At 44.2% G+C, this 230,686-nt stretch carries 232 protein-coding genes, 2 tRNA genes, 15 pseudogenes, 3 riboswitches and 1 other annotated feature (2 of these 253 only partly in view); of the genes and pseudogenes, 74 read left to right on the top strand and 175 right to left on the bottom strand.

Translation table 11 applies throughout. From position 1 onward, the window contains the following. The 7 genes and pseudogenes from BXP28_RS20770 to BXP28_RS20740 all read right to left on the bottom strand — a co-directional run. Positions 1-303: pseudogene (locus BXP28_RS20770) on the bottom strand (peptidoglycan recognition protein family protein) (its annotated part extends 186 nt beyond the left edge of the window); the annotation flags it as partial. Then, a complete protein-coding gene (locus BXP28_RS20765; RefSeq protein WP_024093293.1) occupies positions 303-542 on the bottom strand; it encodes a BhlA/UviB family holin-like peptide in 240 nt (79 codons plus the stop codon). The gene BXP28_RS20765 and the pseudogene BXP28_RS20770, both read right to left, overlap by 1 nt. A gap of 259 nt (positions 543-801) precedes the next feature. Next, positions 802-1,032 (bottom strand): Kelch repeat-containing protein, encoded by a 231-nt coding sequence (locus BXP28_RS25415; RefSeq protein ID WP_024093292.1) that lies wholly within the window; start codon positions 1,030-1,032, stop codon positions 802-804. Beyond that, positions 1,008-1,670, bottom strand: a complete 663-nt coding sequence (locus tag BXP28_RS20755; protein WP_024093291.1) for a hypothetical protein — start codon at positions 1,668-1,670, stop codon at positions 1,008-1,010. The genes BXP28_RS25415 and BXP28_RS20755 overlap by 25 nt, the downstream gene beginning before the upstream one ends. 275 nt (positions 1,671-1,945) lie before the next feature. Continuing rightward, positions 1,946-2,347, bottom strand: coding sequence for a hypothetical protein (locus tag BXP28_RS20750; RefSeq protein WP_023485348.1), 402 nt, complete (start codon positions 2,345-2,347; stop codon positions 1,946-1,948). Between the two features lie 30 nt (positions 2,348-2,377). Beyond that, entirely contained in the window at positions 2,378-2,725 is a 348-nt protein-coding gene (locus tag BXP28_RS20745) for a hypothetical protein (protein WP_077585193.1), read from the bottom strand. Next, positions 2,710-3,312 carry a hypothetical protein gene (locus tag BXP28_RS20740; protein WP_023485349.1) on the bottom strand — a complete coding sequence of 201 codons (603 nt, stop codon included), beginning with the start codon at positions 3,310-3,312 and terminating at the stop codon, positions 2,710-2,712. Before BXP28_RS20740 ends, BXP28_RS20745 begins: the two co-directional genes overlap by 16 nt. Before the next feature lie 243 nt (positions 3,313-3,555). Here BXP28_RS20740 and BXP28_RS20735 point away from each other — a divergent pair, with 243 nt between their 5' ends. The 4 genes from BXP28_RS20735 (at position 3,556) to BXP28_RS20725 (ending at position 5,106) form a co-directional block, all read left to right on the top strand. Next, on the top strand, positions 3,556-4,290 hold the full coding sequence (locus BXP28_RS20735) for a hypothetical protein (protein ID WP_051428002.1): 735 nt from the start codon (positions 3,556-3,558) through the stop codon (positions 4,288-4,290). A gap of 18 nt (positions 4,291-4,308) precedes the next feature. After that, complete coding sequence (locus tag BXP28_RS20730; RefSeq protein WP_024093287.1) at positions 4,309-4,488, top strand: hypothetical protein; 180 nt, start codon at positions 4,309-4,311, stop codon at positions 4,486-4,488. Positions 4,489-4,739: 251 nt separating this feature from the next. Next, positions 4,740-4,895 (top strand): hypothetical protein, encoded by a 156-nt coding sequence (locus BXP28_RS24710; RefSeq protein ID WP_235430699.1) that lies wholly within the window; start codon positions 4,740-4,742, stop codon positions 4,893-4,895. Beyond that, positions 4,828-5,106 carry a tyrosine-type recombinase/integrase gene (locus BXP28_RS20725; protein ID WP_052304453.1) on the top strand — a complete coding sequence of 93 codons (279 nt, stop codon included), beginning with the start codon at positions 4,828-4,830 and terminating at the stop codon, positions 5,104-5,106. Before BXP28_RS24710 ends, BXP28_RS20725 begins: the two co-directional genes overlap by 68 nt. Before the next feature lie 465 nt (positions 5,107-5,571). Here BXP28_RS20725 and sufB read toward each other — a convergent pair whose 3' ends face one another. From sufB to BXP28_RS20685, 7 genes are all read right to left on the bottom strand, one after another. Beyond that, entirely contained in the window at positions 5,572-6,969 is a 1,398-nt protein-coding gene (gene sufB, locus BXP28_RS20715) for a Fe-S cluster assembly protein SufB (protein ID WP_023485351.1), read from the bottom strand. A 24-nt stretch (positions 6,970-6,993) separates the two neighbouring features. Continuing rightward, complete coding sequence (gene sufU / locus BXP28_RS20710) at positions 6,994-7,431, bottom strand: Fe-S cluster assembly sulfur transfer protein SufU (protein ID WP_023485352.1); 438 nt, start codon at positions 7,429-7,431, stop codon at positions 6,994-6,996. Further along, positions 7,418-8,644: a cysteine desulfurase gene (locus BXP28_RS20705; RefSeq protein WP_023485353.1), complete on the bottom strand. Its 1,227-nt coding sequence runs from the start codon at positions 8,642-8,644 to the stop codon at positions 7,418-7,420. The genes sufU and BXP28_RS20705 overlap by 14 nt, the downstream gene beginning before the upstream one ends. Next, the gene (gene sufD / locus BXP28_RS20700) at positions 8,641-9,936 is read right to left on the bottom strand and encodes a Fe-S cluster assembly protein SufD (RefSeq protein ID WP_023485354.1); all 1,296 of its coding nucleotides are present in this window, start codon (positions 9,934-9,936) and stop codon (positions 8,641-8,643) included. The genes BXP28_RS20705 and sufD overlap by 4 nt, the downstream gene beginning before the upstream one ends. A 67-nt stretch (positions 9,937-10,003) precedes the next feature. Next, positions 10,004-10,837 (bottom strand): Fe-S cluster assembly ATPase SufC, encoded by an 834-nt coding sequence (gene sufC, locus BXP28_RS20695; protein WP_023485355.1) that lies wholly within the window; start codon positions 10,835-10,837, stop codon positions 10,004-10,006. Positions 10,838-11,072: 235 nt separating this feature from the next. Beyond that, positions 11,073-11,591 (bottom strand): DUF1802 family protein, encoded by a 519-nt coding sequence (locus tag BXP28_RS20690; protein ID WP_235430698.1) that lies wholly within the window; start codon positions 11,589-11,591, stop codon positions 11,073-11,075. 171 nt (positions 11,592-11,762) lie between these two features. Next, the gene (locus tag BXP28_RS20685; RefSeq protein WP_024093280.1) at positions 11,763-12,212 is read right to left on the bottom strand and encodes a Dps family protein; all 450 of its coding nucleotides are present in this window, start codon (positions 12,210-12,212) and stop codon (positions 11,763-11,765) included. Between the two features lie 218 nt (positions 12,213-12,430). Here BXP28_RS20685 and mtnK point away from each other — a divergent pair, with 218 nt between their 5' ends. The 3 genes from mtnK (at position 12,431) to BXP28_RS20670 (ending at position 15,467) form a co-directional block, all read left to right on the top strand. Continuing rightward, positions 12,431-13,660, top strand: a complete 1,230-nt coding sequence (mtnK, locus tag BXP28_RS20680) for an S-methyl-5-thioribose kinase (RefSeq protein WP_023485358.1) — start codon at positions 12,431-12,433, stop codon at positions 13,658-13,660. A 19-nt stretch (positions 13,661-13,679) separates the two neighbouring features. Further along, on the top strand, positions 13,680-14,690 hold the full coding sequence (locus BXP28_RS20675) for an S-methyl-5-thioribose-1-phosphate isomerase (RefSeq protein ID WP_036656176.1): 1,011 nt from the start codon (positions 13,680-13,682) through the stop codon (positions 14,688-14,690). A gap of 135 nt (positions 14,691-14,825) precedes the next feature. Beyond that, the gene (locus BXP28_RS20670) at positions 14,826-15,467 is read left to right on the top strand and encodes an FMN-dependent NADH-azoreductase (protein WP_023485360.1); all 642 of its coding nucleotides are present in this window, start codon (positions 14,826-14,828) and stop codon (positions 15,465-15,467) included. 46 nt (positions 15,468-15,513) lie between these two features. Here the strand turns inward: BXP28_RS20670 and BXP28_RS24705 are convergent, their stop codons facing one another. Both BXP28_RS24705 and BXP28_RS20660 read right to left on the bottom strand, forming a co-directional pair. Further along, positions 15,514-15,708 (bottom strand): helix-turn-helix transcriptional regulator, encoded by a 195-nt coding sequence (locus tag BXP28_RS24705; protein WP_024093277.1) that lies wholly within the window; start codon positions 15,706-15,708, stop codon positions 15,514-15,516. 141 nt (positions 15,709-15,849) lie between these two features. After that, positions 15,850-16,161 (bottom strand): YunC family protein, encoded by a 312-nt coding sequence (locus tag BXP28_RS20660; protein WP_023485361.1) that lies wholly within the window; start codon positions 16,159-16,161, stop codon positions 15,850-15,852. Positions 16,162-16,425: 264 nt separating this feature from the next. Between BXP28_RS20660 and BXP28_RS20655 the strand changes: the two genes are divergently transcribed. Then, the gene (locus BXP28_RS20655) at positions 16,426-16,764 is read left to right on the top strand and encodes a hypothetical protein (protein WP_023485362.1); all 339 of its coding nucleotides are present in this window, start codon (positions 16,426-16,428) and stop codon (positions 16,762-16,764) included. A 70-nt stretch (positions 16,765-16,834) separates the two neighbouring features. On the opposite strand, the gene BXP28_RS20650 is transcribed toward BXP28_RS20655, so the two are convergent. From BXP28_RS20650 to BXP28_RS20640, 3 genes are all read right to left on the bottom strand, one after another. Continuing rightward, positions 16,835-17,095, bottom strand: coding sequence for a hypothetical protein (locus tag BXP28_RS20650; protein ID WP_024093275.1), 261 nt, complete (start codon positions 17,093-17,095; stop codon positions 16,835-16,837). 23 nt (positions 17,096-17,118) lie between these two features. Continuing rightward, positions 17,119-18,630 carry a PAS domain-containing sensor histidine kinase gene (locus BXP28_RS20645; RefSeq protein WP_023485363.1) on the bottom strand — a complete coding sequence of 504 codons (1,512 nt, stop codon included), beginning with the start codon at positions 18,628-18,630 and terminating at the stop codon, positions 17,119-17,121. 76 nt (positions 18,631-18,706) lie between these two features. After that, entirely contained in the window at positions 18,707-19,078 is a 372-nt protein-coding gene (locus tag BXP28_RS20640) for a DUF423 domain-containing protein (RefSeq protein WP_023485364.1), read from the bottom strand. 356 nt (positions 19,079-19,434) lie between these two features. On the opposite strand from BXP28_RS20640, the gene BXP28_RS20635 reads away from it, so the two are divergent. Continuing rightward, the gene (locus BXP28_RS20635; protein WP_023485365.1) at positions 19,435-19,878 is read left to right on the top strand and encodes a VOC family protein; all 444 of its coding nucleotides are present in this window, start codon (positions 19,435-19,437) and stop codon (positions 19,876-19,878) included. Between the two features lie 375 nt (positions 19,879-20,253). Here the strand turns inward: BXP28_RS20635 and BXP28_RS20630 are convergent, their stop codons facing one another. Continuing rightward, positions 20,254-20,493, bottom strand: a complete 240-nt coding sequence (locus tag BXP28_RS20630; RefSeq protein ID WP_036656174.1) for a hypothetical protein — start codon at positions 20,491-20,493, stop codon at positions 20,254-20,256. A 283-nt stretch (positions 20,494-20,776) separates the two neighbouring features. Between BXP28_RS20630 and BXP28_RS20625 the strand changes: the two genes are divergently transcribed. The 7 genes from BXP28_RS20625 to BXP28_RS20590 all read left to right on the top strand — a co-directional run bounded on the left by BXP28_RS20625 (position 20,777) and on the right by BXP28_RS20590 (position 27,930). Then, positions 20,777-21,295 carry a stage II sporulation protein M gene (locus BXP28_RS20625; RefSeq protein WP_023485366.1) on the top strand — a complete coding sequence of 173 codons (519 nt, stop codon included), beginning with the start codon at positions 20,777-20,779 and terminating at the stop codon, positions 21,293-21,295. A 934-nt stretch (positions 21,296-22,229) separates the two neighbouring features. After that, positions 22,230-22,424 (top strand): hypothetical protein, encoded by a 195-nt coding sequence (locus tag BXP28_RS20615; protein WP_036656171.1) that lies wholly within the window; start codon positions 22,230-22,232, stop codon positions 22,422-22,424. Positions 22,425-22,842: 418 nt separating this feature from the next. Beyond that, positions 22,843-23,919: a hypothetical protein gene (locus tag BXP28_RS20610; protein ID WP_144029536.1), complete on the top strand. Its 1,077-nt coding sequence runs from the start codon at positions 22,843-22,845 to the stop codon at positions 23,917-23,919. Positions 23,920-24,088: 169 nt separating this feature from the next. Beyond that, positions 24,089-24,460 carry an ATP-binding cassette domain-containing protein gene (locus BXP28_RS20605; RefSeq protein WP_036656169.1) on the top strand — a complete coding sequence of 124 codons (372 nt, stop codon included), beginning with the start codon at positions 24,089-24,091 and terminating at the stop codon, positions 24,458-24,460. After that, the gene (locus BXP28_RS20600; protein ID WP_158225712.1) at positions 24,457-24,747 is read left to right on the top strand and encodes a P-loop NTPase family protein; all 291 of its coding nucleotides are present in this window, start codon (positions 24,457-24,459) and stop codon (positions 24,745-24,747) included. Before BXP28_RS20605 ends, BXP28_RS20600 begins: the two co-directional genes overlap by 4 nt. Positions 24,748-25,348: 601 nt before the next feature. Beyond that, on the top strand, positions 25,349-26,500 hold the full coding sequence (yhbH, locus tag BXP28_RS20595) for a sporulation protein YhbH (RefSeq protein WP_023485369.1): 1,152 nt from the start codon (positions 25,349-25,351) through the stop codon (positions 26,498-26,500). Beyond that, positions 26,497-27,930, top strand: coding sequence for a SpoVR family protein (locus tag BXP28_RS20590; protein ID WP_046655148.1), 1,434 nt, complete (start codon positions 26,497-26,499; stop codon positions 27,928-27,930). Before yhbH ends, BXP28_RS20590 begins: the two co-directional genes overlap by 4 nt. A gap of 252 nt (positions 27,931-28,182) precedes the next feature. On the opposite strand, the gene BXP28_RS23395 is transcribed toward BXP28_RS20590, so the two are convergent. After that, the gene (locus BXP28_RS23395) at positions 28,183-28,257 is read right to left on the bottom strand and encodes a LacI family DNA-binding transcriptional regulator (RefSeq protein ID WP_226989885.1); all 75 of its coding nucleotides are present in this window, start codon (positions 28,255-28,257) and stop codon (positions 28,183-28,185) included. A 257-nt stretch (positions 28,258-28,514) separates the two neighbouring features. Here BXP28_RS23395 and BXP28_RS20580 point away from each other — a divergent pair, with 257 nt between their 5' ends. After that, entirely contained in the window at positions 28,515-28,730 is a 216-nt protein-coding gene (locus BXP28_RS20580; protein ID WP_036656072.1) for a hypothetical protein, read from the top strand. Positions 28,731-28,831: 101 nt separating this feature from the next. On the opposite strand, the pseudogene BXP28_RS25805 reads toward BXP28_RS20580, so the two are convergent. From BXP28_RS25805 to BXP28_RS20570, 3 genes and pseudogenes are all read right to left on the bottom strand, one after another. Further along, a pseudogene (locus tag BXP28_RS25805) lies at positions 28,832-28,882 on the bottom strand (hypothetical protein); the annotation flags it as partial. Positions 28,883-29,030: 148 nt separating this feature from the next. Further along, positions 29,031-29,570 (bottom strand): hypothetical protein, encoded by a 540-nt coding sequence (locus tag BXP28_RS20575; RefSeq protein ID WP_023484406.1) that lies wholly within the window; start codon positions 29,568-29,570, stop codon positions 29,031-29,033. 292 nt (positions 29,571-29,862) lie between these two features. Continuing rightward, positions 29,863-30,117, bottom strand: coding sequence for a hypothetical protein (locus BXP28_RS20570; RefSeq protein ID WP_024095162.1), 255 nt, complete (start codon positions 30,115-30,117; stop codon positions 29,863-29,865). Positions 30,118-30,338: 221 nt separating this feature from the next. Here BXP28_RS20570 and BXP28_RS20565 point away from each other — a divergent pair, with 221 nt between their 5' ends. Continuing rightward, positions 30,339-31,892 carry a PAS domain S-box protein gene (locus BXP28_RS20565; protein ID WP_023484407.1) on the top strand — a complete coding sequence of 518 codons (1,554 nt, stop codon included), beginning with the start codon at positions 30,339-30,341 and terminating at the stop codon, positions 31,890-31,892. A gap of 74 nt (positions 31,893-31,966) precedes the next feature. On the opposite strand, the gene BXP28_RS20560 is transcribed toward BXP28_RS20565, so the two are convergent. The 5 genes from BXP28_RS20560 to BXP28_RS24700 form a co-directional block, all read right to left on the bottom strand. Next, positions 31,967-32,188 (bottom strand): hypothetical protein, encoded by a 222-nt coding sequence (locus BXP28_RS20560; protein ID WP_077585191.1) that lies wholly within the window; start codon positions 32,186-32,188, stop codon positions 31,967-31,969. Positions 32,189-32,379: 191 nt separating this feature from the next. After that, positions 32,380-34,479: a S8 family peptidase gene (locus BXP28_RS20555; protein WP_023484408.1), complete on the bottom strand. Its 2,100-nt coding sequence runs from the start codon at positions 34,477-34,479 to the stop codon at positions 32,380-32,382. 200 nt (positions 34,480-34,679) lie between these two features. Further along, positions 34,680-34,970 (bottom strand): helix-turn-helix domain-containing protein, encoded by a 291-nt coding sequence (locus tag BXP28_RS25685; protein ID WP_374049672.1) that lies wholly within the window; start codon positions 34,968-34,970, stop codon positions 34,680-34,682. A gap of 508 nt (positions 34,971-35,478) precedes the next feature. Continuing rightward, the gene (locus BXP28_RS20545; protein WP_051427992.1) at positions 35,479-35,985 is read right to left on the bottom strand and encodes a YqxI family protein; all 507 of its coding nucleotides are present in this window, start codon (positions 35,983-35,985) and stop codon (positions 35,479-35,481) included. 373 nt (positions 35,986-36,358) lie between these two features. Next, on the bottom strand, positions 36,359-36,418 hold the full coding sequence (locus BXP28_RS24700; RefSeq protein WP_230460812.1) for a putative holin-like toxin: 60 nt from the start codon (positions 36,416-36,418) through the stop codon (positions 36,359-36,361). A gap of 855 nt (positions 36,419-37,273) precedes the next feature. Here BXP28_RS24700 and BXP28_RS23390 point away from each other — a divergent pair. Next, a complete protein-coding gene (locus BXP28_RS23390) occupies positions 37,274-37,441 on the top strand; it encodes a hypothetical protein (protein ID WP_167552509.1) in 168 nt (55 codons plus the stop codon). Between the two features lie 355 nt (positions 37,442-37,796). Here the strand turns inward: BXP28_RS23390 and BXP28_RS20540 are convergent. The 4 genes and pseudogenes from BXP28_RS20540 to BXP28_RS20525 all read right to left on the bottom strand — a co-directional run. Continuing rightward, positions 37,797-37,934: pseudogene (locus BXP28_RS20540) on the bottom strand (transposase); the annotation flags it as partial. Positions 37,935-38,194: 260 nt separating this feature from the next. Next, the gene (locus BXP28_RS24695; protein WP_024095172.1) at positions 38,195-38,401 is read right to left on the bottom strand and encodes a hypothetical protein; all 207 of its coding nucleotides are present in this window, start codon (positions 38,399-38,401) and stop codon (positions 38,195-38,197) included. A 128-nt stretch (positions 38,402-38,529) separates the two neighbouring features. Further along, positions 38,530-40,461: a heavy metal translocating P-type ATPase gene (locus BXP28_RS20530; protein ID WP_235430697.1), complete on the bottom strand. Its 1,932-nt coding sequence runs from the start codon at positions 40,459-40,461 to the stop codon at positions 38,530-38,532. Between the two features lie 320 nt (positions 40,462-40,781). Further along, the gene (locus BXP28_RS20525; protein WP_024095174.1) at positions 40,782-40,979 is read right to left on the bottom strand and encodes a hypothetical protein; all 198 of its coding nucleotides are present in this window, start codon (positions 40,977-40,979) and stop codon (positions 40,782-40,784) included. Between the two features lie 422 nt (positions 40,980-41,401). Here BXP28_RS20525 and mprF point away from each other — a divergent pair, with 422 nt between their 5' ends. Then, positions 41,402-43,972 (top strand): bifunctional lysylphosphatidylglycerol flippase/synthetase MprF, encoded by a 2,571-nt coding sequence (gene mprF, locus BXP28_RS20520; RefSeq protein ID WP_077585189.1) that lies wholly within the window; start codon positions 41,402-41,404, stop codon positions 43,970-43,972. Positions 43,973-44,089: 117 nt separating this feature from the next. On the opposite strand, the gene BXP28_RS20515 is transcribed toward mprF, so the two are convergent. Beyond that, complete coding sequence (locus BXP28_RS20515; protein WP_024095175.1) at positions 44,090-45,985, bottom strand: PrkA family serine protein kinase; 1,896 nt, start codon at positions 45,983-45,985, stop codon at positions 44,090-44,092. Between the two features lie 251 nt (positions 45,986-46,236). Here BXP28_RS20515 and BXP28_RS20505 point away from each other — a divergent pair, with 251 nt between their 5' ends. Continuing rightward, positions 46,237-46,977, top strand: coding sequence for a DUF2161 family putative PD-(D/E)XK-type phosphodiesterase (locus tag BXP28_RS20505; protein ID WP_023483800.1), 741 nt, complete (start codon positions 46,237-46,239; stop codon positions 46,975-46,977). A 54-nt stretch (positions 46,978-47,031) separates the two neighbouring features. Here the strand turns inward: BXP28_RS20505 and BXP28_RS20500 are convergent, their stop codons facing one another. From BXP28_RS20500 to modA, 3 genes are all read right to left on the bottom strand, one after another. Then, complete coding sequence (locus BXP28_RS20500) at positions 47,032-47,949, bottom strand: NAD(P)/FAD-dependent oxidoreductase (RefSeq protein ID WP_036657535.1); 918 nt, start codon at positions 47,947-47,949, stop codon at positions 47,032-47,034. Between the two features lie 105 nt (positions 47,950-48,054). Further along, the gene (gene modB, locus BXP28_RS20495) at positions 48,055-48,720 is read right to left on the bottom strand and encodes a molybdate ABC transporter permease subunit (protein ID WP_023483798.1); all 666 of its coding nucleotides are present in this window, start codon (positions 48,718-48,720) and stop codon (positions 48,055-48,057) included. Beyond that, on the bottom strand, positions 48,717-49,544 hold the full coding sequence (gene modA / locus BXP28_RS20490) for a molybdate ABC transporter substrate-binding protein (protein WP_040931812.1): 828 nt from the start codon (positions 49,542-49,544) through the stop codon (positions 48,717-48,719). Before modA ends, modB begins: the two co-directional genes overlap by 4 nt. Before the next feature lie 246 nt (positions 49,545-49,790). Between modA and BXP28_RS20485 the strand changes: the two genes are divergently transcribed. Beyond that, positions 49,791-50,735 carry a substrate-binding domain-containing protein gene (locus tag BXP28_RS20485; RefSeq protein WP_023483796.1) on the top strand — a complete coding sequence of 315 codons (945 nt, stop codon included), beginning with the start codon at positions 49,791-49,793 and terminating at the stop codon, positions 50,733-50,735. A gap of 373 nt (positions 50,736-51,108) precedes the next feature. Here BXP28_RS20485 and BXP28_RS20480 read toward each other — a convergent pair whose 3' ends face one another. The 3 genes from BXP28_RS20480 to serC form a co-directional block, all read right to left on the bottom strand. Further along, positions 51,109-51,363 (bottom strand): AbrB/MazE/SpoVT family DNA-binding domain-containing protein, encoded by a 255-nt coding sequence (locus BXP28_RS20480; RefSeq protein WP_172423835.1) that lies wholly within the window; start codon positions 51,361-51,363, stop codon positions 51,109-51,111. Between the two features lie 209 nt (positions 51,364-51,572). Beyond that, the gene (gene trmL, locus BXP28_RS20475) at positions 51,573-52,037 is read right to left on the bottom strand and encodes a tRNA (uridine(34)/cytosine(34)/5-carboxymethylaminomethyluridine(34)-2'-O)-methyltransferase TrmL (protein ID WP_023483794.1); all 465 of its coding nucleotides are present in this window, start codon (positions 52,035-52,037) and stop codon (positions 51,573-51,575) included. Between the two features lie 171 nt (positions 52,038-52,208). Continuing rightward, positions 52,209-53,297, bottom strand: a complete 1,089-nt coding sequence (serC, locus tag BXP28_RS20470) for a 3-phosphoserine/phosphohydroxythreonine transaminase (RefSeq protein ID WP_036656062.1) — start codon at positions 53,295-53,297, stop codon at positions 52,209-52,211. Positions 53,298-53,400: 103 nt separating this feature from the next. Here serC and thpR point away from each other — a divergent pair, with 103 nt between their 5' ends. The 3 genes and pseudogenes from thpR to BXP28_RS25675 all read left to right on the top strand — a co-directional run bounded on the left by thpR (position 53,401) and on the right by BXP28_RS25675 (position 54,779). Next, the gene (thpR, locus tag BXP28_RS20465) at positions 53,401-53,913 is read left to right on the top strand and encodes an RNA 2',3'-cyclic phosphodiesterase (RefSeq protein WP_046655068.1); all 513 of its coding nucleotides are present in this window, start codon (positions 53,401-53,403) and stop codon (positions 53,911-53,913) included. Positions 53,914-54,128: 215 nt separating this feature from the next. Continuing rightward, positions 54,129-54,464 (top strand): annotated as a pseudogene (locus BXP28_RS25680) (MgtC/SapB family protein); the annotation flags it as partial. A gap of 69 nt (positions 54,465-54,533) precedes the next feature. Then, entirely contained in the window at positions 54,534-54,779 is a 246-nt protein-coding gene (locus tag BXP28_RS25675; protein WP_096761275.1) for a hypothetical protein, read from the top strand. Between the two features lie 99 nt (positions 54,780-54,878). On the opposite strand, the gene glnA is transcribed toward BXP28_RS25675, so the two are convergent. From glnA to BXP28_RS20380, 16 genes are all read right to left on the bottom strand, one after another. After that, positions 54,879-56,303 carry a type I glutamate--ammonia ligase gene (gene glnA / locus BXP28_RS20455; RefSeq protein ID WP_036656060.1) on the bottom strand — a complete coding sequence of 475 codons (1,425 nt, stop codon included), beginning with the start codon at positions 56,301-56,303 and terminating at the stop codon, positions 54,879-54,881. A gap of 413 nt (positions 56,304-56,716) precedes the next feature. Beyond that, positions 56,717-57,394, bottom strand: coding sequence for a deoxyribose-phosphate aldolase (deoC, locus tag BXP28_RS20450; protein ID WP_023483789.1), 678 nt, complete (start codon positions 57,392-57,394; stop codon positions 56,717-56,719). A gap of 82 nt (positions 57,395-57,476) precedes the next feature. Beyond that, a complete protein-coding gene (locus BXP28_RS20445; protein ID WP_036656058.1) occupies positions 57,477-58,781 on the bottom strand; it encodes a pyrimidine-nucleoside phosphorylase in 1,305 nt (434 codons plus the stop codon). A gap of 43 nt (positions 58,782-58,824) precedes the next feature. After that, positions 58,825-60,009 (bottom strand): NupC/NupG family nucleoside CNT transporter, encoded by a 1,185-nt coding sequence (locus BXP28_RS20440; RefSeq protein ID WP_036656057.1) that lies wholly within the window; start codon positions 60,007-60,009, stop codon positions 58,825-58,827. Between the two features lie 461 nt (positions 60,010-60,470). Further along, a complete protein-coding gene (deoR, locus tag BXP28_RS20435; RefSeq protein ID WP_036656054.1) occupies positions 60,471-61,427 on the bottom strand; it encodes a DNA-binding transcriptional repressor DeoR in 957 nt (318 codons plus the stop codon). Between the two features lie 322 nt (positions 61,428-61,749). Then, positions 61,750-62,703: a 4-hydroxy-3-methylbut-2-enyl diphosphate reductase gene (locus BXP28_RS20430; protein WP_036657530.1), complete on the bottom strand. Its 954-nt coding sequence runs from the start codon at positions 62,701-62,703 to the stop codon at positions 61,750-61,752. Between the two features lie 69 nt (positions 62,704-62,772). Next, a complete protein-coding gene (locus BXP28_RS20425) occupies positions 62,773-64,278 on the bottom strand; it encodes an ATP-binding protein (protein ID WP_024095190.1) in 1,506 nt (501 codons plus the stop codon). Next, a complete protein-coding gene (locus BXP28_RS20420; protein WP_023483783.1) occupies positions 64,279-64,968 on the bottom strand; it encodes a response regulator transcription factor in 690 nt (229 codons plus the stop codon). A gap of 160 nt (positions 64,969-65,128) precedes the next feature. Next, on the bottom strand, positions 65,129-66,637 hold the full coding sequence (locus tag BXP28_RS20415) for a S1C family serine protease (RefSeq protein ID WP_036656051.1): 1,509 nt from the start codon (positions 66,635-66,637) through the stop codon (positions 65,129-65,131). 265 nt (positions 66,638-66,902) lie between these two features. Next, entirely contained in the window at positions 66,903-67,565 is a 663-nt protein-coding gene (locus BXP28_RS20410) for a response regulator (protein ID WP_024095191.1), read from the bottom strand. A 12-nt stretch (positions 67,566-67,577) separates the two neighbouring features. Next, the gene (locus BXP28_RS20405; protein ID WP_023483780.1) at positions 67,578-68,612 is read right to left on the bottom strand and encodes a sensor histidine kinase; all 1,035 of its coding nucleotides are present in this window, start codon (positions 68,610-68,612) and stop codon (positions 67,578-67,580) included. A gap of 3 nt (positions 68,613-68,615) precedes the next feature. After that, positions 68,616-69,650, bottom strand: coding sequence for a cell wall-active antibiotics response protein LiaF (gene liaF / locus BXP28_RS20400; RefSeq protein ID WP_036656048.1), 1,035 nt, complete (start codon positions 69,648-69,650; stop codon positions 68,616-68,618). Positions 69,651-69,874: 224 nt separating this feature from the next. After that, the gene (locus BXP28_RS20395) at positions 69,875-70,102 is read right to left on the bottom strand and encodes a hypothetical protein (RefSeq protein ID WP_036656046.1); all 228 of its coding nucleotides are present in this window, start codon (positions 70,100-70,102) and stop codon (positions 69,875-69,877) included. A gap of 118 nt (positions 70,103-70,220) precedes the next feature. Then, entirely contained in the window at positions 70,221-70,904 is a 684-nt protein-coding gene (locus BXP28_RS20390) for a 3D domain-containing protein (RefSeq protein ID WP_023483778.1), read from the bottom strand. A 142-nt stretch (positions 70,905-71,046) separates the two neighbouring features. Further along, on the bottom strand, positions 71,047-72,996 hold the full coding sequence (gene thrS, locus BXP28_RS20385; protein WP_077585188.1) for a threonine--tRNA ligase: 1,950 nt from the start codon (positions 72,994-72,996) through the stop codon (positions 71,047-71,049). A gap of 382 nt (positions 72,997-73,378) precedes the next feature. After that, positions 73,379-74,326: a putative sporulation protein YtxC gene (locus tag BXP28_RS20380; RefSeq protein ID WP_051427991.1), complete on the bottom strand. Its 948-nt coding sequence runs from the start codon at positions 74,324-74,326 to the stop codon at positions 73,379-73,381. 250 nt (positions 74,327-74,576) lie between these two features. Between BXP28_RS20380 and BXP28_RS20375 the strand changes: the two genes are divergently transcribed. After that, complete coding sequence (locus BXP28_RS20375; RefSeq protein WP_036656042.1) at positions 74,577-75,266, top strand: phosphatase PAP2 family protein; 690 nt, start codon at positions 74,577-74,579, stop codon at positions 75,264-75,266. Positions 75,267-75,412: 146 nt separating this feature from the next. Here the strand turns inward: BXP28_RS20375 and mqnC are convergent, their stop codons facing one another. From mqnC to metA, 4 genes and pseudogenes are all read right to left on the bottom strand, one after another. Continuing rightward, on the bottom strand, positions 75,413-76,546 hold the full coding sequence (gene mqnC / locus BXP28_RS20370) for a cyclic dehypoxanthinyl futalosine synthase (RefSeq protein WP_036657525.1): 1,134 nt from the start codon (positions 76,544-76,546) through the stop codon (positions 75,413-75,415). A gap of 157 nt (positions 76,547-76,703) precedes the next feature. Next, positions 76,704-77,885, bottom strand: coding sequence for an aminotransferase class I/II-fold pyridoxal phosphate-dependent enzyme (locus BXP28_RS20365; RefSeq protein ID WP_023483773.1), 1,182 nt, complete (start codon positions 77,883-77,885; stop codon positions 76,704-76,706). Next, positions 77,878-79,055, bottom strand: a pseudogene (locus BXP28_RS20360) (aminotransferase class I/II-fold pyridoxal phosphate-dependent enzyme). The gene BXP28_RS20365 and the pseudogene BXP28_RS20360 overlap by 8 nt, the downstream one beginning before the upstream one ends. 63 nt (positions 79,056-79,118) lie before the next feature. Beyond that, positions 79,119-80,054: a homoserine O-acetyltransferase MetA gene (gene metA / locus BXP28_RS20355; protein ID WP_036657521.1), complete on the bottom strand. Its 936-nt coding sequence runs from the start codon at positions 80,052-80,054 to the stop codon at positions 79,119-79,121. 244 nt (positions 80,055-80,298) lie between these two features. Further along, positions 80,299-80,426, bottom strand: a riboswitch (SAM riboswitch). Positions 80,427-80,914: 488 nt separating this feature from the next. Between metA and corA the strand changes: the two genes are divergently transcribed. Next, a complete protein-coding gene (gene corA / locus BXP28_RS20350) occupies positions 80,915-81,763 on the top strand; it encodes a magnesium/cobalt transporter CorA (protein WP_235430664.1) in 849 nt (282 codons plus the stop codon). A gap of 22 nt (positions 81,764-81,785) precedes the next feature. On the opposite strand, the gene BXP28_RS20345 is transcribed toward corA, so the two are convergent. Both BXP28_RS20345 and BXP28_RS20340 read right to left on the bottom strand, forming a co-directional pair. After that, the gene (locus BXP28_RS20345) at positions 81,786-83,870 is read right to left on the bottom strand and encodes a peptidoglycan D,D-transpeptidase FtsI family protein (protein WP_023483769.1); all 2,085 of its coding nucleotides are present in this window, start codon (positions 83,868-83,870) and stop codon (positions 81,786-81,788) included. 182 nt (positions 83,871-84,052) lie between these two features. Then, positions 84,053-85,072, bottom strand: a complete 1,020-nt coding sequence (locus BXP28_RS20340) for an HRDC domain-containing protein (protein ID WP_051427990.1) — start codon at positions 85,070-85,072, stop codon at positions 84,053-84,055. A 202-nt stretch (positions 85,073-85,274) separates the two neighbouring features. On the opposite strand from BXP28_RS20340, the gene BXP28_RS20335 reads away from it, so the two are divergent. Continuing rightward, the gene (locus tag BXP28_RS20335) at positions 85,275-85,568 is read left to right on the top strand and encodes a DUF3055 domain-containing protein (protein WP_024095203.1); all 294 of its coding nucleotides are present in this window, start codon (positions 85,275-85,277) and stop codon (positions 85,566-85,568) included. A gap of 726 nt (positions 85,569-86,294) precedes the next feature. Here the strand turns inward: BXP28_RS20335 and BXP28_RS20330 are convergent. The 41 genes and pseudogenes from BXP28_RS20330 to BXP28_RS20135 all read right to left on the bottom strand — a co-directional run bounded on the left by BXP28_RS20330 (position 86,295) and on the right by BXP28_RS20135 (position 124,552). Further along, the gene (locus BXP28_RS20330) at positions 86,295-86,492 is read right to left on the bottom strand and encodes a FeoB-associated Cys-rich membrane protein (RefSeq protein ID WP_046655070.1); all 198 of its coding nucleotides are present in this window, start codon (positions 86,490-86,492) and stop codon (positions 86,295-86,297) included. A gap of 50 nt (positions 86,493-86,542) precedes the next feature. After that, a complete protein-coding gene (feoB, locus tag BXP28_RS20325; protein ID WP_023483767.1) occupies positions 86,543-88,555 on the bottom strand; it encodes a ferrous iron transport protein B in 2,013 nt (670 codons plus the stop codon). Next, positions 88,552-88,782: a FeoA family protein gene (locus BXP28_RS20320; RefSeq protein ID WP_024095205.1), complete on the bottom strand. Its 231-nt coding sequence runs from the start codon at positions 88,780-88,782 to the stop codon at positions 88,552-88,554. The genes feoB and BXP28_RS20320 overlap by 4 nt, the downstream gene beginning before the upstream one ends. Positions 88,783-89,019: 237 nt before the next feature. Continuing rightward, a complete protein-coding gene (locus BXP28_RS20315) occupies positions 89,020-89,586 on the bottom strand; it encodes a DUF420 domain-containing protein (RefSeq protein ID WP_023483766.1) in 567 nt (188 codons plus the stop codon). Positions 89,587-89,631: 45 nt separating this feature from the next. Then, complete coding sequence (locus BXP28_RS20310) at positions 89,632-89,961, bottom strand: DUF350 domain-containing protein (RefSeq protein ID WP_023483765.1); 330 nt, start codon at positions 89,959-89,961, stop codon at positions 89,632-89,634. A 56-nt stretch (positions 89,962-90,017) separates the two neighbouring features. Beyond that, positions 90,018-90,455, bottom strand: coding sequence for a hypothetical protein (locus BXP28_RS20305; RefSeq protein WP_235430658.1), 438 nt, complete (start codon positions 90,453-90,455; stop codon positions 90,018-90,020). Then, the gene (locus BXP28_RS24680; protein WP_235430659.1) at positions 90,452-90,712 is read right to left on the bottom strand and encodes a hypothetical protein; all 261 of its coding nucleotides are present in this window, start codon (positions 90,710-90,712) and stop codon (positions 90,452-90,454) included. Before BXP28_RS24680 ends, BXP28_RS20305 begins: the two co-directional genes overlap by 4 nt. Next, positions 90,687-91,904, bottom strand: coding sequence for a glutathionylspermidine synthase family protein (locus BXP28_RS20300; RefSeq protein WP_023483763.1), 1,218 nt, complete (start codon positions 91,902-91,904; stop codon positions 90,687-90,689). Before BXP28_RS20300 ends, BXP28_RS24680 begins: the two co-directional genes overlap by 26 nt. Positions 91,905-91,930: 26 nt before the next feature. After that, a complete protein-coding gene (locus tag BXP28_RS20295; protein WP_237088904.1) occupies positions 91,931-92,635 on the bottom strand; it encodes a hypothetical protein in 705 nt (234 codons plus the stop codon). Positions 92,636-92,654: 19 nt separating this feature from the next. Continuing rightward, on the bottom strand, positions 92,655-93,011 hold the full coding sequence (locus tag BXP28_RS20290; protein WP_235430660.1) for a hypothetical protein: 357 nt from the start codon (positions 93,009-93,011) through the stop codon (positions 92,655-92,657). A 63-nt stretch (positions 93,012-93,074) separates the two neighbouring features. Next, positions 93,075-93,908 carry a 5'-3' exonuclease gene (locus tag BXP28_RS20285; RefSeq protein ID WP_042119821.1) on the bottom strand — a complete coding sequence of 278 codons (834 nt, stop codon included), beginning with the start codon at positions 93,906-93,908 and terminating at the stop codon, positions 93,075-93,077. Positions 93,909-93,993: 85 nt separating this feature from the next. Further along, positions 93,994-94,461: a MarR family transcriptional regulator gene (locus BXP28_RS20280; RefSeq protein WP_036656035.1), complete on the bottom strand. Its 468-nt coding sequence runs from the start codon at positions 94,459-94,461 to the stop codon at positions 93,994-93,996. A gap of 293 nt (positions 94,462-94,754) precedes the next feature. Next, positions 94,755-97,787, bottom strand: a complete 3,033-nt coding sequence (locus BXP28_RS20275; protein ID WP_257125651.1) for a phospholipid carrier-dependent glycosyltransferase — start codon at positions 97,785-97,787, stop codon at positions 94,755-94,757. Between the two features lie 127 nt (positions 97,788-97,914). After that, positions 97,915-98,826, bottom strand: a complete 912-nt coding sequence (locus tag BXP28_RS20270) for an aldo/keto reductase (protein ID WP_051427989.1) — start codon at positions 98,824-98,826, stop codon at positions 97,915-97,917. Positions 98,827-99,000: 174 nt separating this feature from the next. Then, a complete protein-coding gene (locus BXP28_RS20265) occupies positions 99,001-100,173 on the bottom strand; it encodes a DNA sulfur modification protein DndB (RefSeq protein WP_036656033.1) in 1,173 nt (390 codons plus the stop codon). Further along, positions 100,173-101,312 (bottom strand): DNA sulfur modification protein DndB, encoded by a 1,140-nt coding sequence (locus BXP28_RS20260; RefSeq protein WP_023483755.1) that lies wholly within the window; start codon positions 101,310-101,312, stop codon positions 100,173-100,175. The genes BXP28_RS20265 and BXP28_RS20260 overlap by 1 nt, the downstream gene beginning before the upstream one ends. Before the next feature lie 152 nt (positions 101,313-101,464). Continuing rightward, complete coding sequence (locus BXP28_RS20255; protein WP_023483754.1) at positions 101,465-102,511, bottom strand: site-2 protease family protein; 1,047 nt, start codon at positions 102,509-102,511, stop codon at positions 101,465-101,467. A 15-nt stretch (positions 102,512-102,526) separates the two neighbouring features. Further along, positions 102,527-102,895, bottom strand: a complete 369-nt coding sequence (locus BXP28_RS20250) for an arsenate reductase family protein (RefSeq protein ID WP_036656029.1) — start codon at positions 102,893-102,895, stop codon at positions 102,527-102,529. A gap of 61 nt (positions 102,896-102,956) precedes the next feature. Continuing rightward, positions 102,957-103,889 carry an RluA family pseudouridine synthase gene (locus BXP28_RS20245; protein WP_023483752.1) on the bottom strand — a complete coding sequence of 311 codons (933 nt, stop codon included), beginning with the start codon at positions 103,887-103,889 and terminating at the stop codon, positions 102,957-102,959. Further along, positions 103,886-104,454, bottom strand: a pseudogene (locus BXP28_RS20240) (cob(I)yrinic acid a,c-diamide adenosyltransferase). Before BXP28_RS20240 ends, BXP28_RS20245 begins: the two are co-directional and overlap by 4 nt. Positions 104,455-104,469: 15 nt before the next feature. Next, a complete protein-coding gene (locus BXP28_RS24675; protein ID WP_023483750.1) occupies positions 104,470-106,086 on the bottom strand; it encodes a cobyric acid synthase in 1,617 nt (538 codons plus the stop codon). A gap of 19 nt (positions 106,087-106,105) precedes the next feature. Beyond that, positions 106,106-107,182: a threonine-phosphate decarboxylase CobD gene (gene cobD, locus BXP28_RS24670; RefSeq protein WP_023483749.1), complete on the bottom strand. Its 1,077-nt coding sequence runs from the start codon at positions 107,180-107,182 to the stop codon at positions 106,106-106,108. A gap of 32 nt (positions 107,183-107,214) precedes the next feature. After that, positions 107,215-108,018, bottom strand: coding sequence for an adenosylcobinamide-GDP ribazoletransferase (cobS, locus tag BXP28_RS20225; RefSeq protein ID WP_023483748.1), 804 nt, complete (start codon positions 108,016-108,018; stop codon positions 107,215-107,217). Continuing rightward, positions 108,000-108,995, bottom strand: a complete 996-nt coding sequence (gene cbiB, locus BXP28_RS20220; protein WP_023483747.1) for an adenosylcobinamide-phosphate synthase CbiB — start codon at positions 108,993-108,995, stop codon at positions 108,000-108,002. Before cbiB ends, cobS begins: the two co-directional genes overlap by 19 nt. A gap of 2 nt (positions 108,996-108,997) precedes the next feature. After that, positions 108,998-109,573 (bottom strand): bifunctional adenosylcobinamide kinase/adenosylcobinamide-phosphate guanylyltransferase, encoded by a 576-nt coding sequence (cobU, locus tag BXP28_RS20215; protein ID WP_096761274.1) that lies wholly within the window; start codon positions 109,571-109,573, stop codon positions 108,998-109,000. A gap of 132 nt (positions 109,574-109,705) precedes the next feature. Continuing rightward, positions 109,706-110,752: a nicotinate-nucleotide--dimethylbenzimidazole phosphoribosyltransferase gene (gene cobT / locus BXP28_RS20210; RefSeq protein ID WP_042119334.1), complete on the bottom strand. Its 1,047-nt coding sequence runs from the start codon at positions 110,750-110,752 to the stop codon at positions 109,706-109,708. Between the two features lie 57 nt (positions 110,753-110,809). Beyond that, entirely contained in the window at positions 110,810-111,598 is a 789-nt protein-coding gene (locus BXP28_RS20205) for an ABC transporter ATP-binding protein (protein WP_024095219.1), read from the bottom strand. A 1-nt stretch (position 111,599) separates the two neighbouring features. Continuing rightward, positions 111,600-112,640: a FecCD family ABC transporter permease gene (locus BXP28_RS20200; RefSeq protein WP_023483743.1), complete on the bottom strand. Its 1,041-nt coding sequence runs from the start codon at positions 112,638-112,640 to the stop codon at positions 111,600-111,602. Positions 112,641-112,662: 22 nt separating this feature from the next. Beyond that, the gene (locus tag BXP28_RS20195) at positions 112,663-113,658 is read right to left on the bottom strand and encodes an ABC transporter substrate-binding protein (protein WP_023483742.1); all 996 of its coding nucleotides are present in this window, start codon (positions 113,656-113,658) and stop codon (positions 112,663-112,665) included. Positions 113,659-113,850: 192 nt separating this feature from the next. Then, positions 113,851-114,049: riboswitch (cobalamin riboswitch) on the bottom strand. 100 nt (positions 114,050-114,149) lie between these two features. Further along, a complete protein-coding gene (locus BXP28_RS24665) occupies positions 114,150-114,455 on the bottom strand; it encodes a hypothetical protein (RefSeq protein WP_024095221.1) in 306 nt (101 codons plus the stop codon). Positions 114,456-114,849: 394 nt separating this feature from the next. Then, complete coding sequence (locus BXP28_RS20185; RefSeq protein ID WP_024095222.1) at positions 114,850-115,113, bottom strand: aspartyl-phosphate phosphatase Spo0E family protein; 264 nt, start codon at positions 115,111-115,113, stop codon at positions 114,850-114,852. An 84-nt stretch (positions 115,114-115,197) separates the two neighbouring features. Further along, positions 115,198-116,403 carry an aminotransferase class I/II-fold pyridoxal phosphate-dependent enzyme gene (locus BXP28_RS20180; RefSeq protein ID WP_042119337.1) on the bottom strand — a complete coding sequence of 402 codons (1,206 nt, stop codon included), beginning with the start codon at positions 116,401-116,403 and terminating at the stop codon, positions 115,198-115,200. 15 nt (positions 116,404-116,418) lie between these two features. Beyond that, positions 116,419-116,910, bottom strand: a complete 492-nt coding sequence (locus tag BXP28_RS20175) for an Lrp/AsnC family transcriptional regulator (RefSeq protein WP_023483739.1) — start codon at positions 116,908-116,910, stop codon at positions 116,419-116,421. A 263-nt stretch (positions 116,911-117,173) separates the two neighbouring features. Then, on the bottom strand, positions 117,174-117,455 hold the full coding sequence (locus BXP28_RS20170; protein WP_024095225.1) for a hypothetical protein: 282 nt from the start codon (positions 117,453-117,455) through the stop codon (positions 117,174-117,176). Positions 117,456-117,682: 227 nt separating this feature from the next. After that, a complete protein-coding gene (locus BXP28_RS20165; RefSeq protein WP_023483738.1) occupies positions 117,683-119,014 on the bottom strand; it encodes an MFS transporter in 1,332 nt (443 codons plus the stop codon). 26 nt (positions 119,015-119,040) lie between these two features. Then, positions 119,041-119,724, bottom strand: coding sequence for a BMP family lipoprotein (locus BXP28_RS20160; RefSeq protein ID WP_036656022.1), 684 nt, complete (start codon positions 119,722-119,724; stop codon positions 119,041-119,043). Further along, positions 119,703-120,227 (bottom strand): type 1 periplasmic-binding domain-containing protein, encoded by a 525-nt coding sequence (locus BXP28_RS20155; RefSeq protein ID WP_023483736.1) that lies wholly within the window; start codon positions 120,225-120,227, stop codon positions 119,703-119,705. The genes BXP28_RS20160 and BXP28_RS20155 overlap by 22 nt, the downstream gene beginning before the upstream one ends. Before the next feature lie 31 nt (positions 120,228-120,258). Beyond that, positions 120,259-120,753, bottom strand: a complete 495-nt coding sequence (locus BXP28_RS20150) for a hypothetical protein (protein ID WP_036656020.1) — start codon at positions 120,751-120,753, stop codon at positions 120,259-120,261. Positions 120,754-120,885: 132 nt separating this feature from the next. Next, on the bottom strand, positions 120,886-121,305 hold the full coding sequence (locus tag BXP28_RS20145) for a DUF350 domain-containing protein (RefSeq protein ID WP_023483734.1): 420 nt from the start codon (positions 121,303-121,305) through the stop codon (positions 120,886-120,888). Between the two features lie 99 nt (positions 121,306-121,404). Next, a complete protein-coding gene (locus tag BXP28_RS20140; RefSeq protein ID WP_036656018.1) occupies positions 121,405-122,076 on the bottom strand; it encodes a PspA/IM30 family protein in 672 nt (223 codons plus the stop codon). 112 nt (positions 122,077-122,188) lie between these two features. After that, the gene (locus BXP28_RS20135) at positions 122,189-124,552 is read right to left on the bottom strand and encodes an endonuclease MutS2 (RefSeq protein ID WP_104932595.1); all 2,364 of its coding nucleotides are present in this window, start codon (positions 124,550-124,552) and stop codon (positions 122,189-122,191) included. 323 nt (positions 124,553-124,875) lie between these two features. Here BXP28_RS20135 and BXP28_RS20130 point away from each other — a divergent pair, with 323 nt between their 5' ends. After that, a complete protein-coding gene (locus BXP28_RS20130) occupies positions 124,876-125,244 on the top strand; it encodes a phage holin family protein (protein WP_023483731.1) in 369 nt (122 codons plus the stop codon). A 241-nt stretch (positions 125,245-125,485) separates the two neighbouring features. Continuing rightward, on the top strand, positions 125,486-125,848 hold the full coding sequence (locus BXP28_RS20125; RefSeq protein ID WP_036656016.1) for a cupredoxin domain-containing protein: 363 nt from the start codon (positions 125,486-125,488) through the stop codon (positions 125,846-125,848). Positions 125,849-125,928: 80 nt separating this feature from the next. Here BXP28_RS20125 and BXP28_RS20120 read toward each other — a convergent pair whose 3' ends face one another. The 8 genes from BXP28_RS20120 to lepB all read right to left on the bottom strand — a co-directional run bounded on the left by BXP28_RS20120 (position 125,929) and on the right by lepB (position 134,600). Further along, positions 125,929-126,468: a CvpA family protein gene (locus BXP28_RS20120; RefSeq protein WP_023483729.1), complete on the bottom strand. Its 540-nt coding sequence runs from the start codon at positions 126,466-126,468 to the stop codon at positions 125,929-125,931. A 5-nt stretch (positions 126,469-126,473) separates the two neighbouring features. After that, positions 126,474-129,374 carry a cell division protein ZapA gene (gene zapA / locus BXP28_RS20115; protein ID WP_036656013.1) on the bottom strand — a complete coding sequence of 967 codons (2,901 nt, stop codon included), beginning with the start codon at positions 129,372-129,374 and terminating at the stop codon, positions 126,474-126,476. 106 nt (positions 129,375-129,480) lie between these two features. Beyond that, the gene (gene pheT, locus BXP28_RS20110) at positions 129,481-131,931 is read right to left on the bottom strand and encodes a phenylalanine--tRNA ligase subunit beta (RefSeq protein WP_023483727.1); all 2,451 of its coding nucleotides are present in this window, start codon (positions 131,929-131,931) and stop codon (positions 129,481-129,483) included. 23 nt (positions 131,932-131,954) lie between these two features. Then, entirely contained in the window at positions 131,955-132,983 is a 1,029-nt protein-coding gene (pheS, locus tag BXP28_RS20105) for a phenylalanine--tRNA ligase subunit alpha (protein WP_023483726.1), read from the bottom strand. Between the two features lie 79 nt (positions 132,984-133,062). After that, positions 133,063-133,318 (bottom strand) — a binding site (T-box leader). Between the two features lie 180 nt (positions 133,319-133,498). After that, entirely contained in the window at positions 133,499-133,663 is a 165-nt protein-coding gene (locus BXP28_RS20100) for a PTS sugar transporter subunit IIB (protein ID WP_023483725.1), read from the bottom strand. Positions 133,664-133,822: 159 nt separating this feature from the next. Further along, a tRNA-Gly gene (locus BXP28_RS20095) sits at positions 133,823-133,896 on the bottom strand. A gap of 9 nt (positions 133,897-133,905) precedes the next feature. Continuing rightward, positions 133,906-133,982 (bottom strand) — tRNA-Pro (locus tag BXP28_RS20090). 102 nt (positions 133,983-134,084) lie between these two features. Beyond that, complete coding sequence (gene lepB / locus BXP28_RS20085; protein ID WP_023483724.1) at positions 134,085-134,600, bottom strand: signal peptidase I; 516 nt, start codon at positions 134,598-134,600, stop codon at positions 134,085-134,087. Positions 134,601-134,767: 167 nt separating this feature from the next. On the opposite strand from lepB, the gene BXP28_RS20080 reads away from it, so the two are divergent. The 3 genes and pseudogenes from BXP28_RS20080 to BXP28_RS20070 form a co-directional block, all read left to right on the top strand. After that, positions 134,768-135,691: an aldo/keto reductase gene (locus BXP28_RS20080; RefSeq protein WP_023483723.1), complete on the top strand. Its 924-nt coding sequence runs from the start codon at positions 134,768-134,770 to the stop codon at positions 135,689-135,691. A gap of 106 nt (positions 135,692-135,797) precedes the next feature. Then, a complete protein-coding gene (locus BXP28_RS20075; RefSeq protein WP_024095237.1) occupies positions 135,798-136,094 on the top strand; it encodes a helix-turn-helix domain-containing protein in 297 nt (98 codons plus the stop codon). Between the two features lie 112 nt (positions 136,095-136,206). Continuing rightward, positions 136,207-136,908: pseudogene (locus BXP28_RS20070) on the top strand (IS3 family transposase); the annotation flags it as partial. Positions 136,909-136,949: 41 nt separating this feature from the next. Here the strand turns inward: BXP28_RS20070 and BXP28_RS25405 are convergent. The 6 genes and pseudogenes from BXP28_RS25405 to BXP28_RS23015 all read right to left on the bottom strand — a co-directional run bounded on the left by BXP28_RS25405 (position 136,950) and on the right by BXP28_RS23015 (position 141,080). Beyond that, positions 136,950-137,138, bottom strand: coding sequence for an IS3 family transposase (locus BXP28_RS25405; protein WP_144083344.1), 189 nt, complete (start codon positions 137,136-137,138; stop codon positions 136,950-136,952). A 65-nt stretch (positions 137,139-137,203) separates the two neighbouring features. Next, a pseudogene (locus tag BXP28_RS25400) lies at positions 137,204-137,470 on the bottom strand (DDE-type integrase/transposase/recombinase); the annotation flags it as partial. Further along, the gene (locus BXP28_RS25395; protein WP_104932598.1) at positions 137,449-137,601 is read right to left on the bottom strand and encodes a helix-turn-helix domain-containing protein; all 153 of its coding nucleotides are present in this window, start codon (positions 137,599-137,601) and stop codon (positions 137,449-137,451) included. The pseudogene BXP28_RS25400 and the gene BXP28_RS25395, both read right to left, overlap by 22 nt. 323 nt (positions 137,602-137,924) lie before the next feature. Further along, positions 137,925-139,637, bottom strand: a pseudogene (locus BXP28_RS20055) (DUF4158 domain-containing protein); the annotation flags it as partial. A 13-nt stretch (positions 139,638-139,650) separates the two neighbouring features. Next, positions 139,651-140,556, bottom strand: coding sequence for a tyrosine-type recombinase/integrase (locus BXP28_RS20050; protein ID WP_023484938.1), 906 nt, complete (start codon positions 140,554-140,556; stop codon positions 139,651-139,653). Positions 140,557-140,699: 143 nt separating this feature from the next. Next, complete coding sequence (locus BXP28_RS23015; protein WP_024095250.1) at positions 140,700-141,080, bottom strand: S-Ena type endospore appendage; 381 nt, start codon at positions 141,078-141,080, stop codon at positions 140,700-140,702. An 88-nt stretch (positions 141,081-141,168) separates the two neighbouring features. On the opposite strand from BXP28_RS23015, the gene BXP28_RS25390 reads away from it, so the two are divergent. From BXP28_RS25390 to BXP28_RS20040, 3 genes are all read left to right on the top strand, one after another. Beyond that, the gene (locus BXP28_RS25390; protein ID WP_367869686.1) at positions 141,169-141,684 is read left to right on the top strand and encodes an S-Ena type endospore appendage; all 516 of its coding nucleotides are present in this window, start codon (positions 141,169-141,171) and stop codon (positions 141,682-141,684) included. Positions 141,685-141,995: 311 nt separating this feature from the next. Next, the gene (locus tag BXP28_RS20045) at positions 141,996-142,898 is read left to right on the top strand and encodes a transcriptional regulator (protein WP_144029548.1); all 903 of its coding nucleotides are present in this window, start codon (positions 141,996-141,998) and stop codon (positions 142,896-142,898) included. A 185-nt stretch (positions 142,899-143,083) separates the two neighbouring features. Then, positions 143,084-143,413, top strand: coding sequence for an aspartyl-phosphate phosphatase Spo0E family protein (locus BXP28_RS20040; RefSeq protein ID WP_235430707.1), 330 nt, complete (start codon positions 143,084-143,086; stop codon positions 143,411-143,413). Positions 143,414-144,155: 742 nt separating this feature from the next. On the opposite strand, the gene BXP28_RS20035 is transcribed toward BXP28_RS20040, so the two are convergent. From BXP28_RS20035 to BXP28_RS19995, 9 genes and pseudogenes are all read right to left on the bottom strand, one after another. After that, entirely contained in the window at positions 144,156-144,950 is a 795-nt protein-coding gene (locus BXP28_RS20035) for an arsenite methyltransferase (protein WP_023484940.1), read from the bottom strand. A 73-nt stretch (positions 144,951-145,023) separates the two neighbouring features. Further along, on the bottom strand, positions 145,024-145,467 hold the full coding sequence (locus BXP28_RS20030) for a MarR family winged helix-turn-helix transcriptional regulator (protein ID WP_036656007.1): 444 nt from the start codon (positions 145,465-145,467) through the stop codon (positions 145,024-145,026). A 263-nt stretch (positions 145,468-145,730) separates the two neighbouring features. Beyond that, a pseudogene (locus BXP28_RS20025) lies at positions 145,731-145,859 on the bottom strand (arsenate reductase); the annotation flags it as partial. 611 nt (positions 145,860-146,470) lie between these two features. Continuing rightward, entirely contained in the window at positions 146,471-147,388 is a 918-nt protein-coding gene (rbsB, locus tag BXP28_RS20020; protein ID WP_023484942.1) for a ribose ABC transporter substrate-binding protein RbsB, read from the bottom strand. An 18-nt stretch (positions 147,389-147,406) separates the two neighbouring features. Continuing rightward, entirely contained in the window at positions 147,407-148,375 is a 969-nt protein-coding gene (gene rbsC, locus BXP28_RS20015) for a ribose ABC transporter permease RbsC (RefSeq protein ID WP_023484943.1), read from the bottom strand. A 1-nt stretch (position 148,376) separates the two neighbouring features. Further along, positions 148,377-149,858: a sugar ABC transporter ATP-binding protein gene (locus BXP28_RS20010; RefSeq protein ID WP_023484944.1), complete on the bottom strand. Its 1,482-nt coding sequence runs from the start codon at positions 149,856-149,858 to the stop codon at positions 148,377-148,379. A 14-nt stretch (positions 149,859-149,872) separates the two neighbouring features. Further along, positions 149,873-150,271 carry a D-ribose pyranase gene (rbsD, locus tag BXP28_RS20005; RefSeq protein WP_023484945.1) on the bottom strand — a complete coding sequence of 133 codons (399 nt, stop codon included), beginning with the start codon at positions 150,269-150,271 and terminating at the stop codon, positions 149,873-149,875. A gap of 1 nt (position 150,272) precedes the next feature. After that, positions 150,273-151,151 carry a ribokinase gene (gene rbsK, locus BXP28_RS20000; protein ID WP_024095245.1) on the bottom strand — a complete coding sequence of 293 codons (879 nt, stop codon included), beginning with the start codon at positions 151,149-151,151 and terminating at the stop codon, positions 150,273-150,275. Then, positions 151,144-152,133 (bottom strand): LacI family DNA-binding transcriptional regulator, encoded by a 990-nt coding sequence (locus BXP28_RS19995; RefSeq protein ID WP_036656005.1) that lies wholly within the window; start codon positions 152,131-152,133, stop codon positions 151,144-151,146. Before BXP28_RS19995 ends, rbsK begins: the two co-directional genes overlap by 8 nt. Before the next feature lie 1,077 nt (positions 152,134-153,210). Here BXP28_RS19995 and BXP28_RS23010 point away from each other — a divergent pair. The 7 genes and pseudogenes from BXP28_RS23010 (at position 153,211) to BXP28_RS25375 (ending at position 156,267) form a co-directional block, all read left to right on the top strand. Next, on the top strand, positions 153,211-153,387 hold the full coding sequence (locus BXP28_RS23010) for a hypothetical protein (protein WP_024095243.1): 177 nt from the start codon (positions 153,211-153,213) through the stop codon (positions 153,385-153,387). Between the two features lie 44 nt (positions 153,388-153,431). Further along, a complete protein-coding gene (locus BXP28_RS19990) occupies positions 153,432-154,781 on the top strand; it encodes a hypothetical protein (RefSeq protein ID WP_036656003.1) in 1,350 nt (449 codons plus the stop codon). Between the two features lie 3 nt (positions 154,782-154,784). After that, on the top strand, positions 154,785-154,925 hold the full coding sequence (locus tag BXP28_RS23005; RefSeq protein ID WP_158225718.1) for a hypothetical protein: 141 nt from the start codon (positions 154,785-154,787) through the stop codon (positions 154,923-154,925). A gap of 158 nt (positions 154,926-155,083) precedes the next feature. Then, complete coding sequence (locus tag BXP28_RS19985; protein WP_036656001.1) at positions 155,084-155,401, top strand: transposase; 318 nt, start codon at positions 155,084-155,086, stop codon at positions 155,399-155,401. A gap of 214 nt (positions 155,402-155,615) precedes the next feature. Further along, the gene (locus tag BXP28_RS25385) at positions 155,616-155,768 is read left to right on the top strand and encodes a helix-turn-helix domain-containing protein (protein ID WP_104932598.1); all 153 of its coding nucleotides are present in this window, start codon (positions 155,616-155,618) and stop codon (positions 155,766-155,768) included. Beyond that, positions 155,747-156,013, top strand: a pseudogene (locus BXP28_RS25380) (DDE-type integrase/transposase/recombinase); the annotation flags it as partial. The gene BXP28_RS25385 and the pseudogene BXP28_RS25380, both read left to right, overlap by 22 nt. A gap of 65 nt (positions 156,014-156,078) precedes the next feature. Beyond that, the gene (locus BXP28_RS25375; protein WP_144083344.1) at positions 156,079-156,267 is read left to right on the top strand and encodes an IS3 family transposase; all 189 of its coding nucleotides are present in this window, start codon (positions 156,079-156,081) and stop codon (positions 156,265-156,267) included. Positions 156,268-156,724: 457 nt separating this feature from the next. On the opposite strand, the gene BXP28_RS22990 is transcribed toward BXP28_RS25375, so the two are convergent. Further along, entirely contained in the window at positions 156,725-156,886 is a 162-nt protein-coding gene (locus tag BXP28_RS22990; RefSeq protein ID WP_024095253.1) for a hypothetical protein, read from the bottom strand. A gap of 185 nt (positions 156,887-157,071) precedes the next feature. Between BXP28_RS22990 and BXP28_RS19970 the strand changes: the two genes are divergently transcribed. Beyond that, on the top strand, positions 157,072-158,253 hold the full coding sequence (locus BXP28_RS19970; RefSeq protein ID WP_036655999.1) for a DUF418 domain-containing protein: 1,182 nt from the start codon (positions 157,072-157,074) through the stop codon (positions 158,251-158,253). 115 nt (positions 158,254-158,368) lie between these two features. Next, positions 158,369-159,022 (top strand): hypothetical protein, encoded by a 654-nt coding sequence (locus BXP28_RS19965; protein WP_023484907.1) that lies wholly within the window; start codon positions 158,369-158,371, stop codon positions 159,020-159,022. Between the two features lie 274 nt (positions 159,023-159,296). Here BXP28_RS19965 and BXP28_RS19960 read toward each other — a convergent pair whose 3' ends face one another. The 3 genes and pseudogenes from BXP28_RS19960 to BXP28_RS19950 form a co-directional block, all read right to left on the bottom strand. Then, positions 159,297-160,004, bottom strand: a complete 708-nt coding sequence (locus tag BXP28_RS19960) for a Crp/Fnr family transcriptional regulator (RefSeq protein ID WP_036655998.1) — start codon at positions 160,002-160,004, stop codon at positions 159,297-159,299. Between the two features lie 71 nt (positions 160,005-160,075). Continuing rightward, positions 160,076-160,255, bottom strand: a complete 180-nt coding sequence (gene rd, locus BXP28_RS19955) for a rubredoxin (RefSeq protein ID WP_077585288.1) — start codon at positions 160,253-160,255, stop codon at positions 160,076-160,078. A 307-nt stretch (positions 160,256-160,562) separates the two neighbouring features. Beyond that, positions 160,563-161,795, bottom strand: a pseudogene (locus BXP28_RS19950) (FprA family A-type flavoprotein). 357 nt (positions 161,796-162,152) lie between these two features. On the opposite strand from BXP28_RS19950, the pseudogene ric reads away from it, so the two are divergent. Then, positions 162,153-162,855, top strand: a pseudogene (ric, locus tag BXP28_RS19945) (iron-sulfur cluster repair di-iron protein). Positions 162,856-163,255: 400 nt separating this feature from the next. On the opposite strand, the gene BXP28_RS19940 reads toward ric, so the two are convergent. Further along, the gene (locus tag BXP28_RS19940; RefSeq protein ID WP_036655993.1) at positions 163,256-163,450 is read right to left on the bottom strand and encodes a helix-turn-helix transcriptional regulator; all 195 of its coding nucleotides are present in this window, start codon (positions 163,448-163,450) and stop codon (positions 163,256-163,258) included. 311 nt (positions 163,451-163,761) lie between these two features. Between BXP28_RS19940 and BXP28_RS19935 the strand changes: the two genes are divergently transcribed. After that, on the top strand, positions 163,762-164,241 hold the full coding sequence (locus BXP28_RS19935; protein WP_023484902.1) for a hypothetical protein: 480 nt from the start codon (positions 163,762-163,764) through the stop codon (positions 164,239-164,241). 389 nt (positions 164,242-164,630) lie between these two features. Here the strand turns inward: BXP28_RS19935 and BXP28_RS19930 are convergent, their stop codons facing one another. From BXP28_RS19930 to BXP28_RS19920, 3 genes are all read right to left on the bottom strand, one after another. After that, positions 164,631-164,987 (bottom strand): hypothetical protein, encoded by a 357-nt coding sequence (locus tag BXP28_RS19930; RefSeq protein WP_023484901.1) that lies wholly within the window; start codon positions 164,985-164,987, stop codon positions 164,631-164,633. 393 nt (positions 164,988-165,380) lie between these two features. Then, on the bottom strand, positions 165,381-167,069 hold the full coding sequence (locus tag BXP28_RS19925) for a copper resistance CopC/CopD family protein (protein ID WP_023484900.1): 1,689 nt from the start codon (positions 167,067-167,069) through the stop codon (positions 165,381-165,383). Between the two features lie 172 nt (positions 167,070-167,241). Then, entirely contained in the window at positions 167,242-167,526 is a 285-nt protein-coding gene (locus BXP28_RS19920; protein ID WP_023484899.1) for a CD3324 family protein, read from the bottom strand. Between the two features lie 723 nt (positions 167,527-168,249). Between BXP28_RS19920 and BXP28_RS19915 the strand changes: the two genes are divergently transcribed. From BXP28_RS19915 to BXP28_RS19900, 4 genes are all read left to right on the top strand, one after another. Further along, entirely contained in the window at positions 168,250-168,537 is a 288-nt protein-coding gene (locus tag BXP28_RS19915) for a hypothetical protein (RefSeq protein ID WP_077585183.1), read from the top strand. Positions 168,538-168,678: 141 nt separating this feature from the next. Then, the gene (locus BXP28_RS19910) at positions 168,679-169,587 is read left to right on the top strand and encodes a sensor histidine kinase (protein ID WP_023484898.1); all 909 of its coding nucleotides are present in this window, start codon (positions 168,679-168,681) and stop codon (positions 169,585-169,587) included. Continuing rightward, positions 169,584-170,261: a response regulator gene (locus BXP28_RS19905; RefSeq protein ID WP_023484897.1), complete on the top strand. Its 678-nt coding sequence runs from the start codon at positions 169,584-169,586 to the stop codon at positions 170,259-170,261. Before BXP28_RS19910 ends, BXP28_RS19905 begins: the two co-directional genes overlap by 4 nt. 89 nt (positions 170,262-170,350) lie before the next feature. Beyond that, a complete protein-coding gene (locus BXP28_RS19900; RefSeq protein ID WP_036657482.1) occupies positions 170,351-170,974 on the top strand; it encodes a YcnI family copper-binding membrane protein in 624 nt (207 codons plus the stop codon). A gap of 56 nt (positions 170,975-171,030) precedes the next feature. Here the strand turns inward: BXP28_RS19900 and BXP28_RS19895 are convergent, their stop codons facing one another. The 8 genes from BXP28_RS19895 to gcvH (BXP28_RS19860) all read right to left on the bottom strand — a co-directional run bounded on the left by BXP28_RS19895 (position 171,031) and on the right by gcvH (BXP28_RS19860) (position 177,304). After that, on the bottom strand, positions 171,031-173,457 hold the full coding sequence (locus BXP28_RS19895; protein ID WP_202973276.1) for a heavy metal translocating P-type ATPase: 2,427 nt from the start codon (positions 173,455-173,457) through the stop codon (positions 171,031-171,033). 94 nt (positions 173,458-173,551) lie between these two features. Then, on the bottom strand, positions 173,552-173,752 hold the full coding sequence (locus tag BXP28_RS19890) for a copper ion binding protein (protein ID WP_023484894.1): 201 nt from the start codon (positions 173,750-173,752) through the stop codon (positions 173,552-173,554). A gap of 20 nt (positions 173,753-173,772) precedes the next feature. Continuing rightward, a complete protein-coding gene (locus BXP28_RS19885) occupies positions 173,773-174,081 on the bottom strand; it encodes a metal-sensitive transcriptional regulator (protein ID WP_023484893.1) in 309 nt (102 codons plus the stop codon). A gap of 67 nt (positions 174,082-174,148) precedes the next feature. Beyond that, positions 174,149-174,634, bottom strand: a complete 486-nt coding sequence (locus tag BXP28_RS19880) for a dihydrofolate reductase (RefSeq protein ID WP_023484892.1) — start codon at positions 174,632-174,634, stop codon at positions 174,149-174,151. Between the two features lie 54 nt (positions 174,635-174,688). Continuing rightward, entirely contained in the window at positions 174,689-175,645 is a 957-nt protein-coding gene (locus BXP28_RS19875) for a thymidylate synthase (protein WP_023484891.1), read from the bottom strand. A 29-nt stretch (positions 175,646-175,674) separates the two neighbouring features. Beyond that, complete coding sequence (locus BXP28_RS19870; protein WP_024095264.1) at positions 175,675-175,944, bottom strand: PfkB family carbohydrate kinase; 270 nt, start codon at positions 175,942-175,944, stop codon at positions 175,675-175,677. A 314-nt stretch (positions 175,945-176,258) separates the two neighbouring features. Continuing rightward, on the bottom strand, positions 176,259-176,693 hold the full coding sequence (locus BXP28_RS19865; RefSeq protein WP_023484889.1) for a universal stress protein: 435 nt from the start codon (positions 176,691-176,693) through the stop codon (positions 176,259-176,261). A gap of 221 nt (positions 176,694-176,914) precedes the next feature. Continuing rightward, the gene (gcvH, locus tag BXP28_RS19860; RefSeq protein WP_024095265.1) at positions 176,915-177,304 is read right to left on the bottom strand and encodes a glycine cleavage system protein GcvH; all 390 of its coding nucleotides are present in this window, start codon (positions 177,302-177,304) and stop codon (positions 176,915-176,917) included. Between the two features lie 181 nt (positions 177,305-177,485). Continuing rightward, a riboswitch (glycine riboswitch) is annotated at positions 177,486-177,579 on the top strand. Positions 177,580-177,918: 339 nt separating this feature from the next. On the opposite strand from gcvH (BXP28_RS19860), the gene gcvT reads away from it, so the two are divergent. The 4 genes from gcvT to BXP28_RS19840 all read left to right on the top strand — a co-directional run bounded on the left by gcvT (position 177,919) and on the right by BXP28_RS19840 (position 182,784). After that, on the top strand, positions 177,919-179,025 hold the full coding sequence (gene gcvT / locus BXP28_RS19855) for a glycine cleavage system aminomethyltransferase GcvT (protein WP_023484887.1): 1,107 nt from the start codon (positions 177,919-177,921) through the stop codon (positions 179,023-179,025). 40 nt (positions 179,026-179,065) lie between these two features. After that, the gene (gene gcvPA / locus BXP28_RS19850) at positions 179,066-180,421 is read left to right on the top strand and encodes an aminomethyl-transferring glycine dehydrogenase subunit GcvPA (protein ID WP_036655985.1); all 1,356 of its coding nucleotides are present in this window, start codon (positions 179,066-179,068) and stop codon (positions 180,419-180,421) included. Further along, a complete protein-coding gene (gene gcvPB, locus BXP28_RS19845; RefSeq protein ID WP_023484885.1) occupies positions 180,418-181,884 on the top strand; it encodes an aminomethyl-transferring glycine dehydrogenase subunit GcvPB in 1,467 nt (488 codons plus the stop codon). Before gcvPA ends, gcvPB begins: the two co-directional genes overlap by 4 nt. A gap of 360 nt (positions 181,885-182,244) precedes the next feature. Continuing rightward, entirely contained in the window at positions 182,245-182,784 is a 540-nt protein-coding gene (locus BXP28_RS19840; protein WP_023484884.1) for a hypothetical protein, read from the top strand. 141 nt (positions 182,785-182,925) lie between these two features. On the opposite strand, the gene BXP28_RS19835 is transcribed toward BXP28_RS19840, so the two are convergent. The 3 genes from BXP28_RS19835 to sigI all read right to left on the bottom strand — a co-directional run bounded on the left by BXP28_RS19835 (position 182,926) and on the right by sigI (position 186,447). Continuing rightward, positions 182,926-184,320 carry an ATP-binding protein gene (locus BXP28_RS19835; protein WP_046655046.1) on the bottom strand — a complete coding sequence of 465 codons (1,395 nt, stop codon included), beginning with the start codon at positions 184,318-184,320 and terminating at the stop codon, positions 182,926-182,928. Between the two features lie 212 nt (positions 184,321-184,532). After that, positions 184,533-185,645, bottom strand: coding sequence for an anti-sigma factor domain-containing protein (locus tag BXP28_RS19830; RefSeq protein WP_023484882.1), 1,113 nt, complete (start codon positions 185,643-185,645; stop codon positions 184,533-184,535). Beyond that, complete coding sequence (sigI, locus tag BXP28_RS19825) at positions 185,638-186,447, bottom strand: RNA polymerase sigma factor SigI (RefSeq protein WP_394804620.1); 810 nt, start codon at positions 186,445-186,447, stop codon at positions 185,638-185,640. The genes BXP28_RS19830 and sigI overlap by 8 nt, the downstream gene beginning before the upstream one ends. A 228-nt stretch (positions 186,448-186,675) precedes the next feature. Here sigI and BXP28_RS19820 point away from each other — a divergent pair, with 228 nt between their 5' ends. After that, positions 186,676-187,635 carry a hypothetical protein gene (locus BXP28_RS19820; RefSeq protein ID WP_144029657.1) on the top strand — a complete coding sequence of 320 codons (960 nt, stop codon included), beginning with the start codon at positions 186,676-186,678 and terminating at the stop codon, positions 187,633-187,635. A 245-nt stretch (positions 187,636-187,880) separates the two neighbouring features. On the opposite strand, the gene BXP28_RS19815 is transcribed toward BXP28_RS19820, so the two are convergent. Beyond that, positions 187,881-188,306 carry a hypothetical protein gene (locus tag BXP28_RS19815; RefSeq protein WP_024095273.1) on the bottom strand — a complete coding sequence of 142 codons (426 nt, stop codon included), beginning with the start codon at positions 188,304-188,306 and terminating at the stop codon, positions 187,881-187,883. A gap of 187 nt (positions 188,307-188,493) precedes the next feature. On the opposite strand from BXP28_RS19815, the gene BXP28_RS19810 reads away from it, so the two are divergent. Then, positions 188,494-188,694 carry a KTSC domain-containing protein gene (locus BXP28_RS19810; RefSeq protein ID WP_024095275.1) on the top strand — a complete coding sequence of 67 codons (201 nt, stop codon included), beginning with the start codon at positions 188,494-188,496 and terminating at the stop codon, positions 188,692-188,694. A 46-nt stretch (positions 188,695-188,740) separates the two neighbouring features. Further along, on the top strand, positions 188,741-190,711 hold the full coding sequence (locus BXP28_RS19805; protein WP_036655983.1) for a glycoside hydrolase family 15 protein: 1,971 nt from the start codon (positions 188,741-188,743) through the stop codon (positions 190,709-190,711). Between the two features lie 37 nt (positions 190,712-190,748). Here the strand turns inward: BXP28_RS19805 and gcvH (BXP28_RS19800) are convergent, their stop codons facing one another. The 3 genes from gcvH (BXP28_RS19800) to leuB form a co-directional block, all read right to left on the bottom strand. Next, the gene (gene gcvH / locus BXP28_RS19800; protein WP_023484877.1) at positions 190,749-191,144 is read right to left on the bottom strand and encodes a glycine cleavage system protein GcvH; all 396 of its coding nucleotides are present in this window, start codon (positions 191,142-191,144) and stop codon (positions 190,749-190,751) included. 144 nt (positions 191,145-191,288) lie between these two features. Continuing rightward, positions 191,289-191,834: a peroxiredoxin gene (locus BXP28_RS19795; RefSeq protein ID WP_023484876.1), complete on the bottom strand. Its 546-nt coding sequence runs from the start codon at positions 191,832-191,834 to the stop codon at positions 191,289-191,291. 224 nt (positions 191,835-192,058) lie between these two features. Further along, positions 192,059-193,147 carry a 3-isopropylmalate dehydrogenase gene (leuB, locus tag BXP28_RS19790; protein WP_036655980.1) on the bottom strand — a complete coding sequence of 363 codons (1,089 nt, stop codon included), beginning with the start codon at positions 193,145-193,147 and terminating at the stop codon, positions 192,059-192,061. A gap of 351 nt (positions 193,148-193,498) precedes the next feature. Here leuB and BXP28_RS19785 point away from each other — a divergent pair, with 351 nt between their 5' ends. The 6 genes from BXP28_RS19785 (at position 193,499) to BXP28_RS19760 (ending at position 197,647) form a co-directional block, all read left to right on the top strand. Then, the gene (locus BXP28_RS19785; protein ID WP_036655979.1) at positions 193,499-194,059 is read left to right on the top strand and encodes a YIP1 family protein; all 561 of its coding nucleotides are present in this window, start codon (positions 193,499-193,501) and stop codon (positions 194,057-194,059) included. Between the two features lie 46 nt (positions 194,060-194,105). Further along, positions 194,106-194,441, top strand: coding sequence for an uberolysin/carnocyclin family circular bacteriocin (locus tag BXP28_RS19780; protein ID WP_023484873.1), 336 nt, complete (start codon positions 194,106-194,108; stop codon positions 194,439-194,441). 878 nt (positions 194,442-195,319) lie between these two features. Continuing rightward, the gene (locus BXP28_RS24660; protein WP_237703310.1) at positions 195,320-196,183 is read left to right on the top strand and encodes a hypothetical protein; all 864 of its coding nucleotides are present in this window, start codon (positions 195,320-195,322) and stop codon (positions 196,181-196,183) included. Beyond that, complete coding sequence (locus tag BXP28_RS19770; protein WP_024095282.1) at positions 196,176-196,877, top strand: ABC transporter ATP-binding protein; 702 nt, start codon at positions 196,176-196,178, stop codon at positions 196,875-196,877. Before BXP28_RS24660 ends, BXP28_RS19770 begins: the two co-directional genes overlap by 8 nt. Continuing rightward, positions 196,874-197,401 carry a stage II sporulation protein M gene (locus BXP28_RS19765; protein WP_024095283.1) on the top strand — a complete coding sequence of 176 codons (528 nt, stop codon included), beginning with the start codon at positions 196,874-196,876 and terminating at the stop codon, positions 197,399-197,401. The genes BXP28_RS19770 and BXP28_RS19765 overlap by 4 nt, the downstream gene beginning before the upstream one ends. 12 nt (positions 197,402-197,413) lie before the next feature. After that, the gene (locus BXP28_RS19760; RefSeq protein ID WP_024095284.1) at positions 197,414-197,647 is read left to right on the top strand and encodes a DUF5970 family protein; all 234 of its coding nucleotides are present in this window, start codon (positions 197,414-197,416) and stop codon (positions 197,645-197,647) included. A gap of 89 nt (positions 197,648-197,736) precedes the next feature. Here BXP28_RS19760 and BXP28_RS19755 read toward each other — a convergent pair whose 3' ends face one another. The 8 genes from BXP28_RS19755 to BXP28_RS19720 form a co-directional block, all read right to left on the bottom strand. Next, entirely contained in the window at positions 197,737-199,284 is a 1,548-nt protein-coding gene (locus tag BXP28_RS19755) for a 2-isopropylmalate synthase (RefSeq protein ID WP_036655977.1), read from the bottom strand. Positions 199,285-199,318: 34 nt separating this feature from the next. Next, positions 199,319-200,308, bottom strand: a complete 990-nt coding sequence (gene ilvC, locus BXP28_RS19750) for a ketol-acid reductoisomerase (RefSeq protein WP_024095286.1) — start codon at positions 200,306-200,308, stop codon at positions 199,319-199,321. Between the two features lie 232 nt (positions 200,309-200,540). Next, positions 200,541-201,032: an acetolactate synthase small subunit gene (ilvN, locus tag BXP28_RS19745; protein ID WP_023484867.1), complete on the bottom strand. Its 492-nt coding sequence runs from the start codon at positions 201,030-201,032 to the stop codon at positions 200,541-200,543. Beyond that, positions 201,032-202,777, bottom strand: coding sequence for a biosynthetic-type acetolactate synthase large subunit (ilvB, locus tag BXP28_RS19740; protein ID WP_023484866.1), 1,746 nt, complete (start codon positions 202,775-202,777; stop codon positions 201,032-201,034). The genes ilvN and ilvB overlap by 1 nt, the downstream gene beginning before the upstream one ends. 488 nt (positions 202,778-203,265) lie before the next feature. Beyond that, positions 203,266-203,625 (bottom strand): 50S ribosomal protein L20, encoded by a 360-nt coding sequence (gene rplT / locus BXP28_RS19735; RefSeq protein WP_023484865.1) that lies wholly within the window; start codon positions 203,623-203,625, stop codon positions 203,266-203,268. A 39-nt stretch (positions 203,626-203,664) separates the two neighbouring features. Next, a complete protein-coding gene (rpmI, locus tag BXP28_RS19730; RefSeq protein WP_023484864.1) occupies positions 203,665-203,865 on the bottom strand; it encodes a 50S ribosomal protein L35 in 201 nt (66 codons plus the stop codon). Positions 203,866-203,910: 45 nt separating this feature from the next. After that, positions 203,911-204,411 (bottom strand): translation initiation factor IF-3, encoded by a 501-nt coding sequence (gene infC / locus BXP28_RS19725; protein WP_023484863.1) that lies wholly within the window; start codon positions 204,409-204,411, stop codon positions 203,911-203,913. A gap of 266 nt (positions 204,412-204,677) precedes the next feature. Then, positions 204,678-205,916: a glycosyltransferase family 2 protein gene (locus BXP28_RS19720; RefSeq protein ID WP_023484862.1), complete on the bottom strand. Its 1,239-nt coding sequence runs from the start codon at positions 205,914-205,916 to the stop codon at positions 204,678-204,680. A gap of 629 nt (positions 205,917-206,545) precedes the next feature. Here BXP28_RS19720 and BXP28_RS25670 point away from each other — a divergent pair. Continuing rightward, positions 206,546-207,687: pseudogene (locus tag BXP28_RS25670) on the top strand (MGDG synthase family glycosyltransferase). Here BXP28_RS25670 and trmB read toward each other — a convergent pair. After that, positions 207,684-208,409, bottom strand: a complete 726-nt coding sequence (gene trmB, locus BXP28_RS19705; RefSeq protein WP_023484860.1) for a tRNA (guanosine(46)-N7)-methyltransferase TrmB — start codon at positions 208,407-208,409, stop codon at positions 207,684-207,686. The pseudogene BXP28_RS25670 and the gene trmB overlap by 4 nt on opposite strands. Positions 208,410-208,606: 197 nt before the next feature. Further along, positions 208,607-209,092 (bottom strand): WGxxGxxG family protein, encoded by a 486-nt coding sequence (locus BXP28_RS19700; RefSeq protein ID WP_023484859.1) that lies wholly within the window; start codon positions 209,090-209,092, stop codon positions 208,607-208,609. Positions 209,093-209,262: 170 nt separating this feature from the next. On the opposite strand from BXP28_RS19700, the gene mnmL reads away from it, so the two are divergent. The 3 genes from mnmL to BXP28_RS19680 are packed head-to-tail and all read left to right on the top strand — an operon-like array spanning position 209,263 to position 211,830. Continuing rightward, a complete protein-coding gene (gene mnmL, locus BXP28_RS19690) occupies positions 209,263-210,213 on the top strand; it encodes a tRNA modification radical SAM protein MnmL/YtqA (RefSeq protein ID WP_023484858.1) in 951 nt (316 codons plus the stop codon). 15 nt (positions 210,214-210,228) lie between these two features. Beyond that, complete coding sequence (gene mnmM / locus BXP28_RS19685) at positions 210,229-210,819, top strand: tRNA 5-(aminomethyl)-2-thiouridylate-methyltransferase MnmM (RefSeq protein ID WP_023484857.1); 591 nt, start codon at positions 210,229-210,231, stop codon at positions 210,817-210,819. A gap of 45 nt (positions 210,820-210,864) precedes the next feature. Beyond that, entirely contained in the window at positions 210,865-211,830 is a 966-nt protein-coding gene (locus BXP28_RS19680) for a type I phosphomannose isomerase catalytic subunit (RefSeq protein ID WP_023484856.1), read from the top strand. 445 nt (positions 211,831-212,275) lie between these two features. Here the strand turns inward: BXP28_RS19680 and BXP28_RS19675 are convergent. Together BXP28_RS19675 and BXP28_RS19670 are read right to left on the bottom strand one after the other, a co-directional pair. Continuing rightward, positions 212,276-212,365: pseudogene (locus BXP28_RS19675) on the bottom strand (DUF4080 domain-containing protein); the annotation flags it as partial. Beyond that, positions 212,365-212,592: a hypothetical protein gene (locus BXP28_RS19670; protein WP_024095292.1), complete on the bottom strand. Its 228-nt coding sequence runs from the start codon at positions 212,590-212,592 to the stop codon at positions 212,365-212,367. The pseudogene BXP28_RS19675 and the gene BXP28_RS19670, both read right to left, overlap by 1 nt. 677 nt (positions 212,593-213,269) lie before the next feature. Between BXP28_RS19670 and rlmD the strand changes: the two genes are divergently transcribed. Then, on the top strand, positions 213,270-214,880 hold the full coding sequence (gene rlmD / locus BXP28_RS19660; RefSeq protein ID WP_023484855.1) for a 23S rRNA (uracil(1939)-C(5))-methyltransferase RlmD: 1,611 nt from the start codon (positions 213,270-213,272) through the stop codon (positions 214,878-214,880). Positions 214,881-215,204: 324 nt separating this feature from the next. Here the strand turns inward: rlmD and BXP28_RS19655 are convergent, their stop codons facing one another. Next, positions 215,205-215,837, bottom strand: coding sequence for a L,D-transpeptidase (locus BXP28_RS19655; protein ID WP_077585179.1), 633 nt, complete (start codon positions 215,835-215,837; stop codon positions 215,205-215,207). A 491-nt stretch (positions 215,838-216,328) separates the two neighbouring features. Here BXP28_RS19655 and BXP28_RS22985 point away from each other — a divergent pair, with 491 nt between their 5' ends. Next, the gene (locus tag BXP28_RS22985; RefSeq protein WP_024095293.1) at positions 216,329-216,499 is read left to right on the top strand and encodes a GNAT family N-acetyltransferase; all 171 of its coding nucleotides are present in this window, start codon (positions 216,329-216,331) and stop codon (positions 216,497-216,499) included. A gap of 193 nt (positions 216,500-216,692) precedes the next feature. Further along, positions 216,693-217,925 (top strand): aminopeptidase, encoded by a 1,233-nt coding sequence (locus BXP28_RS19650; protein ID WP_023484853.1) that lies wholly within the window; start codon positions 216,693-216,695, stop codon positions 217,923-217,925. 101 nt (positions 217,926-218,026) lie between these two features. On the opposite strand, the gene pfkB is transcribed toward BXP28_RS19650, so the two are convergent. The 4 genes from pfkB to BXP28_RS19630 all read right to left on the bottom strand — a co-directional run bounded on the left by pfkB (position 218,027) and on the right by BXP28_RS19630 (position 221,458). Beyond that, positions 218,027-218,962, bottom strand: coding sequence for a 1-phosphofructokinase (gene pfkB / locus BXP28_RS19645; protein ID WP_023484852.1), 936 nt, complete (start codon positions 218,960-218,962; stop codon positions 218,027-218,029). A 66-nt stretch (positions 218,963-219,028) separates the two neighbouring features. Continuing rightward, the gene (locus BXP28_RS19640; RefSeq protein WP_023484851.1) at positions 219,029-219,595 is read right to left on the bottom strand and encodes a DeoR/GlpR family DNA-binding transcription regulator; all 567 of its coding nucleotides are present in this window, start codon (positions 219,593-219,595) and stop codon (positions 219,029-219,031) included. Positions 219,596-219,800: 205 nt separating this feature from the next. Further along, positions 219,801-220,553: a 23S rRNA pseudouridine(2604) synthase RluF gene (rluF, locus tag BXP28_RS19635; protein ID WP_023484850.1), complete on the bottom strand. Its 753-nt coding sequence runs from the start codon at positions 220,551-220,553 to the stop codon at positions 219,801-219,803. 119 nt (positions 220,554-220,672) lie between these two features. Beyond that, positions 220,673-221,458 carry a DUF4240 domain-containing protein gene (locus BXP28_RS19630; RefSeq protein ID WP_023484849.1) on the bottom strand — a complete coding sequence of 262 codons (786 nt, stop codon included), beginning with the start codon at positions 221,456-221,458 and terminating at the stop codon, positions 220,673-220,675. Positions 221,459-221,916: 458 nt separating this feature from the next. On the opposite strand from BXP28_RS19630, the gene BXP28_RS19625 reads away from it, so the two are divergent. Continuing rightward, a complete protein-coding gene (locus tag BXP28_RS19625) occupies positions 221,917-222,129 on the top strand; it encodes a hypothetical protein (RefSeq protein ID WP_024095297.1) in 213 nt (70 codons plus the stop codon). A gap of 218 nt (positions 222,130-222,347) precedes the next feature. Here BXP28_RS19625 and BXP28_RS19620 read toward each other — a convergent pair whose 3' ends face one another. Next, entirely contained in the window at positions 222,348-222,590 is a 243-nt protein-coding gene (locus BXP28_RS19620; RefSeq protein WP_024095298.1) for a hypothetical protein, read from the bottom strand. Positions 222,591-222,838: 248 nt separating this feature from the next. On the opposite strand from BXP28_RS19620, the gene BXP28_RS19615 reads away from it, so the two are divergent. Both BXP28_RS19615 and BXP28_RS19610 read left to right on the top strand, forming a co-directional pair. Further along, complete coding sequence (locus tag BXP28_RS19615; RefSeq protein ID WP_077585287.1) at positions 222,839-223,237, top strand: VOC family protein; 399 nt, start codon at positions 222,839-222,841, stop codon at positions 223,235-223,237. 150 nt (positions 223,238-223,387) lie between these two features. Beyond that, positions 223,388-224,167 (top strand): M15 family metallopeptidase, encoded by a 780-nt coding sequence (locus BXP28_RS19610; protein WP_036655968.1) that lies wholly within the window; start codon positions 223,388-223,390, stop codon positions 224,165-224,167. On the opposite strand, the gene BXP28_RS25665 is transcribed toward BXP28_RS19610, so the two are convergent. The 8 genes from BXP28_RS25665 to BXP28_RS19575 all read right to left on the bottom strand — a co-directional run. Continuing rightward, the gene (locus tag BXP28_RS25665) at positions 224,074-224,427 is read right to left on the bottom strand and encodes a P1 family peptidase (protein ID WP_327194549.1); all 354 of its coding nucleotides are present in this window, start codon (positions 224,425-224,427) and stop codon (positions 224,074-224,076) included. The two genes, BXP28_RS19610 and BXP28_RS25665, sit on opposite strands and share 94 nt — an antisense overlap. 17 nt (positions 224,428-224,444) lie before the next feature. Beyond that, positions 224,445-224,882, bottom strand: a complete 438-nt coding sequence (locus BXP28_RS25660; protein ID WP_024095302.1) for a P1 family peptidase — start codon at positions 224,880-224,882, stop codon at positions 224,445-224,447. Between the two features lie 137 nt (positions 224,883-225,019). Beyond that, entirely contained in the window at positions 225,020-225,541 is a 522-nt protein-coding gene (locus BXP28_RS19600) for a GNAT family N-acetyltransferase (protein ID WP_036655967.1), read from the bottom strand. Between the two features lie 378 nt (positions 225,542-225,919). Further along, positions 225,920-226,264 (bottom strand): antibiotic biosynthesis monooxygenase, encoded by a 345-nt coding sequence (locus tag BXP28_RS19595; protein WP_023484844.1) that lies wholly within the window; start codon positions 226,262-226,264, stop codon positions 225,920-225,922. Between the two features lie 181 nt (positions 226,265-226,445). Further along, positions 226,446-227,237, bottom strand: coding sequence for an ABC transporter ATP-binding protein (locus BXP28_RS19590; protein WP_023484843.1), 792 nt, complete (start codon positions 227,235-227,237; stop codon positions 226,446-226,448). Next, positions 227,221-228,297, bottom strand: a complete 1,077-nt coding sequence (locus BXP28_RS19585; RefSeq protein ID WP_096761286.1) for a FecCD family ABC transporter permease — start codon at positions 228,295-228,297, stop codon at positions 227,221-227,223. The genes BXP28_RS19590 and BXP28_RS19585 overlap by 17 nt, the downstream gene beginning before the upstream one ends. Then, entirely contained in the window at positions 228,294-229,283 is a 990-nt protein-coding gene (locus BXP28_RS19580) for an ABC transporter substrate-binding protein (protein ID WP_023484841.1), read from the bottom strand. Before BXP28_RS19580 ends, BXP28_RS19585 begins: the two co-directional genes overlap by 4 nt. A 371-nt stretch (positions 229,284-229,654) precedes the next feature. Further along, on the bottom strand, positions 229,655-230,686 hold the 3' portion of the coding sequence (locus tag BXP28_RS19575; protein WP_023484840.1) for an ABC transporter permease. It continues 912 nt past the right edge of the window; only the last 1,032 of its 1,944 coding nucleotides appear in the window; its start codon lies beyond the right edge, outside the window; its stop codon occupies positions 229,655-229,657.

Raw genomic sequence — 230,686 nt, 5'->3', positions numbered from 1 at the left:
ATAACGGCTGCCGCCGGACTTAGAGTAACAAATTTCTACGCCGATGGATTGACGGTTTCCTGTTCCGTTCCCATCTCCACAGTGCCATGCATTTCGATCAAAAGGAATGCCCTGAACAACTTCTTTATCGTCCACAGCAACGTGGAAGCTGACTTCATTGTTGTTTCCAATCATATAGCGAATCTCATTTTCTGCAGGCGCATCATTAGCCGTATTGTGAAACGTAATATATTTTGGTGTCATCTTGCTCGGACATTTGATGCCATATTTACTTGGATCTACTAGCATTTCTCTGATTTCCATCATTGAACATCTCCTTCCCCGGGTTTTCCTTTTAGAATCCCTTTGATCTCGGCAATATCACTTGAAAGAAGGCTAAAAGACTTAGCTTGCTCCCGAATGACTTCCTGATTCTCGCTAATAGTCTTCTGATACTCCTTCTCCCGAACTTCATTTTTCTTCATTGTAGTAAAAAGCAGCCAGATAAACAGCGCACCAAATATCCCGGTATTTAGCGCTGTATTAAAAATTTGTTCCTCCATTCATGGTTCCCCCTGTTTTCTTTCATCACACTTCAACTATAATTTTAAAAATTCCTAGATGAGCATATATTTTTTCACTTATCAATGAAATTTCCATATGTCCCCCTCCTGTTTTTGAGCATAAAAATAACGCCCTTAGGCGCTAACCGACTCTTCTTTCATTTTCTCAAGCTTCTTTCCGACCTCTTCCCGAAGATTGTGCAGATCAGGCACTTCACTGTATGGAAATATCCGGGTAACCACTGCCCTGCACCACACGTCACACAGATACTGTCTTCATTGAACATCTTTCTGACCTCCCAATGCTATTCCCAACTGCGCTTAAAGTCGTATGCCCCCTTCTCGTTGGTATGTCTGCGCTCTTTGTCCAGGTGTTGGTGATGGTATTGTAGATTTCTAGTTTGCTAGCCACGTTATATTTCCATCCACCTATCGCATAGATGTTATAGCCGACTACGCTTGATGTTAGACCACTTCTCGCCGTTGGCATGTCTTTCCCCGCTGTCCATTCACCAGATTCAGAAAAAACATCTGTATACACAACATGTTCAATTTCATTTTGCTCATCCTGTATCCAAAACCCCGTTTTCTTGATTGGCTCTGTGGGCTGTACATATATCGGAATATGCCGTTATCAATGCTTCTAATTTTCGCTGCTAAGTCTTTAAATGGGTCTTCTTTTACCGCGGGCACTCCTTGGTCAGTAATGGCCTTAGCAACTTTGTCTTTCCCATCACTGACAGAGGTAAAAAGTTCGTGAATCGCATCTGTATTGGATTGAATTAAATTCAGTAAATGACCTGCTGTATTCTCGTCCAAAACATCCTTGATTGTTGAAAACCACTCTTCAAAATCTTTGCTGTACTTTTGTTTTTGCTCTGAAATAAAGGCTTCAAATTCTTCTAAACTTGACGTAATCTCTTGCTCATGTTTCTTGGATGTACGAATAAACCAATCTTGAAACTGATTAAAGATTGCGGTTGTGTCTGCCTGAAGAAGAGAGTTGACTACACCACACAAAGCCGTATTCAGTCTTAAGTCTGTAATATCTGCCCCAGTGATTGTAGTAGTACCTTTCTTGACCAAAATGTCAGCAAGTCCAAGCTCATAGATATCTGCTAAAGGCAAAATTAAAAGGTTTGAGTCCGATACAATATCGAACTCAAACCCAACAAGTTGCCTAATGAACTAACCGTATCTAACTTTTAGGGGTCACTTCAGGAAAGCAGTCTTTTAACTTCATGGAACAAAGTTGAATCTCATGGTCTAAACATTTTTTAATCATCAGATCCATGTATGATAGCAACAGACACAGCAGAACCTTTTGAGGTAACTTGTGGCGTATTGAGGGCAATTTCACTTCCTAGTATTGTGCAACTACTGCAATACTTAACAGCCACTTTTTAAATTTTTTCAACCTCCAACACCTCTTTCATCAAGTTTGTAAATTTTCCCCTTTGGGAATCCGAAGCATTGTTCTGATACTGCTCAAACTGTGCTGCACAAAATAAAGCCATAGAGTATCTTTTTGTGGCGATGCATAGGGCAAGACAGTATAAAATGGATTCCAATCCTTTAGAAAAACACTGTTGATTAAACTCATAAATCGCTTTCTCATAGTGAAATTCAATATGATATTCATTCCTTACAACGTTTTCCTCATTTTCTAAAGAAAACCCAGGGAATTGTTCTAAGATATGATCTATGCAAAATCCATATGCATTTGCAGATTGTATAATCATCAGCAGACCAAGAGAAATTTCGTTAGGGTGTTCGGTGAGATAATTTGTGTATTCATCAAGCACGCTGAAATTCCCTAAAAGTAGTTCTACACGTTATTTATTCGCTATTGCCCACAAACGAAACTTGTCTACTTTTTTCTTTCCTTGTTCGTCTAAAATCTCAAACCATCCAAGGTCCTCGTATCCTTCTATATATTGTTTAGCTTTCTCATAATGACCTTGTTTAAATAGAGCAATACTTTTTATTAGATAGGATTGACCATAATACACAACAAGAGGGCGTTCTGTTATCAATGGTTCTGTTTTGCCCTCTTTCATTAGCAGCAGTTCTTCTTGGTACCTGATCGTAGAAAGTATTCTTAATTCATCGGCAAATTGCTCAGTTAAATTCCATTTTTTAAGGGAGAGGCAAACTTTGGATAGCTTTAACAAAGCATCCAACTAAAAATTTTCAGGGAGGTTTTTACGGAAGTCTTCAAAAGAATCACTGCTTTGTAGTTTTCTTCGAAATTAGATCCAATAGTGGCTCTAAAAATTCGATAATGACTGATGGTCAAACGATCATAGTGATTGTACTTTTCTTCCTGAATGATTTCTTCGTAAAAAAGAAGCGACTCTTCAACAAGACCATTCAAATACAATTCCTCTACTACAGAAAAAAGCAGTTCGGTGTACTTAGGATGTTCCACCAAAATATGGATCGCATTCATAATCAAGTCGGTTTTCCCCAGCTCGGCACAGCGAATTATAGAGGATTTCATTCTGGGAATGGAAACTTTGTTGTTATGGGAAACCTCAGCAAGGTAATATTCGTAGTAATGTCCTTCGGGTAAGCCTAAGGCTTCTGTTAACGTATCTAATTGTTTCATGGTGATAGGCCGCAGTTTTCCCTTATGCTGCAGGCTGGCACTCAGGTTACCGATAGATAGTCCTCCGTATTCTGCAAGACTTGATAACGTACATCCAGTTTCTGCTATGGCTTTTTCAAGTTCAACTCGCAAAGCAATCCGGTTATCATAATTTTTCAACCCCTCCTAGTACCATATAATTCCATAATACCACATTTGGACTTTTTGGCAAATTTGTACAAAAGAGAAAAATAACCATGTATGAATGTTTATGCTTCAGAAACTGGTTCTATAAAGTTTTTTTCAAATTCAAAAAATCCAGCATGGAGTTTTTTGTAATTTAGACTATATAATGGTTAAGTGGAAACGTCGGCATTATTGCTGAAGTGGACACTATATTTTAGGAAAAGGAGAACGAATGAAATGAACATGTTTAAAAAAGGTTTTACAGTTGTACTGTCGGTAGCTTTATCAGCAACACTCATCTTACCAAGCTATAGCGCTTATGCAGAAGTAGGATCGATTCCAACTGAACAAGAGAAAGAACAAGCTAACCAAAAAGTAACAGGCAATGGTGATATAGTCCAATCAGATAACAAAAATGCTGACTATAATGTAAGCAATGAGAATGAGATAGTTAGCATTCCTCATAGCAGTAGCTCACCAAATGAAATAAAAGGTAAAACAGATGTACAAAACGAAGAAGAAACGCAAATAAATCAAATTGCTGATGATTTTCAATTTATTTTTGAAGTTGCTTCTATACAAGAAAACGGAAAATATATATTGGATACAAATAAAGCTACAGAGAGGTTTGGTCAAGAAAACTTGCCATCAATTTTAGCTTTTATAAAGGCCGTTAATGGCGATTTATCCATGAGAGATTTAGTAGGTGTTCCTCTTCCAGTTACTGATGAGGGTAATGGCGGCGAAATAAGAACTTTAAGTGGCTGGACTGGTTGTGTTGTAGATAAAATCATTGATTTTACTGGTATTGGATTTATAACTGGTGGAATGAAAGAACTAATTGAAAAAAAATTATGGGATAAATTAGCTGTTGAGGTCATAAAGGTAGTAGGGAAAAACGCAATCAAGGGAGGAGTAATAGGCCTAGCAGCTAGCCTTGCATGGTTTAGTGTGCGTTGTATCGGTCAATAAAACATATGGAGGCTGATGATGAGATACATTATTTATTTTGTTGTTTCGTTAGTGATTGAATTTGTCTACTTTTTCTTTATAAAGAAAAACACAGGAGTAGAAGTTATTGACATGTTGATATATGCTGTTTTATTTACTTTGATTATGTTTGTTTTAGATTTAATTAAGCCTGATAAAAACAATGGAAAAAGTGATTAAATTAGCAAAGAGCCTTGAGGTGCTTCCTCAAAGGCTCTTTTATATAGGTGGTACTTCCACGCACCACGGGTTAATTGTTATTGTTCTTTCTTTACTGCACTCTTACCAGCACTATATAGCCCGCATGAAGTAAGATCGGAGAAAAGGAATTTAGTATAGGGACTTTTCGGACTAAAAAGGAAGCAGAAATCGAAGCGGGAAAATTTGAAGAGAGAATCTACTACGGCCAAACGTTGAATGATAGAATTTTGATGTTTGATGAGGTTGCGAATGAATGGCTGTATGAATATAAAAAAGCCATTACGAAGGAATCCACCTTTGAAGCAGTTGGAGGTTATCGTGCGGCTCCATATCATACCTTATTTCGGAAACAAACGGATCATGCGGATCCGGCGCGCAGAGGTTAAGCGTTGGCTTCAGCAGTACGCCGACATGAAAGACGAACAGGGAAGAGAGAAGTATTCATTTGGATCCAGGCTGAAGTATCTTTCCGTTTTAAAAAGTATTTTTCATGATGCCGTTCATGAGTTAGAGGTTTTAGAGAAGAACCCCTTCGGATCGGTTAAGGGTCCCCGTCCAAGACATCGTAGGTATAAAGAAAGAGACAAAATACTATGAGCTGGATGATCTGAACACATTGCTCGATTATATGAAGACATATAAGCATCGGCGCTTTGAAGAATATCAACTATATTACATGCTTATGTATTTTTTAAGTCAAACAGGTTTACGGATAAGCGAAGCCCTGGCATTAAAATGGACAGACATTGAAGGTAATAAGTTAACCGTTGAACGACAAACAAGCCGAGACGATAATAACAGTCTGAAAATAACCTTTTAGAAAAAATGAGGATGGATCATATTTCAAAATTATCTGGGGAATTATTTAACACCTTCTACAGAACAATCAAGACAACCGCCGACACGTACCTTGATATCACCGAGAAAATAGAAGAAGACGAACTCAAAAAGTTCGCCTCCTACACCAAAAGAAAAATCTGAATCGGCACGAAATCGGCACAATCGTTTATCTCACTTTTATTAACAGCTTATAAACGTTGGTATGACAACGTTTATAAGCTGTTACCCAATGCTGCCTTCCATCTCAAACTTGATCAGACGGTTCATCTCAACGGCATATTCCATGGGAAGTTCTTTGGTAAATGGCTCAATGAAGCCCATTACGATCATTTGTGTAGCTTCCGCTTCAGTCAGCCCCCGGCTCATCAGATAAAACAGCTGATCCTCAGACACTTTAGAGACCGTAGCCTCATGCTCCAGGGTAATGTTATCATTCCTTATTTCATTGTAAGGAATGGTATCGGAAGTGGATTCCTTATCCATAATCAGGGTATCACATTTAATATTCGCTTTGGCTCCCTCCGAGTTACGGCCAAATGAAGCCAGTCCGCGGTACGTTACCTTACCGCCATGTTTGGAGATCGACTTGGATATGATTGTCGAAGTTGTTTCAGGAGCCTGGTGAATCATTTTGGCTCCCGCATCCTGATGTTGTCCTTTTCCTGCAACAGCGATGGACAAAACAGAACCTTTCGCTCCACGGCCTTTCAGAATAACGGCTGGGTATTTCATCGTAAGTTTGGACCCAATATTGCCATCCACCCACTCCATGTTGGCTCCTTCTTCAGCAACCGCACGTTTAGTAACAAGGTTATAGATATTAGGTGCCCAGTTTTGGATGGTGGTATAACGGGCACGGGAGTTTTTGCGGCAGATGATTTCCACAACGGCACTATGCAGAGAATTCGTACTGTAGATAGGAGCAGTACATCCCTCTACATAATGAACGAAGCTGTCTTCATCCGTGATAATCAGCGTACGCTCAAATTGTCCCATGTTTTCAGAGTTAATGCGGAAGTATGCCTGCAGCGGAACTTCACATTTGACCCCTTTCGGTACATAGATAAAGCTCCCTCCCGACCAAACCGCACTGTTCAATGCTGCGAATTTGTTATCGGTTGGAGGAACTACCGTACCAAAGTATTCTTTGAAGAGCTCTGGATATTCACGAAGGGCAGTATCCGTATCCGTGAAGATAACTCCCTGTGCTTCCAGTTCTTTTTGCATGCTATGGTAGACAACCTCAGATTCATATTGAGCCGACACACCCGCAAGAAATTTTTGTTCGGCTTCCGGGATGCCCAGTTTATCGAACGTCTCTTTAATTTCAGCCGGGACTTCTTCCCATGTTTTTCCTTGTTTTTCGGACGGCTTAACATAATACTGGATATCGTTGAAATCCAGGTCATCCAAATTTCCTCCCCAACGTGGAAGGGGCATTTTGAAAAATTGCTCCAGGGATTTAAGACGAAACTCTAGCATCCAGTCAGGCTCGCCTTTCATTCTGGAGATTTCGGTAACGATTTCCGGCGTCAACCCTTTTCCGGTTTGGAATACAGCTTTATGTTCATCCCTAAAGCCATATTTGTATTCACCAAGCTCAGGCATTTCTTTGGCCATCGTTCTAACCTCCTGTTTAACATTTTATTTGTCGTGGTGATGCTGGCTCTCGTCAATACCTTTTCGAAGTGCATTCCATGCAAGAGTGGCGCACTTGATCCTTGCAGGAAACTTATTCACCCCGGACAAAGATTCAATATCTTCGTACTCAAATTCAACTTGTTCACCCTTCATCAGGTCGGAGAATTTATCCGCAAGATCAAGAGCTTCCTCCACGGTTTTCCCTTTTATCGCATCTGTCATCATGGAAGCAGAGGAAAGACTGATTGAACATCCTTCTCCTGTAAACTTCGCATCCTTGACCGTTCCTTCTTCAATTTGCATTTGAAGTGAAATTCGGTCTCCGCAAGTAGGATTATTCAAATGAACCGTAACCGCATCCCCATCTTCAAAACTGCCGCGGTTCCTTGGCGTCTTATAATGATCCATAATAACTCTGCGGTATAAATCATCCAATTGCATGACCAAAGTACTCCTTTGTTTTTAGTAGTGCCTTTACCAGTCGTTCCACGTCGTCTTCGGTATTATACAAATAAAAGCTGGCCCGGGCCGTTGCCGTTACATCCAGCCAGCGCATCAGCGTCTGACAGCAATGGTGGCCCGCTCTGACAGCGACACCTTCCGAATCCAGGACTGTAGCCACATCATGAGGATGCACATCGCCAAGATTAAAGGTGATCACCCCGGTCCTGTTCCGGACAGGACCGTATACAGTCAGTCCCTCAATTTCCGAAAGGCGTTCGTAGGCGTAGGTCCCTAGTTTGCGATCGTAAACATCGATCACTTCCATGCCGATATCTTCAAGAAAATCTATGGCAGCAGCAAGTCCCACTGCTCCTGCTATGATGGGTGTACCACCTTCAAACTTCCACGGAAGCTCTTTCCAGCTGGAATTATAAAGATCAACGAAATCGATCATTTCTCCGCCGAATTCGACAGGTTCCATTTGTTCCAGTAAGGTCTGCTTTCCATACAATACCCCGATTCCGGTCGGCCCACACATCTTATGTCCTGAAAAGGCAAAGAAATCGCAGTCCAGATCCTGCACATCCACTTTCATGTGAGGTGTACTTTGTGCTCCGTCAACGAGAATCTCCGCCCCGTAACGATGAGCAATAGCAGCAATCTCCTTCACCGGATTGACCAATCCGAGCACGTTGGACATATGAACCACAGAGACGAAACGCGTCCGTTCGGTAATGGTGTTTTCCACATCCTCCAGACTTATGGTTCCGTCAGGCTGGAGGGGGATGTATTTGAGTGTAGCACCGGTAGCTTTGGCAGCCTGCTGCCACGGAATCAGATTACTGTGATGCTCCATTGGTGTAATGACAATTTCATCACCTTCATGCAAATGGGCACGAACATAACCGGATGCCACCAGATTAATGGAAGAAGTTGTACCGCGAGTAAAGATTATTTCTTTCTCTGATTTGGCATGAATGAATCGGACGACCTTCGAGCGTGCTCCTTCATAGGCATCGGTTGCACGGGAACCAAGTGTGTGCACACCGCGATGAACATTGGAATTATCCCACTCGTAATATTTCTTCAACGCATCCAGCACTGAAACCGGCTTCTGTGAAGTGGCCCCGTTATCCAAATAAACTAGCGGGTGCCCGTTCATTTCCTGATTCAGAATCGGAAACAATTTACGGATTTCAGCCCCAATCATTGGCCTAACTTCCTCTCTACTAGAAGAGACAGCTGCTCTTCAATTTTGGTGATCGGAATTTCCGAAACAACCGGTGCAAGAAAACCATAGATAATTAGGCGGGTTGCTTCCTCACGGCTAATTCCGCGGGACATCATATAGAAGACCTGCTCAGGATTAACCTGCCCTACACTTGCAGCATGCCCGGCTTTAACATCATCTTCATCAATAAGCAGAATCGGGTTGGCATCACCACGTGCTTTTGGACTGAGCATCAGAACTTTTTCCGTCTGCTGTCCGTTCGCGCGGGTAGCCCCTTTTTCAATTTTGGTAATGCCGTTGATAATTGCCGATGCCTCGTCTCTCATTACGGCACGGGTAATCATATCACTGTTTGAATCAAGACCGAAGTGAACGGCACGGGTAGTCAGGTTCAGCTTCTGATCACCGGTTCCGACACAAATTATTTTCGTATCCGAATTGGAACCATTCCCTTTCAGAATGGAAGTAGTATCGGACACCGAGTCTCCATGATTAAGGTCTCCAACAATCCAGTTGATCTGCCCGTCATTTTCCAGAACGGCACGGCGGTAAGTCAGGTCTATCACATGTTTGCCAAGACTGTGAATGGATGCGACATTGACTTTGGCCCCTTCTTTTACAAACACTTCAACGATTCCGGTTTGTACCAGGGAATCCTTGGCCTGTTCAGAGACCAGATTCTCCACATACGTCACGCTGCTGTTTGGTTCTGCCACGATCAGTACATGGGGGGAGAAGGAGGCTTTCGCGTCATCACTCAGAAAAAGAGCTTGAAGCGGAACATCCAGATTTACGTTTTTGGGTACGTACAGGAAAGCTCCGCCGCTCCAGGATGCCGCGTGAAGTGCGGCAACTTTGTGTTCCTCTTTCTTCACAGCTTGGAACAAGTAAGGTTTAATCAGCTCTTCATGCTTGCTTAGAGCCGTTTGCAAATCAGTGAAAATAACACCTTTTGCAGCCAATTCCTCGGACAATTGATTTAAAACCATACCCGAGTTACGCTGAACCAGCACATTGTCCACACTTGCCAAATCTTTAACGGAAGCAGGAAGCTGCTCAATAGAAGTTATGGACTTTTCCGTCGTATAAGTACCAAAGGAACTGAGATTCCAACGGGTAATGTTCATTTTTTCAAGTTTCGGCCACTCCAAAGTGCCCGCAAGTTCCAATGCTTCGGTCCGAAGGCTTGTCACCCATTCAGGTTCCTGATTGCTCCTTGACATTTCGAGGACGGAATTGCGGTCAATTGGAAGGATGGTTTCAGTTGTCATGTCGTTTTTCCTCCTAATTGGCTTTCCTTAAGGAAAGCAATGTAATGCCGCTATTTTATCGCTAAGATTAGTCTAACTTAGGCGCTGAGGTGTTCATTGGCACCTTGAATTCATCAGCGTCTTGGCCTACCGTCTCGTCTTCAATGCCAAGCTCTTCCTTCACCCAATCATAACCTTCATTTTCCAGGCGTTCTGCCAGTTCTGGACCACCGGACTTCACAATGCGTCCTTGCATCATCACGTGAACAAAGTCCGGTTTCACATAGTTAAGCAGGCGCTGATAGTGGGTAATGATCAGGAAACCGCGGTCTTCACTGCGGAGAGCATTCACACCTTCAGCGACAATGCGAAGAGCATCGATATCAAGGCCGGAGTCGATTTCGTCCAGGATAACCACTCTTGGCTCAAGCATCATCATTTGCAAAATTTCATTCCGTTTCTTCTCCCCGCCGGAGAATCCTTCATTCAAGTAACGATGGGCAAATTCCGGATTCATTTCAAGGTCTTTCATTTTCGCTTCCAATTGGCGGATAAATTTGATCAGGGAAATTTCATTGCCTTCCCCACGGCGGACATTAATTGCACTGCGCAGAAAATCAGCATTCGTTACACCCGCAATTTCACTTGGATATTGCATGGCCAAAAACAGGCCGGCGCGTGCTCTTTCGTCTACCGCCATGTCCAGTACATCTTCTCCGTCCAAGGTAACTGAACCTTCGGTTACTTCATATTTAGGATGCCCCATCAATGTGGAAGCAAGGGTGGATTTACCAGTTCCGTTCGGGCCCATGATAGCATGGATTTCCCCGCCTTTCACTTCCAAATCCAGCCCTTTCAAAATTTCTTTGCCTTCAATTGTGGCCTTGAGGCCTTCGATTGTCAATTTAGGTGCATTTGACATACTGTGTACCCTCCATCAAGTTCGAATGTTATATAGTAATCATTCTAAAATGATTCTCAGTGATTCTCAATAACATACCATGATTATAATATATAGTAAACCAACATAAAAGGCGAATCTTGCGGAAAGTAGTCGCCAATCGGGTGATTTTTCTGTAACATTTATCACGCTTTTCATAATTTAAAACTTCAATACAGCCATTATCTCATTTACACGTGCTTCAAAAGCCTCATTACTAAGCACAGGGACCATTTTTTTTCTCCTCATCCTTTTTCTTCAATTGAATCCATGACTTGCATCCCAAATAAGAATCGTCCACAGGAAGGACCCAAGGTTCGTCCAATTTATAGATTCTCAAAAAAAGTACATGAAGGGGTTGTTTCGGTTTCCATCTCAACCTTTCTTCGGCAAAACGCTCGGTCCAGATATGAGAGGAATACAACCGGCTGACATCAGCTTCATCTTCAAGCAGAATATCCTTTTCCAGCTTGGCATAACTGGCGATTTGCACCTCATTTTGGTCCGGAGTCCATCCTTCAAGCGTTTTATCCAAATCCGGCCGGTATTCTTTTTTGAGAAGCCCTTTCTTTTGGTGTTCGTAAGTCGGGTATAAATAAAAGGAATCGGATTCAACCTGAAATTTCCTGGTTTCCTCACGAATTCCTCCCTTTCGCAGGATCAAAATCTGTTTTCCCTGTTCCAGGGCCTTAACAGCTACAGCCCATTCCTTCAATGCCATGGGAAAAGCTCGCATAGCAACACCTCATTTTCCCTAATTATGAATGATGCTTTTTACATCCAGCCGATCTTTTCATTATACTAAATAAGAAAACAAGATAAAACCGTTCTCCTGTTTTTGTCATTGTAGTATAAAAAAATAACCCATTCTTCCATATTGGAAAGAAAGGGCTATTCAATCCTATTTTTATGCCAGATAAGCTTTAAGCATCCAACAGTGTTTTTCCAGGGAAGAAACAATGCCGAGGAGCATATCGGAGGTACCTTCATCCCCCTCGTTCTCTGCGGTCTCCATTCCCGCCTTACTTTCTTGAATAATAGTCTCAAAATCGCGGATAACAATCCGGACCATTTCGTCGGGAGATTCATTGCCGCCAGCTTCTTTCACGGAAGCAAGTTCCAAATATTCTTTCATTGTGGATGCCGGTTTGCCCCCGATTGACAGAAGTCTTTCAGCCAAGTCATCAATATAGCCGTTAGCCTCGTCATAATATTCCTCAAATTTTTCATGCAAATCAAAGAAATGATGTCCTGTCACATACCAGTGAACATGATGAAGTTTCACATACAGTACACTCCAGTTGGACAATTGCTTATTCAACATTTGCTTTACAGAACTCGCCGTTGCAGTGGCCATCCAAATTCCTCCTCATTTAATAAAATCTTATGTACTGCCTTTCTTAGATTGCGCTCCAGGAATTTCTTTATGCATTGCGCCATTTTTTTGAGAAATGGTATTTCAAGGGAATTGGTTTTGGTCTATACTGGACAAAAAAGAACAAGGCTCCACCGTCATTTTATTTTACCAGTATGAAAAATAAGGCGCTGTGAAAGACGTCATAAAGGAGGTTCGAGGTGAGTACTTATCATCCTTTTACGGAACGGGAAGCCATTGATTATGCCCGGAGCATCCCGCAGTTTTTTGAAGCCGGAGCAAATCTGGCCTGCTCGGAAATCGGAGATGGAAATTTGAACCTGGTGTTTCAGGTAAAAGACACTATTTCCGGAAAAAGCATCATTGTTAAACAAGCGCTTCCTTATGCCAAAGTAGTTGGAGAATCCTGGCCTCTTACTTTGGACCGAGCCCGCATTGAAAGTGAAGCATTAAAACTGCAAGGACGCTTATGTCCGGACCTTGTACCGAAAGTATATGTCTATGAGCCGGAACTGGCCTTGACCGTAATGGAAGATTTAAGTGACTACACGATTATGCGGAAAGGATTGATGGACGGCAACAGCTATCCCCTTTTTGCAGAGCATATTGCTGACTTCCTCGCTCATACCTTGTTTTTCACCTCTGACTTTGGAATGCATCAGCAGGAAAAGAAACAACTGGTTAAAGCCTTCATTAACCCGGAATTGTGCAAAATCACAGAGGATCTAATATTTGATGATCCTTATACTGATTCTCCTAATAATCAATTCGAGCCAGGACTGGCCGAAGAAGTGCAGGCCCTGTGGAGAGACCGCGAACTTCATATGGAAGCAGCTATCCTTCGTCAAACCTTTCTTACCCATGCCCAAGCCCTGCTTCACGGGGACCTTCATACAGGAAGTATTTTCATTAAACCTGACTCAACCAAGATTATTGACCCTGAATTCGCTTATTACGGGCCCATGGGTTTTGATATTGGAGCAGTAATCGCCAACCTTTTACTTAATTTCGCCGGACAAGAAGCCTGGTGTAAGGAGGATGCCGGAAGGATCGTATTCCGAACTTATTTGTTGGAAACCGTTCGCGGGTTATGGAACCGGTTGGACCGTAAATTCCGTCATTTATGGAATACTCAGACGGTAGATCGAATGGCAGAAACACCAGGTTATCAGGATTGGTATATGGAACGGCTGCTTCAGGATACAGCAGGCTTTGCCGGCTGCAAAATGGTCCGGAGAATCGTAGGCCTGGCGCATGTTGCAGACATTGACGGGATTGAGGATGACAGGAAACGCGGAATCGCCCAGCGCATGGCTCTGGCCATTGGAACATCCCTAATTAAACAGAATCGCCGTATTACATCCGTGGAGCAGTTGATTGATTTTGCGGAAGCGGCCCTGGACGGCTCCCTGGATACTGCAAACAACTAGAAGAAAGGATGGTGTACTTATGCAGTCTATTACAACGGAAGCGTGTTCTCCCCTGATTTCCCTCACTTGGGAAGGAGACCATTTAGCTTTGCTTGATCAGCGGCTCCTTCCCGAAGAAGTCGTTTATTTGAGGCTTCACACTCCGGAGGAAGTGGCAGAAGCCATACGCCATCTTGCCGTACGGGGGGCTCCGGCCATAGGCATCGCCGCGGCCTATGGGGTTTATCTTGGCATGAAGGATTTCCAAGCCAGAGCAGATGCCGCTGAAGATGATGCAAAGCGGCAGCTGCTGGCGGTATTGCGTGCACATGCCATCCTGCTGGCGGGTTCACGGCCTACCGCTGTGAATTTGTTCTGGGCGCTTGACCGCATGAAGCGCCGTGCAGAAGCCTTCGCCGTCGATGAGCGTATCACGGTCCAGGCGATGAAACAATCGCTGCTGGCAGAAGCGGTCCGCATTCACAAAGAGGATGAGGATACCAACCGCCGGATCGGTGAGCATGCCCTCACCTTGTTTACGGATGGCATGGGAGTCCTCACCCACTGTAATGCGGGCGCTCTCGCCACAGCTAAATACGGGACGGCGCTGGAACTCCAGCGGGCAGGCCTCGATGTGACGCTCATCTGCGACAATATGGCTGGCGCCATCATGGCTAAAGGCTGGGTCCAGGCGGTAATCGTCGGGACAGACCGGGTAGCCGCCAACGGAGATGTGGCCAACAAGATCGGCACGTACAGTGTGGCGGTTTTGGCCAGGGCCCATGAAATTCCGTTCTATGTAGCGTGCCCATTGTCCACCATTGACCTTTCCACACCGACAGGGGCCGATATTCCGATTGAAGAACGTATCGCTGAAGAAATTACCGAAGGCTTTGGCAAACGGACTGCTCCACGGGGTGTGAAAGTATATAATCCTGCTTTCGATATTACACCCCATGACTACGTAAGCGGCATTATCACGGAAAAAGGAATTGTTAAAGGAAATTATAAAGAGGGCTTGCGTAAATTGTTTCAATCAAGGTTATCTTAAACGTGCCGAACAAGGTGCGTTTTATTTTTTGGAAAGCTACTTGACAAAAGTAAGTGTGCGTCGTATGATAATTCTTGTATCTTACATAAAGTTAGTAAATAACTTTTTATTATAACATGTATAGGAGGAAACAGTATGAACAACATTTTGTACATCACGGCTAACCCTAAAGCCATTTCCGAGTCTTTCGGGCTTCAAGTTGGAGATCAGTTCGTAAAAACATTGAAAACCGAACATCCGGAACTTAACATTCAGCACCTGGACTTGTTTAAAGAAGAGATTCCTTTTATTGATGCCACTGTCCTGGGTGCTTGGGACAAGCTTCGTACAGGGGAAGAACTCATTCAGGAAGAATCCCGCATCATCACCCGTATGAACGAAGTGCTGGAACAATTTAAAGCTGCGGATGCCTATATTTTTGTAACTCCAATGTGGAATCTAAGCTTCCCTCCATTACTCAAGGCTTTCCTGGATAACGTAATTATCGCCGGACAAACGTTCCGTTACACCGAAAACGGACCACAAGGCCTGTTGACCGGTAAAAAAGCTCTGCATATCCAAGCCCGCGGCGGCGTTTACTCTGAAGGCCCTGCAGCCGCACTGGAATTTACTAATCCTTACCTGAAAGCGGCACTCGCTTTTATCGGTATTACAGACTACAGCGAGCTGAACGTAGAAGGCATAGCCGCATTCCCGGATCAAGCTCTTACCATTTTGGAAGAATCCAAAGAAAAAGCAGTAGAAATGGCAAAACAATTCATCCCTGCCCGGGTTTAATCCTATTTTTTAGAACGCAGCCGCGATATACGGCTGCGTTTTTTGGCTATATAATACACTCCTTATACCTCCGGTATTGCATTGGTGTTACTCCATAGGCTTTTTTAAAGACATAGTGCAAATAATTACTTGTAGCAAATCCGTTTTCCAGTGCAATTTGTTCGAGCGTCTTGCTGCTCCGTACCAGTTCCTCCCGGATACATTGCAGCCGGTAACTTTCGACATACTGGCTGAAAGTCATCTCCGCCTTTTCCCGGAAAATACGCTGCAGCTGCCTAGTTCCGCAACCCCTTCCAAGGTAATCGGCCTCCTGTAGTTATCGTGAATAAAGTCAGCAGGGTTACAAAAAAAGAGCCCGTTATCCGGACTCCGTCTTAACTTGTTATTCCGCTCCAATCATTCGCAAAATAGCTTCTCGTCCCGTCATCCCCGGGCAGACGCCCAACTTCTCAGCAGTATGGGTTACCGATTCCAGGGGAGAGTCAAGCAGCTCGTGAATGGTACGAACGCCTGTAGCTCTTGCCGCTATAATTTCCCTGTCTCTCAATCGCTCATTTAGTAAAGCTACATCCAGTGCTCCGCACATAATGTATCCGTTATCAGTTGTTACGATTAGCAAATTTGTTTTTGGCAAATGAACTTCAATGGCGATTGCGGTATGCCCTCCGATTTGAATAGGTTCCACTTTCATCATACTTATGCCAACTCCTCTATGCAGTCTCTCTCACGCAGTATATGCGGGCGGCCGGGGCAGAGTTCCGCAAAAGCGGAAACTTCAGTACCCCCTCCGCTTATTTTCATGATATAGTTATACAGTCGAATCCTTTCATAGCTCAGAATTTATGCAGAACGCTGATCTATTCGGTTTTGGCATACATATGAAGTTAATTCAGCTAAGGAGTATACTTATACCGTTAAGGAATAATGATTTACGTATGTGGAGGTATGTGGAGTTTTTATGGGAACGCAGCACACAACAACAAAGCAGGGGCACTTATTCACTGTCGAAATTCTCATCGAAGAAGAGACCAACGGACTCGCTTTGGAAACATTGGTTCATCTTTTGAACCAGAAGGGAATTAAAGACTACCGAATTCTAAACGGTATGGAACTTGGCAAGTTAATTGAGCTAAACACGCAAAAAAAACAGGAGGAAGAAGAGGAATCTGCTGTTGTCCAGCAAATTCAGGAACTGATTCGGAATAATTCCCTGATCAGATTAACCGTCCTTAAAGCAAGAGGAATATTTCGGTTTATCATGTTGATGAAAAAAAGTGTACCTTTTCTCCTTAAGTGAAATTGAAGGAATGGTTTTGAGCTAAAATTCCCACTCTGGCGCGAAAGAAGGTACGTTCTTTCCCTTCTTTTCAAACGGAACGGCTTTTTTCGAAAGCTTCGTTGAAAATGAGGAAAGCAGAAGCCTGTACTATGTCTGGGCTTCTGCTTTTTTTATGATAGGAAATATCAGCTTGTATACTGTTCCTATCTTTCATATAATTCAGCATGTCCACCATTACCGGATTAATCCGGGTAAAGTTTCCGGCGGCATCACATATGCCGATTAGGAAGCGGATTGTAACAAATATAGGCTCAAGCATTCCCGTTTGCTCTCCTTGCCACCCGTTCATTACATGATGTCCCCCTTACGGCCCTACTCTGTCATTATGGGTAAATATACGCTGACTGTTGTTCCTTCTCCCATTTTACTCTCAATCTCCATGGTACCCTGATGATCTTCGATGATTTTGTAGCTGATCATCATGCCGAGGCCTGTACCTTTTTCTTTTGTTGTATAGAACGGTTCACCCAGCTTGTGCATTTGCTCCGGAGCGATTCCGCAACCCTGATCCGTAATTCTTACACAAATGCGGTCTTTTCCGTGCCCTCTGATTTGAATTAATATTTTCCCCCCATGTTCCATTGACTCTACTGCATTCTTCAGCAGATGGATAAATAATTGCTTAAGCTGGTTTTCTTCGCAAAGAACCGGTGCCAAATCTGCTTCTCCCGCAACTACAATTCGTATGTTTTTATGTTTTGCCTCTGTATCCAGCAGGATGAGGACATTCTGAATGATTTTGTCAATATGCCTTGGCTGAAAATGGGACATATGAGGCTTGGCCAGTACAAGCATTTCCGTAATTATCAGTTCAATCCGGTTAAGCTCTCCCATCATAACCTCATAATATTCCTGTTTCCCCTCTTCTCCTGCGTGGAAAAGCTGGATAAAACCTTTCAGCGTAGTAAGGGGATTACGAATTTCATGAGCCACTCCGGCTGCAATTTGTCCGATTACAGTCAGCTTTTCCGATTTTCGGAACAGTTCTTCCGTTTTTTTACGTTCAGTAACATCCCTGGCTATTAAATATACCCCTTCCTGCTGCCCTTCAAAATGAATCGGAATTGCACGGGCCTCCATGATAAGCCGGTGCCCCTCCTTATGCATGATATGTATTTCGCCTTCACTTACTCGGTATCCTTTAGCCTCTTCCAGAAGATTCCATACCCGATCCCACTCTTCAGGCACGATAAAACGGAGGAAAAAGTTTGAGGTAAGTTCTTCTTCAGAGTATCCGGTCAGCTTGACTGCAGCAGGATTTACATCACAAAGTCTTCCTGTGTAATCCAAAAAACAGATCATGTCTGGGATATATTCCAGCAAGGCCAGATACCTTTTTTGCTCGTCCAAGAGCTGCTTCTCCATCTTTTTCCCGGCCGTGATATCCTGCATCTGGGAGACCAGATATTGAGGCTTCCCTTGTCCATCCCTGATCACGGATACACTTAAAAGTACCCATAATAAAGACCCCGACTTATGCACGCAGCGCTTCTCCATCTGATAACAAGTGCGCTTTCCTTCAAGCATCTCTTTCAGATAGATCAGGTCCTGATGCAGGTCATCGGGATAGGAGAACATTTGGAAATAAGAAGTGAGAAGTTCAGATTCGGAGTAACCAAGCATCTCACATAATGTCTGATTGACTATCAGGTATTTCCCCTGGGGGGTTAGCACAGCGAAACCGGTAGCCGCCTGGTCAAAAGACTGTTTGAACAGCTCATCCAGCTTTCCATGACTTTCTTCCCGTCGGGAATCTTGGTCCAATCCGCGATATTTGCCGTATTCATGGTATTCCCAAGGATGATGGCTTCTGAAATGTGTCATGGTTGACGTCCCTTTCAAAAGATAAATGCTTGTTCATTATGTCTAAATTTCGCTGCCTTTTCTGGAAAATCCTTCTTTATGATCTGAATGCAGACACTGCCAATAATATCCATCCTGTCAGAAAAGCCATTCCGCCAATCGGAGTGATGGCACCCAAGGTTCTTACACCTGTTAAAGCCATGACATATAAACTTCCCGAGAAAAAAATAATACCGATGAAAAGAGCCCATCCTGCCCACGTAATAAGCCCGCCCTGCCCGAGTTTATCCGCCAGAATAGCGACTAAAATAAGACCCAGGGCGTGGGCCATATGATACTGGACGCCGGTTTCATAGTTCGCAAGCATATTAGCCGGGATTCTGGATTTCAATATATGGGCTCCAAAAGCTCCAAGGGCCACCGATAAAAAAGCATTGATGCTGCCGAGCAGTAAAAAGATTTTATACACGAAACTCTCTCCTTTGCTGAACCTGGTTGTATACAAGCCATCTTTTACAAATACAGTTTAGCTTATCCTGGAGGAAGTTTCCACGGCAAGCAAAGAGATGCATGATCCCTCCGCCTGAGGCCGTAGGTAGGATACCTATTCTTCGGCCTACTGATCAATTCCTTCAAAAAAGATGGTGAAAAAAGCCCCTGACATGTCTATTCCAAATCAGGGCTTGCTGAACATTCCGGATCAAGCCCTAATTTTGAAAAAAACGAACCTGTACTGTGGAAGGGTTTAACATTAGCTTAGTAGAACGAAAAAAAGTATACTTATAGAAGTAAATTACTATTGTTTATTAAATTATTTAAGAAAGAATGGCTAAGTTATCACCATATTTTGCATTTGAGAATGCAAAGGAAGCAATGAGTTATTATGAAAAAGTGTTTGGAGCAACTCATCTTGCCAGAATACCTGTGGGAAAAGAGATGGCAAAACAATTTAATATTCCAGAAAATCAGATTGAACATTCTACAATGCATGGTTCTTTTTCTATTGAAGGAAATTTAATTCTTTGTTCATATAGTTTTGGACGTAAAATTACACCAAATGAATTCGTTAGCATGCTGATTGACTTCAATAGTGAAGATTCAGAAGATGAACAGAAAATGATTGATTTATATAATCGAGTGGTAGAATCTGGAGAAGTAAATGTAACCATGCCTTTACAAAAGCAATTTTGGGGTGGTAAAATGGGGACATTTACTGATAAATACGATATCACTTGGATGTTACATTCACAACCATATTCAAAGATGTAAGAGAGAACGAATAAAGTTTTAGGACAAACTTCTCACCTTAGAGAGTTTGTCTTTTTTCTATATATAGTGAGCAATCGATAGTAATCTAATGAGTATTTTGAAAATTCGTAACTGCAAAAATGTGATCAAAAGTTTTCGTAACATCTTTTATTTGTTGTATCCCCTCCAAGAATATTCAGCAAAGACACCGTTACAGCTTCTAAGGTAATTTGTCCCTACGAGGGAATATTATCATTACTAGGAGAATTAAAAAGGAGCGAAAACATTCTACTGAAGTTGCCTCGCATATGTCGGCTTTTTATTTTCTGTTCTCTCATCGCCAAGCTATTTTTTCGACTTCAGCTTGCAGATCTGAACGAGTCGCCTTGACGTAAATCATCGTTGTATGATAATGTTGGAGAAATACGATTTTTTCTTCTTGGTGATTGGCTGTCCAAACCAACCGATAAAATGTTTTAGATCGCTTGCGTACTCTTTTAGTGTTTTAGGATTCAAATCTTCGTGGGTGGTAAGAGCATGAATAAAGTCCTGAATGATCTGTTTACTTTGTTCCGAAATTCCGTTTTTCCCTCTCATTAGAAAAGTATCCAAATCTCTACTTACATTAGTCGACATGTTTACACATCTTAAAATGGTTAAGCTAACCTGTTGGAATTTGCTCAAATATCACATCACAAGCAGATACTATCCAACAGGGAAGCTTAGGAAAAGTTATTTTCATGTAAAATGTTGACTATAAATGTATATATATGGTATAAGTTCATATATGTGTCATATGAATATTCTAAATTTTTGTCTCTGACTCCGAATAAGTTCAACGATTTGGTATGTGTGATTAAAGATTTCATCCTACTTACATAGAAGCAACCATGAAAAAAAGATTTTTGGTGAGGTGAATATGAAAGCTTATATTTCTGTTGAACATAAAGTAGCCATCTTCTTAATTGGTCTAAGTATTTTAGTAGGTTTTATTTACGGATATTTTTTCGAAGATATAAGTCAAATCAAAATTAAAAGTTTTGATGGGTTAAATTTCATTGAGACATTTTTACAAATTTTCTTTCACAATTTTTCCATTGGTTTGATTATTATATTTTGCTCTATCTTCTTCTATGTTGTATCTGCAATTCCTGTAATAACCACATATTTTGTTTTTGGAGAAAGCTTTGTTTTTATTTTAAAGAAAGAAGGATTTATTGCTGCAATAACTACATATCCACATTTCCTCCCGGAAACACTTTCCACCATGTTATTACTCTCAATAGCATTTGTTATTTCAACAAAAATGTTAAAAATTGTATTTAGAAATGAATCCATTCTAAAGAACAAAAAAAAGATTTTAAAAACCTATCTTGTTTCTAATGTGTTACTGATTTTTGCTGCTTTAATTGAAGCTTTGAAAATTTGCTATTTTTGAGAGGGGTTAGTTAATAAAAATGAAAAAATATAAGACAGCATTCTTCTTGATCCTTTTTTTTGAACATTTTAACTACCATAGTTATAAACTCTACAGCAAGAAAATCAGAAATTTTCAATGAGGCAATTACTAAAGGTATCAGTTTGACTCATAATCAGATGACTGTTGTAGCTATGGTAAGTTCAATATTTACAGTGTTCCTCCTTTCTGTATTTTTAATTTTAGCGAGGCTGTTGTTGATACTAATGTTTAAAATTGTATTTAAAAAGGGAGATAGAAAACTGATAAATGAAATATACTTTGTCTCTGTTGGATCAAAACTCATTTTCTCAACAGTAGCAATTGTTACTTTATTTTCAGCAACATCATGGACTTTTATATTTACAAGTTCGTGTGGAATTATCCTGTACGTTATTTATCTTTTTGCTAATAAACAAAACACTATCTCAGGACGAACTAAAAAAGAAAATATTTTTCAACTAATCACGGGATGTCTATTGATCTTACTTATTTGAAAGACGCCCTTAATCAATATAATCTTTTGAAAAAGCGGAACTTAAAGCAAACTGCAAATTCGAAAAAAGATAATAGGAAACTAGAAGTGCCGAGAAGGAGATTGTGTGTTAAGCGGCGTTTCAGTTGCAATGAGAATCTTGCTCTGATCAAGATTACGAAAGACATTGAGTAAGTCGTTCAATCTTCGGGAGTTTGGGGAACGATAAGCCCCTAGATCATAGCTCCGGTATCCTCGCAAATGCAGACATCATGATATTGATCAGCTAGGTCAATACCGACAAATTACATGAAAACAACCTCCAATGAAAAACCTAGGAGGTAATTGAATCTTCCTGAAAAAGATGGCCTTTATTTGTATGGTAGCCGAGGCTTTATGCCTTGTCTATAAATCAGATTAACCTACGAGGGGGGTGAGAACTTGTTTGAATTAATTGCAACTGGTATTTCTGCAGGAAATGCTGCTCAAGTAGTTAACGCGGTTTTTAACGGTGTATCTATCGTGTCGGCCTTATCTCTTTATGCTGGAATTGCAGGTGGTCTTGCATGGTTTTTATCTAATGGATTAAGGCACATGATAAAATGGGCAGGCAAAAAGACAATCATTGACTGGTAATTAACCATAAAACAAGGGATTGTCAAACTCAATGATAATCCCTTGTTTTACCCCATATATTACCAAATTTTAATGCAAATATGGATTAAGAGGTTTTGGAGGTCTTATGAATGTTCCCAAAAAGCTTTTTTATATATTGCAATACCTAGTTCTTTTTATAAAAAAGCATTATCGACTTCATTTTTCAAAAAAAATGAGATTTTTCAGTGACGAATTTACTTATTTACCTACTAACATTTGCAGAATGTTAAGCACATGCTTCACTTTGTCAGAAACTTTTTTTAAGTGCGCGTTCCCTTTAACCATTTTTTGGTATCCACTATTCTTGAAATATGTTCTTCTTCTCCTTTTATTCATCTCCTACCTTTATAAAGTGAAGGAATTCAAAATCCTGCCTATTAGAACATGGATGCATAAAGTGTTTATTAAAGATGCGTTATTTGAGTTAAATGGAATCATTCTGATTCTAATCAACTTAGTCATATTATTAGAAATTAAGGTTTTAGCTATTCTCCTGTTGCTTTTTATTTCTCAGGCTTTTAAAAGTACCTCCGGACAAACTTTCCTATTGGTCCTATACTCGATGCTGTATGCATTCCCCATTTTCTATTTTCATAGTACATACCTAGCTGTTTTTACTATTTTTGCAGGTTTCTTTGTTGTTTGTTTTGCGCTTTATTTCTGTGTATATCTAATCGGAGCAAGGAATAGGAACATGAAGGGGACGAAAGGAAGATGGTTTCTTATATTTATGGATATTCAATGCCTCACCAGAAGATTAGTTGAAACTAAGATATCCTTGATTCGTTTTGCTTTTCCACCTTACATCCTTTTATATGTTTCTCTGTTCTGGGTTCTAGACATGTTTCCATCATTTTTTGCCCAATTTTCTATCGATAAAGATATGCTGGTTTCATTATCTTTGGCTTTATATGTTGGCATTTACTTTATTTATACCAAAACCTCTATCCTTCTTTTAGATGATTACTTCTATTTTTCGGCAACCAAAATCGAATTGTATGCAACTAATTTTGTTTTCAGTTATTTTAGAAAAATTACGGTTTTACTTGTTTTCAATGTGTTTAACATTTTTTGGGGCCTGTGCTATTTGAACTTGGTCCTAAAAATGAATGGAGACCTTGCAAAGATTGGGTTGATGTTTTTCCTTCATCTGTTTATGCTACCGCTTTTTGTATCTGCTAATATTTTTGTCGATAAGAACAAAGCTGAGGTTGCACAGTATCCGGAAGATTTTAAAAAGTATGTGAGTTTTACAGAGACTTTCTTTATATCTATATTATTTCTTTTAATTCATTTATTTATCCTTATGCACTTTGATCCGAGAACGGCAGTTCTGATTACATCACATCTTTTTGATATTAATATTTATCTAATAGGTACTCTTGTTGTTATTAGTGGGACAATATCCATTGTAAAAACTCTTACTCATATGGGAGTCGTTCGAAAATCAATAAAAAGGGGAGTTTACAAATGATTCTATATGGCTTAATTTTTCTCGTACTCTTTTCTGTGCATTTGTTGCTAAAGGAAGTTATTAATTTTAAAAAAGGAAAACCTATGAATTATTTAATTTTATTTTTGTCCTTCACATCACTAATAACCTCTATTGCCGCTTTATTCTTAATGTTAATGGGGATTGACGAATGAACAGTTTAAATATCTATCTAGACCATTTTGCTTTCGGGAAGCAGCCTATTTTTGTCAAGCAAGAGGTTTCTGTTACGAAAGGGAATATCGTAGGTATTATAGGTGAAAATGGAATTGGGAAATCTACCTTTGTCAATTTACTGGCTGGAAACATTACGTCCACATTACAGATAAATTATCACAATAAATCGCTAGTTCCCGGTTATAATCCTTTCGTTTTTTTCCAGCCGGATGACTTCACAGGGCTTGAATATTTAACCACTTTGGAAGTGACCCAATATTTTTATTGCTTTACGGGGAGGAGTTTGATCAAGAAAAATTTGATTTGCTTGTTCAAGTTGCCAACATTCAAAAAGAAAAAGTATTGAAGGAATACATTAAGAACCTGTCTAAAGGAACCCGGCAAAAGGTTGTATTTATTATCTATATGATGGCAAGCAGGGACATTATCATATTTGATGAGGGGCTGGAGAATATAGATGTGGACTCCTTAGCTTCTATTTTGGCCTATCTTAAAAAATGGGTAAAAATCGAAAACAGGCTATGTTTGATTGCTACTCATAGCACAACTATATTAGAATATGCCGATCAATTTTTACACTTAGTCAGAGAAAAAGATGGGACAACGATGATCACGCCCCTCCCATCAGGTTAAGGATCATAAAATTGATAATTGGCCCGCAGGCTTAATGTAATATGCTCCCCTTTAAATAGACAGATGATCTTGGGCTCGTCAAGAAAAAGTGGATACAAAGGTAAGAGAATGAAAGAATGATTCTTTTCAAAATAAACTGGGGACAATTACCTTTCCATCTCATACGAATTTCATGAACCACCTCGGCCACAATGTCCGATTACAGTCATCTTTTCCGATTTTCGGAGTAGTTTCCTGCTTCCTTCAAAATGAATCGGAGGAACACAGGCCTCCATGATAAGCCGGTGCGCCTGTTTATGCATGATATGTATTTCGTCTTCACTTACTCCGTGTCCTTTAGCCTATTCCAGAGGCTTCCATACACAATCCCACTTTTCAGGAACGATAAAATGCAGGAAAAAGTTGGATGTAAGTTCTTCTTTAGAGTCCGGTGGTTAGTTGACTGCAGCCGGATTTACATCACATAGTCCCGGAAATTAGACCAGCATCCTTCTCACATAACCATTCCCCGGTTGAATATATTTAGTAATAGATTCTTTTCATAAAACAACCAAAAATCCAGTTTTTTGCGGTTTGCTACACTTTGAGGGGGTGACCTCTATTGGCGGAACCTTTGTTTATCGTCTCACGGGAAAATTGGTCTTTACACCGGAAGGGCTATCAGGATCAGACCCGGCATCAACAAAAAATAAAAGATGCAATCAAACAAAATCTGCCCGATCTCGTTACTGAAGAGAATATTATCCTTTCGAACGGCAAGCAGATTATTAAAATCCCGATCCGCAGTCTAGATGAGTATAGATTCCGCTTTAATTACAATAAAAGTAAACATGTGGGGCAAGGAGATGGAGACAGCCAAGTCGGGGATGTGCTCGGTATTGATCCTTACACCCAGCAAGGAAAAGGGGCAGGGGCCGGAGACCAGGCAGGCGAGGATTATTACGAGGCGGAAGTAGATATGGAAGAGCTTCAATCGTTGCTGTTCGAAGAATTGGAACTGCCCTATCTAAATCCCAAGGAACGGCTTGATATCAGTACGCAGGACATTATTTTTAATGACATTCGAAAGAAAGGCATTATGTCCAATATTGATAAAAAAAGAACGATTCTGGAGAACATCCGGCGCAATGCCTCTTCCGGGACGCCCGGTATTCATGGTATTTCACCGGATGATCTGCGGTTTAAAACTTGGGATGAAATTGAAAAGCCGCATTCCAATGCTCTTATTCTGGCAATGATGGACACAAGCGGAAGTATGGGTTCCTTCGAGAAATACATTGCCCGCAGTTTTTTCTTCTGGATGACGCGTTTTTTACGGAGCAAATATGAGCATGTCGATATCGTCTTTATTGCTCATCATACGGAAGCAAGGATAGTATCCGAAGAAGAATTTTTCACTAAGGGCGAAAGCGGGGGAACCATCTGCTCCTCAGCCTATCAGGCTGCTTTAGATGTGATCGACCGCAGCTATCCGCCGTCCAAATACAATATCTACCCGTTTCATTTTTCTGACGGAGATAATCTGACCTCCGATAATGAGCGATGCGTCAAACTGATTCAACGGCTTATGGAGCGTTCGAATATGTTCGGGTACGGGGAAGTGAACCAGTATAACCGCAGCAGTACACTAATGCAGACTTACCGGCATATCCAAGACCCCAAGTTTTTATATTATATTATCCGTGAAAAAGGTGAGGTCTACAAAGCGCTGAAAACCTTCTTCGCGAAGCCGGAAGGGGCTGCGGTACAGTGAAAGAATCCGAAAAGCGGCAGCTGGAATACGCTATTGCCGAAATCAGCGAAGTGGCCAGCGGATTCGGGCTGGATTTCTACCCTATGCGTTATGAAATCTGTCCGGCTGAAATCATTTATACATTCGGGGCTTATGGTATGCCCACCCGCTTCAGCCACTGGAGCTTCGGGAAAAATTTCCATAAAATGAAGATGCAATATGACCTTGGGCTTAGCAAAATTTATGAACTCGTGATCAATTCAGACCCCTGTTACGCCTTTCTCCTTGAGGGAAATTCCCTTATTCAGAACAAACTTATCGTAGCCCATGTTTTAGCGCACTGTGATTTTTTCAAAAACAATGTTCACTTTTCCCGTACAAACCGCAATATGGTAGAAAGCATGTCGGCTACAGCAGAGCGGGTCCGGCAGTATGAAATTGAGTATGGAGCAGCCGAAGTCGAAACGTTCCTTGATGCGGTACTGGCTATTCAAGAGCATGTGGACCCTAGTCTCATCACCCCTTATGAACAGATAGAACGGCGAAACCGCTGGAAAAGGAACTGGCAGGACGAGAAGCAAAAGAAGACAGAGGTTCAAACCGGATATGAAGACCTGTGGGACTTGGATATAAAACCTGATAACAAGCAGGCTGAAGAGGACGAACCCCGTTTTCCGGCCCAGCCGGAAAAAGATCTGCTGCTATTTATCGAAGAAAACGCCCCGTACATGGAACCCTGGCAACGGGATATTATGACGATGATGCGGGATGAAATGCTGTATTTCTGGCCGCAAATGGAAACAAAAGTCATGAATGAAGGCTGGGCCTCATATTGGCATCAGCGCATACTAAGGGAACTGGACCTGACTGAAGAAGAAACGATCGAGTACTCTAAACTCAACTCATCTGTTGTTCAGCCTTCCAAGCACACTTTAAATCCGTATTATCTCGGACTCCGTATTTTTGAAGATATTGAAACCCGTTGGGATAAGCCCTCTAAAGAAGATCGGGAGAAATATGGACGAAAAGGCGGTGAAGGGCAGGAAAAAATATTCGAAGTGCGGGAAATTGATTCCGATACCTCTTTTATCCGTAATTACCTGACCAAGAAACTGGTGGAGGATCTGGACCTCTACGTATTTGAAAAAAAAGGTCCGGAATGGAAAATTACGGATAAATCGTGGGAACAGGTGCGGGATCAACTGGTATATTCAAGAGTCAACGGCGGATTCCCCTATATCCATGTTGCAGATGGAGACTATCAGAGAAATGGAGAATTGTACGTGTCTCATTCTTACGAAGGGGTAGAACTGGATGTGAAGTATGTCGAGAAAACACTTCCTTACATGTACCACCTTTGGGGAAAAAGTGTCCATCTGGAAACCATCGTTGGCGAGAAAAAGATCCTTTTCACCTTCGACGGCAAAAAGCACCACAGGAAATTTTTATAGAACTTTACACGAAAGCAGTATTTTTATCTTTTTATCCCCAAACCAGGCTCTTAGTCCGGAATGCTAAATTAGCAGGTTGGAAATAGAGACCGTTAGGGGATTTTATTATGTCATAATGGAGGTTTACAAATTAGGAATAAAGATGATTAAACAGTATTGTATTATTCCTTTCTATGGATCTGCCTGGCTGATTCGTTAGGCACGTATCCCATGTCCTGGACGGCCTGCCAGATTTTCTTCCTTGATTAGGGATTAACATGCCTGCTTGGTGTCATTATTGATAACCCGGGAAACCGTGGATACGGAAACCCCGACATGTTCGGCAATATCTTTTAAGTGGACACTTGATTAGCTCCTTCGTTGAATGTTGGGGATTTATGATATAAAACTGAAGGTTTCAATTTGGGGCAAAACGTTATCTTGAGATTTATCTTAATCGGCTCACCGTTTTTTGCCAACGCTTTCATTTCCTTATGGAGAAAATTTTAGTAGATAACGACATAGAACTATTTTATACTTGTTTTAGAACATTAGTCCACACAGCAAAACGAATGTGTGAATTCATCTCACTAAGGAGGATATTCATGGGTAATCTGACGGATTTGCAGACCGTTATGCACACATACGGCATAGGGTTCGTCATGCTGGTGATGCTGTTTCTGCTTATTATCGGTTCGCTGTTCAGTTTCGGCATACTCCGCCTGTTTCAGCAAAAAATCCGCCATGGCATCATCATGTTAGGAACCTCAGCAGTAAGTGTAGCTGTTTTCATTGTCATACTGAATACCTGGTTTGTCTAGCTTCCTAACGGAGTATTTCGGTTCTTTCCGAAAACGCCCTTACTTCAGCAGCCTTTCCTTAACAACCGTGCTGCCTGGTTAAGGGCGTTTTTTGCAGAAATTTATCGGTCTCCCCGCATCTCTTCTTCCTCAGCAAGCTCATGCAAGGATTTGACCTTCCCATGAGGCCGCTCTCGTTTCCTTCCATATTTTCCAGGCGTTTTCCTCCCGTTTTTTCGATGTGGTCATACGCTTTCCTCCTTTCCACTCTATTCTCCTCTATAGCGTGCTCTCAGGTTACCAATCTATTCATCTCTATATTTAAGATTCAAGTTTGATGGTTCCGTTCGGATTCAAATAATTCCGCTTATATGTATCCATTGTTTTTTTTAGTTCTTCCGTTTTTTTACCCCGTTCGCTTCCTCCGGGAAATTCCTTCGGAAGATATTCTGTCCAATATATAAGTTGGTCTCTAGCAAGAACCAGCTCCGGTTCCTTACCTACAGCCAGGTTAACCAGTCCGTCAAGCATAGAGTTTTGGATGAATGCCAGACTGTTCTCCAGGCTTTCCGTATCCAGACCCTGACGGTTTAGTTCCCGCATGCATTCTTTCATTTTAGTCACAGCCTCGTTCATATGCTGGTAGGCCCTATATAAAGCATACACTTGTTTTTGGCCATCCTGTCTAGTCTCTTCCTTAAACCAGTACAGGCTGGTTCGCAGATTCTCCTCCGATTGCTTGTACAGCTCTGCAAATTGTATACTCTTTGGGTTTTCTCCCCATCTGTCCGCCAGCAAGAATAGGTTAAGGGCAACAGAAAGCAGCAGACAACCGACAAGCAGCCATTTTGTTCGTTTCATGATGTATTTCCTTTCTGACAACACCATTTCCTATGATAATGTGATTTCGGTTGTTTTAGTCTATCATAAATAAAGGTTTTCGGAACCCGGTACCGTACATTCTTGTGCATTTTGCCCCTTTTTTTGTATTATTTGCACATAAAAAATCTCCCGAAGAAAAGAGAATCTTCGAATCTAACCTCTTCTATTCAATCAAATCCCAAAATACGGTAATTGTTATATATATCTGAACAGCAAAAAAACCCGGAACTTGACTATTTCCAGGTATACAAAATAAGATCGGAAAAAACGATTATATGAGAGAAATCACAATGGAAAGTGCGATACCCCCTAGACTGATATAGGTTAATTTAGAGCGGATAAAGCGTTTCAGACCCTTATCCTGGCTCTCAATAATTTTCCCCTTCTTGGGAATTACGTATTCGTTGGGATTATCATCTTTTTTCTTAAAGCTGAACCCCCGGAAAAATATACCGTTAAATACCACGGAGAACATTAAAGCAATGAGAGAAATCATAAATAGAGAATCAGAGATTTGTCTGAGCACAAGCAATCATCCTTGCAGGTTAGTTTTCTATTATTATACTATTAGGTACACAAAATAGAAATGGCAGATTTCAAGGTATTCCCCATTTACCAAATCGAAACATTTTTACTAAATATCATTTACTTCACTCTTTGAAACAAGATATAATTTTATCACAAGAGGCAACGGCTTTGCTGCCTTACTTTACAATTAGTTCAAACCTTCAACCAGGAGCTGAATGTATGCGTAAAATACCAGTTACACGCACCGGTAAGAAAGACTCCGACATCATCCTGCTGCCTGTAGATAAAGTAGTTAAGATCGAGGCCTGCCAGGAAAATAGTTATCTTGTTCACACATTGAACGAAACGTTTCATTCTTGTTCAACGCTGGAGGCATGGGAAGAGTGGCTGTACGAAGATGGATTCCGTTTGATCAGCCCGGGAAATCTCGTCAATATGAATCAGGTCACCCGTTATAACCTGGAAGAAGGTACAGTAATACTGGGAGACCCTTCGGCCGGAAGAACCAAGACTGCCATCGCGAGCCGTGTGCATCAGCATCATATTCTGAAGCTGCTTCAAATGCTTCGTATTACTAATCAAGAGAAGCAGCAAGGTTTTTCCCATCACCCGGAATCCCTTAAACAGATGCATGCCCTGCTTGCTCAAAACCAGAATGATCCTTTTCTCCGTTCCTACGCAGTTATCTATGCCTTGTATGAGCGGAATCGTGCCGAAAAACGGTGGGAAGAGAGTGAGCAAAAGTACAAATCCCTGTTTGAACATAATCCCGATGCCATATGCTCCTTTGACCGGGCAGGCAGATTCACGAAAGTGAATCCTGCGGCCGAACGTATAACCGGATATTCAGCAGACGAATTACTGGACATGTCGATTGAAGATCTTATTGAACCCGCAGAACTGGAGAAATGGACCAAACAGTTCACTCTGTCCCTGGAGGGTATTACCAGCACGGATGAGGTGACTTTCCGCAACAAGGAAGGCCAGATCAGGATATTAAGCGTCGTATATGTGCCGATTATTATAGAACAAGTCATCAGAGGAGTATATTGGATTGCTAATGATGTAACTGAACGCAAGAGGGCGGAAGAACTGCTGATCAAATCAGAGAAACTTTCGGTTGTAGGTCAGCTCGCAGCCGGTGTTGCCCACGAAATCCGCAATCCGCTTACTTCCTTGAAAGGTTTTGTCCAATTACTGCAGGAAAAAATTGACGGGTACGATACTTACCTTGATATCATGGTTTCAGAATTGGAACGGATTAATTTCATCGTCAGTGAGTTTTTAGTTTTTGCCAAACCCCAGCGTGTGCACTTTCAGCCTAAAGACCTGCACCAGATGCTGAAAAATACGGTAGCCTTGTTAAACACTAAAGCCATTATGAGCAATGTGGAAATTAAGGACGAGATCCAGGAACTACTTCCCCTGGTGTTTTGCGACGAGAATCAAATTAAGCAGGTATTCATCAATGTGCTAAATAATTCGATCGAAGCTATGCCTGAAGGAGGTACTATCCGGTTAGGGGGGAATTGCAAAGACGGCCAGGTCACGTTAAGCTTTTCCGATGAAGGGGTAGGAATATCCGAAAACCGCCTTACAAGGATTGGGGAACCTTTTTATACCACCAAGGAAAAAGGGACCGGACTCGGACTTATGGCAAGTTATAAGATCATGGAAAACCATAAGGGGCAAATCAAGATAACCAGCGAAGTCAATAAAGGTACAATTGTTCATCTTCGGTTCCCGGTTTTATCCGGGCAGCATTCCGGGTAATCCAAACGTAAAAACATGTAAAAGCCCCCTGCAAAGAGGGGGCTAATATCGGGATTCAAGAAAAGGGGAATGAATTAATATACCGTTGGATAGCGATATGACGGGTATGGATAATAAGGATACGGATAAGGCACAGGCTCGACAACCACTATTGGAGGATAGCCTCCGTGCCAACCATGCCAGTGGTGGCCGCCATGCCAACCTCCGTGATGGCCATCATGCCAACCGCCATCCCAACCGCCATGATGTCCGTCCGGACGCTTTTCAATTTCCGAATATTCACGTTCTTGCGTCATATTCTTCTCCTTTCCTTTCTGTCTGGATTTGATTGCTTCTGCCTTACTATATGTGCAATAGCCTATCCGGTGTGAGTTGCTTATTCAAAAATAGGCTTGCCTAAAATAAATCACTCCTCTTTTCTCCTGATATCCCCTTAAACCAAGAACCCCTCCGGAAACCCGGAGGGGAAGAATCGGCCTATTGTAATTTATTGTTTGACGGACTTCATAAGCTGATAGACCACCTGCGCGCTTTCCGCACGGGTTGCCAGCTCTTTTGGCGCAAACATCTGGTTGTTCCGCCCTGTCAAAAAACCTGCATCAAATGCACGCTGAACGTAGGACATGGCCCAACCGCTAATATCTGCCTGATCTAGGAAAGAACCTTTTGCATTATCCGGAGGGATTACCTCTGAATCATGAAGGAAACATCCTTTTCCCGCCTCAGCAGCCTTGACAAGCATAACCGCCATTTCCTCTCTTGTAATCGGCTGATTCGGTTCAAAGAGACCGCTGCCCGTCCCAGTTACCAGCCCCCAGCCCGCTGCACTATTTACATCCTTGTAAAACCAGTCCTCTTTCTTGACATCCTTGAATGAAGACTGTTCGGAAGAAGGCAAATTCAATGCATGGGCTAATATAACGGCAAATTCTGCTCTGGTAAGAGGTGCTTCGGGATCAAACCTGCTGGAAGTGCGACCTGCTACAATTCCCTCTGTCCAAAGAAACGCTATGGGCCGCTTCGCCCAATGATCCGCAATATCGGTAAAAGGCTGGCTGTCCACCGGTTCCTTAGAGTCAGGAGTCATCATCAATGCCTTATAGACATTGAGTCTTCCATATCCGTACGTATTATCCGGTCCGGGAGCTCCTATATTATCAGATGACTTGCAAAGGATGTCCAATACCTCTTTGGGAGTCAGCTCCGGATTTTTGGATAAGATAAGCGCAGCCGCTCCGGCTACCATAGGACTGGACATAGAAGTACCGGTAAGATTCACATAATCTCCATTCTTCCCGGTGGAGAAAATATCTGCTCCCGGGGCCACCAAATCATTCCCTTTGTTGGAGATATCCAAAAGCCCATCATTCTCATCTACCGCCCCTACGGCAATCACCTCAGGATAGCGGGCAGGATAATCAGGCACATCCAAATTATGGTTGCCCGAAGCCGCCACCAAGACGACTCCTTTTTTATACGCATACTTTATAGCATCGTAAATGATTTTCGAATCCCCGTTCTGATCGGCGGCAAATCCATTGCTGCCCAGGCTCATATTCAGTACACGTGCTCCATGATCGGCCGCATAGCGAATTGCCTTGGCAGTACTCTCTTCTGTCCGTTTCATTTTGGTGTCCCAGGCGTTTATCGGCATCAGTTTTATACCCGGAGCCACACCGGTTATACCGATTCCATTTCGATTGTCCGCAGCGATTATGCCGGAAGTATGAGTACCATGATCCCTCTTTTGGGTTTCACTATAACTTTGTCCAAACACATCATAGGGTTCGGTAATCTGTCGGGCAAGCTCTGTCGTTTGATAGGCAATGCCCTGGTCAATAATAGCTACTTTAATTAGCGGATTCCCTTTAGTGAGACTCCAGGCCCGGAAAGCATCAATCTGGGCCAAGTGATACTGGCGTTTAACCATAGGGCTGCCGGATAATAAGTCGGCATTCCCATGAATCGCATTCCATTTATCAAAAGCCCGAACCTGCTCCATATATACACCGTCATGCTTCATCCAATAATCATGCTCGACCCCCGCTGCCGGATTAGGAGGGTTAGAAGTTTGCAACTGCATCTCCTCAAAATCGCCTGTGAGATTTCCGGGAGACGGGGTAATTTCAAGCATATAAGGCTGATTCACAATTTGTACGGAACGGCCATCCGTATAAACCTTCACATAATATGCGTCCGGTTTCAGTTCCCTGTCTACTACAACTGATACCCCGGTACTGTACTTCCTTAATGAACCACGCTGTACCACATTTCCTTTGCAATCCAGTACATCCATACGTAAATATGAACTATAATCCGGCTCAATAGCTCTGAGCGTAAATGCAATTTTCCCGGCCGATGTTAGAGGTAATTTATAAATGTCAACATCTGCTAAATAATCATGAATCGTGCCGATTGTTTGGCTGTTTAGCTTAACGGGAGTTGCCGTCCAAAGAGATTGATTAGGCTCACGTTCCATCAAGGAGGTCAAAGATGTTTGTGCCTTCGGCTCTGCCAAGGCAAACCCCGCTCCCAACAATTGTGAGAACAAAAAAGCGGCTGCTAGCGGAACTGGCCATTTTTTCATTCATAGCCCTCCCTTTAAATCTGGTTGTTTTTTTCATTGTAGCAAATTTGCACCCGCTATTCTTTACTAACCATTAACAACTTATTTCAAATATTCTTTCCTAAGGTATAGCCAATTTCTAATTCCTTGTAAGTTTTCAGACCTAAGCCTAGATGGGCTAATTCACTAATATTACTATTATCTAAATATGAACGGGTTAATCAAGTTTTGCTTCCTTTGAACTGCTCCGTTCTGTCAGAGGCAGATGCACATGGTGAAAGTTTCCGGTGCGGATATAAGCAAACACATCCCGAAAAACCCCTGCCCGGGACAGGCTCGTTACAATTACAAGTGCCAGAATGCGATAATAATTCCTTTGACTCCAAACAATGTGAGGCCGATGAAAATACCGGTTTCAATACAAAGCGACAACAACCGATTGTTTTATTGATGAGAACATCTTGTTCTTTTGTCGGATAGATACGAATCTTATATGCTTTATTTACAATCACTGTACCACCTCGCTTTTTGATGAATGTATTATCGTAATCATCACAATCACTTTCGATTTCCGAAATTGTAAAACCCACCTCAAATATAGGATAACATAGGCAAAAGTTTTTTAGGATATTAGTACTAAATATTTCTTCAACAATTACAAATTCACCATATGTCGGAGTGTCAAAAGACACGCCTTATCCGAAGCCGATTCATCTCACGATTGAAATCACCAGTTTTCTCGGCTTATTTATAAAAAAGGGGCACCCCGGAAGGGAACTTTTCTTACCTATTTATATTTGATTTTAATCCAAAAAACCTTGATTTATAAGTTTTTTTCTTTTCCCTTTTCCTTCTTTATCCTTATATTCTATACAATGATGTACATTCTGTCCCCAATTCGTCCCCAGTGGTGACACTTCCGCTGAGAGCAAAAACTTCTTATATTCTTATAAATCTACCATTAAAAAAAACAGGCATGAATCCTTGTGGGAGGATTTCAAACCTGTTCTTTTAACTAGTTTAAATAAGCCATAGAATAATATCAGCAAGAGCTTCAGCAGTTTTTTCTGGTACTCCTACTGCTATTAAAGCCTTAACAACAGCACCTCTTGAAGCACTGTTTAACCTTTCGGTAGCTTCCGCAATTTTATGAGCCCATTGACTGAACCTTTTTGCTTTGGAAGGGGATAAAGGTTTGAGTATCCATGAAAGAGCTGAGCCTCCGACTCTACATATGGACCCGATGAATTTTATCGCTTTTAGACCATGACCAAATATTTCCCTAGGCTGTATTTGCCCTGATTTAGCTAAATTATTATGTTGGGTGGAAACTTGCGAATAATTTAAACCAGTTGGTTTTCCAAGGTTCGATGAAAAAGAAGTTGGGACTGAAAGTAGTTGTGTTGTAGATATTGATGGTTTTTCAAGTGTTTGAGCTGATGAAATTGAGCCAAATGCCGAAGTAGATAAAATAGTTAATGCTGTGAGTGCTACAATGCCTTTAGTGATTTTTTTCTTGAATTTCATTAAACCTTCTCCCTTTTTTTGATTTGTATACAATAAATACTATAGAAGTAATATAATAACATAAGAAGGCGGATTTAGGGAGGGTAACGTCGTTAGGATTAGTTCGGATTAGCTATATATAATAGGAAGTTTCTCTTTTTGCTTTCCGATTACTTCGGATATCTTCTGAAAAAAATATGGTCAAAATATGGTCACGCCATGTATAACCTTGTTAAACAAAACAGACCTGTGTTAAAATGCAAGTAGAAGCATATACTAAAAAAGACCGCAGACCCGGTAACGTCCACGGTCAGCAATAGCCGCGCTACTAGGCGGTCGGCTTTTACAAAGTTATACGAAATAGATCGCATTTAACCTTTGCGGGGTGGGCGATCTATTTCATTTTCTGGATGAACGTTAGAAGCGCTAGAATAAACATTCCGAACAGGAACATTAATTTAAGAGCTTGAAACGTCTCCATTGGCGTCCCCCCTTGCCTGTTATCAAGACCTAAATAGAAATAATTTATTAAAAATAATGGATGACACATATTAGTCATGTTTAATATGTGTCATACTTTTATGTTGGTTTATAAAAAAATTTGATCAAAAAATATTGAATAGGGGCGGTTCAAGCAGGAGAGGGCATGTCCCAGGATTCCCAGGATGAAATTAAATGACTATAACCAATTGGATTATAGAAGACTGGATAACATTCCCTCAATATCATAGTCTGATAGATTGTTATAGGAAGTAAATTCAAATTCCGATAAATTTTTAAGGTTTAATATTTCCTCTGGTGTCAGCAGTTCTTTCACACTCAAGTTAAATCAATCCTTATATCTGGTTCCGGTCAATTTTTCTTTATAAATCTTTTCTAATCCAAATTTTGTAAGTGCATCATTCATCACCTGCTAAAAGTTGCCTTTAACCCTATATTAGCACCAACAAAAATGTTACTTTGTTTTTAGGAATGAGTTTTAGTTCTAAGAATAGACACAAATAAGTTGTATCTTGATTAAGTGATTATCAGCCCCATAAACGTAAACGTCCGTTTATGATACTGATTTTATTGAACCGACAGGATAGCTGAAGAGAGCTCTTTATTTTTTTTCCGCAATCAGGAAATTCAATGGAATAAGGTGTTGTAAAATCTTTTGCTTAATTTGCAATATTACTGGTGGTTCCACAGGTAAAGTTATGTTTTATATTAGTACAATGCCAATAACAGACCCTCAGATGGATTGCTTTTTTTATCAATATATATTAAAATAGATAAAACTATTTAGTAAGAAGGGAGGCAAAAAGCCATGGAAACTGTTTTCAGAAGTGTAGAAAAAGAAGTAAAGTCATATTTACATCTAGGAGATTTGCTTGCAACGGGATCAGTCTGTCCTTTTTTAAGCAAACTTCATATAGAGAACAGCTACCGGAAGCTTTTTGTCTTTTTTATTTTAGAATTTGTAGAAAATCCTTAAATTGTTTCTACATTTTGATTAAATACTAAGCAATTACTAGACGCCGGTTTATTCGGCGTCTTTTTGCGTTCTAAAGAAAAAAATTGAGATGAATATCTATATAGACCTCTTGTTGGATTAGATTCATGAAAAAGTGGCCAATATTTACAAAGAAAGGTAGATATAAATGTTAGTTCAACTAAATGACATTAGTAAAAGCTATTCGGGCGATCCCATACTCTCGAATATATCAATGAAAATTAAAATAGGCGGGTACCCCTATACGAAGTCCTTATCTTTAGCGAAGTAACACTTATTCCTGCATGCTCACATATTTATAGGGGAAACGTATAGGTGACGGCTGGTTGCCAGCGTTCTTAAATTCCGCGATCCAGCGGTAAAGCGTGTTCTCATGCAAGCCCATTTCCCGGGCTACCTGCGCCACCGATTTTCCGTCTTCCTGGATAAGTCTTACGGATTGAAGTTTGAACTCCTTGTCATACTTTTTCGTCATGTCGGACACCTCGATTATGAATGTTTTTATTGTCGCACTCTCAGTTCTCTGTGTCCAATTTAAAGTCTAGCATCAGTTTCCAATCCATCGTCCAAGGTTGGAAAAACCATTAGACCGGAAGACGACATAAGTCCACCAGGATTATTTTTGTAACAGCAGAACTTTTTCCCCATGCGGTTTCATGTAGAGATATTGCTGCAAACAGCACAGGATCAATTCCTTGTTTTTCCGCTATTTCAATGTATTTATTCGCCTTATCCCTAAGAACCTGCCTGAGAAAAAGCAGTCCCCCACATTTCTTTGTTTATCTCTTCTCCTGTAGGTGAACAAACATACATTCCACTATTACTTTTGTTTTCTTCTTCTCTAGCTTTAGTACCGCCAAAAATACCTATAATCAAAATAACTAAAATCATCAACACAAAAAAGGGAGCCGATACGCTCCCTATCATTAGCCACTTTTTCATATATCATCCGAATCCTTCCGCCCCTGAACAGTTCTTTCTTCTTTTCGATCACGATTAGAAACCATCATTTCAGAGGATTTTATCCCTTCCTGTTTAATTTTTATTTCCGGTTGTGCCTCTTAATCCTCTTATCTTAGTAATCGGAGTCCATTCAGAATGACGAGAATGGTGCTCCCTTCATGCCCGATAACTCCAAGCGGAAGAGGAATGCCGGCAGTAAAATTGGAGACAATCAGGAGGGAGATTACAGCAACGGCAAACACGAGATTCTGCTTAACAATGCGGCTGGTCCGTTTGCCAAGCCGTACAGCGTCTTCTATGCGGCAGATTTCATCATTCATTAGAACTACGTCTGCCGTCTCCAAGGCCGCATCGCTTCCAGCAGCCCCCATGGCAATTCCAACAGTGGCCCCTGCTAAAGCGGGTGCGTCGTTGACCCCGTCACCGATCATCACTACGTGGCCATACTGCTCCCGGAGTTGTTTGATCATATCCAGTTTTTGTTCCGGGAGTAATTCGGCATATACCTCATCCACTCCGGCTTCGCTGCCGATGGCATCCGCTGTTCTCGGCTGATCTCCGGTGAGCATCACGCAACGGATGCCAAGCGCCTTAAGATGGGCCACTGTTTGCTTAGCTTCAGGCCGGATCTGGTCTTGAAGTGCGATCAGGGCAGCCGCTTCTTTCTCCCCGTCCAGCACGATAACCGTCTTGCCGCTATTTTGAAGAGCGGTAATTTGATCTTTCAACTCTTCTGACAGATGAGAAGGTTCCGCAAAATCCGGTTTACCTGCTTTCCATCTGCTGCCTCTGTATCTTGCTTCCACCCCGCTTCCCGTTATGGCTTGAAGTCCTGCCGAATGTTCCACAGGCAATTTCCGTAATTTCGCTTCCTGAATGATCGCTTTGGCAATAGGATGCTCGGACAGGCTTTCAACGGAAGCTGTAATTTGAAGTACCTCCTCTTCCGTCCGGCGTCCCAGGGGAATCAAATCCGTAACCTTAAGTTTTCCCATTGTCAAAGTCCCGGTTTTATCAAAGGTAACTACCCTTGTATCCGCCAATAGCTCCAGATAGGCCCCTCCTTTCATGAGAAGTCCCTTCCGTGCTCCGTTCGATACAGCAGATAATATAGCCGGCATGATAGAAGCAACAAGGGCACAAGGCGAAGCCACTACAAGAAATACCATAGCCTTATAAAAGGTATCTTCCAGAGTCCATTTCAGTAATAAGGGAGGAATAAGGATCATCATCAGCGTAACGGCCACAATTACTTTTGCATACCTGTGTTCAAATTTCTCAATAAACTGCTGGGAAGCAGGTTTCTCACTTTGAGCTTCCTGCACCAGTTTGATTATTTTGCTGAATAGACTGCTTTCACTTGTCCGGGTTACTTCCACAAACAAGGCTCCTTGCCCGTTTAACGTCCCCGCAAAGACATCGTCGCCGACTGTCTTATCAACCGGCTCTGATTCCCCGGTGAGGGAAGACTCATTTACAAATGACTGCCCTTCACTGATCCGTCCGTCAGCTGGAACCCGTTCCCCTGGCCTTACCAAAATCAGGTTTCCCATTTGAAGTTGTTCAATCGGCACTTCAGTCTCATGACCATCAGAATACAAAATGGCCGTCTCCGGTTTTAGCTCCATCAAAGCCGAAATATCTTTGGAACTGCGCCCCATTGTATAGCTTTCCAAAGCACCACTTACGGCAAAAATAAAAATCAGAACAGCTCCTTCCGCCCAATAGCCAATCGTGCAGGCTCCAATTGCCGCAAAGACCATCAGCAAGTTGACGTCAAGGTCCTTCTCCCTGATCAGGGTTACCAGTCCTTCTTTCGCTTTGCCAAATCCCCCTGCCACAAGAGAAAGTCCATACAAGAATGTAGAGAACAAAGCAGAAAATCCGGATATTGCCCAGGCGAGTACAAGGCATCCTCCGCACAGAAGAGCTGTGAGTACTTCCGGTTCCTCCCATAAGGCTTTCCGGAAAGAGCGTTTGCCGGAATTGTTTTTATGTTCGGAATCAGGATTAACCTTACCCATATCTATAGCAGTCATATCTCCCATCTCCTTTTATTTGATAATGAATTTCATTTTTAAGCCCCTTAAAACGACTCATGCTGCCTCCGGGGCCGGAGGCAGCATGATAATTGAGAATGATTCTCTTTTTTTCCATATTCAATTTTGTTGCTCCAAGGAAACTTTATTACGCTTAGTATACGCTGCTTTCCTCTTTTTGTAAACCGTTTGAACCTCTCATGACTAAAAGTCACGAGATTCCTAAGTACGGAAGCCTACCGGTTTCTAAATAAACAAAAAAACCGCCTGATTCATCTTTAGACGATTTTCAATTACGTGAAAAGATAATTTCATTCGTATTATCTTCTTTTCTTTAACTGGGACTTATAGTATAAAGATTCTATGCCAGACTCTAATTCCACTATATACTGAATACCCGAAGATGTAATGCTGGCAATGGTTTTAACTTTACCCCTGTCTTTATAAGAGTATAATTTGGGGTCATTTACGATGACTTTGGTGCCGAATTTAAGTATCTGTTCTTGGTTTCCGCGCATCTTAATCAGGCCTCCTTCGTCTTCTGCCCAAAAATACCGGAATCTTCTTGATCCTTAAAGTGTATATCGGTATTTTTCCCTTTCCATTATAGAGTAAACTATATTCTTGGATAAAGATTAAAGTCCGTTTCCCATAAAATCATTTCTCTTTTATGTTTTTCTATCACATCTTTTCAAAAAATTTCCGACCCTGTTACCTATTTGTTACCGTTTTGTCTATTTTTTCGTTCTACTTTTCTCCATACTTATGTATAATAATTTCTACCCTGTTTTCAGGATTTTGAAGACAGGCTATTAGGATGCCGTTTCATGTAAATCAATCCCCGTCCATTTTTCAACATAACTTCCTATGTTCGTTTTGTTTCAATTGAAAAATGGGAACGATTAAGTATATGCAGTTACGTATGAAAGAAGGTAATCGGATGTCCTCCAAGTTTCCTTGGATGCGTGTAGCTAAAATCGCATTTCCTATCGTGCTTCTGCTTTTTGTCTTTTACCAGGGAAAAAAAGAGCTAGCCGGATTATCCATTAAGGAGTCCATTGCTGCTATCAATCAGATACCCCAAGGCGGTTTCTATCTGGCTGTCGCTGTGGGACTTATAGCCGTTTCAACCATGTTCTTTTATGATTATATTTTGATCCGGGCTTTAAAGCTTAAAGTTTCGGTTTGGAAAATATTCCGTGTTTCCTGGATTGCCAATTCGTTTAACGGAGTCCTTGGATTCAGAGGTTTGGCTGGAGCGAGTCTTCGCGCTGTGTTATTTCGCGAGCATACTAAAGACAGCCCCCAGTTGATCCGTTCCATTGCCTGGATGGCCCCGTCTCTTATGAGCGGGCTTTCCTTGTTGTCACTATTGGTCATTGTGGACGTTTTTCCGGCAAGGTCTATTCTTCATAGTGAAAAGTGGCTGTGGATCCCGGTTGTGGGCGTCTTCGCGTTCCTTCCCGCCTACATCCTCTTCTCCAAATTTAAAGGGCGGGAGACCAATTCAGCCAAAGTAACGACCATGTATACACTGGTCTCCTTTATCGAATGGTTTTCCGCCGGAATTACTTCCTATGTAATTATCCATCTGACCGGTATTGACGTTCCTTTTCCCGCTGCCATCGGTACGTTCGTTCTTGCAGCGGTAGCCGGTCTGATCAGTCTGGTTCCCGGGGGCCTGGGATCATTTGACCTTGTCTACATTATCGGCATTACCAGCTACGGTATTGACAAAGGGACTGTTTTGTCTGCCCTGCTCCTGTACCGTCTGTGTTATTATCTTATTCCGTTTGGAATCGGACTCATTATGGCGGCCTTCGAAATGGCTGGCGTGGTCATGAAAAACATTGAGGAAAACCGGGTAGTCCGCCAAACGATGGAAGCTGGAGGCGTTCTCTGGACTTTTCAGCGTTCCATTCTCAGCAAGCTTGGATACTGGTCTTTATCTGTCCTGATTTTTTTCGGCGGGGTTCTGACGATTCTCTATATGGTCATGCCTATTGATGAGGATTTGGACCTCTTTATCCGTTCGTTCTCGCCCGGGTGGTTTACGGTCTTATCCGACGCCATCACTCTGGGATGCGGAATTGCCCTGATCTTATCGGCAAGAGGGATCTACCGGAGAACCAAAAGAGCTTACAACATGTCCATTCAGGCTTTGGCCGGCGCAGCGTTCTTCAGTGTCGCCGCCTCCTTCACATTCAACCTTGCCGTTGTATTAGTTCTCATCGGGATTGTATTATTTTTACTGAGAAACAAATTCAACCGCCAGCGCTCTGTGATGACTATCCCCAGCTTGATTGGTTATCTGCTTCTTTTGATCCTGCTGGAATATGTCTACTACAACCTGGCTATTATCTTTACATGGCTTGCCGAAGACCCTGAACTTGAATCTGAGCTGACCGATGTGGTCTTTATGCCGGTTCAGCAAATTCACTGGATGGTAGCCATATCCGCATTGTTTGTCATTGTGTTTTTCGCTTTTTCCCTGCTCCTGTTCGAACGTAAGCAGCATGGTATTCCAGGGGAACCTTCCGATGATGGGAAGCTGGAGGCTTTCCTTGAAAAACACGGAGGACATGTCTTGAGTCATCTCGGCTATCTGGGTGACAAACAGTTTTACTTCTCGAAGGACGGAAAGACCTTGCTTCAATTTGCCAGAGTCGGCAAGCGCCTTATTGTTCTTGGAGACCCCTCCGGGGAACCTGAAAGCTTCCCGGGGATTTTGGAGGACTTCTTGGAAGATGCCGATCGCCTGGGCTATATTGTTGTCTTTTATCAGATTGAAAATGATTATATGTATCTTTACCACGATCTGGGATACCGGTTTTTCAAGTTGGGGGAAGAGGCTATCATAGATTTAAGCAGCTTCACCATCTCCGGAAAAAAACGTGCCGGTCTGCGCGCGTTAAAAAACCGCTTTAACCGGGAAGGGTATACATTTGAATTGGTTACACCACCTTTTGACGACGAATGGTTCCGCGAGCTGAAACAAGTTTCCGATGCTTTCATCGGAAAACGCAAAGAGAAGGGATACTCACTCGGCTATTTCGACCGCCATTACCTGGAGAAAGCACCTATCGCCATACTAAGGGATTCTGCCGGGAAAATGATGGCTTTCATGAGCCTGATGCCGGTATACCGGGAAGGGTACCTCTCCGTTGATTTAATGCGTTATTACCCTGATTCACCAAGCGGCATTATGGATGCCATGTTCATCCATTTATTCGAATGGGCTAAAGAGAAAGGATACCGGTTCTTTAATATGGGGATGGCTCCTTTGTCCAATGTCGGCCAATCTCAGGAAGCCTTCTTCTCAGAACGGGTGGCTGCAGCCATTTTCAATAATGTGAACTACACTTACAGTTTCAGCGGACTTCGCCGTTTTAAAGATAAATACTCTCCCAAATGGGAGGGCAAGTATTTGGCTTACCGCAAAAACAGGTCTCTGCCTGGTACCATGTTGCTTGTCACCCGCCTGATTGGGAAAAGAAGAAAGCAAAGTTAAATCCTTCTTGTTGTAAAAAAAGATTCAGCAGTCACTACACCGTTCAGGACCGCAGTGTGAAATGGCTTTGTTCACGCTTCGGTCCTTTTCGCTTTCAAGTTCCTGATTGTAAGCCCTTTACCGGTTCAGTAAACTTCCCACATAGCGCAGAAGTTCATTTGCACAGGCCGGGCAGTAACCGTGCTCATCTATAAGACGCTTCGTTACTTCATTGATCTTTTTAAGCTGTTTTTCATCCGGTGTCTTCGTTGAGGTTGTTATTTTCACGATGTCCTTGAGATCAGCGAACAGTTTTTTTTCTATTGCTTCACGAAGGCGTTCATGACTGCTGTAGTTGAATTTTTTCTTTTTACGGGAATAAGAGGACAAGCGGATTAAAATTTCTTCCCGGAACGCCTTTTTGGCGTTTTCCGATATTCCGATCTGCTCTTCGATCGATCTCATCAGACGCTCATCCGGATCCATTTCTTCTCCGGTCAGGGGGTCCTTAATTTTGCCCCAATGGCAGTATGCTTCAATATTGTCAAGGTAATTTTCAAAAAGTGTCCAGGCGGATTCTTCAAACGAATATACGAACGCCTTCTGTACTTCTTTCTTGGCCAGTTCGTCATATTCCTTGCGTGCTATGGAAATGAAATTCAAATACCTTTCCCGCTCATCCTTGGTGATGGAGGGATGCTGATCAAGTCCGTCTTTAAGTGCCCGCAGCACATCCAGTGCATTGATGCATTGAAGGTCATGGCGGATTAAGGCACTTGAAATGCGGTTAATGACATACCTCGGGTCGATTCCCGACATACCTTCTTCAGTAAACTCATGCTGCATTTCTTTTAGATCGGCTTCCTTATATCCTTCTACGGACTCTCCATTGTACATCCGCATTTTCTTCAGCAGATCCATCCCTTGTTTCTTCGTTTCTTTAAGACGTGTCAAAATGGAGAAAATGGCGGCCGCTCTTAGTGCATGGGGAGCTATGTGAATGTGGGACATGTCGCTTTGTTTGATCAGTTTGGCGTAAATCTTTTCCTCATCCGTTACTCTTAAATTATAAGGAATGGGCATTACAATCATCCGCGACTGAAGCGCTTCATTTTTCTTATTTGAAATAAAAGATTTATATTCCGATTCATTTGTATGAGCTACAATGAGCTCATCGGCAGAAATTAGCGCAAACCTGCCCGCTTTGAAGTTGCCTTCCTGCGTCAGGGATAGCAAGTTCCATAAAAATTTCTCATCACATTTCAGCATTTCCTGAAACTCCATTAATCCCCGGTTTGCCTTGTTCAGTTCCCCGTCAAACCGGTAGGCTCTCGGATCAGATTCTGATCCGTACTCCGTTATCGTGGAAAAATCAATACTACCTGTCAAGTCGGCGATATCCTGGGATTTGGGGTCAGAGGGGCTGAATGTTCCAATACCAACGCGCCCTTCTTCAGAAATAAGCACGCGTTCCACTTCCACCTTTTCTATATCTCCGCCATATTCTGTTTGCAGTCTCATCTGACAAGAGGGGCACAATGAGCCTTCAATACGGATTTTTAGCTCTTCTTCTACCTCTGCCCTCAGTTCTTGGGGAATCAAATGAAGAGGCTCCTCATGCATCGGACATCCTTTGATCGCGTATACCGCGCCAAGATCTGTTTTGGAAAACTGTTCAAGTCCCCGTTTTAACATGGTTACCAATGTGGATTTCCCCCCGCTGACAGGTCCCATTAACAGTAAAATCCGTTTGCGCACATCAAGCCTTTTGGCAGCGGAGTGAAAATACTCCTCCACCAGTTTTTCAATGGCCCGGTTCAGTCCGAAGATTTCCTGGTCGAAAAACTTGTATCTCAGGTATCCGTTTTCCTTTTCGAACCCATGAGAGGCAATCATCTCATAGACGCGCGCATGCGCAGTCATGGTAATAGCCGGATTTTTCCGTACAAGCTCTATATAATCTTTAAATGTGCCCGACCAAGCCAGCTGATTCTTCTCCGTCCGGTACTCCGAAATTCTCTTGAAAATATCCATGGGTACCTCCTCTCATCTGCATCAACCCTCTTCTTAAGCGGGGCCTCCATAGCCGCAGTTTGAAGCGTACTACATACCTATGCATCTTTGTAGGATTAGTTTCCCGAAATTTGGCCATCCTCTTACCGGCAATTTGCATAAATTTCTTAAGGACCTTGAGATGGTTGTAATTATGGATCAAAATAAAAAGCGGGCAGATATGATATACTGGCAAGCAGAAAGCAAGTCAGCACGGAAAGTTGGGAAAAAGCATGGCGATTCGAAGTGAAACGGAATTATACGGGCCTGTTAAACATTTTTGGGAACAGCGGGGATATGAGGTCAAAGGAGAGGTCAAACACTGCGATCTGGTTGCCATGAAGGGGGATGGACCGCCAATAATCGTAGAACTGAAAAAAAGCCTGACGGTTCCTCTATTATTACAAGGAATCGACCGGCTAAAGCTCACTGGTCTTGTTTATCTGGCTGTAGAATTGCCGGCTCACGGCAAGGCTCCTTATCAAGCCAAATGGTCAGAAATAAGGGATTTATGCGGGCGTCTGGGGCTTGGCCTACTGACAGTCAGGTTCTATAAAACGAAAAAACCGGTTGTTGGGATCGTATGCGAGCCTGAATCCTATAAACCCCGTCACAGCAAAGGAAAACTAAACAGGCTGACGAAAGAATTCAGGGACAGACTTGGTGACTTCAACCAGGGAGGAAGCACTAAGCAGAAACTGGTACCGGCTTACAGGCAAAAAGCCCTGGTATGCGCCTTTCATTTGCAAAGTGTAGAAAAAATGAGCCCTAGAGAGTTGAAGGTGCTGAGCGGTTACGCGGAAACGCAAAGAATTCTCCAGAATAACCATTACGGCTGGTTTGAACGGGTTGGAAGAGGTGCATACCGACTTTCCCCGGACGGAAAAAAAGCCCTGGTTGAGTATGCTCCTTTACTTGAGTGTTTGGGCCTGCTTCGGGGAGAGGAAGGAATGTCTTCCCTGGACCATTCATGACGACTGAAAATTCCTCCTGTAAGAAAAGGAAGTATTCCATTCAAACCTCTGTTCTCAGGAACCCTCTTCCTCCATTTTAGTCAATGCTTTATGCATCCAGATGGCTGCTATCGCCCCTTCCCCCATAGCAACGGTAACCTGCTCGGCATGGACTCCGATATCTCCCGCGGCCCAGAGTCCCTTAACAGACGTCTCCTTCGTCCGCGGATCAACCTCTACGTGCCGGTTCTGATGGAGAGTAGCTCCAAGCTTTGCGGCCAGATCAGAGCGGACATCATTACCCCCGAAGGCAATGAAGCCCCTTTCCGCCTCGATTACCCTCCCGCCGCGGAGAATCAGTCCCTGGAAAAGACCGGAGGAACCCGGTTCCAACAGGACCCGTTCGGCCTGCTCCGGAAGGTGGGAAATGCCCCGACGCTCCAATTCCCCGAGCAGATTCTCAGAAACCGGCTTCTGTTCGTGATTCAGATAAACCAGCCGGTTGGTCCATCTTGATAGCGTCAGGGCCATACGGGCACCTACTTCTCCGGAGCCAAGTACAAGGGTGGAACGGCCGCGGATTTCATAGGCATCACAATCCGGGCAGACATAGATGGTTATGCCGAGGCAGCCGCGCAATCCGGGAAGTTCGGGAAAGCGGTCCTTTACACCGGTTGCGAGCAGCATTGTCTTGGCTTCAAGCTCCTGGCCCTCTACCTTTACCCGGAATCCTCCGGGTATAGATTGTGCATCGGAAGCCCAGCCCCTTAAAAAACGTACACCCAGGCGTTCTGCCTGCATACGTCCCAATTCCCGGAGTTCCGGGCCTCCTATGCCATCCGGCCATCCCAGAATATTATGATAAGAGCGGCACATGCTGGAGCGCCCTTCATTCGCGTCAACAACCAGTACCCTGTATCCATAACGGCCGAGTTGGATAGCCCCTTGCAGCCCTGCTATGCCTCCTCCAATAATTAATGCATCAAGCTTCATGTTCTGTTCTCTGCCCTCCTCCAATATCCATACCTGATGTTGTCCTTTACCTTTCCCTTTCCGCATCCTTTTTACTTCTATCCAAAGCAAAAAAATACAGCGGAATCAATTCCGCTGCCGGTTCATCCATCCTGAACCGCTAAGCAAAAGGAAAGATAATAAGACGATCACCAGTACCCAGTTCCAGGCCAACCGCATATTCCCGGAGTCAAAAGCCATGTAAATAGCCGTGGAAACCGTTTGAGTCCGTCCGGGAATGTTTCCCGCGAACATCAGAGTAGCACCAAATTCTCCAAGTGCCCTTGTAAAGCATAATACAATCCCGCCGGCCAAAGCCGGAGAGGATTGGGGAAAGGTTACGTTCCAGAATACTTTCCATTCAGAAGCCCCGTCTACCCGTGCCGCCTCCTCCACACGTCTGTCTGTGGAGGCGAATCCGGCTTTGGCTGACTGATACATTAGGGGGAAAGTTACCACAGCAGAAGCTATTACGGAAGCCCACCAGGTAAACATGAGAGGATGTCCAAAAAATGCCTCAATTCCACGGCCAACCGGACTCTGTCTGCCAAAACAGACAATAAGAACAAATCCTACTACTGTCGGCGGCAGAACAAGGGGAAGCAGTAATACGGTTTCCAAAACGGATTTCCCCCGGAAAGAGCGTCTTTGCATTTCTTTTCCTACCCAAGTACCTAAACATCCGGCCAGGAGGGTGGAAAGCAGAGAGACCTGAATAGATAGCTGGATGGGGGACCAAAAATCCATATTCATCCTTGCACCTTAAACCCGTACTTCGTAAAAATCTCTTTCGCTTCCTTACCTTGCGTATATTGGAGGAACAGGTCCGCTTCCTTGGCATGCTTCGTTTCTTTGGCCATGCCGGCCGGATAAATAATCGGCGTGTGGGAATCTTCTGAAGCCGTTACCGCCACCTCTACTTTATCTGATGATTTGGCATCTGTTAAATAAACCAGACCTGCCTCTACATTGCCTGTTTCCACGTAAGACAGTACTTGCCGGACATCTTTGCCCATAACAAGTTTGGCCTGAATCTTGTCCCATACATGCTGGTCCGTCAAAGCCTCTTTTGCATAAGCTCCCGCCGGAACGGATTCCGGAGTACCGATGGCAATCTGTTTAATATCTTCTTTGGTTAAGTCCTGTAAAGACGCAGGTTTAATCTTAGCACCCTTGGGAACAACCAAAACCAGCTCATTGGCGAGCAGCTTTTTACTTTTTGCCGGATCCAGCAGTCCTTTTTCCTGCAGCTGGTCAAATTTGTCCTCATCAGCCGAGAAAAAGAGATCCGCAGCGGCTCCTTGTTCAATTTGTTTTTGAAGTGCTCCGGAAGCACCATAATTAAAGGATAGCTTGATGCCGGGCTGTTCCTTTTCGAATTTTTCTTGAATTTCCTTAAACGCATCCTGCAAACTAGCCGCCGCTGATATCGTAAGTTCAACCTTATTCCCGGAAGGCCGGTCAGATGCAGGAGCAGATGAATTATCAGTCTCTCCTGACTTGGAACAGGCTCCTGCCAGAATCGATAAAACTCCAAGTACTAGGGCCAAAATGAAAGTAATGCACTTCTTTTTCATGAAAAAATCCCGTCCTTTTGCTATATTTCTATTCAATTTCACTAGATCATATAATCAATTATAACAGATTATAATAAGATATAACTAATTATATTTAAAAATTAAGGAGAAGATAGAATTTCAAGAATAGTAAACATTCTGAAAACTGAATCTTCCATAAGAAAAGCTTCTTTTTCAAGGGTAAAACGGGGTACAATAAAAGAAAGGGAAACAGACCGGCAATCATCTCAAGAAGGAGGCAGCTTCATGACGGAACCCGTATCCTATACAACGGAAGAAGTAGCAAAACGTCTGAAAGTGTCCAAGCTTACCGTATATGACCTGATGAAAAAAGGAAAGCTCCCGTCTTACCGGGTAGGAAGGCAAGTCCGGGTTGATGCGGAAGATTTGAACCGTTATATACAAAGTACAAAAACCGGCTTGCCCAAAGGCAGAACAGGAATATCCTCCGGGGATGCTCTCCAGCCTGCCGGGACTTCCCAAAAAGGGATGGCCCCCATTATTATTAGCGGACAGGATATGAGCCTGGACTTATTGGCAAAACAGCTCGAAAGCCGAAGTAACCTATCTTTTCTTCGAGCTTATAATGGAAGCTTAACCAGTTTGATGGAATTGTTTTACGGCAAGGCGGGCATTGTCAGTTTACATTTATTTGACGGGGATACCGGAGAATATAATCTCCCTTATGCCAAACGAATCTTGACAGGACACTCCTTTCAGGTCATTCATCTTCTCCGCCGGAACGCCGGTTTCTATGTGCAAAAGGGAAATCCTTTACAAATCCATACCTGGGAAGATTTAAAACGTAAAGATATCCGGATCATGAACAGGGAGAGGGGCTCGGGAGCAAGGGTTTTGCTTGATGAGCAGCTGCGCCTCCAGCGTATCTATCCTTCCGGAGTAACAGGGTACGATCAGGAAATGACCAATCATATCGGTGTTGCGACTTCCGTTTCCATAGATAAAGCGGATGTAGGCATAGGTATTGAAAGAATTGCTTCTTTAATTCCGGTTGATTTTATTCCGCTGATTTCAGAACAGTATGACCTGGTTATCCCGAAAACTCCCCAAACCGAACACCTTCTGGCATCTGTCCAGGAAGTGCTGTCTTCCCAATCTTTTAAAGATGAATTAAGGGCTTTAGGGGGATATGACCTTTCAGAAACGGGCACCATTTTATACGATTGGTAAAGAAAAGAAAGAATATTGTTATCTCCCAAAATTTCACATTATATTCGTTTTCTTTTTTGTTACAAACAGGTATAATACAAGTAATTGACAATTTTGCCTTGTAAGCCATCATGGAGGTGCCTGATATGTCATCTGCTTTTTGGATTGTTATGATCGTCATGGCTATGTTTTTGACCGCTATTTTAACGGCAGCTTATAATGATGATAAAACCAAGGGTCTTTAAGTAAAGGAAGAAAAAGCATTTTCTATGAGACTTCAGTGCTTCCTCTTAAAGGGATCCAAGCAAAAAAGCATCGTTCTCCTTATGGAAAACGATGCTTTTTTGCTGGACAACCGCTATACGCATTATTCTGTACCGCTGATCGTATTCTATTACATTCTTTCTTTCAGTGCATTCATTTCACTTAGGCAGCTAGCACAAATGTGACGCTCTTTGAACTCGCTTACCTGATCCATTTCCCCACAAAATACACATTTCGGACGATATCTTTCCAGAATAATATGGTCACCCTGAACTAAAATTTCTACCGGATCTCCTTCATTCATCTGATATCTTTTGCGGAGAGATTTAGGAAGAACGATGCGTCCCAATTGATCTACTTTTCGAACGACACCCGCTGGTTTCATCATTACGAACATCCTCTCTTTCTGGAATCACTACGGATACTTCATCTGATGTTAGTTATTCGCCATCTTTACAGGAAATCCTTCTGTATTCGTCAAAATTGTTTATTTGCGTTACAGAAATGTGTATTTTCGCTAACTTTCACGGTTTCATGCCATCTAACATCTGTTAATACATGTAAATTAACCCAAAAACAAAAAAATCTTACAGATTAAGTAAGTCCGGGAAAATCAATCTGCCGGAGCCCCTCATAAAGCACAATAGCCGCCGAATTCGATAAATTTAGAGACCGGACAGCATTTGACATCGGTAGGCGCATCTTCGTGTCCGGATATTGCCCCAGAATATTTGGAGACAATCCTTTCGTTTCCTTCCCGAACACAAAAAAATCCCCGTCCCGGAAAACGAAATCAGTATAGGTCCTGGAAGCCTTGGTCGTAGCCAGGAAAAACCTGTGTCCTGCATATTTTTGTTCCACTTCTTCAAAGGAATCGTGGTACTCGAGCTTTACAGAAGGCCAATAATCAAGACCTGCTCTTTTAAGCGTTTTATCATCGGTCTTGAATCCCAGCGGCCGCACGAGATGCAGATAAGTTCCGGTAGCTGCACAAGTCCGCGATATATTTCCCGTATTAGCCGGAATTTCCGGCTCAACGAGTACAATATGAAAAGCCATAGATGCCTCATCACCTCTACTCTTTATCGTAGTACACATCACCCGGGAACGCAATGCAGAATAACCAGGAAAAAGCCTCCACCCTCTTCGGAAAGGGAAAGGCAAATTCTATCCAGGCGATTGAATACATCGATAAAGAAGTTAATAGAGAGGATAGCAAGCGGGATTGTTTTATCCGTTCCGACGCTGAAATTCCTGCATAAATTCAGCCAACGCCTTGCAGGATTCATAGGGTACCGCATTATATGTCGACGCACGCAGTCCTCCGACACTACGGTGACCCTTCAAGCCAACAAAACCCTGCTGTTGGGATTCCTTGATGAATTGTTTCTCCAGTTCTTCATTCTGGAGGCGAAACGTCAAATTCATAATGGATCGGCTCCCCTTGTCCACACAGCCTTTATAGAACCCGCCACTGCGGTCGATTACATCGTAAATAAGCCCTGTTTTCTCCCGGTTAAAGACTTCCATTTCAACAAGTCCTCCCTTGGATTTGACCCATTTGAGAACCAGGTTCATTATATAAACCGAATAAACCGGCGGAGTATTGTATAGCGAATTATTCTTGGCATGCGTTTCATAGCGGAACATAACCGGTATAGAGGAATTCGCTTCTTCCAGCAGATCCTTTCGGAGAATCACTACGGTAACACCGGATGGACCCAGATTCTTTTGTGCCCCGGCATAGATGAAAGCGAATTTAGAGACATCTACCGGACGACACAGGATATCACTGGACAGATCGCCAATAAGCGGAATTTTACCTGTTTCGGGATAAGAGACATACTGGGAACCTTCGATTGTCTCGTTGGAGGTAATGTGAAGGTAGGCCGAATCAGGACTAAGTTTCACCGATTCCAGATCAGGCATCCTCATGAATGACTGCTCTTTGGAACTGGCAGCAATCTCCGTTTCTCCAAACAGCTTTGCTTCCTTCAATGCTTTCTCTGCCCAGGCTCCGCTCACGGCATAGCTGCCCACCTTGCCAGACTTTAGAAAATTCATGGGGATCATGGCGAATTGGGTGCTGGCTCCACCCTGCAAGAATAATACCTGATATCGTGCCGGTAAACCTAGCAATTCTGCAAAAAGCTGCTGTGTTTCTTCGTTCAAAGCTTCGTACTCTGCGCTTCGGTGTGAAATTTCCATCACGGACATTCCGATTCCGCGGTAATCCAAAAGTTCATCCCGGGCCTGCTCCAGCACTTCCATCGGTAGTGCTGCAGGTCCTGCATTAAAATTATAAGCTCTCTTCCCCATCTCTATCCTCTCCTTTAGTTCTTTTATGTATTAAAGTTTATCATAGCAAGATTTGTAAAGGTGAGCAAGTAGAGAAATCTTACTTTTTCAGGGCCCACCTTCCATGAATAGAACGGCAAATTGGTATACTAGTGGTATTCCCAAGTGGACCCATCCTGCCGATTATCACCTGACGCTTAAGTTTCTGGGTACTGTGGACGCGGATACGGCGGGTCGCATGGCTCCCGTACTGGCGGAGATAGCCCGCCGTACCCCTCCCTTCGAGCTGGAGCTTTCCCGGCTCGGCATTTTGGGTGCACCCGGCTCTCCCCGGGTGCTGTGGGCCGGCGTGCGCGGGGGCACGGGCCGGCTGGAGCAGCTTCAGGCGGAGATAGAGAACGCCGTAGAGGCGTTCGGCTTTCTGCCTGAAGCCCGGCCTTACCGGCCCCACCTCACGGTGGCCCGCCGGTATCAAGGCAAGTCCGCTTTCCGGGCGGAAGCCCTGGAATTGGACTTGCCGCGGGACGCCGTCCGGCCGTGGATAGTAAAGGAAATAATCCTTTACTATCCACGGCTGGGCGAATCCCCGATGTACCGGGCAATGGAACGGTACGAGCTTGGCGGCGGGCAGGGGTAACGTCAACCCCCGCCCGCCTGAAACTTTCTATACAGAATCAAATTGGATGAACCGGCATGTCTTCCCAAATATCTCTAACAGAAAAAACAGTATTCATTATAAGGAAATATTGGGTAAAGAATCATATGCATATATTATAGTATACGGCAGGGGCCAATTCATATCTGTTGGAATAGAAGGGAGTTGGACAACAGGTGCAGGTCGTGCAATTTGATATGATTTTGAGGTTGTTATTAGCAGGTGTATTCGGCGCGATGATCGGATTTGAACGGAAAAGCCGTCTGAAAGAAGCTGGGCTTCGTACTCACTTTCTGGTAGCTGTGGGAAGTGCACTTATTATGGTGGTATCCAAATACGGTTTTTTTGATGTTCTGCACGTGGACGGCGTTGAACTGGATGCCAGCCGTGTAGCCGCCCAGGTGGTGAGCGGTATTGGGTTCCTCGGAGCAGGAACCATCATTGTTCAAAGACAAGCTGTGCGCGGGTTAACCACTGCTGCAGGTTTGTGGGCTACATCAGGCATTGGCTTGACCGTTGGGGCAGGGTTGTATTGAATTGGACTCAGTGCCACCATTCTTGTCCTGATCGGTCTGGAAATCTTGAACCGCAGCCTCTCCCATATGATTCCATCCGTTTCCAAAATGACCATTCATCTCAATGAACGTAAAGAATCTTTAATGGAGATCTTCGCTCTCATGGAGCAAAAAGGGGTAGAAGTTACGAATTATCAGGTGGAATATCCGAAAAACAAAGAATACCGCATTTCCCTGGAAATGAATTTGAAAATGCCTCCTTCCGTAAAAGAATCCACTCTGATCACTATCCTGGATGAGGTAGAAGGAATTGAGTTCATACGAATGAATTAACCGCCCGAGGCTTTCTAGGTCGGGCGGTTAGTTTTAAAAAAACCCCTTTTGAGAGGAAAAAAGTTCAAAAGGGGGAGGGAGGCATTCATCATAATAGAATCAGCAGCCAAAATAAAGGGAGAATTCATGAGGATGAATCTGGATCGCCACCTCTTTAGCTTCTTCGCGTTTTAATGAAATGTAGTTGTAAATAAAATTTTTGGTAAATACCCCGCCTTCCAGCAGGAATTCATAATCAGATTCCAGTGCCAGCAAAGCTTCTTCAAGCGAACCGGGTACACTGCGGATTTCCTTCTTCTCTGCTGCTGAAAGCTCATAAATGTTTTTGTCCAATGGTCCGCACCCAATTGTGGTAGGATCGATTTTCCGTTTTATACCGTCAAGGCCGGCCATCAGCATGGCGGAGAAAGCCAGATAGGGATTAGCTGTGGAATCCGGTGTGCGGAATTCAACACGGCATCCTTTTGGAGTAACGGCGGCTACGGGAACCCGGACCGCTGCCGAACAGTTTCCTTTGGAGAAAACCAGATTGACCGGCGCTTCATATCCAGGCACCAGGCGTTTATATGAGTTCGTACTCGGGTTCGTCAAAGCAATAAGCGCAGGAGCGTGATGGAGAATACCTCCGATGTAGTATAAAGCCACCTGGCTCAGATTTGCATAACCGCCCTTTTCATAGAATAAAGGCTCATCTCCATTGAAAATACTCTGATGTACATGCATACCGCTGCCATTATCACCAAACAAAGGTTTCGGCATGAAGGTAGCCACTTTCCCATACTGTCTCGCAGTGTTGTGTACGATGTATTTATATTTCAACAGATTATCTGCCGTTTTTGTTAACGTATCAAAACGGACATTAATCTCACCTTGCCCTGCCGTAGCGACTTCATGATGATGGCGTTCCACGCGCAGGCCGGATTCGATCAACAAACGGCACATCTCAGTACGAATGTCTTGCTGGGAGTCAATCGGAGCAACCGGGACATAGCCGCCTTTTTTGGCAACTTTAAATCCCAGATTTCCTCCTTCTTCCCTGCGTCCGGTATTCCAGTGGCCCTCCTCTGAATCGACACTGTAAAAGGAAGTATTCTCGCTAGTTTCAAACCTGACTTCATCGAAGATAAAAAATTCAGATTGTGGGGCAAAATAAGCTGTGGTTGCTACGCCTGCGTGCTGCAGATATTGCTCAGCTTTTTGGGCAATTCCTCGCGGGTCCCGGTCATATCGTTCGCCATCCGGAGTATAAATGTCACACATGATATTTAATGTAACATGGTCAGTGAAAGGATCCAGGAAAAAGGAATCGGGATCCGGCATCATAACCATATCCGATTCTTCAATCCCCCTAAAACCCACAATGGAGGACCCGTCAAAGGCTACTCCGTTTTCAAAACAGGCCTCGTCTACCTCCTGGGCCGGGGTAGTGATGTGATGGGCTCTGCCTGCCAAATCCACAAAGCGAAAATCCACCCATTCCACCTTTTTTTCCTTAATCAGATCCAGAATTTTGCCTGTACTCATGGCGAAATCCTCCCAGTTCCCGTACATTTTTTTTATTTTTTATAAAAATTGTCCGTTTATGAAAACGACTTTTTTTGTAATTATAATGCGCACCCCTAAATGCCGTCAATACTTATGTTAGGTTTTTTTATAAATAATGTTAGATTTATTTACATAAACATGAAACCCCTCTTTTTAGAGAAATTTTTCTGCAGCACAGGAATTTCTGTTATTCTTTCGGGTATTTTTTCGGGTTTATATCCAGTATTCTAGTTTATTTAATTAGACCTTTGGTAAACCAACCAGGCCTAGAAGAGGGATATATAGAGAGGTATAAAAAAAGCTTCTGTCCCTCCCGGGACAAAAGCTTTTTTTCTTCGGCCATTTGCATATCCAAGCGGTAGGGGAGGCAAATGCCGATTATATTTTCCTTATCAATAATTCGAGTCTGATACTTCTCCATTAACAATAGCAATACTGGCACTGGCACCAATACGGGTTGCCCCTGCTTCGATCATTGCTTTGGCATCAGCCGAACTGCGGACACCACCTGAAGCCTTGACACCTATGTCAGGTCCAACTGTTTTGCGCATCAATGCAATATCTTCTTTGGTAGCTCCGCCCGTAGAGAAACCGGTTGAAGTCTTCACAAAATCGGCTCCAGCCTTCACGGAAAGCTCACAGGCACGGATTTTTTCTTCATCCGTAAGCAGGCAGGTTTCAATGATCACCTTAGTTAACGCATTGCCCTTGGCTGCTTCCACTACTGCACGAATATCGCGCTCCACAAGCTCATCGTCTTTATCTTTCAAAGCACCAATATTGATCACTATATCAACTTCGGTTGCACCGTTCTCGATGGCATTTTTCGTTTCAAATGCCTTTACCTCAGGGGTGGCGGCTCCGAGAGGGAAGCCGATAACCGTACACACTTTCACTTCCGGCGTGTCTTTTAGTACTCCATAAGCCGTTTTTACCATGGAAGGATTCACACAGACCGAAGCGAATTTGTACGCTTTTGCCTCCTCGGCCAGCTTGATAACAGCTGCCTTCTGGGCTTCGGGTTTTAACAAAGTATGGTCAATCATTCTGGCAATTTGCTTTTTATTCATAAATTAGGGCCTCCCGCTATCCGATTTATAGCATCTCGTTATTTGAACCCATTCATCATTCAGTTTGATGAGACGGTTTCATTTATTCGTGAATTTCGTCGTAAATCAAGGTTGGACGGTCCACTTGTCCTTGAACGATTGTATAGGAATCATAAATACGTTGTTTAACCTCTTCCACATCTTCCGTGTTGCTGTGAATGGTTACAAGGGATTCTCCCTTTTTAACAGTATCTCCTATTTTTTTCCTGAGGACAAGACCCACACTAAGATCAATGGAAGACTCTTTCGTCGCACGTCCTGCACCCAAAATCATAGCTGCCGTTCCGATGCTATCCGCAACAATGGCAGATACTGTTCCGTCTTCTTTGGCTTCTACTTCATATGTGAATTTGGCTGTCGGCAGCTTGAACGGATCGTCAATTACCGAAGGGTCACCGCTTTGGGCTTTCACGAAGGTTTTGAACATCTCCAGGGCTTTGCCGTTACGAATGACTTCTTCCAGCATTTCACGGGCTTCCTGAACGCTCTTTGCATGTCCCGCCAGATAAACCATGTTGCTGCCCAAAGTCAGGCACAGTTCATGAAGGTCTTCAGGTCCCTCTCCCTTAAGAGTATCAATCGCTTCTTTAATTTCCAATGCGTTACCTATGGCAAATCCTAAAGGTTCATCCATATTAGAGAGCACAGCCATTGTATTACGGCCTACGCTGTTTCCAATCTGAACCATCGCCTTAGCTAGCTTTCTGGCTTCATTCAGGTCCTTCATAAAAGCTCCGGAACCCACTTTTACATCAAGAACAATAGCGTCCGAACCGGATGCAATTTTTTTGCTCATGATAGAGCTTGCTATCAATGGAATCGAATTTACCGTTCCGGTTACATCACGAAGTCCATAAATCTTTTTGTCAGCCGGTGTCAGGTTTCCGGTCGGGCCCGTTACGGCAATTTTTTGTTCATTTACCTGTTTGATGAATTGTTCATTATTAATCTCGGCATGGAATCCGGGAATGGATTCCAACTTATCTACGGTACCGCCCGTATGCCCGAGTCCGTGGCCGGACAACTTCGCAACAGGCACTCCTACTGCCGCTACAAGGGGAGCTAAGACGATGGTAGTGGTATCTCCCACACCGCCTGTACTATGTTTGTCCACCTTGATTCCTTCAATAGCAGACAAATCAATTTGATCTCCTGACTCCACCATTGCCATTGTCATGTTCGCTGTTTCTTCGGGAGTCATTCCCCGGAAAAATACAGCCATCAGGAAGGAAGACATCTGATAATCGGGAACTTCTCCTTTAGTGTAACCCTCAATGATGAAATCAATCTCCTGCTTGGTCAGTTCCCCGCCGTCACGTTTCTTTTCAATAAGGTCTACCATTCTCATTCCCTATTACCTCCTAATGAAATTTTTAAATATATATGATCAATTAAAGGAACAAGCCAATGATGGTGGCCGAAAGAATAGAGGCTAATGTCGAGCCGAAAAGCAGCTTCATCCCAAAGTTTGCCACATGGTTGCCCTGTTTTTCATTCAGCGCTTTTACCGAACCTGTAATAATACCGACAGAGCTAAAGTTCGCAAAACTTACAAGGAATACGGATACCATTCCCATAGTTTTGGCGGAAAACCCGCTTGCAACGTTCTGGAAGCTCATCATCGCCACAAATTCATTCGTAACCAGCTTGGTTGCCATAATACTTCCGGCTTGTACGGCTTCACTCCAAGGAATTCCCATAACGAAAGCAATTGGCGCAAAAATATATCCCAGAATAGATTGGAATGAAACCCCAAATGTATAGTTGAATATATAATCGATCATATTCATGAGTGCAATAAAACCCATCAGCATGGCTCCAACGATGATGGCTACCTTGAAGCCATCCATAATACTTTCTGAAATCATCTGGAAAAATCCCATTTTATGCGTATCTTCTTCTTCCAGATACAAGTCATCTTCATCTTTTAATTCATAAGGATTGACTATATTCGCTATTATGAGAGCTGAAAAAATGTTCAGAATAATTGCCACAACTACATATTTAGGTTCCAGCATGGTCATATATGCACCGACAATCGCGATGGAAACAGCACTCATAGCAGATGTACATAGCGTATACAACCGGCGCTTGGAAATTAGTCCGAGTTGTTTTTTAGCGGTAAGAAATACTTCGGATTGCCCCAGGAAGGCAGATGAGATGGCGATGTAGTTTTCCAACTTCCCCATACCATTCAGTTTACTGAGTGCCAAACCCACATATTTGATGATCAGCGGCAGTATTTTAAAGAAATTCAAAATACCGATCAGGATGGAAATAAAGATAATCGGCAGCAGTACGTTTAAGAAAAATGTCGAGGCTCCTTCGTTCTGTAACCCTCCGAACACAAATTCGACCCCGCCAATACCGAAATCCATCAGCTCGCTGAACAATTTGGAGACAAATCCTATAACCACAACCCCAATTTCAGTATTCAGCATGATGAAAGAAAGGATAAGCTGTGTAATAAGCATCAGCACAATCGGTTTAAACCGGATGCCTTTGCGATTGTAACTTACCATGTAGCCCAGTACAAACACTAGAAGTAAACCGGCTATGGCAAATAGTACATTCATGCTTTGTTCCTCCATTTTAATCTAGTTATAAATTCCGCTTGGAAAGCGCTAGCAACATAGCCGCAGATAAATGAATCTTCTGTTAGTTTTTACCACTTTATCCTCTTACATACCTGGCAAAAGTTTCAAAAGAAAGTATCCAGACACTCAGCATGAGGCGCTTTCAAAACGATTTATTAAGAGAAGTTTCCCTTCTGTGTTTAGCATATCAAGAGTTTGAACATTTGTAAATACATAATTGAACATATATAATAATTAAAAGAAAAATGATATATAAAACCTCATATATAGCAGATTACGAGTAATTAATAGGTCATTTATTAACTTTTGTTAATTTATTATTTTTGCATAATTCCAAAAAAATACATTAAACTTGCTACATCAAAGGTCCGTCCATTAAAAAGGACAGACCTTAGACAGTCGACCCATTCTTTGCATTTGAAGCAAAATCTTTTCCCTTTTTATTGTTTTCTCTCTGCTTGATTATCCAGTAAAAACTTGGCAGTATATTGATCCGTGATCAGCGTATTCGCATATTGACCGCGCAGTGCACCTTTTATCCCTTCAATTTTACGTGCTCCGCCTGAAATAAGGATAGAATGTTCTTTTTGCTTCAAGTCATCCAGCTCAATTCCTATCGTACGCGCATTTAATTCCGGATGACAGATACGGCCCTCCCGGTCAAAGAACCGCGAGGAAATATCACCTACAGCGTGCTCGACGATCTTATTTACATCCTCATCGGATAAATAGCCAAGTTGAAATACAAGGGAATCCGCAAGAGCCCCTCCTGTAGTGAAAAGCGCAATATTGGCCTGCTTACCAATATCCAAAACCCTCCTGATATGCCTGTCAGCTTCAATAGCCTGTTTGACAACGACATGGTCCACAATAGCGGGGAGCGGCAAATGATAAGGTTTAGCATCAAACGCCTCTGCGAACAAATGAATAATCTCGGAAGCATAAGTATTGCGTTCCGAATGGCTCACCCCGCCCTTTAGCTGAACCACTTGTACGCCTTTAACAGGCTTATGTTCAAGATACCGGGCAACCTGGTACAAAGTCGTTCCCCAGGTCGTACCAATAATGTCCTCATCTTGAACAATTTCACGTAAATAGGTAGCTGCGGTTTTGGCGAGCTGCTCCTTGATCAAAAGATCGTCATAAACGGGAACAGATACAACGATCGCTTTTTTCAGCCCGTATCCGGTTTCAAGCTGTTCCCCAAGCTGCCTTATACCTTCTGAAGGATCCATGATCTGAATTTTCACGATCCCTTCCTCCTTGGCCTGCTGAAGCATACGTGATACTGTAGGCCGGGATACCCCCAGTCTTGAGGCAATTTCCTGCTGGCTGTAATCCATGAGGTAATACAATTTGGCGGCTTCGATTATTTTCCTGTTTTTACCCTCTTCCATCCCTTCATTCACCCGTTTTTTATCCGACTTTTCATCAGAACATGTTAGATTAAGCTTATCATACCTTATTAATTTGAACAAATGTTAAATTGTATTGAATATAATTTCAAACCTGGTTTTCGGAAATTTTCCTAAGCCTTCTTAAAGTTAACCCCAGTATAAGAGATTCCGGATATTAGTTCGAGAGATTTTGCAAAATAATGAGCGGGCGAAAAGACTTTTCAAGAAAAAAAGCAGGCTGATGTCATAACAGTACATCAGCCTGCTTTTCTCTAAAGTTTTATATCCGGCAATCGGTCCTTCCGGCCTCATCTGTACCCGTTCAGCGTACCGATTTGCTTCTGGGAGCCGGGATCAGCCTTTTCATGTTAACTGTCCGTTCCGGCTTCCAAGTATCAGGATTCTTCGGATCAAATTGTTCTATATATTGAATGACTTCTTTGGTAATCGGCGTTGGTGTGGATGCTCCTGAAGTCACACCCACTTTACGAACGGTCATCAGCCAGTCGGGTACCAATTCCGTTACATCCGCAATCCGGTAAGCCTTCACGCCGGCAATCTCTTCAGAGACTTGAGCCAGCCTATTCGAGTTATTGCTCTTGGGATCTCCTGCTACAATAACAACGTCGGTTTCCTTAGCCTGTTCCGCAACAGCTTCCTGCCTTACCTGAGTAGCGAGGCATATCTCGTTATGAACCTCGGCCTGGGGGAATTTCTCAACAAGCCTGTTCATAATATGGCGGATATCCCATTGGCTCATTGTAGTCTGATTTGTGATTATAATCTTGTCCGCCGACAGTTCTAATGCTTCGGCTTCTTCCAGCGTCTCAATCAGATAAACCTCATCAGGAGCAATTCCAATGGCTCCTTCGGGTTCCGGATGTCCCTTTTTGCCGATATAAATAACTTTATATCCCTGGGGAACTTTTTCCCGGATTAAATCATGAGTCTTTGTCACATCCGGACATGTGGCGTCTACAACAGCAAGGCCTTTTTCTCTTGCTCTGCGCTTTACTTCGGGCGAGACACCGTGGGCCGTAAAAATAACTGTACCTTCCGTAACTTGTTCAAGAATGTCCAAACGGTTTGGGCCATCCAGTGTAATAATCCCCTGTTCCTCTTTAAAAAATTCGGTTACATGTGAATTATGCACAATCATGCCCAATATATATATCGGCCGTGGATATTCCGGATTCCTGGCCGTTTGCATTGCTAGTGCCATGGCGTCCACTACTCCGTAGCAGTAACCTCTTGGTGATATTTTGACCACTTCCATGTCAGCACCTACTTTAATAGCGATTTGCCTGATACCTGCGAGGCTTTCAGACATTGACTTCATTATAGCTCATGCAAGGTCAGGAAGAAAGCGGCAGGGCAGCCATATGGTAAATGTACTGCCTTTCCCTTTTGCTGTGGTTACTTCTATGGAACCTTTATGCTCATCCAGAATCCATTTAGCGATAGCAAGGCCAAGACCTGTTCCTGCTGTTTTCCCCCGGGAAGGATCAGCCCGGTAAAAGCGGTCGAAAATAAAGGGAATCTCCTCTTTATCCATCCCAATGCCGGTATCTGATATTTGGATACCGATTTGATTATCTGTTTTCTGTGCTTCCAAACGTACCTCACCATGCGGAGTATATTTAAATGCATTTTCTATGAAAATAAATAACAACTGCTGGAGGTAATCATAGTTTCCCAGAACAAAAGCATCATCCAGAGCACTTAAATCTCCTATAATCCACTGGGCTTTCCGTTCCAGTAATTGGGCTCTGCGTGCTACTTCCTCAACCAAAGGCTTTATTTCCATTTCCTGTATATTCATTTGGAAACCTGCATCAGCACGGGCCAAAGACAACAGGTCATTCACCAGTCTGCTCATCCTGTGAGCTTCGGAGGAAATATCATGCATCGCTTCCAAAGAAATCTGAAGCTGCTCCGCATCTTCCTGGGATGCATACTTCTTGTTGCTCTCCATTTGTTGTTTCCACATTTTTTCCAAAATATCTACGTTTCCCCGTATGGTGGTCAAGGGAGTCCTAAGCTCGTGGGAAGCGTCCGAGACAAATCTGCGCTGAGTCTTATAGGCTTCTTCCAATTCCGTATATACAAGCTCCAATCTGGCAAACATGTTGTTGATCGTATGAGTAAGTCTTCCTATCTCATCCGCCGGACCGTCATATAAAATCCGTTTGTCCAGATCTGTTCCTTTTTGAACTTGATTCGTGGCTTCAATCAGCCTGTCAATAGGTTTTAAAGCCTCCCTGGATAACAACCAGCCAAAAGTGGCGGCAATGCCGATAGCAGCAAAAGCAAGCGTATATAGGACATATTTCAGCATATTGAGAAAATTTTCCCAGGTTGTTACCGTAACAGATGCCTGAAAAACCCCTATCATCTGACTCTGGTTTTCCAGCCAGAGCCCCTGGTTGTATACAAGGAAACTGTCGTTAGCGATTTTTTCTGTTGTAAACATGAAGCCGGAGGGATCAGCCTTTTGTTCTAATTTGTTTACCGTATCCTGTGACAAGGGAATCTTCAGATCCGCAGAAATTAAATTGGCGGAACGGCTCTGCTGTCCAAACTGTAAGTTCGATAACTGCAAAAATGTATTCGAAGTATTCAATTTATCTGTTCTGCCAAAGTCCAGTTCAATGGAGTATCCTTTCTCAAAAGAAATCCTTTCGGTAGCCTGTATCCGGTCATAAACTCTCACAGCCTCTTCCCTCAGCTGATTTTCCAAGGTATTGTATACATAGTTGTTTAAAAACAGAAACAGGCCCATACCAAACAGAAGTAAGGTCACCGCCAATATCCCCGAATACCAGAGTGTTAGTCGGACACGGATGGACATTTAGTGTTCCCCTCTCAAGACATAACCGGCTCCCCTAACTGTCTGGATAATACGCTTATGACCATGTTCTTCCGTTTTTTGGCGAAGCAAGGCAATGTAAACTTCCAGTACATTTGATTCCCCGCTGTAGTCATATCCCCATATTTTATCCATGATCAAGTCCCTTGACAGGACTCTCCGGGGATTTAACAAAAACAGGTGTAACAAATCAAACTCCTTGGTAGTCAGTTCTATGAGCTTATCCTCCCTGAACACTTCCCGGGTATCCAGGTCCATGGCAATGTCTTGGTAAGTCAATTTGTTTGTCGGCCTTTCCGGTCTCTCACTCCTTCTGCGGAGAAGTACCCGAACACGGGCCAGAAGCTCCTCAAGTGCAAAGGGCTTAACCAGATAGTCATCCGCCCCGATATCAAGCCCTTTAACCCGGTCACTGATTTCATCCTTGGCTGTCAGCATCAAAATCGGAACGTCACTTCCCCCTTCGCGTACGCGCCGGCATACTTCCCAGCCATCCACATGCGGCATCATAACGTCCAGAATCATCAGCTGCGGGTCATATTCCATCATTAGTCTCAGCCCCTGGCTGCCGTCATTGGCTACTTCCACAGTATATCCTTCAAAAGCCAGCCCTCTTCTTAACATCGAGGTGATTTTTTCATCATCATCTACCACGAGAATTTTTTCCCTCATAAGGCCCCGCCTTTCTCTACCTTTCTTTGCCTCTCTTAACTGTCCACTCTTGTATTATAACATTTATCAAAACGTTTATTGCAAAAAGGAAGCAGGCAGCGGATGTCCGCCTCTTCCTGCTTCCTGTGCCTGATCAAAGCTTTTTCATAAACTACTAACGCTACTGCTGAGTCTTAGCTTTATTACGGTCTCCCACCTTGACGGTAATCTCTGTCTGCTGCCCGTTTCTCATAACGCTTAACTTCAGCTGATCCCCGACTTTCGAGGAATTCACGATTTTACTGAATTCTTCTTTCGTCTTCACTGCTTGACCGTTTACTTCCGTAATCACGTCATATTGGCGGAGTCCTGCATCGAAAGCAGGAGATTTGCGTTCTACCTTGTAAACGAAGACACCGTTTGTATCTTTCAGCTTCAGTTCCTGTATCATTTCTTTAGATACATCCTGCATGGCGATACCGATATAAGGAACGGCTATTTCTTCGCCTTTTTTAAGATTTTCCAAAACGGAGTTAACAACAGAGGTCGGGATGGCAAAGCCAATACCTTGAGCATTAGAGCTTATCATGGTGTTAATGCCTATCACTTGTCCGTTGATGTTAAGCAACGGTCCTCCCGAGTTCCCCGGATTAATGGAAGCATCGGTCTGCAACAAGTGTTCGTAATTCCGAGTTCCTCCTTTGTTATCTATATAGGGAATAGTACGTTCTTTAGCGCTGAGTACACCGGTTGTAACGGTATGATCATACCCTCTTGGGTTTCCTACAGCAACCAGCCTTTGTCCAACTTCTACCTGATCCGAGTCTCCCAATTCAAGGAATGGAAAATCTTTATCCCCTTCAATTTTCAGACAGGCCAGGTCAAGCTGAGAGCTGCTGCCAACCAATTTGGCTGTAAAAGGCTTATCATAACCTTGAACCTTAACCTGAATCTCGTCCGCTCCGTCAATTACGTGCTGATTCGTTAGAATGTAGCCGGATTTATCAAAGAAAAAACCGGAACCGATTCCCATTAGCTTCATTGAGTCTTGATTCTGTTGGTCCTGTTGATCCTGATTTCCAAAAAATTGTCCGAAGAAAGGATCATCTTCCAGCGGATTTTTACCGCCATTCTTTTTCAATAAATCTATCCGAACTACTGCAGGACTTGCCTGCTTCACCATATCCGGAATGTTGTCAGGGCGGGCACTCGTCAGTGATGTATTGGAAGAATTATTTCTGTTTGATGTATCCTTGCCTGAGTTTGTGCCGGTTCCCTGATTTAAAGCCTGCTTGGAGGTAAACCAATTATAATAGTCGGAGGCCCACATCAATGCTCCAATAAGTACCACACCGGCCATAAAAGCGGCAAAAAGGCTTTTGAAGGAAGACTTTTTCTTCCCGGTTTCTCCCCAATTTCCTGAACCGTCCCCGCCATTCCCGCTTATGCCGAATGGCTTCAATGGGCGGGGAGGAGTTACATCCACACGGGGAGTGCTCTCGGAACTCGCCACTGGGGGGACGGAAGTGGAAGGTTCTCCGGTCCTCTCATACTTTTCGGAAGAATTTTGTCCGGAAGAATAGTAATAAGATGATATTTCCGGATCCGATGAACCGGAAGGAGTGTATCCGGCATTTTTGTTATCCGGCTGATCCGGATCATGAAGATTACGTTTGTTTTGATCGTCCATGGTTTCGTCCTCCATAACATTGGGTTTCTCTATCTCGACGGTTTCATTTAACCGCGATCGTCTTATCTTTATAATGGACCCTCTTCCTTAAGCATACATTAAAAAAGCATAAATGGCAGTTAAAATCTATGCGGTCGTGAAGAAACAAGAAGCTTTACAGAAATTCTTCTTTCGCATTATGCCAATTGTTCCCTAGTTTACGGCAAAAAACCGGGCTTTAAACCTGGTCCCGGCTTTTCAGAATAAGCATGTCATATGGATTCTCTTAAGAAGGATTTTGTACCCATCCTTTCCTGTGGGCATAGATAGCGAGCTGAGTACGGTCATCAAGTTCACATTTCATCAGCAAATTGCTGACGTGGGTTTTTACGGTCTTAATGCTGATATGTAGTTCTTCAGCAATGTCTTTGTTGGTTTTCCCGTCGGCTATTAGAAGAAGCACTTCTTTTTCACGAATCGTAAGGCCTTCCTCATCGGGCTGGGCATTTCTTTGTCTGAGCCCTCTGGTAAGGGCGAGGGAAACTTCCGGATTCATTTCCGGTATCCCCTGGGAGGCTTTATGGATTCCTTCAATTAACTGTTCCGAAGAAACCGTCTTCAATACATAACTTGTTGCTCCCGCCTCAATGGCTTTCAGAACCTTGTCTTCCTCCAGAAAGCTGGTTAGCATTACAACCTTAATGGAAGGATAGGTTTCGGTAACCAGCCTGGTTGTTTCAATGCCATTCATATTAGGCATCATCAGATCCATCAGGATAACCTGAGGACGTTCCTCCTCCGCCATTTGCTCAAGGAGAGCAACCGCAGCTTTTCCATCTGAAGCCTCAGCGCATACTTCCAACTCCGGATCCAGCATAATATACGTTTTCAATCCCATCCTAACCATATCATGATCATCTACAATCATGACCCGAATTGCGCTGTTCATTCCTTTTCCCCCTCATCCTTCCACATGTTCCGGAAACTTGGGAATCTGCACCTTTACCCTTGTTCCGGCTCCTTGTTTACTTATGATTTCTGTCGTTCCGCCCAATTTCTCCGAACGCTCCCTCATTGTAGCCAGTCCATGAGAAGCAGAAGTTACTGATTTTTGTTCAAATCCATGTCCATTATCCTGGAGCTGCATGACATACTGGTGCTCCAGCTCATGGATGGATAAATAAACTTCCGAAGCTGCCGCATGCTTGACAATATTGGCCATCCCCTCCTGGATAATTAAGAACAGCTGTTGTTCTATAGGTTCCGACATGGGCTCATTGAGCTCCACTTCCAAATGGCCCTGAAGTTCGTTTGCCCGGCAATATTCCAGAAACCATCGTCCGATCGCCTCCTCCAGTGTACTTCCGTTCAGTTCAATCGGTCTCAGTTGGGAAATAAGCCCCCTCATCTGTTTCTGGGCATGATGCGACATCTGGATCAGCTGCTGCATTACATGCTCAGCCCCCCTTGGATTTACTTCGCAAATCTTAGGAAGAGAAGAGGCGGACATATGAATCGCAAACAGTTCCTGACTTACAGTATCGTGTAAATCTCTGGCCAGTCTTCTCCGTTCTTCCATTATAGCTTCCTGCTTAGTTTCCTTTTCAGATAACGAACTTTTTTCCCCCAGCTTTTGCAGCATTTGAACACGCTGTTCCATAGATTTCGCCATTACATTGAAAACCTGTTCAATATCATTGAAGGGATCTGAAGATTGAACCTTGATCCGGCTGGAAAAGTTGCCTTTGGATACTTCCAACATGGCTTCCTGCAGTTGGTCCAGTTTCCGTTGGACCGTTCTTGCGGCTTTATATCCGACAACCACGGAAAGCATCAGGACTGCAAGTACAATCAGGATCGTCCATAGAATTCCTTTTTCCTGAAGCTGAAAGGTGAGAAAGGTTATGAGAAGAAGCGCGGCAGTCAGAAGATTCGATATTAGAATATAGGAAACAAGCTGCCATTTGATATTGACGTTTTTCAGTTTTTGCAGCACTTGTTATCCCACCTTCTTTACTGACACGTCACCAATAAATAAACTAACATGAATTACAAGCTGTTTTAAACCGTCCCCATAAAAGGGAGTTTGATAATTCATACTCCGCAAGAGTCCGTCTTCCCGCCGGTCCATAATTTTCATATCCCCGATTACAGAAGAAGCCTTCACTTTTACTTCAAGGTCAATATCATTAGGCAAAAAGATTTTTACATCCCCGATAAAAGCTGAGATATGAATATCGGTTCGGCCGTATGGGATCATGGCTTTGGTCATGTCGATTTTGGTATCCCCAATAAAATAGGAAATGTTCATTGGGTGAAGTTCCCAATAATCTCCTCCGATTCGAATATCCCCTATGAATCCAGACCGGTTTTCAGTTTGTCTTGGATTGGAGGCAAACATAGGGTCATAGTCAGGTGGAGGAAAGTCTTTCGTCTGATAATCATTTTCCTCCTCATCAAGTTTACGTTTTCTTTTATTTTTTTGCTGATACTTCCAATCGTTTTTCCAATCCTTCAGGTTCTCCTTCCATTCTTTTATTTCCTCTTTCCCTTCTTTGGGGTCTGATTGGGAACTTTCATAAGGAGGACGGTGATCAAAATTTTTGTCCTGCCATTCATAGTCTTTGTAGTCCTCTTTGTATTCTTCGTAATGATTCTGGCGTGTGGTCTGGCGGCCCGGATTTAACAGAAAGCTAAGACCTGTTCCAATCAGGATAGCAGGAATAATAAATTTCCAGATATCCTTTATATGTTCAGCGAAAGGCATGCCTAGATTACGCATCAGGAAAAAACTTCCGATAGCCACCAGGACCATGCTTCCAATATGAGACCCATAATCCTTTGTGCTTGAAAGTACTCCGGATAGGCCTCCAACGATAAGTAAAACAGGCCAGTATGTTGTAAAAATCTCTGCTATAAAATCTCCTGCATCCTTATCAAAATCAAAAGTGCCGGTAAGGAATAAAATGAATATAACCCCTAGTCCGATGAGCACAAGTCCCCAAATCACATTGCGCAGCACATGTCTGTTCATCCGTACTTCCTCCATGACTTTTTGATATTCTCAGTTTACCTAAGTAGTCACCAGGAGAAAAGAGACCGAAGCGGGAAAGTTGTCTCAGTCTCGGGACCGAGTCCAGTTTAGAAAAAACAGGAAGGAGAAGCGTGTGCTTCTCCTTCCTGTTTGTACCATGTTATCTGCAAGTATTCCTATTTTCTTGCCGGAATTTCTTGTTTGCTGTTACTTCATTTGCAAATTCAGTGTCCGCAGCGGTTCTGTTTGCTGGTTACTTCATTTGCAAATTCAGTATCCGCAGAAGTTCTGTTTGCTCTTACTTCGCTTGCGAATTCAGTGTCGGCAGCGGTTCTGTTTGCTCCTGCTTCGCTTGCGAATTCAGTGTCGGCAGCGGTTGTGTTTGCTCCTGCTTCGCTTGCGAATTCAGTGTCGGCAAATGCTTTTCTGTTTTGTTTGTTTTTATTTTTCATTATCAAAATCACCTCCCCTTAAACCTATTGTGGATGTTTTGGCCTTCTTTTATGTTGGTAAAGATATCTCCTTTAAACAAAAAAATAGTCCCCCCAAAAGGGTACGACTATTTTTTTTCTATAGTTTCGGGGTATCCGGTGTTTTTTGTAAGAAAATTTCCTGAACCAGTTCATTCCATTTCTTTTGATTCACTTTCCCGTCTCCTTTTTTCACCAGATAAACATTCAGCTTTTTTTTACCCCATTCTTTATAAATATCTTCTTTGGTATTGTAAAACAAGTCAATTTTTTTCCCTTTAATGGCACCTCCTGTATCAGCTACGATACCGTAACCATACCCTGGTATATACAAAACAGATCCCATCGGGAAGATTTTGGGGTCAGCTGCAATTGTAGACAAACCGCTTTCGTCCCGCTTTACCTTAATCCCTGATCGGGTAATTCCGTATTCCGGATGCCCCGGATGCTTGCCTGTAGATTCCACACCCGCATAGTAACCTGTTGCAACCACTTCAATAGCTTGATAGCGCTGTAAATCATGCTGTAATACAGGTGTAAATTTATAACTTTGGGAGCTGGCACCCGCCGCTTGATCCGGTCCAAGTTTAGGCACTAATGAGATGTTCACTTCTTTAATAGCGGCGGTTTTGGAATTATCCTTGGCTTCCCTTTGTTCTAAAGAAGAAGTCCGCTCTATTAATGCCTCTCCTGGAACGGCGGCCTGGTTTTGTCCTCCTAATATCAGAGCTACATTGAAAGCCATGATCATGCTTAACCACTTGGCATTTAATTGATGCAGCATAAAATCCCCCCTCCTACTAATAAAGGTGTCCATTCTTGTTGAGGATTAAACATTTACTAGAAGATAAAGGTATTATTACCAAAGACAAGGGAAAATTATGCAAAAAAAGAGCCTTTTCATCGGCTCTTTTTCTAATAAGATTTTATTCAGATATTGGCTGCACTTTTTTTGTGTCAATCTCTTCCCGGATCATTTGAATCAGGGCATCTGCGGAATGAACTCCAAGGTCTCCCTCTCCTCTGCGGCGGACCGAGAAGGAACCGGATTGTTTTTCATTTTCACCCACCACCAGCATAAACGGAACCTTTTCAAGTTGGGACTCACGGATTTTGTACCCGAGCTTCTCATTGCGCAGATCGGCGGCAACACGGATGCCTGCTTGCTTCAGGCGATCTTCCATTTCCTTTGCATAATCATTGAAGGCAGACGAAACAGGCAGTATTTTAGCCTGAACCGGACAGAGCCATGTTGGCAGTGCCCCCGCAAAGTTTTCAAGCAGGAAGGCTGTCATACGTTCCATTGTGCTTACTATGCCCCGGTGAATTACGACCGGTCTGTGCTTTTGTCCATCCTCACCTACATATTCCAGCTCAAATCGTTCAGGGAGCAAAAAGTCGAGCTGTGCGGTGGATAGGGTTTCCTCTTTTTTCAAAGCTGTTTTAATCTGCACATCCAGCTTAGGCCCATAGAATGCTGCTTCCCCTTCTGCTTCATAATAAGGAAGACGGAGCTCTTCAACCACTTCTTTCAACATACGCTGGGACATTTCCCACATTTCATCATTCGGGAAATATTTATCTGTATCTTGAGGATCCCTATAAGAAAGGCGGAATCTGTAATCTGTGATGCCAAAGTCAGCATACACTTGGCGGATTAAGGTAATAACACGGGCAAATTCTTCTTTGATCTGATCAGGACGGCAGAAAATATGGGCGTCATTTAAAGTCATCGCCCTGACGCGGTGCAATCCGGTCAATGCTCCTGACATCTCATAGCGGTGCATAGTTCCAAGTTCAGCTATCCGGATAGGAAGATCCCTGTAGCTGTGCAGTTCATTTTTATAAACCATCATATGATGCGGACAGTTCATCGGACGAAGCACAAGTTCTTCATTATCAAGCTGCATAGGGGGGAACATGTCCTCCCGGTAATGCTCCCAATGGCCGGAAGTTTTATACAGGTCCACGTTGGCCAGTACTGGTGTGTATACATGCTGATAGCCAAGCTTCTCCTCCAAATCAACAATATAACGTTCCAGCGTCCGCCGGATTGTGGCTCCATTAGGAAGCCATAGCGGAAGCCCTTGTCCAACCTCGCGCGAGAAGCTGAAAATCTTTAGATCTTTGCCAAGTTTGCGGTGGTCACGTTTTTTGGCTTCTTCAAGCAGGTGCAAATGTTCTTTCAACTGGGATTTTTTCGGAAATGCCGTTCCGTAAATCCGCTGAAGCATTTTATTGTCTGAGTCTCCACGCCAATAGGCCCCGGCAACACTGAGCAATTTGAACGCTTTGATGCGGCCAGTTGATGGGAGATGCGGGCCGCGGCACAAGTCAAAAAATTCACCCTGATCATAAATGGTGATCGTTGCATCTTCCGGGAACTCATGAATCAATTCCAGCTTAAGCGGATCCTCTATCTCCTCATAAATCCGAATAGCCTCTTCCTTACTGACAACACGGCGGGTGATTGGAAGATCCTCTTTAATGATTTTTTCCATTTCTTTTTCAATCTTGCCCAGATCCTCAGGTGTGAGGGATGTCTCCATATCAATATCATAGTAAAAACCGCCTTCAATTACCGGACCGATACCTAGTTTAACTGCTTTTTCCCCGTAAATGCGTTTAAGGGCCTGCGCCATCAGGTGAGCGGTGCTGTGACGGTACACTTCCAAACCTTCCTCGGAATCCAGGGTCCATATTTCCACTGCGGCATTGTACTCAATCGGGCGGCTTAGATCAACCGGCTGCCCGTCCATTTTTCCGGCAACAGCCTGCTTTTTCAAACCGCTTGAGATGGAAGCTGCTACTTCTCCAACAGTAGTACCTTTCGGATATTCTCTAATGGCCCCATTTGGCAAAGTTACTTGAATCATAACGAGTCCTCCTTGCTAGATACATCTCTTTTCATTTGAACACAAAAAAGCACTCTTCCCGGAAGGGACGAGTGCAATTCTTCTCGTGGTTCCACCCTAATTTCGACCAAACCGTCTAATGGACGGCTGATCCTCATTTTAACATTCGGTAACGGGAATGATCCGGTAATATATACTGGCCGGTTCCTGTAAAGCAGGAAAACCAGACGTTCCACATTACGGCTACAAAGGGGTAAATGTTAGGCTTAAGCTGAAGAAGCTTTCAGCTAATGCTTCTCTCTCTGCAACAGCCTCGGACAAAACATTCATGTCTTTGATTACTGCCATTTGCATCATACCTAGCTTCTTTATTCTTTCATTATAAGCATGCGGCTTCCCGTGGTCAAGGGTAGAACTGATCCTGCTTATCCGGTTTTCCTAAAAAGGGCTGGCACTGCCTGCAATAGGAACAAAGTGTTGTCCGATCCTCATAGATTTGCATGATGGTCTTGATGATCGTCAGTTCGGGTTCACGGGTATGGATATAAATATTTTCCGGCGAGACAGTAATTAGAGTACTGACAATCATGTCCTCAAAATTCATATCCTTCTCAATCATTTCCAAAGTAATGGACGTTTCTGTGGTACCCGTATGAATAGGTTTCAATTGCTCGTCCAATATCGTGAATTCATGACCACCTTTGTGAATAAGATGGACAGCCTGAATTTTGGTTTCCTGGATATACACAAAATATTTCAGTAAGGCTATGAATTCCTGATACTGCTGTTCCATCCGGTATTCTTCAAACGCATATTCTACAACCTCCCGTAAATCGTTCATATAGTCATTAAGCCGGAAGCGCATGAAACCTTCTACATGCAGCCGCCTGTTTTCCTGCAAATATGTTTCAACGGCATCGGCCAGTTTTTGCTGACGCCTGAATGATGAGCTGTAAGCAACCCCCTCTTTTTTGCCCAACTCTGCAGATTCTCCTTCCCCGTTCAACAGTTCAATGCAAAAATCGTGAATCATCTCTAAATTTGCGGACGGGAGCTTCTTTAGACCCTCTGTTATAAATGCTTTCACCAGGTGCTTTTCCTCTTCCATCACAATATGTTCGGCTAGAGCCTGTGCTATGTACCGGTTTACCCGGACCACATCCACCTGAAGCGGCTTTCCGGAAGTAGGCGGCCTGAACTTTAAATGTACACAGGATTTGCTATCCGTATAGTCAATCATCAAGGAGAGCCGGGAAGCGGGATCAGCATCCAGCAGGGTACGTATCCGGTTGGCCAAGCTAATAGCATAGTCATCTGTACGGTCGTGTAGAACAAGATGTGGAAGTTCCAAGTGCGTCACTCCTTTCCTTGTAATGGCCATTGGTTCATCTTTTTCAGTATATGGCTCACTTATTTTAGATATACGACCAACAATTTGGCAGCCGGGAGAGCAGAAATATTGGAATAAAAGAGGCAAAGCAGGAGATAGGCAAGAAAAAAGGGTTATAACAGGAAACGAATATAAAAAATGGATTGGCTAATTGGAGCGGTTTTCAATATACTGGAGGTATGTGTTTAAAACAGCTGAAGGAGTTACTGACATGTTTCAACGAATAACCAAACAGGACTGGAAAGCTCTTTTGTTTTTTCTCAGCATTCCGGCCTTAGGAATTTTTTATAATTTTTTGAACAACAGTCACCGTGGAGCCGAAAGCCTGGTTACGGATATTGATCACTCCGTCCCTTTCCTGCCTATTTTTGTACTGCCTTATATAGCCTGGTACGCTTTTGTACTCTTTTCCATTATCTATTTGTGTTTCAAGGACCGGCCTAATTATTACCGGACAGTGGCCGCCCTGAATCTCAGTCTCATAATCTGCTATATCATTTATTTTGTTTATCAGACGACGGTACCAAGACCAGATATCAGCGGGTATGATAGTCTGTTTATTCCACTGGTCAATATAGTCTATAATATGGACAAACCATTTAACTGCTTTCCAAGCATTCATGTTGTACAGGCTTATGTTGTCATGAAGGGTATTCATCAATCATCCAGTATTCAGCGCGGAATTAAATTGGTAACGAATGTCATGGCCCTGCTTATTATTGCTTCAACTGTTTTTATTAAGCAGCATGTAATTCTGGATATTATCGGGGCGGTTTTGGTTGTAGAAAGCATGTTCCTTCTTGTCTACGCAGTTGAATCTTTGTATCAAAAAAGAAGGGGAAAAACGAAGAGAGAACGCCTTCGCCGTCTTGGAGACGGGGAGGTTTCCGTAGAAAGATAATCAATTTCATAACTTAGATATGAAATTGATTCATGCAAACAAAAATAAATGCTATCGATAGCGCGGTTTCTTCTTTTTCAAAAATAACCTTTTAAAAAAGCTTATCCCTTCCGATGAGTCCGGATAAGCTTTTCTATTACTCTTCTTTAATTTTGCATCACAAAATCTTTCTCAACTTTTTCTTCCTCGTGGAATATCCGCAAAATATCATAACGTGTATTGCGTTGTGCCGGAATTTTGCCTGCTTGGCGGATCAGGTCGAGAGTTGAACCGATATTGACTTTATGGGTAGTGCCGGCGGCTGAAACCACATTTTCCTCGATCATCGTACTGCCAAAATCGTTACATCCGTAGCTTAAGGTCAGCTTGCCAATTTCAGGTCCCATGGTTACCCAGGAAGCCTGGAAGTTCTCGATGTTGTCCAGCATAATCCGGCTGATGGCCAGCGTCTTCAAATATTCTTCAGGTGTGGCCTTTTCCACTTTGAGATTCGTATTTTCCGGCTGGAAAGTCCACGGAATGAAGGCGAGAAAACCTTTGGAATTATACCCGTTTCTTATACACTCATCTTGGGCATCTCGTACCCGGAGCATATGAAGGGCCCGCTCCTCATACGTCTCGCCGAATCCGATAACCATGGTTGCGGTTGTGTTCATTCCGATCCGGTGAGCGGTCTGCATAACTTCCATCCATTCTTTCCAGGAGCCTTTTTTACGGCTGATCTTACGCCGTGTCCGGTCATCCAAAATTTCCGCCCCGCCGCCCGGAAGCGAATCCAGACCCGCTTCATGCAATTCACGCAGAGCCTCTTCAAGAGTTAGACCATCCGAAACTTCCTTCATTTTCATGATTTCTGCCGGAGAGAAGGAATGCATGGTGATGTCAAAGCGTTTTTTGATTTCCCTTAATAAATTCGTATAATAGCTGAATTTCAGGTTCGGGTTTGTTCCGCCCTGCATCAAAATTTCCGTACCGCCTACATCTATCGTCTCCTGAATTTTTTGGAATATGGTCTCATCCGGAAGCACGTATCCCTCTGCCGATCCGGGATCCCGGTAGAAAGCACAAAACCTGCAATAAACATCGCATATATTCGTATAGTTTATATTCCGCCCGATTACGAATGTCGCTATAGGATCGGGATGAAATCTTTTCATAATCTGATTAGCTGCGTGCCCCATTTTTTCAATCTCGTCCGATTGATATAGTGTAATGCATTCGTCTATATCAATACGTTCCCCGGATACGGCTTTATCCAAGATACGATCGATTGGATTCACAACACTCACCTCTTTATCATTTGCTGCCCTTGCCATCTGTGCAACAAAGCGCTAGTATCATCCTAACACAAAACTACCAATCTGGTCACGGTGCAAATAAAAGCGATTTGTTCTCCCGTTTTATCCCGAGTGATACCGGATCACCAGATTCCAATCATCAGGCCAGCGCTTGTTCAATATCCGAGATCAGATCCTCCACCTCTTCAAGTCCGACAGAATAACGCACAAGTCCGTCCGTAATCCCTCTTTCCAGTCGTACCTCTTTCGGCATTGCCGCATGGGACATCATGGCCGGATAAGACAAAATACTTTCTACCGCCCCTAAGCTGACGGCTACCAGAGGAATGCGGACCCGGCTCATCAGCTGGCGTGCACACTCCCCGCTGCCCACATCAAAGGATACTACGGCGCCATAACCGGACGATTGCCTCTCATGTATTTCTCTGCCGGGATGATCCGGCAATCCCGGATAGTATACGGCAATGATGTCGTCCCTTCCGGAAAGCCATTGTGCAAGCCGTCTTGCTCCCCGTTCGGATGCCTCCATGCGGGCTTGCAATGTTTTCATGCCTCTCATAAGCAGCCAGCTGTCCTGCATGCCAAGGACATTGCCGAAGGCATTCTGTACCTGTTTCATGCGGCGTCCCAGGCTGGCGTCCGCAGTTACGGCAAGTCCGGCCAGCACGTCACTGTGCCCTCCCAGGAATTTGGTGGCACTGTGCAGGACAAGGTCCACACCCTGTTCAATCGGTCTTTGATAATAAGGCGTCATAAAGGTACTATCCAGCATGGTCAAAAGACCATGCTCCTTTGCCCATGCCGTTACCGCGGCTACATCCGTTATTTTAAGCGTCGGATTGGAAGGAGTCTCCATATAAACCACCTTAGTATTCGGCCTTAATGCGGCTTGTACCTTATCCAGCCTGGTCATGTCAACAAAGGTGGTTTCTATATTCATCCGCTTCAGGATTACGGTCAGAACGCGGTACGTACCTCCGTATACATCCTCTGTACAGATCACATGATCTCCTGCAGAAAGCAGCATAAACGCGGAGGAGATGGCCGCCATACCGGAGGCAAAAGCAAATCCCCTCGCCCCTCCTTCCAGGCCGGCGATATAGTCTTCCAAAGCTTGCCGGGTAGGATTGCCGGAGCGGGTATAGTCAAATACCGGCGGATTCTCCAGGTCCTCATGATGAAAGGTCGATGCCTGATAAATTGGAACGCTTGATGCACCTGTTTGCTTATCAATTTCCCCGCCAAAGTGGAGCAGACGCGTACCAAATCCGGCCTTTTGGACAGCCTTCTCTCCCGGTTGGTTTGACTTACATTCACTCATCAACCAATTCTCCCTTTTCAATTTCTTCCCCAGCCTTTGCCAAGGCCTGGTCCAGATCAGCGATCAGGTCTTCCACATGCTCTATCCCGACGGAGAAGCGCAGCAAGCGGTCATCAACACCGACCTGATCCCGGATTTCCTGGGGAATATCGGCGTGCGTCTGTACGGCCGGATATGTCATAAGAGATTCCACTCCGCCCAGACTTTCGGCAAATGCAATCAGCTTGATATAACGCAGAATGGGTTCAACGAGGCGGCTGTCTTTTACTTTAAACGAAAGGATGCCCGTATTTCCTGAAGACTGTCTGCTCTGAACAACATGGCTCGGATGACTTCCCAGCCCGGGATAAAAGACTTCTGTCACCAGACTGTGCTGCTGCAAATATTGAGCCACACGGACCGCATTATATTCGTGCCGTTCCATGCGAAGAGCAAGTGTCTTCATTCCTCTCATCAGCAGCCAGCTATCCTGGGGCCCCAACACTGCTCCGATGGAGTTATGTAAGAAGAACATCTCCTCAGACAGTTTTTTCCCTTTGGTTACGATAAGTCCTGCCAAGACGTCATTATGCCCCCCAAATATTTGGTGGCACTATGGATCGCAATATCAGCCCCGAGCTCCAACGGCCGCTGAAAAAAAGGCGTAAGCAGGGTATTGTCTACAATGGTCAGCAGGGACGTTTCTTTGGCCCAGGCGGATATTTTGGCTATATCGGTTATCATCATCAGCGGATTGGTTGGCGTCTCAATCAGGACGGCTTTGGTAGACCCTTCCCGGTAAGCCCGGTCCAGCGCTTGTATATCATCTGTATCCACATACGTTGCCGTTACGCCAAACCGGGTCATGATTTGTTCAAGCAAGCGGTACGTGCCTCCATATAAGTCCAACGAGACGATCAAATGGTCCCCTTGAGCAAACAATGCGAAGATGGTTTGCAGTGCGGCCATTCCGGAGGAACACGCAAAGCCTCCATCCCCTTTCTCCAATTCGGCAATTGCCTCCTCCAGCACGGCCCTTGTCGGATTTTTTGTACGGGTATAGTCGAACCCGGTGCTTTGTCCGAGCCTCGGATGGCGGTAAGCTGTGGAATGAACAACCGGAAAACTGACTGCTCCGGTTACCGGTTCTGATTGAGATCCTATTTGTGCAAGTTTACTTTCTATTTTCATGTATTCCCATCCTCTTTCGCTCCCTTGTCTGTACAAAGGAAAAGATTTATCCTTAGGCTAAAGTCAACATCGGGTTGATTGCAAAGAAAGTGTGTTCAAGTCGTATGGAGTCTCCTGGTAAACGCAATAGTTTAGCCAATTGGCAAATAGTAAGTTAGCATGCGCCCTCCATTTATTCAAAGGTTTGCGGTTCGGATCATCATCCGGATAGTAATTTTTGGGAATGGCCATATTCATCCCTTTTTGGACGTCACGGTCATATTCCCATTTAAGTGTATCCGCATCGTATTCCGAGTGTCCTGTCACAAAGATTTGTTTGGCATCCTTCGTGGCAACCAGGTAGACTCCCGCATCCGGAGATTCGGACCAGATTTCGAGTTCCTTCACTTTATCTATGTCTTCCCTGCGGACTTCAGTATGGCGGGATTGGGGGGCGTAAAATACCTCATCAAATCCCCTCACCAGCTTTTCACTTGGTTTTGTCACTATATGCGGGTAGACTCCAAAGATTTTATCCTTAAGCCCATATTTCGGAATGCCGAAATGATGGTACAATCCGGCTTGGGCTGCCCAGCAAATATGAAGCGTTGACGTTACATGTTCCACGCTCCAGTCCATAATCTGTTTCAGCTCCTGCCAGTAAGACACTTGTTCGAAGTCCAACTGTTCTACCGGTGCACCGGTGATGATCATCCCATCAAAATTCTCATGCTCTACGTTCTCAAACGTTTTGTAAAAGGTGGTCAGATGCTCCACAGATGTATTTTTGGATTGATGAGTTTTAGGGTGAAGCAGGACAAATTCCACCTGAAGCGGTGAATTGGACAGCAGTCGGAGCAATTGAGTCTCCGTAGTTTCTTTGGTGGGCATCAGGTTTAAAATAGCTATGCGCAGCGGGCGAATATCCTGATGAAACGCCTTTGATTCATCCATTACAAAAATATTCTCTCTGCCCAATACTTCCTTCGCCGGTAAATGATCCGGTACTTTAATCGGCATCACAATCACTCCTTTTACATGAATCGAATTCGAAAGCTGCTTGGGAATGGCCATTGAAGGTCCCCGGAAAGGGCGGCCTAAGATAGGGGTCCGACTTCGTTATCCCTGCAGAGACCCGATAAATTAACTGTACCTCTCCCGGGTCACAGAAGACGGGCCTATACCGGGCGAATATGCATTCTTCTATGCAAAAAGGCCCTTCTCCATAAGAGAAAGGCCTTAAACCTGTTGGGTTGGACGTCCTCTCTCATCTCTCAGAAACGTTTGTTTCCGCAAGAATTAGCACCGTGCATATCCCTGCAGGTCAACTGCATGGAAATGTCGGTTGCCGGGTATCATCGGGCCAGTCCCTCCACCTACTCTTGATAAGAGTGTAACCTTATGCAATTTTAGGATTACTTACTAAGTACTCTAATGGATTCTATACCGGAAGTCAAGCACATTCTCAATGCGAAAAGTCACGAAACTTCCCGGATTTCCATAAGCTGAGAAGAGAATAGAAACGGGATTAGTCCCAGACATTACTTCTTGAATCGTGGAAAATGTAGGTATATACTAGACAAGTATTAGACATTGTAAACGTAAAGGGGAGAACCTTAAATGGACGGGGACCGACCGAGGAGTAGACGGTTTGTTCATTTTTCCTTGCAATCATACAATTTTATATGCAAGAGGAGCAGTTGATCCGGCGGTTGCTACATATAAGGAATCTTCTTTCGGAGCTAGGCGGGTCTACTGCTTTTCCTGCCTGATCAAAGGGGTGGAAAATCATGAAAACACGCTTAGTTCAGAATGGTGTTTTTACTCTGATCGAAGATGTGAAGGAGACGCTCACTCCTCCTGAATCCGGATTTTACTAGATTGATGCCAGCGTGGAGGATCTGGAAAACCTGCAGCCTCTCTTTCATCTGCACGAGCTGGCTTTGGAGGATCTGCTGAACGAAGAGGAACAGCGTCCTAAACTTGAATTTTATGAGTCTCATTATTTTATCGTTTTTAACAGCATCCGGTTTGACGATGAGGAGATTTTCCTGAGAGCAGTTAACATTTTCTTAGGCAAACATTTCATCATCACCGTAACCCGGCAAAAAATCAATGAGCTGCGGGCAATCAAGCCTTTTCTATGGGAAGAGGAAGTCAATAGTCCGGACCATTTTTTATATCATCTTGTCGATTTAATTGTCGATAATTATATGGCGGTCGGGGACCGGATTGAAGATAAGATTGAAAAACTCGAAGAGGATATTCTCATGAAAACCAAAAAGTCGCATTTGAATGAGATTATCGGTCTGCGCGGCGAAATTCTGATGCTGAAGAAGATGCTTGTCCCCCAGCGGGATGTAGTAGGTGTACTTCACCGTAAAGAACTGCGGCTCATCAGCAACGAACTGCAAAAATATTTCGGGGATATTTATGAGAATGCCGTCAAAAGTGTGGATACGTTTGATACCTTGCGCGATCTGATGGGCAACTTGCGCGAAGCCTATCAGGCCAGCGTCGCCAACCGGGCGAATGAAATTATGAGAATCTTTACGGCTCTTACGACCATCTTCATGCCGCTTACCTTTATTACCGGGGTTTTCGGAATGAACTTTGACAATATTGCCGGGCTGCTTCATATCCCTCATATGGATGAATTTATGCTGGGATTTATGATTGTTATAGGCATTTTTATGATGATTTTGTTCAAAAAGAAAGAGTGGCTTTGAAGGCCACTCTTTCTTTTTTATATTACTCTTTTGCAGGCTGGCTGAGTCCGCCCACATTCTTGTCATACGACTCGTAAATTTTGGCTGCTATCGGTGCGGCGCTCCAGCTTCCGTATCCGCCTTCGGGTACCACAACGGCTACCGCCAGCTTCGGATTATTGCGCGGAGCAAAGGAAATGAATACCCCGTTATCAACAGTTTTGCCGCCATATTGTTCGGTAGAAGTACCCGTTTTACGGGCCACATCATAAGGCAGCGTATCTATACTGGTGCCTTGAGCATTGATATAAGCATTACTTCTCATCCCGCCAATAATGGACTGCCATTCAGTTTCGGATAACGTTACATCCGGAGATCCGTCTTCTTTAGGCATCTCTTTAGGCTCAAAACCCTGAACCACATTTCCGTGTATGTCTGTTATTTTGTCTACAAACTGGGGCTGCATCCGCTTGCCTCTGCTAGCCAGGGTAGCGGCGTACTGGGCCAGCTGCAGTGTGCTGTATTTGCCTTTTTGTCCCCATGATGCACGGACAATGTTATCCATGACGCTGTCATTTTTCGTATTCAGGAACTCCGAACTTCCGGGGTATTCACTTGGAAGCCCGCTTCCCGTAAGGGTCCCCAAACCGAATTGTTTATAGTAGGAGTCTAAAACCTGTAAAGATTTATCATTCTCATTGTTTCCATATTTACGGTACATGCCCATACCGATCATTTCCGACATAAAGGTATTGGATGAATTCTTCAAGGCCATCTGGGCATTAATCGATCCCGTCGGGACCCCCGGCGCATTCCGGATCGTACGCTTGTCTTTACCAAAGGTAAATACCCCTGTGTCTTGATAAATCGTATTAGGATTAAATAACCCCTCTTTAAATCCAACGAGGACCGATAAAGGTTTGATCACGGAACCTAAATAGACGATGGAAGAAGGGTGTTTATTTAATTCATTGTCCGGATAATCCCCGTACATAGTCCGGATAGAACCGTTATTTATAAATTTTCCCACTTTATTATAATCTTCCGGTTTAATTCTTCCACCTTTCCAAACATTCGTATCGTAATCCGGATAATTAACCATAGCCACCACTTTTCCAGTGTCCACTTCTATGGCCACGACAAAAGCGGAACGAGGGTTCTGTGTGGAGGCTCTTGCCTTGTTGCGGAGGGCAGCATTTGTTTTAAGGGCACTTAATTGCTCCTCTACTGCTTTCTGAGCATCCATCTGCACATCTTTTTTAATGGTTAGGAACAGATTGTTTCCTTTAACGGGAGGGGTAATCTCAGGCTTGCCTGTGATTTTTCCTATAGAGTTGACCGGGTATGTTTTGGAGCCTTCTTTGCCCCGGAGCTCATCCTGGTACATGAACTCGATTCCGTCAAAACCGACTTCCTCCCCATTCGTATAGCCCTCTTTTATGGTCTGGTACTTTTCTTTACCGCCGTCTTTGTTCTTTGCGGATCCAAAGACTTTCATGTAACCGATAAGCTGGGCGGCGAAGGGGCGGTCATCAAAATGCTGATATTCCCTGATACTTTCCTCCAGAATATCAATGCCTTTGAATTCATCACGGTGCTCCATCAAATAGGCCACTTCTTCCTTGCTTAAGTCGGCCTTGACTTTTCTTGGTTCAGAATAAGCTGATTTAGGAGCTTTTGTTTTTAATTCCATATCAAATCCGGGATCCATAGCTGCCAATATTTCTTCCGTGCTCATCGGAGTTTCCCCGGACTTCGTAAACTTGGCCAGCGCTTCTGACAGCTTTTTGGCCATGTCTACAACTTCTTGCCTGTCTTTCTTGGAGCTGTTTCTTCCCCCAACCTGGAAATAAAGCGACTGAACCGTCCGTGAAAAGGCAATTAATTGGCCGTCTTTATCCATGATATTGCCGCGTACGGGCGGAATGACGGAGTTACTCTCTGTACGCCGCTGTTCCTGTGCCTTCAGATCTTTTCCTTCGACGAACTGAATGATGGCAAGCCGGATAATTAATGCTGAGAAAAGTAAAAAAACAGCAAAAAAGAAAATATTAATGCGCCATAAAAAACGCTTGCGCTTTACCGAATCTTCTTTGTGTTCATCTTGTTCATACAAAGGTTTACTCATGCTACCTTCCCTTCCTGCCGTAATATCTTATAGCTTACCACAGGGAAAAGTCGAATACCACAAAGCAGCCCGTTTCAAGCCAACAAATCTATCAGGAATAGTGCATTTACAAAATTATGAAACCGACGATGGAATTTTATGTTAAAAAGTTGGCATGTTCTATGCGGAATGAAACCTCACTCTTAACTCGCTTGAGGCTTAACAGGAGGGAGGTTCTTCCTGTATTTAATCCGAAGCAGCCTGAGCTTTTCATACACAAGATCCATGTCCAGCTGTTTTTGTTCTTTTTCATCGAAAAGGAGCTGTACGATAGGTTTTAAATAGCGCTCCCCTTTTTGTCTGAACAGATCCATAACCAGTTGTTGTTCTTCCGCTGTCATGGATTCCAGGCCGCTCTCTACAAGAGCATCCATTTCGTACCCGTCCCGGTCCAACTCTTCCACCCATTGGAGAAGCTCGCGTTTAGGTATGGACAGCTCTACCCGCAGTTCCTCCAATGTTCTCCCCTCTGTTGATGCTTCCAGCAGCTTTCTTTTCCCCTCTTCCCGTTCCAAATCCCTTTTGGCCCGTTTTTCCTGTTCTTGTTCCATCCAGACCGAAAAAGCCATTACGTCAATCCGTCCTAAAACCCAATCAAGCGGAAAGGCAGTATTCCGGTTATGCTGCCGGGTAATCTGCATAATTTCTTCTCCGTACCTGCCCGTTTTTTGCTCTCCAAAACCGGGAATTTGCAGTAATTCCTCCTTCGTATGGGGAAGATAGGCGGCTATCATATGCAGTACTCTGTTAGATGCCAGTATAAAAGGTGAACGTCCTTCAAGTGCAGATTGTTCTCTCCTCCATTTGCGGAGCTGCTCGTATACCGCTTCGTTCGGATGACACTCGGCATAATAAATCATCATCTGGGTCTTCCTGGCTTTATCGGATATTACTGCTCCGGAAGGACCGTTAACTGTCTGAATTAAGGGAACGAAACCCTCCCTTCTTCTTTCCTGAAGCTGCTTACGGAGAGATGCCATAAGCTCATCAAACCGGTCTCCCTGATACCAGACGTACGTATTCGGGCTGTGTTCCGACCCTTCGGCCTCCCTCCAGGAACCAATCCATACTCCATTCCTTTCCTCAATTTGAATAAACGCCCGAAGCTGCTTCCCTCCGGGTTCCTGCCTCTCCAACGAACTCATAAAAATAACAGACGACACGTTTTTTCCTCCTTCAACAAGAAAAAATGAGCACAAAAAAAGCACCACTCCTACCTAGTAAGAGAGGTGCTTCCCCGTACTTTCTTTAATTAACCAAATAATACCATGCAACCAAACTTCTTGCAACCATTTTTGGGAAACTCTTGGGATTTTGGCAAATTACCCGTATAATGAACGTATCACAAGAATTGGAGTGGTTCTCATGCACGAAGTCGATTATTTGTATGACCATACGGAAGAGACATCAACCCGTTTTGTATGCTTTGCGGGAAAGGCGCTGCGGCGTTTTGATTTAGCCATAACTACAACGAACCGTTTCTATGGAAAAAAACTGGTCACGGATTTACAGACAGGCCGCACAGCTGTCATTGGACCGGATGATTTGGCGGAAGAGGGCTATTTGGAATATGCCTATCAGTTGGAGGAAGAAGAGGCCCAAGAGCTTCGGGAGTTCCTTGGGCAGGTAGTGGGAACCGTAAATTTCACGGATTTATAATCCGTTTTGTCTTCCTTTTCCCTTAGGGGGATTAGTTTCATGAATCCGTCAACCCCGGAATCATGGATTGATTTGCTGTTGTGGAGCAATCAATCTAGGAAATTGAATGCTTCAACGTTACTTTAAATTGCAGAACTGCTTCAGCAGGCCCTCTGAAGTCTTCTCTTTCTTTACGTAAAACTAAACTTTTATCAGATGAGTTCCACCTACTACTCCTACACTAAGAGTATAAACATTACTTATATAGCTCGGTCCTCCACTGACTATTACATAATCAGCATAAAAATTTGCTGACATATTTATATTGCTGTGAGATACCTTTACACCACTATAAATTCTATATCCACTACCCCCGGTAGCTGTACCACCTTCTAGTAAATTTCTTGGTAAATCAATTGATTGTACGGTGATCGATCCATCACTATAGGTGCTGATTTGAGTATTACTATCGAATGTCCTAGTACTTTTGAATTTGGTTTGTTTGCTTCCCAAAGGTGTCCATTTTTATATTGGGTAATCAATCTTTCCTGTGTATCTTTCGAAACTCCATACTTGTCAAATTCTTTGAACATAAAATCAAAATCAGTTTGATTTAATTCTTGAGTACTCAAATTTGAATTTGTAGTATTGGGGTTTCAGCCGAAAGTTATCGCCCATGCCGGGCGCACAGAAACAAGGAAAACCGCATTGGCTTATGCCATGCGGTTTTCCTTGTTTCAAGATGATTTAAATATAGAAATCCTTCTGCCGGGAACGTTCCCCTCTCTTTTTCCCCAAAGCAGAAATACCCGGGCAGGCTGATGAACAGCTTTTATTCATTTCACAGGAGGCACATTTTCCTTTTTTGTTTTTACGGAAAAATTGAACCAGGGTCCATGCCGCATAAACGAAAATCATCAGGCCAATAACTATACTAAACAGCATTCCGACCACTCCTTTTTGATTCCCGGATAGAATAAAGCTTTAATCCGTTGTTAACGGTAACCCAGCAGATGACCTATCTGAACAATGGCAAACGAAATCAGATAAGCTACGACAAGGGCATACACAATGGAAAACAGGGTCCACTTGCCCGACAAAGTTTCTTTCTTGATAACCCCCACCGTAGCCAGACAAGGCACGTACAGCAGAATAAAAGCCATAAAGCTGTAAGCCTGCAGCGGAGTGTAGTAGTTCGCGAGCAGTCCCTGAAGGGTATCCGTATCCGGTACGGCATAAATAATATTCATGGTAGAAACCACAACCTCTTTAGCCATAAAACCGGTTAGCAAAGCAGCACCCGCTTGCCACGTTCCAAAACCAAGAGGGACAAACAGCGGAGCAACCGCACCTCCTATCATGGCCAGGAAGCTTTCGTTCATCTCCACCCCAAATCCCCCGGGGCCGGCATAACCAAGCAGCCAGATTAGGACGGATCCCCCGAAAATAAAGGTACCTGCTTTTTTTACAAATCCTTTGCCTTTCTCCCAGGTGCTTCTTCCCAGGGTTCTCCACTGAGGAATCCGGTAAGGAGGAAGCTCCACGAGAAACATCGATTCTTCCTGCTTCAAAATCGTTGAAGAAAACAGCTTGGCCAGGATAAGGGCGACGACAATTCCCAGGACATACAGGGATAAAACAACGAGCGCCTGATTTTCCTTAAAAAACACCATCACAAAAAGGCTGTATACAGATAGCCGGGCGGAACAAGACATCAGCGGCGTTAAAATAACTGTCAGGAGACGCTCCTTGGGCTGTTCAATGGTTCGTGCGGCCATGATGCCGGGAACATTGCATCCAAATCCGATAATCATCGGAATGAACGCTTTTCCGTTAAGTCCGATACTTTCCATTAACTTGTCCATAACCGTGGCAATACGGGCCATGTACCCTGAATCTTCAATAAAGGATATGATCAAAAACAGCATAAAGATCTGCGGAACAAACACCAATACCCCGCCTACACCGGCTATGATGCCATCCAAAATAAGGGCCTGGATAAAATCCGTGGCTCCAACAGCTGTAAGGACAGAGGTGATGACCTGCCGCAGCGGACCATTAATAAAATCATCCAGCAAGTCGGAAAGAGGACTTCCGACCCATTCAAATGTCAGCTTGAAGGTCAGGTACATAAATGCAAGAAAAATAGGAATACCTAAGATCTTATGGGTAACAATCCGGTCAATCCGTTCCGATAAGGATGTTTTTCCGGCAGCGGTCATTTCGACACACTCAGCCAGTAATGCCCTTATCCATTTTCCCCGCCTTTTCCGTATCCAAAGTTCTGTATTCGAGGTTCCGTAAGCTTGTTCCAGAGAATGGCGAATTTTATCGGCAAGGGTATTCAGCCGGTCACCAGGCAACAGTTTGGTAAACTCTGCGACTACGACTTGGTTTCCCTCAAGGAATTGTACCGCTGCCCATCTCTTGGCCGGCATGGTATCCGGCAAAAGCCGTTCGAGTTCAGACAGCCCTGCCTCTATTTCTGCTCCGTAATCAATCCGGAAGGGTTCGGACGAAAGTTCCTCCGATGGGCGGGATATCGTATCCAGCAGTATTTCACACCCTTTCCCTGAACGGGCGATAACAGGAACAACCGGAATTCCTAATCGTTCCGACAGACGGCCCGCATCAATGCGCATCCCTCTCTGCTCTGCCACATCGACCATATTCAGGGCAACGGTTACCGGCTTTCCATACTCAAGCAGCTGGATTGTCAGATTCAGATTACGTTCCAGTTGGGAGGCATCAATTACGTTCAGTATGGAGCTGAAAGATTCATCCAAAAGAAACCGGGTCGTCACTCCCTCATCCTTGGACAGCGGATTTAAAGAGTAGATACCCGGCAAATCAATCAAACTTCCTTTTTTATTCGTCAGGGTTCCTACTTTTTTCTCTACTGTCACGCCTGTCCAATTGCCGATATATTCATAGGAACCTGTTAAAATGTTAAACAGCGAGCTTTTTCCGGTGTTGGGATTTCCGGCTAATGCGATACGGATCGTCATACAACCGCCTCAACCTGTATATTCAGGGCTTCCCTGCGTCGGATAGCAATCCACTGTCCTTCGGATTCGATCGTAAAAGGGCCTCCAAAGGGCAGCGTTTTTTTCAGCTTAATAACCGTTCCTTCCATAATACCGAAATCTACGAGCCGGCGTTTCACCAGATCGCTAACGGAAGATACATCTGTAATCCGGACTTGTTTCCCAACAAAATTTTCAGTTAATTTCATCTACTCACCCTTAACAATGATAATCATTATCAATTATCTGAAGTATTCTAATTGTATGACAGCATGCTCCGGTTTTCAATAAAAAAATCCTTCCTATTCCGTTACAAAATCATGATTAATTAGAGTAACTATTTAGTAAGAGATAATAAAAAAACCTTTGCTTTAAAGGGCTTTCCCTTATTAGCAAAGGCTTTGGTTATGATCCGTTATTTCAACCCGGATTGTAAATGATGCAATTCAGGAACCGTAATACGGCGAAATCATCAGGTAAACCAGGACACCCGTCAGACTGACATACAGCCATAACGGCATCGTCCACCTGGCAATCTTCTTATGCTTTTCAACTCTCATATTGAGTCCTCTGGTTACAGTTACCAGAGCTAAGGGTACAATTACTGCTGCAAGAATTATGTGCGTAATGAGAATAAAGAAGTACACATACTTCAGGATTCCATCGCCGCCATAATGCGTATCAGGCGCCATTGAATGATACGTCAAATAGCATACGAGGAACAGCGTGGTGGTAATGAAAGCTGCCAGTACAAAACGCTTGTGCAGCTTGATGTTTCTTTGCTTGACAAAATACAGGGCAGCCAGCAGAAAAATAAAGGTAAAGCTATTGAAAATCGCATTCATCATCGGAAGAATGGTCAGATCAAAATGATCGAACCCCTCTACCTTTGGCATCATAAACAAAATGGCGATAATCAGAGGAATAGCAATGGATAAAATAACAATAATAGGTGTATAATTCCGTTGCTTAACCTGATATTCCGGGCTATTGTACGGGTCTTTCTGATTCATCTCGTATCTCCCTTTGTCTATAATGTTTCTCACTTAACTGTAATATTACACAATCAAACTGCTCATGGCAAACGCTACGCCCACATAGACACACAATAGTAAGATTCCGACACTTACATTCCCGTTTTCAAGGTGTTCGGACAGGCTAACCCCGGGGGTAACCAAGTCAAAGACCCAATACGTTAATATAAGACAGGCATAACCAATCAGAAACCAGAGACCCATATGGAGAAGGGAAGAGTTCGTATAAGCGGCCACCCCAAGAATGATGGCAGTACCAAGAAACTTCCCTCCGAAAGCCAGACCTACAGCCGTATTTCCTTTACTTAACTGTTCCAGATCATTAAACGGCGTCATCCAGCTGAATACCAGCATACCAATAATCTGTAGAACAACAATTACAATAAAACTAATTAGCAGATTGACCGCGATCAATTCACCCACCCCCTAAATTTAGACATGGCCACATCATAATCGGAAAAGTCATGCAGTTCTTCCATGACGATTTTAACCTTTTCCTTGTTTTTCATAGCATTATACCGCTCTTCCGGAATCGGTTGTTTAATATCGTGGCCGCTCGGCATGGTCAGTACGGCAAAAAACCGGTTTTGTCCCTTATATTCCGTTTTATAGACGCCCACAAGATCCACTTCCGTTTGCAGCTCAATTTTCAGTTTATCCATATCTTCTTTGGCAGCCGCTTCATCTTTAAAAGTTTTGATAGGTTTCCAGGAAGATAAAGTCACTTCATTCTTGCCGTCACTGTTTGTTTTCATATCTGCACTCATGTAGCTGAGCACCCAAATGTTATCTCCTGTCGCATAGTTATTGTCATTAGGCATCAGCTGGTTATCCGGAGAAATGGTCATATCCCCCCAATGAGGTCCCCGACTTTAGCCTGCTCAATTCTGTAATCCCAGGGTACCTCACTTTCAGTTGAAGCCGGACCGGCTCCTGAATCGGTATTAGCTTCACCGGATGAACCCAGTATCTCGGCACTGACAGCTACAATCACACCTATGATAATCACCCAAAAAATAAACATGCCGATTCTTTTGTTTCGTTTGGCTGCCGACTGGGCGGTATTTCTGGGATTTCGTCTATGATTTGTTCCGTTGTTGTTCAAACGGCCCCACTCCCATCGCCACAAAATGGCTCGTATTTCCCGTAATCAGTCCCCCTGCCCTTCCAAGCAGCCCGCATGGTTTGCCATCAATCACAAACATACCTGTCAACAGATGAAACTCACCCTTATGAAGGCGGATTCGCGGGAGCTCTGCCCGTTCTTGGTAAATATCCCCAAACAAGGTGCTGATATCGTATCCTTCTTCATCCTGAAGATCCATATTGCCTTCGGCATCAAACATGCGGACAGATCCGCCTTCACGCCCAAACATGGATTTGGATACATAATTTCCGGTAAACAGAGGACGATTATAGGTTGGTAACATATATCGCTTGATAAACATATGTTCTTTTTCCGTAAATAAATCCGCGTTTAATTCATGAAGCCCCCAGATAACAGCCTGAAGGCCTTTGGACTGTAAAATAACTGCATGCAAAGAGTTGAACAATTGGAGTTCTCCGGTTTCAACAGCATAAGCCAGCGCCTCTCCCCCATCGTCAACTCCCATCCATTCTTTAGGATAGAGGGCAAACAAACGGCGGATCGGCTGATGATCCGAACCTTTCAGTATACCCTCATCCACCCAAAGATCGAGACAATCGATGCAGCGCATCCGGCGACCGCTATGGCGAACCAGCGCCTCAATTGTCCCTGAATCTTCATCATGTGAGCCATAGGCTACACAAGCAGCAGCTTCCGGATCTTCTTTGGCCCACGCTCTTGCCACTTGAGAGGCCATTGAAGTATTGGGAGTTTCTATGCCATATTGGCTGCACAGCCATGGAGTTGCAATCGATGCTTCGACATAGCCCGTTGGCGTGTCCGCATTAAGCTCCAGCAGCTTGATTGTGCCGTCCATAGCTACGGAGAAGTCAAATCGTGCATAGCGGCTAAGTTCCAGTGCTGGTTGCGGAGGAACCAAATCCAGACCGTCCCATAATACTTCCGGTATGGCCAGCATTTTGTACAAATCTCTTCGGCCAATTACAAACCGCGCCGCCTTATCGAATATGCGCCAAAGTGTTGCAGATGCGGCGTACAGCTTGTTATAAACGGCTTCATCCATAACGACAACCTGGTCAATCCAATATTGTTCTTCCCCGATATCGGCCCAGCTGAATCCGAGTTCCCCCAGTTCCCGGACTCTGGCTGACCGGTCGGGCAATGGTTTTCCAACCGTTTGAAAACTCATGCTTCTTACACACTCCGACTCTTGTGTCATGTTTTATCGGCAGCCGACTTCGTTCCGTCAGCTTCCAAAGCTGCTGCCGCTTGACTTACCCGACGAACCGAATCCGCTTGATTTGCCACCAATCCCCCCGGTGAAGAAGACCTGGATTTGGAACCGGAGGAACTGTTATTATTAAGGGAAGACTTGGTCTTAAAGCCTCCCTTGCTGCTTGAAGTTTTAGGCACAACCGTTGAATTGGCTGTCGGTTTATTTTGAAAGGTAGAGGAATCATAGGTTTTGCTTACATACGGACGTGACGTTCTTGTGTCATAGACCGGACGTTGACTGGACCATCCGCTTGAAGAGTAAGGTCCGCCGCTGTTGAAAATCATATGGTACAGCATCAGATCGGTCCAATTTAACCCGCTGTGATACACTACCGGCGCTGGTGACCCGCCACCAGTGCTCCCGACTGATCCGGTCCTGTTCCCTGCCGTTTCTTTTTTCTCCTGAGGAAGTGGAATGTTCCAGTCTGTATTGGCATCGAAAAATTTCTTCACATTCTCGTTGGACCACTCCACCAGCTTAGGCTCTGAAGAACCTTCAGCATGAGCCGTAGGAAGGAGAAGAAGGTTGGCCGCAAGAATGATCCCCAGCGAAGTGGACAAAACTTTAAGCGGCTTGCGCACCCGTACCTGCTCTACGGAAATATGCTGTTGTTCCGGGTTTTTCTTTATATTGCGCTTAGCCAATGTAAACCCTCCTTTTTACTTACTGCATCATTTCAGCTTTATCAACGGGAAGTACAAGGATCTCAAGCACCCCTTCATTTACGTTAAGTCTTCCTTCAATCATTTCATATTCTTTCCCGTTTACAAGCAAAAAGTTGGCATGCTCCATCATTGCCAGCATGTCCATACTCCATACCCGATCGTCTACCGGAAGCAGGTCTCCGCTATCCAGTTTTTCAATGATCATTACTCTGGCGTTTGCTTGATTCTGATTGTCCATGTTCGTACCTCCACGTTCTTGTTCTAAAAATACCTTACCATATATAACGGACCGGCAGATAGAATGTTTCAAAATTTGCCCCATGATTGCTGCCTGGAACTGGTACCTGTACTCCAATAATACCATCTCCAAATAAAAAAACGGCTCTTTAGACAAAGAACGTCAGAGAGCCGTTATGTATTAACCTATTAATTTGGCCAGTCCGCCAAATTCCAATTCCTCAAACTTGTTCTGTACCCGAAGTTTGTCTATTGACCAGAGGCATTCATCCAGCAAACAGGAAACCGGAACGTCACATTGGATCCGGGCAAGTTCTCTGGACAAATGCAGCATCTCCAGTTCCGCTTCAATCTTACTGCGCACTCCTTTGGTGAGTTCGTTGAGATTATCCAGCACACCTTCAACAGATCCGTATTCCCGGATGAGTTTTACGGCTGTTTTTTCGCCAATGCCTTTGACCCCCGGATAATTGTCCGCCGTGTCTCCCATAAAAGCCTTAACATCCACAACCTGAGCAGGCGTAAGTTGTTTTTCTTCCAAAAGAACTTCGGGGTTGTATACCATGTAATTGGACATTCCCTTTTTCATAATAATGACGTGCACCCTGTCGTCGATCAACTGGAGCATGTCATGGTCTCCCGTTAAAATACGAATATCCATCTCCTTACCAAACAATCTGGCAAGAGTCCCGATGCAATCATCTGCTTCATAGCCTGAGGCCCCGATATTGGGGACACCAAAGCTGTCTACGACCTCTTTAACAAGGCTGAATTGGGGAATTAATTCTTCCGGTGCCTCAGCCCTATTCGCTTTGTAAGCATTGAATTTCTCTGAACGGAAAGTTTTGCTCCCCATATCCCAGCAGCATGCCACATGGGTAGGAGCAAAGGTATGTATCGCATCCATAAAATAACGGACAAACCCATATACCGCATTCGTTGGCAGCCCTTCACTCGTTCTTTTCATATAACCGCTGTAAGCAGAGGCATAATAAGCCCTGAACAGCAGGGCCATCCCGTCTACCAGCAGAAGGGAATCTTGTTTGTTCTGTTCCTGCAACCTGATCTCTCCTAAAAACCCATTTCTTATTAGTATACCATTATTTAATGAAAGCTGCTCCTGTCCGGTGGACAGAATTTGCGGGTTCCTCCTGATACCTTTCCAAAGCTTGGACAAATATCCGCAAACCCAAATCTACCATTTCCCTTTCCAGGGGGCTCATCATGCTCATAATCTGCTCAAATTTCCCGTGTCCGGAACTATACAAGTTAGCGATCAATTCACGGGATTTCGGTGTCATTCGCACCAGCGTCGACCTTCTGTCTTCGACGGATACGGTTCGCTCCACAAGCTCCAGTTTCTCAAGCCGGTCAATAATTCCCGTCATGCTCGGCATCGTTGTATCCAAGAGATCGGCCAAGTGGCCAATAGACGCTTCCTTCTTCGAAAGAATCAATAATATTTTCAGTTGGGGCATAGTTAAATCAAGCTTAGCCCATGCCCGTACGTCGCCAAGCGCCGCACTTTGGGCGACGCGGCTATATAGTTCCCAAATTTCGTGTGCCATGACATCTTAACTCCTCACCCAAATGTTTCAAAGCTACTATCTAATTCATATATCCTAACTTTCTCAAGACTTTTGGATCGAACCTTTTAGCCAAAGTCCGTCACGAGATTCCTATAATCGGTTCGGGCATTTTGCAATCGTTAAAATTGACGTACCCGTTTTCTTTGCGGTCTATGGTTTTATAATATTATAAAATTTGTCACACTTACATGCAACTTTCTAACCTTGAACCATAACATACGACAAAAAGGCCCGCCATCTTATTATAAAAATGGCGGGCCTTACTAGGGCCACTAAAAATATCTCCAGCCTGGCAACCAATGAAGCCAGGATGTATAGGTTTTGCTCACCGGAAGTCCGGATAAAAGGGGGTAGAACCAGATAAACAATAGAACTGCTCCGGCTAAATAAGCCACTACCCACCGTTTTCGGGTCTCCGGTTTTTTCTTCATCCAATATATCACCCAGTATGACAGCATAAGCACCATAAATGGTACCATGGCAAAATAGTGGTAAATAAAAGTCAAACGCGGAACGAGCATCCAGGGCAGGTACTGGGACAGATAAGCAATCAGCAGTACGAGAAGCCTCCGGTCCATTTTCCGGAAGATTCGGTAGATCGTGTAGAGCACCGCTGCAAAACCCGGCCACCAGACAAGCGGGTTGCCGAAAGAAACAATACTGGATACCGTATCTGCCGGAGCATACATGGCTTTATAATACCAGATCGGCGTAATCATCAGCGGCCACTCCCACCATGGCGAAGCAAAAGGATGGGTAGCCACAAGATGACTGTGATACTGGTACATGTGAACCTGGTATGTCAAGACATCCTTGAGACCATGCCCCGGTCCCGGCACCATCATAAACGGAATATAGAACAACAGATAAATGAGTGCCGGAATTATCACATAAAACACAAGGCAAACCAGCAGCGTATAAAGGGTATATCTTGGGAAAACACGGATTTTACGCTGATTCTCCTCATCCTCCGGATATTCCAGGACATGCAGCTTGGCCGCTTTATACTCCTTATACCGGTCTGTTAACGATATGGCCAGAAGCACGGCAAGTCCGGCTCCCCCATATAGTACAATCCACTTGGAGGCTGCCCCGATCCCGAAAAAAAGGCCCGCCAGTCCCAGCGGAATCCACGTTTTCCAAAGGGAAACCTTGTAAAAGCTTATTGTCATATACCGGTACATGTAATAGAACATCAGCATGATGAAAAATACGCCATAGACATCAATTGTAGCGATTCTCGTCTGGGCAAAGTGCATAAAATCAAAAGTGAACAGTACGGCAGGAATCAAGGCGTACTCAGATCTGCCAAAAAGCCTTTTCCCAAACGCGTACATAAGCGGAATCATCCCCACTCCAAAAAGTGTACCGACAATGCGCCATCCCAGCGGATTCATGCCAAACAGCCATATCCCCGCGGAAATGAAAATCTTGCCAAGCGGAGGGTGCGTACTTTCATACGGCTCAATCTGGTGTAAATGTTCGTACGCGGTACGCGCATGGTAGATTTCATCAAAATATGTTCCGTTTAAATATGTCGGCTCATAAGGTGCATCCTTCTGCTCATCAAACAAGCGGTAACCGGCATTTCCTTCTGCAGAGGAAGGGTCCCCGCCCGACGTATTCACGGAAAGTACCGGTAGCGGCTTTTCAGACTGATGATTAAAAAATGCGACTTCGTGAAGACGAAACCCGGTTTTATCCGTTACGATCTTCACATATCGGGCTTTCACATTTGGCTGGACAGACGCCCAGGTAAAGACTTTCGTATAATCGGATTCTACGGGAATTTCATGGTCCCATACAATACCATCCTCTGAAAACCAGTAGGAATACTTGCCTTCACCATCTCCCGCAAAGCTATTAATCCGGTCAATGCTTTGTGTCGAACCAAGATCAACCACTACATTTTCCTGATATTCACTTGGCTGCCAGTACGTCTCCGGAGCCTTGGCAGATCCCAGGTTTATACACGCAATTATGGTGTAAACCACAATCAGAATACCCATATACAAAAAGTCCTTCTTGCCAAGGAATCTGGAACCCTTTGATTCTTTACCCGTCCCGGAATTTTCCGGTTCCAGATCACCGTCTGAACATCCCTGTTTCCTGATAGCCTGAAAATCGGACTTTTGCACTTGCGATCGTACTGACAAATCCATCTCTCCGCTTCCGGTCCCTTTTGCCCGACCAGAATGCCCAAAATCTTTTTTAGCCAATGTCCATCCCAACTTCCACGCATATATCAATAATCCTATATTACAGGCAGATACGAGAAGCATCAGTGTATCATGCACGGGTATAAGATATAGCTTCCTCCAGCTCTGAACGAGGACATATCCCACATTAAGAACAAAAGTAAGGCTAAAGCCGGCATATACAAACAAGAGTTTCCGGTCCCCAAACCATATGAAGGCGGCGGCCAGCAGCGGTACCGCATAAAATAAATAACGTTCGTGCATCATGTTGGCCAGGATGAAAGCCGAAGCCATAAACAAAGCAGCGGCTAACTGACCTGCTCCTGACCGGTTTCGGATTCTTAAGTACAGCCAGGAAGCTGCCAGCAAAGACCCGAGCAGCCCAATTGTACCCCAAGTCTGATACGACAAAAAGAGGAACGGTTTCGTCTGGTCTGTAAAGTTTCCCCCGAACAAAGCAAACAGATTAAAAGCATTCAGAGAGGCATAGGGATAGGATCCCAGAGTCCCGAAATATAGAGTGAATATCCAGGAAAATCCTTTATGAATCATAAATGGAACAACGGGAAGCAGGAACGTCACCGCACCTGTACCGAATGCCTGTAACCATGCTTTGAAGTCGCGCTGTTTGGCAAGGGCAAGCAGAAGAAAAGGGCCCAGCAAAAGCCCTTGAGGCTTGATCAGAACCGCGATTGCCAGCATACAGGCGGCAAATGCAAATTTCTTCTGCCTAAGACCCCTTAAAAACAGCAGAACGAAGATCATAAAAATGGAGTCAATCTGTCCCCATATGGATGAATTCAGCCACAAGGCCGGGTTTAAAACTACCCCCAATGTAAGTGCGTAAGCCCCCCGCAAGGAGAAACGCCTGCTTGCCTCCTGAAAGATCAAAAGACCCAGAACAAGGTCAGCCAAAGAGGCCGGAAGCTTCATAAGCAGGATGGAGAACGTCCCTTCCCACGGAATGTGAAAAACATGATGCAGCATACCAAGTATATATAGCACATAAAGATAGCCCGGGGGATAATCCAAGAACATGCCGTCTGTATACACTCCGAACAAACCGGTATTGTATGCGTGATCTGCCCAAGCAATAAAGGTTCTCATGTCCGCTTCATATCCCAACCATACCGGAGCAAGAACAAGCCGGAGAACGAAGGCTGCAGCTAGTATTAGCCACAGCCCTATTCTAAAATTGTGCCGGGTTCCTGGAATGCTGATGCCGGAATCCATATTATTCATTTACAATGGCGAGAGCCCTGTCTAATAACGACTGATCCAGTGGTCTGGCTAGGAGCTCCAGGTTTTGTTTGATGTGAGACAGGCTCTTTGATCCGGCAAGTACTGAACTTACACCCGGTTCGTTATACAAAAAATTCAGAGCCAGTTCGGTCAGACGGTCTCCATCTCCGTCCACCAGCACAAGAAGCTTCTTGACCTTTTCTTTTTCCGGAAAGTCGCTTCCCAGATGGGGAATAACCCGTTTCGTCAGCTTGCCTGCCGCAAGTCCGGAACGGATGAAGACTCCCATCCCCTTATCATGGGCCAACCGGATATTCTCTTTATTTCCTTGATCCAAAAGGCTGTAAGCCATTTGCATGACATCAAAATCACCGCTCCGGATACACCGGGTGGCCAAGCCTCCGTCAATAGATGCTCCCAGGAAACGGATCTTCCCTTCCTTCCGTGCATCTTTCATCGCCGCCACAGTTTCACCACGGTTCAGAACTTCCTCCGGGTCAGGCCCGAAATGGATCTGCATGATATCAATAATGTCCGTTTTCAGCTTAATCAGGCTTTGATCAATCGACTCTTTCACCGCTTTGTATGTAAAGTCATAATACGTGTGAGGCTCGTTGTTATGCTCCCCGCATTTGGAGGCCAGAATGTACTCATTGCGTCTGTCCGAAACAAACAGACCGATTCTCTCTTCGCTTCGGTGATAAGCACTGGCCGTGTCGATCAGATTGATCCCCGCATCCAGCACCCCGTTAAGCACTTCGGATGCTCCTGCTTCATCGGGACGCTCCACTTCGGTTCCGGAGCCCAGGCCCCAATTCCGTCCGATCTCAAGTGCACCAAAACCGACGAATGTGACTTCTTTACCAAGACGTTTCATGCTGCGTTTTTCCAATCCCCTAGTCACGTGTATCATCTCCTCAGCCCATTGCTCTCTATTCTCTTTGTCTTACTTTATCATAAAAGATGACAGATTCCCACTTGGATACATCACTGATAAAAGAAAAGGCTCTCACCCTTAATCATCTTCAAAAGAGGGAAGAGCCTTTAACCTGTTTTTGGGGCTGCTGTTTTTTCCGGCTTAAGCCAAGGAAGCCATGTCATCACCAAAACTGTCTATGCCTTCGGAGAAAAACTGTACAAGCTTGGAATGTTTTCTCAGCGATTTTTCATGAATCAGATTTAGTTTCCCATTATCCAACTTGCCGAAAATATAGACAAGTTCCTCATTATCGTGCGACCAGTCGAAACCGTCCAGAATCCGCAGACAATGAGTCCAGTTCGGGTTATACTTCCCGTTTTTAAATAAGAAGGCATGGGCATATAGCGCAATGCTTTCCTGCATGACCCGGTTAGCGGATGTATACTGTACAAGTCCCGGCTGTTCCGGCATCATCGGCAACAGTGTGTTAAAGAACTGGTGGAACATCTCTACATAAGCAGACAGGTCCTGACGGATTTTCCTTTGCAATTCATAAGAAGGCTGCATACGGCCCGAGAACAGCATCGTGGCCGTGGCATACAGCCAGCTATAACTGGTAAAGTTGCGGTTAAACGCAGTCAGATTGCTCCGTTTTTCCACACCTGCCCCTTTCAAAAATACGTTATGCTCAGCCACCTGCTGGATGACAAGATTCAGGGGATCCACTGAGTCGAAGGAATGGCCGAGTTCTTTGCTGACAAGCTGCACTTTGGAATTAATGTCACCGAACAGCTGCTGTTCCTCCTCCTCCGTCAGACCAATGTAAATTTGTACCGCCAGCTCCGTCTCCATGAGTCCGAGCCGCCGTTCCTCCAACTGATTAATGATCCCCTGCGTTTGCTCCGCCTGTTCGGCAAGCTCCTCGTTTTCAGGCTCTCTTTTGAGTTTTATTTTAAGTCCGGCAAGTTTTCGTTCGTGCCGTTTAACTTCTTTTTGCATTTGTTCGTTAACAAAACCTAAAGCGAGAATCCGGTGCTGGCCATCCAGCACACTTAATTTGGAACCATGGCGCAATACAAGACCTTCCTCATTCTTGGACAGACTGCCTACGTCGCGAAGGGAAAGGGTAACAGGACCGAAAAATACTTCGTCCAGTTCCCGTTCCTGCAAATACGTGGAAATCTTGCGGCGCTGCATTTTACTTAGTTTCCGCTGCACTACCGGATCAATAGCCGTATAATTCAACAGATCCTTCACGGGCACCGCTACAGTAGCCAAACCGAACTTTTCGCAAAAAGGATATATGGTCATTCGTAAGCATAGTCCGTCCATCAGCCTGCATCCTCCTCTTTGTCCAGAATCAAGAACATGTGCTGCTCATCGTAGAAATCCCGGATATACTGATAAGCTTTCATAATACGGGTTCTTCTTGGTAAGCGGTCTTTTTCATCCCCTGAATAAATGGAATTCCAATCGATATGTTTTAAAATTTTCATCCCGTGTTCGAGATTGTAACGATTGAAGGAAGCGCTCTTGGTAGCTTCTTCATGGCAAAACAGGGCAATGGAAATCTGTATATTTTCCGACCAGGCCAGTTCGCCCTTCACAGGTTTAGGCAAAACGTCAAGAAGGTTTTGGAAATAACCGGAAGCGGTCGAAAGGTGGTCCTGTACCTGGGTTTCCTCAAATTGGTAACTATTGTGGCGTGCCCCCGACTTCATCCGGCCTTCGAATAAGGCCACAAGAATCTCGATCAACAGATGATACGTGAACAAATATTCAGGTCCCTTGCCCCTTTCGGAGAACATATCCACGGGAATTTCCCGCATAACCGGAGATTTCTCTACAAGTTCGCTTCCCACTACATGATAAAAACGCCGCTGGTCACGAAGTACGGCCAGATTGCCGCCAATTTTACGAGGGAGTTTGTTGATATCCGAGAAAAGCTGCCTTTCCTGTTTGGCACTGATATCCAGATAGATCATGGTTGAAATCGGGAAGGAATACAAACGGCTCAGCTTTTCCGTAATCTCATCCATCTTCTCAAACTCACGGCGGTCTTTGGCCCTTGCCATCTGACTTTGCAGAGTTTCCATCAGTCTCTGAAATGCGGCCAGCCGATGCTGGCCATCAACCACATACAGCTTCTCAATGGGTTGAAGACGCAATACATGCCGGTTTTCTTCGTATTTACCGGCCCCTCTTGCAGAAAAAATAATACCCGGGAAATAAATCGGGCGTCTATGTTCCAAATAAAGCGAAATATAATCCATGAGCTTCGTGAGGTTACGAGGGATAATATTTCTCTGTACTTCCAAATCTACTTCATAGATGGAAAAAAGTTTGCTGATTGGCAGGGTAGTTGAAAGTGTTTTATGTCCAAAGGTTTGACCAACATCGCCCGGAATCTCCACAAAAGAAGAAGGACGATGTTCGGATAAGAGATCGGACAAGGAAAAGTTCGAATCCATAGCGGTTTGCTCCTTTTCTCGATAAGTTGGCTGATTGCCTACTATCAAGTCTGAACAAATTTCCCTACTTTAAACCTGCTCGGACCATAAAAAAAGAAGCCGCAGGCTTCTTTAAGTGTAAATATTAAACTCTATTCGTTAATGCCGATCCATTACATTCCCATGGCCATCGTTTGAGCTACCCGGTTTACCATCCGCATCATACCGAACAAAAATACGGCAAGGCCAAAGTAAATGATGCCAAACTTCCAGCGTGTAGAGGGCGAGACCTCATAATAGTCTTCTCTAACATAAGGAATAAGTTCGAAGACGCAATGCAGATTCAGATAAAGACCATCAGCCTTTTGCCTTCTTTCAACCTTTTCTACTCTGATTTCGTGAATTTCCGCCTGTTCCGGCAATATCAGTTGTCCCCGGAATCCTACAATGCCCCATTCCAGATCTACAGACTGTTTCTTGTCCGGGTCATCAAGCCGGCAGTATGTAGTGAAAGGAAGCCTTGTCTGATGATCTTCCCCGGGAATAAGATAACCTGAGTCGACCAAATGCTGGGCCGGCATTTCAAATTCCGTGCGGACAGATACCCGCCGTTCCTTGTTTTTTCCCCTGACGTACTGATTGTATAGATTATAGGCAAAAAGAGCCCAAATCAGGAAGAAAATCATACTACGGAAGTAGAGAATAACACCCAGCCCCCCAATTAAGCCGACAAGCCAGAGCCAACGTGTAACCGCAACAGAAATGCGGCCTCCGTCAAGCGGATGAATTGGCAACAGATTGATTAAGTTTAAAAAAAAGCCTGTATAGGCCACATTGAGCAAATCAGGCCATTGGTAATATACACCAAGTCCGAAAGCTGCCATTGCTCCGACCGTTCCAAGCAGAGGTCCTCCCAAAGCGATATAAGCTTCAGTGGAAGCATCGGTCGGATGGCGTTTCATAGTAATCAGCGCCCCTACAAAAGGAATAAATACCGGTGCTGATACCGGCAGTCCTTTTTGTTTGGCAGCAAGCACATGGCCCATCTCATGAATAAAGATCATGACTACCAGACCTACTGCAAACCAAATAGGAGAATTCAGCGCATAGGCCCCTACGGTGATCATCATCGTGATGATCGTCAGAGCCGTAACAGAAAAGTTTCGGCCTTTTTGATTTTCCTTTTCCCCGTCCCCCCGGTCTTTTGTCGATCTGTTCACTTGCCTATTCCTCCTTTAAGCTTTGGAGGCACCCCAGACCTGTTCAAATTCAGGCTCCTTGAATCCCACCGTAGTTGTTCTTCCGTTCGTCACTATAGGACGCTTGATCAATTTACCGTTGGAAGAAAGAAGTCCCAACATTTCCTCCATGTCCATTCCGCCCAGCTTGTCCTTTAGACCCATTTGCTTATAGACTTCACCAGAAGTGTTGAAAAATTTCCTGATCTCCAGCCCGCTCAGGCGAATCAGTTCCCGAAGCTCTTCTTTACTCGGCGGATGTTCCACGATTGGGATCTTCTTAACCTCGTAATGATGGGCCTGAAGCCACTTAATTGCATTCCGGCAGGTACTGCATTTACTGTATTCATATACGGTAACATTCATATTCCTAACCGTCTCCTTTTGAGCAAGTATGATTAAATTTTCCATGATCTGACAGACAAAGTCAAGAAAATCCCCATTCCTTTATCACATGAGCCATATCTTTAGGCAGGGAAGCTGTAAAAGTCACTTTCTGTCCCGTACCCGGATGGACAAAACCAAGCGATTCCGCATGAAGAGCATGCCGGGAAATCAGCTTCTTCGTCTTCTCTCCCAACTGCTCAAACTGTTCCAGCCGGTACAGCTTGTCTCCCAATAACGGATGCCCCAAATGCTGCATGTGTACGCGAATTTGATGGGTTCTTCCCGTTTCCAGCCAAAGCCGCACCAATGTAGCTCCGTTCATTCGCTTAAGTACTTCATAATGAGTTACAGCCGGATAACCGGAAGGTGTTACCGTCCGGATATGGGGATTGTCCTTGTTTCGGTCAATGGGATCATCCAGAGTTCCCCGGTCTTCCTTCACTACTCCATAAACAAGGGCCAGATACTGTTTATCCAAGGCATGCATCATCATCTGTTCAGAAATTTGCTGGTGGACATACGGATTTTTAGCTATAGCCAGAACACCGGATGTTTCCTGATCCAACCGGTGAACGGGACGAAAGCGGTGGCAAATCCCCTTCTGCTGCCAGTGAAAGACGACCGCATTAGCCACCGTATTCACATAATGGCCATGGGTGGGATGAACAATCATCCCTGCTTCCTTGTTCAGAACCAGCAGTTGTTCGTCCTCATGCAAAATATTCAGGGGAATCGATTGAGGCAGAATATCATCCGAGGTTTCCTGTTCCATCCTCAGTTCCACCAAATCACCCGTTTTCACTTTCACACTGATATATTGCCTGGTCCCGTTGACCATAATTCCTTTTTCCGTCAGTTTCAATCGGGATAACAATTTCCGGGAAACCTTCAGCCTCTTTTGAATAATAGATTTGAGAAGCATGCCATCATCTTCAGGCGGTACAAGGTACGGAAGGGGATCATAGTACTTCATGATTTACGTCTGAACACCTCTGCACTGCGTACATACTCCACATCCTCCCTGTTCGCTCTATGATTGGCTGCCCTGGCCATCGTAAAAAACAGATCGGAAAGGCGGTTCATGTAACGGAGCGTTTCTTCATTAATTTCCTGCGAATTGCCCAATGTGACAATGCGTCTTTCGGCCCTGCGGCAAACCGTCCGGCAGACATGAAGGGCAGCCGCACCGGCTGTTCCTCCGGGAAGAATAAATCTTTGGATGTCCGGAGTTTCAGCATCGTATTTATCAATCCAGGTTTCCAGTCTTGTTACCATCTCTGCCGTTACTTTATAAGGCCTGACGTCCTTTTTGAGAAGGGCAAGGTCAGATCCGCAATCGAAAATTTCATGTTGAATTTCCTGCAAATCTTCCTTCATATCGGCAAAAACATCTTCCTGGAGAAAGCTGATGGCCTGGCCGACAAAACAGTTAAGCTCATCCGTTGTACCATAAGCTTCTACTCTAACGTCATTCTTGTCCACTCTTCCCCGACAACACCCGTTTTTCCCTTATCCCCTGTACGCGTGTATATGTTCATGCTCATCTTCTCCTCTCATGCTTTTGGCTTCCTCGACCTCAGGCCGTTCTTTTTTTGTAGTTGTATCATCTCATAAATAAGGGAAATATCCAAATGCTTCCGTACATGCCCGGCCAGACGGTCGAATGCCGCTTCTCTTTTTTCCTGGTAACGCAGATTGGCAGAAAGCGGCTCCCATCCTTTGCTTAGACGAATGTCGTTAAGCCACGCTCTGCGAAAATTGTCATTATGCAAGATTCCATGTACATAGGTCCCCCAAATGCGGCCGTTTCTATTCTCAGCTCCCTCATTTCGCCATTCGGACGAACCTTCCGTCTGCCCCTGCAAAATTGTACGGACCCGAAAAATCGGATTTCCTCCCCCTGTAAACCAGGTTCGGCCCATATGAATCTCGTAGCCTCCCACATTAAACGCTTCCGATCCGGCAGCAAAGAGACACGTATTCCCCTCTACTCGCACCGTTTGTTTCTCGGATATAAATTCGGTTTCCAGAGGCAACAAGCCCAATCCGGATAACCTGGTATGATCTGATTCAATACGGCCCGGGTCAATCAGGGCCTCTCCGAGCATCTGGTAACCACCGCAAATTCCTGCCACATGCTTCCCGTTTTCGGCATGATCTATGATCCGCCGGGCAAGTCCTGTCTTCTGAAGAAAAAGCAGATCTTCCGAAGTATTCTTGCTTCCCGGAATGATCAATGCATCCGGATTTCCCCATTCATCCAGATGGGATACGTACCTAATCCGGACATCAGTTTCCTCATAGAGAGGATCCATGTCGGTAAAATTTGAAATCCGGGGAAGACGCAGAACAGCTATATCCAGCCTCCGGCTTCCGTCCGCTTCGGAGTCTGCGCCCGACTTATGGTTTTGAACCCTTTTGGAATCCAGGGAGGCTGTATCCTCATCTTCAATGCCAAATTGGGGCAAGTAAGGGACAACACCCAGTACAGGTTTACCCGTTTTTTGTTCCAGCCAGTCAATACCGGGACGAAGCAGGCTTACATCCCCCCGGAATTTGTTAATAATAAATCCTTTAACCCGTTTGCGTTCTTCAGGATTCAGAATCTCCAATGTTCCGACGATGGAAGCAAATACTCCTCCCCGGTCAATATCCGCTACAAGAAGGACAGGAGCATCCGCCCATTCGGCCATTCGCATGTTTACAATATCTCTGTCTTTCAGATTGATTTCTGCCGGACTTCCGGCGCCTTCGAGCAAAACCAGATCCATATCTTGCCGAAGACGGGCAAGCGATTCTTTTACAATCCCTTCAGCAAGGGGCAAATAGGATTCACGGTAGGCTTTTGCCTCCATATCCAGGTGCGGTTTCCCATGAACTACAACCTGGGAAGTCATGTCCCCCTTGGGCTTTAACAAAATCGGATTCATATCGGCAGTAGCCGGAATCCTGCAGGCATCAGCCTGGACGCCTTGAGCCCTTCCGATCTCCTTGCCGTCTGGTGTCACATAAGAATTCAGGGACATATTCTGTGACTTGAAAGGTGCCACACGCAGGCCATCCTGCATAAAAATGCGGCAGAGAGCAGCGGTTAGAATACTTTTTCCGACATCTGAAGAGGTACCCTGGATCATCAGTGTGGCAGCCTGAACCGTTTGTTTTGTTTCCATTATGATCTTCCTTTCCGGTTTAAACGTTTACCGTTTCACGCAGTGCTGCAATTAGTTTCATATTGTCTTGGCGAAACCGGATGGCCACGCGCCCATATTTTGCATTCAACCCAGGAAACAAAGAGGCATCCCGGATCAAAATCCCTCTGCGTCCAAGCTTATCCTGAAGCTGCTTGATGTTCACCGGATGTTCCTTCGGGAAAGCAAACAGCATAAAATTCGTTTCCGTAGGCGTTACCTGAAAGCCAATATTCCGAAACTCCTTTTGCATCCATTCTTTTTCATCCTGCAGCCAGGCCTTCGTTTTGGCTTCATACTCTTTTTCCCCGAAAACAGCAGCCCCGATGAGCTGAGCCAGCATATTGACGCTCCACCGAACCTGATGCTCCTTAAGCTTCCTGATCCATTCAGGATGGGCTACTATAAAACCGAGACGGATTCCCGGTATCGCATAAAACTTGGTCATCGAACGAATGACAAACAAATGCCGGCTGGATGCCGCCTCGCGAATAAAAGTCAGCTTTTGCTCCGACGGGTGAAAATCCAAAAATGCCTCATCCAAAATAACCGGATGCCGATTCTCCCTGATCAGTTGGTTTACCTGTTCAGGCAGAAGACGTCCTGTTGGATTGTTTGGCTGTCCCAGAAACAAAATATCACTGTGTCCAAAAGCTTTTTCCACATCCTCAGCCTGAACATCGAAATGATTTTCTTCCCTAAGGGGAATTGTGATCGTACCTTTTCCCGTCTTATGTACAGCTTCCTCATATTCCGAAAAGGACGGTCTTGCAATTCCCGTCACTTGAGGTTTCAATACGCGAATAACCAGATCGATCAGTTCGGCAGCCCCGTTTCCCGCCAGAATAGCTTCTTCCGGTATTTTATACTTTTTGGCTATACAAGCCCGCAATTCCCTGACTGCAGGATCGGGATAGCGCACAATCTCCTGCCACCGTTCCTTCATAATTTTCTCCACACAAGGGGGAGGACCGAACGGATTCATATTGGAACTGTAGTCAAGAAATTCGTCTTCCGGGAAACCGAAGATTTCACGGGCTGTCTTTAAATCACCGCCATGTCCAAATCGTTCGAGCATACACCAGACCTCTTTTCATCGTTGATTTATTATCAGATCAAGGCCGTCAATAAGAGCAGGATCAAAGTTTCTAAAAGTTCGTTTAGTGCCCCGTATGTATCTCCTGTCAATCCGCCCAGTTTTTTTGCCAAATAAGAGGCAATGCCCCATCCCGCAAGCAGCGTGGCTGCCGGAATCACAGCTCCATAAATCAGCAGTCTGGGGAAGGGAAGAGGAGACAACAAACCGAGAATAAGCAAGGTTAAGACCACGGCAAGACCTGTTGCCAGGACAAGGTGCAGCTTTCGTACTCCAGTGAAAAAGCTGCCCATGCCTCCTTCTTTTCGCGCATAAGGCCATCTTTTGATCGCTATCACCATAAACCACCGGCTCCATAAGGGGACAAGAATCAAGAAAGAGGCGTACATGTTCCAGGAAACTGCCAGAAGCGCGGAAATCGCCGCCCATTTCGTCAACAATACTATTGAAAAAACAATCACTCCCATGGCACCGACCCGGCTGTCTTTCATAATCTCCAGCATTCTTTGCCTATCCCGGTGACTAAGCACTCCATCAGCCGTATCCATTAAACCGTCCAGATGTAGTCCTCCCATACACCCTATCCACACAGCAACCATCATAACGGAAAGAGGTAAAGCCGGGAAAATATGGCCAAGCAATCCACCGGAGGCTGCAACGATCGTCCCGATTATAGCTCCCACAACCGGATAAAACGCCGTGCTTGCGGCAAAAACCGATGAAGTATAATTAATCCTGATTGGCACCTGCAGACGGCTTAAAAATTGAAATGCAGCCACGCATCCGCTCCCCCATTGTTTTAAAAAACCAAAACCCATGTCAGCAAGATCCCTCCTAATACAAGAAAACTGATTCCATACAACAGCTTGACCGTTTGGCTGATATCACTCCTCGTACGCTCGCGCAAAGGCCAGCCCATACGGGCACGTTCATTGGCCTGTCCTCCGTACACATTGCGGCCTCCGAGTTCAATACCTAAGGCTCCTGCCACGGCAGATTCCGGAATACCGCTGTTGGGGCTGGGATGAAAACGGGCAAACGTCCATACGGACCGCATCGCCCGCTTGCCGGACAATCCCGGAAACAAAGCGGCGGTAACGATCAGAAGAAAACCGGTTATCCTGGCCGGAATCCAGTTGAGGATATCGTCCCACCTGGCCGATGCCCAGCCGAATAAGAGGTACTTCTTATTTTTATAGCCGACCATGGAATCCAGCGTATTGGAGGCACGGTATACCATCGCCAAAGGGGCTCCGCCAAGCAAGGCGTAGAATAGAGGCGAAATAACGGCATCCACACTATTTTCCGCCACCGTTTCGACCACGGCCCTCGTGAGCTCGTCCTCTTTAAGCCGGCTTGTATCTCTGCCTACGATGTATCCGGTATAGGTTCTGGCCTCCTCCAGGTTTCCGTGTTCCAAAGGGCGTGTGACCCGATAAGCCGCCTCTTTAAGCCCTTTGATTGCGATTGTTGTAGAAATGAACCAGGCTGAAACGGCATAGCCTGCCCAAGGATGAATCCAAGCAGCCATCATCACCAGTATTTGAATAGTGATAAAGCTGAGGGCTATCGTCGCAAGAACAAGCCAGACACCTCTTCTCTTTAACGCTTTGGCCGCCTCGGGAGACGGATCGTCCGCCAGAGGCAAGCGCCACTTTTTCTCCAAAAAGGAAATCCATTTCCCTATCTGAACGACGGGATGGGGAAAACGGGCAGGATCTCCCACCCACAGGTCGATCAGAATCGCCGCTGCCAAAATGCCAAAGATTTCGGAAGGTTCATAAAGCCACCACATGATTACTGCCATCTCCACTGAATGGATTTAAGTTCAACCGGAATACCCGCCGTAACTAAAAATACTTCCGGGCAAACAGAGGCAAGTCTCTGATTCATACGTCCGGCCAGATCTCTATACTGTCTACCTAGCGGATACTCCGGCACAATGCCGCTCCCAACTTCATTCGTAACGAGAATTAAATGTCCTTGATAAGCTTCTACCGCCTTGACAAGTTCATCCAGCTTAGCAGTAACAAGGTCCACAATATTTTGTCTTTCTTGATAACGAAGCAGCCAGTTAGAAAGCCATAAAGTCAGGCAATCCACCAGGACTACATCAGTGGCTAGGGCAGATTCCCCCTGTTCTTGGGCAAATTGGCGAAGCAAACCGGCAAGTTCATACGGCTCCTCTACTGTCACCCACGAAAATGCTTGTTCTTTGCGCTGCTTTCGGTGGAGGGCTGCACGCATCTCCATCTCCTCGTCATAGATTTGTGAGGTTGCGACATACCGCCCGCTTTTCCCTCTGGAAGCAGCCAACCGCTCGGCAAACCCGCTCTTTCCGCTTCTTGCTCCTCCTGTAACCAGTACAGCCATGTTTCCAGGCTCCTCTCTGACTGTAAACATTTGTGAATTTTCATGCAGATTGACAGAGGAGCCGCAGCTGTTAGGCAACTGCGGCTATCCTTACTTTCTATTGTTTTTTTCATGGCATCCCCGGAAGGCCGATCAGGGACCGGATACTCCGGCACTTTCAAATGTTGCCATCTCTTTCATAATCCGGCATGCCGAATCAATGAAAGGAAACAGCAGTACTGCTCCCGTTCCTTCCCCAAGCCTTAAATCAAGATGAAGGACAGGTGATAATCCGATCGCTTCCAGCATTCTCAGGTGTCCCTGTTCATGGGATTGATGTGCCGCAATCATATATTGGGTAGAGAACGAAGCAAGCCTGCTTGCAATTAGAGCAGCTGCTGATGAAATAAAACCATCGATCACTACAGGACAGCGGTGATAGGCTGCACTAAGAATCATCCCTACGAGTCCGGCTATTTCAAGCCCTCCGACTTTGGCGAGAACATCGACAGGATCATTGGCATTAGGGGCATTTAAATCGATTGCCTTCTTAACCACTGCACATTTATGCTTCCATCGTTCGTCATTAATCCCGCTTCCCCGTCCAACGGTTTTCTCCGGATCGTAGTCTCCGATAACAGAAAGAATAGCAGCACTTGCTGTCGTATTCCCGATTCCCATCTCTCCTGTGGCAAATATACGGGTTCCTTGCTTATACAATTCCTCTACGATATGGCCGCCAGCCTCAATAGCCTGTACAGCCTCTTCCCTTGTCATGGCTGCTTCTTTTGTCATATTCCGCGTGCCTCTGCGTACTTTACGGGAAATGAGTTCCGGATGTTCAAGATCTTCGTTCACCCCGATATCCACACAGAACACTTCAGCACCGGCCTGCCGGGCCAACACGTTTACTGCTGCTCCTCCCTGCAGGAAGTTCATCACCATTTGCGGGGTAACTTCAGCCGGAAAAGCGCTGATTCCTTCTTCACATACCCCGTGATCGGCCGCCATAACAATGACTGCTTTTTTATCAAAGTAAGGGGTAATCTCCCCTGTGATTCCCGCCAATTGCTTGCTTAATTCCTCTAATTTGCCCAGGCTGCCCTGAGGCTTGGTCAGTTGGTCCAAATGCCTGGATGCTTCCAATATCATCCCTTCATCAAGGGGTACTATTCCGTCAATCCATGTTTTAATTGTCATATACATTCCTCTCCTTCCGTAGAAGCCTAGTTAGTTTATACTCTAAGTAAGATAGGTCTATGCCTTGGCATTGCTGCCCGGTTTAAGCAAAATTTGCGGAACACTGCTTTCAGGGTGAGATAAAATAATAGGAGATGTCCCATAAACCCGTTCGATAAGTTCTTCGGTTAACACTTCCTGCGGAGTTCCTGTTGCCGCTACTTTTCCTTCATGCAAAACAAGCAGGCGGCTGCAATATTGGGAGGCCAGGTTAAGATCATGAAGCACGGCTACTACGGTTAACCCGCATTCCGCCTGCCACTTTCTTACATAATCCATCATCTGCACCTGGTAACCGATATCCAGGAAAGTCGTTGGTTCATCCAGAAGCAGCAAATTCGGCTGCTGAGCCATCACTTTGGCCAGAGCCACACGCTGCCTCTGTCCTCCACTTAAAACTTCAACGGGCCGGTCCGTGACCGTTTCAAGAGATAACGTCTCTATAATCCCTTGGATCAGAGACTCCGGGTCTTCCTCTTCATCCCCAAGCCAGTTCTGAAAAGGAAAACGGCCCATCTCGATAACCTCACGTACGGTAAAGCCTACCGGAGGCAACGCATCCTGCTGAAGGACCGCGACCCATTGGGCCAATTCCTTCCGTTTATAACTGTTCACTTCCTGATTATCAAGATAAATACGTCCGGAAGAAACCTGTTCTACGCCGGACAAAAGGCTAAGCAGGGTGGATTTCCCGCTCCCGTTGGGACCGATGATACCAAAAAATTCGCCGGATTGCACATTTAGATTAATGTCATGGAGGACAGTCTCACTGCCGTATTGTTTGGATGCTTGTTCTACAAGTATCATCTCATCCACCTCTTACCTGTTTCTTATGCTTTTGAAGCAAATAGGCAAAGAAAGGAGCGCCCAGGAAGGCAGTGACCACGCCAAGAGGAATTTCCGTTGGGCTTAAGACGGTTCTTGCCAAAGTATCCGCCCATAACACGTAGATTCCCCCGCCCAGTGCGGAAAGCGGAATAATCAGCCTATAATCAGAACCGACAAGAAGCCGGATCAAATGGGGCACAATCAATCCAACAAATCCGATTACACCCGATACGGAAACGGCCGCAGCCGTGATCAGTGTCCCTACGGTCAGGACGATCATCTTCGTCCTTTCCACATGAACCCCTAAATGGGAAGCCTGTCTTTCCCCAAGCGAAATCAGATTCAAGGACCGGGAGTATCCAATCAAAATGACGAGGCCGATCAGCAAGTACGGAAACACTACTGCTGTGTAAGCCCATCCTCTCATAGCGAGGCTGCCCATCAGCCAAAACATGATTTCATTCACAACCTGATTAGACATAGCCACCATAAAAGAAACGAAAGCACCCAGGAAAGCCTGCATGACCACTCCGGACAAAATCAAGGTTTCCATGCGAATTTTTCCGTCAATCCGGGCAAGCCTCAGTACCAACCATAAAGAGAAAAGTCCTGTGGTAAAAGCCACGATTGGAATAGTCCATTGGCCAAAAAAAGCGTACTGCAAACCAAAATAAATAAGAAAAGCAGCTCCGACAGATGAACCTGATGAAACGCCAAGCGTATAAGGATCTGCCAGGGGATTGCGTAAAACCCCTTGAAAAGCTGCCCCGGCCACCGACAAAGAAGCGCCTACGAGCACTCCAAGCATCACACGGGGAAACCTTACTTTCAGGATAATCTGTTCAGAAGACCCGGGCCAGTCAGCCTGAATGGCATCACCCAAAAATGGTATTTGATGCACCAAAATCCGGAAAATATCGGGAACCGGCAAAGAAGCTGATCCTACGGACAGACTAAGCAAAATAGAAAGAAAAAGGAGTAGTACCCCTACTCCTCCCCAAATGAATAATTTTCTTTTCATATATCTTTCACCTATGACAGGTTTATTTGACAAGATCCGGATAAATCGCTTTAGCTACCTCGGTCAATCCCTGTGTGATACGCGGACCCGGACGGCTGATCAGGTTTTGGTCTACACCGATTACCGTATTGTTTTTTACGGCATTGATCTGATCCCAGCCACTGCGGCCCCGAATCAGTTCCTCCAGGTTTTTCTTGGTTTTGTCGTCAGTTACACCGTTCGCATACAATATGACATCCGGATTCTTCTCTATGATTTTCTCTTCACTGATTTGGTGCCATCCCTTCATGTCTGAAGCGACATTTATCCCACCGGCCAGCTCGATGATTTCATTCATGAATTCCCCGCTGCCAACTGACCAGCCCGGAGAAAACTCCACATATACTTTCTTCTTCTCTTCCGCTTTTACTTTGCTTACCGCATCTACCACTTTTTGCTTTTCAGCTTTCATTTTTTCCACTACTTGCTCGGCTTGTTCCTGATGATCGGTAATTTTACCATAGAGCAGCATATTATTCATAACATCATCGAGAGTTTTCGGTTCGACCTTAAACACCTGCACATTGGATTCGCGAAGCTTCTCTACGTCTTCCTTGCTGGTCGATATACCCGTAAATACCACATCCACATTCGCCGCAATCATGGCTTCCACATTCGGTTTCATAATGCTGCCAAGCTTAGGCTTTGATTTAGCTTCTTTCGGGAAATCATCAAAATCGGATACCCCTTGAATTTTGTCACCAAGACCGATGGCGAAAAGGGATTCTGTCTCCGCTGGTGAAATGGAGGCAATCCGCTCAGGAGCTTTCTCAAAAGTGAATTCTTTACCTGTCGCATCCGTGACTTTCAAAGGATATTGCGTTTTCTTAGAAGAGGAATCTCCCGACTTGGCAGTCGCTTCCGCTTTCGGTGAACTGCTAGCCGCAGGCTCCTCTTTTTTTCCGCAGGCTGTCATGCTGACTGCCAATGCAAGGGTCAGCACGCCCGCAACCACTCTATTCATCCATCTTGTTTTCATTTCTGGTCTTCTCCCCTTTATTTAGAGTACTCCGAGTCCAGCTTGACTTCCATTTTCAAATACAATCTTTACTGCAACGAAAAACCCCTCCTATTTCGAAGAATAGAAAGGGGCAGGATAAACCAGTACCATTGGGGACTCCTTCTTTCGGAGCCGTTCCTGATTTAACGCCATCCTTTCCTCGAAGGATTTCGCGAGAGTCATCAACAGGTAGGTCTCCTGACTTTCGAGTGGTGCATGATCCCGCCTTCCCATCCTGTTTCCGGACAGTGGCTTAATGAGATCATTCTCGAATCACAGTGGCGGGACCGTGCCGGATTTGCACCGGGCTTCCCTTTTCACCTGCATGGCAGACAGTACTGCCGGCAGGACCTGCTGATCATGTATTTGTTTTTTCAAAATGCTGATTCTGAAAACAGCACAGCATGTATCAAGCAATCAAACTCTTAATCGATTATAGGCTAATTCATCATTAGTGACAATAAAATGGATCACTCTTTTTCGGCAATTTTCCTCATAACGGCCTTGGCTTTTTCGATATCGGGCACATTCACGGGAATCATGGCATATAAGCCCAAACCGCTAAGCTCATTCTCCCTGAACCATTTTGTCTCATCCAGCGGAACGGCATACAGATGCTTCTCCTTGAGCGGTTCCGGTTTCGGCTCCTGTTTCTTGTTTTCCGGCTCGATAACAGCTTCCTCGATACCGCCGGGGAAGTCATCCACACCGGCCAGATCATCCAAAGAAACAAACGAATTTTGGGCAGCAAAGCTACGAAACTCTTTTTGGGGCAAGACCAGGATTCCATTTCCTCCCGCAGCGACTTAAACTTCCAATTTTTAGGAAGCATACATGGGAGAAGCGGAAATAGAAGGGAAACATCTTCTCCAACCTTTTCTTTCAATGAAGTTTCGAGTTTTGTGACAATATCAACGGGAAAACCGGAAGATCCCATCATAAACATTACAACATCGTGTTTCGGTTTGCCGCCGCATCCGGCCATCAGGACCGGGACAAGAACAAGTGTTCTAAGCAGAAGCAAGGTAAGACGCTTCACGGTAAGAATCTACCTCCAAGTAGTTATAGACAAAATGATAGGTAACACTCATACGGTAATTTTAAAAAAAGGCCGGTATAACACCGGCTCGGCTTTTTGTCAAAATATACGTTTTCTTTATTACAGCGGGGTCAATCGTTCTCTTTGACAAGCTGCATGTATTTATTAATTTTAAAATCCAGCAGTGTGCTCATTTGAACTACAGACTCCGATGTCATTTCCCTTCCTTCCAGAACCAATTGTTCCAGCTTGCGTCTTAGAAAATGAATCTCTTCTTCCAAAGCGTGCAGTGAGGAGGCCTTATACGAATTCTTTGAAGACATGCGGGGTTCCGAAGATTCGGAAACGTGCCATTTCTTCGGATACTCGGACAGCTGATACTCTAAAAATGCCATAAAACCGCCTCCCTCTTCAAAATGAACGTTATGACCTAAACATATCAGGTTTACGATCCCTAGAACAACTGTTTTTGTGACAATTTATAACTTTTTTATTAATTTTCCTATTCTCTCCAAGGCTTCATTTAACTGAGTTACGGAAGTGGCATAGGAACAACGGATGAAGCCTTCTCCCCCAAGACCGAACACATTTCCCGGAACCGTCGCTACTTTTCCCTCATAAAGCAGGCGCTGGGCAAATTCCTCCGAGCCCAACCCCGTTTTGGAAATAGATGGAAAAGCATAAAAAGCTCCTTGAGGCTCATGGCATTCCAAGCCGATTTCACAGAATCCCTTCACCACAAGACGTCTGCGCTGGTTATAAGATTCCACCATTTTGTCCTTTTCTTCCAGCCCGTTTTTCATCGCCTCCAAAGCAGCAACCTGTCCCATAATGGGGGCACACATGACTGTATATTGATGAATCTTTAGCATGGCAGAAATAAGCTCCCGATGTCCGCACGCATAACCCATTCTCCAGCCTGTCATGGCAAAAGCTTTGGAAAAGCCGCTGACCAGAATTGTCCTGTCTTTCATACCAGGGATCGAAGCAAAACTAACGTGCTTTTGCCCGTAAGTCAGTTCGGCGTAAATCTCATCTGAAATAATGATCAGATCATGCTCCTCCACGATTCTTGCGATGGGCAACCAGTCCTCGTAAGTCATAATGCCGCCTGTAGGATTGCTCGGATAACAAAGGATAAGGACTTTGGAATGTGGTGTCAGGGCGGCTTTCAAGGATTCGGCAGTTAATTTAAAATTATCTTTGGCATACGTCTCAATACCAACCGTTTTCCCTCCGGAAATAGCAGCGATCGGCGAGTACGAAATATACGTCGGTTCCGGAATGAGGATCTCATCTCCCGGAGTAATTAAAGCCCGCAGAGCCAGGTCAATGGCTTCGCTGCCGCCTACCGTAACCATTACCTCCTCCATCGGTTCATAAGCAACGTGGAAAGACTTATGCAAGTATTCAGCAATGGCTTCGCGAAGTTCGGGTAATCCTGCATTTGGCGTGTAGTTGGTCCTTCCTCTTTCCAGAGCATATACCGAGGCTTCCCTCACATGCCAGGGGGTAATAAAATCGGGTTCTCCCACCCCCAAAGAAATGATATCCTTGCTTCCGCTTACAAGATCGAAAAACTTCCGGATACCGGAAGGCGGAATGTCCCGAACCAGCGGGGATAAATAGCTTTTCATATTTTTCACACGGCTTCCTGTTGATATTGATGGTGTTGAAGTATTCATAGGACAGCCCATCCTTTATGGCGAGATCAGCATCCGATGGTCATCCTCATGATCTTCAAAAATAATGCCATCGTGCTTATATTTTTTCAAGATAAAATGGGTTTTGGTAGAAAGGACCCGATCCAGTGTAGATAGTTTCGTCGATACAAAGGAAGAAACTTCCTGAAGCGTGCGCCCTTCAATCTCTACCTGTAAATCATAGGACCCGGACATAAGATAGACTGCCTTCACCTCCGGGAACAGATAGATGCGTTCGGCTATCGCATCAAAGCCCGTCCCGCGTTCCGGCGTAATCTGAACCTCAATAAGTGCCGTTACTTTATCACTATCTACCTTCGCCCAGTTCAAAACCGTAGCATATTTGACGATGATGTTCTCTTCTTCCATTTCCTTGATCGCCTTTGCAACTTGTTCCTCATTAGCACCCAGCATGGTAGCGATCAAATCAGACCCGCGCCGTGCATCTTCTTTAAGCAATTCCAAGACTTTCAGTTTAAAATCATCCATTTCGTTCCTCCTGCTTATTTCCCAAAGCTGAACGGCTGAGCCGTCCTTATTCAATCTGACTTTTCAAAAAATAGTTATATCTCATCTTACACCGAAGGGCAGTACGAATTCAACGAACCAAAGCGAAAATAAAAAAAGCTGCGGCAGCCAAAAAGGGCCTCAGCTTCTTTCCGTTAACAGATTTCAAGCACCTGGGCGCATATATCTTATAAAAAAATCTTCTTCAATAAACGATGCGATTTTGCCGATTTACCTTTAGCCGCTTACTTGATCATCAGCAGACGTTTGACATTGGCCTCGATATCTTTTTGACTGTAAGAGGGAAGCACGTGAATATAAGCAGAAGATTGCTCCTCCTTTTGCTTCCGTTTGGAAATATAACCGATACCGATAAGCCGGTCCCGATCATAGGCTGAGATAACATCCGAAAGTGAAGACAACTCCAGGCCGTCCCTCGCAACAAGCTTCCGCGTCTGTTTCGTATAATCATGTTTAAACTTATTCCAGTCCGCTTTATCCGGAACATCCCTTACAAAAGCCAGCATTTAAAGAACCACCTTTCCCTGACAATCATCTTATTACAATAATTATACATATGACTGCATATTTATTCAATCTATTCTTGATCTTCATTCACTTCATTATAAGCTACAGCTCTATGGTTGGAAATGACAGAACCGGAAAAGCAAAAAACCCGCTCCGAACAGGGCAGGTTTTCACTGCAAGGCAATTGAATATGGACTTGAAATACAAGCATAGGCATAAGATAACTTTATTCTGTCAGCAAATGGCCGGCCGGAGAAATTCCATCCAAATATCGGCGCATATACAGCCAGGTGAAAAACGGTGAACTGCCGATTCCAAGCAAAAGCAAGTTCAGTACAAGAGGAGAGTGATTCCATGAAACGATGGTAATAAACAAGAATGTCCCTCCGATTCTCCCCACATTCAAGGCGAGTTCCCGCATAACAATAAATTCTTCCCGCTGCTTCACGCTTTCTTCATAGCGGCCAATCAGGTCAAACACCGCGGAAGTCATGGGAATACTGAATAACGGCATAAACAATGCAGTTCCAACCCCAAAAACCAGCAGAGTTCCGAACGAAACCTTCCAGAAGAAAGGGAGTATTACGAGGATCAACATAATAACTCCAACAAACATCCCCTGCCTGCGCCAAACCGGTTTAAGCGTCCGGCCTACAAGCCAATTGCTGAAAAAGGAAACCCCTGAAGTAATAAGAGCATAGTTCCCGAGCTTCTGCTCACTAGTAGTGGCTATGTAAACAAGAAGGACTATTAGAAAGCCAAATACCCCTTCCCTTACACCCTGCGCCACCAGTGCAGCCGCTATTGATCTCCATGGAGCTTCCTTATCCCTGAGGCATTGCAAGGGAAGCATCCAATTATAAGTCCCCAATAATTTTCGTTTGGCAAGAAAAAAACTGACCACCACCCCGGCAATAAAAATGGCAGTCGATATCGTAAATACAACACGATAACCGCTATTTCCCGTCATGCTAGCTATGATCAATCCTGATAACCAGGGTGCCGCCATGCCCGAAACCGCAACGAGTGTCCCGGTCCATCCGTTGAACCGGTCCCGGTTTCCAGGTTCGGTAATTTCGAAATAAACAACATTAAAGGAAAGCCAGAAAAAACCGGAAGCCATTCCCTGAACAAAACCTAAAAGCAATATATGCCTGACGCTGTTTACCCCAAAATAAAGCAGCAACAAATAAAAAAGAGCGAAAAGAGCAATGCCCAAACGAAGCACGATCATCTTATTATGTTCCTTCACCCATTTTCCGGCCAGCCAAAACGTTAAGGCCATCGTAAAATGGGTGACCAGCATAAACCAGCCAATGGTTGCAAAATCATTTTTGGCTTTCCATAAATATACGCCCATAAATGTTCCAGACAGGGCATTAGCTGCCGAGAATAAACCGTTGACAGTTAGTAGCAAGACCCCCTGTTTCCCGAGCTTCTTCTTTTCCCTTGAACTTCCCCGGCGGTGAGATTGCTCCTGTTCTTCGCGGGAATCCTCCTGAACCCCATGACGGTTTCCTTGAGTCAGTACCCTGCTTCGGGTTCGACCTTGAACCATTGTGTACTCACCATCCCTTGAATAGCTTAGCCTTTGTTAATCTTCCCTTTGAATGGGAAAATATAAGGCGGGATGGCCAAATTGGGACGTATTCCCAATTTACTGCATGCCGGAAGGGCAATTTCCGCGGTTATCAGCCGGTTTGCATAAGATTCAATCTGCTGCGCATCCTGTTCCCGCAATTTTTTCCTGTAACCGGTTAGACTAACTCCCCCTTCCTTCAAACCAAATACCTTATGCCTTCTTCCATGGAATTTGCCTTCTCTTACTTCCTGCATGACGCTCGAGACCGCTTTGTCAAGATGTACATCCATTGACGCCAATTGCACCTCGGAAGAGGCTTCTTCCAACCCGCTCTGGCTTCCGATTACCCATAATTTCTCCCCCGAACGTACTCTTGCCAAAGCTTCACTTTCTATTCCTGCTCCGGCACTGCCACCCATATGGGTAATGATATCAACACCGCTTCTATATAAAGAGCGCGCCGTACTTCTTCCCGTTTGAATATCCGCTTTTTTGTCAAGAAGTTCCGCACTGATCTTGGCATCCGGCTTAACCGCTTTCACACCCGCTTCGAAAGACAGTTCCAAAAAGTGCCCTTCGGTATCAGCCGTTCCGACAAAAGCAATCTGATTTGTCAATGAACCCAGCCCAGCCGCCACACCAGCCAGGTAGGCCGTCTGCTCTCTTACGAAATCAATGCTTTCCACATTGGTACGGTCATCTGTTGCCCTACCGCCACTAATTTGGCATCCGGATATTGCTCCGCTGACCGTTCTACTGCAGGCTGTAATGCCTTTCCTTCCGCTACGATCAGATGGTAACCCTGATTGACCAGAGAAGAAACTTCATCCTGATTTACCTCATTGGACACCTTTTTAAAGGCAACATCAAATCCCTGTACTTTACCCGCCTTCTTTACCTGATCTTCCGAATCCCGAATTTCCCCCTCTTCCATAGAAATGTATGCCATTTTCATTGTTTGCTGATGTCCTGACGTTGGTTTACCTTCATCTCTCCCCTTTGATTGCGTACATGCTGTCATTCCTGCCAACAATATACAGATAACGACTATCATCACCCATCTTTTTCTCAAAAACATGCTGACCCCCTGATTATTAACCCGCTCTTTTCCGTCTCCTTTATATTGTGATATTTTGGACCCGGGGTTATACCCGGCCAATCCTTTTTTTGTCCCTATAATAAAAAACACCGGGTTCTCCAAAGAAGTCCCGGTTTTGGCATTATTTTTTTACCGCTTCGACCATGGATAGCCTGTCGGCTCCGGAAAGTACAGTCTCTACTTTAAAACAGGATGGACATACGTAAACATTCAGCGTAAAAGGGGCCATAAGCGCGGCACGTCCGATGGGCTTATGTACCTTAGGGCTAAATCCGCCATCTTCCATTACTTTTTCACCAACCAGCAGCATAAATTCCCTGCAAGTAGAGCACTCCGGCGCCTCCTCCTGGAAATCAATACAGGCATTGATGCACTCCTGATATACATCACGAACTTCCTGATCTTCCCATTCGAGACTATCCTGGTCGCCAGGAATCTCGTCAAAATCTCCGTCATTCTCCAACATTTCGGGTGTAAACATTACGCTTCTGTATTCACCCAGTTCATTAAAACAATGTGGACAGATTTGTTCCAGACCTATTTCAGGATCCCATACAATCTCTGTCTGACACCACTGACAAATTGTTTCCTGTGAAGAATTGTCCGAATTTGGCATCCTTTACGCACCTCCTTATTAAGCTAAAACAAGCATATAATAAATTCCTGCTCCCATAAAAATAACGGCAAGGGCAAGAAGAACTCCCCACAAGTACTTCATGAACCACGACTCCATTAACTAATAATGTGTTTATGTCACACATGCTCCTATCACGTAAGAAACTGAAATGGAAATCAACATAGATAAAAAACCAACGGCTCTGTTGTCCCGCTTGATCTCATCATCTATTTTAAAGTATGGCGTCAAAAATTCAAAAATAAAGTAGGAGACCAAAAGCAGGATAAAGCCATAGCCAGCCCAAATTAAGGATCGGATTATTGTATCATTATTTAAAATGGCAAAACGGAATACATTGCAGATACCAAATATTTTGCCTCCCGTTGCCATTGCTACGGATACATTCCCTTTTTTAATTTCTTCCCAATCATTGTACTTGGTGACAACCTCAAAGATGGTTAAGAACACCACCAAAGCCACGACGACCACAGAAAAAACAGCGAGAACGCTTAAGTAGGGATTATCAAACAAGCGATCCACCTCATTATTCATGAATTAATGCCTCCCCTGTTTAGCACGCTTCAAACACTTGAAGAGACTGAGATTTCTCCCAGTCTCTTAAAAAGGCATGTGCTTATTATAGCACTACTGTTATTTTTTTGCAGCCAGCTGGGTTTTAAGAGCAGCAAGTTCATCTTCCACACCATCATTTTTGCTCAGTTGATCGAGTTCGTCATCCAAGCTCTTGCTGGAGCCGCGAATCTCACTGCTTGCTTCGGCTTCCGCTTCCAATTGAAGTACTTTTTCAGACATACGGTCGAAACCTTTGGCCGCATTGTCGGTACCAAATCCGCTCATGGCCTGGTTAATTTGCTTTTGGGCTTTTGCCGATTCGGCACGGGCTACCAGAGTATCCCTTTTATTTTTCATTTTACCGAATTCTTCTTTCATTTCGGCAACCTGATTGCGCAGACGGTCCGCATTTGTTTTGGCCATGTCATATTGGCGTTTCATTTCATCAAAGCGTTCCTGATGCTCTTTCTTATCTTGAAGCGCGCGGCGGGCCAGATCCTCGTTACCTTGTTCAAGAGCCTTCATAGCCTGCTCGCTGCGTTTTTCAACCATTTCCTGGGCTTCTTCATACTGCTGCTTAAATTTTTTCTCAATTGCAATTTGCTTGGCAACCGCGACCTCAGCTTCTTGAATATCCTGTTCCATATCACGAAGAAACTGATTCAGCATTTTTACCGGGTCTTCTGCTTTGTCCAGCAGATCATTGATAGAAGCCATTGTTAAGTCACGTAATCTTTTAAAAATACCCATTTGTTTCAATCCTCCTAAAGAATGGTTGTGTAAGCTGATAGTTGTTAACTCCCTTTGTTATAACACTTCATACGCAGGAAATAAATCGGAGTTTCACATTAAATTGATTTTTTTATTTTAACTCCACTACAGTAACCCCTGTTCCGCCTTCGTTGTAATTTCCTATTCGAAAACTCTTCACATGCTTGTTCCTGCGCAGGAAATCTTGTACACCCGTTCTCAGCACTCCCGTACCTTTCCCGTGAATAAGATACACCTGGCCAAATCCGGCAAGGAACGATTCGTCCAGAAAACGGTCAATCTCGATAATGGCCTCCTCTACATTAAGGCCCCGCAGATCCAGTTCCGTACGTGCATGGTCTTCACGGGATCGCTTTACAGTGGCTGAAGGCCGGGATACTTGTTTTTTTGGTTCAAGAGAGGAGAGCTTTTCCAAGTCATCGCGTTTCACTTTCATTTTCATGATCCCAAGCTGTACCACAGCTTCTGTGTCCCCGGCCAGTTCTACGATATGGCCATTTTGGCCGAGTGAAATCACGCGAACCTCATCCCCCGGCTCAACCTCCGCCGCCCTGCGCTCCTTGGCAAACGTCGGCTGTTTGGAACGCAGATCGGGTGCTGCCTCGCCGAGGCGGTGCTTGGCTTCTATAAGCATATGTTCTTTGATCCCGGCTTCCCCTGATTTGGCCAGACGCCGCAAGTCCGCAATTACTTCATCCGCTTCCCTGCGGGCCTTAGCCAAAGCCTCTTGAGCCTCGCGCTCGGCCTTTTCCAGCAGTTTATCCCGCTGTTCCGCAAATCTGGCCTGCTGGGCTCCCAGTTTACGCCGCTGCTCCTCAACCTCGCGGCGAAGCTGCTCGGCACTTTCACGCTCCGCTTCTGCTGCCAGGCGGTTTTCTTCAAGCGTGGCGATCATCGTCTCTACACGTTGGTCTTCCTGTGCAACTTGCCCTTTTGCACTTTCTATAATCGAACGTGCAAGCCCCAGACGTTCGGCAATGGCAAAGGCATTGCTTCGGCCGGGAACTCCGATAAGCAATCGGTAAGTGGGGCTTAAAGTCTGAACATCAAATTCCATGCTTGCATTGATGACCCCTTCCCGGTCATAAGCATAGGCTTTTAGCTCACTGTAGTGAGTCGTCGCAATCATCCTGCATCCTATTCGATGGATATGTTCAAGAATGGCTATGGCCAACGCTGAACCTTCCGCCGGGTCTGTCCCGGCTCCAAGTTCATCCAGCAAAACCAGACTTTTCGGGGTCATTTTCCGAAGAATGCCAATAATATTGGTCATATGGCTGGAGAAGGTACTTAAATTTTGCTCAATGCTCTGCTCATCCCCGATATCAGCATAAATAGCATCAAAAACACAAAACTGGCTTCCGTCTTCAGCGGGGACAAACAAACCGGACATTGCCATTAGGCTAAGCAATCCAAGCGTTTTCAACGAAACAGTCTTCCCTCCGGTATTCGGACCAGTCACAATTATGGTAGTATAGCGATTCCCCAGTTCGATATCGGTCGGTACTACTTGCTCTCTCGAGATAAGAGGGTGCCGGCCCTTTTTGATTTTGATATATCGCCGATCATTCATTATAGGAAGGGTAGCCTTAAGAGTTGCCGCCAGACCCGCTTTGGCAAAAATAAAATCAAGTTCCCCCGCTACCTCTACATCAGCCAGCAGCATATCTGCCACCTCAGCTGCTTCAGCCGTTAAAGTCCGGAGAATTTTTTCAATTTCAACCTCTTCTTTCAGTTTCAGTTCACGGAGTTTATTATTCATGGATACTATAGCTTCCGGCTCAATAAACAGCGTGGCTCCTGAAGCAGACTGGTCATGAATGATACCGCCGATACTGGAGCGGTATTCCTGTTTGACCGGAATAACATACCGGTCATTACGGATCGTAACCAGTACATCCTGAAGCATTTTTTGGATGGAAGAGTTTCGTATCATCTGTTCAAGCCGCTCCCTGACACAGGCTTCACCAGTACGGACTTCGCTGCGTATCCGGTTTAATTCCGGACTCGCACTATCCAAAACGTTTCCCTGATCATCTATGCACTGCTTGATACGGTCTTCAACCTGTTTTTGATCCGAAATCTGTTCGGCCATGCCGACAAGTAAAGGCACCTCAACATCTTCATGGAAAGCAAGCAGAAATTTAGCCAGTCTCCGGCAGCCAGTAATGGTATTGGCAATATCGAGAAGTTCCACCGGATTAAGCATTCCCCCAAGTTCAGCCCTTTTCAGCGAAGGACGGATATCGCGGATTCCTCCGAACGGGGCAGAACCTTTTAAACGTTCAACTTGAAAAGCCTCATCCGTCTCTTTCAGCTGCTGTTTCACCCTGCCAAAATCGCCACTCGGTTGAATTTCTTCGGCTTTGGATTTACCTAAAGAAGTAGCTGCGTGATTTTTTAATTGGTCTATAATTTTATCAAATTCCATCGTTGCTAATATTTTTGTCTTCACCCTAAGTTCCAACCTCTTTCGGATGTAATGTTATTGCCCTTATTATAGCCGACCTGCCCCTTTGAAGCTACGGCGGCCTTCCGCTATTCCCGGGAGAAAACAATTATAATTAATAAATCAGTAAAAATGGCCGCCGCTTAATTCCACTTGTCTTTTTAATATCAGAAAAACGTTGCCATGCAGTGAAACGAGTGTTCTTGCAAAAGCATAAAATAAAACACTGCGGAGAGACTATAAAAGCGCACCAATGATCGAGCAACCGAATTATCTACATCAAACAGCACAAGGTTATATGGCTCATCTAAAAAGGAGGTACCTATCCGATGCATCTGATTGGTCATCTTGTCCGGTTTATTGTATCAGCTTTGGTACTAATTGTCGTTGGGTGGATTGTCCCCGGATTTTCTACCGGTGGTTTCTGGAGTGCTTTTTTTCTGGCACTTGTTATTGCGGTAGCTGGTTGGATCATTGAAGGAATATTCGGTAAAAAGATTACTCCTTTCGGCCGGGGGATCGTTGGCTTTCTGGTCAGCGCCCTTGTCATCTGGGGAGCCCAGTTTATCGTAGGAGGCGTCCATGCCTCGATTATTGGTGCTTTGTTGGCTGCGCTTGTGATTGGGATTATCGACTTGTTCATTCCTGTGGCAACTCCGTTTAAGCATAATTTAAATGGAGACGAGCGTAAAGACTGACGGCAGGCATGCAAGAAGGATAAAACCGGCGAAGCCCGGCAGGATAAAACCGCAGTGACGAAGCTATTGCAGCTTTACACCTGTGGTTTTTCCGTGTTTACTCTTTACAAATATCCTTTTGATATTTTCAAAAAATTGTCACCTTCCTTATCCAGACTGTGTCATAAAAGTGATATACTTGGCAAAGAACAACATTGAAATTATTCTAAATAACATCGCCAGGCCAAAGGAGGGGACTTTTTTGAAAAAATTGATTATTTTGCTGGCCGTTGCCGCTCTTATCCTTGCTTTAGCAGCTTGCGGAGAAAAAGAGCAGCCTGCCGCTGAACCACAAAACGCGGAGCAGGAAATTACAATAAAAGCTAAAAACTTCGCTTTCGACCAGCCTGAATACCATGTGAAAAAAGGCAAATCCGTCAAAGTAACGCTTGTTTCCGAAGAAGGGATTCATGGGGTAAGCATAAAGGATTATAAAATAAATCTTGACAGCAAAAAATCCAGTCAGGTTTTTACTCCTGTTAAAGAAGGAAACTTCTCCATTGTATGCAGCATTCCTTGTGGAACGGGGCATGGGGATATGAAAGCAACACTCGTTGTGGAATAAGTTAGAAATGTTTAACTTTATAATAATCTAAACCGCCCTTCTCTAAAAGAGGGCGGTTTCGTATAGCCGTTCATCATTAATCAGAAGGATTTCCAGTGTTCATGAAGCTTTCCGGTCAGTGCCGGGAATTGTTCCAGGATATAAGGGGCCAGGCTGGATCCGGCTAATTGTGATTGCATGTTATCAGAAGGAATGATCGTCATCACATTAACAAGAATAACCACAATGAGAACTCCTTCCAGCAATCCAAATGCTGCCCCCAAAGTCCGGTTTAGAAAATTCAGGCCGGGCAGATAAGCTATTCCGTTAAGAATTCTTTTAACAATGGAAAGTACTATTTTGACCCCGAAAAACAACAGGGCAAATGCAAGTACATTAGCTGCATATATGTCCAAATGAAGACCTTTGATCAGAAATTCATAATTGTTGTAATTTTCGAATGAGGATAATGGCAGTTTTTCTAACAAATAAGGTGCCAGGTCCCTGTGGTATAAATAGGCAATAAGGAAAGCGGCAAATAAGCCGGCAATAGACAAAAGCTGATTGATCAGTCCACGTACGTAACCCAGGATAACACATCCTGCCACAATAAGCAGTAAAATTAAATCAAGCATATTCATAGGACTTAGTTGTTAGGCTCCTCTTCCATAATAAGCTGGATCCACTCGTTATATTCCGTCTGCAGTTTTGTATATTCATCCTGCAGCTTACTATAATCCGACTGGACCTGATTCAGCTCCTGTACGACGCGCTGTTCTTCCCGTTTCTTTCGTTCGATTTCTTCGAGCAGTTCTTGTTTCTCGCAAGTCAGCTCTTCTACCAGAAGATGATGATTTTCTTGCGTTTCAGAACCGGCTGCAGCCTCTTTCTGAAGCTGTTCCATCACCCTCTTCATCGCTTCCCGTTCTTCCCAAACCTGCTGAAGTTCCTGTCTGACTTCCTGCTCCTGAATCACCTGCTGTTCCGCCATTTGATGAAGCATTCTGATCTCCTGCTGCAGGCGATCTCTTTCATCTTTTACTGCGGCCAGCCCGTCACGGAGTTCTTTTTCCAGAACCGCCTGCTTGTCAAGCTCCTGCTTAAGGTTAGCTAATTCTTCCCTATAAGTTCCCTCGTTGTTTTTAGCGGATTCCAAGTCAACCTGCAATTTTTTGGTTTCTTTAAATGCTTTATCTAATTGGCCTTGTTTGACATTCATCTGTTCCTTGAGCTCATTATTAGATTGACGGACTCCTTTCAGTTCCCGGCAAAGCTTCAATTCCGTCTGAGCCTGTTCCTCAATCAGTTGTTGATGCACATCCAGTTCTTGTGCCAGATTATCTGCATGTTCCTGAAGGCCTGATAGCTCTTTACGGATTTCCTTTTCCTGCTGTTCCAGGTCAGCGTAGCGCTGCTGCTCCTCTGCGAGAGCTTGTTGAATCCCTTCCTTGTCGCGCAACGCCTCCGATAGCTGCCCCCTGACCCGCATCGCTTCCTGCTGCGCTTCTTCCACTTTCAAGCGTGCATTCTCTTCTGTCCGGCTGACTGACTTCTCGGCCGCTTCCAGTTTCTCAAGCAGTTCAAGGCCTTCCTGTTCAAGCTCAGCAGCACGCTGCTGTTCGGCTTTCAGTTCTTGGCGGACAGACGCAGCTTCACGCTCAACTGCTTTAATTTGGTCTCTGGTTCTTTGAAGAGCAGACCGGACACTACCGAGTTCTACCTGTCCTTCCTCCAGGACTTGCTTTATGCGCTCCCTGGCCTGAGCCCCTTGTTCTTCAAGCTCCACTATCCGTTGTTTCAATTCGGCGTTATATTGCTGCTGTGACAGGAGTTCATTGTTTGTCCGTTCCGATTCACGCTGAACTTGGGCCAGTTGAGTACGAACGCGAGCCACTTCTTGTTCAGCAGCTGTTTGAATTTCACCCGATTGCTGTTCAACATTACGGAGCAATTCTTCGGCCGCTTCCAGTTTCTCAAGCAGCTCGAGCCCTTCCTGTTCAAGCTCGGCAGCACGCTGCTCCTTAGACGCCAGCTCACGCTTGGCTTCTGCCGCTTCCCTCTGCGAAGCCTCCAACTGTTTGTTTATCTCGGCCACGGCTTCCTCTGCCTTAAACAGCTCTTCACGCAGCTTCTGCTCCATTTCCTTTGCGTCCGTTTCCGCTTGAGCCAGCTGTTCACGCAGCTTTGTCTCCCGCTGCGCCATCTCTGCAGCTCGCTCCTTCTGCGATGCCAGTTCCCGCTTTGCTTCTACTGTTTCCCTTTGCGAGGCTTCCAACTGTTTGACGGCTCTCTTCTCAGCTTCCTGCGCTTTGCGCAGCTCTTCACGCAGCTTCTGCTCCATCTCCTGCGCATTCGCTTCTGCTTTAGCCAACTGCTCACGCAGCTTCGTCTCCCGCTGTCCCATCTCTGCAGCCCGCCGTTCCTTGGACGCCAGCTCCTCCTTTGTTTTTTCCACCGATGACTCTGCCGTTGCCAATTGCTCACGCAGCTGTTCTTTTCTTTGCTGAAGCTGTTGCGTTTGCTTCTGTTCAGCAGACAAGGACTGCCTCAAGCTTTCTATTTCCTTCTTTAAATCCGCTGTTTCCTTGCGCTGATCCTCCAGCTGCTGTTTGGCCTGTATCCATTTGTTTCGTGAACTTTCCAGACTTATTTTCGTCTGGCCCAATTCACTGCGCATTGTTTCTTCTCTCTTAACCGCCTCTGCCAATTTGGCAGTTTCTTTTCCTGCTTCTTCCTGTATCCGGTTAAATTCACGCTGAAGCTGTCCGTTTTCTTCCCTCAAGCTGGCTGTTAGTTCAATTTCCTCTTCTAGTTTAAGACGCATAGTCTCTTTATCCGCATCGGATTGTTCCAGATCTGTTTCCAAAAGCTCAATTCGGCCACTCAGTTCCTTAGAACGGTGTTTTTCTTCCTCTAAAGCTTTTTTACGATCCGCTGCCTCTATTTTAAGCTTCGATAGTTCCTCCTTCAGATTCTGCTCTCTCTGAAGAGTCTCCTCATGTTGGTTTTTGCCGGCAGCAAGTTCCTTTTTCAGGCTTTCCACGTGCTCCAACGCTTTCTCTTTCTCTTTTCCGGCCAATTCTTTGGCAGTCTGAACTTCAGAAAGCTGTTTGCGCAGCACTTCCAGATTTTGTTTTGTTTGTTTAAGCTCCTCTTTCAGCTTTTCTTCTCGCTGGGCAATTTCCCCTATCTGCTTCCCCTGCTGTTCCAACTGCTTGGACAAATCCAGTTTTTCCTTGTCCAATTTTTCAATTTCTGCCTGCAGCGTTTTGGCATAACCTGCCTGTTCGCGAAGTTTATTTTTATATTCATGCTCCAGATTTTCCAGCTTGTCCCGCATGGTCAAAGCATCATCAAATGCATTAACAGCCGCCAATACCGCGATACGCGGAGTATCCAGCCGCGGATCTTTTTCAGAGATCTGCACCATTTGGTTATTGACCATGGCGGCGATTTTTTTAATATAAGCCGGGCTGGTGCTGGCTACTATTTTGTATGGGATTCCATATATATCAACGACTATTCGGGTCTTTTCCTCCGCACTCACGGGCATACCTCCTTCATAAATATGCTGAAAGGCCAGTCATATCGGACATAACTTCGATACAACCAGCCTTATTTCCTGCTGCTCATCCAGTTAAATTACAGCATTGTTATTTTCTTAATTCAGCATGGAAAGACGCTTCCAGGGCGTTGACCACACGTCCATGCAATTCTGTTACCTCGTTGTCTTGCAAGGTTCTTTCCGGATGACGGTAAATCAAAGAGAAGGCTATGCTCTTTTTCCCTTCGCCTACATGGACGCCTGTGTATACATCAAACACAGTCAATTCCTCAAGAAGATCCCCGGCTGTCTGCCGGATTACCTGCTGCATGTCAGCCACAGGCACTTCCGTACTCACAACCACCGCAATGTCACGGCTAATTGCCGGATATTTAGGCAGGAGCTTGTAAGCGATCTTGAAACCGGCTTGCTCGATCAAAGGAGTTAGCTCCACCTCAAGTACGTAGGTGTCTGCCAGATCTTTTTGCTTCTGCAATACCGGATGAAGTTGTCCTATTCTCCCAATTTTACGTTTTCCGTCTCCGGTATGCAAGTAAACCCCGGCTGTACGTCCCGGATGGTAGCCTTCCGGGGCTTCAGCACAATACTCGATTCCTGTGATGCCAAGATAATTGGTGACCCGCTCAAAAGCGCCCTTCAAATCATAGAAGTCTACGGTAGCGGCCTTTTCCCTCCAATGAGCCCCATGACGTTTCCCTGTCATAAGCATGGACAAAAGTACGATTTCCTGCGGCTGATCTGTCACTTTTTCCTGTCCGGTGACAAATGCGCTGCCTATCTCAAAAATGGATACATCTTCGATATTCCGGTTCCTGTTGTAGGCAGCCACTTCCAGAAGTTGCGGAAGCAGGCTGGTACGAAGTATGCTGCGCTCTTCACTCATAGGCATCGCCAATGAGACCGGTTTTGCATCGGGAAATAGAACGGGAAGGGTGTTCATTTGCTGCAAATGTGTAAAGGTATATGTGATCACTTCGTGAAGCCCGGTTTGTGTAAGCTCGTTTCTGATTGCACGGCGGATACGCTGATCATCAGTCAAGGAGCCTGGTGTTGTCACTCCACTCATCAAAGTAGTCGGGATACTATCATATCCATATAAACGTGCCACTTCTTCAATCAGATCCACATCCCGGGAAATATCCCTGCGGCGGCTGGGGACATGAACCAGCACACTGTCTGCCCCGCTTTCCTCATACGTAAAATGCAGCCGGTCCAGAACCCGGTTCATGTCTTCTTTAACCAATTCAGTTCCCAGATAAGCATTCACTTTATTTATGCTCAGTTCAATATGCACAGGCTCTGGTTCTGATACACGTGTTTCCACAATGCCTTCGGCGATTTTCCCTCCACTTAATTCTGCGATCAGGGAAGCAGCACGGTTTAGTGCAGGAATGACTCCTTCGGGGTTCACTTCTTTCTCGAAACGCAAGCTGGATTCCGATCGAAGCCCTAACTGTCTGGATGTTTTTCTTACAGAGCTTCCGGAAAATCTGGCAGATTCAAGCAGAATTCTCGCTGTACCTTCTGTTACTTCCGAATTGGTTCCTCCCATAACTCCAGCGATTGCTACCGGTTTGGTCCCGTCTGTAATGACCAGCATATCCGGCTGCAGCTTGCGTTCCACATCATCCAGGCTAACAATTGTTTCCCCTTCACGGGCAAGTCTTACATCTAAATGTCCATTCGTAAGCTGGTCCGCATCAAACGCATGTAATGGCTGACCGTATTCCAGCATGACATAATTCGTTACATCCACGATGTTGTTGATTGGCCGGATACCCGCTGCCATCAGCCGGTTTTTCAGCCAAAGCGGAGAGGCAGAGATGGTTACTCCCTCAATCAGCCTGGCTGCATAATGCGAGCATTGCTCCCTGGCTGTTATTTCAACTGAGATAGTTTCCTCTGCCTTTGTCATCCCTTTTCGGGAAGCAAGACTTGCCTCAACGTCCGGCTCCTTCACCGGCTTGCCCAGAATAGCTCCCATCTCATAAGCGGCTCCCAGCATGCTAAGACAATCAGAACGGTTGGGCGTCAAGTCCAATTCCAGTACCTTGTCGTCGAGGTCCAATACGTCCAGGATGGAACGGCCAACCTCCAGATTCTCCGGAAGAACGAGAATTCCTTCCTGAATTTCTTTAGGGAGCAGCTTATCGTTGAGACCCAGCTCTCTTGCAGAACAGATCATTCCCTGGGACTCGACCCCGCGCAGCTTGGCACGTTTGATCTTAAGCCCTCCGGGGAGCTGTGCTCCTATCAAGGCAACCGGAACTTTCTCGCCTGCATCCACATTTTTAGCGCCGCACACGATTTGCAGGTCTTCACCTTGTCCGGCATCCACCGTGCACAGATTCAGCTTGTCCGCGTCCGGATGCTTTTCCTTCGTTTTTACATACCCCACCACAACGCCGGAAACTCCCAGGTTGCGGTTCTCCACAATATCCACTTCCACTCCGCTGCGGGTATATTTTTCGGCCAGTTCTTCCGCTGTATAACCAGTAACGTCCAGATATTCTGATAACCATTTATAAGAAACTTTCATTGTCTTTGTCCCTCCCTCTTCTCCTACAACTTCATGAACTGCTTCAGGAAACGCAGATCATTTGTATAAAAATGGCGGATGTCTTCCACTCCGTATTTCAGCATCGCTATCCGTTCAGGTCCCATTCCAAAAGCAAATCCGCTGTAAATTTGCGGATCATAACCGGCCATTTCAAGCACCCTTGGATGAACCATACCTGAACCCAGAATTTCAATCCACCCGGTTTGCTTACAGGTCCGGCAGCCCGATCCGCCGCACATCATACAAGATACATCCACTTCTGCACTCGGTTCCGTGAACGGGAAGAAACTCGGGCGGAGACGAATCTCTGTATCCGGACCAAAGAGTTTGCGGACAAACTGGAGCAGCGTCCCTTTCAAATCACTCATACGGATTCCTCTATCAATGACCAATCCCTCAATTTGGGTAAATTGATGAGAATGGGTTGCATCATCATCATCCCGGCGATACACTTTGCCCGGAGAAATAATTTTGACGGGCACTTCTCCTTTTCTTTTCTCCATCGCCCGAACCTGAACCGGTGACGTATGGGTTCTCATCAATATTTCTTCGTTGATATAAAATGAATCCTGCATATCCCTTGCCGGATGATTTTTAGGCAAATTCAATGCTTCGAAATTATAATAATCCTGCTCTACCTCAGGTCCTTCCATTACAGTGAACCCCATGCCCAGGAAAATATCCTCAATCTCCTGAATAACTTTATTCAGCGGATGAATTGCACCTTGGGCGGACGGGGTTCCGGGCAATGTGACATCAATCGTCTCCTGGCGCAGACGGGCTTCCGTTTCCATCTGCTCTTTTGCGGCAAGTCTCTCTGAGATTTTACTTTCTATAGCTGCCCGTACTTTATTGGCCAGATCTCCGATTACGGGACGCTCTTCTGGAGACAAAGCTCCCATTCCTCTCAAAATTTCCGTTAACGGACCTTTTTTCCCCAGGTATTTGATCTTCAGTTCTTGTAAATCCGCTTCTTTCATGTTCAGTTTCTTCAACGCTTCCTGCTTTAACGCCTCTAACCGTTCTCTCATGGTTTTCCCTCCTTTTAATCTGCCTTGCCTGTAATCACTTATGTTCCGTTCTTTTCAAAAACAAAAAAAGCCTTTTCGTCTAAGGGACGAAAAAGCCGTGGTACCACCCTTGTTAAGCAAAAGAACCGGCATGCATCAGCCGCGCTCTGTGCTTCACTTTAACGAAATAACGGTCCGCTGCCGGTTTTCCCTACTTGGCTAATAATCAACTGCCGTTCAAAAAAAACTGCTCAAGAGTGAATTTCCGCAGCCTGATTCTTCAGGAACACTCCCAATCTCCGGTATTCCCTCCCTGGCAAGAAGCACTGCGTACTTATCTCCTTCAACGCAAGAATATAAGGTTTTATAAGGCTAAGCTATGGTTAACAGTTATTATATGCAAAGACTCTTCTTGTTGCAAGGACTTTTACCTATTTAGTCGAAGTATAACCCTAATCAGGTTTTTCCATTCCGGCTGGACAGCCGTGAAAGATTCAAAACTCTCTAACTCTGGATTATAGGATTCGGATAATTAATTAATAACACTGATAACTCCCGGCAGTTTTTCGATTTTTTCTTTTTCTACTTTTGGCATCATGGAACTCAAATCTTAATCTTATAGCGCAATGTGTTAGTTTGTTTATATTCTCTTTCCCGCCGACAAGTTCCAGGACCTGTATGCCTACTTTGTTATAATCCATACAGCTTTAGTATCGTGAGGATTCCTTTTAATCTATTTGGGCGAACACTTGTTAAAATTAGAAAATGAATTTCGGTAACAATTTTTCTAAATGATTAAAAAAGATTAGAAGTACATCAAAAAAACCCTTACGCTAGTAAAGGTTTCAGATTCTTATGAATGGAGCGGGTGATGGGAATCGAACCCACGCTACCAGCTTGGAAGGCTGGAGTTCTACCATTGAACTACACCCGCAAATCTATATGGTCGGGACGACACGATTTGAACATGCGACCCCCTGGTCCCAAACCAGGTGCTCTACCAAGCTGAGCTACGTCCCGATCGCTTCCGAAGCACTTGGTGCTGAAGACAAAAATTAATATACCATGTTACAAAAAAAAATGCAACATTTTTTTTCATCCAATTTTTTCCCAATTCGGTTTTCATATCACTTTTCCAAAATCGGAAAACGGATAATAACGGAACAATACTTTTCCGATTATATTTTTCTCTGGAACAAAGGGTGTAGGCCACATATGGGAATCGTAACTTTCATTCCGGTTATCCCCAAGAAAAAGATAATGTCCCTCCGGCACCTGAACAGGTCCGAACGAATACTTCATTTGCTCTTTAATGTAGGGTTCTTCAATGACTTCGCCATTTCGCAGAAGCTTTCCGTCCTTCACTTCAATGGTATCTCCTCCAAGACCAATCAGCCTTTTGACGAAACGCTCATCCATTTCTTCAATAGGTGGATGAAACACAACAATATCCCCGTAATCAAAATGCGTCAAGGCGACCATTTTTTCTACAACCAGCCGGTCGTTGACCTGGATGGTAGGCATCATGGAACCGGTCGGCACTTTAACTGCCTGAGCCACATATACATTGACAAGTAAGGATATAACAACTGCAATGACAACGCTTGGCAGCCAGTCTTTTGCCATTTTTGTCAGCATACTACCCCTCCGTCTAACCAATTTTTTTCTAAATATAGCATATCCAGGTAAAACTAACCTTAAAACAAGATGAAAAGTAAAATACACACCTCCTTAGCTCTTTTGACATTCCCGTTCTTTTACCTTTAAATGAACATATAGAACAAATCCGATAAGGAGGAGAAGCAATGAAATACCGCAAACTTGGAAAAACCGGCATAAAAGTTTCTGTCATTGGCCTTGGAACTTGGCAGTTTGGGGGAGAATGGGGGAAACACTTCACACAAGCGGAAGTAGATGCGATTCTGGATAAAGCGGCGGAACTCGGAATTAACCTGATTGACACGGCTGAATGCTATGGCGATCATTTATCTGAGTCCCTGATCGGGGATTATATCAAACGCCATAAACGTGAAGATTGGGTCATTGCTACTAAGTTCGGGCACCATTTTAAATCCCATCTTTCCAGAGACGAACGCTGGTCCCCTGAAGACATGCTGCAGCAGCTGGATGCTTCTTTAAAAGCCTTGCAGACGGATTATATTGATTTGTACCAGTTCCACTCCGGTCCTGACAACAAATTCTTCAACGATGATTTATGGACGCTGCTGGACAAACAGGTGGAGGCGGGCAAAGTCCGGCATCTGGGCACCTCCATCAGTAAAAATAATAATTTAAAACAAACCGATGCTTCCTCCCGCTACAAATCGGAAAGCATTCAGGTTGTATATAACCGGCTTAACCGGAAACCCGAAGAGGGCGTCTTCCAGTCTTGCCAGGATCAAAACCTTGGCGTACTCGCCCGTGTTCCGCTCGCAAGCGGTTTATTAAGCGGAAAGTATAAACCCGGTACCGTCTTTCAGCAAGGGGATGTCCGCAAACGTCAGGAACAAGAGGAAATCGACCGCCAATTAAAGGAAGTGGAAGAAATCAGGAAGCGGGAAGTGCCGGAAAACATGAATATGGCTACCTGGTCCCTTGCCTGGTGCCTCAAACATCCCGCAGTTACCAGCGTTATTCCGGGATGCAAGAGCCCTCAGCAGGCAGAAGCCAACGCTCAGGCCGCCCGTTATGTGAGCGATAATCATCCCCAAGCCTGGAAAGAAGACTAATCCCGGGAAATAAGAAATCCCCGCCTATATATGAAGTGCACCCCTTAGAATAGACATTGGAAAAATCCCTCAGGTAATCCGATGAATTCTAAGGGGTGCATTTTTTATGGCGAAGAAGGGTCAGACGTTTAAACATTATCCACATGAAATGAAAGTAGAGGCCATTAGACTGCATTTGGAGGAAGGTTGGACGTATCGAAGGATCATGGAACATCTAGGTATATCGGACAGACATCGGCTTAAAGTATGGATGAAAAAATACAAGCAACTTGGTGAATTTGGACTCATGGATCAACGAGGCCGCCGCGAAGAATATGTGGATCAGGACCGGTATGTTCAAAAGCTGAAACAGGAGAACCAAATGCTAAAAAAGTGTTTGAAAATCTGGATGGAGGTGATGTGAAGAGAAAATACGAGACGATTGAGAAAGCGTCACAATGGTATAATATAACCGACTTTCCAGAAGCGGTTACTATGCCTATAAGAAACGAAAACAAGTAGATCGAGACAAGCCACTTAAAGACTTAATCCAGGCTGTATATAAGAAGTACGACGGCACATATGGATATCGGCAAACCCAGCTATTTCTGCTGCAAGACCACGGAGTGTGGATCAACCATAAGAAGGTGCTGCGTCTCATGCAAGAAATGGGATTGCGTTCCCGCATTCGCCGTAAGCATTGCTGTAACTATAGTTCCTCTATAGGAGGCCGAGTTGCAGAGAATATGCTGCAGCGCGATTTTACAGCGGATGCACTTCATCAAAAATGGGTGACCGATGTCACCCAGTACCGTGTGGCAGATACCTGGCTGTACGTGTCGGCTATTAAGGACTTGTACAATAATGAGATTGTGGCTTACCACATGAGCCTTCGTAACGATAATCAGCTTGTCCTCCAAACGTTTACAAAAGCCTTTGAAACGGCGAAAGACGTGACTGGACTGATCGTTCACAGTGACCAAGGATTCCAGTACACGTCTTACCCTTACCACGATATGCTGCGAAAGGTCGGCGCTCAAATCAGCATGTCTCGCAGAGGCAATTGTTATGAAAACGCCTCGATGGAGAGCTTCTTCTCGCATCTTAAAACGGAAGGGCTCTACCTTTATGATATACGAAGTTTGGATGAGGCACAAAGACGAATTGAGGAATATATTCATTTTTACAACCAAAGCCGACCACAACGAAAATTAAACAAGCTGACGCCGGTAGAGTGATCTTACCCCCGTCAAGTAGACAGCATTAAAACTGATAGGTCCTAAGCAACCTTAGTACGGTATTCCACCGGACTAAAGTTGCTTAATTTTGCCTGGAACCTGTCGTAATTATAAAACCGTATGTATTTATCTATAGCGGTTTTGAGTGCCTCTTCAGATTCAAAAGATTGTATGTATAGACACTCTGATTTGAAATGCCCAAAAAAACTCTCCGTACAGGCGTTATCCAAACAGTTCCCTTTCGAGACATACTTGTTTTCATCTTGTATTGTTTCAGAAGTTTGCTAAAATGCCTGGAAGTATACTGATACCCCTGGTCACTATGGAGGAGGACACCTTTTGTTTTACGTACTTTTCGGGCTTTCTCCAATGTATCAATCACTAGTTGTAAGTCATTTCTGGTACTTAGGTGGAAAGCAATGATTTCGTTGTTGAATAGATCGCATATAGCGGACAGGTATAGGTTTTTCTGTTTATATGGAATGTAAGTAATATCGGTGACCCATTTTTCATTTGGCCGGGTTGCATGGAAATCTCGGTTTAATACATTATCGGAAACCACACATACTTCTTTTTTTCATAATACCTTTTCTTTTTGCGAATCTGAGCTTGTATCCCCATTTGTTTCATTAAACGATAAACCCTTTTGTGGTTTACGTGTATACCATACGTCTTCTTCAACCAAATTCGCATCCGTGGATATCCTAAGATGCCACGTAGGCGTTGATGTCTTCTACTATCTTTTCCTTTAAGAATTGATCCTCCAGTTGTTTACAAGAAGACGTACCACGTCTTCGCTGCCATTTGTAAAACCCACTTCTGGATACATGAGCGATTTCACAAAGCATTAAGATACTATAACCCTTGAATGAGAGTTGATCCACCACGGCATATTGAGCGATTTTGCTTACGTTTTTCTTCCCCTCCTTTGTAGCGCCCAAAGCTTTTTTAAATATTCATTCTCCGCGCGCAATCTAATTAATTCCTCCTCAGGGCTCAGAGGGTTCTTTCTGCTCGTAGAGGGAAAGGCTGAAATTCCGGGATTCATCGGGAGCATCTTTCTCCAATCGCTCGATGTGTAATTTCCCGTCCTCCAAATTAACGCCGTCCAGCTCGTCTATGTGATCCGAAACCCAGTTTAATCTTTGAAGAAGTGATTCAGTCCGTTCTTCAAGATATTCCTTTGCGGACAAGCTAACGGCAAGCTTTGTATCGTTAGGATCGATGCCATTCCAATTCGCTTTCGGTACAAGGTACTCTTCGAAATCTCTATGTTGACGGCTCCCGACAATGGATACGTCCCCGGAACGAACGTAATTCCTCAGTTCTGTCAGAACGGCCATTTCGTAGTAATGACGGTTGATGGTTCCGTCATCGTCGTAAACGTGCTTTTGCCAGCGGTTTGAAATGAAATTCAGCGGCGCGCCTTCTGGAACTTTTCGCTTTCCGGTTTCATTCATATCCCGGAGGATATCGACCGCCTTCATTAGCGGCTCTGCCGACTTGGTTGACCGAAATTCCAAAGATTTTAACAACGTTGGCGTGTATTTCCGGAGCGTATAGAATTTCTTTTCCAGCAAGTCCAAATAGTCGTAATCTACGGGCCGCGCCAGTCGCTTGGCTTCCTCCACGGATGCGACAATCTGATCCCACGGCATGACGGCATCAAGTGCGACAAACGGATCAATGCCTTCGCTTCGGGCCTTAATAAGAGCGGCTCCAAGATCGGCAAAGTGAACAACCTTTTCGTTGATCGACTTACCGTTTTGTTTTCGAAGTTTCTCTTGAGCCTTTCTTCCTTTAGAAAGCAGTATCATGATCTGCCGATCATGAATCTCGAATGCCAGGTCTGTCAAATCCTGAATCAACTCCAATAGGTACGCTACCAAAATCGCGTACTTTTTCGGATCGTTAAAGCGGCGGAAGGAATGAGGTTCGTAACGTGAACCGATTTTAGAAAGCTGTCGCAGCCGGTTCGGATGAATGCTTTTCGTATCGACTTGCAGTTGCAGGTCGCGTATGTATTCGAGTTTTTCAATAACCTTCAAGAAAGAATCAGGAGAACTGGTACCGGGAATTTCCCTAAACCATGCCAAGTAGGTTTTGCTGCTTTCCGGCATGGTGGTCAAGACGCGATCCAGCTTAGCAATCTGTAATTCTGTCAGTGAACTGCTGAGCAGCTTGAATATTTTTTCTTCTGTTCGTTTGCGAGTTTCCCAAACGGCTCTTTCAATTGTAGCCATTGAAGGAAGAATGATTTTACGCTTACGTAAATCTTCGAGTGCGAGTTGAATCAGGTGTAAGGGATTGCCGTTTGCCATTGCATGGCTAAAAAGATGCTTGCACAAAGAACGATATTCGCTCAAGGTGAATGTCTGGTAGCCATATTCCTTTCGGATCTCATCAAGATGCTCGTATTTCGTAGCTTCTCGGTCGCCGTAAGATGCAAAAAACTCCACATCGGCATTGATTTGTTTTGCAATATAACGAAGGACTTGAACCGGCACATCTTTTACGTCAGAAAGCGTCCAGCCGAGATAGCGAAGTAAGCACAGCTGTATGGCAAAGCCGATTCGATTATAATCTCTTCGCCACTGCTGGATGATTTCAAGGTCATGCTGGGTAAATGTGAAATAGGTGCCCAATTCCCATTCGCCGAGATCAGGCGGTATTTGCAAATATTGAATCCGTTCCTCTGGAGTTAGCAGTTCCCTTACTCTCGCGTACATCGTTCTCATCCCCTTATTGCCAAGCTATTTTTTCGACTTCAGATTGCAGATCTGAACGAGTCGCCTTGACATAAATCATCGTTGTGTCCAGACTATCGTGTCCCATAATTTGCGCCAGGCGGTGCAATGGGGTGTTTTCAGCCATCACGTACCCGAACCGGTGCCGTAGATCGTGGGCGCTCAATCCTTTGAGCCGCGCCGATTTCATGTATTTTTGAATCAAATGGCGTAAAGCTCGTTCGGTTAATCGATCACCAGTTTTCTCCGATGGAAACAGATAAGGACTATCCGAAGGATGGACTGCCAGATATTTTTCTAAAGCAGCTCTGCACGTAGCGTTCAAAGGTACTTCCCGCTGTTTATTCCGTTTTCCGGATCGAACCGTAAGCTGACCGCGGCGTTTACCGATTTGAATATCTCCGGGAGCCAGATCGCATACTTCCATTGTTCGTAAGCCGGTGTGAAACATCAAGATAAGAATCGTCTGATCCCGAAGGGAACCACCGTGCTCGGACGCAGCGATCAATGCAGCTTCTTCTTTGTCTGTCATCTGCCTGGGGCTGATCTTTTCTTCAGGAACCAATTTAACTGGTTTGGAAGGATTGGATTCCGAAACAGCCCACTCGAAAAAACGTTTCAGGGTTATAAGCCGCCGGTTAATGGTCGCCGGTTTCAATTTCATTACTTTTTGAGCAGTTTCCCGATATCGTGTTAATGTTGGAGTAGCCACATCTTCAATTCGAAATAGTACCTCTTCCTCTTGGTGGTCGGCTGTCTCAAACCAACCGATAAAATGTTTTAAGTCGCTTGCGTACTCTTTTAGTGTTTTGGGATTCAAATCTTCGTGGGTGGTGAGAGCGTGAATGAAGTCCTGAATCGTCTGATCGCCCTTTTCCGAAATCCCGGTCGCCTTTCTCATTAGCAAAGCCTCCAAATTTACTGAATTACATTAGCGGATATGATATTCTTATCTTAACCGAGACATTAGCGGACATCAAGCATATGCTTTGAAAACACTTAATGACCACTAATCTTTATTAGCGGTCATTAGAAATAAGGTAACTAAGCGCATTTTACGCAATAGTGCAAATCTAATACTAAACTTCCTGTAGCGTTTGCTTCAGGTGTTGCTCCTGTAAGACTTTCGATTGTAATAGTTCTCAAATCTTCAACGAAGATCGTTTCCGAACGACCAGCTGTAACAACGACGGTTGATAGCGTGACACCCGTGGTATAGTTAACATTAAAGACAGAAGAAGTACTGGTATTAACTACGGTAAATGAACCATTGATTACTAACCCCGTTGGATTAGTAAAGTAAGTAAGAGCAGTAACACTCGGAGTAGGTTGAAAAATGGGATTACATTGTTGAATATTGACAATTTGCTTGGACACATTATTACAAAAATTAAACACGGCAGAACTTGATGAATTTCCACACATAGTATCACTTCCTCTCTTCCTTATCCTTGTATAGTATGAGGAGCTTGTATATTTTTAACTGGTTAAAGTCCTATTTTCCAATAAATGGATGTTTGTTGTGGTGCATTCAGCTCAATTCCTCATACAAGGTAAGAGGGGGGGAAGCTGGCTTTATGGAAAAGAACTGCAACCGAAAAAAAACATAGAATGTAATTGTATTTGTCACTTCAAAAAGAGAAAACAGATTAAAAAATGCCCCCGGCATTCAAGGACAAGAAAAACATTAATCAAAAAACTTATTTGTATACACAGATGTGTCCCCATTAACCAAAAATGTGATGACACTACGACTCAAACGTATTTTTATGTCGCGTCGAATTCCAACATAAAAAATCCTTCGGGAACCATCACAATAATAAACAATAGTAAGTCCTGTACAATGCACATTACCGTAAGCAATTCGGTCAATGGTCATGAAGAAATTGATGTAGCTCCGAATTCATCGTTTACTGCAATTGTCGCAAATATAGAATCCGTAAAAATTTTATGTAAGGGTCAATCAAATAATGATTTATATTGTACTGGTTCTATGCAGTTGGATATCCATTACACTTTAATGTTCTAATTTGTGAATATGTCCGTGTTTATGTTGAAATTGGGAGTAATGCCGATGGAAATCAATGGCGTTATTCCTACGAGTAAGAAAAAACGCTAAGTCGGTCACGTCCGAAGGCTTAGCGTATATTTTCGTTAAAATGTTGGCGTGACCCCATAGAGAAGTATATCGAGATCGGCCACAAAGCAGATGCCATTTTTTCTTTCCTTCTGAAGGCAATTGAAACATTCAGTAAACTTTCTTTAATAACCAAAATTGCAACCAAATATCTTGAATCGCCCAAAGAAGATACCTTAGATTTAGTGGAGAAACTTCAAAAATTGGCAGATTCTATAGAGAATACCGATATTAAACTATCTCTATATGGTCTAATCATTGAATACACGCGCAATCATGGCATTATGCCTACATTTGCAAAAGCTCTGTACAAAAAGTACATGATCGAACGAAATGATTTTACTAAATTAGATGAGTCATATCAGTTTGGAAAAAAAGTGTTGGATTACACAAACTTTTTGGATAGTAACGACCAAATAAAGCTTAATTACGCACTCAGTGTACACGCCTATAGTCTTATGGATTATTGTAGTGCGATTGAGCTAGGCATGTACGTAGCAGAACACGGTAAAGGGGAATACCAAGCACATGCTATATACAATGTGTGTAGTGCTTATTATCACCGAAAACAATATGACATGTGCCAATTGTATCTAAAGAAGTACAGTCAGTTTACATATCCGTTTGTTCCCAACAATGTTAAATTAATGATTGCTTTTATTAATGGAAAAACGGGGAACATTGACTTGGCTATTTCAGAACTAAATAGCTATTTGCAGCAACCATGCGCTTACACTCTCACTAGTGCTGTTACTGAATTATTAGACTTGTATCTTTACAAAAAAGATCTAGATGTGGGGTGGCTTTTCCAATACGAAGATCTGATGACGGAAACAACCCAAAAGGACTACGCTACTCCTTATATAAAGTCCAAATTCGCTTACTATTTCCGACTTAAAGGAAAATTGCTAAAACACAAAAATCAAGTAAGCTTGGCAATTGATAGCTATTTAAAGAGTTCATCAGAATATATCAAAATTGGTCATTATAAAGAAGCTTCTATTTCATTATTATTGGTTTTACAAACCATGTTTAATGACAATAAGATAAACCACGAAATTGTCCAAAAAGCTAATTCATTAATGAATTTTTTAAATTCTAAATAAATAGGAGAGATGGTAACCATGAAAAAAATCAAATTAAAGGCAACTCTACTTTTAACAATGCTTGTTGCTTTAGAATTTTTTGATAATGTTCCATGGGAAGTAAAAACATTTCTGCAATAAGCCAGAATAGCTCCATTCATGATGAAGATCCAAAAATCACTTGACGCCATTTGGCGTCATTTCGCTTGTATATAGAGATAAGGGTTGCACAAAAAAACAATATGATATGTTTTTCAACAACCCCTGTTATGATTGTATCAGAAACAGTTTATAGATGGTGGAACCAATCATCGTATACTGTTAAAAATCATGAATGGAGTGTTGTAATCATTAAAGCTCTTTTCAATGAAAAACATATCTGCTTAATTGAAAAAATTGAATCTGTTCGACAGCAACTAGTACAAGCAGCAAACGAAAAAAAAACCTTCACAGACATAGGCGTTGTTACATTGAGTCAAGAATTAGACACTTACCTTTTAGAGTATCAGAAACTTCCCCTCAAGACTATATTTTGAATATTTTACACATCTTTAATGGTTAAGCTAACCTGTTGGAGTTTACTCAAATTAATCACATCACAAGCAGATACTCATCTTACAGGGGAGCTTAGGAAAAGTGTATTTTCATGTAAGATGTTGATTATTAATGTTTATATATGGTATATATTCGTATAAATGGAATATGGAATATTTCGAATTTTTGTCTCTTTTCTAACCCCGAATAAGCTCAACCCGGTATAAATTTGATACGCTTGTTGAAGTCGCCAACATTGAGAAAAAGAAAGTGTTGATGGTAGGCAATGAAATATGGAAGGTAAAGAAAGATCCTGTTTTCTTACGACATATAAATCTTATAACATTGACTCCGAACTAAATATAAGTATTTGTAACATATTAATACGAACTAATTGGATAAAAGATTAGATTGAATGTTATAGAAGTTCGTATTTATTTGTAATTGGACAACAACAAAGAAGAATAAGCAACTGTATTAGTCAGATCAGATGATGCAAATTTATATGCACAAAACCAGCATTTTGTACATATGTCTTTAAATTGGCTTCAGCCCTTACCCGTAAAGGATTCGCATAAGATGTGTCACATTTTATAGAACGATCGGAGCTGATCTTCCAACCTAAAAAGAATTATGAAAAACAAAAACAGCTCCAGACATGTTATCCAGAGCTGCTTGACCGATGCTTTCGGATTTTGCTTTCAGTATACCCGAAAGTTCGAATCTCTGTCTATACTTTTTTCATTACGGCTTGATCCCTTTTATAACAGCTGAGACGATATAATCCTCTGCCTTCGAACCAGGTACCCATTCTTTGATAAACGCTCTAGACTCCTCTTTTAGTTCGATGGTTACATCCTTAAATCCACTTTGCGTTAACATCTTTTTAAGCTCTTCAACGGATGAAGCTCCGGATATGCAACCCGAGTATATAACATCTAAGTCATTTTTGATTTCCACTGGTAGCTCTGCTGTCATCACAACATCAGAAATTGCCAGGCGACCACCATGGTGCATAACGCGGAACGCTTCATGGAATACTTGCTGTTTATCTGGAGAAAGATTGATAACACAGTTGGAAATGATGACGTCTACCGTTTGATCCGCAACAGGTAAATGCTCGATTTCCCCTAGTCGAAAGTCTGTATTAGTGTATCCTCCTTTGACGGCGTTACGACGGGCACGGCTCAACATTTCTGGCGTCATATCTACTCCGATGACTCGACCGGTTTCCCCTACTTGGCGGGAGGCAAGAAAACAATCGAAACCACCGCCGCTGCCGAGATCCAAAACAACTTCTCCCGGTTTAAGCTCAGCTATAGCTTGTGGATTACCACAACCAAGACCAAGATTTACACCATCCGGAACAGAGGATAATTCTTCCGATGAATAGCCCAATTTGGAAGACACATTATCTGCCGATCCAAAACAACTTGACGCTGGCGAACAACATGAACCTGTCTCCACTTCTTGCAATGCGATTTCCTTATAACGGCTGCGCACATTTTGACGAATTTGATCATTACTTACATGATTCATGAATCATCACTCCTTAAATATTTTTTATGTCTTATATTTGCAATTTGCAAGTATAAGAGTAAAAAGCTCCCCCTCAAGAGGTTGAGCAGCACTGCCCTGATTTCGACATCGCTTCATTCAATAGTTTAATCGAGCGAATGACAGTATCTTTTTCAAAATCGTTCATGTGCGAGAAGATTTCGTTTAAATAGGAATTCATTTGTTGGTCTATTGACGTCGCAACATACTTACCTTCCGTCGTTAGAGAAAGCAGATTTACCCTTCGGTCGTCTGGATCGGGCGTTTTTTTCACTAATTTCATCTTGATTAACGATTGAACTTGACGGCTAAACGTTGTGATATCTATACCTAATGCCTCTGCTACTTGCTGTATGGATGGTTTATGCTGGTGATCAATTTCGTAAAGAATATGACTTTGAATTAAGGAGATATCGCATCCACCGGCAGTACAACAATTTTTATTCAGAAAACCGAAACGTCTAGTCATGATTTGAAATAGTTCGCGTACATTTTCCACGTTTCTTCACCTCATGAAACAGTTATACAACAATTATTTGCATTTTGCAAGTATAATAATGAGCTGTATTTCAAAATAGACCTCGCAAATGATTGCAACATTCACTCGCATCTGACATTTGAAAAGCTGCAGGTGAAGGTATTACTGCGGGTAGTATCAGCTCTGCCGGTACCACCCATCAAGTACTAGTGGCGAGTATAGGAAAACACTAAGACGCCAATTCGAACCTTTAAGGTCGACAATGGATGCCGACCCTAATAAGCTTATTTTCCTTCATTCAGAAACTGTTCAATGCGAACCTTAATATCATCACGAACTTGTCGGAACGCGGTCATCATCTCTTCTTCGCATCCTGTTGCTTTAGCGGGGTCATTGAAACCCCAATGCATTTTGCTTCTCGTAGTCTGCTTACCTGATTCCATCTAAATGCCCTTCTGCCCTTATTTCAGGCAATAAGGGGGTTATAGCAGATGTGTCTTCTTTACGTTTATTCTTTGGCTAGTTATTGCTTTTGTCCGTATGTTAAAGTCACGGTTATCATACGGTAAATGTGGAAGCATAAATTTTGATAAAGATTATTGTTGTCTAATCCATTTTTTTAGGTTAAATGTAAAGGTGTTATAACCAATTAATATAGATTGTCTTTGTCGATCTGAATGATCCTGCAACACTTGTCCTGTAACATATTTTTCTATATGACCCGGCTCCATCAACAGACGATAAGTTGAAGCATTCAAAGATATCTCTGAAACGGGCATTTAACGAACTCGTAATATTCATGATAGATTGAGGAGTAAGATTTCGATCAGTTAAGCACATTATTGCGAGTGCAAAATGATTTGCCCATACATGTCCAATTCATCGCTAGTTGACATATTTAAGGTTTTTCTCATCAACTTGATCCCAATAGTATTTTCCATTCGTATCTTGTAAGTACAAAAGTTCAACCGGTAATTTCTCATGTAGTAGTTACTTCATGTTTCAACTCCTGTATAACCTGATCTTACTCATTCGTCACCAGCTTGAGAGGTGCAGGGATGGTTTTTTCCACCGTCCTGCCTTGGAGAACATCATATACGGCTTGAACCGCTAGCTGTCCAATCCATTCAGGCTGCTGAGCAACGGTTGCCGTCAACTTGCCTTCCTTGATCGATTTCATTGCATCATCGTTGCCGTCAAAACCGACGACCGGGATGTCTTTGCCGGAGCTTTTAATAGCCTCGATAGCACCCAGTGCCATTTCGTCGTTGTGTGCAAACACGGCTTGCACATCAGGATTTGCCTGCAGTAGATTTTCCATGACGTTCAAACCTTTCGTACGGTCAAAATCTGCAGTTTGTTTGGCGATGACCTTCAAATTCTGGTCTGCTACTTCATGGAAACCTTTGCCGCGTTCACGGGTTGCCGATGCGCCCGCTACGCCTTCAAGCTCAACTACCTTCGCGCCTTTGCCCACAATTTTCTCGATGAATTCTGCCGCCATTTTGCCTCCCTTTACGTTGTCTGAAGCAACAAGCGCTTTGACATCACCCTGATCTGCTGAGCGGTCAAGAGTAATAACAGGGATGCCAAGACTGTTCGCCGATTGCACGACGGTAGAAATGGATGCGGAATCGGTAGGGTTAATCAGCAGCACATTGACGCCTTTTTGCATCAGGTCATCGACGTCATTGCTTTGTTTAGCGGAATCGTTTTGAGCGTCGACGACGATCGTTTCCATACCATGCTTTCTGGCTTCCTCAACCACACCATCTTTTAAGGAAACGAAAAACGGATTATTCAACGTGGAGACGGATAAACCGATTTTTATATCTTTCAGGTCTCCGCCCGTCTTGGGTTTGGCCCAACCTGGAGGTTCCAAGGAACATCCTGTCGTTAAAATGAGCAGAAACGCTATTAAAATAAACGTTAGCTTTTTCATGTGATTTTCTCCTCTCCCTTATGCGGATTTCTTCCGGTCGATGAGCACGGCGATCAGAATGACGATACCTTTGACAACCATTTGATAGAAGGAAGATACACCGAGCAAGTTGAGCCCGTTGTTTAGGGTACCGATAATCAGTGCGCCAATCAGCGTACCGACAATACGTCCGCGTCCGCCGGAAAGGCTTGTACCGCCCAAAACAACCGCAGCGATGGCGTCCAGCTCATAGGATGTGCCTGCAGTCGGCTGCGCCGAATTCAGACGCGAGGTCAAAATCGCTCCGGCTAAAGCGGAGAACAAACCTGCCAAAGAATAAATCATGATTTTGAAGCGTGAAACTTTAATACCGGAAACGATAGCCGCTTTTTCGTTGCCGCCGATCGCATAAGTTTTGCGTCCGAAGGAAGTTTTGTGCAAAATCACCCACAGAACCGCAAAGGTAATGATCATCGTAATAGCAGGAACCGGAATGCCGAATTGATAACCGCGGCCGAGCAACTGGAATGTCATGCTGTCGCCGAGTCCGGTGATCGGGTTACCGTCGGTATAAACGAGCGTAAGCCCTCTGAAAATCGTTATTGTTGCCAATGTCGCGATAAACGGTGCCATTTTTCCTTGGGTAATCATGAGACCGTTGATCATGCCCATCATACCACCGAGAAAACAGCCAATGATGATCGCCAGAATTGGTTCAAAACCGGATACAAGCATATTGGCGATAAAGGCGCTTGATAACGCCAGGATAGAGCCGACGGACAAGTCGATGCCGCCTGTTAAAATAACGAAGGTCATACCGAACGCAATGAGTGCGTTTATAGATACCTGCCGCAGCAGGTTCAAAATATTAAGCGGTTCCAGAAAACTTGGATTGAGGACTGATACAATAATAATCAGAATAATCAGACCAAGAAGCGGTCCCAGCTTTTGTGTGATTTGCGATAATTGAAAGCCTTTGGTTGTTTTTGCATCATTGATTATTTTCATATTACTGTTCCCCTGTCGCCAGCGTCATTATTTTTTCCTGTGTCGCTTCTTCTTTACTTAATTCTCCCGTGATTCGACCTTCGTGAACAACAACGATGCGGTCGCTCATGCCGAGAACTTCCGGCAATTCGGAGGAAACCATAATAATGGCAACGCCATGGCCTGTCAGCTCGTTCATCAGCTGATATATTTCGCGCTTGGCGCCAACATCCACGCCCCGGGTTGGTTCATCGAGGATCAGCAGCTTCGGACTGATGCCTACCCACTTGGCAATAACCACCTTCTGCTGATTTCCGCCGGACAAATTGCCGGCTTTTGTTTCCGATGAATGTGTTTTAATTTGCAAGCGCTTGACCAGAGCATAAACGAACAACTTTTCTTTTTGCGATGAGATGATGCCCTTGGTTATAAACTCGCTAAGGCTTGGTAGAACCATGTTTTCCCGAACGGAAAAGTCCAGGATCAATCCTTCGTCTTTGCGGTCTTCGGTAATGAAACCGATTCCATTTTTAACTGCATCGACCGGCTTTCTGATCACTGCCTTTTTACCGAACATACGGATTTCTCCTTGATCCATTCGATCCAGTCCGAACAGCGCTCTCATAATCTCAGTGCGGCCGGAACCCATCAAACCGGAGAAGCCGACGATTTCGCCTTCACGGACCTTGAAGCTTACATCTTCAAACAATCCCTTGCAGGATGCATGCTCAACTTCCAAAACAACCTCGCCTGGTGAAGGGTTGCGTGTCGGGAAACGTTCAGTCAGCTCTCTGCCGACCATGTTCTTGACGACTTCATTAAAATTGGTCTTCGGAATATCCTTTGTGTCTACCGTTCGGCCGTCCCGCATAACCGTAATTCGGTCGCAGATCTCGAATATCTCCTCCATTCGGTGCGAGATATAAACGATGGATACGCCTTCTTGCTTCAAGGACTCGATTACTTCAAACAGCTTTTGAATTTCTCTTTCAGTCAACGCCGACGTCGGTTCATCCATGATGATGACTTTGGTATTCGTGAGCAGCGCCTTGGCGATCTCAATCATTTGCTGCTGCCCAACCGAACATTGCCCTGATTCGATGTTCAGCGGAATGTCGACGGAAAGCTTTTTGAACTGCTGTTTTGCGAGCGTCTTCATTTCCTTCGACTTCAGAAGTCCCCATGGCGAGGATACCTCCTTTCCGATGAACAGGTTCTCCACCACGGTCATGTCGGGCCAAATATTCAACTCCTGGTGGATAAAAGCGATGCCTTGACACTCCGCCTCTTTCGGATTGGCAAAATACGTTTCCTTACCGTCGATGAGGATGGTTCCTTCGTCCCTTGGGTGCAGGCCTGTAAGAATGTTCATCAAGGTTGACTTGCCGGCACCGTTTTCCCCCATTAAGGCGTGAACTTCGCCTTCGCGCAGGTCAAAATCAACACCGGATAATACCTGGTTGCTGCCGAAGGCTTTGTGGATTCCTTTCATTTGAATCTGCATAACGGCTCCTCCCTTTAACCAAAATAGACGCCTGCCTGTAAAATGATATTTGCAAACGGCTTGGCCTCGCCCGTACGGATCACGGCTTTGGCCTTGCGGGTCAGTTGCTTGAACTCTTCATGAGGGCAATTTTCAATCGCGCACCCTGTAAATTTATCTTCAACAAAATGGAACGCTTCCGTATTTTGGGTTTTCATTTCTTCCGCAATGATGACCTTCTCGATTTCCATATCGGATGCGATAGCATTAACGGTTTCTTCAAAACTTGGCGAGCCCAGCGTTAAAGCCAGATCGATTTTCTTAACCCCATCCGGGATCGGAAGTCCGACGTCGGCGACGACGATCGTGTCCGTGTGACCCAAATCGGCCAAAACTTTCGAAATATGACTGTTCAAGATGCCTTGTTTTTTCATTTTACATTTGCGCCTCCACTTCTTGACGATACGGCATGCCGCCCTGCGCTCCAAACTTCGTCACGGACAAGGAAGCTGCGCAGTTAGCGAAACGGACGCTCTCGAAAATCGGTTTGCCCTCAGCGAGCGCAACAGCGAAAGCGGCGTTAAATGTGTCTCCCGCGCCTGTTGTATCGATTGTTTCTACCTTATAAGAAGGAACAAGCACTTCGTTTAAACCATCAAAATAACGGACACCTCTGCAGCCTTCAGTGATAAACAGCTTGTTCGGATATTTGCGCAGCCCCCCGGAAACGCTTAGGGATGCAAACAAAGTTTTCGCTTCATGTTCATTTGGCGTAATGTATGCGGCGTTTTCGATCACTTCTTCATCAAGGGGGTGGGCCGGCGCCGGGTTCAGCAACAAAGGAATGCCAAGCCGTTTGCACACCCTGCTGACATGGGTCACGGTTTCCACCGGGATTTCCTGTTGGAGCATCACCATATCCGCCCCGTTAAAAGCTCCCATACAGCGGTCGATATATTCCGGCGTTACTTCATTATTGGCCGCTTTAACAACAACAATACTGTTATCCCCCTCAGCCAATACGATGTGCGCAGTTCCGCTTTTCATATGTGTAACCGGTTCCACATAGTCGATACAAACTTCGTTTTGTTTAAAGTTGTCCAAAATTTGCTCAGCAAAAGCATCGCTTCCCACGCGCCCAATCATGGTCACGTTGGCACCGAGTCGCGCTGCGGCGACGGCCTGATTAGCTCCCTTGCCTCCGGGAACGGTTTTGAAACTTTCGCCGAGAACCGTTTCACCGGCTCCCGGACGTTTGGATGATGTGACAACCAAATCGATTGATGAGCTACCCACTACTATAATTTTAGCCATGCTGCTCCACCTTCCTCGTCGTTTCCCGCTCCGTAAACGTCACGGGCATCTTAATGATTTTGTGATTAACATTTTCATTTTCCAGCAATTGAATCAAGAGGCCGGCCGATGCTCTTCCCATATCATAGGCAGGCTGCCGGATCGTCGTCAGCGCCGGGGTCAGAAGGCTACTGAGCGGAATATCGTCAAAGCCGATAATCTGCACGTCTTCCGGCACCTTTTTGCCAAGTCTGAGCGCTTCATGAAGCACTGCTGTCGCTACGATGTCGTTGCTGGCGATAACGCCGTCGGTGTCGGGATACCGCTCGAACAGTTCCTTCGCCCAGATTCCAGCCTCCGTGAATGAAAACGATGTAGTCTGGATCATATTAAATGCGATTCCTTGACTGCCCAGCACGCCAGCCGCACTTTGATAACGATCCTGCGCTGGCCGGATCGAATCGGGACCTTGCATCACCGTTATCTGCCGGCTGCCGCGGGCAATCATTTCATGGGCAGCAATTCTTCCGCCCTCACGGCCATCCGCATATACCGCCGGGCGGTTATCCGCCGTTCGGTCGAGAAATACTACCGGAATTCCCAGGTTCCGATATGTATCGGTATCCGGATGATTCGTGGAGGCAATCACGCCAACCACGTTATTTTGCACGAAAGTCTGGATGTATTCCTTTTCTTTATTTATATTTTCATCGCTGTTGCCAAAAATGATCCGAAAATCATTCTCCTGCATCTCGTCCTCCACCCCGCGCGCAAGCTCTGGAAAAAAGGGGTTGGTGATATCCGGGAGAAGCAGACCGATCAGTCTGGATTTTCGCTTATATAAAGATCTTGCTACCTCATTCGGCGTATAATGCAGCTCTCTGATAGCAGTTTCAACCTTCTTACGGGTATCTTTATGAACATAACCCGTCTCGTTGATCACCCGCGACACAGTAGCTACCGAAACGCCCGCGTGTTTCGCTACGTCTCTAATGGTTGCCATAATCTTATTCTCTCCTCAATGTGGAACCGGTTACAACTATAAAATAGCACATCATTTTTTGTTTGACAAGTTTAAGTTTTAACTCACAATCTGTTCGTGTGACTACTGGTTTCACATTTTTCAAGCCTTTGAGAACTTTCTTTTTGTTGCCTCTTCTGCTGCTTTCTTGATCTAGCGTATCCGGCTAATTCCTTCCAGATCGCTGTTTCGAGCCGTTTGTTCATCTGGTCCATTTGATGCTGGATCTCTTTTCTGCCGATGAGCCTAATTCTAACATTGACTGAAAGTATGGCAGGAATTGCAAGGTGATATACAATTCCAACTACCGTTCCTACAACTACCTCTATACCAACAAAAATATCCCGCCAAATTCTCTCATGTTGATAGTCTTTGAAATAGAACCGAAATAGAACTCTTCATCCGGATGCTCTTGCCTGATTCTCTATATAGTAATCGTGGCATAAAAGTTATTTCCATTTAGGATATCTATCATGTTGATTGTAGGTATTTGCTCCATCGCAGGTTCGCGGTATTTACTTAGGTACTACGAAAGAAAGCCCACTTAAACCATAGAAAAACTGGTTTATTTCATTGCATTCTTGATTTTTCTTGCTGGAATGCATCGGGAATTTTAACTTTGGAAAGGAAACCAAGGTTTTCCCGAATGCTTCCCCTGCTGATGAAATTGCAGCCGAAAGCTTATCGTTGCTATCCACCTCTTTGGGTTTGCGGCAGCGTTCTCGTGAATTTCCCTTTTTTCTAGCGGTTGGATACCGAAGTCAATAAAGTCGTAAATTTGGTTTTCATAGGCCTAAATTTCTCTTTTTGCGCTTGGTTTTTCCGAAGGACACTTTTAAACAATAAATGAAACATCAAACAACAAAAAAGACTACTTGCTACTCAAATGAACTGTGAACTGTGACCCGTAAGATGGACCTTTGAAAAAAGCCCTCTTACGGGTTATTTGTGTTTTAATCAATGTACTAGAAAAGAACAGGGGAGAAATAATGGGGAAATCAAGGAGGAGTTCCAGGGTTTTCACAGAAAATGAAATAAAACAACTAGAGGCTAACCCGAATGTTCAGCATAACGGACAGAATCACCGCATATGCGCCAGCGTTTAAGTTGGCTGCCTTGAAAACGTATGAGGATGGACAGACACCTATGGAGATTTTTCTTCAAGCAGGATTTGACGTAGATGCCATTGGGCTATTTTTACTGTTTCTTTTTGTACGGTTTTGTATAAAAACCTAAATGCGGTATTATGGAATTATATGGTACCATAAGGGGAGTAAAAAATGGATAACAGGATTTCGCTGCGTGTTGAACTTGAAAAGGCAATAGCTGAAACCGGATGTACACTTTCTCACTTGGAAGAAAAGGGTGGCCCTCAAATTGGGAATTTAAGCGCCTGCCTTCGAGGCAAATCGCTCCGGCCTATCACCATGAAACAATTAGATACGCTAACAGAAATACTTGGCTTACCTGAAGGATACTACTATGAGCATTATCTTGCGGAGTGTTTTTATAAAGGTAGAGTGGCCAGACCCCGAATGGAATCTTTTTTATTCCGCTGCGCGGAACTTGGAAAAACGGAATTGGTCATGGAGGGTATCAATATCTTAGCAGATCACCCCAAGTATACAGAACTGTTGTTTTCTGTAGCTGAGAATTTATACCTAAGTGGTCATGTTAAAGAATCCATTTCCTTTTACGAAGAAGTCATCGAGGGAGAAAAGTACAACCACTCTGACCGATTAGTCATTAGTCACTATCGAGTCTTTAGGGCTAGTATTGGATCTGATGCTGATAAAAACTTAAAAGCAGTAGTTCGTTTTGGAGGCTTTCGAAAAAAACTGCCTGAAGGTTTTCAACTAGATGCCTTGTTGCAATTAGCAAATGTTTGTTATAGTTTGCAATTATGGTCCACGGTTCAGCAATTTGCAGAAGAGCTAAGGATACTATCGAATATTGTATATCAACAGGTGGTGAGAAAGCTCGATAGTCAAAGAATATCGGAACCACCAGTAGAAACTGAACGACATCTTGTTGTTTACTATGGACAAGCATATTTATTGAAAGGTATGTCCTTATCTAAACAAGGTCGATTTGAAGAGGCAAAAGCATGTATAGAAGGATATGAAGACCTCAGCTGGTTTAAACTGTTGGACAACTTAGGAAAAAAAGAGGTCGATAAATTTTCCCTATTTGCTAAAGCCAATAGATATTGTATAGAATTATGGTTAGGGAATACTGGTGTTCTTGACGAATTCGTAAATTTCCTCGTTGAACATCCTAAACGAATTCCAAGTAGTTTATTAGTTATTTTAGAGGCTGCGAATACATACAGATTAAATATAGACCACATCTTAGAACTTTTCGCTGATGCCTATCCTTCAATACCCCAGCAGAATGTAGTGTTTGCCCAAAGACACTATAGGTTTTATTATCAAAAAGCAATTTATGCATTTAATCGGAAGCGCTTTGCAGAAGGGTTGGAAACCATTTTATATTGTCTTTCATTATCCATTCGGGCCCATAAATATCGCGAATCATTAATGTGCGTCATGGAGTTCAACAAATTTGATGAGTATGCTTCAGATTCCCAGAAAGTCAAATTTAAGGATATTTTGAAAGGAGGTATTTAACCCGTGAAGATTAAAAAATACTTGGTTTTCCTTATCTTAACGTTTTCATTATTATATGTGGTAAATGGGATTAATCCAGATAAAACCCACGAAGCAGCCAAACAATCAGTTATTGCTTATGCTGAAAATGGAGTAGGAGAATAAAATTAAAAAGCATCAGTAGCTGGCTGGTCAAGACCCCATTTTGTAGACATTAAAAAAGACCCTAGGCAGCAAGCTGGCGTCGGTACTCTGATATTATCCCCTTTAGGTAGACAGTTAAGAGAATGACTCTTACTGTTAACTTGGAGGGGATTTTTTTAATGAAAAGAATACAACGCACTCACTCAGCTGAATCGAAATATAAAGCAGTTCAGATGTATCTTGAATGTGGTTTAGGGTATAAACGCGTTGCTAAAGAGTTAAATATTCCAGAGGCTTCAATAAGACGCTGGGTTAAATATTATGAAAATGAAGGTATGGCTGGGCTAGAAGAGAAACGTGGGAAATCAAAAGGTTTGAACAAAGGCAGGCCGAGAAAGAACCCTCTGAGCCCTGAGGAGGAATTAATTAGATTGCGCGCGGAGAATGAATATTTAAAAAAGCTTTGGGCGCTACAAAGGAGGGGAAGAAAAACGTAAGCAAAATCGCTCAATATGCCGTGGTGGATCAACTCTCATTCAAGGGTTATAGTATCTTAATGCTTTGTGAAATCGCTCATGTATCCAGAAGTGGGTTTTACAAATGGCAGCGAAGACGTGGTACGTCTTCTTGTAAACAACTGGAGGATCAATTCTTAAAGGAAAAGATAGTAGAAGACATCAACGCCTACGTGGCATCTTAGGATATCCACGGATGCGAATTTGGTTGAAGAAGACGTATGGTATACACGTAAACCACAAAAGGGTTTATCGTTTAATGAAACAAATGGGGATACAAGCTCAGATTCGCAAAAAGAAAAGGTATTATGAAAAAAAGAAGTATGTGTGGTTTCCGATAATGTATTAAACCGAGATTTCCATGCAACCCGGCCAAATGAAAAATGGGTCACCGATATTACTTACATTCCATATAAACAGAAAAACCTATACCTGTCCGCTATATGCGATCTATTCAACAACGAAATCATTGCTTTCCACCTAAGTACCAGAAATGACTTACAACTAGTGATTGATACATTGGAGAAAGCCCGAAAAGTACGTAAAACAAAAGGTGTCCTCCTCCATAGTGACCAGGGGTATCAGTATACTTCCAGGCATTTTAGCAAACTTCTGAAACAATACAAGATGAAAACAAGTATGTCTCGAAAGGGAACTGTTTGGATAACGCCTGTACGGAGAGTTTTTTTGGGCATTTCAAATCAGAGTGTCTATACATACAATCTTTTGAATCTGAAGAGGCACTCAAAACCGCTATAGATAAATACATACGGTTTTATAATTACGACAGGTTCCAGGCAAAATTAAGCAACTTTAGTCCGGTGGAATACCGTACTAAGGTTGCTTAGGACCTATCAGTTTTAATGCTGTCTACTTGACGGGGGTAAGATCAGAGTACCGACGCCAGCTTGCCGCCCAGGGTCTTTTTTCAATGTCTACAAAATGGGGTCTTGACCAATATCCGGCGGGGATTTCCCTTTGAGAATATTTGAGGATATTCAAAGGATTAAAAATATATAAGATGTGCAGTCTCTTTCTATTTTTATTTTCCATACACATCATGAAGCTGATCAACCAGCAGGTTTACCGCTAGTATATGCCAGCCATATTCCAGATAATATTCGACCAGAGGATTTCTGCATAATCTCTTTCAAGCACCAACCGGCTCAACCCTGATGAGAATGATTATCATTACTATTATTAATATAATGATTTTTTTCCTATTCGTCAAGACAAGTTCTCCCCGCTGCAATTTGGATAGGCGGTTTGTCAAAATCATCATGATGTCATCTTTGGCGAAACCGTCTACAAAAAAAGTCCGAATCTGACCCCCGCGAATCCCAACTTCCTGTGAATCACATCAAAGCTTTGTTCCACACCTAAAGCCCTCAAAAAACCAATATTTTCGTCAAAATTGAAAGTAAGCAGCTGATTGTGCTGCCCCTCTCTCGTATCCGGATTACGCATCTGGTCTCCTCCATCACTCATCCATATAACTTTTTCCAGTTATTTCCAACCATATAGCGGTTAAAACCTGCTTTCCGGAGGAAAAACGATACGTAAAGGCATTTAATTCTTATGTTTGGCCAAATCTCTGTTTGTTTTCATTTCCATATCCGATAAAATCGAGACAGGCGAAGGAGGAGATATTTTTGCTTAAACCAACAGCCGGAAAAGAACGCATTGCGGATCTTGACTATATTCGCGGCTTCGCCCTAATCGGGATTCTGCTCGTGAATATGCCCCTGTTCAGTGGAGCTGAATATCAGACTTATACAGGAGCTGACCGTGTGATCCGGCTAATATTTGATTTGTTTGTGCAGGCCAAATTTTATACTATATTTTCTTTTTTGTTCGGGGTAGGTTTTTATTTATTTGTCTCCAGGGCATTGGTTAAGGGGTATAGCCTGAATTTATATAAAAAGAGAATTACCGGACTGCTTCTGATCGGGCTGGTCCATCTTATTTTTTTCTGGAAAGGGGATATTCTGGCTATCTATGCGGTTAGCGGTTTTTTGGCTGTCCCTTTTTTCCGGAAGGAACCATACGAAATACGAAATTGGGGGTTCGTCCTAATCGGGGTATTCCTCATTGTTTTTGTCATTCTTCCAAGCCTTATGGCATGGACTATGCAGCCATCGTCGGGTAAGACAGATCCTGAGCTTATGCGTGCATTTGATCCGGAGAAAGCCGAGCAAACCATCCGCGCGTTTCAGCAGCTTTCACTCTGGGAGTGGGTAAAATGGCGGTTTCAATACGAAGTTTTGGATTCATTCGTCAATCAGTTAGTTGTAATCCCCAATATTCTGGGGTTATTTTTGCTGGGACTTTATGCGGGGAAAATCGGACTTTTCTCCAATGCAGCTTCCTATCGTCAGCCGCTTCACCGAATTCAAATATGGATGGCCGCCCTTTCTCTCCCTTCCTTAACTGCCATAATTCTTTTATATGCGGCTGGGGAACATGCTGCCCTATATAATCAAACTTTTGTAACAGTGAGCGGGTTTACTTTGGGGATAGGGTACATCGTGACGCTCATCCTGCTTCTGCAAAACTCTGGTGTGAAACGCTGGTTAAAGCCTTTGTCTGCCTATGGTCAGATGGCTCTCACGAATTATCTGCTGCATACGGTTATCAGCGTTTCACTCTTTGTCCCCGGCCACCTGTACAGGAAAATTGGTTTGCGGCAAGGAGTACTGATCAGCGTGTTCCTGACGGTTATTCAAATAACTCTGTCCAATTGGTGGCTTTGTCATTTCCGGTTCGGCCCCGCCGAATGGGCCTGGCGTTGTTTTACCTATGGTCAACTTCAGCCGCTGAAAAAATCGGGATAAATGGCGGCCTGCATTTTTCTTGATTATAAATTTAAATTATACTATTTAAATGTTACTAAAATTGGTTTATAATGGTAATTGTATTTTATAAATTTATAATAGGAGAGGAATTTCTATGAAAAAAAATTTTTTTGTTATCGCTCTTTCCGCTTCCCTGTTCGCCGGAATAATGGCCCCAACCGCTTCCCTGGCTTCTACTCCCGCCAACTCAGAACAATCAACCAACATAGTATCTGACAGTAACATAGTCTATCCATACAGCAAGAAACTGGAGCCTTATGTACATTTGCAATCAGATGGCACATTGTTACTGGATGAAAGCTACAAGAAAAATGTCTATGTACCGAACGCAGTTATTCATTCTATTAGCTTTTGGATGAATTTACTTAATCAAGATGTTAAAAATGGAGATGCCGTCATTCATTCTGATTTATCCGTTACCTACAACGGCCAAACAGATAGGGTTAAATCTGCCGTTGCTCTTAATACAACCCATTATTCTATCTTTTGGTGGGGCTGTATGCTCTATTTCAGTCATAGCGATACTCAATATATAGCCCGTGCTTTAGATGCCGGCGCTAATGGACAAACTGTAGGAGTAATCATTTCCAGACTGCTGCACGGTGCCCCAGAAAATATTATAGCTTCGGCTGGCAGCTTTTTATACAATATGGGAGCCAAACAACTTCGTACTCTTGATTGGGGAAATGGAATTTATATTTCACTTCCTTTACAAGGTACACCTGGAAGCATATATTCTCAAAAGTAAGCATGCGATGAATAATGTACGATTTAATCTCCCATTGTCTTTTCACGCTCCCTTACCGTACTCTGAATAAAACATATGACCCGCAAGAGCCACTTTTTATCTGCGGACCTGTGATTGACCTTGTGAAATCGGCAAAAAAATAACAAAAATCCCATTAAAACCTTTTCATACGCTAAAAACGGGATTTTGTTTGGGAAAAACAACCAGGTACTTTTGCAGGACCCTCTAAGAGGGACACTTTTTTAAGTGTCCTTCTGCGGGTCGTAATTCAGACTTAATCAATATATTCGTTTAGCTTTTGCATATTTCGTATCGTGATTTCCCGGGTGCCTTTGATTTCAATCATACCTAGTCGTTCAAACTTGCTGAATTTGCGGCTGATGGTTTCCCGCGTAACTCCGACATAGTTGGCCAATTCTTCGCGTGAAAGAGGGAGCTCAACCTTAATCTGTCCCTGGACTGTTTTTCCGTATTTATCCACGAGTTCCAGGATCATATGGACAATACGTATTTCAGGATCCTTTGTCGCCAGACTTTGGGCCAGGTTTTCCGCGTGCGCCAATCTTTTCGTAACCGTTTTGAGCAGCTTTAACGAAATGTCAGGGTTGTTTCGGACAAGATGTTCCATATCTTCTTTGGTGAACATGCAAATTTCAGTCTTTTTCAGTGCATAGGCACTAAAATTACTTAATTCATCACTGCTGAAGATATTCAACTCACCAAAAAAATCTTCATTAGACAGTATATGCAGGATTTGTTCTTTTCCTTGAGGCGTTGTTTTCAACAGTTTGACATGGCCTTGCTTAATAATGAATAATGTGTCCGAAGGTTGTTCCTCCAGAATCAGCGCTTCCCCTTTCTCATACTTTCTGTGTTTAATCATCACGCTAACTTTGGCCAAATCCTCCTCAGAAAGAGAGGCGAAAATAGGTACTTTGCGAGTACACAGTTCCTCGGCGTATTGGCAAGAAATTTCTGTCATCTTATCCACTCCTTTCACTCTTTCTGCTCATGTGCAATCATGCTTTAGGACTGCACAACATTTCATTACTGTTAACCTTCAATAGGTGCAAATTGGCTTTTGTCTTCACCACAGACCGGACAAACCCAATCCTCGGGAAGATCCTCAAAAGCTGTACCGGGTAAAATATCTTCATCAGGATCACCAATCTTCGGATCATAAATATACCCGCAAGGCTGACATATATATTTTTCATAATTTTTTCTCCTTATGAATTAATTTCAAAACTTAGATTCCCATATGAACGGGTACAAGATATAGATAAATCTGGATCGCAGTCATTTACGTCTTCTCGTAAATGCTCGCCCGTTGTTTTATAAAATTGATTTCTTGTCATAAATTTATGGCGGGGTTATTGCAGTTTCTTGTGACTTCGTTCATTACTTCCTCTATACTGCAGGTTGCATAATCTATTTTTTCGAGATTCATTTTTTGTTCAATAGCGGCTTTATACGGTAAGGAAGCAGCAGCGTTTTCGAATACAATAGCTCCGCAAAGAGAGTTCCTCTCCTGATTTCGTTAAATACTAAGCAGCAGGTCTGAGACGAATTCGGCAGCATTTTTGATTTTTTTGATTTTGTCTTCCTCTTTTGGTGAAAAGCGTACACGCACAGGGAATTCCACATGGGTCATTCCGGTTGACTTGATTACGTTTGAGGTGCTTAGCACAGTCATATTCGTCTTATTCAAATAATCCTGAACTACTTCAATGGCTTCGCCGCTCCAACCGTAAGAGCCAAATGCTGCTGCAAGCTTCCCTTCCAGTTCCATGTTCTGCATCTTCTGCAAAAAGATCTCCAATTTACCGGCCATATCTGCATATTTAGTTGAGCTGCCAATAAAGACGGCATCAGCAGCCCCGATGCTGGTTAAGATTTGAGTCTCGTCATTCTTATCTACATCCCACAAATCCACACTGATATTGTTTTCTTGAAAACAATCTCTCAGGATATGGGCCATTTTTTTGGTATTATTTCTAAGCGTTCCATATACAATGGTTACTTTCTTGTCGTCCTTTGTATCCGCACTGAGTTCAGCATACAAGCCGATGTATTTGGCAATATCACGCCGTAGTATAAAACCATGGGAAGGGGCAATGGTTTCGATCTCTAAATCCCGGATAGCTTCCAAAAGTGTCCGGACATATCTTCTGTCCGGATGGATAATTGCTCGGTAATATCCGATGAAATCCCCGGTGATATCATATCCCGCTTCATCTGCAAAGAAATGTTCCACGGCTACGTGTGTGCTGAAAATATCGCAGGGAAACAATATTTTATCCTCTATACAGTAAGTAATCATTGTTTCTTCTGTGTGTAGATAAGGAGTTTCTTTGAAGAGAAGCGTCTTGCCTCCAATATCAAGCTGGTCTCCATCTTTGACCACAAGATAATTGCGGTGGTGAAGCTTGTACATTTGTTGAATTTCCGGTACAGCAATTTCCGTACAGACAATCGTGGCATTGGTTGCCTTTGAGGCCAGTGCCGCCAGACCACCTGAATGATCAGGTTCGGTATGGTTAATGACAATATATTGGATATCAAGCGGATCTATTCATTCGGATATTTTTTCAGCGAACTCTCTTCCAAACTCTATGTCTACCGTATCAATTACCGTTGGTTTGCTGGTTTTAAGCAAATACGAATTATAGGTTGTACCTTTTGTTAAAAGAAGACGGTGGAAGGGAACCTCGCGGCAATCAATCTTTCCTACCCAGTAAATATCTTTGGACAACTTAATTTCAGTTTGCACTGGAATAACCTCCTGCTGATCATTTTAACGGCACCCTAATTCTACGCCTACTTGCTGGAAAAAAAGAGGATTCAAATCAAATTTTACGAAATAACAAAATGGTTCCTTAGCGGAGTGAGATCTGATCCGAAAAATAACCTTCTCAAGTTCAAGAATATCAGAAGAACAAATTCACTAAACGTATTATCAGGAAGAACAGGAGCAATAAATCCGAGATTTACCAAGGTTTGGCGAAACAAACGAAGTCACAAGCGAAAAACTGTAATAGTTTGATTTGCATTGATCCTAATCACCTTTTTACCAAGAATACCGTATTATAATAGCCTTGTACTTGAATTAAATAAAGGAGGACCTATAATGACCTTTACTGCTCAAAGCAAAATCCGAGACATTGTCATACAGTTTCCCAAAGCAAGTGATTATTTTAAAACCCATAAAATTGACTTTTGCTGTGGAGGAAACAAGCCTTTGGAGGAAGTAGCAAAACAGCATGGATTGGATGTTAATGACCTTCTACGTGATATCCAGCACCTTCAGATGAAGAACGTTGAAAATCGGTCCGGTACGCCTGATCCTGCACATCTGTCTTCTACTGACCTTATTGATTTAATTGTGGACAAACACCACGCTTACTTGCGCGAGGAGCTTCCCCAGTTAGATACTTATGTAACCAAGGTGTTTCATGTTCACGGAGAAAATCATGTTCATCTGCAGGAAGTTTTCCGTTTATTTCGTGCTTTACGAACCGAACTGGAGCAGCATACCCTTAAGGAGGAGACTATTTCTTTTCCACAGATTCAAGCCTACGAAAATAAACCGTCGGAAGAAAGTAGAAACCTGCTTGCTGACACGATCAGGGAACTGGAGAAAGAGCAATGATGAAGCGGGCCACTTGCTTAAAGAAATCCGCCGCGTAACTTCCGACTTTACATTACCTGAAGGCGCCTGCACGACTTACCAGATCACTTACCACCGTCTAGAGGAATTGGAATCTATGACTTTTGAGCATGTGCATTTAGAGAATAATATTCTTTTTCCACGGTATACTGAGTATCGGTGAATTCGATGAGACAAATACAAAGGAAAGCCCACCGGAGAACGGTGACTGTGACCTGCAAGAATGTCACTTTAAAAAGTGGCTGTCCTAAAAGTTATTGAAGTACCCCCGTCAAGTAGACAGAAATAAAATAACATCTATTATAAAGCCTTAGTTCGAACTTTCACCCGGATTAAGGCTGGTTTAACTTGTTTGCAGTATGGATATTAATAATCATTCTCGATGTATTCAAAATAATTACCTATAATTACATGATAAGTAGACAGTCCCAGTGTGGGAGAGATGCAGTTGGCAAGAATTTGTTTCCATACTTTCTTTGTTAAATGATATCTATAATTCCAAATAGGGTAATGATGATGCCGACTGCCAAATGGAAAATGTCTCCTTTCGTTTTCTGCATAATTTATTCCTCCCAAAAAAATACATATTCAATGCTTTTATTAAAGTACTTAGGTATTTGATAAGCCAAAATGAGTGACGGATTATATCTGCCGTTCTCAATAGATATGATTGATTGGCGTGAAACCCCTAATATTTGTGCCAGTTTCTCTTGTGATATCCCCCTCTCTTCACGCAACTCTCTCACCCTGTTCTTCAAAAAGACACACCACCATTTCCAATAAGTCGTTTATCGATCGTCCCCACTAAAAAAGGAGATATTTTTGCTTAGACCAACAACAGGAAAAGACCACATTTCGGATGGCTTGATATAACATCATTTCCAATTTAATTCCGTAAAATAGGCCTGGGTTTGTTTACTTATGGATACCCTAGGAAAATCAGTATAATCGACCATAACGCACAAAGTAGGTATACAATATTTCCTCAAATCATTTTTTTCGTTTACATATTTCCAATTGACTTATAATGGTAATTGTATTTTATTAATTATTTAAGGAGAGGATTTCTATGAAAAAGAGCCTGTGTGTTATTGCTCTTTCTGCTTCCCTGCTTACTGGAGTAATAGTCCCAACCACTTCCTTGGCTTCTACTGCTGAAAACTTAGAACAATCAACAGACACATTATTTGAAAATAACATAGTCTATCAATACAGCAAGAAACTGGAGCCTTATGTACATTTACAAACAGATGGCACATTATTATTGGATGAAAGCTATAAGAAAAATGTATCTGTACCTGATGAAATTATTCATTCTATTAGCTCCTGGATGAATTTACTCAATGAAGATGTTAGAAATGGAAACGCAATCATTCATTCTGATTTATCCGTTACCTACAACGGCCAAACAGATAGGAGCAACCCTACCGTCGCTCTCAATACAACCGATTATTTTATTTTTTGGTGGGGCTATATGTTGTATTTTAATCATAGTGATACACAATCTATAGTTCGTTCTCTAAAATCGGGTGCTAATGGGAATGTATAGGACTGATACTTACTAAATGCCCGGTGCCCCAGGAAGAATCATTGAAGGCATAGCAACCGCAGGTTATTTTCTATACAACAAGGGAGCCGAAATACTCAATGATAACGATTGGGGGTATGGAATTTATATTACACTTGTTTGGCCAAGTGTACCTACAAGTATAGATCCTCAAAAATAAGGTTATGGTAATTTTAAAACTACTATTTAGTTTTTCAAAAGAGTTCTGTTCATAGGAACTGGACTTTTTTTATTTTAAAAAATGCCCCTCCTTTTTAAGTAAAAGGTGTACAGAAGGATGTTACACTCGACCTGGAGGGGATTTTTTGTAGAATGACAAAAGAAAAGAAGTTTCAAAGTAAGACCTTTTCACTCCCAATGACATTTACCGGCTATGTCCTCTTATGAACAACAAAACCAATTACATAAAATAATAGTGCCGGGAAGAAAAACATCGTATACACTGCAGCATCACCAGAAATAAGCCCATTTCTATACAACAGTAATAATACAAACAAACTTACAACGGATATCGCATAGGAATAGTAGCCTGCTTTTTCTTTCACATAACGAATTCTCTCGTCATATTCTCCATCTTTATAGGTGATTCCTGTGAGAATTGCCGATATCCCAATAAATAGTGTAAATATATTCTCATAATTCACCTGTTTGAAGATATCTATAATTCCAAATAGGGTAATGATGATGCCGACTGCTAAATGAAAAATTTCTCCTTTCGTCTTCTGCATGATTTATTCCTCCCAAAATATAGTGTACTTTCATTAAAGTACTAGGAAATTGGCAGATTAAAATGAGTGGGGGGGTTTAATTTCCATTCTCATAGATATGATCGATTGACCAGCCCCCTATCTAATATGTGAGCTAATTTTCCTTGTGACCTCTTGACTTAGTTCCTCACCCCGTTAACAAAAACAAACCATTTTTCCCATTCATTGGATATATACTAATTATAAATGATTCCTTTTCAATTTGTCAAGTTACCTTTACACCAGGCATCATTCGGGGACAACCTTACCAAAAAGAACACACCCCTAAGGGGTAGCATCGGCTTCACACAAGGCGTTTCCAATGTCCGCTTTAGGGGTGTACTTTAGGGGTGCATATTTTTGAACGTTCAAGTTTTATTTAGGCAGTTGTTCGTACAACTGTATTTCTTTACGGTAGACTGTTTCGTCGTCATGAGGATTCATTACCCGGATCTCCACTTCCCACTTTCCATCGAAAGGCAGGAAAGCCCCTTCGGCTTTATAGCTGTACAGCTTGAATCCGGGGAAAGAAATATCCTTTTCGGACTGTTCCGTCCTGTTGAGAGGAACCTCAATAGGGGCAAGCCCTTCTTCCCCGTCACCGGTCACGTTCCTTTTTTCTTTATATTTCAGAATAAATTGAACCCGTTTCGGTTCACCCATGGACTCAGGCAGCCAGACTTTTGTCATAAACTTGTTGACTCCAGGGACATTTGGGGTGATGGAAGCGGTCATATGAATCTGTTCCCCCATCTCATGCCAGTATAAAGGTTCGTTGGATGGTGTAGGAGAAGTGTATGTCAGAAATCCAACAATCCCGATTATCCCCAGCATAAGTGTAAAATCCACTCTCAACCACTGCTTCAGGGAGCGTTCCCCTTTGTTCTTCATATACATGCGGATGAAGGCCGCAACGATAATGACAATTAGGACAAGTCCAGATTTGACTAAAAGCAGCACTCCCCAAGTAGTATAAAGCAAGTAACGAAAACTTGGCAGAAATAAAAAAGTAGAAAGAATACCTGTAGCTGCCAAAATCAAAATACTGATGAAGGCCGTTTTAGAAAAGCGGGACAAATAGGGCAGGACCAGTTCTTTTTGTTTGCGCCAGAGCACAAAAGCAAGCAGCAGGCCCCCCGTCCAGAACGAAGCAGCGATCAAATGGATACAATCGCTTGCGATGGTTACCGGGCGCGGAGTATACACAGCCGCATGGCCGGTTGACCCTTTTGTAATGAGAAGGGCCAGAACCCAGGCAATATCCGTCCACTTGTTGCGGCCCAGCAGAACAAATCCGGTAAGGGACAGGATAAAGGTGATCAGCCAGCTGAGTCCTACGCTTGTACGGACTATTAGAGTACCCAGATCGGCAAGCCCTCCTTCTCCCAGCAAAGTCTCTAAATGGGTGGATATTACCAGAAGCAGGGCAACCAAATGAGCCCGCTGGAGATTTAGCGTCCAGAAAGATAATTCTTTCCTAAAGGACCCCGGTTCTACCCCGGACATTCTCAGCCAGATCAGCCATCCGGCCAAGGAAAGAAGCGTAAAATACCAGAGTCCTCTTGACAGATTTTGAATTAGCTGGCCGGAAGTTCCGCCTCCATGATGATGACCGCCCGAATTGGGGGTATTCCCCTGCTGGCCGGATGGCGGAGCATTATTTTGTGCAGTCTCTCCGATCGTAATGGGGTAACTTCCGCTTACCGGATGCCCGTCAGCAGAAATAATATGATACGACACAACATAAATTCCGTCTTTCAGTTTAGGCAGCTGCAGTTCCAGACCGGTCCGGTCACTAGACAAAACCGCCTGATTATCTGTGGCGGACTTCCCGTTCTGGTCCAGTACTTTGATATAGTAAAGGCCATCTTCCAATCTTTCGTTAAAGGTTAAGGATATCCGCCCGGGCGGTTCCTTGATCACGCTGTTCTGTTCAGGTTCGGCTTTCAGCAAAGAAGCATGGCCATATGTCATTTGCGGGGACCAGTTCCAAAGCAGTATCCCTGCGAACAAAATAAGCATCCAGGCATGCAAACGCTTTATCAGCTTTTTGTTTCTGTTCATTCCAACCTCCGGATCTTACAATCGTTATCCATCAAGTATAAGTCAATAACATTTTTCACAACAAGGACAGACATGACAATTCTATGAAAAAAATATAAAAAAAGCCAGAAGTAAAACGGTTCCTTTCTTACAAGGAAACAAAAAAAGAAACAGCGACAGCTGCCACTGTTCTTTATGCCTGCTTTACTTTTTCTCTTGTTTTGGCAATGATTTTCCGTATACTGTCTTCCGATAAATGGTATTTATGAATTAATTCCACCACAGTGGAGCCATTCTGATACATCTGGTAAATCTCTCTGTTTCTTCGTTCGATCACTAGGCGGGTCCCATTATTCTCTCCCCACCCGGCTCTGCGGTTTTCTTTTTTAGGAATATAAATAATTTCGCCCTGTATATAGTCTTGCAGTTGCTTTAACAGACTGGGCGGCAGGATATCTTTACCGTTCTTATAACTCATGGATGAAACCCTCCTCATTGTAGCAATAGCTCGTTTCAATCAGGTACTGAGCAACTTTGCCGAGGGGTTTCATCTCCCTACTTTTTATTTCAAAAGGAAATAAAAAAACACGATAGCCAAATCTGGATCGTGCCTGAACGTTGTATGTATAGAAAACCTATACAGACAGGTATACGGTTATTCCAGATCAGATATTCGGCTAGGGATGAAACACCTCGGATTGGAAAAATACGGAATTGGGTGTCATTCTCATTGTAAAACTCTCCTTTCGTTCAAATTTAGATACTTCCATTATATGGGCAATAAAACAAACTGTCTAGAAGAAAACTAAGGGAGAGGCCTTTCAGCCTCCCTGCATCCAATGATTTCCGCAGGTTAAACGGAAATCACCTCGTGTTGGATGATCAATGCCATCGCCTCCTTTCAAAAGGATTAAGCCGGCTTGCACTTTTATTTTACTTATGCCTCCTCCCTTCATCAAGTGAAAGAACAACTATAACTATTCTCTCCGGAAGAAACAGGCTCCGGACAGGAATACATCATGTTTGTTTTGGTTTATGTCAGGTATGATATCCGGTAATGGGATATTTTTCTGCAGCTTATTTAAAGAAAGCAGGATTTTTCGATTTTTCCCAGAAGAATAAATAATAGTAAATATTTTTGTTTCAAAAGGATAACATCCGCTTTTCAGGTTCTGTCTTTATTATGAAGAGGTGAGATACGATGTTTGAGATGCTGATCTGCCAGAAAAACAAAGTGAAAGTCGCTTGCGGCGCGGACATCATGGTGGGAATTATATCCTCCTATTATGAACAGTTTCAGTTAATCAAAGTAAACAACGTGCTGCTCCCCATTGAACACATTCATTGGATCGAAGTGCTGGATGAAGACCTTGAATGCACTCCTATGAACAACCCCCCTTTCCAAACCTGCGCCCGGTTGGTCAATTGTTTGCCCCCCTATAACCTGGTCAACCAAGAAAGAACGGGCAAACCTGCTTCCCCGAGATGAGAGTCCTGTAAAGGAAAACGACTTCACCTTTCTTATAAAAGATAGTGGTCGCTTTCCGGTGAGTGTCCCATTAAAAAAGAAGCGAAACACTCTCTGAAGAACTTCGGCTCTTGCTGTGTTCGGTCCAGGGAGTGTTTTTCGTTGAAAAGGAAAACGTTTGAATTTCATACAGCCGTTTTGTACGATACACAAGAGAAAAAGCTTGTACTTATCCGGACAAAAGAACCGAGAGGAGGATCTGCCATGAATTTGCGAAAACTGAAGCTGCTGTGCATATTTTTGCCGGCTGCAGTTATTGGCGGATTTGAATATATCCGGCATGAATTTATGCTGAATCTGTTGTCCATGGAAACGGGTAATGTCTACATAACACTAATGACCCTGCTTCTCTCCTATTTCTTTACTGCGTGGATGTTTGAACAGATTGAGAGAAGCAACCAGAGCCTCGCCGAGGAAAAAACAAAACGGGCGGTATACGAGGAAAGAGAACGTTTTGCCAACGAGCTTCATAATAATCTGGCCCAGACGCTGTTTTTTCTCAATGTAAAGCTTAAACAGGGTAAAATTGAGGAGGCCAGGGCCGCTGTTTCGGAAATCGATAACCATTTAAGACAAGCCATTTTTAATTTGCGTACACTTCCGGAAGAAGGCACTTCCCTAAAAGACCGGTTAAGCAAATGGCTCACGGACTGGGAAACCTTGTCCGGCATTGATGTAGAGACAAGGATCGGCCTCCCTGAAAGGGTATTTGCCCCGGCTGAAGAAGTGCTATTGTTTGGTATTGTTCAGGAAGCTTTCACAAATATCCGTAAACATTCCGAAGCAACAAAAGCCTGCCTTTCTCTTCAAGGAGGGAAAGACAACTGGTCTCTAGAAATCCGGGATAATGGGAAAGGATTGCTGAATATTCAGAGTTCCCATAAGCATTATGGAATCCCGATGATGCAAAAAAAAGCAAATAAATTAGGTGCCTGCTTTACCCTTACAGCCCCGGACGGGGAGAAGGGAACCCGCCTGCATCTTTATCGAGAAAAGGAGTGCTGGTTATGAATTACTGTGAACCTTACCGGGTACTGCTTGCGGATGACCATCCGCTGGCCCGGCAGGCCGTGCTTAGCCTGCTGGAAGAGGATGCGATATTTACGGTTGTAGGGGAAGCCCGTCACGGGGAAGAAGCTGTCCTCTTATCTTCTCAGCTCAAGCCGGATTTGGTGCTGTTGGATATTAACATGTCTCCAATGAACGGCCTGGATGCCCTCCGTCTGATCAAACAGAAGCAGCCCCACATTAAGGTCGTCATGCTTACGGTATCAGATAATGTCGCAGATTTGTTTATCGCAGTCCAATTTGGGGCCCAAGGCTATCTGTTAAAAAACATGGATCCCGATGAATGGCTGCTATACCTGCATGCCCTCCTGGATGATAACTCCGAGGTAGCCCGGAAGATGGCGGACCGTATTATGAGCCAGTTCAGATCACCGGTTAAAGGAACGGAACAGGACCCGAGTCCTTCTGTACTGACAGCCAGGGAAACCGAGATCGTCGCCCATGTATCTAAAGGGTATAACAACAAACAAATCGCCCTCCGCCTTTCCATATCCGAAAATACCGTAAAGAATCATATGAAGAATATTTTGGATAAACTTAATCTGGAAAACAGGGTCCAGTTGACAGCCTATGCAGTTAAACATCAACTGACACATTATGGGCATATTTCCGAGTAAAAATAGCCCGATTGAGCCATACATCCCTCTCTTCACTTCGTGTAAAGTGAGTAAATAGAAGCCAAATTGAAAGGACTGTGTATATTGCAATGAAAAAAATCACAATGTATCTTTGCGCTTTACTTATGAGCGCCTTTCTTTTTGCCGGTACCGCCAGTGCCCATGTGACGGTTTCGCCAAACGAAGCCATACAGGGTTCCTATCAAAAGTTTGTAGTCAAGGTTCCAACTGAAAAAGGAATCCCTACCACCCAGGTGAAAGTTAAATTCGATATATCCAATGTGAAGGTATCTTCCTTTGAGCCAAAGCCGGGATGGACCTACGAAACAGCCAAGGACGAACAAGGAAATATTACGGGTGTCACCTGGAAGGCCCGGGGAGACGGTATTAAAAAAAATGAATTTGCGGAATTCAGCATGCAGGGAAAAATTGCCGACAATGCGGCCTCCATCACTTGGAAAGCCTATCAGACATATTCGGATGGAAGTATTGTAGAATGGACCGGAGCTGAAGGCTCGGATAAACCTGCTTCTATCACGAAAGTACAGCCTAAGCCCGCAGGAGCAACGAAGGATAGCCACGGAAACACTCAGCTTTCAGCTCCTGAACAAGCCGCAGACAGCGCTACGAATACTCCGCTGTATCTTTCCATAGCAGCCCTTGTCGTAAGCGTACTCGCCCTTTTGATCTCTATATTTAAAAAGAAGGCCTGATCTTCTCTTCACATGAAAAAACCGGCTGGCTGGAGCAGCCGGTTTTTTGTTAAGCCTCAAGTACTTTTATAAGGCTGTTTCACTTTTTGCAGCCTTAGCGCGTTAAGTACAACGCTCACGGAACTGAGAGCCATGGCCGCCCCTGCCAGCCATGGAGCCAGAAAGCCTGCAGCGGCAACCGGAATGCCAACCGTATTGTAGGCCAAGGCCCAGAACAGGTTCTGCCTGATATTAACCATCGTACGGCGGCTCATGAACAGTGAATCCGCAATTGCATGGAGATCACCCCGCATCAGTGTAATATCTGCGGCTTCGATGGCCACATCCGCTCCGGTTCCCACGGCCATCCCGATATCGGCGGCCGCAAGAGCAGGAGCATCATTGATGCCGTCCCCCACCATCGCTACACGAAAGCCTTGTTCCTGAAGCCGCTTCACCTCATCTGCTTTACCTTCGGGAAGCACTTCCGCTCGTACTTCTTCAATCCCAACCTGGCGGGCAATAGCTGTGGCCGTCCGTACATTATCTCCGGTTATCATCATGAGACGAAGTCCCATCCCATAAAGCCTTCGGATAGCGGAAGCTGAGGTTTCCTTCACTGTATCAGCGGCAGCGATTATCCCGGCGAACGTACCGTCCACTGCTCCCAGCATGGCTGTTTTCCCCGCTTCTTCCAGCTTGCGCAATGTATCCTCTGCCTGTTGAATATCGGCCCCTAGTTGTTTCATTAAACGGCGGGTACCTACCGCTACCTTATGTCCGTTGACGGTGGCGAGAATACCGTCTCCCGGCACTGCTTCAAACGTTTCCGGTTCAATCAGACAAATACCCCTCTCCTCAATTCCGGTAACAATAGCCTGCGCAAGAGGATGCTCTGAACGTTTTTCGGCAGATCCGACAAGTTCCAGAAATGTTCCCTCGTTGAAGCCGTCAATAGGGATGACGTCTGTCAGTTCGGGTTTCCCTTTGGTCACAGTTCCTGTCTTATCCAGCACAATCGTATCGACTGCCTGCGCCGTTTCGAGAACGTCTCCTCCTTTAAACAGGACTCCCCATTCAGCTGCACGGCCGGATCCGGCCATAATGGAAGTCGGGGTTGCGAGCCCTAATGCGCAAGGACAGGCAATAACAAGAACAGCAATAGCTTTTTCCAAAGCAACGGCAAAATCCCCAGGGGAGACAAAGATATACCAGATGAGAAACGTGAGGATAGCAATCCCTACTACAATCGGCACAAAAATACCTGAAATGGTATCGGCAATCCGCTGGATAGGAGCTTTAGCCCCCTGAGCCTGTTCTACCACTTTTACGATTTGAGCCAGTGCCGTGTCTTTTCCTACTTTTGTAGCTTTCATCCGCAAGGAACCGTTCCTGTTGATGGTAGCTCCAATGACCGTATCGCCCGCTTCTTTTTCCACCGGAATACTCTCTCCTGTGAGCATGGATTCATCTACACTGGATGAACCGCTAATAACTTCCCCGTCTACAGGAATTTTTTCACCCGGCCGAACCATAATTTCATCACCGGTAACTACTTCTTGAACGGGAATCTCGATTTCCTTACCGTCTCTGATCACTACAGCCGTCTTAGCCTGTAGGCCAAGCAAGGATTGAATGGCTTCCGAGGTTCTGCCTTTGGCTAAGGCCTCGAACAATTTGCCCAGGGGGATTAATGTAATCAGAATCGCACTTGTTTCAAAATATAATTCCGGAGCGTGATGACTGTTTGATCCGGCTGATAGAATCGTTTGGTAAAGACTATAAAAATAGGCGGAGGATGTCCCCAGTGCTACCAGAACATCCATATTCGCGCTTTTATTTCGGAGTGCTTTGTAGGCCCCCACATAAAACTGTGCTCCAATAATAAACTGAACAGGCGTTGCCAGAATAAGCTGAATCCAGGGGTTCATTAATATATCTGGTGTCCATATCCAGGAAGTCCACTGAAAATGGCCAACCATGGTCCACAGCAAAGGAACGGAGAACAGCGCCGAAAAAAGCAGCTTCATTTGTTTGCGGCGGATCTCTTGCATTTTATGATCCGTCTTGCCCTCTTCTCCGGCTTTCGGTTCGGCTTGATAACCAAGCTGACTGACCTTATCCAGGATGTCCTTTTCCGTAACCACTCCTTCATAGTATTCGACAGCAGCTGTTTCAAGGGCCAGGTTCACATTTGCCCCGGCAATGCCGGGCATCCGGTTCAGGCCTTTTTCTATCCGGTTTGCACACGCGGCACAGGTCATGCCGGATATATTGAATTCCGCTTTTTTCTTAACCACTCCGTACCCCAGGTTATGGATTTTTTGTTCCACTTCCTCCACTTTAATCTGTCCGGGATCATAAATGACGGTTGCTTTCTCTAAAGCCAGGTTCACATTTGCCTCCTTTACCCCCGGCATTTTACTTACGGACTTCTCAATACGGACTGCACACGCGGCACAAGTCATCCCCGTTACTTCCAGCGTAATTTGTTTGTCGCTCATGGCACTACCTCCCATTATACCCCCCTACCCTATATTGAAGGGGTAAAAAATCCGGCATGCCCTGTTCAGGGCTTCCGGTAGTGTAAGGATCTCTTTATTTCACGTCGTAACCTTGTTCTTCAATGGCTTCTTTGATCGCTTCAAGATTTGCTTTCCCGGCATCATATTCCACTTCAACAGACTTGGTTTCGAGGCTCACTTTGGCCTTGCCACCCGCTTCCTTGACCGCTCCCTCGACTGATTTGACACAATGCCCGCAAGACATGCCTTCCACTTGCAAAGTTACTTTTTCCATGTTTATCTCTCCTTTTACAGTTATTTTATCAGTTTGTTTACGGTAATGAGGAGTTCGTCAATCACTTCAGGCTCCCCATTTTGAATCCGGTTTATGACGCAGCTTTTCATATGATGCTCCAGCAGCAGCTTTCCAACGCCATTGAGGGCAGATTGGATGGCAGCGAGCTGGTTGAGTACATCATCGCAATAAGTATCTTTCTCAATCATTCCTTTAACACCCCGGATCTGTCCCTCAATCCGGTTCAATCTGGTTACGAGGCTATTCTTTGTCTTATCCGAATGATGGCTCTTGCGTTCCAGCATCGGTGATTCATTCGCATGCTCCATACTTCATCCCTCCCTCGTTTCCAATTGTACTATACCCCATACCCTATGTAAAGAGATTCTTTTTCTATTATCCGTCTTTTCTTTCGTAAACTTCAAAGTAATACGTATAAGGATTTCGTTCATCCTTGATTCCCTGCTCGGAAGAGATTTTTACCCATTCCGAAGGAGAAATGTCCGGAAAAAAGGTGTCCGCCTCAAACGTTTCCTCAATCCGGGTGATATACAGCCGGTCCGCACGCGGCCAGAGAAGCCGAAAAATCTCCGCTCCTCCGATTACAAACACTTCCTCCGTAGACGAAACGGCAAGGGCTTCCCGGGGAGAATGAACCACCGTACATCCTTCTGCGCGGTACCCCTTATTTTGGGTTAAAATTATATTTTTTCTTCCCGGCAGCGGTTTACCAATAGATTCATAAGTCTTACGTCCCATGATAATATCTTTTCCCATCGTGACCCGTTTAAAATATTTCAGATCTTCGGGCAAATGCCAGGGAAGCTGATTACGGACACCGATCCCCCGCTGTCTGTCCATAGCTAACATATAAGAAAGCATGTGATTGTCCCTCCTTATTTTCCCGCCGGTTGTTCTGCACGATTCCTCCGGGCTTTATACAGCTACCGGAGCTTTAATAGACGGATGCGGATCGTACCCTTCCAGGCGGATATCCCCCACTACAGCATCAAATACAGAAGAAACCTCCGGATTAATATAAAGGCTTGGCAGCTGTTTAGGTTCACGGCTGAGCTGAAGCTTTACCTGGTCTACATGATTGGAATAAACATGAGCGTCACCCAGCGTATGAATGAATTCTCCCGCCTCAATCCCGCATTCGTGGGCAATTAAATGGGTGAGCAAAGCATAACTGGCTATATTGAAAGGAACCCCCAAGAAAATATCCGCACTCCGCTGATACAATTGACACGATAACCTGCCCCGTGTCACATAGAACTGAAACAGGGTATGGCAGGGCGGGAGAACCATGGACGGAATATCTTCTGGATTCCAGGCAGAGACAATCAGCCTCCGGGAATCAGGATTAATCTTGATGGTATTTATGATATCCCGCAGTTGGTCGATGGTTTGGCCGTTAGAGGTTTTCCATGCCCTCCATTGTTTCCCGTATACATTTCCCAAATCCCCGAATTCCAGGGCAAATTGCGGGTCCTTCAGAATTCGTTCCGTAAACTTATTCATCTGCTCTTCATATTGAATCAGGAAGGCTTCATCCCTTTGAGAGCGGAGGCCGAAATCCGTCATATCCGGCCCCTGGTAGCTAGAGCTTTCCACATAATGTTTAAAAGCCCACTCATCCCAAATGTGGTTATTATGTTCAAGTAAATATCGTATATTGGTATCTCCCTTGATAAACCAAAGCAGTTCACTGACAATCAGCCGGAAAGGTATCCGTTTGGTCGTGAGCAGCGGAAACCCTTCCTGAAGGTTAAATCTCATCTGATACCCAAAAAGAGAGACCGTTCCTGTACCGGTGCGATCCTCTTTTATTTCTCCGTGCTCCAGTACGTGGCGGCAAAGTTCCAAGTAAGCCTGTTCGTTTTTACTCATAAAAGTCTCCTGCTCCTTCCATCTTCTTGCTACTTAACTGGTTGTCTACAATATTGGCAAATCATCTGATGTTGGTTAACCAGTTTCTCTCCAAATGCGTCAGAACCGACAGCCCCCAGCATGTTCACTACCGTACCGGACAAGGAAACCGCAACCGCCTGATTGGCCCCCTTACCTCCGGGGCAATAGCTTGTCTTCATCGCCGGAGTTGTCTCTCCAGGCTTTGGAAAGTTCCGAACCTGCTGTACCAAGTCCATATTTAAGCTGCCAATCACCGATATCTTCCCACTTATCGCCAATTTTCTCACCTCCATACTGCCCGTTCGAATAAAAAGTCCTTCTTATTTTAGCATTGAAAGGGGCTTTGAGCTAATATGAAAAAACTGCCGGATAAAAGGTTAAAACCCTTCACACGGCAGCTTTCTTTGATCAAAACTCTTTATGACATACAAGAAAACCAGCTTTCCTTCAAGATCCGGATCACATTATCCAAAGCAAGTTTAGTAGCGTACTTGCATTCTTCCAATCCTTCAAATTCTATGGACTGCCTGAAGATAAAACCCGTGGTTCTCGACGCTTGTTGTGATTCCGTACGTTTTTATGATATTTCGGCTTATTTCACAATTAAAACAGGAATCTTGGCCCGCTGTACAACGTTATGGCTGACGCTTCCCAAAATAAATTCTCGGATAGGACCGAGCCCGCGGCTTCCCATCACAATCAAATCATAATTGCCTGCTTCCGTATGTTTCAGAATCTGCTCGGCCGGGTTCCCTTTGAGCAGTTCCACTTTTACCGGATTAGGAAGCTCTTTAAGCTCCTCCCTAATTTCCTGGAGCATTTGTTTGGTTTCTTGTTCAATTTCTTCTTCATAAGTCGGCGGAGCCACTACAAAAGCAGATCCCATAATGGAGGAAGGCAGATACAGCACATGAATGACCTCAAGAGCAATATCCGGATCTCTTTTGGCATACTCTGCCGCTTTTTTTAAAGCCTTTTTGGAAAGATTAGACCCATCATAAGCTACTAGGACATGTTGGAAACACATTATTCTTCATCTCCCTTCGTAACAGAAGACCCTGTTTCTCACTGAATAACTTTGACTGCGGCCTGATAATCTCCTTCCGTTCCCGAAAGGATTCCTTGAACTTTTTATGAAGTTCAAAATGATAATAAAAAAGCCCCTTTAGCAGGAAAAACGCTTTGGCAGCAGTCTTATTCCAAATCTTAAAGGGACTCTAGCAACATGTGGCTTTTGGCCCGCGGGTTTTATTCTCCGTCGGTAAATGCCTGGTATTGCTCAGCCGTAAGCAGTTCCTTCAAAGCTTCGGGAACGGATACTTCTACCTCTGCAAGCCAGCCATCTTCATAAGGGTTCGTATTTGCCACTTCCGGAGAAGTTTCCAGAGTCTTGTTTACACTCTTTACCACACCGTTCACGGGACAGAAAATATCCGATACGGTTTTAACAGACTCTACGCTTCCAATGCTCTCATCAGCAGTCACGTTAGCCCCTTCCTGCGGAAGCTCCACAAATACGATATCTCCCAGCTGTGCCTGGGCAAAATCGGTAATTCCGATGCGTACCAGATTATCGGAAAGTACTTTCACCCATTCATGTTCTTTGGTATATAACAGATCAGGTAACACTTGGCTCACTGCACTAATCTCCCCTCTGCTTGTTCAAAGTTTGATTTAAGAGTAATCCAACGAAAAGACCAAAGTCAAGTCATACTGTATATTACGGATCTCTGTTAAAGAAAGTTCTATTGACAAATGGTCCCAGAAAAGCATAATAATAAAGATAGTATGATTGCTTACACAATCACAAATCGGGCGAATGAAGGTGCAGGGAGAGATTGCGCATGGACGTAACGCCGAAGGAGTAAGCCCAGCGGGGTGAATCTCTCAGGCAAAAGGACCTGTACCGGACGCATCTCTGGAGAGTTCTGCTGCCGCTTTTTATACGCTAAAATCGCCTGCCCGGCAGACAAAAAAAGCTAGGGGCAGAGTAACAGCAGCAAGCCTGGAGCAGACACCAACGGGGAAACTTGACCGCGGGCATCCCCTGCCTGTGGTGAAGGTAACTCTCAGGTAACAAGGACAGAGCAAAAAGTATGTCTTATTTGGACTGCATACTTTCTGCTCTTTTTTGCGTGCATCGAATTTATCTTCTTTTGTTTGGAACGTGCTTTTTTCCCCGAATCAGATGGATATCTGAACGATGAAACGGTTGAATCTTTTTCAAATACGCTAAAGCAAAGGATGATTTTATGTTAAAACGAACTCCCCTCTACCCCGTTTACGAGCAGTACGGTGCAAAACCGATTGATTTTGGCGGCTGGGAACTGCCTGTACAATTCTCCGGCATTCAAAGGGAGCATGAGGCTGTCCGCAGCCATGCCGGACTTTTTGACGTTTCCCACATGGGCGAAGTGTTTGTTTCCGGCCCTGATTCTCTATCCTTCCTTCAACATCTGACTACCAACGATTTAAGCAAAATTCAAGACGGACAATGTCAATATACCCTTATGTGCTATCCGGACGGAGGAGTGGTCGATGATCTTTTAATTTACCGTCTTAGTGAACACAAATATATGGCGGTTATCAACGCCTCCAATATTGAAAAAGACCTTGAATGGATACAGCAGCATAATAAGTCGGGAGTAAAACTCGATAACGTTTCGGACCGGACCGCACTTCTCGCTCTTCAAGGACCGCTTGCCGAAACTGTACTGATGAAGCTGGTGGAACCGGGTCAACATGAGAAAATCCGTGAGCTGAAGCCCTTCCGTTTCGTCCAGGATGTCGCCGTTAGCGGGAAGCGTGCCATTCTTTCCCGGACCGGATATACCGGAGAGGACGGATTTGAGCTGTATGTGGAAAGCGGTGATGCGGTTTACCTGTGGAACGAACTGCTGCGGGTCGGAGAACCCGAAGGGCTGATTCCTGCGGGCCTGGGTGCACGCGATACACTTCGTTTCGAAGCACGGCTTCCCCTATATGGACAAGAGCTCTCTGCTGATATTTCACCACTTGAAGCCGGTTTATCTTTCTTCGTCAAGCTTGACAAAGGAGATTTTATCGGACGGAAAGCGCTTTCCTTACAAAAAGAGCAGGGTGTTCCCCGCAAGCTGGCAGGTGTGGAATTACTGGAACGGGGTATTCCCCGGAGCCATTATCCGGTATATGCAGACGGTAAACAAATCGGGGAAATCACTACAGGTACCCAATCCCCAACCCTGAAAAAAAGTGTAGGGCTTGCTTTAATCGACAGTGCTTACTCGGCCCTGGATACTGAGCTGTATGTAGAGATTCGCGGCAGGCAGATAAAAGCCAAAGTAGTCAAAACCCCATTCTATAAACGGGCAGGCAAGTGACCTTCCAGGACACAGCCGAAGAGAGGAGATCGAATCGATTATGTTGCACCGATATTTACCGATGACAGAGCAGGATCAGACCGATATGCTGAAAACAATCGGCATCACTTCCATTGATGAATTATTCGCAGATATCCCCGAGGAAATCCGTTATAAAGGACGACTCCGGGTTTCCGAAGCCATGGACGAACAGGCTCTCCTTCGCTATATGCACCGTCTTGCCGGGAAGAACGCCGATACTCAGCGGCATACTTCTTTCCTTGGAGCCGGTATTTATGATCACCATCTTCCGGTCATCATTAATCATGTAATTTCCCGTTCTGAATTTTATACAGCCTATACGCCTTATCAGCCTGAAATCAGCCAGGGAGAACTTCAGGCCATCTTTGAATTTCAATCTTACATTTGTGAATTGACCGGCATGGCTGTTGCCAATGCTTCCATGTATGACGGTCCGACCGCACTTACGGAAGCGGGTGCACTCGCCGCCTCCGCAACCGGACGCGGCCGAGTCGTGATCTCCCGCTCCGTTCATCCGGAAGCAAGAAAGATCCTAAGGACTACCGCCCCCGGGTTGAATCTTGATATCGCCGAGATTCCGGTCAAAGGCGGGGTTACCGACCTGGAATCACTCGCTTCCGCGATCAGCAGCGATACTGCTGCCGTAATCGTACAATCACCGAATTTCTTCGGGTGTATCGAAGATATCAGGGCTGTGGAACCGCTGATCCACCAGGCAGGGGGACTGCTTGTGGTGAGCGCCAACCCGCTTACACTCGGACTTCTGGAAGCACCGGGCAAGCTAGGAGCCGATATTGTAGTCGGAGATTGTCAGCCGCTTGGCATTGCCGCTTCACTGGGCGGTCCGACCTGCGGTTACTTCGCCGTCACGAACAAGTGGATGCGCCGTATGCCGGGCCGGATCGTCGGCCAGACCGTGGACCGCGACGGAAAGCGTGGTTTCGTGCTTACCCTGCAAGCCAGGGAGCAGCACATCCGCCGTGAGAAAGCGACAAGTAACATTTGTTCAAACCAGGCGCTTCTGGCCCTTTGTGCCTCGGTCTATCTGTCCGCTATGGGCAAACAGGGGATTCAAGAGGTGGCCAGGCTGAATGTACAAAAGGCCCATTATGCAGCCGCCAGACTCGAAGAAGTAACTGGTATCAGCCTTGCTTTCAAGGAAGACAGTTTCTTTAATGAATTCGTGATCAAATTGCCGGAGGGAACAGATTTAACCGCCCTTAATCTGAAGCTGCTGGAAAAAGGTTTCATCGGCGGCTACGATCTGGGGCTGGACGATCCCGCTCTGAAGCATCACATGCTGATTGCCGTAACTGAGCAAAGGACAAAAGAAGATATCGATCAATTTACGCAAGCATTGGAGGGTCTGTTATGAGCGAGAACAAACACGACAAAGCGCTTATTTTTGAAATGAGCAGCCCGGGCCGGGTAGGATATTCCCTTCCTGACTGCGATGTTCCGGAACAGGATTTGGACAGCCTGATCCCGAAAGCTTTGCAGCGAGAGAAACCTGCTGAGCTTCCTGAAGTATACGAAGTGGATGTCATCCGCCATTATACTGCCTTGTCCCGTCGTAACTTCGGAATTGATAACGGTTTTTATCCGCTTGGCTCTTGTACGATGAAATATAACCCTAAAATTAATGAGGATATAGCCCGCATTGCCGGATTTGCCCATATTCATCCTTATCAGCCTGAAGAATCCATACAGGGAGCGCTTGAGCTTCTATACAATCTGCAGCAGGATCTTGCCGAGATCACGGGCATGGATCAGGTTACGTTGCAGCCTGCTGCCGGGGCGCACGGAGAATGGACCGGATTGATGATGATCCGCGCTTATCATGAAAGCCGTGGAGAAAAGCGGACCAAAGTCATCGTTCCGGATTCCGCTCACGGGACGAATCCTGCCAGTGCTTCCTCCGCAGGCTTTGATACGGTGACGGTAAAATCAAACGAACGCGGACTTGTAAATCTGGATGAGCTTAAGATCGTAGTTGGTCCGGATACGGCAGCCCTGATGTTGACTAATCCGAATACACTGGGACTGTTTGAAGAAGATATAACGGAGATTGCCCGAGTAGTCCATGAAGCCGGAGGCCTCCTGTACTATGACGGGGCTAACGCCAACGCTATCATGGGTATCACCCGTCCCGGAGACATGGGCTTCGATGTGGTTCACATGAACCTGCACAAAACGATGAGTACCCCTCACGGCGGCGGGGGGCCCGGTGCCGGTCCTGTCGGGGTAAAGAGCAGACTGATTCCGTATCTTCCCGCACCAATCGTAGATAAAAGAGAGGACGGAACTTTCTATCTCAATTCCGATTTTCCCGAGTCTATCGGACGGGTTAAAAGCTTTTACGGAAACTTTGGCATTCTGGTGCGCGCCTATACTTATATCCGGACATACGGGCCAGATGGACTGTGTAAAGTATCGGAATATGCCGTATTGAACGCCAACTACATGTTAAAGCGGCTTGCCCCTTATTTTGATGTACCGTTCAACCGCTTCTGCAAACATGAATTCGTGCTTTCCGGTACCCGCCAAAAAAAGCTGGGTGTAAAAACGTTGGACATGGCCAAACGGCTGCTTGACTTCGGTTATCATCCGCCTACCATTTACTTCCTGCTTAATGTGGAAGAATGCATCATGATCGAGCCTACGGAAACTGAAAGCAAAGAGACGCTGGATGGCTTTATCGATACCATGATTAGAATCGCCAATGAATCCGAAGAAAACCCGGAACTCGTCATCAATGCTCCGTATACAACAACCGTAAGCCGTCTGGATGAGGCTGGGGCAGCCCGCAAGCCCATACTGAACTGCAGCTGCGGGTAATCATGCCGGGCTGCTTATAAGCAAACCACTCCTTAAGGGTGTATTCCCGCCTGAAAGGAGTGGTTTTTTATAGCTCCGTTTTATATCTCCGTAATTCCTCCGGAATGGTGTTTCCAAAGGGCCTCAACCAATTGATGAGGGCAATACGGCATCGTTAGATGCCTCTATGTTGGAACCGGGCAGAAATCCATCCAAATTTTAAGCACCTTGTCCGAGCTTTCCTGCCTTGTTGTCCTGTGCTACAATGTTTTTATTATTCGAATCAATTTCATAAAACAACTGGCAGGCGTTTTGAAATTGATTCATTCATTCTAAGACTACTGGCGGTGATCTCTTATTAAAAAAAGAGCTGTTTATATCTTGCTTTTTATCCTTCTATTCGGCAGTTTGATCGGATTTGCTTTTTGGTTTCAATCTCACCTTTTCATATATGCGGCAAGTGCTGTTCCTCTTATTATTGTTCTGCTTCTTCCAAGCAAGTCGAAGAATCAGCTCCTGCAAAGCAATTCCAAGAAATTTAATATCAGGTTGGAACGGACACCCCCTTTGGAACTTGCTCCTATGGGATTCCTGTTTGCTACTTTCCATCCTGATCTCATTGATCGCAAGAAAAGCACGCTGTATATTAAGCTGGAGGATGCCGAATGGGTCCATGAACCTCATGTCCCTTATCGCCAGACTCTACTGGTAGAAATCGCTCCTGAACAGCTGCGCAGGCATGGCAAACATAAAAGTTGGATTGGTATCCCTATACATGATCTTTCCGCCTGTTTGTCCTCAGCAGCTTCCCCTTCGGTACAGCCGGAGTCCATACGCATTTCCATTCCCCTGGAGAATTTGGAACGGATCAACTCCGGACAAATCATCCGCACAAGAAAAAAACATCACACTTCTGCGTAATGGTCCGCTTGAATATCATAAAGAAAACCGCTTCTTGGAGCGGTTTTCTTTATGAAGCATTCCCTGCATTCTCCTTAACCGGTTAAGGTGCTAATCATGTATTGGACGAAGAAGGAAGCGCATACAAGGGGCGGTTCCAGCTCATTTCAGAAATCCGGTTGCACAGTTAGCCATGCCCCCTTCCAATGGCAGCTCAATGTTAAAAACCGTTCCCCGGCCTTTCTCGCTTTCCGCTACAATGGTCCCTCCATGATTTTTGATAATGTTATAGCTTACAGACAACCCAAGCCCGGTCCCTTCCTCTTTTGTTGTAAAAAACGGATCAAACAGCCTGGAAAGAGTATGTTCATCCATGCCTGGTCCGTTATCCCTCACTTGTATAAAGGCTTGCTTTTCTTTCTTCTTGGCTTTGATTTCAATCATTCCCTGCTGGCCTTCCCCTGATGCCGTCAGGATTTCAACCGCGTTTTTGACTAAGTTCGAGAATACTTGCTTCAACTGCTTGGTATCCACCCTAACCCATAAATCCGAATCCGCCTCTGTAATTTTGATTTGGCACCCCCGGAGTAATGCTTCGCTTTCAAACAGCATCACCACTTCTTTAAGCAAGGAAGAAATAAGAATTTTTTGCTTAACGGGCTTGGTAGGCTTCGACGAATTTAAAAACTCATAAATGATATCATTAGCCCGGTCAATTTCATCAATAATAATTTTCCCATAATCCTCCTTCCCCAGTTTGCTTAGTTCCGGCTGAAGAAGTTGAATAAATCCCCGTATCGATGTAAGCGGGTTACGGATTTCATGGGCAATAGCCGCAGCTATCTTGCCAAGCATGGCCAGCTTATCATTATAGTATGCGGATTGCTCGATTTTCTTAAATTCTGTTACATCCTTAACACTTATCAGAATGTCTCCGTCCAATTCATCGTCAAATTTAGCCGTAACCAGAAGGTGCCTGCCCCGTAAATTGGTAACTTCCTGAAAAGGGTTCCCTAACACGATCATTTCTTTGTACAGCTTATACAGAAGCCTTTTCGTGCTTTTTCCCAGATCCGGATGACGGATCAAATGGTAAAAATGATATCCTAAAATACTTCGTCTGGGAATCCCCAGAAATTGACCAAGTTTCACATTCGCAAAAGTCAGGTAGCCATCTTGATCAAACAAGGCGATTCCGCTATCCATATGTTGCAGTACATTTTCATATTTGCTTTTTACCGTCCGGGCTGAATGTTCACTTTGCAGCAGCAGCTCTCTCCAGTCCGTGGCGGCGGCAGCTTCTCTGGATCCTATCCGGCAATAAGCAATCAATTCCATAAGGAACAGGAAAGATTTATGATACATACGAAGCGCTTCTTCTGCATCTGCATGACGGATGATAGACAGCATACATTCTTCATGCATGGCAATGAGGTCTTCCGGCAAGTACGCCGTCAGTACGGGACCTAAAACAGACCGGTAACCCATACTGTCTTCACTTCCACCCGTCACAAATTGGTGTAAATGTTGAAGGTAAAGCTGACGAATATCAGTCATTTTGCTCCTCCTTGCTTTGACATTTAGAATAAGGCGGGAGTATGAACAGGATAGGCTCTTCCTTTCAAAACATATGTATTCAAGCGCTTGATATATCCAATTACATGATTATGGAAATGATTGTATCACACTATTTTCCAGAAGACGATAGATGCCCTAGGACTAGACAAAATAAGACAAAAAAGCCCCGGAAGGGGGCTTTTCCCGAAATTTTATTTTAACGAATCTTCAGAAGGCTTTGATTTTGAATCCGTGGGTGTTTTATTAGGCTGCCTTGGTTTCAGCTTTGTGGCCTCCCCGGAAGAGGGGGTCGGCGTAGGTTTTTGGGTTTGCCCGGTTTTGTCCTTTTCCTCATTTATATCGTCTTTCTGGGGTTCAGGAATTGTCGTTTGATTTCCATCCTGACCTGCTTCCATCCCGGGTTTGGCCATTCCGCCTTCTGTCAGATCTTTTTCTTGCTCCTGCTTCTCCTTCACCCGTTTATCCAGTTTGCCGGTCCGCTCGTCATCCACAAGCTCCCGAAACCCGGTTTTGGTTAAAGCTACATCCTGGCTCACCCATTTTTGAATTCCACCGTATTGGGCAGCCAGCTTATAAACAGATTGCTCCTTGAAATCATCCAGAGAAAGGTTGGTTCCCTGGTTTTTTGCATTCAAATAAATAGCATATTTACCAGCAGAGATTCCCTTAAGAGCCGCGGCTTCCCTTAATTCATTAGGAACAGAGAAAGCCGTAACCGTGAACCCGTTCATCTGGTCCTTATGCTCTGTTTCCAAATAACGGTTTACGCTATCCTTGAGGTCTTTGGCCAGCAAGTCATCGTCCAAGGATTCTTTATCCCCTACCAGGGTACTGGAAATAATAATATCCCCTTCCGATTTGCCAAGAGCACCTTTAGAATCATCAGCCACTTCTAAAATTTCCCTTACCACTTCCTGGAGTGTCTTTCCCTTATAGGTTATCATGGAAATCAGCTTTTCCCCGTCTTTATTCAAACCCGTGGCTTCAAGTACAATCTCTTTTTTATCAATACCCACTTCTATACTTGGATTGATATCCATGGAGACATAGGCCACAACCTGGGGTCCTGGGACAAGGCCGATCAAACCCGTTGCCAGGATTACGAAAAGAAACACAGCTGCAGTTAAACTTGAGACCAGTTTCCAATTGAACGTACGCTTTTTAATAAGACTTTCTTCAGTGAAACTTACTTCTTCCCCAATCTCTACTTCTCTAGTTCCCCGAGGAATTCGGTTGAATATTCCGTTTGGCTGCATCACGATGAGTGTATTGCCACTGATCTCCATGACAATTCCTTTATTCATACGCCTCTCTTCTTTCTTTCGTGGTATGATGATCCTCTTCAAGCTGAAGATAATCTTTCAAGTAGGGATAAGGACCGTGACAAATCAACGCTACAGCGATCAGAAATTTCCGGTTACGCTCAAGCGTTTTTCGCGACACGCTGACTTGTCCAAGTAATTCTTTGATCGGCAGTTGACGCTTTTGTTTTAAGAGGCGCATTAATTCAATATCTTCAGAAAGCTGTTTTCCAATGGCAAACAGCATTCTCCTGGAATCCTCATGTTTAGGTGAAACTTCCACCAGGTCGAGGAATTGGATAGAGTATTCTGACAAACACCGGTTGAAATCGATGATTTCATTTCTGCGTTCTTCCGTTCCTTTCTGCAAGTCATAATAATCCAAAGCCTGGTGAATTTCGACAGGATTGATAAGGTGATCTTCCTCATCCTCTTGTTCGAATGAACTGTATGGAATTTGGTTCTTAAATTTCTGTTCCTTTCTCACATGATCAATCAAACGCCGACGCATTACCGTTTCAGCGAATCCGAAAAAAGAACGGCCCATCTCACTTGAGAATTGATTGATCGCTTCATTAAAAGCGGCTAAAGCGATACTGTACTCGTCATCTCTTGTCGGATCGATATATCGTTTGCAAAAACGGCTGGCCACCTTCGCAATAAATGGCTGATAATTAATGATAAATTGATTTCGCAGCTTTAAATCCCCTTGTTGTATCCGAAGTATGATCTGCTCAGGCTGCTGGGTTTGGGCAGAATTGGGGTGGGTTGTCTGACGTTTTCCTAGAAACTTTTTTAACGGCACCAGTAACACCGCTCCACCTCATCACTATCAATAAATTTCGAAATCCCGAAAATAATTACGGGGGTAATTTTCATTTAATAATGCTTTATTATAGCACACCCTGTCCATTGTCAAAATAAAAAAGTTTCCTTCTTTTACCATACGCAAAACCGACAAAAACCGACTTTTTTCACCGAAATCGTATGGGGTAAGTACTTTCAGGAGAGAATGGAGGTTCAATGCCTGATTATGTTAACCCAAACGAAACGTTGTCTGTTTTGCGAACAAACGGCAGAAGCTGAGGTAACTGAGGAGGAGATCCGATTCTCCCGGTGCATTTGTTGTCCCGAAGGCAGCTACCTTATCACCAGGCAGGCCTTGGAATATTTAACCGATCTTCCTATTCATGAGCAGAGGGGACGGTTCTATCTAATCTCCGGATACATTAGAGAGTGTTCGGAAGAAACTCCAGAGGTGCGGATCGATGAAGAAAATGTCGACAGCATTCATGTTTCTCCGATGGTTCCAGTTACGCTGGATGAGAAAATGGATAAATGCCTTCATTACTTGTACCGTGCTTGTAACGGCACCAGTAAAACCCTTGAGTTAAAACACCGGGGGGCCTCTTTTAACATCACGTATTCTCCAAATCAGCAGGAGTTTATATATATTCTTGAAGAATTAAAGACCCGGAAATTAATAGAACGGTTCGGATTCCGTCTTCAGCTCACCCCTGAAGGGATTCAGGAAGCTAAAGAACTATACGGGGGCAAAAGATTGCTTCCCTGCCTTGTCGTAATGGCGGAAACCGGTCCTTTCCCTCAAGGATTTCACGGTCAACTTGCTATGACTTTACAAGAATGCGGTTATAAAGCCAGTTCCCTGCTGATCGAATCAAACGGGAGCTTTGAAAAAATCAATGAGCAGGAACCGGAAAGTGCCTTCATCAAAGATCAGATGGAACAGGCTGAACTCGTTCTGTTTGATTTCACTCTTCCTTCCCCGGATTCCTACTATTCAGCAGGACTCGCCAGGGGACTTGGTTGTAAAACCGTGTACAGTATACGAGAGGGAGAGCTTGCGGAAAGCCCCTCCTGGGTTCGCCGGAACAGCCCTATGGTATGGTCTTCACCGGAGGACTTTTTAGAACTTCTGCAAGAAAAACTGCACTTACTTGAGGAAGAGGAAGACGCAGTCCAATCCGTCTAGCCCAAAAAAACAGCCTTTCTAAAGGCTGTTTTAGTTTTCATCTGCAGGAATCCGGCCAAATCCGCGAATCAAGCAGACTTTTGGAAGTAATGCGGCATAAATCATTTCAAGCCACCGCTCTCCCGTCTGTGATAGTTACCAACGGCAACCTCTGACCCCTGAACACATTCCATGAAATTTTCTCACCATAAAAAAGCCCGCTGAAGTACACTCAGCAGGCTTTTACTCTTAGTATCCTTATATCCTTAAAATCCATTAGCAGCTTTTTTCTTTAGAAGCTTACTTTTCCGGTTACTTAATGTTTGAAGGCGCTTTTTGAGCTGACCCTCCCACTGACCATCATCCAACGCTTTACTTACCGTGAGCAAGTCCAAAGCCATATCGATTTGGGTTTGTACCACTTCCAAAGGCTCTTGCTGTTCATGATTGACGCAATTTTCATATAAGAAAACGTCATCTTTCATTTCTATATATTGTACGAAATCCACATCGCTCGCCCCATCACCATGAGCATATTCCGCCAGAATCTCGTATTCATTTTCTACTAAATAATGTACTTCTACACGATGGCAAACCGGGCAAAACAAAATAGGGACATTATGGATATTAGTTCGGATATGTTTAAGGGTGCCTTTCGTCCCAATCATACTGGCTCCACAGCAAAAACTCATTATTATCCCCTCCCATGTAAAAAGAAACGGCTTGCAACTAGATAAATAGCCACGATAGTTTCGAATGTGATTATTTTACACCAAATGTATTCTGAAATACAAAAGAAAATTCCTCCTGTAAATCCTTCTAACCCCTGTTTTTTCTTCATACATTGAAGTAATTTAACATTGACAGGAGGTATCAGATTTGTCCCAGATCATATCCATCTGCTCCAAACAAATTGCTTTCATTTCTTATGACGAGCAAACCAAAGAGATGATGGTGCAATATCATACCGGACGGACTGAATATTACTCCGGTATCCCTAAACAGGATTATGTCGCTATTCTTCACTCTACCAACCCTTATGACAGGCTGGTTCAGCTTACAACTTCCCGTCCTCTATGAAGGCAATAAAAATAGTCAATGAATTTTGCTTAAGGAAGTGATGGTTATGCCAAGACATCTCGTGGTTGGTAATGGTAAGATGCTAATTAATTTGGATCAGCATGCCTATATCCGGGACCTGTACTATCCTTATGTTGGACAATTAAACCATGTAGGCGGGTACCAATGCCGGATCGGCCTGCGGGTAGACGAAACCTTCAGTTGGCTTAGCGATGATACCTGGGACATTCATAACGGATATTTGGAGGATTCACTGGTTACGGAAGTAAAGGCCGTACATCACGGCCTCGGAATTACCGTCCTGATGAATGACGCTGTTCATCAAAGAGAGCATATTTATTTTAAACGTGTTGCTCTTTATAACCACCGGGAACAGGAAAGAGAGATCCATTTCTTTTTTAACCAGGATTTACAAATTAACGAAACGGAAGTCGGGGACACCGCAGCCTACTATCCTTCCAACCACACGATTTTCCACTATAAAAAAAACAGATATTTCATGTTTAACGGAACAACCGGATGCGAGGGCATTTACCAATATACAACAGGAGTTAAACGGTTTTATCATGCGGAAGGCACGTGGAGGGATGCAGAGGACGGATACTTAATGGGGAACCCCATAGCTCAAGGCTCTGTAGACAGTACCATCAGTTTCCGTTTAAAATTGGCTTCTCACGGATCAGGAAAACTATATTATTGGATGACAGCAGGCCAAAATCTGGAGGAGGTCGTCTCTCTGGATCAATATGTCCGTGAGAGCGGACCGGACAAACTTTTGAACCGGGTGCAGGTGTACTGGCAGCGATGGGTTAATAAATCCGACCGGTACTTTGCCGATTTGACCGATGACATAATCCGTCTTTATAAGCAAAGTTTGCTGATCGTACGGTCCCAAACCGATGTAAACGGAGCTATCATAGCTGCCAATGACTCCGACATTATGCAAAGCAACCGGGATCATTACAGCTACATGTGGCCAAGAGATGGTGCTCTTATAGCTCATGCCATGTCCAAAGCAGGGTATTCCGGCATGATGGAACCGTTCTACCGGTTCTGCGCCAGGGCGCTTTCCCGGGAGGGCTATTTACTCCATAAGTATAATCCGGACGGAACTGTTGGTTCCAGCTGGCATCCTTATGTACACGGAGGGGAAGAACAGCTTCCGATTCAGGAAGATGAAACGGGACTGGTTTTGTTCGCCCTTTGGCAAGACTATCTTCAACATGAGAATCTGGAACTGGCCCAGTCGTTATACAGTACCCTTATTCGGCCAGCCGCCCGTTTTTTATGCAGTTATATAGAAGAAAGTCTTTATTTGCCCAAGCCAAGTTACGATTTATGGGAAGAACGGTACGGGATTTATACTTTTACGGCCTCAGCCGTATATGGCGGGCTAATAGCTGCAGGTAACTTTTGCAGCCTTTTCGGGGATGAGGAACGAAGGGCCCGTTATCACGGAACAGCCGAAAAAATCCGCTGCGGAATTCTGGAGCATCTTTGGGATGTTCAGACAGGCAGATTTATACGTGGATTATTTAAGGAGTATGGAAAATGGCATAAAGATCGGACACTGGAAAGCTCGGTATACGGCATTTTTGCCTTTGGCGTACTTCCCCCAGATGATGATCGTGTAATTCGGACGATGGAAGCTAACCTGCGGGGACTTTCTATTCAAACTCCAATCGGGGGGATCAGCCGCTATTATAACGATTACTACTTCCAGCGTTCGTCAGATATCCAGCAGGTGCCCGGAAATCCGTGGATAATCTGTACTCTATGGATGGCGGAATGGCAGACTGAAATGGCTTCAAATCTGAGTGAGTTAGACAAACCAAAAGAAACTCTGGAATGGGTAGTCCGCAATGCCATGCAAAGCGGCATCCTGCCTGAACAGCTGGACCCTTATAGCGGGGCCCCCGTTTCAGTAGCCCCTTTAACCTGGTCCCATGCTACTTATGTATTAACCGTAAACAAATATGCAGCTAAATATAAAGAACTGAAAGCTATAGGAAAATAAAAAAATCTGGCAAAGGATTCTTCCTCGCCAGATTTTTTTATTCCCCTCTACAGGTCGCATAAGCTTCCTGGTAGGTTTTTGCATCCCATAATTTTTCCATCTCTTCCGGACGGCTCATTTCAATTACCAGTATCCATCCATATTCGTAGGGAGAGGTGTTAATATGCATTGGATTGGACGCCAAAGCCTGATTGACCAGTACAACCGTACCGGATACCGGGGCGATAATATCCATATCCTGTTTTGCGGATTCCACCATGCTCATATAGAGGCCTGTCCGAACCTTCTCCCCAAGGGGAGGAAGCTCCGCAAAAACCACAATACCCAACTCTTCCTGTGCGTATTCCGTAATACCAATCATGGCCCGGTTACCGTCGATTCTTACCCATAAATGATCAGGAGTATAAAGCAAATGCGCGGGCATATCCATCATGAAGAACTCCCCTTCCTAGTTGCCTCTTATATTGAGTATATCAGGAAGAAGAAGATGAAAAAACCTCTTCCCTGCCGCAGCAGAAAAAAGGTTATAGAAATGAAGGATACGTCCTGTACGTAAATCAGCCTATCCCTTACAAGCTTAGACTTCCAGGTTTTTGTCCCCCGGTTTCCAGTTCATTGGGCAAAGACCACCAGATTGCAGGGCTTGCAGAACGCGAAGTGTTTCTTCTACACTGCGGCCTACATCATTATGGTTCACCACTTGATATTTCAGCTCACCTTCAGGGTTGATGATGAACAGTCCGCGAAGGGCTACGCCTTCCTCTTCAATCAGGACACCATAATCGCGTGCTACGGACTTAGTAATATCGGAAGCGATCGGGAAGTTCACTTTTCCAAGACCCCCGTCATTCTTTGGAGCATTGATCCAAGCTTTATGGGAATGAATGCTGTCTGTTGAAACAGCCAGAATTTCCGTATTCAGATCTCTGAATTGAGCAGCCGCATCACTGAGTGCAGTGATCTCAGTCGGACAAACGAAAGTGAAATCAAGTGGGTAGAAGAAGAATACCAGCCACTTGCCTTTATAGTCGGAAAGGGATACTTTACCAAAGCCGGTAGCATCACCGTGTGCAGTTTCCATAGTAAAATCTGGAGCTTTTTTGCCTACTAAACGTTCAGCCATTTGTACAATTCCTCCTTCAAAAATGGTTCATTTCAATCTGTTTCGATCGTATCATTTGCCTAGAAGAAAGTCAATATTAAATCAAGTATTATATTATAATTATTATAAATCGTCCATAATTTTGGTTGAAAATGGTTATTCTAATATTTAAATCTAGTTGGTATAAGGGTTTTAAAAGAAAAAGACCTTAAAGTGGTGGAGACTTTAAGGCCTTCTTCTTTCCCCTATTTGTTATGTTTTTTCATCACCCCGATAATCAGATCACCCATCTTTGCCGTTCCTAATGCTTTAGAGCGGTCTATGGCAATATCGCCTGTACGGTGTCCGGCATCGAGTATTTCTTTAACCGCGCGCTCGATGCAGTCCGCTGCTTCGTGATACCCGAAGGTCAGACGGAACATCAGAGCTACCGATAAAATGGTGGCAATCGGATTAGCAATACCTTGCCCTGCGATATCGGGGGCCGATCCGTGAACGGGTTCGTAGAGGCCAAAGCTTCCTTCCCCGAGAGAGGCTGAGGAGAGCATTCCGATTGAACCGGTGAGCATGGCCGCTTCATCACTCAAAATGTCACCAAACATATTCTCGGTAACAATGACATCAAAGCTGGCCGGGCGGCGAAGCAACTGCATCGCGCAGTTGTCGACGAGTACATGCTCAAGTTCAACATCCGGGTAGTCGGCTGAAACCCGATTCACGGTCTCCCTCCAAAGGCGCGAGGTTTCAAGTACATTGGCCTTATCTACGGAAGCGAGCTTCTTCCGGCGAGTGCGTGCGATGTTAAAGGCTTGGCGCACGATGCGCTCAACCTCCTGAACGTTGTAGACGCAAGTGTCGACAGCCTCCTGACCGTTCTCTGAATTGCGGCGGAGCTTCTCTCCGAAATATATTCCGCCTGTAAGTTCCCGGACCACGATCAGGTCGGTTCCCTCCAGCACTTCAGGCTTTAAGGTAGAGGCTTCCTTCAAGCAATCAAATACAACAGCCGGTCGAATATTGGAAAACAGACCGAGGGCTTTACGGATTCCGAGCAGTCCTGTTTCGGGTCGCAGATCTTTGGGATTGTTGTCCCATTTGGTCCCGCCAACCGCCCCCAGAAGCACGGCATCCGCTTGTTGACACAGCTTCAATGTATCCTGAGGCAGCGGAGTTCCTTTCTTGTCAATGGCAATGCCACCAAAAATGCCGTGTTCCGTTTCAAACCGGTATCCGAATAGTTCTTCGGTACGCTTTAGCACTTTCTCGGCTTCTGCTACCACTTCAGGGCCAATACCGTCTCCTGCAAGGATTGCTATTTTTTTTGCGTCTGCCATCTCTCGTTCACTCCCCATTGTTACTTCGCTATATCTAGTTGTATCATATTTGCCATTAGTTGACTAAGATATAAAAGCTATTACTTTTATAGGATAAACCTATAAATCCTTTAAAAGAACTTTTTCTCCCGGAATATCCTAAAGACCAGATTAAGGTTAAGTATCCTGATGAGATGTCTTAAGACATATTTCATCTGGATATTGACTAATCCGTTTTAGCACCTTAGAATTACAAATATATACCTGTAATGTAAAAATATATAAATTCAGAAACTCATTTCGCTTTAATTAACGATTTAGCCGCAAATGTTTTACATCGATTTCCTTAATAAGGAGGTAAAACTTAATGATATGATTGAGAAAATAAGTAACAAAAAACTGGTTTTCTTAGCTGTTATCTCCATTTTGCTTTCTGCCATTCTATTTCAAGTAAGTATTTATGAAAAAGTACTCGAAATCTATCACTCCTCTGCCAAACAACATGACCTTCCAGATATAGATGGCGATATTATCCAAATTGTTGTGATTGCCATCCAAGGATTCTCTGTTCTTGCCATTTTCATTGAACTTTTAATCGGTGGTTTTTTTCTTTATCTGATTGGTTTTTTTTTGGGCTCAAAAAAACCGAAAAAAACTTACCTCCTGCTTTACACGCTTACCACTTTAGTTACTTCTTTTAAAATGCTTGTTATGGCAACCGTTAATGTGTTTACGAATGATCCTAGTTTAATCTATTCATTAAAAGGCAGCGGACTCTATTTGTTCGATCCATTTATTATTCTATCCACTATTATTCTATATTTTTTAAGTGGCAAGTTAACGGATCTGAATAAAAATAAAAGAGTTGTCCTGGCCTTTAGTTTTCTTATACTCAAAATATTGTTAATAACATTCAGTACAGGGGGAGAGTAAGGTACTGGATTTTATTATAAATTTATGAGATTGGAGATGTTGGGAAATGAATTTGGTAAAGTCTAACAAAAAAGTCATTGTACTTCTTGGTTTGGGCCTAGTGAGCACTTCATTGTTATATATGTTTCTATTAACTGGTACAAATCTGGGTGTTACACCTGTTCAGGGCTTTTCAGGCAATGCTGAGCTAGCCTCTACTTTAGGCATCTCAACTGCTGCAGCGAAAAAAGCAATTGATATCATTGATGCAGCTTCAACAATTGCATCTATTATCTCTTTAATTGGTATTGTAACAGGAGCCGGTGCTGTTTCTTATGCAATTGTTGCAACAGCTAAAACAATGATCAAAAAATATGGTAAAAAATACGCTGCTGCTTGGTAAACTGAAACATAAAGTAATACTTTCTGTATAAAAGCATAAAAGGCTCTCCCCCATACTACAAACAAGGAATGAAGTAAATGATGAACAGAATAGTAAAGCGGATCATTTCTCTTATTAAACATAATTCGTTATCATCCATTCGTAAAATGAAAGATGACTGGAATCTTGAAACAGTTGGAAGAAGAACATGGTATAGTATTGGAATTGCCCTTTTACTAGTTTATTTATGTTTGTTAACTCTTGTTGTTATGTTGGGAACACGTTTCATTGAGCTGCCGCTAAATACCTGGAGTCAGTTTATACTCATTGCGATCTTTCTCGAACAGCTGCTCTGGACGATGGACTTTTTCAAAAAAAATAAAAAAATTTTCTTGCTGGATACGCGGAAATTCATCCATCAATTAGAAGAAGTCCGGTTTTTACAACTTTTTTCTGCCTTTGTATTAAAATCTGTTATCAAAAGTATATGTGTATGGTACCTCTTTGTGTTTCCGGTTTTTATAATACTCTTTGCCATTCAACAGACAACTGTTCACCCATTGTTTATCTTTCTTATAGGATTCATTTATTTCACCTTTACTTGTTTATTTGCCATGCTCTTTTCTTATATTCCTTACATAATGAACCATGTTTGGAGGCAGCTTTCACATTCCAAAATTATTTCATCCGTCCTGTTTGTCATCAGTCTGACGGTTCCTCTACTTATGGGGTATGGGGTGTATTATGTACTGTCAGACGGAAATATGGTTCAGAACATCAAATACTTTCTTGCATCGCCGCTTTTCAAACAAATATTTACTTGCACCCCATATGTATGGATAGCCAATCATGAGCACGATATGTTGACAGGGTTTCTATCTTTCACAGTGGGAATCTTTGTGATCATGATCCTGTTCTATATCTGGTCTGCCACCTTAAAAAGACTAGATTTGATCCCGTATACCGGTATTAGTGATGTTACCCGTGCACCTAAGATTAGGTTGAATGATCAATCCAAAATATTCCGTGCTATTTTCCAAAAAGATATCCTATTTTTGTTAAGAATTCATGGATTTTTTGCCAGAAATTTTGGTAATATGCTTTATGCGCTAATGGTATTTTTAGGTTTTGGGATCCCCTTCATCCAAAACCAATTTTCCACTTATCCAGAAATTGCTATTGTCTCTTTTTCTGTACTGATTGCCCATTTCACCTATCTATTGGTTGGTGATGCACTGAAAATGGTTCTGTCAGTAGACGGTGAGCTGAAAAATCAGCATCTTTTTCAACCGAATATAAAAAATGCATGGCAAATGGTGATGCCGAAAATTTCTATTTATAATTTAATCGTTCTGCTATTTTCTGTGTTCATGTCTGTATTGTTGGCTTTTCTCTTTAAGTGTTCGGTGCCACTGATCATTTGTCTGTTTGTTATGTTTGCAACATCTGGTTTCTTATACGGTCTCGTCTATATTTCCAGCACTGCCCTATATCCTAAGAAAAATTGGGAACATGACTATGAGATCGGAGAATCAGGGAAAGCCCAAACCTTTACTCATTTGTACAGTGGATTTATTTTTATTGTATCATTGCAAATCACTGGTGTAACGGCTTATATGATGTATACCAAATCTGAAATACAAACAACTGTATTGAATACCGCATCAGCTGGATTTATTCTTTTTACATTGCTCAATTATGTTATCATGTTCTTTTATTTAAAGAAAATCAATTTGTTTGAAAGGATCGCCAATCATGATTAAGATTAAACATTTACATAAAACGTATGGGCACAAAGTAGTCTTGAAAGATATCTCTTTTGAAGTAAAAAAAGGGTCCACCTATGCGCTTCTTGGGACAAATGGTGTGGGAAAGACAACAACTTTGAAGATTATTTCGGGGTTGCTTAAGCCTACTGCAGGAACCGTATCCATTGATGGAAATGAACAAAGCCATTCGTTAAATGAACTATCTGCTAATATAGGATTTGTTCCGGATCATGCTGTTCTCTATGAATACTTAACAGGTATGGAGTATTTGCGCTTTGTAGGGGAAATGTTTCAAGTTCCCTCAAAAGATACAAATGTATATATTAATGAAATGTTACAAAAATTACATTTATTTCATGAAGGCGATCAGTTAATCAAAACATATTCACATGGAATGAAGCAAAAATTATCTATCGCGTCCGCTTTAATTCATAAGCCGAAGGTTTTGATTCTTGACGAGCCTTTAACAGGAGTTGACCTTATAAGCGGTAAAGCAATCCGGACATTATTAAAGGAGTATGTAGACCGGGGAAATACGGTCCTTCTATCTACTCACTTGTTGGAACTTGCCCATTCTTTGTGCGATACAATCGGGGTTATTCATGATGGTGAATTTGTTCGGGAGTTTCGTTCTTGTGAATACTCATTGAACCATATGGAACAGCTGATTGAGAACATTTACTCATGATTAAAACTATAACCGTTTCACTGAGAATGAGTAAGGGACCCATACTGGCATCCATAATCTTTTTTGCTGTCGGCTTTATTATCGGCCTGTTTTCGAAAGAGGGATTCTCCGTTACACCTTATGTATCATCAACCAATGTACTGGAGCTGCTGAAAAACAACGTCACGGTTTGTCTTCTTATGGCTTCCGGTTTTTTTTCTTTCGGACTCCTATCCATGTTCTACTTGATGTCTAACGGGTTTATTTTAAGCGGGTCTATTATAGAGAGTCTCCAGAATGGAGTGCCCTTGTATCAAATCGGTTTCCTTCTCTTGCCTCATGGTATTTTTGAAATCCCAGCATTATTATTGAGTGGTTCTATCGGTTTTATAAGTTTAGAAATGATTTGGAAATTATGTTTTGCAAATACAAAAGGAGTCTTGTTAGACTTATTTAAACATATGATGATATTGACACTTTTGATTGGTTGTTTGTTAGTGACGGCATCCATAATAGAAATCTATGTTACTCCATTATTTAAATAAGGAGACATTTCGATGGGATCCAATTTTAAACATCATGTTTACCTTGTAGGAATTCCTGTTATTCTCTTCGTTGGCTACCTTATTTCTTTAACTTGTGAATTCTTACTGCCTTTGTTGACGTTTGGTTTAGCAGGGCTTTATCTGTTTGTATTTGCACCTGTTCAAAACAAAATCGCCAAGTCTCTCTTTCTGCTGATCTTTATCCTTAATCTCTTAGGCAGTATTGCCTTGTATTTGAATATCTAAAACAGCATTTCTACTTAGCAAAAAACCTTTTGCCCCAGAATTTACACTCCGATAACAAAAGGTTTTTCATTGGGAACAGACGGATCATTTTAAATTAGTGTGACGTTGCTGCGATCCGTTTTATGGGAACTGCGTTTATCAAACAGCCGGTTCACTGCATCAATATAAGCTTTGGCACTCGCTTCCAGAATATCAGTGCTAACCCCGCGCCCCAGAACAGAATAGCCGTATTGCTTCAGCATAACATGCACTTCTCCAAGCGCATCCTGTCCCTGGGATACAGAATGGATCTTGTAATCGGCAAGCTCCACTTCTTCCCGGGTGGCCTTATCAATCGCATTATAAATAGCATCGACCGAACCGTTCCCGACTGCCGCTTCCTCTAGTCTACCGCCGTCTTGCGTCAGAATACGAACTGTAGCGGTAGGCACCGACTGGTTCCCATAGGAAACTTGCATCGTATCCAGAACGAACACTTCGGGAACCTGAATCAATTTCTCATCGATAATAGCCCGGATGTCTTCATCCAGTACATTCTTCTTCTTATCGGCAAGCTTTTTAAATTTGGCAAATGCCGTATTCAACTGATCCTCGTTCAGTACATAGCCCAGATCCACGAGTTTTTCGCGGAACGCATGACGGCCGGAATGTTTACCGATTACAAGCTTGCTTTCTTTTAACCCGATCGTTTCAGGCGACATGATTTCATAAGTCGTTTTTTCCTTTAGCATGCCGTCCTGGTGAATCCCTGATTCGTGAGCGAAAGCGTTGGCTCCCACGATTGCTTTATTCCCGGGTACCGCCATACCCGTCAACCGGCTGACTAGACGGCTGGTCCGGTAAATTTCATTCAGCACGAGGGAAGTCTTGGCTTGATACAGATCCTGCCGGGTCTCCAGAGCCATGGCCACTTCTTCCAGTGAGGTATTTCCCGCCCGTTCGCCGATACCATTGATCGTTCCTTCGATCTGGTCAGCCCCGTTCATAATGGCTGCCAGGGCGTTAGCCGTTGCCATACCCAGATCGTTATGGCAATGTGCGCTAAGCTGGATCTTATCAATGCCCGAAACCTGTGCCCTCAGAGTGGCGAATATATGTCCGAACTCTGCCGGGCTCATATAACCAACCGTATCCGGAATATTCACAACCGTCGCGCCTGCCCGAATCGCCATTTCCGTAACTTCACAAAGAAAATCAAGTTCAGTCCGTCCGGCATCCTCCGGAGAGAACTCAATCTTGCTGAAATATTTCTTCGCATAACGGATGGCCGCCTCAGCTGTTTCCAACACCTGCTTCTTATCCATGCGCAATTTATACTGACGATGAATGGGGGAAGTGGCCAAAAATACATGTATGCAAGGGTCCTGTGCATCACGCAGGGCTTCCCTTACTGTGTCAATATCCTGTTCCCTGGAACGGGACAGTCCGATGATCGAAGCGTTACGGACCGCTTTAGCCACTGCTGCCACACCTTCCAGGTCGCCTAGGGAAGCTGCAGGAAATCCTGCTTCGATCCGATCTACGCCCAGCTTTTCGAGCTGGAGGCCGATTCCCACCTTTTCCTGAGTATTGAGGTTAACGCCGGGTGATTGTTCACCATCCCGCAATGTGGTATCAAATACATAGATTTTCCTCATCCTGTCCCCTCCTTCTATATTGTTCTGTTTTCACCTATTTTTTGATCCAGTGCATCATTTCGCGAAGTTCTTTACCTACCTGCTCAAGCGGGTGTTCTGCTTCCTTGCGGCGTGTTGCTGTCAAGAAGGCTCCGTTTGTTTGCTCCAGAATGAAGTTACGGGCAAATACACCTCGCTGAATATCGTCCAGCACTTTCTTCATTTCTTTTTTCGTTTCTTCGTTCACAACGCGCGGTCCGGAAACATAATCTCCGTACTCTGCGGTATTGCTAATGGAGTAGCGCATCCGTTCCAGTCCGCCTTCGTACATAAGATCCACGATCAGCTTCAGTTCATGCAAACATTCGAAGTAGGCAATTTCGGGCTGATAGCCGGCTTCAATCAGTGTTTCAAATCCGGCTTTAACCAGATGGCTGACTCCTCCGCAAAGTACAGCCTGCTCACCAAACAGATCCGTCTCTGTTTCTTCACGGAAAGTGGTTTCGATAACGCCTGCGCGGGTAGATCCGATACCTTTGGCATAAGCAAGGCCGATTTCGTGGGCTTTACCCGTAGCATCTTGTTCCACCGCGATAAGGGCAGGAACCCCAAAACCTTCCACATAAGTGCGCCGTACCAGATGTCCCGGAGATTTAGGAGCGATCATAAGTACATCCAGATCTTCCGTCGGCACGATTTGTCCGAAGTTGATATTGAAACCGTGGGAGAACATAAGAGCCGCACCTTTTTTAATGTTAGGCTCAATGAAATCTCTGTATACTTTTGCCTGGGTTTCATCCGGCATCAGAATCTGAATCACATCCGCACGGTGTGCAGCTTCATCCACAGTAACTACCTCAAAACCGTCTTCCTCCGCTGTTTTCCACGACTTACCCGGACGAAGGCCGATGATTACCTTTAAGCCGCTGTCCCGCAGGTTTTGGGCTTGGGCATGACCTTGTGAGCCATAACCGATGATCGCAATCGTTTTTCCTTGTAGTACGTTAAGTTCTGCATCTTTCTCATAGTACATCTTAGCTGGCATAGTAAGGTTCCTCCTTTGATATAAACAAATTAATATATAATTTCCGGCCCTTAAGCGGGCATTTCAGCGTCTTCAATATTGCATGGAAGAAGGAGAAACGTTCAAATCCCCGCTCAAGGGTGTACATATGTTCACATATTGCTTTTAGGAAATATTCACCTCTGTAAAAATGAACATTTCGAACCGTTTCTTTCGAGCCGGATCTTTTACCTGTGCATTTTTCGTGAAATGACTAATGTTTGGCCAATCCGCGAATCATAGCTGTAGCTCCGGTACGGCTTAATTCACGTATTCCGTAAGGGCGAAGCAATTCCGCCATGGCATCAATTTTTTCCGAATCTCCAACGACCTGAATAATCATAGAATTAGGACCTATATCTACAACAGCCGCACGGAACGTTTCCACAACCCCCAGAATTTCCGGCCGTGCAGCCGGCTCTGCATATACCTTCAAGAGGGCAAGCTCCCTGGCGACCATCGGATTGGAACTGAGATCAACTACTTTGATAACATCCACCAGCTTATAAAGCTGCTTGGAGATCTGTTCTAAGGTAGTATCATCGCCATTCGCCACTACAACCATCCGGGAAAGTCCGATTTCTTCAGATTCTCCCACTGTGATGCTTTCAATGTTGAATCCCCGGCGGCCAAACAGGCCGGAAACTCGCTGCAGGACTCCTGGCTGATTGTTGACTAAAATTGAGATCGTATGCCGTTTCATCATTATTCCGAATCTCCCATCATCATTTCGCTAATCGTAGAGCCTTGAGTAACCATCGGGTACACATTTTCGTGCTTGCTCACTACAAACTCTACAAGGACCGGCCCGGGTGTATTCATTGCCTCTTGCCAAACCTGGTGCGCCTCTTCTTTGTTCGCAGCACGGAGTCCCTTGACTCCATAAGCCTCTGCCAGTTTCACGAAATCCGGGCTTCCTTCCAGATCAATGTGGCTGTACCGGCTGCCATAGATCAGTTCCTGCCACTGTCTCACCATACCCAGCACCCGGTTATTGATTACGACAATCTTAACGGGAATATTGTTGATGGCACATATTGCAAGCTCCTGGGAGCACATCTGCATTCCGCCATCCCCATTGATCGAGATCACCATTTTGTCTTTATTTCCAATTTGCGCCCCTATAGCTGACGGGAAGCCATATCCCATTGTGCCAAGGCCCCCGGAAGTAATCATGGAACGCGGATGCTGGAATTTGTAGAACTGCGCCACCCACATTTGATGCTGTCCGACATCCGTTGTTACGATGGCTTCACCTTTCGTGGTTTCGTTGATCATTCCGATCACATACTGAGGTTTAAGTTCTTTATCCGAATCCTTGTATTTCAAGGGATAGTTTTTCTTGTTTTCCTGTATTTGCTTGATCCAGACGTCGGACCGGGCAGGCATGGCTTTCTGATTGGCGTGTTCTAAAACTGTTTTAATATCCCCGACGCAAGGAATGTCTGTCTTTACGTTCTTTCCTATTTCGGCAGGATCAATATCAATGTGGGCAATCTTTTTCGCTTTCGGTGCAAAACCATCCAGTTTCATTGTCACCCTATCGTCAAAGCGCGAGCCTATAGAGATCAGAAGATCAGCGTTTTGGATAGCATTATTGGCTGTGTAAGTTCCATGCATTCCCGGCATGCCCATCCATAAGTCATGAGCACTTGGGAAACCGCCAAGCCCGAGCAAAGTTGTCGTAACAGGAATCCTTGTCTTCTCTACAAATTCTATCAGCTGATCTGCCGCGTCCGCATAAACTACACCGCCGCCTGCGATGATAACCGGACGTTCTGATTCCTCAATGGCTTTAAGCAGACGCTCCACTTGCAGCTTATTGGGGTGTACCGTCGGATTGTATCCACGAATGTTAATTCCGCCTGCCGGATGAAATACTGCCTGCTGCGCCGATACATCTTTGGGAATATCGATAAGAACTGGCCCCTTACGTCCGGTGGAAGCGATGTGGAATGCTTCATGAATGATTCTAGGCAGATCATTTACATCACGGACCAGATAATTATGCTTGGTAATCGGCATCGTAATGCCCGTAATATCCGCTTCCTGGAAGGCATCCGTTCCGATAAAGTTCGTTGCCACGTTCCCGGTTATGACAACAAGCGGCACCGAATCCATATAAGCCGTAGCAATACCTGTGACCAGATTGGTTGCCCCGGGACCGGAGGTAGCGATACACACGCCTACTTTTCCGGTGGATCTGGCATATCCGTCTGCAGCATGAATGGCTCCTTGTTCGTGACGGGTCAGCAGGTGATCAAAATCTTTGAATCCGTGCATGGCATCGTAAATGTAAAGCACAGATCCTCCCGGGTACCCGAAGACGCATTCGACACCTTCGAGGACCAGGCTTCGAAGCAGAATTTCCGAACCAGTAATCAGTTCCGGCTTCTGAAATTTCTCCATCAGTTCTTCTTTGGATCGTTGTGGTGTTGTTTCAACTTTCATGCGAATCCTCCTCCCGAAATATCAAGTGCGGCAAAATAAAAAAACCTTTTTCATCCCGTACTTCTAGTGTTCGCGGGACGAAAAAGGTTATCTTTTCCGTGGTACCACCCTCATTTGCCAAATACCTTACGGTAATCAGCCTCTATAGGTTCAACTTCAACGATTGAACGCTATAGCACGGTAACGTGTGCCAATCCGTTTTTCCCTAATAAGCAAGGAATCGCACCCCTGCCTTTCAGAAAAACAGCTCCGAGGTGAGCTCGTTCGTAAGGGATTAAGGCGATGGTTCCAGCAATTCCATCCGCTCTCTGTTCATAAGAGCCCTAACAACTTCGTCCTCATCACAGCCGATGTCAGATAACTATGATAATTTAGAATATGATTTAGAGACTATTATATGCAAGCCATTTCCAATAGTCAATACAAAATCTTGAAAAAAACCGCCTTACCCTAAGGTAAAGCGGGTCAAATCGTTCCAAATGGAACAATTAGGCATTCACTTTTTGCTTTGCAGCGTTAGCCAGATCTGCAAATGCTTTCGCGTCATTTACAGCCAGATCCGCCAGCATTTTACGGTTTACTTCAATACCTGCCAGCTTCAGGCCATGCATCATTTTGCTGTAAGAAATACCGTTCATGCGAGCGGCAGCATTAATGCGAGTGATCCACAGTTTGCGGAAATCACGTTTCCGTTGACGACGGTCACGGTATGCATACAGCAGGGATTTCATTACTTGCGCATTCGCAGTTTTAAAAATTCGGTGTTTGGAACCGAAGTATCCTTTTGCCAGTTTTAATACTTTTTTATGACGACGACGAGTAATAAACCCGCCCTTAACTCTTGCCATAATAAATAACCTCCTAAGGTATGATTAAATGTGCTGGTTTTATTTCAGGTTGGACAAACCTTGTTTCAGGCGTTTCACGTCGCCGGGAGCCATAATAGGTTGACCTTCAAGCACGCGTTTTTGACGTCCGGATTTATGGCTAAGCAGGTGGTTTCTGTAAGCTTTGTATCTTTTCACTTTGCCTGTACCGGTAATTTTGAAACGGTCTTTAAGGCTGCTGTGAGTTTTCATTTTTGGCATCTGAGTAATCCTCCTAGAAAATAATATACATGGTACTTCAAACCGTCAGCTATTGGGCTTAGGGGCCAGAATCATAATCATGCTGCGGCCTTCAAGTTTAGGTGCACGCTCTACAGAAGCGATTTCTGCTGTCTCAGCAGCCATGCGCTCAAGTACTTTTTTACCAATTTCAGAATGGGCAATTTCCCGTCCGCGGAAACGTACGGAAGCTTTCACCTTATCCCCATCCTTCAGGAACTTAATCGCATTACGCAGCTTGGTTTGGAAATCATGCTCATCAATTGAAGCACTCAGACGGATCTCCTTGAGATCCACAACCTTCTGATTCTTCCGAGCTTCTTTCTCTTTCTTCTGCATTTCATAGCGGTATTTACCGTAATCCATAATCCGGCAAACCGGGGGTTTAGCAGTAGGAGCTACGTTGACTAAATCCAAGTTGGCATCAGCGGCAATTTGAAGAGCTTCGCGGGTAGGCTTGATTCCAAGCTGCTCACCGTCCGCCCCGATCAGGCGTACTTCCCTTGCACGAATCTCTCCGTTAATCATATGGTCCTTACTAATAATTCTCCACCTCCAGGCTAATGACGATACTCTGACTTACCTATATGAAGCAAAAAAGGATGCAGGCAAACAGCCCACATCCTCAACGATCCCAATTCACATACCATAAGGCATGCTTCTCATTCAAGCTCGTATAACCAGCCGATCCTCAATCGGTCAGGTGAGAAGCGGGCGCTTCTGCTTAGTTTTCAGTCACTTGAACAGTATATCATTCTACTTTTATAAAAGTCAAGCATAATGTTCTCTTATAATTAGCTGACCTGTTTGCTTTGTACTTCTTCCAAACGAATCACACGGGTATGCTCGGTATGGCTCCATTGCTTGTTGTTCTGAGTGAAAAAAGCATAGAAAGTGATCGGCCACCATGACAGCATAAAGATCGGAAAGGTGATCAGCTGTTTGTAAATGGATTTTGGTGCTTTTTCCATAAATAATGCTAACGGGAATACGGCAATTCCCAGAATAGTGAAAAGCATAAACAAAAGCGGTGCCTGCTCATACAAGGATGTCACTTGGCTCTCTCCCGGCATAAGGAGAATATTGATCCAAATGGCTGCGGTAAGAACTGAGTTCAAAAATATGGTGTATACATTGACCGCATAAATAGCCGAGTCGATCTTGGTCCAGCTTCTTTCTTTAATTCCCTGCCATAACAACGGGAAAAAGTAACGTCTGGCCACATTAAAATGTCCTTGCATCCAGCGCAATCTCTGTTTGGCCGAAGCCTTGAAGGTAATCGGTTTTTCGTCATACACCTTAGCGTCATAGTTAAAAGTCGGATTTATGCCGTTTTTCACGCAGCGCATGGTGAATTCCAAGTCCTCTACCAGGCTCGTGGCTCCCCAGCCCATTTCTTTAAGTAAAGCGGCATCAAAGCACATACCTGTACCACCTAAGTAGTTGGCCAGATTTAAATTAACACGCGGTTGCTGCCACAAACGATTGCAGTACCAATAAGTGAATGCATACGAAGACGTAATCCAAGAGTCTTCCGGATTTTTGGTATCCAGGTATGCCTGAATAACTTTTGATCCGCTGCACAGATCATTGTTCATATGCTTCAAATAGTCAGCCGCCACCAAGTTATCTGCATCAAACATAACGACAGCATCATATTGCCGCGGGCGCTTCCAAAGTTCCTTCAACATCCATTCTATGGCATAACCTTTACCCCTTAATTTCGGGTTATGTCTTTGACAAGCGTAAACACCATGGTTTCTTGCAATATCTGCAGTTCGATCTGTACAATTATCACAAATGACAAAGATATCGTACAGGTCTTTTGGATAATCAAGATGTTTTAAGTTTTCAAGAAGGGCACCCACTACCTGCTCTTCATTATGAGCAGCTACGAGGATGGCAAAAGACTTTTGTGGTTCATATTCCTTCTTTTTCTTGGGTAGTGACCAGCCAAAAAACGTCAGTACTAGTTGGTACACCCCCACAGATGCCAACACAATTTGCATTACAAGCAAAATTGTATCCAGCATGCATAACCCCCCTTTAATGTTTACAAAAAAGCAGTTCTCTCTCTAAGCCTTTTGCGCATGTTTAACGTTACGGATAATTTGACACAATCGTAGTTGATTTTGCCTTCTTTCCAATTGTTTGTCAAACCGCTCATTACCTGAAAAAAGAAGCGTTTTTGACTGGATAAGGGAAAGTAAGCACCTTTTTTGTCTCTAATCTTTATTTCATTCCAGATTGCGCATCCGTATTTTGATTTCTGTTTGCTATACTTGTTTTTTACAACGAAGCTCTTATGCATTCATGCAATTCCATCGTGTCTATTATAATCGACGTGAAAAGCGAATACAAATTTTTGAAAGCTGCGAATGTCTTTCTTAAATCATCATCAACTATTTCACCCGGAAAGGTTCATTATAAAACCCTTCGTTAAACTTTTCTACATTTCGAACCGTATCAATTATGTCCAAATGGAGAATTTTTCTCCTTCCCGAACTGAAACGGCTTGTCCTATAGTGTACCCGTATTAGAAAAAAGGATGATAAAGATGGTAAAATAGTAAAAACCATTTATTACACACGGATTTCTTTGTTGAGCATGGTTGGACTTCATATTAAGAATCTCCGCTTCTAAAAGGTAAGGTGACGTTTCGTTGCAAAAAAGAACAATATTGCTGTTATCCGAAGGATTCGGAACTGGGCATACCCAAGCTGCCCAGGCTTTATCGGAAAATTTGATGCAAGCACACCCGGATATTCAGACTAAAGTGCTTGAACTGGGGACATGTTTGCACCCTACCCTTGCCCGATGGGTTTTTTCAGCATTCCGGAAAATCATTTCATCCCAGCCCAAATGGTATGGAACACTTTACCGTTCGCTATACAAAAAATCGCTGAGCGGGCTTACGCAGTTGGCATTACACCGTATTTTCTATGCTCAAACCAATAAAATTATTCAGGAAATGAATCCTGACGCCATTATTTGTACCCATCCTTTTCCCAGTGCGGTAGTTTCCCGTCTGAAACAGTCCGGCTTGGAGACACCGCTGTGCACTGTAATTACGGATTATGATGCCCACGGCACATGGATAAGCGCCGGAGTTAACAAATATCTGGTATCTTCACAAAACGTTAAAGATAAGCTGGTAGTCCGGGGGTACCGGAACACAATATTGAAATAACAGGTATACCGATTCGCCCTGCCTTCCTTAGCCAGTCTGGAAATAAAAACGAAATAAGAAGAAGATTCGGGCTTGAGGAAAAACCTACCGTTCTAATAATGGGAGGAGGCTGGGGAATTATCGTAAACGAAACCTTGCTAAACAGGCTGCTTAGCTGGAAAGACCGGATTCAGCTTATTTTCGTTCTCGGCAGTAATCATAAAGCATTGGCCAAGATGAAAAAAGATACCCGCTTTAACCATGCAAACATTCATCTCCTTGGTTATACCGAAGAGGTGGACAAGCTAATGGAAGTATCTGACCTGCTTTTAACCAAACCCGGGGGGTTAACCTGTACCGAAGGCCTTGCAAAAGGAATGCCGATGCTTTTCTATGAACCCATTCCCGGACAGGAAGAAGAGAATATGAGGTATTTTGCAGAACAGGGATTAGGAGAAATCATCCGCTCCGAAGCAACGATTGATTATTGGTTTCGTCTCCTGTCCGAAAACAGCGAATGGATACGCCAAACAAGAATATCCGGGATGAAGCCATTAAAGCAGTCACCCCTGCAGTGGTTGGAAATTGTCCTGAAACTTTTAGGGGATCCAGTCAAAAGCAGTCCTGCTATCTAGGACTGCTTTTTCTCTTGAAGTGCTTGTTCGTGTTCATGTAAAACGACAGAGCCGATTAATACCTCAGTACGGTAAATGTTCATCCCTTTATCATGAAACTTGGACTCATATTCAGTCATAACGTGATCAGGATGGGGCCCTTCCGCATGCAGATTCAGGGAAATATTCCGCAATCTCATCCCTTCATCCGCAAACGAATTTAGGGAAAACTCAAATAAAGACAGCGAATCTGACTTTTGGTGAATCTCTCCGCGATTATTCAAGATCCGCCGGTACTTGTTCAGAAACCCTTTATGGGTCAGACGGCGGCGGGCATGGCGTTTTTTTGGCCACGGATCACTGAAATTAAGGTAAATTCGTTCAATTTCCCCCTCATCAAACACATCCTCAATTTGTTCAATGTTGAATAATGCCAATTTCAGATTGCGGATATGCTTTTCTTTACCTTCCCCTTCTTCCCCGAAATGAATATGCCTTGCTTTTTCGCTTGCTCTTCGCAAAAGCTCGTCATACATGTCAACTCCGATAAAATTGATGTCCGGGTTCTTTTTGCTCATCTTACTGATAAATTGTCCTTTTCCCATTCCAAGTTCTACATGAACAGGATTATTATTACCGAATATTTCAGACCATTTTCCCTTTAAAGATTTAGGTTCCAGCACCACAAGTTCCGGTTGCTTTTCCAGGGATTCACGAATCCCTTTTCTTCCTCTTAGTCTCATTACCGGCTTCCTCCCTGTACAAAAGAAAACGGCTTATCTGTTCAGAAAAGAATGATTAGCGTTTCCTAGCCAATATTAGAATAAAATCCGTTTCAAATAATAGACGATCTATCCCGAAAAATCAAAGGATTTTTATGTATAAAACCGCAGGAAAGGCAAAAGAGCATTCCCTTGCCAAGGAGAATGCTCTTTGCATGCTATTTGCGGGTACGTTCCCTATTGCGACCACCAAACCCGGCTAAACCGAAAAGCCCAAGCAATCCCAACCATCCATAGTTAGCAGTGTTCGTTCTTGTTCCGTTTGTTGTGTATGGTCTGTACGTATTGGCATTGACTCCCTTGGGAGTATACCCTGTCGTACTGGCGCGGTCCATCATATTGGATGTCCCGTTTACACCGCCGGTAGTTCCCGTGTACCCGCCATAAATACCTGTTCTCACGTTCGGAGTTCCTTGACCCGTAACATAATTTGTATAAGGTCCGCCACTCGGATACTGGTTTGGATTCGTCATGTAATTGTATCCGTTTGTCGTGTATCCTCCTACTGTACTAGGAGTCGGCTTAGGAGTAGCAGACACGTTGCCTGAAGAGGCTGCAGTGTTAGCAGATGCCGCACCTCCTACGGCAAGTGAGGATACCAAAGCAGCTGTCAGTGCAATGGAACGAAGTTTCTTCATTCTCATGACATTCCCCTTTCGAGCGTGTTGGTGGTGCGTTTTTATTTTTCTCTTTAGGCGGCTGTTTTATCGGTATAAGACCGGTAAGTTCTTGGAAGAATCGGGGAAGGGTCGCTTTCAAGCAAATTATTGGCTACAATAAAACAAGTAATGGAAAAATAAAAGGAGTTTATAACATGCAGTCAGCAGCCGAAACCTCCCCGCTGATGTGGGGAGATAAACGTTTTCATACATGGAATTACGAAATGCGCAGCCAATTCCGGACGAAAGTATTCAAAGTCATGCTTGATGCCGGCTTTACTTGTCCAAACCGGGACGGGACTATTGCCTCAGGAGGATGTACGTTCTGCAGTGCCCGGGGTTCAGGAGATTTCGCGGGCAGCAGGCGGGACGATCATGTTACGCAATTTAATACCATCCGCGACCTGCAGCATAAAAAATGGCCGGATGCCAAATATATCGGGTATTTCCAAGCTTATACCAATACCTATGCCCCAGTTGAAGTACTTCGTGAATATTATGAGGTTATTTTGGAGCAGCCAGGGGTTGTGGGGCTTTCCATCGCTACCCGCCCTGATTGTTTACCTGACGATGTAGTTGAATATTTGGCAGAACTGAACAAGAGGACTTATTTATGGGTGGAACTAGGACTCCAAACGGTTCATGAATCCACATCCGATCTGATAAACCGGGCACATGATACCCAGTGCTACCTCAATGCAGTTGGAAAATTACGGAGACATAATATCCGTATCTGTTCCCACATTATTTACGGACTACCGGGCGAAACACATGAGATGATGATGGATACATGCCGGGCTGCAGCTGCGATGGATGTACAGGGCATCAAAATTCATCTCCTCCACCTGATGCGTAAGACTTCCATGGTCAGGCAATATAAAGAAGGGCTCGTGAAATTCCTGGAGAAGGATGAATACGTCAAGCTGATCGTAGATTCTCTGGAAATCCTTCCTCCCGAAATGATCGTTCACCGCCTTACCGGGGATGCTCCGCGGGATCTGCTGGTCGGCCCTATGTGGAGCCTTAAAAAGTGGGAAGTACTCAATGCCATTGACGCAGAACTTATAAGACGAAATACATGGCAGGGTAAATATTACCAAAAGTAAACAGGAGAGAGCAGGATGGGATTTGTTTCTGTACTTAGTTACGCACATCAGTTAATCCGGCAAAAAGTACAGCCGGGTGAATCCGTAATAGACGCAACAGCAGGTAACGGGGTAGATACATTGTTTCTGGCGAGCCTAGTCGGGCCCTCCGGAAAAGTATACGGCTTTGATATTCAAAAGGAGGCTATCCGGCATACCCGGGACCGCTTAGCACAAGAGCTTCCTTCATCAGCTCTTTATGTTACCCTGATTCAGGATAGCCATCATCGTCTGACCGATTACTTACCCGAGCAAGAACAAGGCAAGATTGCTGCAGCCATGTTCAACCTGGGATATCTGCCGGGAGCCGAAACCCGGACGATAACCCGCCCGGATACTACCCTTCCCGCTCTGGAAGCGGCTCTTGCCTCACTTCGGAGGGGAGGTATCCTTACTGTGGTTCTTTATCCCGGGCACGAAGGCGGACGGGAGGAAGCGGATAAGGTAACCCGATGGGCAGCAGAGCTCCCGCAGAACTTATGCCAGGTACTTGAATACCGGTTCCTGAACCGCAGAAGCGGCTCACCCTACCTCCTGGCTTTAGAAAAAACCGCCAAAATGATATAATGTCAACCGGACATACTTATATATAACAGAAAGTAGGGAGTACGATTGAAACCATACCCTCTAAAATTCAAACCGGACTTTAAAGAACGTGTTTGGGGAGGCAGAGCGCTGGAGCAATTCGGACTGGAGCTTCCCGAAGGACATATTGGTGAAGGGTGGATGATTGCTGACCATCCCAACGGCACTTCTACTGTAATAAACGGGGAGTTTGCCGGGAAAGGATTGGACGAAGTTCGTGAATCTTACGGTGAAATCCTTTTTGGTACCAAGGGCTTTTCCCAAAAAACAGGGCGTTTCCCTCTTCTGGTAAAGCTCCTGGATTGCAATGATGACTTATCCGTTCAGGTTCATCCTAGTGATGATTATGAGAAATTGGCAAAGGGAGAGCTTGGCAAAACCGAAATGTGGTATGTGCTGGATGCAAAGCCCGGAGCCAAAATCATCTACGGCCTCAAGGAAGGCGTTGATCGCGAACAATTAAAAAAGGCAATTGAAGAAGACCGCATTCTGGATTCTTTGCAAGAAGTTTCCGTTCAGGCCGGCGATTCCTTCTACATTCCGGCCGGAACCGTACATGCCCTTGGAGCAGGTGTACTGGTAGCGGAGATCCAACAAAATTCGGATACTACTTACCGGCTGTATGATTATAACCGTCCAGGCCTTGATGGCAAGCCAAGAGAGCTTCATATTGAAGATTCCCTCAATATGGCAGCATATGAAGGTGCCGGAGCAACTCAGATGAAAACGGATCTGAAGCAGGATCAGGAATGGCTGACCATTGCCGAATCCCCTTACTTCCTGGTCCAAAAGGGAAGAGTAAACGGCAAGTGGGAACTGAGTACAAACGCGGAAAGTTTTGTTCTCTTTGTAATTGCCGAAGGCAGCGGCTATATCTCCTGGGCAGACGGTTCCATTGATGCTAAGCGCGGGGATTGTTTCCTTCTGCCGGCTACACTCGGTAAATACTCTCTGGACGGCCATATGACGGTTCTTCGCAGTTTTGTACCTTAACTCTTGCCTTAGCTATTCCCCGGAATGAAAGGACATGCTATCACTCTATAGCCAAAACCTTTTACCTGTAGGCGATGTATTCAAAAATTATGTCTATAGTTTGAGGAGCTCTGTCCCAAAAGTGTTCGTATAAATGGGCCAGTCCCAAATTCCATACGAGAGAACCTCCAATCCACTGACAAAGTGGAGATGGAGGTTCTTTTTCAGCTGAAATTTAACTCTAAGAGGGATCAAAAACCACCAATCAATTTTTGGGGCATCCCATTTTTATGGTTTTATGTTAATTTCAGGGTATACTAAAAGATACACGTCTTCTCCGGTCGGGAAGATTAATATATGATCAGCAAAGTGCTGACGGAATCATTCACTTGGCCTTTATCAAGAAGCCGTGACAGATCGAATGGAAGCTTTTCCAATACCACATGCTTATAAATCTCTTTCTCATTAAGGTGTAATCCATCCGTTGCGCATTCCAGTACTTCTCCAACACGTCTTCCACCCGTTTGATCCTGACAATATCAGTAAAAGGAAGAATCAGACCGGAGTATAAGGATCAAGTTCAGGTACCGTAAGCAGACCATCCTCCGCCCCGAGATCTGAATCAGCAAATTCAGACTGCCATCTGCTGGCCTGCTTACGGATTTGCTCCTCCAGTCTGGCCTTCTCCCGCATCAGAGCGTCCCCATCCCCGTTCTGTTCGCGGATAGCTATATCCAGTGCAGTTTTGTCTTCCAGCATACGAATCATCTGATACAGCAGCATACAGTGATTACCCCCTGCTCAACGAGTTTCTTCTTATTTAAATAAAGCGCTGTCATTTAGTTATAAGTTCAATATTCCCGTTTACAGGAAAACGTATTCACAGAAGCTGTATAAGGAATGACCTGGATGCAATTCCCCCAATCCCGTTTTCGAAAGAAGCTGCAAATCCATCAAAATGAGTAATAACTTTTACGAAAACCGGTAAATACAACTCGGTATCAATCCCCCACGATTCGCCAGACTTTTGCCCAAAATCCGCCAATTTCCTCGAAAACAACCATAAGATTCCTAAACACAAAAACCAAACGATGTCTAATGAATCTGGTTCATCGCCGTTATTCCTGCAGGCTGCGATTATGTAAAGACTTTGTTGATTAATATCTGATTCAGTTTTGATTCTTCGATAGATGAATACAACTGTGAGGTTCGATTGTTCCATATGGAACAAAAAAAACCGACAAGCAGCGGACAGATTTGTAAATAATTCATGGACGATGGCGAATAGGGGGATCAAAGTAAAGCATTTGTTTTAACAGACGGACATGATATAGTAAAGACAAATTCAACCGGACAAGTCCATCTGCAAATGGCTCGCGGAACAAAGATTCATGTAGAAACAGCATATTGCATAGATTATAGACCTGAAAAGTTTTTCAAACGACATAAGATGAAGGAAAATGCTGAACATATATGTCCATTTTCATATGCAGGAAGGAACAAAGATGAAGGAAAATCTGGAATACAATCAACAAAAAGAGCAAACAAATTCTAAAAAACGGGATAAAAAGTGGATAAATCCACAAAATCATGTAAAAAGTGGGGATTTCCCGGGGAATAAAAGAAAAAACCACGACAAACGGAAGATTCGGAAAAAGAAAGATGACCGTCCAAACAGATCCGTCCGTACAGTTTCTTCCGCTGAAGATGTCCGGCCCGGGGATCGCATTGTGGTGACTATTAAACGGATCGGTATAAATGGAGAGGGGGTTGGGTATTACAAGCGAAAAGCTGTTTTTATTCCGGGAGCGATCACAGGGGAAGTAGTCAAAGCCCAGGTGACTAAAGTACAGTCTGGCTATTTGGAAGCGAAGCCTTCAGAAATCGAGAAATCTTCTCCCGACCGCCAGATACCTCCTTGTCCTGTTTTTGACCAGTGCGGAGGCTGTCAACTGCAGCATATGACCTACAGCAGCCAGCTTGCGGCTAAGGAAGAAATCGTCCGTGAGTCATTCCGGAGATATTTGGGGGATAATGCCGGCATCCTTATCCGTCCCATCCGGGGAATGGATCATCCCTGGGATTACCGTAATAAGGCCCAACTCCAGACAGAAGTCCGGGACAGCCGGGTGATAACCGGCTTATATACTCCCGGTACTCATCATCTGGTCGATATTTCCGGATGCCTGGTGCAGGACCCGGTCATTAATCATGTCATGCAGGTCATGAAAGAGATTGTCTCTGAACTTGACATTCCTGTGTATAACGAAAAAAAACGCAGCGGTGTGCTGCGTACAATCGTAGCGCGTGTGGCCAGAAGCACCGGAAAAGTACAGCTCACCTTAATCACCGCTACCCCCTTTCTGCCTAAACATGAGAAACTCGTTTCGGCCGTGCATCAGCGTATGCCGGAGGTGGCGGAGATCGCCCACAATGTGAATCCGGACGATACTCCGCTGGTATTTGGAGAGCGGACAGTACATCTCTCGGGTGAAGACCGTCTGGAGGAAACGCTGGGTCCGCTCCGCTTTGAACTGTCGCCGCGTGCCTTCTTTCAGCTGAACCCTTCCCAGACGGTTCATCTGTATGACTATGTCAAGGAGGCGGCGGCCCTTACCGGCGACGAACTCGTCGTCGACGCCTACTGCGGCACAGGCACGATCGGCCTGTGGCTGGCGCCTTTGGCGTGCGAAGTGCGCGGCATCGAGATCATCGATGATGCCGTGCAGGACGCGCGCCGCAACGCGGAGCGAAGCGGGCTTGGCAATGCCCGCTTCTATACGGGCCGTGCAGAGAAGCTGCTCCCGCAGTGGGTCCGGGAGGGCGTTCGACCCGACGTAGTCGTGGTCGATCCGCCCCGGACCGGCTGCGATGCAGCGCTGCTGCGCGCGATCCTGGCCGCGAAGCCGCCGCGGCTGGTGTATGTGTCCTGCAACCCTTCAACTCTGGCGAAGGATTGCAGGACCTTGCTCGGCGGCGGCTACAGCGCCGAGTGGGTGCAGCCCGTCGACATGTTTCCCCAGACGGCGCATGTAGAGTGCGTAATAAGAATACAGCGAATCGATACCTAGAAATCCTTAGTTTTCAACATTCTGCCCGATACATGATTTTCAAGATGAACGGCAGTGACTTTAAAAATAAGGTATTGATGGATAAGATCGAAAGTTTCAGTGGTATTGGACTTAGAATGCTGCCTATCTGAGGATTAAGATCAGAGATTAAAAAATCAAGAGAACGTTGTTTTAACCCGGCGTTCTCTTTTTATATATACATTTTTTCATGTTAATTATAAGATTTTTGAGGGTAATCCTTGATTTACATACAAGAAACTGAACCCTTATGTGATTGGACAGTAGCGAAGATAAGTCAATGGGACGGAATTAATTTTTTCTCAATTAACTGATCACCACTTTGGTTTTTTTAGGTATGTTTTCATAAATCCATTTTGCATCGGGAATAGCAAGCCTGATACACCCGTGTGACGCTTTTGTTCCTAATTTTTTTGCTTCCTTTTCAATAACTTTCTTATCCTTGGTCATGGGTACGCTGTGAAACAGGAATTCTCCGTGATTCTTCCATGAAACCCAATATTCTCCGCCTTCCTGATATCTTTGGGAGAAAAACCATTCACCTCGTTCAGGTTCTACATAGTATGTACCCTTTGGCGTTGAATTACCCTTTGTTTGATCGAGGCCTGACGAAATAAGCATAGTGTATATTATTTTGCTTCCATTTTTTATATATGCCTCCTGTTTTTGTGTAGACACATCAATCCAGATGGAGTCCTTATTTTTAATGTCAGGATATTCTCCGCCTGAGGGTTTTGTCCAATCTATTTCTTTTTTCTCCGTTTTTGTTCTTACGTTCTTAGGTGTTTCTGTTGATAAGGTTTCCGTCTTTTCAATAGACTTGCTTTTTTCAGAGCTGGCCTTTTCCGTTTTATATATTAATTGTGAACAAGCTGCCATCAGACTAACGGGCAATAGAGCAGCTATCATCAATAATACAATTCGCCGTGTGTGCTTCATATAAAATCCTCCCGCATTTGCAGTCTATAAATCTTCATTATTATGAATTGAATTGTAGCTTAGTCCCTCCGTTTCTGTCAAAACGCAAGGGAAGTCAATTCTAAAAGCTCAACTTCGCATTGTTCAAGTGAGTGGATTCTTTATTATACGTTCAATCTCAAAAGTTGGCCACAAATCAGCGGTAATTCATCAATCTCCATTTAATTATTTCTACTGTCTTGACAAGGGAGCAGTTCACAGTGAATGGTCGGGATATTTTTCATAAAAAAATCTTTTTACAGGATTTTGTCTCCTACAGCCTGGTACCCCGATAGAGGGTTTTTTTTTGGACTTTATTCGTCCCTTATGTTCATGGCACACTTCCTCTGCTAATATAGAAGCAGCTAATGGAACGGAATCTTGTAAAATTTTTGGATCAATCAAACCCAAAAAGTTGAATATCAGATAAACAACTCTCGCCACAATCCTTATTCGAAGGGACGCTCGGCAGAGTGAACCCGGCAGACGAGAAAGTCAGACAGCTTGTTGGCCCGATTTTGGAGAAAGGGGGATACTACTTCGTAGCTGTGGAGGAGGATCAATTAGCAGGGTGGGTACTCGTAGGATCAAGTCAAGACCCGTTCACCGAAAGGAACATTACCATGAGTCTGAAATTGGAGTAGCTTATGACATGAGAAAATTGGACCTCAAAAGGAATCCGGACAAACTCCGAACGGTTTATGATCATAGCAGCCCGGGAATAGGCGTTGAGTCCGGATTAGAAAAAAGGTACCCTACCTGTATGAATATTTTGATTTATGCAAACTACTGGTATAGTGATTAAATAGTGATCAATTTAGAGGAAGGTGAAGTTCTTTGAAAACATTCGATCAAAATTTGGAGAAATATGCGGAACTGATTGTGAAGGTAGGGGTCAATGTTCAACCAGGGCAAGAAGTTTTTGTGGTTGCTAACACGGAAATGACCACTCTGGCCCGTCTTATTGCCCGAAAGGCCTATGAAGCAGGCTCAGCTAATGTTCAAGTGGACTGGAGCGATGAAGCCTTAACGCGGTTAAAGTATGAACATGCCCCGGACGAACTGTTCACCCGGTTTCCTGAATGGGAAGTTGCAAAAAGAGATGCCTTCCTGGATAAAGGAGCCGCTTTTATTTCCATCTCCTCTCCGAACCCGGATTTGCTTAAAGACATAGATCCGAAACGGATCGGAAATTACCAGAAAACAGCCGGAAAGGCACTGGAAAGATTTCGCAGATACATGCAGTCCAACAAAGTCAGCTGGACAGTCGTGGCAGCCGCAACCAAAGACTGGGCGGTTAAAGTATACCCTGATGCAGGTCCGGAAGAAGCGGTCTCTAAGTTGTGGGAAGCCATATTCAAAGCAGTGCGTCTGCACGCAGAAGATCCGGTACAGGCCTGGAAAGAACATGACGCGACCCTGCACGAAAAAGTGAAAATCCTAAACAGCAAGAAGTTCCATAAACTACACTACATAGCACCCGGTACAGATTTAACAATTGAACTTCCGGAAAATCACCTTTGGGTCGGAGCGGGCAGTATCAATGAGAAAGGAATTCCTTTTATGGCGAATATGCCAACAGAAGAAGTCTTTACGGCTCCTCATAAACATGGGACAAACGGCTATGTTTCAAGCACCAAACCCCTTAATTACGGGGGAAATGTGATCGACCGGTTTAAGTTGACCTTTGAGAACGGCCGTATTGTGAAAGTGGAAGCAGAACAGGGACAAGAAATTCTGCAGCAGCTGGTTGATTCGGACGAAGGCTCTCATTATTTAGGAGAAGTGGCTCTCGTTCCACATGAATCTCCCATTTCCCAATCCAATACATTGTTTTTTAATACCTTATTTGACGAAAATGCATCAAACCACCTGGCCATTGGGAGTGCTTATGCCTTTAATTTGGCCGGTGGTCAATCCATGTCCAAGGAAGAATTAGAACAAAAAGGATTGAACCACAGTCTGACACATGTAGATTTTATGATCGGATCTGCTGAGATGGATATCGACGGTATACAGGAAGATGGGACGGTAGTTCCTGTATTCCGTAAAGGAAACTGGGCCATTTAAATCTTTAGATAAATCGTGCAGAAAAAAACGGACAGAGGGGTAAAAATCATTTTGCCCGCTCTGTCCGTTTTTTTGTTCATAGTTCTATCCTCATTCTTCGTTCATGTCCATCTTTCAGTCTGTACCAATGCCAGATGCTCCTGAACCTCCTGGTAACGGCAAACGCCGGTTCCGGGTTTTGAAGCAGTAATGGTTCCCGCTGCGGTAGCCCACCGTGCGGTTTCTTCCAGGTTTTTGTTTTCAAGTAAACAGAATGCAATGGCCGCCACCATGGAGTCTCCAGCCCCTACCGTACTGACGGGGCGGATTGGAAAAGGCCTCCCCCGGATGACTTCATCTTCACTGACGAGAATAGCGCCTTCTCCTCCCATGGAGACAATTACCCAAGAAATTCCCTTGGCAAGCAGTTCACGGCAAGCATCAACCACCTGATCTTCATCGTTTAGAGCCCTTTCTAAATACTGTTCCAATTCATGAATATTGGGCTTTACGACAGAAGGAGAGGCTTCCAGACCCGCTCTGAAGGCCTCTCCGTCAGCATCCAGTACAGTCTGTACACCTTTTTTTTCGGCCTCCCGAATGATCTCAGCATAGAACTGCGGCGATATTCCCGGCGGGAGACTTCCTCCTATCACCAGTAAAGATGCTTCATCCAGCAGACCGGTAAACTCTCTGCGAAAATGCCGGATCGTCTCTGCCGAAACTTCCGTTCCTTTTTCATTAATCTCGGTAGTAACCTCCGTTTTACGGTCAACAATTTTCAGATTCGTTCTCGTCTCCCCTCCGGAAGTTGAGAACCGGTGTGAAATTTGAAGCCGTTCCAAATGATCCAGCAGTTGTCGCCCCGCATAGCCTCCATTGATACCTGTTGCCAGAACATTAACAGGAAAGCTTTTCAATACTTTGGCTACGTTAATTCCTTTGCCCCCGGGGTCCATCCGGATTTCTTCCACACGGTTTAAGCCTCCCGGTTTCAATTGTTCGATCATAACTGTCTTGTCCAAAGCCGGATTCAATGTAACCGTAATAATGTTCATGATGATTCCTCCCGTATTTTTTAATAGCCCTTTATCTTTAATGTGAATCGAAATTGGACCGGCACTTCACGCTAATGTTACTTGAATTCCCCTCTGGTTCAAGGCAGATACAAACTCTTCCGGTACCCCCGTATCCAAAATAAAGGAATCCACATCAGTAAGGCCGACCACTTTGCCATAAGAGACCTTCCCGATTTTGCTATGGTCTGCCAGCACAGTCACTTGTTTGGCAATCCGTATCATTTTGCGTTTCATTGCGGCTTCCAGCAGATTCGGGGTAGTTAAGCCTTCCTCCAAATCCAAACCGTTGGCACCTAAAAAGGCAAGATCCACCCGGACCATATCCAGACACTCCTCCGCCATTGGGCCAATGAATGCTTGTGTTTCAGGCCTGAATATCCCGCCGGCAAGCGTCAGTTCGATATTCCGGGAATCTTTCAATTCATTGAGTATCAGGAGGGAGTTGGTAATTACCCGCAGATGGCCAAACTTTTTCAATTTTTTGGCCAAATAGAAGGTGGTTGTACCTGCATCAAGCAATAGGGTGTTTCCTTCTTCAATCATGTCTGCTGCCTGGGCGGCTATCCGCTCTTTCTCCGCAAGCTTTTGTTTTCTTTCTTGCTCAAACATCATAAACGCAGCCCCATTTGTGATTATTTATAATTGTTTGTGATTGTTTGTGATTACTTTTATTATAGTAAGGTCTTTATTATCTGTAAATCACTTTTTCTTTCCTGCGAAAATGTAAGATTTTGAAATAGAGGGACAAACTGCGCGGGAATCCCAAACAAAAAACGGGACAATCACCTGCCCCGCCTGCACATCTACTAGTATCACGTCACGACCTAGAGGATACAGTATGGCGAACATGTTTACCACTCTTTGGATCATGATCATATTTAACTCTGACAAGAAGCTCCCGGAGCTCCTCACGGGCAAGGTCCCTCCACTCGCCAAGGCGCAGCTTAGGCTTGTCCAAATGAATGTTCATTATTCGCACACGCTCCAGCTGTACGACCTGATAACCGAATACTTCACACATCCGGCGAATCTGACGGTTCAGCCCCTGGGTAAGGATAATGCGGAATACATGGTCATTTATCCGGGTTACCTTGCACGGTTTTGTTTTAGTCCCCAAAATACGGACTCCGCCTGCCATGCCTTTCACGAACTCATCCGTCACAGGCTTATTGACACGAACTACATATTCTTTTTCATGGTTGTTTTCGGCCCGCAGGATCTGATTTACAATATCCCCGTCATTGGTAAGTAATATAAGCCCCTGTGAATCTTTATCCAATCTTCCGATAGGGAAGATTCTTTCGGGATGGTTCACAAAATCGATAATGTTTCCTTTGACATGTTTTTCTGTCGTACATGTTATGCCTACGGGCTTATTTAAGGCAATATACACTCCTTTTTTCTTCTCGCCAAGGGGTTTGCCGTCCACGCGGATTTCATCCCCTTCTTCAACCGTGCTCCCCAGTTCCGCCGGTACCCCATTAATGGTTACACGGTTTGCGGCTATCCATTTATCCGCTTCTCTCCTGGAACAAACTCCTGTCTCACTTATAAATTTGTTAATCCTCATACTGTTATTCCCTTTCACGCTTATGTGCTCTGCTGTTTTATTTTCGTAGTGTACCATATTTTTTCCCCAATAAAAAAGAACCGATTCTTGGTATGAACCGATCCTTTTCCAGGCCTGATCTACCCCATAGGATATTCGCCATAACGCTCCCAAAGCTTCGGAAATCTGTTGCGGAGGTGTTCCTCATCGTCTTGCTCCCAATCCAGCTCAATTTCGGGATAATCTAATAATCCGCCTGTAATCTGCTCAAACAACTCCTGGTAATCATCATCGTTACGCCCTGTCTTTTCCTGATAGGCATCCGAAGCCGCATACAATAGATCTTCATATTCGGGATATTCGTAATCTTCAAGCTTTTCAAGTACCGGGATCAGGCTTTCCGGGTCCTGCAAAGCCCTGTTGTATACCTCTTTGCCCGCATAGATCAGCCAGGCTCTAAAATAATCAAAGCTATCATCGGAACAGCCGCCCAAAATAATATAAGCTGCGGCCCATAATGAAGACTGACAGGAAGCATAATGAAACGAATGAAGCCATACATCAAACTCTACAATTTCTCTAACCGATCTGCCCGATAAAGTACGGATCAGCCATTCCACTTGTTCTTCCATATCAATGCCCATCGTTTTCGCCGTTTCAAGCAGCTTCCAAAATTCTTCTTCGTTCATGGCATGAGGGCGAATCAGATTTTCGGACCCTTCCACCTGCCAATAACCTTCTTCAAGCTTGGTCCTGATCAGCTGCTCGGCCTCCTTGGCACATTCCTCCGGGGACTCAAATATTTTAAACTGGATAGAGCCCTGGGTACCTATTTTTCCGGAGGTGATAGAGTAACTGTTTCCCACAACATCTATTTTCCAAAATTCATTAGATTTTTCATCTTGGTAAATCAAAACCGTTTCCATATTTGCATTCTCCTGAATCCTGCTTGGCCCTTTACTCTTTTTACTTATTTTCTTGAATGTATCTTTTTTTGAATGAATTAGCAACTGTTACTGCCGGGATTTTTTTCTTATATCCGTTCTTGACCCTTTATATTTTTCGTACTCCCGTATAATAAGAAGTGGAGTGTAAAAACACAGTCTGGTTGGTAGTCCTAGACACACGTCGTCATGACCAAAGACGTGTCAGTAACCTTCCCCCTCGGGATGTCCCTCACTACGGGAACTTCATAGGCAAAAGAAGAAACAAAAACATAGAGGCAGGTAATTGCAGGCGGTTTCCTGTCTCAATCTGCAGAAAGGGACCCGCTGCTTCGGTGTCCCTTCTTTGTCACATTTCTCTCTAGAATATGATTACCAAATTAGTTAAAATAAAGGTGACTTTTATCACAGCTCCGGCTGAAAAAGAAGGGATAAAAAGCATGGAACATTTTACCCTCTATATCATTCTAATCGTGCTGGTTATACTTATAGGTGCGCTTGCAACGATTTTTATCGGAATGTCCAAATCCAACAGGGAGGGCAATCCTGCTTACGATACAAGAACAGAAAAATATTGGGTCAGCCTTACCGCCGTATACATCATCGCAACGGTTGCCGGTTTTGCCGCCTTGGCTATGTATATTTACGGTTAGACGTCTATCTCAACGATTTATGTACTTTCATTTTCTAAGTATTTGGAGTAGCCCTGCTTCTGAACGAAAGGTTTGGGAGCAGGGCAAAAAGCGTAAAAACCAATCAAGGTAACCATAAAATAAAAAACCTCAGTTAAGTGTATCTTTCACTTTGATTACCTCTATTGGAAGTTACCACTGGGTATTAATTGGGTAATACTACTGTACCTAACGTAATCTTAAAAAATTTGTTCTATTCTCATATTTTTATTTTGTAATAATTCTTCGAAAGAATAACCATCTATACGGATTTCGTTAATTAATTCTCTGTTAGTTTTATAGTATTTTGACAGATTTTCCTTCCTATTAACAAGGCACCATCCTTCTTTGTGATATACAAGAGCAAATAATTCACCTTTATAAGAAAATTCTATTTCCCGATTCATCGATAATGCTTCCATAACTTTATTTCTATGATTCATATAATAAACAGCCCCTTCCTCATATTAAACTACTTATACAATTCTACCATAGGAATTGGTTTTTTTTAAATTGTATGGTATAGTTTATATTTTATGGTAAAAATTAGTATAGTAGGAGGTTAGTGTAAAGCGTGTTACGAATGAAAAAAGTAGTTTCGTTGTTGATTGCGGCGACTGTTTTTGCAGTAATGCTAGTAAATGTTATGCCTCAAAATGCATCTGCTACATTCTTACCTATCATCATTAAAATGCAGAAGGATTATGAAAAAGCAAAAGAGAAAGGGACACCTTCTCCAAACGGGCATTCTACCATTTATGTAGAAGACCAAGAAGCATCCATCGCATTCCGGACTGAGAAAATGGGATTTATCGTCCATGAGAAACATCCAATGGGGCCAAAAGCAAACTGGGTAGAAATAGGCCCTGAAAATGGGCAGACCCGTCTCGTTCTCTATCCAAAGGCAATGATGCCGAATCATCATGAACTGAAGCCTTCCTTTATTTTTGTTTGTGATAACATTCAGGAAACTTACAATCAGCTTAGGGAAAAAGGTGTTGAATTTCTGGACGAACCTAAGGAAATGGCCTGGGGTATTTTTACCACTTTCAAAGATGTAGATGGAAACCAATTTTTGCTAAAGCAATAACAGAAGCTTCTCCCGGCGTTCAGGGGTTTCTCTATAAGCTCAAAACCTGCGCTGCAGGTTTTTTATATTTAAGCGAAAAAGTATGATATTCTAGTAAAATGGAGCAGAGAATTCAATTAGATTTACTTGAGTACAGGGAGGATTTTATTTATGACCAAACGCACTTTATTCACTACAGCCCTTCTGCTTGTACTTGCTGTTGCGGTATTCGCAGGCTGCAGTAAGGACAAAAAAGAGCCGGAAGCCGCAAATTCCCCATCGCCCGCAGTAAGCAGCACGCCTGCATCCAATGAAGGAAAATCAACACAGGAAGCCGGAAATGCCGTTAAGCAAGTGATAACAGAGCCAACAAGCATCTCCGTTATGGTGAACAAACAATATAAACTGCCAGATGGTTATACACCAAGCGATCTTGTATATCCTAATGTTCCCTTCACTTTCAAAGAAAAGATTGAAAAACGCATGATGCGCAAAGAGGCCGCTGAAGCTTTGGAAAAAATGTTTGAAGGCGCCAAAAAGGACGGTATCAACCTGGCAGGTGTATCGGCATACCGCTCCTATCAAACACAAACCACTGTATTTAACAACTATGTAAAGAAGGATGGCGAGGAAGCAGCAAAGAAGTATAGTGCCGTTCCCGGACATAGTGAACATGAAACCGGGCTTGCCATTGATGTTTCGGGCAGTACAGGCAAATGTGCGGCAAACGATTGCTTTGCAAGCACCCCGGAAGCCAATTGGCTCGAAAAGCACGCTCCTGAATACGGTTTTATCATCCGCTATCCTAAAGGAAAGGAAGCCATTACCGGCTATCAATACGAGCCATGGCACATTCGCTATTTGGGAATTGAAGATGCCCAGAATATAGCTAAGAAGGGTCTTACAATGGAGGAATATTTTGGGGTAGTTCCTGTTTCCAACTCCAAGTAGGCCATACCCGTATAATTAGACATATACATCCTGCTGGCCTTGAGCCCGCCTGCGCTTTGCGCCTGACGGACAGCACTGAGAACGGCTTTGGCCAGCACTTCGGCGGAGAGTGCGCCCACGATATCTGTCGGCATGTCCACTCCATCGGTTGAGGCGGCAAAGACGGTATCCCCGTCATGCATAGTATGTACCGGATAAATGGAACGTGCCAGACCATCGTGGGACATTCCGGCCACTTTTTTTAGCTGCGTTTTGGTCAAATTAGCGTTGCTGGCTACTACCGCGATAGTGGTGTTCGTACCTGGCGGAATATCATAAAACCCCCTAGAATACCCGCTACACGTTCTCCATTTTCTGGGTTGCGGATCTCTCCAACAGCGTTAACAGCCATCATCGCTCCTATGATCAGGCCGTTTGGCAAGTGCAGCGAAGCAGTGCCAAGTCCGCTTTTCATGGCCCGTTGGAAGCCGGCCAATTTTCCGACAAAATCTCTACAGCCCGCTCCTGCATTACCTTCCGCGAAAGGTCCGCCGGATGCTGCTGAATTGGCCCCATACCCCATCTCCCGATCGGGACGTTTCCCGGGTTCCCGGTGAAGATCTCTCACGTCAACACTGCATACGTCTCCTCCTTCAAACAAAATAGCGGTACATCCTGTGAGAGCCTCTTCATTCTGGGCGTGTCCCACAAGGATGCCGGGGATATCAGTTATCACTATTTAAATCGTGAAAAACGAGTGATGAGTTTAAGCAAGTTAAGGGGATTAGTTTAAGAAATACCAAGACGTGAAATAATTCGTTCAAAGTTATAAAAACAAGTTGGGGATCATCCGCGAGTGGTACATGAGGCCGCTTAATGAGTTCTCCGTATATGGCGGTGCCATTCGTAGCATACATGGGATAAAGGAAACCCCAGAATGATTTCCGTACTTTGGGTAACCTCACGAAATCCTTTCTTTTCAAAAAAGAATGCTGTGTCCATATTTTCTTTCTCTACCCATGCAGTCAGCATCTCAGCTTGGGGGTTGAGTTCAATGATAGATCCGAGCAGGGAGCTTCCTACCCCTCTGCCGATCCAGTCCGGTTGTACATAGAAATGAGTAAGTTCATAATTACCCATACAGCGTTCTGCCATGCGAATAAAGCCAAGCAGTTGGCCGGTTCCCTCCTCTTCCGCAACCAGAAATAAATCCGGGCTGGCCTCTAAAACAGATCTGATTAATTTGAGCAAATGCTTATCGGAATATGCATATTCTACAAAGGTATATATAAAATCAATAGGATAAATTTCTCTATATGTATGAACCCAAGCTTTCCGGGCAATCTTTTGTATATCTTTCATATCGGATAGTCTTGCTTTACGAATAACATACAAAATGGCTCACCTCTTTCTCTTAAAATAGCTGAAACATCCCTGCTTTCCTCCTAATAAATATCAGAAACGAATGATTCACGCAACTATAAGGATATGTAATCAAACCCAGTAAAAGCAAATAGAATAAACCGGTTCCAAAAAACGATATCCCTCCTTTCCTTCTTGTTCATTTTTTTTAGTGTTATGGTTAATACTTCCACGAAATATTGGCAAATTCGTGAATACTATTCGTAGAAAGTGGAGTATATGAGTCCTGACTTTATATGCCATATCCATGTCATATACCCTTTCCTCCCTGCTTTGAATCTAAGAAGATGTTCCAAATAAAAAACCTCCGTCTTTGACAGACGGAGGTTAAAATTCCAGAGGATTATGGATTTAAAGGGGTTGCTCTACATGCTTTCTGACATTAGGATCGGGATCACGGGAGACCACGATTTCATGCATGGTTAATTGATTACCCAAAATATCGGAATTCAGCTCCCTGTTTTTAGCATGGGATTGTTTGAAAGCGTCACTATGGACCCACTTATCAAAATCCCCCTTGCTTTCCCAGGTGGTGCATACTTTAAATTCCTCGTAATCTTCGGTTCCTTCTGTTTTCAAGACCTCCATACGGACAAAACCGGGAAAGCTCTGAACTCCTTTTGGATTTTGAAAACGTTTAGCCAGTACATCTCCGGTTCCGTTCTTCACGCGAATTGTATTCATGAACAGAATCATCGTTATCGTCTCCCTTCCATGATTTTTTTCATTTACAGCTACATGTTTTTTAAAAATTGGACTACTTGCTCAGCTTCTTCCCCTCCCATTATAGCATGACGGATGAGAGGAATCCCGTGGGGGCCAAGCGCTTTACCCGCTTCAGGCTGTACTGTTCTCCCTTTACTTTCATGATGTCCTCCTATATGGTTTGAGATGCACGATTACAGCACCGTTTTGGTGTAAAAAAGGGCCTCTCCCCATCTTCGTAGATTTCAACTTCAATCTCAAAAATATGCTGAAACATAGCTTTACAAAGCACACATTCCGGAGGGCCGTCATACTCAATATTCCCCTTCTTCATTACCACAAGACGATCACTATATTGGGAAGCCTGATTAATATCATGCAGCACCATGATGACAGTCATTCCATATTCCTGGTTAAGCTGCCGGATTAATTCCATTACTTCGAGCTGATGTGCTATATCCAAATAGGTCGTAGGTTCATCCAGCAGAAGTACCTGCGGTTTTTGGGCCAGCGCCATGGCAATCCAGGCACGCTGGCGTTCCCCGCCGGACAATGATTTAAGGAAACGGTGTTCATAAGTCCCAAGTCCCGTTAATTCAAGTGACCAATCCACAATAAGATGGTCTTCATGATCCAGTCTTTGGAACCACGGTTTATGCGGATGACGTCCGAATTCAACCAGTTCTCTGACTGTAAGATCAAGCTGGTGGTCATTCATTTGGGGAAGCATCGACAGTTTGCGGGCAACGTCCACCGTTTTCATAGAAGCCAGTTCTTTCCCGTCCAGAATTACACTTCCCTGATGAGGCTCAAGCAGCCTTGCCATGAGCTTAAGCAGCGTCGACTTTCCTGAACCATTCGGCCCGAGAAGGCTGATGATCTCTCCTTTTTGCACCGAAAGGCTCAAGTCCTGCAGGGCAAATTGTCCGGAATGACGAAACGAAAGGTCATTCGTAAGCAGCACGCTTCTCACGTTCTTTCCCTCCTTTATGAATGATCAATAAGAAAAAAGGTCCTCCCAAGAAAGAAAGCAGAATCCCTACAGGAAGCTCAATAGGATCAAACCAGCTTCTTGCAATAGTATCCGCCAACACAACCAGTGCTCCCCCTCCGATAGCGGAAATGGGCAGTAAATACCGGTAATCGTTCCCGATCAGAAGCCGAATCATATGCGGAACTACCAGGCCCACAAATCCGATCAGCCCCGATACACTAACAGCAATACCGGACAAAAGAGTACTTAGCACAATTAAAACCAGCCGGCTTCTCTCCACCCGGTGACCCAGCAGTTTGGCCATTTCATCTCCGAGCATAAGTATCCGAACATGTTTAATACCGAAAAGAGAAAGAACAAGAGCAACAACAGCATAATAAGCGACCATATTTACATGATCCCAGCTTACCCCTGAAATCCCGCCACTCATCCATGGGAGAACGGCCTGAACACGATCACTGTAAAGCAGCATTAAAGCGCTCATACAGGCGCCGATAACAGCGTTAATCGAGATCCCTACCAAAATAATTCTCCCGGGAGTGGCTCCTTTATTCCAAGCAAGTATATAGATAGCCATGGCCGTGACAAAGGCCCCTAGAAAAGCAGCAATGGGAAGAAATAAAGTATAGGCCGGAAATACGATCAGAATAAGGGTTGCCATAAGTCCCGCACCGGAAGATACGCCAATGATTCCCGGGTCTGCCAAGGGGTTGCGCATTACGCCCTGCAGAAGAGCGCCGGCTGAAGCTAGACACATTCCTACCAGAATACCAATGATCACTCTCGGAATGCGCAAATCCCAGACAATCCTCCGTGCCATGGTATCCTCGCTGCTTGCAATGGCCTGCCAAATATCACTTAACCTTATCGGTACAGCCCCTTTAACCAGTCCATACAGACAGGAAACCAGCAAGAGCAAACTGAGTGATATAGCCAGTATCCATCTCCTGCGGGACATGGGGTGACGTTCAGCTCCACGCCTAAAAGCTCCGGCGGGGTGTCCAGCTTTAACAGCTGCTTCCAATCTCATTTCTTCGCCGCCGTTTTCAGATTATCCGACATGAAGTCTAGTGCATCTGTAATCTTCGTCCCAGGACTGGAACCAAACAGATCCGGAGGCAGAATAATTACTCTCCCTTCTTTCACTGCTTTCAGATTTTTCCATGCCGCGTTTTTGGACATTTCAGCTTCAAAAGATTTTTTAACAGCTCCAGGATCTCCATGAGTAATTAGATAAACAACATCAGGGTTGCTTTCAACTATCCGTTCGGAACTAAGTTCCGCATACTGCGGGAAATCTTTCGTTTGCGGATAATCAGCTGCCACATTCTCCCCTCCGGATTTAGCCATTACGTCACCGGATAAAGAATTCGGAAGTGCCGCCATATATGTTCCGGGTGCACCGTAAACCAGCAGAGCACGGACACCGGTTTTTCCGGCTGAAGACATAGCATGCAGCTTATCATCAATAGCCTGGGTCAGCTTTTTCGCCTCCTCCTTTTTTTCTAATACTTCACCAAAAAGGGTAATGCTTTTTTGAATATCAGCTACAGAATTAGCCGAGGTCATCAATACTTTTGTCCCGTTTTTTTCCACGGTAGCTATATGTTTGTTAAAGCCCGCACCGGCAATCAGTAGATCCGGTTTCGCTGCAGCCAGTTTCTCAAAATTCGGCTGATGCGTATTTCCGATTTCTGCTGCATTTTTTAATCCCTCTGAAGGCAGCGGGGATTTTGTTGCAGGTCTGCCCACTATATTCGCTCCAAGCTTATGTACAATATCCAGATCCCCCAAGGCCAGTGTGGCTACACTTACAGGAGCTTTATCAAATATTACTTCCCTTCCCGTAAAATCAGTGACTTTTATTTTAGAGGAAGCGGACGGGTTGGTCGTGACCGCAGCATTGGGTTTTACCGAACCCGCCGGCCCTTTACTCTCATCCTTGGCTATTCCGCACCCGGCCAGCAAGACAACAGCAGCTAAGACTGCGGGAGTAAATTTACGTGTAAGGGACATAATATCCTCTCCTTCTATATATTAAATGATAATGATTATCATTACCATTTATGACTTCAAAGATTACTATAATTGATAATGATTATCAATGTCAATCGGTTTTGCCATTGTTATTTCTCCCTTTTTCTTACCTAATACTCTATTCACAGATCTTTAGTGCCATTCTCCCCTTCACTCAGAAACCTTGCCTTCTGTTTAAACCTTGCTATCCTTTAAATGTATAAGGGAGTTCAAATAAGCAGATCCAAAATTTTACCGTTTTTCTGAAGCAGGGGGATAGTACAACTAAGGGTTTAAGAAAGGTTATATCTTTTGCATACAAAAAACCCCCGCTTTTTGAGTTTTAAGCGGGAGTTTCGCCTTTTCATCTATTAACTTTTCCGGACAATATTGAAGTAAGAACGGACTGTCAGGAAGTAATAGCCAATATAGATAAGCACATAAGCAACCATGCTCATTATAAGCGGGAGCTTGTCGGAAACTTGGAATATTTGGTTGGCTGTTTTAAGTGCAAAGATGCTGTGCAGGATTCCTACGACCAAAGGGGCAACAAAGACAAAGGCAATTTGTTTGCCAATGGCTTTCTTCATTTCCTTAGGAGTAACCCCTACTTTGCGTAAAATGTCATATTTGCCTTTATCGGCATTGGCTTCAGACAACTGTTTGAAATAAATAATAGAACCGGTGGCAATCAGGAAAACGAGTCCGACAAATGTGCCTATAAAGATCATCATACCCGTAGCCTCTAGTCCACTCTTATAAACTTCATAATAACTTGTAGCTTTCTCATTCGAGGCTTTCGCAATAGCGGCCGTCAGTTCCTTACTGCTCCCCTGGTCCTTTACATTGATTAAACGGATTTCTTTTTCCTTTAGTCCGGAGTCTGCTTTTAAAGCTTTTTGGTAGACCTCATCCGGCACAATAACCGCATTGAAATACCCGTTTTTTAATGGATATGCCCCACTCTTGACAACCTTCAAATCAATAGTTTCTTTCCCTGCAACTAAGGAAAAAGTCTCTGGAACATTTAAACCCATTTTCTCCATGACAGAAGAAATTTGTTCATCTCTATGCTGGATTGCTTCTCCCGTTCCAAGTTTTTGCTCCACATCCCTTCCGAAAGTTTGAGCCCATTTCTTAAATTCGCTAAACGCTACAATCGTCGAATTATCTTTGTCCCCCAGCTTAGAAGCATCCAGTTTTTTACCCGCATCATGCACTTGTCCTTTCACTTGAAAAGTTTTTATGGTCATATCCTTCTCAACAGGATGATCTCCTTTAAACTCATTGAGAGCCTGATCCACTTTCCTGTTCAGTTCGGGGGAGGTCACTTCGTAACTGTAACTGTATGGAGAAGCTTCCGCGGCTTGATTACTAACATTAAAGTAAAGCGAAACCGAAGC

The organism is Paenibacillus larvae subsp. larvae (assembly GCF_002003265.1).
Classification (GTDB): domain Bacteria; phylum Bacillota; class Bacilli; order Paenibacillales; family NBRC-103111; genus Paenibacillus_H; species Paenibacillus_H larvae.
Note: the sequence above shows the minus strand (reverse complement) of the source record. Positions and strands in the feature narration are given on the sequence as shown.

Coding starts and splice junctions, on each gene's coding strand:
- BXP28_RS20765 (WP_024093293.1), bottom strand. CDS start 542: ATGGAGGAACAAATTTTTAATACAGCGCTAAATACCGGGATATTTGGT.
- BXP28_RS25415 (WP_024093292.1), bottom strand. CDS start 1,032: ATGCCAACGGCGAGAAGTGGTCTAACATCAAGCGTAGTCGGCTATAAC.
- BXP28_RS20735 (WP_051428002.1), top strand. CDS start 3,556: ATGAACATGTTTAAAAAAGGTTTTACAGTTGTACTGTCGGTAGCTTTA.
- BXP28_RS20730 (WP_024093287.1), top strand. CDS start 4,309: ATGAGATACATTATTTATTTTGTTGTTTCGTTAGTGATTGAATTTGTC.
- BXP28_RS24710 (WP_235430699.1), top strand. CDS start 4,740: ATGTTTGATGAGGTTGCGAATGAATGGCTGTATGAATATAAAAAAGCC.
- sufB (WP_023485351.1), bottom strand. CDS start 6,969: ATGGCCAAAGAAATGCCTGAGCTTGGTGAATACAAATATGGCTTTAGG.
- sufU (WP_023485352.1), bottom strand. CDS start 7,431: ATGCAATTGGATGATTTATACCGCAGAGTTATTATGGATCATTATAAG.
- BXP28_RS20705 (WP_023485353.1), bottom strand. CDS start 8,644: ATGATTGGGGCTGAAATCCGTAAATTGTTTCCGATTCTGAATCAGGAA.
- sufD (WP_023485354.1), bottom strand. CDS start 9,936: ATGACAACTGAAACCATCCTTCCAATTGACCGCAATTCCGTCCTCGAA.
- sufC (WP_023485355.1), bottom strand. CDS start 10,837: ATGTCAAATGCACCTAAATTGACAATCGAAGGCCTCAAGGCCACAATT.
- BXP28_RS20690 (WP_235430698.1), bottom strand. CDS start 11,591: ATGCGAGCTTTTCCCATGGCATTGAAGGAATGGGCTGTAGCTGTTAAG.
- BXP28_RS20685 (WP_024093280.1), bottom strand. CDS start 12,212: ATGGCCACTGCAACGGCGAGTTCTGTAAAGCAAATGTTGAATAAGCAA.
- BXP28_RS20675 (WP_036656176.1), top strand. CDS start 13,680: ATGCAGTCTATTACAACGGAAGCGTGTTCTCCCCTGATTTCCCTCACT.
- BXP28_RS20670 (WP_023485360.1), top strand. CDS start 14,826: ATGAACAACATTTTGTACATCACGGCTAACCCTAAAGCCATTTCCGAG.
- BXP28_RS24705 (WP_024093277.1), bottom strand. CDS start 15,708: ATGACTTTCAGCCAGTATGTCGAAAGTTACCGGCTGCAATGTATCCGG.
- BXP28_RS20660 (WP_023485361.1), bottom strand. CDS start 16,161: ATGATGAAAGTGGAACCTATTCAAATCGGAGGGCATACCGCAATCGCC.
- BXP28_RS20655 (WP_023485362.1), top strand. CDS start 16,426: ATGGGAACGCAGCACACAACAACAAAGCAGGGGCACTTATTCACTGTC.
- BXP28_RS20650 (WP_024093275.1), bottom strand. CDS start 17,095: ATGAACGGGTGGCAAGGAGAGCAAACGGGAATGCTTGAGCCTATATTT.
- BXP28_RS20645 (WP_023485363.1), bottom strand. CDS start 18,630: ATGACACATTTCAGAAGCCATCATCCTTGGGAATACCATGAATACGGC.
- BXP28_RS20635 (WP_023485365.1), top strand. CDS start 19,435: ATGGCTAAGTTATCACCATATTTTGCATTTGAGAATGCAAAGGAAGCA.
- BXP28_RS20630 (WP_036656174.1), bottom strand. CDS start 20,493: ATGTCGACTAATGTAAGTAGAGATTTGGATACTTTTCTAATGAGAGGG.
- BXP28_RS20625 (WP_023485366.1), top strand. CDS start 20,777: ATGAAAGCTTATATTTCTGTTGAACATAAAGTAGCCATCTTCTTAATT.
- BXP28_RS20605 (WP_036656169.1), top strand. CDS start 24,089: ATGAACAGTTTAAATATCTATCTAGACCATTTTGCTTTCGGGAAGCAG.
- BXP28_RS20580 (WP_036656072.1), top strand. CDS start 28,515: ATGGGTAATCTGACGGATTTGCAGACCGTTATGCACACATACGGCATA.
- BXP28_RS20575 (WP_023484406.1), bottom strand. CDS start 29,570: ATGAAACGAACAAAATGGCTGCTTGTCGGTTGTCTGCTGCTTTCTGTT.
- BXP28_RS20565 (WP_023484407.1), top strand. CDS start 30,339: ATGCGTAAAATACCAGTTACACGCACCGGTAAGAAAGACTCCGACATC.
- BXP28_RS20560 (WP_077585191.1), bottom strand. CDS start 32,188: ATGACGCAAGAACGTGAATATTCGGAAATTGAAAAGCGTCCGGACGGA.
- BXP28_RS20555 (WP_023484408.1), bottom strand. CDS start 34,479: ATGAAAAAATGGCCAGTTCCGCTAGCAGCCGCTTTTTTGTTCTCACAA.
- BXP28_RS20545 (WP_051427992.1), bottom strand. CDS start 35,985: ATGAAATTCAAGAAAAAAATCACTAAAGGCATTGTAGCACTCACAGCA.
- BXP28_RS23390 (WP_167552509.1), top strand. CDS start 37,274: ATGGAAACTGTTTTCAGAAGTGTAGAAAAAGAAGTAAAGTCATATTTA.
- BXP28_RS24695 (WP_024095172.1), bottom strand. CDS start 38,401: ATGAAAAAGTGGCTAATGATAGGGAGCGTATCGGCTCCCTTTTTTGTG.
- BXP28_RS20530 (WP_235430697.1), bottom strand. CDS start 40,461: ATGACTGCTATAGATATGGGTAAGGTTAATCCTGATTCCGAACATAAA.
- BXP28_RS20525 (WP_024095174.1), bottom strand. CDS start 40,979: ATGCGCGGAAACCAAGAACAGATACTTAAATTCGGCACCAAAGTCATC.
- mprF (WP_077585189.1), top strand. CDS start 41,402: ATGTCCTCCAAGTTTCCTTGGATGCGTGTAGCTAAAATCGCATTTCCT.
- BXP28_RS20515 (WP_024095175.1), bottom strand. CDS start 45,985: ATGGATATTTTCAAGAGAATTTCGGAGTACCGGACGGAGAAGAATCAG.
- BXP28_RS20505 (WP_023483800.1), top strand. CDS start 46,237: ATGGCGATTCGAAGTGAAACGGAATTATACGGGCCTGTTAAACATTTT.
- BXP28_RS20500 (WP_036657535.1), bottom strand. CDS start 47,949: ATGAAGCTTGATGCATTAATTATTGGAGGAGGCATAGCAGGGCTGCAA.
- modB (WP_023483798.1), bottom strand. CDS start 48,720: ATGAATATGGATTTTTGGTCCCCCATCCAGCTATCTATTCAGGTCTCT.
- modA (WP_040931812.1), bottom strand. CDS start 49,544: ATGAAAAAGAAGTGCATTACTTTCATTTTGGCCCTAGTACTTGGAGTT.
- BXP28_RS20485 (WP_023483796.1), top strand. CDS start 49,791: ATGACGGAACCCGTATCCTATACAACGGAAGAAGTAGCAAAACGTCTG.
- BXP28_RS20480 (WP_172423835.1), bottom strand. CDS start 51,363: ATGAAACCAGCGGGTGTCGTTCGAAAAGTAGATCAATTGGGACGCATC.
- trmL (WP_023483794.1), bottom strand. CDS start 52,037: ATGGCTTTTCATATTGTACTCGTTGAGCCGGAAATTCCGGCTAATACG.
- serC (WP_036656062.1), bottom strand. CDS start 53,297: ATGGGGAAGAGAGCTTATAATTTTAATGCAGGACCTGCAGCACTACCG.
- thpR (WP_046655068.1), top strand. CDS start 53,401: ATGAATAGAACGGCAAATTGGTATACTAGTGGTATTCCCAAGTGGACC.
- BXP28_RS25675 (WP_096761275.1), top strand. CDS start 54,534: ATGATTCCATCCGTTTCCAAAATGACCATTCATCTCAATGAACGTAAA.
- glnA (WP_036656060.1), bottom strand. CDS start 56,303: ATGAGTACAGGCAAAATTCTGGATCTGATTAAGGAAAAAAAGGTGGAA.
- deoC (WP_023483789.1), bottom strand. CDS start 57,394: ATGAATAAAAAGCAAATTGCCAGAATGATTGACCATACTTTGTTAAAA.
- BXP28_RS20445 (WP_036656058.1), bottom strand. CDS start 58,781: ATGAGAATGGTAGACCTTATTGAAAAGAAACGTGACGGCGGGGAACTG.
- BXP28_RS20440 (WP_036656057.1), bottom strand. CDS start 60,009: ATGAATGTACTATTTGCCATAGCCGGTTTACTTCTAGTGTTTGTACTG.
- deoR (WP_036656054.1), bottom strand. CDS start 61,427: ATGGAAGAGGGTAAAAACAGGAAAATAATCGAAGCCGCCAAATTGTAT.
- BXP28_RS20430 (WP_036657530.1), bottom strand. CDS start 62,703: ATGGAAGTGGTCAAAATATCACCAAGAGGTTACTGCTACGGAGTAGTG.
- BXP28_RS20425 (WP_024095190.1), bottom strand. CDS start 64,278: ATGTCCATCCGTGTCCGACTAACACTCTGGTATTCGGGGATATTGGCG.
- BXP28_RS20420 (WP_023483783.1), bottom strand. CDS start 64,968: ATGAGGGAAAAAATTCTCGTGGTAGATGATGATGAAAAAATCACCTCG.
- BXP28_RS20415 (WP_036656051.1), bottom strand. CDS start 66,637: ATGGACGATCAAAACAAACGTAATCTTCATGATCCGGATCAGCCGGAT.
- BXP28_RS20410 (WP_024095191.1), bottom strand. CDS start 67,565: ATGAACAGCGCAATTCGGGTCATGATTGTAGATGATCATGATATGGTT.
- liaF (WP_036656048.1), bottom strand. CDS start 69,650: ATGAACAGACATGTGCTGCGCAATGTGATTTGGGGACTTGTGCTCATC.
- BXP28_RS20395 (WP_036656046.1), bottom strand. CDS start 70,102: ATGAAAAATAAAAACAAACAAAACAGAAAAGCATTTGCCGACACTGAA.
- BXP28_RS20390 (WP_023483778.1), bottom strand. CDS start 70,904: ATGCTGCATCAATTAAATGCCAAGTGGTTAAGCATGATCATGGCTTTC.
- thrS (WP_077585188.1), bottom strand. CDS start 72,996: ATGATTCAAGTAACTTTGCCAAATGGGGCCATTAGAGAATATCCGAAA.
- BXP28_RS20375 (WP_036656042.1), top strand. CDS start 74,577: ATGTTTCAACGAATAACCAAACAGGACTGGAAAGCTCTTTTGTTTTTT.
- BXP28_RS20365 (WP_023483773.1), bottom strand. CDS start 77,885: ATGAGTGAATGTAAGTCAAACCAACCGGGAGAGAAGGCTGTCCAAAAG.
- metA (WP_036657521.1), bottom strand. CDS start 80,054: ATGCCGATTAAAGTACCGGATCATTTACCGGCGAAGGAAGTATTGGGC.
- BXP28_RS20345 (WP_023483769.1), bottom strand. CDS start 83,870: ATGAGTAAACCTTTGTATGAACAAGATGAACACAAAGAAGATTCGGTA.
- BXP28_RS20335 (WP_024095203.1), top strand. CDS start 85,275: ATGCACGAAGTCGATTATTTGTATGACCATACGGAAGAGACATCAACC.
- BXP28_RS20330 (WP_046655070.1), bottom strand. CDS start 86,492: ATGCTGTTTAGTATAGTTATTGGCCTGATGATTTTCGTTTATGCGGCA.
- feoB (WP_023483767.1), bottom strand. CDS start 88,555: ATGACGATCCGTATCGCATTAGCCGGAAATCCCAACACCGGAAAAAGC.
- BXP28_RS20320 (WP_024095205.1), bottom strand. CDS start 88,782: ATGAAATTAACTGAAAATTTTGTTGGGAAACAAGTCCGGATTACAGAT.
- BXP28_RS20315 (WP_023483766.1), bottom strand. CDS start 89,586: ATGAATCAGAAAGACCCGTACAATAGCCCGGAATATCAGGTTAAGCAA.
- BXP28_RS20310 (WP_023483765.1), bottom strand. CDS start 89,961: ATGCTGGTATTCAGCTGGATGACGCCGTTTAATGATCTGGAACAGTTA.
- BXP28_RS20305 (WP_235430658.1), bottom strand. CDS start 90,455: ATGACCATTTCTCCGGATAACCAGCTGATGCCTAATGACAATAACTAT.
- BXP28_RS20300 (WP_023483763.1), bottom strand. CDS start 91,904: ATGAGTTTTCAAACGGTTGGAAAACCATTGCCCGACCGGTCAGCCAGA.
- BXP28_RS20285 (WP_042119821.1), bottom strand. CDS start 93,908: ATGGCCCTGCTGTTCAGGGCTTATTATGCCTCTGCTTACAGCGGTTAT.
- BXP28_RS20280 (WP_036656035.1), bottom strand. CDS start 94,461: ATGGCACACGAAATTTGGGAACTATATAGCCGCGTCGCCCAAAGTGCG.
- BXP28_RS20275 (WP_257125651.1), bottom strand. CDS start 97,787: ATGAGAACCTTTATTGCTTGGGCAGATCACGCATACAATACCGGTTTG.
- BXP28_RS20265 (WP_036656033.1), bottom strand. CDS start 100,173: ATGGACGGACTATGCTTACGAATGACCATATATCCTTTTTGCGAAAAG.
- BXP28_RS20260 (WP_023483755.1), bottom strand. CDS start 101,312: ATGGATTCGAACTTTTCCTTGTCCGATCTCTTATCCGAACATCGTCCT.
- BXP28_RS20250 (WP_036656029.1), bottom strand. CDS start 102,895: ATGAATGTTACCGTATATGAATACAGTAAATGCAGTACCTGCCGGAAT.
- BXP28_RS20245 (WP_023483752.1), bottom strand. CDS start 103,889: ATGAAGTACTATGATCCCCTTCCGTACCTTGTACCGCCTGAAGATGAT.
- BXP28_RS24675 (WP_023483750.1), bottom strand. CDS start 106,086: ATGGAAACAAAACAAACGGTTCAGGCTGCCACACTGATGATCCAGGGT.
- cobD (WP_023483749.1), bottom strand. CDS start 107,182: ATGCTCGAACGATTTGGACATGGCGGTGATTTAAAGACAGCCCGTGAA.
- cobS (WP_023483748.1), bottom strand. CDS start 108,018: ATGGGTTTTGGTTTTTTAAAACAATGGGGGAGCGGATGCGTGGCTGCA.
- cbiB (WP_023483747.1), bottom strand. CDS start 108,995: ATGTGGTGGCTTTATGAACCTTCCGAAATCTTTGGCATTTTGGCAGCG.
- cobU (WP_096761274.1), bottom strand. CDS start 109,573: ATGGCTGTACTGGTTACAGGAGGAGCAAGAAGCGGAAAGAGCGGGTTT.
- cobT (WP_042119334.1), bottom strand. CDS start 110,752: ATGACAATTAAAACATGGATTGACGGAATAGTACCCCTTGATGAAGGG.
- BXP28_RS20205 (WP_024095219.1), bottom strand. CDS start 111,598: ATGATACTTGTAGAACAAGCATCCAAACAATACGGCAGTGAGACTGTC.
- BXP28_RS20200 (WP_023483743.1), bottom strand. CDS start 112,640: ATGAAAAGAAAATTATTCATTTGGGGAGGAGTAGGGGTACTACTCCTT.
- BXP28_RS20195 (WP_023483742.1), bottom strand. CDS start 113,658: ATGAAAACAAGATGGATGAATAGAGTGGTTGCGGGCGTGCTGACCCTT.
- BXP28_RS20185 (WP_024095222.1), bottom strand. CDS start 115,113: ATGGCATTTTTAGAGTATCAGCTGTCCGAGTATCCGAAGAAATGGCAC.
- BXP28_RS20180 (WP_042119337.1), bottom strand. CDS start 116,403: ATGAATACTTCAACACCATCAATATCAACAGGAAGCCGTGTGAAAAAT.
- BXP28_RS20175 (WP_023483739.1), bottom strand. CDS start 116,910: ATGGATGATTTTAAACTGAAAGTCTTGGAATTGCTTAAAGAAGATGCA.
- BXP28_RS20170 (WP_024095225.1), bottom strand. CDS start 117,455: ATGCTGGCTTTTGTAAGGGATGTTCCGGATAAAGCGGACTGGAATAAG.
- BXP28_RS20165 (WP_023483738.1), bottom strand. CDS start 119,014: ATGGTTCAAGGTCGAACCCGAAGCAGGGTACTGACTCAAGGAAACCGT.
- BXP28_RS20150 (WP_036656020.1), bottom strand. CDS start 120,753: ATGCCAAATTCGGACAATTCTTCACAGGAAACAATTTGTCAGTGGTGT.
- BXP28_RS20145 (WP_023483734.1), bottom strand. CDS start 121,305: ATGAATAATGAGGTGGATCGCTTGTTTGATAATCCCTACTTAAGCGTT.
- BXP28_RS20140 (WP_036656018.1), bottom strand. CDS start 122,076: ATGGGTATTTTTAAAAGATTACGTGACTTAACAATGGCTTCTATCAAT.
- BXP28_RS20130 (WP_023483731.1), top strand. CDS start 124,876: ATGCATCTGATTGGTCATCTTGTCCGGTTTATTGTATCAGCTTTGGTA.
- BXP28_RS20120 (WP_023483729.1), bottom strand. CDS start 126,468: ATGAATATGCTTGATTTAATTTTACTGCTTATTGTGGCAGGATGTGTT.
- pheT (WP_023483727.1), bottom strand. CDS start 131,931: ATGAAAGTTTCTTATAAATGGTTATCAGAATATCTGGACGTTACTGGT.
- pheS (WP_023483726.1), bottom strand. CDS start 132,983: ATGAGAGAACGGTTAGAGGCGTTAAAGCAGGAAGCGTTGAAGAAACTG.
- BXP28_RS20100 (WP_023483725.1), bottom strand. CDS start 133,663: ATGGATTATAACAAAGTAGGCATACAGGTCCTGGAACTTGTCGGCGGG.
- lepB (WP_023483724.1), bottom strand. CDS start 134,600: ATGCTGACAAAAATGGCAAAAGACTGGCTGCCAAGCGTTGTCATTGCA.
- BXP28_RS20080 (WP_023483723.1), top strand. CDS start 134,768: ATGAAATACCGCAAACTTGGAAAAACCGGCATAAAAGTTTCTGTCATT.
- BXP28_RS20075 (WP_024095237.1), top strand. CDS start 135,798: ATGGCGAAGAAGGGTCAGACGTTTAAACATTATCCACATGAAATGAAA.
- BXP28_RS25395 (WP_104932598.1), bottom strand. CDS start 137,601: ATGCGAATTTGGTTGAAGAAGACGTATGGTATACACGTAAACCACAAA.
- BXP28_RS20050 (WP_023484938.1), bottom strand. CDS start 140,556: ATGAGAAAGGCGACCGGGATTTCGGAAAAGGGCGATCAGACGATTCAG.
- BXP28_RS23015 (WP_024095250.1), bottom strand. CDS start 141,080: ATGTGTGGAAATTCATCAAGTTCTGCCGTGTTTAATTTTTGTAATAAT.
- BXP28_RS25390 (WP_367869686.1), top strand. CDS start 141,169: ATGTTTGTTGTGGTGCATTCAGCTCAATTCCTCATACAAGGTAAGAGG.
- BXP28_RS20035 (WP_023484940.1), bottom strand. CDS start 144,950: ATGAATCATGTAAGTAATGATCAAATTCGTCAAAATGTGCGCAGCCGT.
- rbsB (WP_023484942.1), bottom strand. CDS start 147,388: ATGAAAAAGCTAACGTTTATTTTAATAGCGTTTCTGCTCATTTTAACG.
- rbsC (WP_023484943.1), bottom strand. CDS start 148,375: ATGAAAATAATCAATGATGCAAAAACAACCAAAGGCTTTCAATTATCG.
- BXP28_RS20010 (WP_023484944.1), bottom strand. CDS start 149,858: ATGCAGATTCAAATGAAAGGAATCCACAAAGCCTTCGGCAGCAACCAG.
- rbsD (WP_023484945.1), bottom strand. CDS start 150,271: ATGAAAAAACAAGGCATCTTGAACAGTCATATTTCGAAAGTTTTGGCC.
- rbsK (WP_024095245.1), bottom strand. CDS start 151,151: ATGGCTAAAATTATAGTAGTGGGTAGCTCATCAATCGATTTGGTTGTC.
- BXP28_RS19995 (WP_036656005.1), bottom strand. CDS start 152,133: ATGGCAACCATTAGAGACGTAGCGAAACACGCGGGCGTTTCGGTAGCT.
- BXP28_RS23010 (WP_024095243.1), top strand. CDS start 153,211: ATGTTCAGCATAACGGACAGAATCACCGCATATGCGCCAGCGTTTAAG.
- BXP28_RS19990 (WP_036656003.1), top strand. CDS start 153,432: ATGGATAACAGGATTTCGCTGCGTGTTGAACTTGAAAAGGCAATAGCT.
- BXP28_RS19985 (WP_036656001.1), top strand. CDS start 155,084: ATGAAAAGAATACAACGCACTCACTCAGCTGAATCGAAATATAAAGCA.
- BXP28_RS25385 (WP_104932598.1), top strand. CDS start 155,616: ATGCGAATTTGGTTGAAGAAGACGTATGGTATACACGTAAACCACAAA.
- BXP28_RS22990 (WP_024095253.1), bottom strand. CDS start 156,886: ATGCGTAATCCGGATACGAGAGAGGGGCAGCACAATCAGCTGCTTACT.
- BXP28_RS19965 (WP_023484907.1), top strand. CDS start 158,369: ATGAAAAAAAATTTTTTTGTTATCGCTCTTTCCGCTTCCCTGTTCGCC.
- BXP28_RS19960 (WP_036655998.1), bottom strand. CDS start 160,004: ATGACAGAAATTTCTTGCCAATACGCCGAGGAACTGTGTACTCGCAAA.
- BXP28_RS19935 (WP_023484902.1), top strand. CDS start 163,762: ATGAAAAAGAGCCTGTGTGTTATTGCTCTTTCTGCTTCCCTGCTTACT.
- BXP28_RS19930 (WP_023484901.1), bottom strand. CDS start 164,987: ATGCAGAAGACGAAAGGAGAAATTTTTCATTTAGCAGTCGGCATCATC.
- BXP28_RS19925 (WP_023484900.1), bottom strand. CDS start 167,069: ATGAACAGAAACAAAAAGCTGATAAAGCGTTTGCATGCCTGGATGCTT.
- BXP28_RS19920 (WP_023484899.1), bottom strand. CDS start 167,526: ATGAGTTATAAGAACGGTAAAGATATCCTGCCGCCCAGTCTGTTAAAG.
- BXP28_RS19915 (WP_077585183.1), top strand. CDS start 168,250: ATGTTTGAGATGCTGATCTGCCAGAAAAACAAAGTGAAAGTCGCTTGC.
- BXP28_RS19905 (WP_023484897.1), top strand. CDS start 169,584: ATGAATTACTGTGAACCTTACCGGGTACTGCTTGCGGATGACCATCCG.
- BXP28_RS19900 (WP_036657482.1), top strand. CDS start 170,351: ATGAAAAAAATCACAATGTATCTTTGCGCTTTACTTATGAGCGCCTTT.
- BXP28_RS19895 (WP_202973276.1), bottom strand. CDS start 173,457: ATGAGCGACAAACAAATTACGCTGGAAGTAACGGGGATGACTTGTGCC.
- BXP28_RS19890 (WP_023484894.1), bottom strand. CDS start 173,752: ATGGAAAAAGTAACTTTGCAAGTGGAAGGCATGTCTTGCGGGCATTGT.
- BXP28_RS19885 (WP_023484893.1), bottom strand. CDS start 174,081: ATGGAGCATGCGAATGAATCACCGATGCTGGAACGCAAGAGCCATCAT.
- BXP28_RS19880 (WP_023484892.1), bottom strand. CDS start 174,634: ATGCTTTCTTATATGTTAGCTATGGACAGACAGCGGGGGATCGGTGTC.
- BXP28_RS19875 (WP_023484891.1), bottom strand. CDS start 175,645: ATGAGTAAAAACGAACAGGCTTACTTGGAACTTTGCCGCCACGTACTG.
- BXP28_RS19865 (WP_023484889.1), bottom strand. CDS start 176,693: ATGTGTTTCCAACATGTCCTAGTAGCTTATGATGGGTCTAATCTTTCC.
- gcvT (WP_023484887.1), top strand. CDS start 177,919: ATGTTAAAACGAACTCCCCTCTACCCCGTTTACGAGCAGTACGGTGCA.
- gcvPA (WP_036655985.1), top strand. CDS start 179,066: ATGTTGCACCGATATTTACCGATGACAGAGCAGGATCAGACCGATATG.
- gcvPB (WP_023484885.1), top strand. CDS start 180,418: ATGAGCGAGAACAAACACGACAAAGCGCTTATTTTTGAAATGAGCAGC.
- BXP28_RS19835 (WP_046655046.1), bottom strand. CDS start 184,320: ATGACTGATATTCGTCAGCTTTACCTTCAACATTTACACCAATTTGTG.
- BXP28_RS19830 (WP_023484882.1), bottom strand. CDS start 185,645: ATGAATAAAGGAATTGTCATGGAGATCAGTGGCAATACACTCATCGTG.
- BXP28_RS19820 (WP_144029657.1), top strand. CDS start 186,676: ATGTTAACCCAAACGAAACGTTGTCTGTTTTGCGAACAAACGGCAGAA.
- BXP28_RS19815 (WP_024095273.1), bottom strand. CDS start 188,306: ATGAGTTTTTGCTGTGGAGCCAGTATGATTGGGACGAAAGGCACCCTT.
- BXP28_RS19805 (WP_036655983.1), top strand. CDS start 188,741: ATGCCAAGACATCTCGTGGTTGGTAATGGTAAGATGCTAATTAATTTG.
- gcvH (WP_023484877.1), bottom strand. CDS start 191,144: ATGATGGATATGCCCGCGCATTTGCTTTATACTCCTGATCATTTATGG.
- BXP28_RS19795 (WP_023484876.1), bottom strand. CDS start 191,834: ATGGCTGAACGTTTAGTAGGCAAAAAAGCTCCAGATTTTACTATGGAA.
- leuB (WP_036655980.1), bottom strand. CDS start 193,147: ATGGCAGACGCAAAAAAAATAGCAATCCTTGCAGGAGACGGTATTGGC.
- BXP28_RS19785 (WP_036655979.1), top strand. CDS start 193,499: ATGATTGAGAAAATAAGTAACAAAAAACTGGTTTTCTTAGCTGTTATC.
- BXP28_RS19780 (WP_023484873.1), top strand. CDS start 194,106: ATGAATTTGGTAAAGTCTAACAAAAAAGTCATTGTACTTCTTGGTTTG.
- BXP28_RS19770 (WP_024095282.1), top strand. CDS start 196,176: ATGATTAAGATTAAACATTTACATAAAACGTATGGGCACAAAGTAGTC.
- BXP28_RS19765 (WP_024095283.1), top strand. CDS start 196,874: ATGATTAAAACTATAACCGTTTCACTGAGAATGAGTAAGGGACCCATA.
- BXP28_RS19760 (WP_024095284.1), top strand. CDS start 197,414: ATGGGATCCAATTTTAAACATCATGTTTACCTTGTAGGAATTCCTGTT.
- BXP28_RS19755 (WP_036655977.1), bottom strand. CDS start 199,284: ATGAGGAAAATCTATGTATTTGATACCACATTGCGGGATGGTGAACAA.
- ilvC (WP_024095286.1), bottom strand. CDS start 200,308: ATGCCAGCTAAGATGTACTATGAGAAAGATGCAGAACTTAACGTACTA.
- ilvN (WP_023484867.1), bottom strand. CDS start 201,032: ATGATGAAACGGCATACGATCTCAATTTTAGTCAACAATCAGCCAGGA.
- ilvB (WP_023484866.1), bottom strand. CDS start 202,777: ATGAAAGTTGAAACAACACCACAACGATCCAAAGAAGAACTGATGGAG.
- rplT (WP_023484865.1), bottom strand. CDS start 203,625: ATGGCAAGAGTTAAGGGCGGGTTTATTACTCGTCGTCGTCATAAAAAA.
- rpmI (WP_023484864.1), bottom strand. CDS start 203,865: ATGCCAAAAATGAAAACTCACAGCAGCCTTAAAGACCGTTTCAAAATT.
- infC (WP_023484863.1), bottom strand. CDS start 204,411: ATGATTAACGGAGAGATTCGTGCAAGGGAAGTACGCCTGATCGGGGCG.
- BXP28_RS19720 (WP_023484862.1), bottom strand. CDS start 205,916: ATGCTGGATACAATTTTGCTTGTAATGCAAATTGTGTTGGCATCTGTG.
- trmB (WP_023484860.1), bottom strand. CDS start 208,409: ATGAGACTAAGAGGAAGAAAAGGGATTCGTGAATCCCTGGAAAAGCAA.
- BXP28_RS19700 (WP_023484859.1), bottom strand. CDS start 209,092: ATGAGAATGAAGAAACTTCGTTCCATTGCACTGACAGCTGCTTTGGTA.
- mnmL (WP_023484858.1), top strand. CDS start 209,263: ATGCAGTCAGCAGCCGAAACCTCCCCGCTGATGTGGGGAGATAAACGT.
- mnmM (WP_023484857.1), top strand. CDS start 210,229: ATGGGATTTGTTTCTGTACTTAGTTACGCACATCAGTTAATCCGGCAA.
- BXP28_RS19670 (WP_024095292.1), bottom strand. CDS start 212,592: ATGCTGCTGTATCAGATGATTCGTATGCTGGAAGACAAAACTGCACTG.
- rlmD (WP_023484855.1), top strand. CDS start 213,270: ATGCTGAACATATATGTCCATTTTCATATGCAGGAAGGAACAAAGATG.
- BXP28_RS19655 (WP_077585179.1), bottom strand. CDS start 215,837: ATGAAGCACACACGGCGAATTGTATTATTGATGATAGCTGCTCTATTG.
- pfkB (WP_023484852.1), bottom strand. CDS start 218,962: ATGAACATTATTACGGTTACATTGAATCCGGCTTTGGACAAGACAGTT.
- BXP28_RS19640 (WP_023484851.1), bottom strand. CDS start 219,595: ATGATGTTTGAGCAAGAAAGAAAACAAAAGCTTGCGGAGAAAGAGCGG.
- rluF (WP_023484850.1), bottom strand. CDS start 220,553: ATGAGGATTAACAAATTTATAAGTGAGACAGGAGTTTGTTCCAGGAGA.
- BXP28_RS19630 (WP_023484849.1), bottom strand. CDS start 221,458: ATGGAAACGGTTTTGATTTACCAAGATGAAAAATCTAATGAATTTTGG.
- BXP28_RS19625 (WP_024095297.1), top strand. CDS start 221,917: ATGGAACATTTTACCCTCTATATCATTCTAATCGTGCTGGTTATACTT.
- BXP28_RS19620 (WP_024095298.1), bottom strand. CDS start 222,590: ATGAATCATAGAAATAAAGTTATGGAAGCATTATCGATGAATCGGGAA.
- BXP28_RS19615 (WP_077585287.1), top strand. CDS start 222,839: ATGCAGAAGGATTATGAAAAAGCAAAAGAGAAAGGGACACCTTCTCCA.
- BXP28_RS19610 (WP_036655968.1), top strand. CDS start 223,388: ATGACCAAACGCACTTTATTCACTACAGCCCTTCTGCTTGTACTTGCT.
- BXP28_RS19595 (WP_023484844.1), bottom strand. CDS start 226,264: ATGATTCTGTTCATGAATACAATTCGCGTGAAGAACGGAACCGGAGAT.
- BXP28_RS19585 (WP_096761286.1), bottom strand. CDS start 228,297: ATGAGATTGGAAGCAGCTGTTAAAGCTGGACACCCCGCCGGAGCTTTT.
- BXP28_RS19580 (WP_023484841.1), bottom strand. CDS start 229,283: ATGTCCCTTACACGTAAATTTACTCCCGCAGTCTTAGCTGCTGTTGTC.